This is a genomic window from Citrobacter sp. Ce104 (assembly GCF_030334595.1).
In the GTDB taxonomy this organism is placed as follows: Bacteria; Pseudomonadota; Gammaproteobacteria; order Enterobacterales; family Enterobacteriaceae; genus Citrobacter; species Citrobacter europaeus.
Map to the genome: position 1 here is coordinate 1 of NZ_JAOWDP010000049.1, position 175039 is coordinate 175039.

A 175039-nucleotide genomic window follows, 5' to 3' on the forward strand; every position below is an offset into this window, starting at 1 on the left:
GCGGGAATAGCTCAGTTGGTAGAGCACGACCTTGCCAAGGTCGGGGTCGCGAGTTCGAGTCTCGTTTCCCGCTCCAAATTCTTACCTCAATAAAAAATATCCACAACGAATAATCGCGTTGGGGACGTTTTGTTTCGTCATTGACATACTCTTGTAAACAGACTTATCCACAGGTTAGGGTATTATTCCTGGAATGCAAAAAACTTCGCTGGGTGAATAGTATCATTTTAACTGCTTGAAATTATGGGTTTAATTATCATTTCAAATTGTTAATGCGATCACTTGACGATTTTTTCCCTCTTGAATATCAATGTGTTTTTATTTTTATACACAAGCTGTGGATGACTTAAGCGTCGCGCGGTAGACCCTTTTCAATGACCCTGACCAAACGTTGTTTCTTCGGTAACTGCACCTCAACTACGCAGGCATTTCGCTTCTCGATTTGCTGAGCAACCGCCCAGTCTATGTGTTCGTCGAGAAGTGTGTACTCACCTCTGCGACTTTCCAGCGCGTGAATAACAGCGTCATCCCAGGGGGCATTACCCAACGCAACGGCGATATTTCGCAGCCAACGCAGGTGGCCAATACGACGAATGGCAGACCCCTCTGTGACTTTTAAAAACCACGCTTCGCTCCAGCTAAACAGCTCTATTAACTCTGGAGCATGAAGCTGCTTGCGCGGGCTGAAGTCATCCTCTGCCGTCAACTGCGAATAGCGATTCCACGGGCAAATAAGCTGGCAATCATCGCAGCCGTAAATTCGATTCCCCATCAAGGGACGAAATTCTTCCGGGATCGCGCCTTCCAGTTCGATCGTGAGATAAGAGATACAGCGGCGCGCATCCACCGTGTAGGGTTCAACGATGGCCCCGGTGGGACAGATGGTCATGCAGGCGACGCATTTCCCGCATCCTTCTTCTACTGGTTGGTCGACCGGCAAGGGTAAATCGATCAGTAATTCCCCGAGGAAGAAAAATGATCCGGCTTCACGATTGAGGATAAGTGAGTGCTTACCTGTCCAGCCAAGCCCGGCTTTTTCCGCTAACGGGCGCTCAAGAATGGGCGCAGAATCGACAAAAGGTCTAAAATTCAGCGAAACGCAGTGCTGTTGAATCATCTCCCCCAGCTTTTTTAAGCGGTTACGCAGCAGCTTGTGATAGTCGCGGCCAAGCGCATAACGGCTGACGTAACCCAGCGAAGGGTTTTTCAATGTGCTGGCAAAGGCCGCTTTGGCAGGAAGATAGTTCATACGTACGCTGATAACTCGTAGCGTACCGGGCAATAATTCGTGAGGTCGGGCGCGCATCATGCCGTGACGGGCCATCCAGTCCATCTCGCCGTGATAGTGTTTATCCAGCCAGGCCTGCAGTTTGGGTTCCGCTTCGCTGAGGTCGGTATCGGCAATACCGACCTGCTGAAAGCCAAGCTCCAGCCCCCACTGCTTAATATTTTGCGCTAACTGATTGAGATCGAGGGGCTCTGACATGACGGACCATACAATGAAGAAAAACCCCGCAAGTATACCACACTCCATCTGGCACGCCGATGACATCAGGCGGATGGAGCGAGAGGCGGCAGACAGTTTAGGGCTGACGTTGTACGAACTGATGCAACGGGCGGGAGAGGCGGCGTTTCAGGTCACCCGCGAGGCATATCCGAACGCCCGAAACTGGCTGGTGTTGTGTGGTCATGGCAACAACGGCGGAGATGGATACGTAGTGGCAAGGCTTGCCAAAGCGCAGGGTCTTGATGTTACGTTGCTGGCGCAGGAGAGCGATAAACCGCTCCCCGGGGAGGCGCAGCAGGCCCACGACGCCTGGCTTAACGCCGGTGGCGTCATTCATGCTGTAGATATCAACTGGCCAGATAGCGTGGACGTCATTATTGATGCGCTGTCAGGCACTGGCTTAAAACATGCGCCGCGAGAGTCCCTTTCGGCAGTGATCGAGCGTGCCAACAGCCATCCTGCTCCTGTTGTGGCGATAGACATTCCATCCGGTCTGCTGGCGCAAACAGGGGCGACGCCGGGAGCGGTCATCAACGCTGCGCACACCGTCACCTTTATTGCGCTCAAGCCAGGTCTGCTAACGGGTAAAGCGCGCGATGTCACCGGATGCCTGCATGTTAACGCACTCGGGCTGGATGACTGGCTGGCGGGGCAGAACGCGCCGCTGCAGCGTTTTGATGCTCAACAGCTTGCGCACTGGTTAACGCCGCGTCGACCCACCTCGCATAAAGGCTCCCACGGTCGGCTGGTGATTATCGGCGGTGACCACGGTACGGCAGGCGCAATACGCATGGCCGGTGAAGCGGCGCTGCGTGCAGGAGCCGGGCTGGTCAAAGTGCTGACCCGCAGTGAAAACATTGCGCCTATTCTGACTGCCAGGCCGGAACTGATGGTTGATGCGCTGACGCCGCAGACGCTGGAAGAGAGCCTGGCATGGGCGGATGTTGTGGTGATAGGGCCTGGGCTTGGTCAGCAGGAGTGGGGTAAAAAAGCGCTGCAAAAGGTCGAGAATTTTCGCAAACCGATGCTCTGGGATGCGGATGCGCTGAACCTGCTGGCAATCAATCCCGATAAACGTCACAATCGCGTGATCACGCCGCATCCGGGTGAAGCCGCGCGACTGCTGGGCTGTTCCATTGCAGAAATTGAAGACGATCGCTTACTTTGTGCACAACGTCTGGTAAAACGGTACGGAGGCGTCGTGGTGCTGAAAGGCGCGGGTACGGTTGTTGCCGCTGAACAGGCTGAGTTGGGTATTATTGATACCGGCAATGCAGGAATGGCCAGCGGCGGAATGGGTGATGTGCTTTCCGGTATTATTGGCGCATTGCTCGGACAGAAGCTTACCCCGTATGATGCAGCATGTGCGGGATGTGTTGCGCACGGTGCGGCGGCGGATGTACTGGCGGCGCGTTTTGGTACGCGCGGCATGCTGGCGACAGATCTCTTTACCACGCTACAGCGTATTGTTAACCCTGATGTGATTGACGTTTATCATGATGAATCGAGTAATTCCACTACCTGATGAGCAGGCGACTTTAGACCTGGGACTGCGGGTAGCTAAAGCCTGTGATGGCGCGACGGTAATTTATTTGTACGGCGACCTGGGGGCGGGTAAAACCACTTTCAGCCGGGGATTCCTGCAAGCGTTAGGTCATAAAGGTAATGTAAAAAGCCCCACCTACACGCTGGTTGAACCCTATTCGCTCGATAACTTGATGGTATATCACTTCGATCTGTACCGACTTGCGGACCCGGAGGAGCTGGAGTTTATGGGGATCCGCGATTATTTTGCCAATGATGCCATCTGCCTGGTGGAATGGCCGCAACAAGGTAAAGGTGTACTGCCAGACCCGGACGTCGAAATACACATTGAATACCAGGCGCAAGGTCGAGAGGCGCGCGTAAGCGCAGTCTCCTCATCGGGTGATTTATTGCTGGCGCGTTTAGCCGATTAACCTTAAGGGTGGCGGGATGATTTATCGCATCAGAAACTGGCTGATGGCAACCTTGGTCCTGCTGTGCGCGCAGGCAGGGGCTGCCAGCCTCTCCGATCTTCAGGTATCTAATGGCGATCAACAGGCGCGGATTACGCTGAGCTTTATTGGCGATCCTGAATACGCCGTTTCCCAGGACGGGAAACGAACCGTCGCGCTGGATATTAAACAAACCGGTGTGATTCAGGGATTACCGCTGCTGTTTAGCGGCAATAATCTGGTGAAATCTATCCGTTCCGGCACGCCAAAGGATGCGCAGTCTCTGCGCCTGGTGGTGGATTTAACCGAGAATGGCAAAGCCGATGCCGTAAAACGCCAGAACGGCGGCAATTATACCGTCGTGTTTACCATCAAGGCTGATGCGCCGCCGCCGCCGCCTCCACCGCCAGTGGTTGCGAAGCGTGTTGAGGCGCCCGTTATCGCCACGCGTCCTGCCGAGCCTGCGCGTAACCCGTTTAAAGCGGAAAACGATCGCACTACCGTGGTGACCAACAGTAATACCTCCACACGACCTGCGGCGCGCGCCAGCACAGGTAGCGGCGAAAAAGTGGTTATCGCTATTGATGCCGGTCACGGTGGACAGGATCCTGGCGCTATTGGTCCTGGCGGCACGCGTGAGAAAAACGTCACGATTGCCGTGGCGCGCAAACTGCGCAGTTTGCTCAATGATGATCCGATGTTTAAAGGCGTACTCACCCGTGATGGTGATTACTTTATCTCGGTGATGGGGCGTTCAGACGTCGCGCGTAAACAAAACGCTAATTTCCTGGTCTCTATTCATGCGGATGCCGCGCCAAACCGGGATGCCACAGGCGCTTCCGTTTGGGTATTGTCAAACCGTCGGGCAAACAGTGAGATGGCCGGCTGGCTGGAACAGCACGAGAAGCAATCGGAGCTGTTGGGCGGGGCGGGCGATGTGCTGGCAAACAGCCAGTCCGATCCTTATCTCAGCCAGGCCGTTCTGGATCTGCAGTTCGGTCATTCGCAACGCGTCGGGTATGATGTGGCGACCAGCATGATCGGCCAGTTAGAACGTATTGGCTCGATGCATAAGCGTCGCCCGGAACACGCCAGCCTTGGGGTATTACGTTCGCCTGATATCCCGTCAGTACTGGTCGAAACCGGTTTTATCAGTAACAACAGCGAAGAGCGTCTGTTGGCGAGTGATGACTACCAGCAGCAACTGGCCGAGGCAATTTACAAAGGATTGCGTAACTATTTCCAGGCGCACCCGATGCAAAGCGGGCCGCAGGGCGCACCGGCGCAAACCGCCAGTGCGGTATCACCTGGTAACACGTTAACAAATTAAGGATTAGCCATGCCGATTCAGGTTCTACCGCCACAGTTGGCGAACCAGATTGCCGCAGGCGAGGTGGTAGAACGGCCTGCGTCAGTGGTGAAAGAGCTGGTGGAAAACAGTATCGATGCCGGTGCGACGCGCATTGATATTGATATTGAGCGCGGCGGCGCGAAGCTTATCCGTATTCGTGACAACGGTTGCGGGATTAAAAAAGACGAGCTGGCGCTGGCTCTGGCGCGTCATGCCACCAGTAAAATTTCTTCGCTTGACGATCTTGAGGCTATCGTAAGCCTCGGGTTTCGCGGCGAAGCGCTGGCCAGTATCAGCTCCGTTTCTCGTTTAACCCTGACGTCACGGACGCAAGAACAACCCGAAGCCTGGCAAGCCTATGCCGAAGGGCGCGACATGGATGTGACGGTCAAACCTGCCGCGCATCCGGTGGGAACCACGCTGGAGGTGTTAGATCTGTTCTACAACACCCCGGCACGGCGCAAGTTTATGCGCACCGAGAAAACCGAATTTAATCATATCGATGAGATTATCCGCCGCATCGCGCTGGCGCGTTTTGATGTGACGATTAATTTGTCCCACAACGGCAAAGCGGTGCGCCAGTATCGCGCAGTGGCTGCGGATGGGCAGAAAGAGCGCCGACTGGGCGCGATTTGCGGTACGCCGTTTCTGGAACATGCGCTGGCGATTGAATGGCAGCATGGCGATTTAACGCTGCGCGGCTGGGTGGCCGATCCTAATCATACGACGGCGGCGCTGGCGGAAATCCAGTATTGCTATGTGAATGGTCGAATGATGCGCGACCGCCTGATCAACCATGCTATCCGTCAGGCCTGTGAAGATAAGCTGGGGGCCGATCAGCAGCCCGCTTTTGTGCTGTATCTGGAAATCGACCCACATCAGGTGGATGTTAACGTACATCCCGCCAAACATGAGGTCCGTTTTCATCAATCTCGCCTGGTGCACGATTTTATTTACCAGGGCGTGTTGAGCGTCCTACAGCAGCAGCTTGAAACGCCGCTGTCGTTGGCTGACGACGACGAGCCCGCCCCAAGGCACATCCCGGAAAACCGCGTTGCTGCCGGACGTAACCATTTTGCCGATCCGGCTCCCGCGCGTGAACCTGCGACACCGCGGTACTCAGCATCCGCTGGCGCTGGAAGCGGCAGCAGTGGTGGGCGTCAGGCGGGGGCCGGTTGGCCTCATGCCCAACCTGGATATCAAAAGCAGCAGGGTGAGATTTATCAGCAACTGCTGCAGACGCCGGTTCCGCCGCGTAAAACGCCGGCCACTGAAACGCCATCGGCACCTCTGAGTGGCAACGGCCAGGGCTTTGGGCGAGTGTTAACGATTGTCGGTACGGACTGCGCGTTGCTTGAGTGCGATGGCCAGATTCGGTTGCTGGCATTACCAGTGGCGGAACGTTGGCTACGTCAGGCGCAGTTAACGCCGGGCGAGGGAGGCGTTTGCGCCCAGCCGTTGCTGATCCCTTTACGTCTAAAAGTGACCGCTGATGAAAAAGCGGCCCTGCAAAAAGGGCAGAGCCAACTGGCTGAATTGGGCATTGAATTTCAACTGGATGCGCAGCATGTGACCATCCGGGCGGTGCCTTTACCCTTACGCCAACAAAATTTACAAATCTTGATTCCTGAACTGATAGGCTACCTGGCGCAGCAGTCCGTATTCGAACCGGGCAATATTGCACAGTGGATTGCACGTAACCTGATTAGCGAGCATCCGCAGTGGAGCATGGCTCAGGCGATTACGCTGTTAGCGGATGTTGAGCGGCTCTGCCCACAACTCGTGAAGGCACCGCCGGGTGGTCTGTTACAATCTGTTGATTTACATTCGGTAATGAATGCCCTGAAACATGAGTGATACCCGTAAGGCGAGCCTGCCAAAGGCGATTTTTTTGATGGGGCCAACGGCCTCCGGTAAAACGGCTCTCGCAATTGAATTGCGTAAAGTTTTGCCCATAGAGTTGATAAGCGTTGATTCCGCCCTTATTTACAAGGGGATGGATATCGGTACTGCCAAGCCTGATGCAGATGAATTACAGGCCGCGCCGCACCGATTGCTGGATATCCGCGATCCGTCGCAAGCGTACTCCGCCGCTGATTTTCGCCGCGATGCGTTAGCCGAGATGGCCGATATCACCGCTGCGGGGCGTATCCCGCTGCTGGTGGGCGGCACAATGTTATATTTCAAAGCCTTGCTTGAAGGGCTGTCGCCGTTACCGTCGGCGGACCCGCAAGTCAGGGCCAGAATTGAGCAGCAGGCGGCAGAGCTCGGGTGGGACGCGTTACACCGACAGCTTCAGGAAATCGATCCGGTGGCTGCGGCGCGTATTCATCCAAATGATCCGCAAAGACTTTCCCGGGCACTGGAAGTTTTTTTCATTTCGGGTAAAACTTTAACGGAGCTGACGCAAACGTCAGGAGATGCTTTGCCGTATCAGGTGCATCAGTTTGCAATCGCCCCGGCGAGCCGTGAACTGCTCCATCAGCGAATTGAGCAGCGTTTTCATCAGATGTTGGCTTCAGGTTTTGAAGCAGAAGTCCGGGCGCTTTTTGCCCGTGGAGATTTGCATACGGATTTGCCTTCCATTCGTTGTGTAGGGTATCGCCAGATGTGGTCATACATTGAAGGCGAAATTTCATACGATGAAATGGTTTATAGAGGTGTTTGCGCCACGAGGCAGTTGGCGAAGCGACAGGTAACCTGGTTGCGTGGTTGGGAAGGGGTGCACTGGCTTGACAGTGAAAAGCCTGACCAGGCGCGAAACGAAGTATTACAGGTTGTTGGTGCTATCGCGAACTGAATGTGTACAATTGAAACGTATCGTGCGCAATTTTTCAGAATCGAAAGGTTCAAAGTACAAATAAGCATATAAGGAAAAGAGAGAATGGCTAAGGGGCAATCTTTACAAGATCCGTTCCTGAACGCACTGCGTCGGGAACGTGTTCCAGTTTCTATTTATTTGGTGAATGGTATTAAGCTGCAAGGTCAAATCGAGTCTTTTGATCAGTTCGTGATCCTGTTGAAAAACACGGTCAGCCAGATGGTTTATAAGCACGCGATTTCTACTGTTGTCCCGTCTCGCCCGGTTTCTCATCACAGCAATAATGCCACCGGCGGCACTGGCAGCAACTACCATCACGGTAGCAACGCGCAAGGTTCATCTGCGCAACAGGACAGCGAAGAAACCGAATAAGGTTGTTAGCTGTTTTACCCACGGGGAGCCAGCGATCCTGCGTTCCCCGTTGATATATATATTAAGGGGTTGACGCTTGTTTGACCGTTATGATGCCGGTGAGCAGGCGGTACTGGTACACATCTATTTTTCGCAAGACAAAGATATGGAAGACCTCCAGGAGTTTGAATCTCTGGTTTCTTCCGCCGGTGTCGAAGCAATGCAGGTGATTACCGGGAGCCGTAAAGCACCGCACCCGAAGTATTTTGTTGGTGAAGGTAAGGCAATCGAAATTGCCGAAGCCGTAAAAGCGACTGGCGCTGCGGTGGTGATTTTTGATCATGCTCTAAGCCCCGCCCAGGAACGTAACCTGGAACAATTATGCCAGTGTCTTGTTATCGACAGGACCGGTCTTATTTTAGATATTTTTGCCCAGCGTGCGCGCACCCATGAGGGTAAATTGCAGGTTGAGCTGGCGCAGTTGCGCCATATGGCTACGCGTCTGGTCCGTGGCTGGACCCACCTTGAAAGGCAAAAGGGCGGGATTGGTTTGCGCGGTCCGGGTGAAACCCAGCTCGAAACCGACCGTCGTTTGCTGCGTAATCGCATTTTGCAAATACAGTCGCGCCTGGAAAAAGTTGAAAAGCAACGTGAGCAGGGGCGGCAGTCGCGCAAGAAAGCGGATGTCCCAACCGTATCACTGGTGGGATATACCAACGCCGGAAAATCCACCCTGTTCAACCAGATCACCGAAGCCCGGGTTTACGCAGCGGACCAGCTGTTTGCGACCCTGGATCCAACGCTGCGCCGCATAGACGTAGCGGACGTTGGTGAAACCGTGCTGGCGGATACCGTAGGGTTTATCCGCCATTTGCCGCACGACCTGGTGGCGGCATTTAAAGCCACCCTGCAGGAAACACGTCAGGCGACATTGCTGCTGCACGTTATTGATGCTGCAGATTTTCGTGTGCAGGAAAACATCGAGGCCGTCGACACGGTGCTCGAAGAGATCGATGCACATGAGATCCCGACCCTGCTGGTGATGAATAAAATCGATATGCTGGATGATTTTGAACCGCGTATTGACAGAGATGAAGAGAATAAACCCATTCGCGTTTGGGTTTCAGCGCAAACGGGTATTGGCATACCACAGCTTTTTCAGGCTTTGACAGAGCGTCTTTCCGGTGAGGTTGCGCAGCATACGTTGCGTTTGCCGCCGCAGGAAGGGCGTCTGAGAAGCCGGTTTTACCAACTTCAGGCAATAGAAAAAGAGTGGATGGAGGAAGACGGTAGCGTAGGTCTGCAAGTACGTATGCCGATCGTAGACTGGCGTCGCCTCTGTAAACAAGAACCGGCACTGGAAGACTATGTTGTCTGACCTGACGGATATGGCCTGAAGATTTTTTCGCCTCTATTCCTTGTGGTTTTGTGCGGCAGGAAGGCGGCAAGTTCTGAAATATCCCGAAGCATAATCAACTATGTGACGGGAGTGAGGAACATAGCCAACGCATCTGCAGCGCAAAAGACGCAGGTATAGCATCGCATAACAAATATGGAGCACAAACATGGCGTGGAATCAGCCCGGTAATAACGGACAAGACCGCGACCCGTGGGGAAGCAGCAAACCTGGCGGCAACCCTGAGGGAAATGGAAACAAAGGCGGTCGCGATCAGGGACCTCCCGATCTGGATGATATTTTCCGTAAACTGAGTAAAAAACTCGGTGGTCTGGGTGGCGGTAAAGGTACGGGTTCCGGCGGCGGTAGTTCATCGCAAGGTCCGCGTCCGCAACTGGGTGGTCGAGTCTTTACTATCGCAGCGGCAGCTATTGTCATTATCTGGGCGGCCAGCGGTTTCTACACCATTAAAGAAGCGGAACGCGGCGTGGTGACACGCTTCGGTAAATTCAGCCATTTGGTTGAACCGGGTCTGAACTGGAAACCGACCTTTATCGACGAAGTGACTCCGGTCAACGTGGAAGCCGTGCGTGAACTTGCCGCATCCGGCGTCATGCTGACCTCTGACGAAAACGTCGTGCGCGTAGAAATGAACGTGCAGTACCGCGTGACCGATCCGCAGCGTTACCTGTTTAGCGTAACCAGCGCGGATGACAGTCTGCGTCAGGCTACCGACAGCGCCCTGCGCGGGGTTATCGGTAAATACACCATGGACCGTATCCTGACCGAAGGGCGTACCGTTATTCGTAGCGATACCCAGCGTGAACTGGAAGAAACGATCCGCCCGTACAACATGGGGATCACTCTGCTGGACGTCAACTTCCAGGCAGCACGTCCGCCGGAAGAAGTAAAAGCCGCGTTTGACGATGCCATTGCCGCACGTGAAAACGAGCAGCAGTACATCCGTGAAGCAGAAGCGTACACCAACGAAGTTCAGCCGCGTGCTAACGGTCAGGCGCAGCGTATTCTGGAAGAAGCGCGCGCTTACAAAACGCAAACCATCCTGGAAGCTCAGGGTGAAGTGGCTCGCTTCGCAAAAATTCTGCCGGAATATAAAGCCGCACCGCAAATTACTCGCGAGCGTCTGTATATCGAAACCATGGAAAAAGTGCTGAGCAATACCCGCAAAGTCCTGGTTAACGATAAGGGTAGCAATCTGATGGTTCTGCCGCTGGATCAAATGCTGAAAGGCGGTAGTGCGCCAGCAGCCAAGAGCGACAGCAGTTCAAACCTGCTGCGTTTGCCGCCAGCAACGACTTCCGGCTCTGGAGCAAGCAACACTTCGTCCACCAGTCAGGGCGATATTATGGACCAACGCCGCGCGAACGCGCAGCGTAACGACTACCAGCGTCAGGGGGAATAACGATGCGTAAGTCAGTTATTGCGATTATCATCATCGTTCTGGTAGTTCTGTTCATGTCCGTCTTTGTGGTCAAAGAAGGCGAGCGCGGGATTACTCTGCGCTTTGGTAAAGTTCTGCGTGACGATGAAAACAAGCCGCTGGTCGTTGCACCAGGCCTGCACTTCAAGATTCCGTTTATTGAATCTGTGAAGATGCTGGATGCGCGTATTCAGACCATGGACAATCAGGCCGATCGCTTTGTTACCAAAGAGAAGAAAGATCTGATCGTTGACTCCTACATTAAGTGGCGCATCAGTGACTTTAGCCGTTACTACCTGGCAACGGGCGGTGGCGATGTTTCTCAGGCTGAAGTCCTGCTGAAACGTAAGTTCTCTGACCGTCTGCGTTCTGAAATTGGTCGTCTGGACGTCAAAGACATCGTTACCGACTCCCGCGGTCGTCTGACCCTGGAAGTGCGTGACGCGCTGAACTCCGGTTCTGCGGGCACGGAAGATGAAGTCGCGACGCCGGCGGCAGATAGCGCGATTGCCGAAGCGGCTGAGCGTGTTCAGGCTGAAACGAACGGTAAAGTACCGGTCATCAACCCGAACAGTATGGCGGCATTGGGCATCGAAGTGGTTGACGTGCGTATTAAGCAAATCAACCTGCCTGCTGAAGTATCTGAGGCTATCTACAACCGTATGCGCGCTGAGCGTGAAGCGGTAGCGCGTCGCCATCGTTCACAAGGTCAGGAAGAAGCGGAAAAACTGCGTGCAACGGCGGACTATGAAGTGACTAAAACGCTGGCAGAATCTGAGCGTCAAGGCCGCATCATGCGCGGTGAAGGCGATGCGGAAGCGGCTAAACTGTTTGCCGATGCGTTCAGTCAGGATCCTGACTTCTACGCCTTCATCCGTAGCCTGCGTGCTTACGAGAAGAGCTTCGAAGGCAACCAGGACGTGATGGTCATGAGCCCGGACAGCGATTTCTTCCGCTACATGAAGACACCGAATACCGCAACACGCTAAGAGCAGTCCAGCGGTTTTAAAGCAGCAAAACCACCGGCATCTCCAGGGATGCGGTGGTTTTCTTTTTATTTAAGGGCGATGGATGAATTCAACAATTTTGCTGGCGCTTGCGTTGGTTTTGGTCCTTGAAGGCCTGGGGCCGATGCTTTATCCCAATGCGTGGAAGAAAATGATCTCCGCGATGGCCCAGCTTCCAGAAAATACTTTGCGTCGTTTTGGTGGAGGTCTTGTGGTTGCGGGCGTTGTGGTCTACTACATGTTGAGGAAAACGATTGGCTGATCAATAAGTAGCCTATTTTGCGGATTTTCGCATGCAAAAAGTGCTGTATATCTGAAAAAGCGGTGGTAGAATCCATTTTTAAGCAAACGGTGATTTTGAAAAATGGGTAACAACGTCGTCGTACTGGGCACCCAATGGGGTGACGAAGGTAAAGGGAAGATTGTTGATCTTCTGACTGAACGGGCTAAATATGTTGTGCGCTACCAGGGTGGACACAACGCAGGCCATACTCTCGTAATCAACGGTGAAAAAACCGTCCTCCATCTTATTCCATCAGGTATTCTTCGCGAGAATGTCATCAGCATCATCGGTAACGGTGTTGTACTGTCTCCGTCCGCGCTGATGAAAGAAATGAAAGGACTGGAAGATCGTGGTATCCCGGTTCGCGAGCGCCTGCTGTTGTCTGAAGCTTGTCCGCTGATCCTTGATTATCACGTTGCGTTGGATAACGCTCGTGAGAAAGCGCGTGGCGAGAAAGCGATCGGTACTACCGGTCGTGGTATCGGTCCGGCTTATGAAGACAAAGTAGCTCGTCGCGGTCTGCGCGTTGGCGATCTGTTTGATAAAGCAACCTTCGCTGAAAAACTGAAAGAAGTGATGGAATATCACAACTTCCAGCTGGTGAATTTCTATAAAGTTGAAGCAGTTGACTACCAGAAAGTGCTGGATGATGTAATGGCGATTGCCGACATCCTGACCGCTATGGTTGTTGATGTTTCCGATCTGCTGGACCAGGCGCGTAAGCGTGGCGATTTCGTCATGTTCGAAGGCGCGCAGGGTACCCTGCTGGATATCGACCATGGTACCTATCCGTACGTAACGTCTTCCAACACCACCGCGGGTGGCGTGGCGACCGGCTCCGGCCTGGGCCCGCGTTATGTGGACTACGTTCTGGGTATCATCAAAGCTTACTCTACTCGTGTCGGTGCGGGTCCATTCCCGACTGAGCTGTTTGATGACGTTGGCGAGTTCCTGTGCAAACAAGGTAACGAGTATGGCGCGACCACCGGTCGTCGTCGTCGTACCGGTTGGCTGGACTCCGTGGCCGTACGCCGTGCAGTACAGATTAACTCCCTGTCTGGCTTCTGCCTGACCAAACTGGACGTACTGGACGGTTTGAAAGAGGTGAAAATCTGTGTCGCTTACCGTATGCCGGATGGCCGTGAAGTAACGACTACTCCGCTGGCAGCTGACGACTGGAAAGGTATCGAGCCGATTTACGAAACCATGCCGGGCTGGTCTGAATCTACCTTCGGCGTGAAGGAGCGTAGCGGTCTGCCGCAGGCAGCACTGAACTACATCAAGCGTATTGAAGAACTGACCGGTGTGCCGATTGATATTATCTCAACTGGCCCAGACCGTACTGAAACCATGATCCTGCGCGACCCGTTCGACGCATAATTCTGGTTATAGCGTAGCGTCAAACGGCGCTGCGCTTGCACTAATTTAGGCCGGATGAGGCGTTTTGCATCAGAATCCGGCTTAAAATCACGTAAGTTCCTCGCTTTTTTCCTTCCCGAACTGAAATAAATTAGCGACCTGGCTGGTGGCTGGTTTATCATCAATGTAATTAATACCACCAGGTTTATCCGTTTTATCCCTTTTCCTGAGGTTGATGTGCAGTTAACAAGTTTCACCGATTACGGATTACGTGCGCTAATCTACATGGCGTCACTTCCCGAAGGACGTATGACCAGTATTTCTGAGGTGACAGAAGTCTACGGCGTGTCCCGTAATCATATGGTCAAAATAATCAATCAACTTAGCCGGGCGGGCTTTGTTACTGCTATTCGAGGAAAAAATGGCGGTATCCGCCTGGGTAAACCCGCTAAGGATATTGGTATTGGTGATGTGGTTCGCGAGCTGGAACCCTTATCGTTGGTCAACTGTAGCAGCGAGTTTTGCCACATTACCCCGGCCTGTCGACTCAAACAGGCGCTTTCTAAAGCAGTGCAAAGTTTTCTCACGGAACTGGACAACTACACACTTGCTGATTTGGTTGAAGAGAATCAACCGCTTTATAAATTATTGCTGGTGGAGTAATGAAGTCCAAAGTATTTCGCGTCGCATCGCGGCGGCAACTGAGCGACCCCAGGAGCTTACAAAAGTAAGTGACTGAGGGGAGCAAAGGCAGCCAACAAAGAGGCGTCGTGAAAGACGAAGGAATTCCATCAGAGATGACAATGGAGGAACCTCGATGTCACAAGATCCTTTCCAGGAACGCGAAGCTGAAAAATACGCGAACCCTATCCCGAGCCGGGAATTTATCCTCGAACATTTAACTAAACGTGAAAAACCGGCCAACCGCGATGAGCTGGCCGCTGAACTCAACATTGAAGGTGAAGAACAGCAAGAAGCGCTGCGTCGCCGTCTGCGCGCGATGGAGCGTGACGGACAACTGGTCTTCACCCGTCGTCAGTGCTACGCGCTGCCGGAACGTCTCGACCTGCTGAAAGGTACCGTTATTGGCCACCGTGATGGCTACGGCTTTCTGCGCGTTGAAGGCCGCAAAGATGACCTGTACCTGTCCAGTGAGCAGATGAAAACCTGCATACATGGCGATCAGGTGCTGGCGCAGCCGTTGGGCGCGGACCGTAAAGGTCGTCGCGAAGCGCGTATTGTGCGCGTATTGGTGCCGAAAACCAGCCAGATTGTGGGTCGCTACTTCACCGACGCTGGCGTCGGGTTTGTCGTTCCTGACGACAGCCGCCTGAGTTTCGATATCCTGATCCCACCTGAAGAAGTGATGGGCGCTCGCATGGGCTTTGTGGTCGTGGTTGAGCTGACCCAGCGTCCGACTCGTCGCACCAAAGCGGTGGGTAAAATTGTTGAAGTGCTGGGCGACAACATGGGAACCAGCATGGCCGTGGATATGGCACTGCGTACCCATGAAATCCCGTATATCTGGCCTCAGGCGGTTGAAAAGCAGGTCGCCGGGCTGAAAGAAGAAGTGCCGGAAGAGGCAAAAGTCGGGCGTGTCGATCTGCGCTCCCTGCCGCTGGTTACTATCGATGGCGAAGATGCGCGTGACTTTGACGATGCGGTCTACTGCGAGAAGAAACGCGGCGGCGGCTGGCGTTTATGGGTAGCGATTGCTGACGTAAGCTATTACGTTCGTCCGCCGACTCCGCTGGATCAGGAAGCGCGTAGCCGTGGCACATCTGTTTATTTCCCGTCGCAGGTTGTTCCAATGCTGCCGGAAGTGCTGTCTAACGGATTGTGTTCGCTCAACCCGCAGGTGGACAGGTTGTGTATGGTCTGTGAAATGACCATTTCGTCGAAAGGCCGCTTAACCGGCTTTAAATTCTACGAAGCGGTAATGAGCTCCCATGCGCGTCTGACTTACACCAAAGTCTGGCATATGCTGCAAGGCGATCAGGAGCTGCGTGAACAGTACGCGCCGTTGGTTAAACACATTGAAGAGCTGCATAACCTCTACAAAGTACTGGATAAAGCCCGTGAAGAGCGCGGCGGTATCTCGTTTGAGAGTGAGGAAGCGAAGTTTATCTTCAATGCTGAACGCCGTATTGAGCGTATCGAGCAGACGCAGCGTAACGACGCGCACAAGCTGATTGAAGAGTGCATGATCATGGCGAACATCTCCGCGGCGCGATTCGTTGAGAAAGCCAAGGAGCCGGCGCTGTTCCGTATTCATGATAAGCCGACGACCGAAGCGATTAACTCGTTCCGTTCGGTGCTGGCGGAACTGGGACTGGAGCTGCCTGGCGGCAATAAACCTGAACCGCGTGATTATGCTGAACTGCTTGAGTCGATTGCTGACCGCCCTGACGCTGAAATGCTGCAGACTATGCTGCTACGTTCGATGAAGCAGGCTATTTACGATCCGGAAAACCGCGGGCACTTTGGTCTGGCGCTGCAATCTTATGCGCACTTTACCTCACCAATCCGTCGTTATCCGGACCTCTCCTTGCACCGGGCGATTAAGTATCTGCTGGCGCAGGAGCAGGGCCATAAAGGTAACACCACGGAAACCGGTGGCTACCATTATTCGATGGAAGAGATGCTGCAACTGGGTCAGCACTGTTCGATGGCCGAGCGCCGTGCGGACGAAGCGACGCGCGACGTTTCTGATTGGCTGAAGTGCGACTTCATGCTGGATCAGGTAGGGAATGTCTTCAAAGGCGTGATCGCCAGCGTGACCGGGTTTGGCTTCTTTGTCCGTCTTGATGAGCTGTTTATCGACGGTCTGGTGCATGTCTCCTCGCTGGATAACGACTACTATCGTTTTGACCAGGTTGGGCAGCGACTGACGGGGGAATCCAGCGGTCAAATGTATCGCCTGGGCGATCGCGTGGAAGTTCGCGTGGAAGCGGTTAACATGGACGAGCGTAAAATCGACTTCAGTTTGATCTCCAGCGAACGTGCGCCGCGCAATGAAGGTAAAACCGCGCGTGAAAAAGCGAAAAAAGGCGATGCAGGTAAAAATACTGGTAAACGTCGTCAGATGGGCAAAAAGGTGAATTTCGAGCCGGACAGCGCTTTCCGCGGCGAGAAGAAAGGCAGAGCCAAACCTCAGCCGGATAAGAATGCGGCTGAGAAGAAAGGCGACAAAAAAGCGAAAAAGCCATCGGCTAAAACGCTTAAAATCGCTGCCGCCACCAAAGCTAAACGTGCGGCGAAAAAGAAAATCGCACAGTAACAGCCATAAACAGTAAGCCGGGCAACTTCGCGTTGCCCGCGTTACGCATAAACTATTAACGAGTACATTCATGAGTGAAATGATTTACGGCATCCATGCGGTGCAGGCTCTGCTGGAACGTGCGCCTGAGCGCTTCCAGGACGTCTTTATTCTCAAAGGTCGTGAAGATAAACGCCTGCTGCCGCTGATCCACGCACTGGAAGCACAGGGTGTTGTCATTCAGTTGGCTAATCGCCAGTTCCTGGATGAGAAAAGCGAGGGTGCGGTACATCAGGGAATTATTGCTCGCGTGAAGCCGGGTCGTCAGTATCAGGAAAACGATCTGCCGGATCTGATTGCTACGCTCGATCAACCCTTCTTTTTGATCCTTGATGGCGTCACCGATCCACATAACCTGGGGGCGTGCCTGCGTAGCGCAGATGCTGCCGGCGTACATGCTGTTATCGTACCGAAGGATCGTTCTGCACAGTTGAATGCGACGGCGAAAAAAGTGGCCTGCGGCGCGGCAGAAAGCGTACCGCTGATCCGTGTGACCAACCTGGCGCGAACTATGCGTATGCTGCAGGAAGAGAATATTTGGATCGTCGGAACCGCAGGTGAAGCCGACCATACTCTCTACCAGAGCAAAATGACCGGGCGTCTGGCGCTGGTGATGGGCGCGGAGGGTGAAGGTATGCGCCGTCTGACCCGTGAACACTGTGACGAACTGATCAGCATCCCGATGGCAGGTAGCGTTTCGTCGCTGAACGTTTCGGTTGCAACGGGCATCTGCCTGTTTGAAGCAGTCCGCCAGCGCGGCTAAACTTATTTTTCAGACAAAGCCACTCGGATTCGGGTGGCTTTTTTTTATTTTAAACGAGTATGATAAAGGCTAGAAAATGATATTCATTTTATTTATTACTAATTAAATTATATATGGATAATATATGGCATGGACACCGCAGTTACTTGCTGAAGCACTACAAACTCGCCCTGAATTAAATATAGATATTGAATATGATGAGCAATCATTAATCGTTAAAATGAATGATTATGGCGATTTACCGCTCAATATTGTGTTTACTTCTCGCCAGATTATTATTGAAACAGTTATTTGTCCTGTTAGTAGTATTCATCAGCAGGATGAATTTAATATTTTCTTATTACGTAATCAGAAACTCCTTCCACTCTCTTCCGTAGGGATTTCCCGCGTTCAGCAGGATGAATATTACGTCGCATTTGGGGCTCTTTCGCTTAATTCATCGTTGAATGATGTGCTGCTCGAGATGACGACGCTTGCGGATAACGCGTTGGATCTGGCTGAAATCACAGAAGAATACACTCACGAATAACAAGGAACGCTATTTATGGGAATTTTAAAAAGCCTGTTTACCCTCGGCAAGTCCGTACTTTCTCAGGCGGAAGAGTCAATTGAAGAAGCGCAGGGGGTCCGCATGCTGGAACAGCATATCCGTGATGCGAAAGGTGAGCTGGATAACGCTGGAAAATCACGAGTAGACCTGCTGGCGCGCGTGAAGCTGAGCCATGACAAGTTGAGCGATCTGCGTGAGCGTAAATCCAGTCTGGAAACACGAGTGCTGGAAGCGCTGAGTAAAAACGCTAACCCGTCACTGATCAACGAAGTTGCAGAGGAAATTGCCCGCCTCGAGAATGTCATTGCTGCAGAAGAGCAAGTACTCGCTAACCTTGAAGTGTCGCGGGATGGCGTTGAAAAAGCGGTGAGTGCAACCGCACAACGGATTGCACAGTTTGAACAGCAGCTTGAGGTGGTAAAGGCGACGGAAGCGATGCAGCGCGCCCAGCAGGCAGTGACCACCTCGACCGTCGGCGCGTCTTCCAGCGTGTCTACAGCCGCAGAGTCGCTCAAGCGTTTGCAAACGCGACAGGCAGAGCGTCAGGCCCGTCTGGATGCCGCTGCACAGCTGGAAAAGGTTGCGGATGGGCGTGACCTGGATGAGAAGCTGGCTGAAGCCGGCATTGGGGCGAGCAATAAAAGTTCGGCTCAGGATGTTCTGGCACGACTGCAGCGTCAACAAGGCGAGTAAACGTCGGCGAAATGCGTCAGCCTCGAAAGAAGGTTGGCTGGTCATAAAGGGAAAATGATGATGAGTTTTTTCCAGCGTTTATTTGGTAAAGCCGCTGCTGTTGCGCCGGCTCGCGGGCCGTTGGGGTTACATCTGAATGCCGGATTTACGCTTAACACGCTGGCATTTCGTCTGCTTGAAGAGTCTCTATTAATCGAATTACCCGGTGAGGAGTACACCGTTGCAGCCGCCAGCCACATTGATTTAGGCGGCGGAAGCCAGATTTTTCGCTACTACACGTCCGGAGAAGAGTTTCTGCAAATCAATACCACGGGCGGCTCAGACATTGATGATATCGATGATATCAAATTCTTTGTTTATGCGGAAAGTTACGGGATTTCGCAGAAAAAACACTGGCAGTCTGCCATTAGCCCTTCTGCAATAGGGACCCCGGCGCTGAGCTGGCAGGAAGAGCGTTGGCAGCGCTTTTTTAACGAGGAAGAACCCGGGAACATTGAGCCGGTTTATATGCTGGAAAAAGTAGAAAATCATCAGCATGCCACATGGGATGTACATAATTTTACCATGGGCTTTCAGCGACAGGTTACAGAGGATACATGGGAATACCTGCTGTTGAACGGCGAAGAGTCGTTTAATGAGCAGGGAGAGCCAGAGTGGGTATTCTCACGGGCGCTGGGTGTAGATATTCCATTAACATCACTTAATGTAATTGGTTAATTTCAGGGAAGGTTACACAATGCACATACTGGATTCATTACTGGCTTTTTGCGCCTATTTTTTTATTGGCGCGGCCATGGTGATCGTTTTTCTGTTTATCTACTCAAAAATCACCCCGCACAACGAATGGCAACTGATTAAAAATAATAATACGGCAGCGTCACTGGCCTTTAGCGGCACGTTGCTGGGCTACGTTATTCCATTATCCAGCGCGGCAATTAACGCCGTCAGCATCCCGGATTATTTCGCCTGGGGCGGTATCGCGCTGGTGATACAATTCGTCATTTACGGCGGTGTGCGTTTATACATGCCGGCACTGAGTGAAAAAATTATTAATCATAATACTGCAGCGGGATTATTTATGGGGACTGCTGCCCTGGCGGGGGGCATTTTTAACGCCGCCTGTATGACATGGTAATGGACGATCATGGCAAGAAAACGTAAATCTGGAAACAAAAACAGGGTGCCAGGGCATTCTGCCATCACGCGAATTGGACGCCCGGCGAACCCCTTTGCAAAAAAACGCAGCCGATACAGCGGAAAATACCTGACGCTGGCCATTATGGGCGGAGCGGCATTTTTTGTCCTCAAAGGATGTGCTGATGACGGCAATACCGATAACGATGGTGACGGTACTTTTTACTCGGCGGTGAGTGAATGCATTGACGATGGCAATAGCGCCACCGTTTGTGCCGATGGCTGGAACAATGCGAAAACAGAGTTCTACTCCAGCCTGCCAAAGCAAATGAACAAGCAGAGCTGTCAGACGCAGTTTGGCGACTGCTATCTCGATAGCACCGATCAAAGCTGGGTGCCGGTATTCACCGGTTTTTTACTCAGCCGCGTCATTCGTAAAGATCGCGACGAACAGTATGTTTACAGCAGCGGTGGTTCTTCCTATGTTTCGCGCCCGGTCTGGCGTACGACTTCCGGGGATTACAGCTGGCGTTCCGGTAGTGGAAAAAATGATACCGCAACCAGCCATAGCTATACGACGAAGAAAGTCTCGACGGTTTCACGCGGCGGCTACGGACGTTCGTCCAGCGCGCGTGGGCACTGGGGAGGTTAACGATGCTGCGACATGATGTCCCTGTTCGCCCCGATCTGGACAGGATCGCCTACGATCACGGCTTCGATTTTCATATTATCGATAACGAAATTTACTGGGATGAGAGTCGGGCATACCGCTTCACGCTCCGGCAAGTGGAAGAGCAGATCGAAAAACCTACTGCGGAACTGCACCAGATGTGTCTGGATGTCGTCGAACGGGCAGTTAACGACGAACTGATTATGCAGCAACTGGCGATCCCACCGCTGTACTGGGACGTTATTGCCGAAAGCTGGCGCCATCGCGATCCCTCCCTGTACGGCCGCATGGATTTTGTCTGGTGCGGAAATAACGCCCCGGTCAAGCTGCTGGAGTACAACGCGGATACGCCAACGTCGCTCTATGAGTCAGCCTATTTCCAGTGGTTATGGCTGGAAGATGCGCGTCGCAGTGGGGTGATACCACGCGACGCCGACCAGTACAACGCCATTCAGGAGCGGCTGATCTCCCGTTTTGCTGAGCTTTATAGTCCGGATCCCTTCTATTTCTGCTGCTGCGAAGATACCGATGAAGATCGTACCACGGTGTTGTATTTGCAGGACTGTGCGCAGCAGGCCGGGCAAGAATCACGGTTTATTTACGTGGAGGATCTGGGGCTTGGCATTGGCGGCGTTCTCACTGACCTTGACGATAACGTCATTCGTCGCGCCTTTAAGCTCTATCCTCTGGAGTGGATGATGCGAGATGAGAATGGCCCCTTGCTGCGCCATCGCCGCGAACAGTGGGTTGAGCCGTTGTGGAAGAGCGTACTCAGCAATAAAGGGTTGATGCCTTTACTGTGGCGATTTTTTCCTAACCATCCCAATCTGCTGCCCGCCTGGTTTGACGGTGAAACGCCACAAGTTGCGGCTGGGGAAAGCTATGTACGCAAACCGATATTTTCCCGCGAGGGGGGAAACGTCACCATTTTTGATGGTCAGCAGCAGATTGTGGAGCATGCTGAGGGTGACTACGCCGAAGAACCGATGATCTATCAGGCATTTCAGCCGTTACCGCGCTTTGGCGACAGCTACACGCTGATCGGCAGTTGGATCGTGGATGATGAAGCCTGTGGTATGGGGATCCGCGAGGATAATACCTTGATCACTAAAGATACTTCTCGTTTTATTCCTCACTATATTGCGGGCTAACCGTACTTTTGTGATCTTCCTCCGTCGCGAATAATGTGGTTCTGGCCATACTTAAGGCGACGGCCATTGACGGAGGGAGACACAATGCACTGGCAAACGCATACCGTTTTTAACCAACCTGTACCACTCAATAACAGCAACTTATATCTGTCCGACGGCGCGCTGTGCGAAGCGGTTATCCGTGAAGGCGCTGGATGGGATAGCGATCTTCTCGCCAGTATTGGTCAGCAGCTAGGGACTGCCGAGTCGCTCGAACTGGGCCGTCTGGCCAATGCTTTTCCACCTGAGCTGCTGCGCTACGACCCGCAGGGGCAGCGGCTGGATGATGTGCGTTTTCATCCTGCCTGGCATTTGCTGATGCAGGGATTATGCGCCAACCGCGTACATAATCTGGCCTGGGAAGAAGACGCGAGGCAGGGAACATTTGTTGCACGGGCGGCGCGTTTCATGCTGCATGCGCAGGTAGAAGCGGGTACGTTGTGTCCGGTTACTATGACCTTTGCCGCCACGCCGCTGTTACTTCAGATGTTGCCTGCAACCTTTAACGACTGGCTGACGCCGCTGCTTAGCGACCGCTATGACTCGCATTTACTGCCCGGTGGGCAAAAGCGTGGGCTGCTGATCGGCATGGGAATGACCGAGAAGCAGGGTGGGTCAGATGTGCTGAGCAATACCACCCAGGCAGAACGTCTTGCAGACGGCTCGTATCGGCTGGTGGGGCATAAGTGGTTTTTCTCCGTGCCGCAAAGCGATGCCCATTTGGTGCTGGCTCAGGCAAAGGGGGGATTATCCTGCTTTTTTGTACCGCGATTTTTACCTGATGGGCAACGTAATGCTATTCGTCTTGAGCGACTGAAAGATAAGTTAGGCAACCGCTCCAACGCCAGCTGCGAGGTTGAATTCCACGATGCGATTGGCTGGCTATTGGGTGACGAAGGGGAAGGTATACGCCATATCCTGAAAATGGGTGGGATGACGCGTTTTGACTGTGCGCTCGGCAGTCACGCCATGATGCGACGTGCTTTTTCCGTCGCGATTTATCATGCGCACCAGCGACAAGTTTTTGGCAAACCATTGATTGAACAGCCGATGATGCGTCAGGTATTAGGCCGGATGGCGCTCCAACTAGAAGGTCAGACGGCGCTACTGTTTCGACTGGCGAGGGCCTGGGACCGTCGCGCTGATACCAAAGAAGCGTTGTGGGCCAGATTGCTCACGCCAGCGGCGAAATTCTCCGTGTGCAAAAGCGGGATGCCGTTTGTTGCAGAGGCGATGGAAGTGCTGGGCGGGATTGGCTATTGCGAGGAGAGTGAGCTGCCGCGCCTGTATCGGGAGATGCCGGTAAACAGCATCTGGGAAGGCTCCGGCAACATTATGTGTCTCGATGTATTGCGGGTACTGACAAAACAACCCGGCATATACGATATGCTCAACGAAGCCTTTGCGGAGGTAAAAGGGCAAGACCGACATTACGATCGAATGGTACGTCAGCTACAGCAGCGTTTACGCAAACCCAGCGAGGAGATGGGACGGGAGATTACGCAACAGCTTTTCCTGCTCGGTTGCGGAGCGCAAATGTTGCGCTATGCCTCTCCGCCAGTGGCGCAGGCCTGGTGTCAAATAATGCTTGATACGCGTGGCGGACTACGATTGTCTGAACAGGTGCTAAGCGACTTGCTCCTGCGGGCAACGGGGGGATTACGGTAATAATATGCCTGATGGCGACGCTGGCGCGCCTTATCATGCCTACGTTCAATGTAGGCCGGATAAGTTTACGCCATCCGGCAATCTGTTAAGCATAGAGTATGGCCTGTACGCGCCAGTTGTCGGGCTGCTGGTCTTCGTACATCTGAATGATCCGATACCATGAGGCACCCTGTTCATCCGCTTTTAACGCGACTACTCGTTCTACATCCTGCGGATTTCCTGCAATGTTACTGACAGATATCAGGCCAATTTCGTTCAGGCCCGTAACGCAGTCAGCACTGGCGAACTCGGCAGACTGCGCCGTAGTACCTACCAGTCCGGCAGAAAGCAGCAGTGAGGATAAGGCAAGTGATTGTTTCATCGTCAGCTCCATTATTCGTACCCCTACACACGGCAGGGCATTCCATCGCGATAATAAACCTCAAGCTTCCTGCTGTTGGTTTATTGTGCACAGGTAAACGCATAGGGGCGCAAAGCAATGTAAAACTGACTAAATTTCAACCCAATGTTATTTACGATACAAAATAGCTTGTGAATACCATTGGCCTGTCACGATGGTTTCATCCACTAATAAAACCACGTAGTAATCAGCTTTAGCCGCGACAGCTTTGGCACGGATTTCTGCCAGCGCATCATCCGGAGAGCCTCTTACCAGTGCGCTAACCGTCCCTAATCGCTGTAACCCATTACTCTGGTCACGGCGGATCTCCTGCGGGTGGTCGGCAACGGGCGGTGCAGGTTGCGGCGTTCCCTGTAGCACGCTACAGGCGCTTAAAAACATCACCAGTAATAAAGAGGCAAACCGACGCATAACTCTATCTCGTTTCCTGATAGCCATAGTGTAGTGCCTTATCAATTTCCCTTTAGGGGAATGTTCCCGAATTGTTATCTCTCACGCGATTTTCGAATGAAAATGTTGCGAAAGCGTAACCCAGTTCTCAACATTATGAATCATTGCCGAACACATTCGCTTGCGTTAAGTATTGCTGCATGGCATACCAGAAAGAAAGAGGCGACAAATGATCGAAATTGAAACACGACAGTTGGCGGGTATCCCTGTCCTGCACGCCGTTCCGGCTGGCAAACGCGAATGTTCACTCCCTTGTATTATTTTCTATCACGGGTTTACCTCTTCAAGCCTGGTCTACAGCTATTTTGCCGTTGCTCTGGCTCAGGCTGGATTCCGCGTCGTTATGCCTGATGCGCCCGACCATGGTACGCGCTTCACGAGTGACGCCCAGGGGAGAATGTACCGCTTCTGGCATATTTTGCAGCAAAATATGCAGGAGTTTACGACGTTACGTGCGGCGCTGGTGGCAGAAAATTGGCTATCAGATGAACGACTTGCCGTCGGAGGGGCATCGATGGGAGGAATGACGGCATTGGGCGTTATGGCCCGCCATCCCGAGGTTAAATGTGTAGCTAGCCTGATGGGGTCGGGCTATTTTACCCATCTTGCGCAGACGCTTTTTCCGCCTTTACGGGTTCAGACACCAGAGCAGCAGGCGGAGTTCGATGCCGTCATCGCACCGCTCGCCGAATGGGACGTTACGCATCAACTGCAGCGCCTGGCCGACAGGCCGTTACTACTGTGGCATGGACAGGATGATGATGTGGTGCCGGCCGTTGAAACCTTCCGTTTACAGCAGGCGCTGATTCAGGCAGGGCTGGACAGCAATCTAACCTGCCTGTGGGAAGCGGGCGTGCGCCACCGCATCACGCCAGAAGCGCTGGCTGCGACGGTAACGTTTTTCCGCCAGCACCTTTAAACGCGCATAATGCTTACGCCCTGAGCTTCAAGCTGTTGCAGAATCTCAGGGTTTGCGTTTTTACCGGTAATGAGCATATCGATTTGATCGGCGCGACTGAACAGCATCCCCGCGCGTTCTCCGACTTTGCTGCTATCGACCAGCACCACCAGTTTACCCACCACGTTAAGCATCTTTTGCTCGGCCATCGCGGTCAGCATATCGGTTTTATACAGTCCGTCCGCGGTTAACCCTTTGCCGCTGGTAAACATCCAGTGTCCGGCGTACAGGCTATTTTCACTGCCCTGCGGGCTGAGTGTGATGGACTGACTTTTGTTATATTGCCCTCCCATGATGATCACGCTGTCATGCTCCTGGTCGATCAGATAGTTTGCCAGCGGCAGATAATTGGTGATGATCTGCACCGGCTTGCCGCACATTTCGCGACCCAGCAGAAAGGCGGTCGATCCGCAGTTGATCACCACGCTTTCACCTGCATTCACAAGCTGGGAGGCCGCCTTGGCAATACGAACTTTTTCATCGTGGTTCTGTGCCTGGTGCAGATTCATTGGCGTCCAGCGCGGACGCTGTTGGGTAATGGCTTCTGCGCCGTTGCGGACTTTCTTGAGTTTGCCGCTTTCGTCGAGCTTGTTGATGTCCCGGCGCGCTGTGGCGGGTGAAATCCCCAGGCGCTCAATTACGTTCTCAACGGTAACAAAGCCCAACTGCGCCAGCATATCCAGCAATATTTGATGTCTTTGTGCTTCAGTCATGAGCTATTCCGATACAAATTGATTTGAAAAGATGATATTTGAAATAGCCTGGAAATACTAAAGTAAATGGGAAAAAAATGCCGGGATGGCCCGGCATTTTGTGAGGATCACAAGAAGGATTTAAACGGTAAATCCGGTTCAATCGTGAAGCAGTCATCAAAGCCGCGCGGATAGTGATATTCAAAGTTATCTTTGTCCAGCGGCCAGGTGAACTTGCCGCCTACCTGCCAGATAAACGGCTTAAAGCCATACTTCAGCCGATCTTTTTTCATCTCCCACAGTACACGGATCTCCTGAGGGTCGGCCTGGAAGTTTGACCAGATGTCATGATGGAAAGGGATCACCACTTTTGTATTCAGCGCTTCCGCCATTCGCAGCATGTCGGAGCTGGTCATTTTGTCCGTAATCCCACGCGGGTTCTCACCGTACGAGCCGAGCGCGACGTCGATCTGGTGCTCGTTGCCATGTTTTGCATAGTAGTTGGAATAGTGCGAGTCTCCGCTGTGGTACAGCGTACCGCCCGGCGTTTTGAACAGGTAGTTTACCGCGCGAGCATCCATACCATCCGGCAGCACGCCAGCCGCTTTTTGATCGGCTGGGAGCGTAATCAATGCCGTACGATCAAACGCGTCAAGCGCATGAATTTCAATATCTTTCACTTTCACTACATCGCCTGGTTTTACCACGATACAGCGTTCTTTCGGCACACCCCAACCGATCCATAGATCCACACAGGTTTGCGGCCCGATAAATGGCACGTCATCGGCGCAGTTCTGCATGACGGCGGCTGCGACATTGACGTCGATGTGATCGTTATGATCGTGTGTCGCCAACACCGCATCGATCTGTCGAATTGCAAACGGATCAAGAACAAACGGCGTGGTGCGCAGGTTAGGCTGCAGTTTCTTCACCCCCGCCATACGTTGCATCTGGTGACCGGTTTTCATCAGCGGGTTACCGTGACTTTGTTTACCCGTTCCGCACCAGAAATCGACGCAGACGTTAGTCCCACCTTCCGACTTCAGCCAGATTCCGGTACAGCCAAGCCACCACATAGCGAAAGTGCCAGGTGCGACCTGTTCTTGTTCGATCTCTTCATTCAGCCAGCTTCCCCACTCCGGGAATGTGCTCAGGATCCATGATTCACGCGTGATGCTTTTTACTTTACTCATCGCAATTACCTTCATGTTTGTTCAAGTTGAATCAAATTGTGATTTGTTTTGATTGATACTGACATCATTTTATCAAGAAGGCAATGCGCTGATTTTTGGTGTTGAATAGAAAAGTGTGAACAAATTACAGCGTGGCAAGATGGTTTACATGAAATGTATTTTTGTATTTTATTGTTTTAAAGGGGTTTATTTTGAAGTTGAAGAATTCGAAGGAAATCCACGCTGCAAGTAAGAGAATTATTTGCGTACTGCATCACATTTAATCAAATTCAATCTTGTTGTGATTACTTTTGAAAACTAGAGTGAGAGCACAACATCCTGGGCATCTGTAATGAATGTTCAGCAACTTCGTCTACTGGAGATCGTTATGGAGATCCTCTACAACATCTTTACCGTCTTTTTTAATCAGGTTATGACCAACGCACCGTTGCTGTTGGGTATTGTGACCTGTCTTGGTTATATCCTGCTGCGTAAAAGCGTCAGCGTTATTATTAAAGGCACGATCAAAACGATTATCGGTTTTATGTTGCTGCAGGCGGGATCGGGCATTCTGACCAGCACGTTTAAACCGGTGGTGGCGAAGATGTCTGAGGTTTACGGTATCAATGGTGCGATCTCTGATACCTATGCCTCCATGATGGCAACCATCGAACGCATGGGGGATGCCTACAGTTGGGTAGGGTACGCCGTACTGTTGGCGCTGGCGCTGAACATTTGTTACGTACTGCTACGGCGTATTACCGGCATTCGCACCATCATGCTGACCGGGCACATTATGTTCCAGCAGGCTGGCCTGATTGCCGTCTCTCTCTACATCTTTGGTTATCCAATGTGGACCACGATCATCTGCACTGCGGTGCTGGTGTCGCTCTACTGGGGCATTACGTCCAATATGATGTACAAGCCGACACAGGAAGTGACTGACGGCTGCGGTTTTTCCATCGGTCACCAGCAGCAGTTCGCCTCCTGGATTGCTTACAAAGTCGCGCCGTATCTGGGTAAGAAAGAGGAGAGCGTGGAAGATCTCAAGCTGCCTGGCTGGCTGAATATCTTCCATGACAACATCGTTTCAACCGCAATTGTTATGACTATCTTTTTCGGCGCGATCCTGCTCTCTTTCGGCATTGATGTGGTTCAGGCAATGGCGGGTAAAACCCACTGGACGGTCTATATCCTGCAGACCGGTTTCTCCTTCGCCGTCGCTATCTTCATCATCACCCAGGGCGTACGTATGTTCGTCGCTGAACTTTCAGAAGCGTTCAACGGTATCTCTCAACGTCTGATTCCCGGTGCGGTACTGGCTATCGACTGCGCGGCGATTTATAGCTTTGCTCCCAATGCGGTGGTCTGGGGCTTTATGTGGGGGACCATCGGCCAACTGATTGCGGTGGGCATCCTGGTGGGCTGCGGCTCTTCCATCCTGATTATCCCAGGCTTTATTCCGATGTTCTTCTCGAACGCCACTATCGGCGTGTTTGCTAACCACTTTGGCGGCTGGCGCGCGGCGCTCAAGATTTGTCTGGTGATGGGGATGATTGAAATCTTCGGCTGCGTCTGGGCGGTGAAACTTACCGGTATGAGCGCCTGGATGGGGATGGCGGATTGGTCAATTCTGGCGCCGCCGATGATGCAGGGCTTTGCCTCCATCGGCATCGTGTTTATGGCCGTCATTATTCTGATTGCACTGGCTTATATGTTTTTCGCAGGACGCACGTTGCGCGCTGAGGAAGACGCAGAAAAACAACTGGCAGAACACTCTGCTTAATAAGGAGTTCCGATTATGACCGTACGTATTCTGGCTGTGTGTGGCAATGGGCAGGGCAGTTCCATGATCATGAAGATGAAGGTGGATCAGTTTTTAACCCAGTCAAATATTGACCATACGGTGAACAGCTGCGCAGTAGGTGAATACAAAAGTGAGCTGAGCGGCGCGGATATCATCATCGCTTCTACCCATATCGCCGGTGAGATTACGGTATCTGGCAATAAATATGTTGTTGGCGTACGCAACATGCTGTCCCCTGCCGATTTTGGACCAAAACTGCTGGAAGTGATCAAGGCGCATTTCCCACAGGATGTGAAGTAAGGAGGCGGCATATGAAATTACGTGATTCGCTGGCAGACAATAATTCCATCCTTTTGCAAGCCGAAGCCAGTACCTGGCAGGAAGCTGTAAAGCTGGGCGTGGATCTGCTGGTTAAGGCTGATGTGGTTGAGCCACGCTACTACCAGGCCATCCTCGATGGCGTCGAACAGTTTGGCCCGTACTTTGTCATTGCGCCCGGCCTGGCGATGCCGCACGGCCGTCCGGAGGAAGGGGTCAAGAAAACCGGTTTTGCGCTGGTGACGCTGAAAACACCGCTGGTGTTTAACCACGAAGATAACGACCCGGTCGACATTCTGATAACGATGGCGGCAGTAGATGCTAACACGCACCAGGAAGTGGGCATCATGCAGATCGTGAATCTCTTTGACGACGAAGCCAATTTCGACCGTTTACGCGCCTGCCGCACCGCGCAGGAAGTGCTGGATTTAATTGATAACGCCACTGCGGCGGCTGTTTAAAAGGATACCAAAATGTCATTACCTATGTTGCAGGTTGCGCTGGATAACCAATCAATGTCTTCCGCATATGAAACAACGCGTCTGATTGCCGAAGAGGTCGATATCATTGAGGTGGGCACTATTCTTTGCGTGGCAGAAGGCGTACGCGCCGTACGCGATCTGAAGGCGCTTTACCCGCATAAAATTGTGCTGGCGGATGCGAAAATTGCCGATGCGGGCAAAATCCTCTCCCGCATGTGTTTTGAAGCCAACGCTGACTGGGTCACCGTCATCTGCTGTGCGGATATCAACACTACCAAGGGGGCGCTGGAGGTAGCGAAAGAATTTAACGGCGACGTGCAGATAGAACTGACCGGTTACTGGACCTGGGAGCAGGCGCAGGAGTGGCGTGACGCAGGGATTGGGCAAGTTGTATATCATCGCAGTCGTGATGCGCAGGCGGCGGGCGTGGCGTGGGGAGAAGCGGATATCAGCGCAATCAAACGCCTGTCCGAGATGGGCTTTAAAGTCACCGTCACCGGCGGTCTGGCGCTGGAAGATCTGCCGCTATTCCAGGGAATTCCGATTCACGTCTTTATTGCCGGCCGCAGTATTCGCGATGCCGCCTCTCCGGTGGAAGCGGCCCGTCAGTTCAAACGTTCTATCGCCCAGCTGTGGGGATAAGGAGCGACTATGTTGTCGAAACAGGTCCCGCTCGGTATTTATGAAAAAGCGCTCCCCGGCGGGGAGTGCTGGCTGGAACGCTTGCAACTGGCGAAGGAACTGGGCTTTGACTTTGTCGAAATGTCGGTTGATGAAACCGACGCTCGCCTGGCGCGTCTTGACTGGAACCGCGAGCAGCGTCTGGCGCTGGTGGCCGCTATCGCCGAGACAGGGATACGAGTACCGTCCATGTGCCTGAGCGCTCATCGTCGTTTCCCGCTGGGTAGTGAAGATGATGCGGTGCGCGAACAGGGGCTGGAGATCATGCGTAAAGCCATTCAGTTTGCGCAGGATATCGGTATTCGCGTTATTCAACTGGCGGGTTACGACGTCTATTACCAGCAGGCAAATAACGAAACGCGTCGTCGGTTTCGCGATGGGCTGAAAGAAAGTGTGGAGATGGCGAGTCGTGCGCAGGTGACGCTGGCGATGGAAATCATGGATTATCCACTGATGAACTCGATCAGCAAGGCGTTGGGGTACGCCCACTATCTCAACAATCCGTGGTTCCAATTGTATCCCGATATTGGCAATTTGTCGGCGTGGGATAACGACGTGCAGATGGAGCTGCAGGCGGGGATGGGTCATATCGTTGCCGTACACGTGAAGGATACTAAACCCGGCGTATTCAAAAATGTGCCGTTTGGTGAAGGGGTTGTCGATTTTGAACGTTGTTTCGAAACGCTCAAACAGAGTGGTTATTGCGGACCGTATCTGATTGAGATGTGGAGTGAAACGTCGGACGACCCGGCACGTGAAGTGGCGAAGGCGCGCGACTGGGTGAAAGCGCGGATGGCCAGCGCGGGTCTGGTGGAGGCGGTGTAATGCAAAAACGTAAACAGCAGGTGTTCGAGGCCAACATGGATCTACCGCGCTATGGGCTGGTGACGTTTACCTGGGGTAACGTTAGCGCCATCGACCGCGAACGCGGGTTGGTGGTGATTAAGCCCAGCGGCGTCGACTACCAAACAATGACAGTGGATGACATGGTGGTTGTGGATCTGCACGGCAACGTGGTGGAAGGACGCTATCGTCCTTCTTCCGATACCGCCACCCATCTGGCGCTGTATCGCCGCTATTCATCGCTCGGCGGCGTGGTGCACACCCACTCAACCCACGCGACGGCATGGGCGCAGGCGGGTCTGGCAATACCTGCGCTTGGTACGACGCATGCGGATTACTTCTTTGGCGATATTCCCTGTACCCGGGCTTTAACTGAAGCTGAAGTTCAGGATGAATATGAGCTGAATACCGGCAGGGTGATTGTTGAAACGCTGGGGGAGGTGGAACCTTTACATACGCCTGGCGTAGTCGTGTACCAGCATGGTCCGTTTGCCTGGGGCAAAGATGCTCACGACGCGGTACATAACGCCGTGGTGATGGAGGAGGTGGCAAAAATGGCATGGATCGCGCGTGGCATTAATCCGGCTCTCAGCCCCATTGACGGTTATCTGATGAATAAGCACTTCATGCGTAAGCACGGTCCAAACGCCTATTACGGACAGAAGTAAGGGCTAAGTCCTGGAGCCAAACTATTCAGGGGATGTTATCGATCTGGCTTCGGGACTTTTTTGCAAAAAAAGCCCCCGGTGAAGGGGGCAAATCAAACTGTGGCAATGTTCTCGTTGGTTATTTGCGGGTAGCTAGCGATAAATATCTGCACTGGCGTGCATATTTCCGTTACTACCGGGTTCCCTGGTGAGGATCACATGGTAGTAGGTTGCGCCTTGCGCATCTGTCTCTTCATTCAGGGCCTGAGTGGCTTCACTTTCAGTGGCGAAGTTATGATTTATGTAAATGACGCCTAAGCTCTGCACATCATCCATATTCCTGGCCTGATGATTGTCAATTTTGATGGCTGCCGTTGCATTTGCACTGAGCAAAAGCACAGCCAGAAGGGTCAAAACACGGGCTCGCATATGTACCTCCTCGACTGCGGTCTCTGGTTGCCTCTCTCCTGTGAGTGATTAGCTTCTGATGTAATTTTAACCGCTACTGGCGTAGTCGATAGCGACCATTTCTGATGCAGTTGTTCAAAAAATTACCGCATAGCCATCTTTTCTTTAATTAACAGTCTGCTGGTGTTTACCGCTGCGGTGAAAAATACCTGTCTTTCGCGCATAAGCTCTTACCAAATAGTCAATTTAATCGGCTGAGTACGCCGTTTATAGTGAGCTGGATAATTAATATAACTTTATGATAATAAGGCAAAAAGTTATGGATACTTCATTCATGGATTTCAGCTACTTTGTGATTATGTTCATGGTCGCGCTGGTGGCAGGCTTTATTAACGTGGTGTCAGGCGGCGGCGGTTTTCTCTCTATTGGCGCACTATTAATTTCTGGTTTACCCCCGGCTAATGCGCTGGCAACCAATAAAATTCAGGCGTTGGGCAGCTCGCTGACCTCCGGAATTTACTTTTTACGCCGGGGACATATCAACGTGCAGGAGCACAAGTATGTGTTTTTATCTGCCTTTATCGGTTCGGCGCTGGGAACGACGCTTATCCAGTTTATTGAACCGGAACTGCTGAAGAAACTGCTGCCAATCCTGATTATCGCGGTCGCCATCTACTTTATTTTTGCGCCAAATCTTAGCGAACCGAAAAGAAAGCGGCAGGTATCCCTGTTTCTCTTCTCATTGATCGGCGGGGGATGTATTGGTTTTTATGACGGCTTTCTCGGTGCCGGGGCTGGCTCCTTTTATACGCTCAGCTATATCCTGCTATGGGGATACAGTATCGATAAGGCGCAAATCCACTCGAATTTTATTAACCTGGCGTCGAACATCGCTTCGATTTTGTTTTTCATTTTCGGCGGTAAAATGATCTGGTCACTGGGGCTGGTGATGTTTGCCGGGCAGTCCCTCGGCGCACGTCTTGGCGCGACGGTCGTACTGACGCGCGGCAAGAAAGTTATCCGGCCGATGATTGTCATTGTCTCCATTTGCATCAGCATCAAAATGCTGCTGGATATGTATTAATGGCGGCATGGCAAATAATCGTACAATCACCTTGAGTTTACCTGCTGACCCCAGTATTATGACGCGTCATTTTTCAGCCGACCTTTAACACGTTCCTTGCCTCCATGGGCCTCGGCTGACCCAGACAGGAGGCTGAATAATCCGTAAGGAGCAATTCGATGCGTCATTACGAAATCGTTTTTATGGTCCATCCTGACCAGAGCGAACAGGTTCCGGGTATGATCGAACGCTACACTGCTGCCATCACTGGTGCAGAAGGCACGATCCACCGTCTGGAAGACTGGGGCCGCCGTCAGCTGGCTTACCCGATCAACAAACTGCACAAAGCTCACTACGTTCTGATGAACGTTGAAGCGCCGCAGGAAGTGATCGATGAGCTGGAAACTACCTTCCGCTTCAACGATGCCGTTATCCGCAGCATGGTTATGCGTACTAAACACGCTGTTACCGAAGCATCTCCGATGGTTAAAGCGAAAGACGAACGCCGTGAGCGTCGCGATGATTTCGCAAACGAAACCGCAGATGATGCTGAAGCTGGGGATTCTGAAGAGTAATTTCTGATGACCAACCGTCTGGCGTTGTCCGGCACCGTGTGCAGGGCTCCCCTTCGAAAGGTCAGTCCATCAGGAATTCCTCATTGCCAGTTCGTGCTTGAGCATCGTTCTGTGCAGGAGGAAGCCGGATTTCACCGGCAGGCGTGGTGCCAAATGCCCGTTATTATTAGCGGACACGAAAACCAGGCCATTACTCACAGTATAACGGTCGGTAGCGCAGTGACCGTTCAGGGGTTCATCTCTTGCCACAAGGCAAAGAACGGCCTGAGCAAAATGGTTCTGCATGCCGAGCAGATTGAATTGATAGATTCTGGAGACTAGCCATATGGCACGTTATTTCCGTCGTCGCAAGTTCTGCCGTTTCACCGCGGAAGGCGTTCAAGAGATCGACTATAAAGATATCGCTACGCTGAAAAACTACATCACCGAAAGCGGTAAGATTGTCCCAAGCCGTATCACCGGTACCCGTGCAAAATACCAGCGTCAGCTGGCTCGCGCTATCAAACGCGCTCGCTACCTGTCCCTGCTGCCGTACACTGATCGTCATCAGTAATCGGTCACGGTCCATTAATACGACTTTGAGAGGATAAGGTAATGCAAGTTATTCTGCTTGATAAAGTAGCAAACCTGGGTAGCCTGGGTGATCAGGTTAACGTTAAAGCGGGCTACGCTCGTAACTTCCTGGTACCACAGGGTAAAGCTGTTCCTGCTACCAAGAAAAACGTTGAATTTTTCGAAGCGCGTCGCGCTGAACTGGAAGCTAAACTGGCTGACGTTCTGTCCGCTGCTGAAGCTCGTGCTGAGAAAATCAACGCACTGGAAACCGTAACCATCGCGTCTAAAGCTGGCGACGAAGGTAAACTGTTCGGTTCCATCGGTACTCGCGACATCGCTGACGCTGTAACTGCAGCTGGCGTTGAAGTAGCTAAGAGCGAAGTTCGTCTGCCGAACGGCGTTCTGCGTACCACTGGCGAGCACGAAGTGAGCTTCCAGGTTCACAGCGAAGTGTTTGCTAAGCTGACTGTAAACGTAGTTGCAGAATAAGTTTTTATTCTGATGACCGCGTAAAAGCGCCGGCCCTGTGCCGGCGTTTTGCTTTTCTGTTCCCCCGCTTTTCTCTCTGGCTATTCTTTATCCTTTTCGGGATAATCACAAAAATAAAACATTATTTCAAAGTGGTGATGGAATGGAACCAACGCACCAACCTCTGTTTGCGCGTAAAAATGTTGTCTACCTGAGCGCGGCGTTCTGCTGCCTGCTGTGGGGGAGCGCCTATCCGGCGATCAAAAGCGGATATGAGATCTTCCAGATTGCCACGGATGACATTCCCTCAAAAATTGTCTTTGCCGGCTATCGCTTCCTGTTTTCAGGATTATTGCTGCTACTGCTGGCGGTGGCGCAGCGTAAACCGATTGGCCGGTTAAGCCCGCGTCAATATGGTCAGCTCACGCTGTTGGGGCTGACGCAAACCTCGCTGCAATACATCTTCTTCTATGTTGGCCTGGCGTTCACGACGGGGGTGAAAGGGTCCATCATGAACGCGACAGGGACCTTCTTCAGCGTACTGCTGGCGCATTTCATCTACCATAATGACAAACTGAGCTACAACAAAGCGCTGGGTTGTATCCTCGGCTTTACCGGCGTAATGGTGGTGAACTTTAGCAGCGGAATGGATTTTAGCTTCAGCCTGTTAGGGGATGGCTCAGTGGTGATGGCGGCCTTTATTCTCTCTGCCGCCACGTTATACGGTAAACGTATTTCTCAGACGGTGGACCCGACGGTAATGACAGGGTATCAACTGGGCGGTGGCGGTCTGGCGCTGGTTATCGGTGGTTACGCTTTTGGCGGCACGCTGACCGTTCACGGCGCGTCTTCGGTGGCGATTCTGGGCTACCTGACGTTACTCTCTTCGGTCGCCTTTGCTTTGTGGAGTATTCTGCTCAAGCATAATCGCGTGGGGATGGTAGCGCCGTTTAACTTCCTGATCCCGGTGTCGGGGGCGGTGCTGTCGGCGATTTTCCTCGGCGAGAACATTCTTGAATGGAAATATGCGCTGGCGCTGGTGCTGGTCTGCTCGGGGATCTGGTGGGTGAACAAGGTGAAGCGTTGACGCTTCACCTTGATGCCTTATGGCGCTATCGCTCATCAGGCCTGGAATCGCGGGGCCACGGCGGTTAACGGGCGCGAATAAAACTGCCGTTAGGCTGGCGGGTAAACAGTACCTGCTGGCCATTGCCGGTATCAATGGTTAATCCCGTCACCACGCCGCTGGCATTCTGCCTGATCTGCACCATCTGACCGTCTTTCAGGTTACTCAGCGGTTTTCCGGCGCCTTCAACCTGCGCCATCGCGTATACATCGGTTGGCGGGAGGTTATGGTCACGGAATACCTGCGCCAGCGTTTTGCCTGAATCAACGCGATAGGAACGCCACTGCTGGTCAATTCCGCTATCCTGTTGGAAAGGCTGCGTTTGCGGCTGAGATTGCTGAGCCTGAGGCTGCGCGTCAGGTTCTCCTTCCTGGATTGGTTCCGGGGCAACCGGAGCGACCTGGCCTGGATCGTTTTGCGGCGCGACGAGCTGTGCCTGCAGCTGAGCCTCGGTCGGCGGCTGCGACTGCGACTGTAAATCCAGCTGAGCAGTACGCGTAACCACAGGGGCATCGCTGGTGTCACTGGAAGGGAGCAGGAAACCTATCACCAGCACGATAGCAGCAATAATAATGCCGCGGCGGTGCATAGGCGGTAGCGGATCCATAATGCGAAAATTGTCCGGTGCATGCCAGATTTTCGCCAGGGTTGGTTTTAATTCAAAGCGCCCGGGCATGGCTTTCCTCCTGCTCCGCGTCTCGTTCCTCGATCATAGAGTATAGATGGCTAACGCTATGATGTTCGTCATATTACCCGCTTTCGTGACGTCAACGCGGGATATTCCTATTGTTTATGTTTCCTCGCGATTTGTCATCTGTTCCCGAGACAAAGTTTTACCGGATGCGGCATGGCTGATATGCTGCCCGCTACTTTACATCCGATGAAAGGAAATATGATGGCTAACCCGACTTTTGACACTATCGAAGCGCAAGCAAGCTATGGCATTGGTTTGCAGGTAGGACAACAGCTGAGCGAATCCGGACTGGAAGGACTGTTGCCTGAAGCGCTGGTAGCGGGTATCGCTGACGCGCTGGAAGGTAAACACCCGGCAGTGCCGGTTGATGTTGTGCATCGCGCGCTGCGTGAAATCCACGAACGCGCTGATGCAGTACGTCGCGAACGTTTCCAGGCTATGGCGGCTGATGGCGTCAAATATCTGGAAGAAAACCGTGAGAAAGAGGGTGTGAACAGCACTGAATCCGGTTTGCAGTTCCGTGTTCTGACTCAGGGCGAAGGTGTTATTCCGGCGCGTACTGACCGCGTTCGCGTGCATTACACCGGTAAACTGATCGACGGTACCGTGTTTGACAGCTCTGTCGCACGCGGCGAACCGGCTGAATTCCCGGTTAACGGCGTCATCCCTGGCTGGATTGAAGCGCTGACCCTGATGCCAGTAGGTTCCAAATGGGAACTGACTATTCCTCAGGAACTGGCTTACGGCGAGCGTGGCGCTGGCGCGTCCATTCCTCCGTTCAGCACGCTGGTGTTCGACGTTGAGCTGCTTGAAATCCTGTAAGCAGTGACTTCTGTTCCCCCCGAGGCCGGGGGGAACAAAAAAATAGCGAGAAAAGCTATAGTTACGCCGTTGTCGATATATTATCTTGCAAATGCCGCGCTAGCGTGTATTTTTGTGAGCTAATTCGCGCTATCAGAGTGATATGACACTCACTTTAAACATTAAATTAACATTATATCTAAATCTTAGTATTCATCCCGCCAATTCTTACCTAATATCGATGAGTCCTGATAACAGGATCGTCGTATCATAGACACACTAAAGGCCGTAGAGCCTGAACAACACAGACAGGTACAGGAAGAAAAAAACATGGTAGATCAGGTAAAAGTCGACGCCGCTGAAGAGGCATCGTCTGAACAGTCGCTACGGCGCAATCTCACAAACCGTCATATTCAACTTATTGCCATTGGTGGCGCTATCGGCACCGGCCTGTTTATGGGCTCCGGTAAAACCATCAGTCTCGCCGGACCGTCGATCATCTTTGTTTATATGATCATCGGTTTTATGCTGTTTTTCGTCATGCGAGCAATGGGGGAATTGCTGCTCTCGAATCTGGAGTACAAATCGTTTAGTGATTTCGCCTCCGACCTGCTCGGGCCATGGGCCGGGTATTTTACCGGCTGGACCTACTGGTTCTGCTGGGTCGTTACCGGAATGGCAGACGTTGTCGCGATTACCGCGTATGCGCAATTCTGGTTTCCCGAACTGTCAGACTGGGTCGCCTCGCTGGCGGTGATCGTGCTGCTGCTGAGCCTCAACCTTGCCACTGTAAAAATGTTTGGTGAGATGGAGTTCTGGTTTGCGATGATCAAAATCGTCGCCATCATCGGCCTGATTGTCGTCGGTCTGGTGATGGTGCTGACGCACTTCCAGTCGCCAACCGGCGTTCAGGCATCGTTCACGCATCTATGGAATGACGGTGGCTGGTTCCCGAAAGGTCTGAGCGGCTTCTTTGCCGGCTTCCAGATAGCCGTGTTCGCGTTTGTGGGTATTGAGCTGGTGGGTACGACCGCTGCGGAAACCAAGGACCCGGAGAAATCTCTGCCGCGCGCCATTAACTCGATTCCGATCCGTATCATCATGTTCTACGTTTTTGCGCTGATCGTGATTATGTCCGTAACGCCATGGAGCTCGGTAGTACCAACCAAGAGCCCATTCGTTGAACTGTTTGTGCTGGTTGGTCTGCCTGCTGCGGCGAGCCTGATCAACTTTGTGGTACTGACTTCAGCGGCCTCTTCTGCAAACAGCGGCGTGTTCTCTACCAGCCGTATGCTGTTCGGCCTGGCGCAGGAAGGCGTTGCGCCTAAAGCGTTTGCCAAACTCTCAAAACGCGCAGTTCCGGCGAAGGGTTTAACCTTCTCCTGTATCTGTCTGCTGGGCGGCGTGGTGATGCTGTACGTGAATCCGAGCGTGATTGGCGCGTTCACTATGATCACCACCGTGTCGGCGATTCTGTTCATGTTCGTCTGGACCATCATTCTTTGCTCGTACCTGGTGTACCGCAAGCAACGTCCGCACCTGCATGAAAAATCAATCTACAAGATGCCGTGGGGCAAGCTGATGTGTTGGGTATGTATGGCGTTCTTCGTCTTCGTACTGGTACTGCTGACGCTGGAAGATGATACCCGTCAGGCGTTGATCGTCACGCCGTTGTGGTTCATCGCACTGGGTCTGGGCTGGTTGTTCATCGGTAAGAAACGTATGGCAGGCGTGCGTTAATCGCTAGGACGTGAGATGTAGGCCGGATAAGGCGTTTACGCCGCATCCGGCACTATGCTGGCGGGATTGCCTGATGCGGCTTCGCCTTATCAGGCCTACGTTCGAGGTCGTTGTAGGCCCGGTAAGCGCTAGCGCCACCGGGCTTTTTTATTCACCTGCGAGGGCACGCGGGAACAACACATTATTTTCCAGACTGATGTGTTCCATCAGGTCGTCGATCATCTCGTTGATGCCGTTATACATGGCTTTCCAGGTGGTGCAGGCTTCTGGCGGCGGCGTCACGTTATGGGTGATGTGTTTGATCACTTCGACCAGTTCACCCGCATCGTCATGTTCGCTTTCCATCACGCTGATTGGCCCCATCGCCTGGCTACCCATGCCCTGTTTGATCATCGGGAACAGGATCTGCTCTTCTTTCATCATGTGGCTGGACAGCTCTTCATGCAGCATGGTCAGGTTTTTCGCCAGACCGCGCGGTACGTTCGGTTTGTCTGCATGAACGCGTTCAACTTTAGTGGCCTGCAGGATCAACTCCGGCAACTGTTCGCGGTGTCTGTCGTGATAACGCACGATGATATGGTCGATGATTTCAGCCAGAGCCACGGTACGCCAGTCTTTCTCCAGCGGTTGTTCAGCCAGCTGCGCGAGCTGCGCCTCAATAACGTCTAAATCCAGCTCTTTACGCGCGGCAGCGCGTGCCAGCGTTTGCTTACCGCCGCAGCAGTAATCCATATCGTATTTACGAAACAGGGCCGAAGCGCGAGGAATAGAGAGCGCCAGTTCACCTAAAGGTTGATCGCGATAAGACATTGCCGTTACCTCATTCTCAATAATATAAGATGTATTTTAAATGCAACTTATGGCGAAGGATATAACCCTTTCGGGGTGGGGTGTTTTGTGATGAACATCACGAAAATTTCTTATTTCGTTAAGGTGCTGAATCCTATTGGAAAGGAGGGAGACGGCGAAAAAAGCCGCGTCACAGGATTAAATAAGCGCACGCCGCTGCCGATAGTTAGACCTCAGACAATACCTGCATAATAAAAGGCTACAGATGTTTAAACGAATCAAAGTGATAACCTTACTTATCACCGTGTTACTCGCCCTGGGCGCAATGCAGCTCATCTCCGCGGGCGTCTTTATTGGCGCGCTCAATAACGATAAGCAAAACTTCAACGTTTCTCAGCTTTCCAGCCAGAACGTGGCCGAGTTTACCGATGCGTGGATTAGCCTGAACCAGGCTCGCGTCACGCTCAACCGTGGGATGCTGCGTTTACAGGGAACGATGGCCAGCGATATTAACGGCGGTCAGTTGAAGGAGTTGGTGAACACGGCAAATCGCCTGTTGGCCGAGTCGAAAGCGCATTACGATAAATACTACGCTCTGCCGGAAACGCCGGGGCTGGATGAGCATCTGGCCGATCGACTGGAAGAGCAATATGGCATCTATTCTGCGACGCTGGCAAAAATGAACGCGCTGCTGGCTGAAGGAAAGCTGGAAGAGATGTTCAAGCAGAATGCCGAGCAAAAGCAAACGGCCATGCAGGAAGTTTATCGGCAATGGCGTAGCGCGCAAACGGCGCTGGCCACTGCTGGAGTGCAGGACAATGAGAGTGATTACCAGAAGATAATCTGGCTGCTGTCTGCGGTGATGCTGATTGTCGTCACCGTGATTATCGCCAGTTGGCTGGCAATGCAGCGGGTGCTGCTCAAGCCGCTGCATGAGGTGATGGGACATATTCGCCATATTGCCGCAGGTGATCTGACGCACCGCATCAACGCCGATGGCAGTAATGAAATGGCGCTGCTGGCAGGCAACATCCGCGACATGCAGCGGGCGCTGGCGAACACGGTCAGCGTGGTGCGTGACGGGGCTGACACCATTTATACCGGCGCGGGTGAAATTGCCGCTGGCAGTAACGATCTCTCTTCACGTACCGAACAGCAGGCCGCCTCCCTGGAAGAGACCGCAGCCAGCATGGAACAACTCACCGCGACCGTGAAGCAGAACGCGGATAACGCGCGTCAGGCGACCAGTCTGGCAAAAAACGCTTCACAAACAGCGCAAAAAGGCGGAAACGTGGTCGATGGCGTGGTACGTACGATGGATGAAATCGCCACCAGTTCCAGCAAAATCGCGCAAATAACCAATGTTATTGACGGCATTGCCTTCCAGACCAACATCCTGGCGTTGAACGCTGCGGTGGAAGCGGCGCGGGCGGGCGAGCAGGGGCGCGGGTTTGCCGTGGTCGCCGGTGAGGTTCGTACGCTGGCGCAGCGTAGCGCTCAGGCGGCGAAAGAGATTAAGGCGCTGATTGATGACTCGGGAAATCGGGTCAATGCGGGTACGGCGCTGGTGCATGAAGCGGGCGAAACGATGGCGGAAATTGTTAGCGCCGTGACTCGCGTGACCGATATCATGGGCGAGATTGCCTCGGCCTCTGATGAACAGAGTCGGGGTATCGATCAGGTAGGCCAGGCGGTTGCCGAGATGGATCGTGTCACGCAGCAAAACGCCTCACTGGTGGAGGAGTCCGCTTCCGCCGCCGCCGCGCTCGAAGAGCAGGCTGCACGGCTGAATCAGACCGTGGCGGTGTTTAAAGTGTCGCGCCGGATGGCGGCGTAAACGCCTTATCCGGCCTACATGAGATCGTACAGTCCTTGTAGGCCTGATAAGCGCAGCGCCATCAGGCATCCCCTGAAACCGGCACTACCGCCGGTTTCTGCGGTTTTGACCGCACAGCAATTACCACGCCTATTACCAGCAGCGCAATGCCGCTTACCGTCAGCAACGGCGGAAATTCCTGACGCAGGATAAAGGTATACAGCAGGCCCGCCAGTGTTTCAAAGACAATCAGCGGGCCGAGGATCACCGTCGGCAGCTTCTGGCTGGCGACGTTCCAGCACAGTGCGCCAACCCATGAGCACAATACCGCAATGGCTATCATCAGGCCGATAAACACACCAGGGCGCGGGCCGAAGGGCAGAGCGAAGTCCGGCGTTTGCCCGTTCAGCCAGAGGCAGGCGGCAATATAACCGAGCAGAGAAACAGGCAGCGTCACCAGCGCCTGGGCCGTCGCCCACATCATCGGGTGCTTATCCGGATTCTCGCGCAACCAGCGGGCGTTACGCAGCGCATACCACGCCCAGCACACCACCGAAACAAGCGCCAGCACGATACCTGAGCCATAACGCCAGCCGCTAAAGTTAGGTAACCCCTGATTCAGCTCCGAGATATTCACGCACAGCAGACCTATGCCAATCAACACCAGCGCAGGCGCCAGACGCCACCATGATAATTTGCCGTCACGCTGGCTGTAGAGCAGGTTGGCGAAAACCGGGATCACCACTGGCAATGTACCGATAATCATCGTAGAAACCGGTGCACCGGTGCGTTGAATAGCGCTTGCCAGGCAGACGTAATAAATCAGATTACCCATCATCGTTAGCGCCAGCGCCGTTATCCAGTCTTTACGCGCCAACTGGCGCAGACGCACACGTCCCAGCCAGGCAATCGGCAACGCTATCAGCCCCAGCGCCAGATAGCGCCCCATCGACTGCAATACCGCCGGGTATTCCGGTACGATCAGCGGTCCAACAAAAATTAATCCCCACATCAGCCCGGCCAGCAGGGCATACAACACGCCGCTAATCATTTTTGACATCCACATCGCTTAACAATCAGTCGAGTGTAGGCAGGAAAAATGCCGCCGTATTGTATGAGATTGCTGATCAACGCCGGACGACTTGTTTCTGATAACGCACTGGCGTAATGCCGTAGCGATGGGTAAACGCGCGGGTGAGATGCGACTGGTCGGTGAGGCCGGTTGCGGCGGCGACCTCTGCGGCGGGCATTCCGTGAGTGAGAAAACCTTTGGCTCGCCACAGGCGGATCGCCATCAGCATCTGGTGCGGCGTGACGTGGAAATGAGACTTAAACTGACGCTGAAAATGCCAGGGACTCAGCGATGCAACCCGGGCCAGTTCATCGAGCGTGACAGGATGCATATAATTATCATGCAGATACTCGCGCACCCGTTCAAAGCGATGCGCGCCCTCCGGCAATACCGGCGCATGACGGGCCAGCGGCTGGAAGGTGTCGATCAGATCGAGCAATAACCCTTTTTGCGCCAGCGCATCCTCTGTGTTCCACAGACCGTGGATCAGCGAGCAGAGCTGGCGTGAGCGCAGCGGATCGTGACGCGTTACGTCATGAAACCACCAGTGGCGGATCCCGGTGACCTCTTCCAGAAGAGAGGGGTCGAGATAAATCATCCGATAGCGCCAGCCGTCGGCGGTTTCGGCTTCGCCGGTATGCAGCTCATCGGGATTCATGGTGACGACAGAATGGGCGGGAGCCACGTACTGCGAGCCGCGATAGCGAAAACGTTCGGCGCCGGCTTCTATCGCGCCAATGCCAAACGCTTCATGGGTATGTGGTTCAAAGGCGTAACGTGAGATGTGCGCATGATACAGCTCAACGCCCGGCACCTGCGCCAGATGGCGAAAGCGGGCGCTGTCTTTCTCATCAATAAACTGCTCAGGTACACCTTGCACGTTTTCTCTCCCCACGCATCATCCTGTCATTATCAGAGAGGATGCGCGGGGATGCCACCACAATTAACTAATTTTTAACACTTACACGATGCCTTTGACGCTGTCAGCCAACGAGGTGGTCGGGCGACCAATCAGTTTGCTCAGCGTATGGCTGTCGTCGAACAGGCCGCCTTTGGAGGCGCCAGTGTCTGAGTCAGCCAGCATGTCCGCCAGTCCGGCAGGCAGGCCCACACCTTTTAGCGCGGCGGCAAAATCAGCTTCGCTCAGGTTCTGATACACCACTTTTTTACCGCTCTGTTTTGCCAGTTCGGCAGCCAACTGGCTCAGGGTCCAGCCTGCGTCGCCCGCAAGCTCATAGGTTTTACCGGCATGACCGTCTTCACTGATGACGCGCGCGGCGGCAGCGGCATAGTCGGCGCGGGTCGCTGAGGCGATTTTGCCTTCACCAGCAGCCCCGATAAACACGCCATGTTCCAGTGCAGCCGGTGCGCTGGCGAGATAGTTCTCTGTGTACCAGCCGTTACGCAGCAGCGCGTACGCGATACCGGATTCAGCCAGCATCTTCTCGGTTGCGACATGCTCATCAGCCAGCCCCAGCGGGGAGGTGTCGGCGTGCAGCAGGCTGGTGTAGGCGATAAATTTCACGTGGGCCGCCTGTGCCGCGTTAATCACATTGCGATGCTGCGGGGCGCGTTGTCCCACTTCGCTGGAGGAGATCAGCAGTAGCTTGTCGATACCCTGTAAGGCAGTCGTCAAGGCGGCTTCATCGCTGTAATCCGCCTGACGAACGGTAATGCCCTGCTGGCTAAGTGCCGTCGCTTTAGCAGGATTACGCACAATAGCAACAATCTGGCTGGCAGGAACGGTTTTCAGCAGAGATTCTATAACGTGTTGGCCCAGTTGGCCGGTGGCGCCGGTAATCGCGATCATGGGTGACTCCTTGGTATTGGTCTTGTGTTTAATCACGCTAACACCTAAACTAACTTTTAGTAAGTACGTACAAAAAGGTTAGTATGAAAATGACAGCTACGACGCTTTCCCAGCAATTACGCGATGGCAACCTGTTTGCCGAACAGTGCCCCTCCCGCGAGGTGTTAAAGCACGTCACCAGCCGCTGGGGCGTGTTGATTCTGGTGGCGCTGCGCGACGGTACGCACCGTTTCAGCGATTTGCGCCGTAAGATGGGCGGCGTCAGTGAAAAAATGTTGGCGCAATCCCTGCAGGCGTTAGAGCAGGACGGGTTTATCAATCGGGTGTCGTATCCGGTGGTGCCGCCGCACGTGGAGTATAGCCTGACGCCGTTGGGTGAGCAGGTGAGCGATAAAGTCGCCGCGCTGGCGGACTGGATAGAACTGAATTTGCCGCAGGTTTTGGCGCAGCGGGACGAGCGGGCGGCGTGATGGGTTGGCGACGTATTTTGTAGGCCGGATAAGACGCGAGCGCGTCACATCCGGCACTAAAGTTACTTACTTAAATCCAACTGATAAATGGCAAAACCAATGTCATCGGTCGCGACTTTCTTCAGCGGATACTGGCCTTTCTCTTTGATAAATACAGCGGCTTTTTCAGACGGTGAGGTTTCAAAGCGAATATCCAGAGGTGTCTCGCTGTGAATCGGCGCCAGACGCCAGTTGTTATCTGCCGCCGGGTGAATTTCACCGGCACGCTTCGTCTGTGCACCAATCCAGGCCGCCAGCACCGAGCGGTTTTCATCGGGAGATGCAAACGCGATGTGGCTGTCGCCGGTTCCGGCAAATTTACCGCCGTAGGCGCGGTAGTTGTTGGTCGCGACGAGGAAGGTAGCATTCGGATCGACAGGCTTGCCGTTAAAGGTCAGATTTTTAATACGCTCCGCTTTCGGGTTAATGGTCTGACATTCCCCGTCGTAGCGGGCGGGTTGTGAAACATCAATCTGATAATTCACGCCGTCAATCACGTCGAAGTTATAGGTACGGAAACCATCCCAGTTAATCAACGACTGCGGTTTGCTGCTGTGGATGTCAATCTGATTGAACTGTCCGGCGGAACATTCCAGCCACTCCTTCACCTCTTTACCGCTGGCTTTCACCACCACCAGAGTGTTGGGGTAGAGATACAAATCAGCGGCGTTCCGGAAGGTTAACTGACCTTTTTCGACTTCTACGAAGCTTGCCGGATCGTTTTTGCGTCCACCGACCTTAAACGGCGCGGCGGCGGAAAGTACCGGTAGTTTTGCCAGATCCGGATCGCCCTGAATAAAGTGTTCCACATAGGCTTTCTGCGCGTTGTTCACCACCTGTACGGTCGGATCATCCTGTACCAGCGCCAGATAGCTGTACATGTTGTCGGCGGATTTACCGATTGGTTTGCTGACAAACTCACGCGTGGCGTCGTGATCGGCTTTCAGGATCTCAACGATTTTTTTGTCTTCTGCTGCCAGTGATTTTTTGCCCGCGGCGTCATAAATTGGGCGCGCCTCGGCTTTCGCCTGAGTGACCTGCCATTTACCGCTGTCATTATTCAACACAAGATCCACTACGCCCAGGTGATCGCCCCACATACCCGGCATCACTGCAGGAACCCCGTTCAGCGTACCTTTTGTGATATCTGCGCCTTTAATATTGGCAAAGTCTTTACCCGGGAAGACGGCGTGAGCGTGACCAAACATAATGGCATCCACGCCCGGTATTTCACTGAGGTAATAAACGGAGTTTTCCGCCATCGTCTGATACGGGTCGGCAGAAAGTCCGGAGTGAGCAACCACCACCACGACATCGGCGCCTTTTTCCCGCATTTCCGGGACATACTTACGCGCGGTTTCGGTGATGTCGTTCACCGTTACTTTGCCGCTGAGGTTGGCTTTATCCCAGGTCATAATCTGTGGTGGCACAAAGCCTATATAGCCAATCTTCAGCGTCTGCTTGTTCCCTTGCTGGTCGACCAACTCTGTATCTTTGATCAAATAAGGCGTAAACAGCGGCTTTTTGGTCTTAACGTCGATGATATTGGCGTTAACGTAAGGGAATTTCGCCCCGGCCAGCGCGTTGTGCAGATACTCCAGACCGTAGTTGAATTCATGGTTGCCGAGGTTACCCACCGCGTAATCCAGGGTATTCAGCGCCTTATATACCGGGTGAGTTTCGCCCGCTTTCAGCCCTTTGGCCGCCATGTAATCCCCGAGCGGGCTGCCCTGAATCAGATCGCCATTATCAACCAGCACGCTGTTTTTGACTTCACCTCGCGCAGCGTTGATCAGACTTGCCGTACGTACCAGACCGAATTTTTCTGTTGGTGTATCTTTGTAATAATCGAAATCCATCATATTACTATGTAAATCAGTGGTTTCCATTATACGCAGATCGACGGTCGCGGCATTGACGCTGGCTGCAATCAGCGTTGCCAGAAGCGTTGCACTAAACTTAATCATCAGGGGCATCCTTTTAAGATCTAAGCCACAAAAGAAAATGTATATAAATCTTCTTGCTTACAGAACTGTGAATCATGACATGAATATAGCGTTTAAAACCGCAGACGCTATCACAGTTGGCGGATCCCCTGACGATCGGGTATAAGTAAAACAACGAGTTAACACCACTGATATAAACGAGGTGGAGAATGCTAGAACATGTATGCCAGCTTGCACGGAACGCGGGCGATGCCATTATGCAGGTCTACGATGGAATCAAACCGATGGAGATTACCAGCAAGCAGGACGATTCTCCGGTCACGGCGGCGGATATCGCCGCGCATACGGTGATCCTCGAAGGATTACTGGCGCTGACGCCGGATATTCCAGTCCTGTCTGAAGAAGCGCCTCCTGGCTGGGATGTTCGCCAGCACTGGCAGCGCTACTGGCTGGTAGACCCGCTGGACGGTACCAAAGAGTTCATTAAGCGTAACGGTGAATTCACCGTCAATATTGCGCTGATCGAGAAGGGAAAACCGGTACTGGGCGTGGTTTACGCGCCGGTAATGAAAGTGATGTACAGCGCGGCTGAAGGTAAAGCGTGGAAAGAAGAGTGCGGCGTGCGCAAACAAATCCAGGTTCGTGACGCGCGTCCGCCGCTGGTGGTGATTAGCCGCTCGCATGCCGACAATGAGTTAAAAGAGTATCTGCAACAGTTGGGCGATCACCAGACCACCTCGATTGGCTCATCGCTGAAGTTCTGCCTGGTGGCGGAAGGGCATGCGCAACTGTATCCGCGTTTTGGGCCAACTAACGTCTGGGATACCGCCGCGGGCCACGCCGTTGCCGCCGCAGCCGGAGCGCACGTTCACGACTGGCAGGGGAAAACGCTGGATTACACCCCACGTGAATCGTTCCTCAACCCCGGCTTCCGCGTCTCTATTTATTGAGCAATTTGTGCAGCAGGGCAATCACCTGCTGCACTTCTTCCTGCGTTAACGCCCCATCTTTTGCCCACTGAACGCGTCCGTCCTTGTCGAGTACGGCAATAGCGGAGCTCTCTTCATCCAGTTGCCAGGCCTTACGCGCAACGCCATTGCTGTCGACAATAAATTGTGACCACGGGTAGAGCTTCTTATTGCTCTCCAGACTGCTACGCACAAACATACCGGAACCGGGAATGGCGTCATCCGTGTTGACGATAGTGGTGGTCTGGTATTTGTCATGCGGCAGGTTGGCCGTCTTGATTGCCTCGATCAGCGTTGCATTTTTCTCTTTGGCGGAGGTGCGCCCGGCAATGTGTTGCACAATTCGCACTTTCCCCGGCAACTGCGCGCTATTCCAGCTTTTGTAGCTAAACTTATCGTTATCGAGAATCAGTTCGCCGCGATCGGCGATTCCCACCGGCGGTACGCGCTGGTTAGTCTCAAACTTATGAGCGGAAGCAATCATCGGCAGCAGCAGACACGACAGCGCCAGCAGTTTTTGTAAGGTCATAGGTTTTCCTTCTTTCTTTATTTTGCAGGTGATCCGACCACTTGGGTCTGGAGTTTAATCATATGTGCGATTGCTGCTTTTTCCCGCAAGCGCGATGCCAGTTTGCGGACGGGCGCACAAATCCTGCGAAAATTGAAGGCTTATACTGAAGACAGCGAAGCGTTGAAAAGATAATTCTGAATAATTGTAACCTGAAGGTAAATAAACTTATACACGCTGGAAACATCAACGAGATAGTCTATAGTCATAGGGCATTAAAATTTGCGCCTGAGGATTGTCGGACCGATTGTGGTACCGCAAAGGCGTAATACTCAGCAGGAGACAACAATGAAAATTTTCCAACGATACAACCCGCTGCAGGTGGCGAAGTACGTGAAGATCCTGTTTCGTGGACGGTTATATATCAAGGATGTAGGCGCTTTTGAATTTGATAAGGGTAAGATTCTTATCCCAAAAGTGAAGGACAAGCTGCATTTTTCTGTGATGTCCGAAGTTAACCGTCAGGTCTTGCGTCTGCAAACTGAGATGGCTTGATCAAGTGCTATGCGGTAGTTAAAAAAACGGCTCCTGGACAGGAGCCGTTGATGTTTCTGTAAGGCGTTACGACGCCTTTGCCTCTTCTTTTGCATCTGGCAGCTTTGGTACCAGAACGGTAGGTTTACTGTCCAGACGCGTCACCAGCAGCTGATCGATCTTGTAGTTATCGATATCCACTACTTCAAATTTATAGCCTGAATACTTCACCGAGTCGGTGCGTTTCGGGATTTTACGCAGCATGAACATCATAAAGCCGCCGATGGTTTCATAGTTGCCGGACTGCGGGAACTCGTCGATATCCAGGACGCGCATTACGTCATCAATCGGTGTACCGCCGTCGACCAACCATGAGTTTTCATCGCGCGCCACAATCTGCTCTTCCAGACCCTGGCCTACCAGATCGCCCATCAGCGTCGTCATAACGTCGTTGAGCGTGATAATCCCCACCACCAGCGCGTACTCGTTCATGATGACGGCAAAGTCTTCGCCTGCGGTTTTGAAGCTTTCCAGCGCTTCAGAGAGCGTCAGCGTGTCCGGGACGATCAGCGTATTGCGGATCTGTACGCCGCTGTTCAACGCCATACTTTGGTTTGCCAGTACGCGGTTGAGGAGATCCTTTGAATCGACATAGCCAATGATGTGGTCGATATCTTCGTTACACACCAGGAATTTGGAGTGCGGATGTTCCGCCACCTTATTCTTCAGGCTTTGCTCATCTTCGTGGAGATCGAACCAGATAATATTCTCGCGCGAGGTCATTGAAGACGGTACGGTCCGCGATTCCAGTTCGAACACATTTTCAATCAGCTCATGCTCCTGCTTACGCAGAACCCCCGCCAGCGCACCGGCTTCGACCACGGCGTAAATGTCGTCCGAGGTGATGTCGTCTTTACGTACCATTGGGATCTTAAACAGACGGAAAATGTTGTTTGCCAGACCGTTAAAGAACCACACCAGCGGGCGGAAGACCAGCAGGCAGAAGCGCATCGGGTTGATGATACGCAAAGCGACAGCTTCTGGCGCAATCATACCGATGCGTTTCGGGGTTAAATCCGCGAACAGGATGAACAGGCCAGTAACCAGTGAGAACGACAAAATAAAGCTTAACTGTTCAGAGAGCTCTGGAGCGAAGTACTTCGAGAAAAGGCTGTAAAACGCCGGGGAGAATGCTGCATCACCGACGATACCGCCGAGAATGGCGACCGCGTTAAGGCCGATTTGCACGACGGTAAAAAACATGCCGGGGTTTTCCTGCATCTTCAAAACTCGTTGTGCGTTTACGTTGCCTTCATCGGCAAGCAGTTTAAGTTTTATTTTGCGTGATGCAGCAAGCGAGATCTCGGATATCGAGAAAAACGCACTCACGGCGATCAGGCAGAGAATGACTAAAATACTGTTTAACATATCTTATCCGGCGCTGTGCCAGATCCTCGGAAGGGAGAAATTGATAAATCCATGCGAAAACCGGCTCGTGGAGTTGAGCCGGTAAATTCAGAAGCTAGTATAGCGTAAGGTACTGTAAAGTCGCCAGAGGAGCTTTTTTGGCCTTATTCTGTGGGATTCAGCCTGTGCACCATCTGCATCTCTTTTTCGCTATAGGGCGAACCATCTGGCTTTAGCACATCATGAAACCATAGTTGCGCCGTCGTTTCGTCAAGCGGGATATCCGGCCACGGCAGCCAGGTTTGCGTTTTCCCCTGCACCAATCCCCAGTGAAAGCTGGAAACGCGCTGGGCGCTAAACAGCGGCAGTTGTTCTTCTATTCGGCTATCGACATGGCGTGCCAGCCACTCGGTACAAAAGAGCGGCCTGCCAAATTCAGCCAACTGCGACAGAAGAGACAACTGGCCAGGGGTATCGACATACGCATGGTAGCTAATCACGTCGGAAAGCCGCAGCGCGGCTATATCAACAGGATGCGTAAACGCATTCTCGCATGCCGCGCGATCGTCAATATGCCAGGCCGCTACGGTCAATGGTTGAGATGGTGACTCCTGTCGCGCCCAGCTAAACAGGTGGGTCATCAGGGTTAAGGCGTAAATTTCCAGCCTGTCGTCATAGCGGGCAAATTCGCCGGTATGACAAAAAATCCCGCCGTTGCCTGGCTCATTATATAAATCCCAGACGCTGATACGCGAGTCATGGCGAAAGTAACGGATGATATCTCTGACGTAGGCTTCAATTTGCGGCCAACAGCATCTGTCCAGCACGCAGGCACGGCCTGGGCTACCCGCAGCCTGGCTGTTGTGAACCCCTGGAACCGGGGATTTTTGCTGACCGATAACGGGTTCATCACCGGAAAACGCGCAGTCGTCGAGCAGCGTCAGCATCACTTTTATGCCGTGGCTATGGGCAATGCTCAGGAAGAGGTCGATGCGCTCGAGCAGCCCATCGCGATCATGCTGCCAGACGGTAAACGGTAAATTTGTTCGCAACTGGTTATAGCCATACTGGCTGGCCCAGCCGAGTTCCTGATCGATAGTGCCGCTATCGAAACTCTCTGCTTGCCACATTTCGAGCCAGTTAACCGCGGTGCGCGGCAAGTAGTTAAAACCGCAGCCCCAGGCTTGCTGTTGATACCAGCTTTGCGCCCGTGCTTTGCTCCATGGGTTATACATGATGCGCTCCTTATTCTGTATCTGAGAGACTGACGCGTCCCGTTGCACGCTGCGTGGCGCTGCCACCCCAAACCTCATCGTACTCGTAGCCGGTGAGCTGTTTGATCACCACCCGGGTTTCTTCATCGCAGTCGCGATAGTTGCCACCCAGTTTGCGGCGGGCGATCTCTTTGAGCAGGATTTTGTGGGTTTCGCGAGTCAGTTTGAATTTGTAGGTGGCGTAGAAACTCACCGCCAGCAGCGCCGCGGTAGCAAAGATCATCAATCCGATAATAGCGTGGAGCGCGCTTTCCGGCTGCGCGCCGCTGCCTTTTACAAAGCCTGATTCTTCCAGCACCATGCCGATAAGCAAAATAGCGATTGCCACCGTACTTTTACGCGTGAGTACCATAACGCCGGCAAAAATCCCTTCGCGGCGCTGCTGGGTTACCATTTCATCAATATCAGGAATAAAGCTATAGATATTCCATGGGATATAGTAAAGACCAGAACGCGCCATGCCGAGCAGAATAAAGATCGCAGAGAACAGAATATTGGATACCTGAGTTTCGGTATAATAAATAACAAATAAAAATACCAATACGCTAAATATACAAGTGTAAGAGAGGCGTAGTGCTGCTGATGGGGTTATATTGAGTTTATTCAGTAATAGCATAAATCCATAGGTGCCAAAAACTGAAGCAAAAGCGGCAATGCTTAACCAGCCAGAAACGGAGGCGGCATCCTGGCTCAAACAATAAACCACGTAATAGGTAAATACTGAACCGAATACATCCATAGCGGTAAAAGAGAAAATATAAATAATGATATGCAGGCGAAATGCCCGGATCCTGAAAGACGAGAACAGATCGAGTATCAAATATTTAAGGTGATTCAGTATCCCGCTATTGCGTTGCAGGTCAGCCTGGAATGTCTCTTCCTGAACGTCTTTAGCCTCCCACGTGCAGCGCCAGGTTATGAACACCGCGATGCAAAACACGACGGAAAAGATAAGCCCGGTTAGCGTATAGGTAAACGGATTATCTTTGCCGGTAAACTGCATCAGGATGCCGGGTACCGATACGGCCAGAAATCCGCCCAGCTGCGAGCAGATCATGCGCACGCCGGAGAGGCGGCTGCGCTCTTCGTAGCGGTTGGTCATTTCTGCGGCCAGGGTTTCCCACGGCACCAGCACCATCGCTGAAAGCAGCTCAATCGACAAATAGGTTCCCAGGTAATACCAGTAACCCATGTCGGTCAGCCACAGCAGGGCATAGAGAAACATTAAAGGAGAACTGAGTAATAAAAAGAAGCGGCGACGGCCAAATCTGCGGCCCAGCCACGTGTCGCCAAAGTTATCGGTGATATAACCCATAATTGGGCTAAGTACAGCATCAATCACGCGGGCAATGGCAAATATTGAGCCTGCTTCCAGCACGCTTAAACCGCAGTAGGTGGTGTAAAAAAATAAAAGCCATGTTCCGATAATGGCGAAAGCACCGCCGCCAAATAAATCAGTAATGCCATAGCCGATCGCTACACCATAACTGACTCTGCGTTCAGTTGGTTTGACCATAATATTTTTCCAGTATGTAGGGTATGCGTATTCCGGTATTATCCGGCTGGTGTTATTTAATTCTGCAGCATTAAATTAATTTTAATTATTAATGGTTATCCATTGTCGGGTTTTAGATGAGTGATAAATAGCCTCAACCATCGCCAGTGATTTGCGGGCTTCATTAATGTTGATATATTCTGTCTGACCTCCATGAGTAATTGCATGATAAAACTGACGAATAGCCTGCTGGTGGCCCAGACCCCAGTAACTTTTGGCGTGACCGTCCGGTGAACCATCGCAGTCCAGTTTCAGGCGTCGGTCCGCTGTAACGCGCCACAGGGTATTGTCCGTGAGCTGGAGCATGCCTTGCTCACAATGGATCTCCAGCAGCAGCGGTGAATCGAGGGTGTTGCAGTTGCTGGCGTAAAACAGACCGCGAGCGCCGTTGGCAAAGTGCAGGGTCGCCATCGCGCTGTCTTCGGCTTCGGTGACATCTGCCAGTTCACCGCTGTCCACCACGCCTTTCAAACGCGTCACGCCGCCGGCGAACCACTGCATCAGATCGAGAGTATGAATAGCCTGGTTGATCAGTAAACTGCCGCCTTCGCTGGCAAAACGCCCGCGCCACGGGCTTTCGCTGTAATAAGCCCTGGAGCGTGACCAGGTCAAAACAGCTTTAACGCTTAGCATTTTGCCAAGCGTATTTTTCGCCAGTTCATCGCGGATTCGTAAACTGGTTGGATTAAGCCGGTTTTGATAGCACACGCCCAGAAGGCCCTGGGCGGACGCCGCTGCGTTAGCGATGTCTGCCACCTCTGTACAATTCAAGCCCACCGGTTTTTCGCAAAACACATGTTTCCCTGCGGCAAGCGCGGCGGTAATCATGTTTTTGTGTTCGAAATGAGGCGTGCAGATATGGACGACGTCGATGTCATTATCCAGCAGCATCTCACGGTAATTCTGGTAATAGCGGCAGTTATAAGCCATGGCCTGTTGCAAACCGGTGGCGCTATCAATATCGACCAGCGCACGCAGCGTGACCCCCGGCAAAAGCCGGAGGGCGTTAACGTGACTGCGGTGAATAGCGCCCGCGCCGATGATGGCGGCATTTAGCGTTGTCATGTCACCTCCGATTATGCGCGGGCATTCGCCAGCATTTGCGCCTTCACGCACAGTTCTGCGGCTTTAAAGGCGTGGGCCTGAGTCATGGCGTTTTCCGTGCGATTCAGACAATCGAGAATGAATTCGCCGAAGAAAGGAAAGCCGACTTTGCCCGCAACCGGGTAGCGGAATTCCCCGTCTTTATTCACCAGATACACCACGTCCTGTTCACCCCGGGTGATATCCACATACTTGCGGATCTCAATGTAACCTTCGGTACCCAGCAACGTCAGGCGTCCATCCCCCCAGCTACTGAGCCCCTGCGGCGTGAACCAGTCGCAGCGGAAATAGCCGGTCGCCCCGTTATCGCCCGCCAGCATGGCATCGCCAAAGTCTTCGAACTGCGGGTACTGTGGATGATTGACGTTACGCACCTGGCTGGCGACGATATGCGCCTCGCTGTTGCCGGTATAAAACAGAAATTGTTCGATTTGATGGCTGCCGATGTCGCACAGAATGCCGCCAAAATAGCGTTTGTCATAAAACCAGTCCGGGCGCCCGTGACCTTCGCGGTGCGGACCGGTGCCGAGGGTTTGCATCACGCGCCCAATTGCCCCCTGGTGGACAAGCTGACCGGCAAAAACAGCGCTTTCAACGTGCAGACGCTCGCTGTAATAGACTGCGTATTTGCGCCCGGTTTTCGCCACCATCGCTTCGGCGTCTTCAAGCTGTGCGAGGGTGGTTAACGGAGCCTTGTCGGTGAAGTAGTCTTTTCCGGCCGCCATGACCTTTAGTCCCAGCGGACAGCGCTCGGAAGGAATTGCCGCTCCGGCAACCAGTTGGACCTCGCGATCGTTGAGGATTGTCTCGAGTGAATCGGCCACCTGCGCCTGCGGATACTGCTGCAGAAATTGATCGATTTTGTGCGGGTCGGGATCGTAAACCCATTTCAGCGTGGCGCCTGCTTCAATCAACCCGTTACACATGCCGTAGATATGACCATGATCGAGTGAGGCCGCGGCAATGACAAACTCGCCAGGTTTCACGACCGGCTGAGGCTTCCCGGTAGGGGCGTAGTGCATTCCATCTTGCTTGTTCATTCTTTAACTCCTGAATCTAAGTCTTTACCCAGAGGGATGGCGCCCACTTCCGTGAAATTGCTTACGGAGGCGGATTTCTCATAGAAATGCGGGGCGATGTCAATCAGGCCGCCGGTGCGATAAAACGCATCGGTGTGGTGAATGGGCAGCGTCACCACCGTGCGGGTGATGGCGGATTTATAGATAGCGGTAATCAACTCCAGCGAGCGCTTGCCCTGTTCGCCATCGATCAGGGGACGGAGCTGTTGTTCGATGGCATTAAGCAGGTTATCGATTTGCCCAGTATGTAGCGTCCATTGCAGCGGTGGCGTAGTGCGAAAAAGTGTCTCCAGATGCTGTTCCAGCTCGCCGTTATTGTCAGTTTGCGGGAAGCCGTTATCCGCCGACTGGCTGGCATGAACCTGCCACGGCGCGGAAATACGCGCTTTTTCACCCTGAATGACAATCTTTTGATCTTCACCGTGATGCACCACGGAGGCGGTCAACTGCGTCAGTGCCCCGTTCGGGTATTTGAAGATAGCCGCGCTAAGATCCTCGACTTCGGCGTTGTCATGGGCGACGTTGGTCATCATCGCCACCACTTCAGTTGGGAAACCCAGCATCCATTGAATGGCGTCAATGTGGTGTACCGCGTGATTCAGCGTGCAGCCGCCGCCTTCTTTCTGCCACGTGCCGCGCCACCATAGATCGTAATAGCAGTGTCCGCGCCACCAGAATGAATCCACCTGTGCATGGCAAATCTTGCCCGCCAGCCCGGAATCAACAACGGTTTTCAGCCGCCAGAAGGCATCGGTAAAGCGGTTTTGCGCGATGATCGATAAGGTTTTCCCGCTGGCCTTTTGCGCGGCGATCATCGCATCGCACTCTTCGAGCGAAGAGGCCATTGGTTTTTCGCACAACACATGTTTTCCGGCCTGCAGCGCATCAATGCTGATGGCTGCGTGCACGTACGGCGGGGTGCAGACATCTACCACATCGATCTCAATGTCCGCGTCCAGCATCGCCTGATGATTGCGGTAGACTCGCGCTTCGCTCAGGCCGTAGCGTGATTTCTTTTCTTCCGCTTTCTCCGGGTAGATATCAACCAACGCGACAATCCGGCAACGATCGGCAAACTGTAAATACCCCTGAATGTGGTTGTGGGAGATATTCCCGGTACCGACAATGGCAATGTTGAGCATGATTTTCTCCTGCGCGTTACCAGCTACCGGAAGCGTCCAGCGTGCGGCTGGTCGCGGTTTTTTCAACTGAGGAGGCGATACGTTGCTGGAGCAACTGGAAGTAGCGCTGCTCATCGATTGGTAGCTCAACCCAGTCATCGGTCCAGGTAGAAAGGTGCATCGCATTGGAAAGCGTCAGGCCGCGAATGCCTTCCAGACCGGGGGCGATCAGCGGTTCGCCGTGCAGAATTGCGGCAGTGAAATTGCGGGTAATGACAAAGTGCTCGCTGCATTCTGGTTCGGTAGGGATTATCACCTCCCAGCATTCCGGCTCACCAAAACCGTTTTGCCAGCGCGCATTAAAGTCGGTTTCGGATTCCCGTAGTCTCCAGAAGCGCAATCGGCCTTCTTCCACCACGACTTTTCCCCGACTGCCGACAATTTCCAGGCGGTTTGTGCCGGGCGTTTCGGCGACGGTGGTGATAAACACGCCGGTCGCACCGTTGGCGTATTCCGCGTAGGCCGTGACGTCATCTTCAACTTCAATCTGGCGGTGCTTGCCAAACTGGCAAAAAGCGCGCAAGCGTACCGGCATGCCAACCAGCCATTGCCATAAATCGAGCTGATGCGGATCCTGATTAAGCAGCACGCCGCCGCCTTCACCTTTCCAGGTCGCGCGCCAGCCGCCGGAGTTGTAATAGCTCTGCGAACGATACCAGTTGGTAATGATCCAGTTAGAGCGACGCAGTTCGCCGAGTTCGCCGCTGTCGATTAGATCTTTAACTTTCTGATACAGCGGATTGGGGCGCTGGTTGTACATCATGCTGAACACCACATCGCATTCGCGCGCGCAGGCATTCATCTCTTGTACCTGCGCGGTATAGACCCCGGCAGGCTTCTCGCACAGCGTATGGATGCCAAGGCGCATGGCCATCATCGATAAACCCGGATGGTCATAGTGCGGAGTGGCGACGATAACGGCGTCAATAAGCCCACTTTCCAGCATCTCACGCGCGTCGCTGAATAACGTCACCTCTTCACCGACCAGCCGTTGGATAGCCGCATGTTTATCAGGATTGTTATCACACACTGCGGTGAGCACTGCTTCGTGTACCGTTCCGGCCAGCAGGTAGCGCGCATGGACGGTACCAATGTTGCCAACCCCAATAATGCCAAAGCGTATTTTTTTCATGTCGTGCCTTTTTCATGAGAAATAAGGGATGTGCGGAACATAAGAAACGCCTGGAATATCGACAATGTGATTTTGTGAGAACGGTTGCAGGATGAAAAAGAAGTTCATCCGGTCATTGAAAAAGTGTTTTAGAGTCAATGAACTACGTTTGCAAAAAATTGCAAAGATTGATTGCGAGTGAGGTCACAGAATGTCTGGCAAGCTAAAAATGGATGAAATTGCTGCCCTGACGGGGTACTCGGTGAGTACAGTGTCGAGGGTGCTTAGCGGGAAGTCATATACCAGCGATAAAGCGCGTGAGGCGATCGTCAGCTGCGCGCGCAGGCTGGGTGTTCTGGACTCGCTGTCCAGTGGACGACTGTTGATCAACGGCATTGCCGTTTTCGCTCCGTTGCGCACTTTCACCGCCCGTGGCGATGCGTTTTATCTTGAAGTCACGCGCGGAATTGCGGAGGCGATAGCGCCGCATGATGTCTATCTGAGTTACTGCGGGCTGGATGAGCAACGCGCGGACATCAAGGTCTTTCAGGAAAAGGCCAACAATAAGAATATCAATGCCATTATTCTTATCGGCATTGATGACCCGACCGTGCATAAACTGGCGCAACTGCTGGATAAACCCTGCGTGTTGATTAACTCGCAGGACAAAGAAGGGTTACTGGATGCGGTATCTCCCGATCATCGGGCGATTGGCAACCGTGCTGTGCAATACCTTTTTGATCAGGGGCATCGGCGTATTCTCCATGTCACCAGCCTGCGCCGGGAAACGATGTACTGGCGTCTGGAGGGCATTAAGGAGGTCTACAGACAGTATCAGATACCGTTTGATACCGGGCGCGATCTGCTGGTGACGGAAGGGTTTTCTGAGGATGAATCAGAGCGGGCGATAGGCAACTGGCTACGTGAAACGCCGCGTGAAGCATGGCCAGAGGTGATTTTCTGCGCCGGGGCGTCAATGTCGACGGGTATTCGGCGGATCCTGGAAAACGTTGGCGTGGAGATACCCGGTGAGCTGTCGCTGATGACGACGGATGTTCAGGAACTGGACGCGCATATCGTTGCCGCGGTAACCAGTATCACTATCCCCTGTCGGGCGCTGGGCGTGGAAGCGGTGCATTTGCTGCAGAACCGTCTTAATCGCCCCTCTGCGCCGGTATTTAACCTGTTGCTGAAGGGAAAGGTGACGGATCGGGGAACCGTCACCCACGCAACGCGCCATGCCGCGCGGGTGACGGTCGCTCGTTAATTGCGGATTAACGTTCTGGCGGCAGGCAAACGCCGATGCCACCAATTCCACAGTAGCCATATGGATTTTTGTGCAGGTACTGCTGGTGATCGTCCTCGGCATAGTAGAACGGGGTTGCCGTAGTGATTTCCGTTGTAATGGCGCGCTCGTCGCCTGCGGCGGTCATTGCTGCCTGAAAACGCGCAAGGCTCGCCTGTGCCGCGGCGGTTTGCTCTGGCGTTAACGGGTAAATGGCGGAGCGATACTGCGTACCCTGGTCGTTCCCCTGACGCATGCCCTGCGCCGGGTCGTGATTTTCCCAGAACACCTGCAGCAGTTGTTCGTAGCTGATAACATGCGGGTCATAGACAACGCGTACCGCTTCGGCGTGCCCGGTATCGCCGGAACAGACTTCGCGGTAGGTTGGATTAGGGGTGTAGCCGCCGGTGTATCCGGCTGCCGTGCTGTATACCCCGGGTAATGACCAGAATAAACGTTCAACGCCCCAGAAGCATCCCATGGCGAAATACGCTATTTCCATACCGTCGGGCACGTTGGTCATCGAATGTTGGTTAACCGCATGCAGCGTTGCCACTGGCATCGGGGTGTTGCGTCCAGGTAGGGCATCTGCTTGAGTAACAAGATGCTTTCTATCAAATAAACTCATGGCCGTTCTCCCGAAATCAGTCATTTGGGTTAAGGTTGTAACGAGACGCGTCTTTGCCCACAATAAACGGCGTGAATACGTCTAGAGTTAAACATAAGAAATATTTGGGTTGTCGTCTGTTTTTCAACTCTTATTGTTGATTTTTTGTTAAGCCGAGGAACGGCATAGTATTTTTTTCCAGGGGTGGGAAAAAAGGATATTCAGGAGAAAATGTGCCACATATCCGTCAGTTATGTTGGGTGGGATTACTGTGCTTAAGTGGCTCCGCCGCCGCCGCGAATGTTCGCTTACAGGTCGAAGGATTATCAGGACCGCTGGAGAAAAACGTCCGTGCGCAGCTGTCCACGATTCAAAGTGATGAAGTCACTCCGGACCGACGCTTTCGTGCGCGCGTTGATGATGCCATCCGCGAAGGGCTAAAGGCGCTGGGCTACTTTGAGCCAACCATTGATTTCGAACTGCGTCCGCCGCCGGCGAAAGGACGTCAGGTGCTGATTGCCAAAGTGAATGCTGGCGAGCCGGTGCTGATTGGCGGCACCGAGGTGATTCTGCGCGGTGGCGCGCGTACGGACAAAGATTATCTCGATCTGCTGAAAACGCGGCCGGCAATCGGCACCGTGCTGAATCAGGGGGACTATGACAACTTCAAAAAGTCACTCACCAGCGTGGCGCTGCGCAAAGGCTATTTCGACAGTGAATTTAATAAAAGCCAGCTTGGCATAGCGCTTGAGCGCCGCCAGGCGTTCTGGGATATCGATTACAACAGCGGCGAACGCTATCGCTTTGGACATGTCACCTTTGAAGGTTCGCAAATTCGCGACGAGTACCTGCAAAATCTGGTGCCTTTTAAAGAAGGTGAAGAGTACGAGTCGAAAGATCTGGGCGAACTGAACCGTCGTCTGTCGGCGACCGGCTGGTTTAATTCTGTGGTCGTCGCGCCGGAATTTGATAAAGCCCGCAAAACCAAAGTACTGCCGCTAAAAGGCGTGGTCTCGCCACGAACCGAAAACACCATCGAAACCGGGGTCGGTTATTCAACTGACGTCGGGCCACGGGTAAAAACCTCGTGGAAAAAGCCGTGGATGAACTCCTACGGCCACAGCCTGACCACCAGCGCCAGTATCTCGGCGCCAGAGCAGGTTCTTGATTTCAGCTATAAAATGCCGCTGTTAAAGAACCCGCTGGAGCAGTATTACCTGGTGCAAGGGGGCTTTAAGCGTACCGATTTAAACGATACCGAGCAGGACTCCACGACGCTTGCGGTTTCCCGCTACTGGGATCTCTCCAGCGGCTGGCAGCGAGCGATTAACCTGCGCTGGAGCCTTGACCACTTTACCCAGGGTAACGTCACCAATACCACCATGCTGCTCTATCCAGGCGTGATGATTAGCCGGACGCGCTCGCGCGGTGGCCTGATGCCTGTGTGGGGCGATTCTCAGCGTTATTCTATTGATTACTCCAACACGGCCTGGGGTTCAGACGTTGATTTCTCCGTCTTCCAGGCGCAAAACGTCTGGATCCGCACGCTGTACGACAGGCACCGCTTTGTGATGCGCGGCAACCTCGGCTGGATCGAAACCGGCGACTTCGACAAAGTGCCGCCGGATCTGCGTTTCTTCGCCGGGGGCGATCGCAGCATTCGTGGTTACAAATACAAATCTATTTCGCCTGAAGGCAGCGACGGCAAGCTGAAAGGGGCCTCGAAGCTGGCGACCGGCTCGCTGGAATATCAGTACAACGTGACCGGAAAATGGTGGGGCGCAATGTTTGTCGATAGCGGTGAAGCGGTCAGCGATATCCGCAAAAGCGATTTCAAAACCGGCGCCGGGGTCGGCGTACGCTGGCAATCGCCGGTCGGTCCCATCAAGCTCGACTTTGCCGTTCCTGTCGGCGACAAAGATGAACATGGTTTACAGTTTTACATCGGTCTGGGGCCTGAATTATGAGTTTATGGAAGAAGATAAGCCTCGGCGTGCTGATTTTTATCCTGCTGCTGTTAGGCACGGTGGCGTTCCTCGTTGGCACCACCTCGGGCCTGCATCTGATCTTCAAAGCGGCTAATCGTTGGGTTCCGGGTCTGGAAATTGGTCAGGTCACCGGCGGCTGGCGAGATCTATCGCTTAAAAATATTCGTTACGACCAGCCTGGCGTGGCGGTGAATGCTGGTGAAGTGCATCTGGCCGTGGGGCTTAACTGCCTGTGGAACAGCAGCCTGTGCGTCAACGATCTGGCGCTGAAAAACATCAACGTGGCGATCGACAGCAAAAAGATGCCGCCCTCAGAGCCGGTTGAAGAAGAAGAGAGTGGTCCGCTCAACCTTTCCACGCCTTACCCAATCACGCTTTCGCGCGTGGCGCTTAACAACATCAACATCAAAATCGATGACACCACGGTTTCGGTGCTGGATTTTACCTCCGGCCTGAACTGGCAGGAAAAAACGCTGACGCTGAAGCCAACGTCATTACAGGGGCTGCTGATTGCCCTGCCTAAAGTGGCCGAAGTGGCGCAGGAAGAGGTCGTCGAACCGAAGATTCAAAACCCGCAGCCGGATGAAAAACCGCTCGGCGAAACGCTAAAAGATCTGTTCTCAAAACCGGTGCTGCCGGAAATGACCGATGTCCATCTGCCGCTCAATCTCAACATTGAAGAGTTTCGTGGCGAGCAGTTGCGCGTGACCGGGGATACAGATTTAACGGTACATAACATGCTGCTGAAAGTGAGCAGCATTGACGGCAACATGAAGCTTGATGCGCTGGATATCGACTCGAATCAGGGAACGGTAAAAGCCAGCGGCACGGCGCAACTCACCGACACATGGCCGGTTGATATTACGTTAAACAGCACACTCAACATCGACCCGTTAAAAGGTGAAAAGGTGAAGCTGAAGGTCGGCGGCGCGCTGCGTGAACAGCTGGAAGTCGGCGTCAATTTGTCTGGTCCGGTGGATATGGACCTGCGGGCGCAGACGCGTCTGGCAGAAGCCGGATTGCCGCTCAACATTGAGGTGGTGAGTAAGCAGATTTACTGGCCGTTTACCGGCGACAAACAGTTCCAGGCCGATGACATCAAGCTCAAACTAACCGGCAAGATGACAGACTATACGCTGTCGATGCGTACCGCCGTGAAAGGGCAGGATATTCCTCCGGCTACCATCACGCTGGACGCCAAAGGCAACGAACAGCAGATCAATCTCGACAAACTCAGCATTGCGGCGCTGGAAGGAAAAACCGAGCTGAAAGCGCTGGTGGACTGGCAGCAGGCGATCAGCTGGCGCGGCGAGTTAACGCTGGATGGGATCAATACCGCGAAAGCGATCCCGGACTGGCCGTCAAAACTGAATGGCCTGGTGAAAACGCGCGGCAGTCTGTACGGCGGAAGCTGGCAGATGGAGGTTCCGGAGCTGAAGCTGACCGGCAACGTGAAGCAGAACAAGGTCAATGTGAACGGTTCGCTGAAGGGGAACAGCTACCTGCAGTGGACGATCCCTGGCCTGCATCTGGAACTGGGACGCAACAGTGCGGACGTGAAAGGGGAACTGGGGGTCAAAGACCTCAATCTCGACGCGACGATTGATGCACCGAGCCTGGATAACGCGCTACCGGGATTAGGCGGGACGGCGAAAGGGCTGGTAAAAGTTCGCGGTACGGTTGAAGCGCCACAGCTGCTGGCGGATATCACCGCCCGCGGTCTGCGCTGGCAGGCGCTTTCCGTCGCTCAGGTACGTGTCGAAGGCGACGTGAAATCGGCCGAGCAAATCGCGGGTAATCTCAACGTTCGCGTAGAGCGGATTGTACAACCTGACGTGAATATTGGTCTGGTGACGCTCAACGCCAAAGGCAGTGAAAAGCAGCATGAGCTGCAGTTGCGCATTCAGGGTGAGCCGGTTTCCGGTCAACTGGACCTTGCCGGGAGCTTTGATCGCAAAGAACAGCGCTGGAAAGGGGCGTTAAGCAATACTCGCTTCCAGACGCCGGTCGGTCCGTGGTCGCTCAACCGTTCTGTCGCGTTGGATTATCGCAACCAGGAACAGAAAATCAGCATTGGGCCGCACTGCTGGAACAACCCGAATGCGGAACTGTGCGTACCGCAAACCATTGATGCCGGCGCATCGGGACGCGCGGTGGTGAACCTTAACCGCTTCGACCTGGCGATGTTAAAACCGTTCATGCCGGATACAACCCAGGCCAGCGGCGTGTTCACCGGCAAAGCTGATGTGAGCTGGGACACCACTAAAGAAGGGCTGCCACAGGGGCAGGTCACGCTGAGCGGACGTAACGTGAAGGTCACGCAAAGCGTAAACGATGCGCCGCTCCCTGTGGCGTTTGAAACGCTGAATCTGACCGCCGACCTGCACAATAACCGTGCCGAGCTGGGCTGGCTGATTCGCCTGACCAACAACGGGCAGTTTGACGGTCAGGTGCAGGTAACGGATCCGCAAGGACGTCGTAGCCTGGGCGGTAACGTCAATATCCGCAACTTCAATCTGGCGATGGTGAACCCCATTTTCTCGCGCGGCGAAAAAGCGGCTGGGACGATCAACGCCAACCTGCGTCTGGGCGGCGATGTGCAAAGCCCGCAACTGCTCGGACAGCTGCAACTGAGCGGTCTGGATATCGACGGTAACTTTATGCCGTTTGACATGCAGCCAAGCCAGTTAGCCGTTAACTTCACCGGAACACGCTCCACGCTGGCGGGCGTGGTGCGCACGCAGCAGGGAGAAATCAATCTGAGCGGTGACGCCGACTGGAGTCAAATAGACAACTGGCGGGCGCGCGTCGCGGCTAAAGGCAGCAGGGTACGTATTACCGTACCGCCGATGGTCCGCCTGGACGTATCGCCGGACGTGGTCTTTGAAGCCACGCCAAGCCTGTTTACCCTCGATGGCAACGTGGATGTGCCGTGGGCGCGTATCGTCGTACACGACCTGCCGGAGAGCGCGGTTGGGGTTTCCAGCGATATGGTCATGCTTAACAACAATCTGCAGCCGGAGAAACCGCAGACAGCCGGCATTCCGATCAACAGTAACCTGAACATCCACGTTGGCAACAACGTGCGTATTGACGCCTTTGGTCTGAAAGCGCGTCTGACGGGCGATCTGAAAGTGGTGCAGGATAAGCAAGGGCTGGGGCTGAACGGACAGATAAATATTCCGAGCGGGCGCTTCCATGCCTATGGTCAGGATCTGATTGTGCGTAAGGGCGAGCTGTTGTTCTCCGGTCCGCCGGATCAGCCGTTACTCAATATCGAGGCAATTCGTAACCCGGATGCCACCGAAGACGACGTGATCGCTGGCGTTCGCGTCACCGGTACAGCCGATGAACCGAAGGCGGAGATCTTCTCTGACCCGGCAATGTCGCAGCAAATGGCGCTTTCCTACCTGTTACGCGGACAAGGACTTGATAGCGAACAGAGCGACAGCGCGGCGATGACCTCAATGCTTATTGGTCTGGGGGTTGCACAAAGTGGTCAGGTTGTGGGTAAAATCGGGGAGACATTTGGCGTAAGCAATCTGGCACTGGACACGCAAGGGGTGGGCGACTCATCTCAGGTGGTTGTCAGCGGATACGTACTGCCAGGTCTGCAGGTGAAATATGGTGTGGGTATATTTGACTCCTTAGCGACACTCACGCTACGTTATCGCCTGATGCCTAAGCTATATCTGGAAGCAGTGTCTGGCGTAGATCAGGCACTTGATTTGCTCTATCAGTTCGAGTTTTAGCAATGCGAATATTTGTTTACGGCAGTTTACGAACCAAACAAGGCAACAGCCACTGGATGACCAATGCCCTGTTGCTGGGAAATTTCAGTATCGACAACTACCAGTTGTACAGCCTGGGCCACTATCCAGGCGCCGTTCCGGGAAATGGGACAGTACACGGGGAAGTTTATCGTATTGATAACGCCACGCTGGCAGAGCTTGACGCTCTGCGTACCCGCGGCGGTGAATACGCACGCCAGTTAATTCAAACGCCGTACGGAAGTGCATGGATGTACGTGTACCAACGTCCGGTTGATGGCTTAACGCTGATTGAAAGCGGTAACTGGTTAGACAGAGACCAGTACTGATATATCGCCTACGAGAATAAACAACGCCGCCTTCGGGTGGCGTTGTTTATTAAAGGCTTAAAACTCCACGCGCGCGCCGAGGTTATAGCGGCGTCCTTCTACCTGCGCGGATTCATTCCACGCGGTTGTCAGTTTCGGATCCTCATCCAGCACGTTGTAGACCCCTGCCATCAGTTGCGTGTGCTTATTGAGCTTATAACGTACGCCTACGTCGACCATCGTGTAGTCATCGTACTTATAGTTATTGCCGCTGTTGCGGTTACTGCTGCGATAATTCACCGTACTCCATACGTCCAGGCTCTGCGTTGCCGCCCAGTTCAGCGACAGGTTCGCCATATGGCGCGGATAATCATTGAGCGCGTAGCCTTTGTTCACGCCGCTTTTCTGTTCGCTGTGGTTCCAGGTGTAGTTAGCGTTGGCTTTCACATCGGCGCTAATCTGCCAGTCGGCATTAAGTTCTATGCCGTAAACGTCCGCCTTGCTAACGTTGAAGTATTTACTGACGGAATCGGCTTTGTAGCCATTCACGGAGCACTGATTCGTCGACGTGGTTTCGCAAATAGTTTGTTCGGCAATTTTGTCTTTGAACTGGGTGTAGAAGACGGTGCTATCCAGCGACAGCGCATCCCCCGTCCAGTAGAGGCCCAGCTCAGAGTTAACGCTTTGTTCAGGTTTCAGGTCGTCGTTACCGACTGTCAGGAAGGGATAAGGTACGGTCGAGCCATATGGGGTGACGAAGTTACTGGATGTCGCACGCAGCTCTGGTTTTTTATAGCCTGCGGAAACGCCGCCCTTCAGCGCCCAGTCATTGCTGAAGGCCCAGTTACCGTACATTTTTGGCGTGATATGCGTGCCAAAGTTATCATCCTGATCCATACGGGCTGAAGTGGTCAGGATAAAATCGTCAATGCTCCAGCCGTCTTCAGCAAACAATGCCCAACCGTTACGGCTGATTTTGGTCACGGGCTCAGATCCGGGCAGCGTTTTGTTGGCCACATCAAATCTGTCATTCAGCTCTTCACGGGTAAAATTCGCCCCAACGGTCAGTTTATGGTTGTCGAGTGTGAAGGTGGTTTGCGAATTGGCGACGTAGTTCTCCATCTGCACATACTGCGGCGACTGTCCGTCATAAACGTACTTCGAACGGCCTTTTTCATAATTTATGTAGTTGGTCGTCGCGATGGTATCGTCTGCATACCAGCCGGTATGCGTCAGAGTGGCGGCATTACGATCGAACAGCCATGACCACGGTGCGCCGCGTTTCTGAGTACGGTTTTTCTCCTGCTCACCGGTGACCACGTTGAGATCAAACAGGTTATTTTCGCTGGCGGCCAGGCCCAGCGTCATATCAACGGATTTACGGTTGTGTTTGCCGAAATAGTTATTGCGATCGTCATCGCGACGGTCGAGCCAGTCGGCCGCCACGCTAAGGCCCAGAACATCGGGCACAATCGGCCCCATGGTGAACAGATTCATCTGGCTGGTATTACCCAAATACTGGTGTTCCTGAAGCCAGGTATTGGCGGCGATTGCCGTTGTCCACTCTTTTGCGCCGTACGGTTTTTTGGTAATAACGTTGACCACACCGCCGATGGCATCTGAGCCGTACAGCGAGGACATTGGCCCGCGGATAACTTCGATACGCTCAATGGCCTCCATTGGCGGTAAGAAGTTGGCTTCAGTACCGATATCATGTCCGTAAGGACGAGATTCACCGGTATTTTGTTTGACGCTGTTGACCATAAAAGCGGTATAAGAAGGGTCCATGCCGCGGATCATAATGCTGCCAGCGTTCATGCCGCTGCTGTTGGTAACCGAGACGCCGGGAAGATTTTTAATCGCTTCACCAATGCTACGGTCCGGCTGAATATCCAGCGTTTTACGATCGATAACTGAAATGGTGGCCGGCGCTTCGCGCTTTTGCTGCGAGAACCCGGATGCGGTGATCACCATTTCATCTTCATTATTGCGTGAGGTTTCGGTGAGTTCTTCTGCCTGAGTGGGGAAAATAACACCACCTGAGAATGCAACGATCCCTGTCAGCGTAATAAGTTGACGCGTTTTCATAATATAAGACACCTGAAAAGTAAAAAAAAAGCATCACCTTGCAACCCGGAAAAGCTGCAAGGTGTAAGAAGCGTTTTTAATTATTAATATTTAGAGAGATCGATTTTCAGTACGTAGTCGGGCTTCACACCGGTCATTTTTTCCGGCTGTTTGACGCTGACATACAGGGTGTTGGCATCAGCCGAGAGCGCCAGGCTGTTAGGTAGGGCATTAGTTTCAATGCTTTGTTTTACCTGATAAGTCTTGCTGTCCACAATGCTGATGCGCTTTGCATTACGGTGGGTGATATAAACTTCCTGGCGTTTTTCGTTATATATCACCGCCAGCGAATTGATAACTTTAATGGGTGCAATAACCTTACCGTTATTAATATCAACAACCAGTACATCCGCTAAATCAGGATCGGTCAGGAATGCGCGATTATTTTTTGCATCCAAAGCAATATTCAGGAAAAAATGTTTTTTGCCTGGCTCAATGCTGAAGCGACTAATAATTTGATGGTTGGTGGTATCCAGTGTAATAAGTTCGTTACGGCCATTTACGACATACAGGCGGTTCTTATTTGCATCGACGGCCATGCCTGTCGGGTACTGGCCCATGTTTTCAAGGGTGGCGATTTTCTCACGCTTTTGCGTATCCACTACCCAGACAATCCCCTTTTCAGCCACGCCGGAAACGTAAAGGCGGTGATGCTGTTTATCGAGCACCATTTCACGGGTATGGATAATATCTTTCGGATTTTTGGCTTCGCTCAGTTGCAGTATCGCCAGCTCTTTACCGCTGCGGGTGTCGATTAGCGTGACTGAACCTTCCAGCGTGTTGCCCACGTACAGCACCTGGCTTTCTTCATCCAGGGCAGTGGCAAAGGCACGACGGCTGGTTTCGATGACTTCAGTCGTCGTGAGCTTCTCCAGGTCAAGTTTGTAGATAAGCCCGCGGGTTTTATCTTTATCGAACGACGGCGAGGAGGCGGCAAAAAGCGCATTCTGCTGACTATCAACCGCCAGTTCATACACGCCGTTACCGACGTCGCGGGTCAGAAAATCTTTCTCAGGTAGCGTCTCCGCCACACTGGACAGGCTGGTAAATAACAGTGCTGTGGCGAGCGCCACACAGGAATAGCGTTTCAGGGACTTCACATTGTGGAGGTTCATTGACTTTTATTCACATTTATTTACATGCTGAAGATGATAATGAGATCTAATCTCATTCGCAATTAAGATAAATGAAATGTGACTACCCAATCTGGTAGGTCAAAAAGAAAACAGCGAAGGGGAGGTGAAAAGAAAGTAGGAATTAAAAAACCCTTACTAACCAGAGGCTGGCGTTCAGGGCTATACGCTAACGCGAACTTACTTCTTCGCGCGCTCGAAGGAAGCAACGATTTCAGCTTTAGCAGCTTCAGCGTTGTCCCAACCGTCAACTTTTACCCATTTGCCCGCTTCGAGATCTTTGTAGTGCTCAAAGAAGTGGGTGATCTGCGCTTTCAGCAGGTCCGGCAGGTCGTTCACATCTTTGATGTGATCGTATTCTTTGCTCAGCTTGGTGTGCGGTACCGCAACCAGTTTCGCATCTTCACCGGATTCGTCAGTCATTTTCAGTACGCCAACCGGACGGCAGCGGATCACTGAACCTGGCTCCAGCGGGTACGGAGTCGGGACCAGAACGTCAACCGGGTCACCGTCCAGAGACAGGGTGTGGTTGATGTAACCGTAGTTGCACGGATAGAACATCGCGGTGGACATGAAGCGGTCAACGAACAGGGCGCCGCTCTCTTTGTCAACTTCGTATTTGATCGGATCTGCGTTGGCAGGGATCTCGATAACAACGTAGATATCTTCCGGCAGGTCTTTACCGGCAGGGACGTTGAGTAAGCTCATGTCTGTTTCCTTTAAATAAGCTATGGCAAACAAGTGGCGGGTATTATAGCCAACTCGCGCTGAATGTCTCCGCTTGTTTTCGCTTTCTCTGCGCGCATTTTCTTCTTTTTACTTCTCTGTAGTGACAGAAAAATCCATATCTTCAGCCGCATTTTTCATAGCTAGATGAAAGCGATTACAAAGTTGTGATTAACGTTTTATTTACTTTTTTGAAGTGTGATGTAACGCAATCCGTTACATGCTCAATTGTCTATAGTTTTTTCGCAACGGTTAATTAACCAACAATAATCACCCTACGAGGATGCACTTATGTGGAAGCGCTTACTTTTAGTCACAGCAGTTTCGGCAGCCATGTCGTCTATGGCAATGGCAGCCCCTTTAACCGTAGGATTTTCGCAGGTTGGCTCTGAATCCGGCTGGCGCGCCGCAGAAACCAACGTCGCGAAAAGCGAGGCCGAAAAGCGTGGTATTACGCTGAAAATCGCTGACGGCCAGCAAAAGCAGGAAAACCAGATTAAAGCAGTCCGCTCATTTGTTGCGCAGGGCGTCGACGCCATCTTTATTGCGCCGGTCGTGGCAACGGGTTGGGAGCCGGTTTTAAAAGAAGCTAAAGATGCCGACATTCCGGTCTTTTTGCTCGATCGTTCCATCGATGTAAAAGACAAATCTCTCTATATGACCACCGTCACCGCCGACAACGTGCTGGAAGGTAAATTGATCGGTGACTGGCTGATTAAACAAGTGGACGGCAAGCCGTGTAACGTCGTTGAGCTGCAAGGGACCGTCGGGGCCAGCGTGGCTATCGATCGTAAAAAAGGGTTTGCTGAAGCTATCGCTAATGCGCCAAACATCAAAATTATCCGCTCTCAGTCCGGCGACTTTACCCGCAGTAAAGGGAAAGAAGTGATGGAGAGCTTTATCAAAGCGGAAAACAACGGCAAGAACATCTGCATGGTTTACGCCCACAATGATGACATGGTGATCGGTGCGATTCAGGCGATCAAAGAAGCGGGCCTGAAACCTGGCAAAGATATTCTCACCGGTTCCATCGATGGCGTACCGGATATCTACAAAGCGATGATTGACGGCGAAGCCAACGCCAGCGTCGAGCTGACGCCGAATATGGCTGGTCCGGCATTCGACGCGCTGGAGAAATTCAAAAAAGACGGCACGATGCCTGAGAAGCTGACCATTACCAAGTCGATCCTCTATTTGCCGGATACGGCGAAAGAAGAGTTAGAGAAGAAGAAAAACATGGGCTACTAAGCCTTCATGAAAATGCCGGGTGCGCTGCGCTTGCCCGGCCTACATTACGCTCTTTTGTAGGCCGGATAAGCGTAGCGCCATCCGGCGTGATGCAGGGGGAACCATGACCACCGACCAATATCAGGAAATCCTCCGCACCGAAGGATTAAGCAAATTCTTTCCCGGCGTCAAAGCGTTGGATAACGTGGATTTCAGCTTGCGTCGTGGCGAGATTATGGCGCTGCTGGGAGAAAACGGAGCCGGCAAATCGACGCTCATCAAAGCGCTGACCGGTGTTTACCATGCCGATCGCGGTACTATCTGGCTCGAAGGCCAACCGATCTCCCCCAAAAACACCGCCCATGCCCAGCAACTGGGGATTGGCACCGTGTACCAGGAAGTGAACCTGCTGCCCAATATGTCGGTAGCGGATAACTTATTTATTGGCCGTGAGCCGCGGCGTTTTGGCCTGCTTCAGCGCAAGCAGATGGAAAAACGCGCGACGGAGCTGATGGCGTCATACGGTTTTTCCCTCGACGTACGCGAACCGCTGAACCGTTTTTCCGTGGCGATGCAACAGATCGTCGCCATCTGCCGGGCGATCGATCTCTCCGCGAAAGTGCTGATCCTCGATGAACCTACCGCCAGCCTCGATACCCAGGAAGTTGAAATGCTGTTCGGCCTGATGCGACATCTGCGCGATCGGGGCGTCAGTCTGATCTTCGTCACCCACTTCCTCGATCAGGTTTATCAGGTCAGCGATCGCATTACCGTTCTGCGTAACGGCGGCTTCGTTGGCTGCCGTGAAACCCGGGAATTACCGCAAATCGAACTGGTCAAAATGATGCTGGGCCGCGAACTGGACACCCATGCGCTACAGCGTGCGGGACGCACCTTGCTGAGTGATAAACCGGTGGCGGCATTTAGCGGCTTTGGCAAGAAAGGCACCATCGCGCCGTTTGATTTGCAGGTGCGTCCCGGTGAGATCGTCGGTCTCGCCGGACTACTGGGATCCGGGCGAACGGAAACGGCGGAGGTGATCTTCGGTATTAAACCCGCCGACAGCGGCACTGCGCTGATCAAAGGCAAACCTCAGACCTTACGATCGCCGCATCAGGCTTCGTGTCTGGGGATCGGTTTCTGTCCGGAGGATCGTAAAACGGATGGCATTATCGCCGCCGCTTCGGTGCGGGAAAACATTATTCTGGCGTTGCAGGCGCAGCGCGGCTGGCTGCGGCCTGTTTCACGGAAAGAACAAAACGAGATTGCCGAGCGTTTTATTCGCCAGCTTGGTATTCGCACCCCCAACGCTGAACAGCCGATCGAGTTTCTCTCCGGCGGCAATCAGCAAAAAGTATTGCTCTCGCGCTGGTTATTGACCAAACCGCAGTTCCTGATCCTCGATGAACCCACGCGCGGGATCGACGTTGGCGCTCATGCGGAGATCATCCGCCTGATCGAAACGCTGTGCGCGGATGGTCTGGCGCTGCTGGTGATTTCATCCGAACTGGAAGAGTTAGTGGGCTATGCCGATCGGGTCATTATTATGCGCGACCGCAAACAGGTGGCTGAGATCCCACTGGCTGAACTGTCCGTACCGGCGATCATGAATGCCATTGCGGCCTAAGGAGACTATGGTGATGCCTCAATCTCTCCCTCAATCCAATCCACCTAAACGGCGGTTCCGTTGGCCAAAGGGGATGCCGCAACTGGTGGCGTTGCTGCTGGTGCTGCTGGTGGATAGCCTGGTCGCGCCGCACTTCTACCAGGTGATTTTGCAGGATGGTCGGCTGTTCGGCAGCCCGATTGATATTCTCAACCGCGCCGCGCCCGTGGCGCTGTTGGCGATTGGTATGACGCTGGTGATTGCCACCGGCGGTATCGACCTTTCCGTGGGCGCCGTCATGGCTATTGCCGGCGCGACGACTGCGGCGATGACGGTGGCCGGGCACAGTCTACCTGTGGTGCTGCTTGCCGCCTTAGGCTCTGGCATTCTGGCTGGGCTATGGAATGGGATACTGGTGGCCATCCTCAAGATCCAACCGTTCGTCGCTACGCTTATTCTGATGGTGGCCGGGCGTGGAGTGGCGCAGCTGATCACTTCCGGGCAGATCGTCACCTTCAACTCACCAGAACTTTCATGGTTTGGCAGCGGCTCGCTGTTACTGTTCCCCACGCCGGTAATTATTGCACTGCTCACGCTGGTGGTGTTCTGGCTGCTGACGCGGAAAACGGCGCTGGGTATGTTTATAGAAGCGGTGGGCATCAACATTCGTGCGGCAAAAAATGCGGGGGTGAACACTCGCATTATCGTGATGCTCACCTATGTGCTGAGCGGCCTGTGCGCGGCTATCGCTGGCATTATCGTCACGGCGGATATCCGCGGGGCAGACGCCAATAACGCCGGATTGTGGCTGGAGCTGGATGCCATTCTCGCGGTGGTTATCGGCGGCGGCTCGCTGATGGGCGGGCGCTTTAACCTGCTGCTGTCGGTGATCGGCGCGTTGATTATTCAGGGCATGAACACCGGGATTTTACTGTCGGGCTTCCAGCCGGAACTGAATCAGGTGGTCAAAGCCGTGGTGGTGTTGTGTGTGCTGGTTGTGCAATCACAACGCTTTATCAGCCTGATAAAAGGAGTGCGTGGTCATGATAAAACGTAATTTACCGCTGATGATCACCCTCGGCGTGTTTGTGCTGGGCTACCTTTACTGCCTGACGCAGTTTCCCGCTTTTGCTTCCACCCGGGTAATCTGCAATATTCTGACCGATAACGCTTTTTTAGGCATTATCGCCGTCGGCATGACCTTCGTGATTCTCTCTGGCGGGATCGACCTTTCCGTTGGCTCGGTGATCGCGTTTACCGGCGTATTTCTGGCGAAAGCCATCGGCTACTGGGGCATTTCCCCGCTGCTGGCGTTCCCTTTGGTTTTGCTGATGGGCTGCGCGTTTGGCGCGTTTATGGGGTTACTGATTGATGCGCTGAAGATCCCAGCATTCATCATTACTCTGGCGGGAATGTTCTTCCTGCGCGGCGTCAGTTATCTGGTCTCAGAAGAATCCATCCCGATTAACCATCCGGTTTATGACACGCTCTCAAGCCTGGCATGGAAAATTCCCGGCGGTGGTCGCCTGAGCGCGATGGGATTGCTGATGCTGGCGGTTGTCGTCATTGGCATATTCCTGGCGCACCGTACGCGCTTTGGTAATCAGGTTTACGCGATTGGCGGCAACGCCACCTCTGCCAACCTGATGGGCATCTCAACCCGCAGCACCACCATTCGTATCTATATGCTGTCTACCGGGCTTGCCACACTTGCCGGCATTGTTTTTTCCATTTATACCCAGGCGGGCTATGCGCTGGCGGGCGTTGGCGTCGAGCTGGATGCGATTGCCTCGGTGGTGATTGGCGGAACGCTGCTGAGCGGCGGGGTCGGGACGGTATTAGGCACGTTGTTTGGCGTCGCCATTCAAGGGCTGATTCAGACCTACATTAATTTTGACGGCACATTAAGTTCCTGGTGGACGAAGATCGCGATTGGTATTTTGTTGTTTATTTTTATTGCCTTACAGCGCGGCCTGACGGTGCTTTGGGAAAATCGTCAAAGCTCGCCAGTTACCCGAGTAGGTACGACGGCAACACCAAAGTAACATCCTGATTTTTCACAAAACATTTAAATATCTAAACTTTTTCCGGTTGTAGTCGATAGGTTCTGTACAGGTCTGTTTTAACCCTACAACCGGAAATATAACAATGCCAAAATCCCTTTCAATTCGATCAAGTTTGTTGGTGTTATTGTCTCTGCTGACGTTCCTTCTGTTACTGACCGGCGGAATGGGGCTATATGCCTCTACTCGTATCATTACTTCATTGATTTACCACGGTATTATGAGCACAGCGATGCTGGCGGCTATCGCATTGCTGGCGGTTATTTGGTTTATGCTGCGAAATAAGTTCCTCAAACCGCTGGATAACATAGTTGAGCAACTGGAACGTCTGGCGACGGGAGATTTATCGTCGGTTGCTGCGCTGTCGGCCAGCGCCGAATTCAACCGCCTGAACGCAGCGATGGATGAAATGCGCCATGCGCTGGGCGACTCGGTACAACGCGTACGTGATGCCAGCTCGCAAATTGATATTGGCAGTCGTGAACTGACGGCCGGGAACCAACATCTGGCACAACGCACTGAATCGACAGCCACTTCGCTGGAGCAAACCGCCGCCAGTATGGAAGAACTCACAGCGACCGTGAAACAGAATGCGCAGAACGCGGAACAGGCGCATCAGCTGGCAAAATCGGTGTCGGATACCGCCGATCGCGGTAGCGAAATGGTGTGTTATGTGATCGAGAAAATGCGCGATATTTCCGGTAGTTCCAGCCGAATCGCCGACATCCTCAGCGTAATCGACGGTATTGCTTTCCAGACCAATATCCTGGCGCTCAATGCTTCCGTTGAAGCGGCGCGCGCCGGCGAGCAGGGGCGGGGCTTTGCGGTCGTTGCTGGTGAAGTGCGTAATCTGGCCAGCCGCAGCGCCGAGGCGGCCAAAGAGATCCGCACGTTAATCAGCGATTCGCACACCCACGTGGGGGAAGGCAGCGAGCTGGCGCAGCAGGCGGGGGAAACCATGGATGAGATCGCCAATGAAGTGATGCGCATGACCAAACTGATGCGTGAAATTGCCAGCGCCTCCCAGGAACAGAGTCGCGGTATTGAGCAGGTAAATATTGCGGTAATTCAGATGGATGAAACGGCGCAGCAAAATGCGGCGCTGGTACAGCAGTCTTCTGCGGCTACCCGTTCGCTGGAAGAGCAGTCTTCAGCGCTAATCGAAGCCATGGCCGTATTTAAACTACAAACAGCCTAACCGAACGATGGATTTTGTAGGCCGGATAAAGGCGTTTACGCCGCCATCCGGCAATATCACCGCATCGTGCCGGATGGCGCTTCGCTTATCCGGCCTACAACGTGCAGTAGACCGGGATATGGCGTTTACGCGTCCGGGAACTCGCGGATAAAGCGTTCTACATCTTCAACCATGTGGTCGTTACCCACGAAGAAGGAGCGGCGCTGGTGCAGGCTTTCCGGGGTGATATCCAGAATGCGTTCTTTACCATCGCTGGCTTTGCCGCCCGCCTGCTCGGCCAGGAAGGCCATCGGGTTGCATTCGTACAGCAGACGCAGCTTGCCTTGCGGGTGGCTGGCGGTGCTTGGGTACAGGTAGATCCCACCTTTGAGCAGATTGCGATGGAAATCCGCAACCAGAGAGCCAATGTAGCGCGAGGTGTACGGGCGCTGGGTTGACTTATCTTCTTCCTGACAGAATTTAATGTACTTCTTCACACCGTTCGGGAATTTGATGTAGTTGCCTTCGTTAATGGAGTACGTGCTGCCTTTCGCCGGGAAGCGCATACGTTCCTGGCTGAGGCAGAATACGCCCAGAGAAGGATCGTAGGTGAAGGCGTGTACACCACAGCCGGTGGTATACACCAGCATGGTGGAAGAACCATAAACAACGTAGCCCGCAGCAACCTGCTTGTTGCCCGGCTGCAGGAAATCCTCTTCCGTGACCGGCGTGCCGACTGGGGTTACGCGGCGATAAATAGAGAAAATCGTACCCACAGAGACGTTAACATCGATGTTGGATGAGCCATCCAGCGGATCCATCAGCACAACATATTTTGCGTGTTCACAGCCTTCGAAGACGACGATTTCATCTTCTTCTTCCGAGGCAATGCCCGCCACAATGTCGCGCGCCTTCAGTGCAGCTTTCAGTTTTTCGTTCGCGAACAGATCGAGTTTTTGCTGAACCTCTCCCTGCACGTTCTCAGCACCGCTGGCACCCAGGATATCGACCAGACCGGCCTTGTTGATATCGCGGTGGATGATCTTGGCGCCCAGCTTTATTGCCGACAACAAAGCAGTGAGCTCACCGGTAGCATGAGAAAACTCGTGCTGCTTTTCGACAATAAATTCACCTAACGTTTTCATAACACTTTCCCTGCAATTTATGTGGAGTAAAGCGACCGCAACAATATTAACAAATATTTCCATTGTTGCGCTTAGGTGAATCGCGCCAGCAAACTACGGAATATCCTGAAATGCGTTTCTCACTTGCCGGACATGTGCGTAAAATGGCCCCCAGATTAAAAAAGGATAGTGACGTATGCGCATTCATATTTTGGGAATTTGTGGCACTTTCATGGGCGGTCTGGCGATGCTGGCGCGCTCGCTCGGTCATGAAGTAACCGGTTCGGACGCCAATGTGTATCCGCCGATGAGTACCTTACTTGAGAAGCAAGGCATTGATTTAATTCAGGGTTATGACGCCAGTCAGCTCGACCCGCAGCCGGACCTGGTGATCATCGGTAATGCCATGACCCGTGGTAATCCGTGCGTGGAAGCGGTGCTGGAAAAGAACATTCCGTACATGTCCGGCCCGCAGTGGCTGCATGACTTTGTCTTGCGCGATCGCTGGGTTCTGGCGGTTGCGGGGACGCATGGCAAAACCACCACCGCAGGAATGGCGACCTGGATCCTCGAAGCGTGCGGCTATAAGCCTGGCTTTGTGATCGGCGGCGTTCCGGGCAACTTTGAGGTTTCCGCGCGTCTGGGCGAAAGCGACTTCTTCGTGATTGAAGCGGATGAGTACGACTGCGCGTTCTTCGATAAGCGTTCTAAATTCGTGCATTACTGCCCGCGCACGCTGATCCTCAACAATCTTGAGTTCGATCACGCGGACATCTTTGACGATCTGAAAGCTATTCAGAAACAGTTCCATCACCTGGTGCGCATCGTGCCGGGCCAGGGACGCATCATCTACCCGGAAAACGACATCAATCTGAAACAGACGATGGCGATGGGCTGCTGGAGCGAACAAGAGCTGGTGGGTGAACAAGGCCACTGGCAGGCGAAAAAGCTCACTACCGATGCCTCCGAGTGGGAAGTGTGGCTGGACGGTGAAAAAGTCGGCGAAGTGAAGTGGGGCCTTGTGGGCGAGCACAACATGCACAACGGTTTGATGGCGATTGCAGCCGCGCGTCATGTTGGCGTTGTGCCTGCGGATGCGGCCAATGCGCTGGGCTCGTTCATCAACGCCCGTCGTCGTCTTGAGCTTCGCGGCGAAGCCAATGGCGTGACGGTGTATGACGATTTTGCCCATCACCCGACGGCCATTCTGGCAACGCTTGCGGCGCTGCGCGGTAAAGTGGGTGGCACGGCGCGCATCATCGCGGTGCTGGAACCTCGCTCGAACACCATGAAAATGGGGCTGTGCAAAGATGACCTCGCGCCGTCGTTAGGGCGTGCGGACGAAGTGTTCCTGCTGCAACCGCCGCACATTCCCTGGCAGGTAGCAGAAGTCGCTGAAGCCTGCGTTCAGCCGGCACACTGGAGTGGCGATGTGGATGCACTGGCAGATATGGTGGTGAAAACCGCACAGCCTGGCGACCACATTCTGGTGATGAGCAACGGCGGATTTGGCGGCATCCATCAAAAACTGCTGGATGGTCTGGCGAAGAAAGCTCAGGCAGAAGAAGAGTAAAAAAATGCCCGGTGGCGCTACGCTTACCGGGCCTACAACGGATCGTAGGCCGGATAAGGTATTTGCACCGCCATCCGGCACTTTCGGCAGACGAAGAGGTTAGGCTTCGTTTTCCGCCAGTTCGCGCAGATACTGGAAGATCTGGCGGGAAGATTTTGGCGGCTTGTTGCCCGCTTTTTCTTTCCTGGCGTTACGCACCAGCGAACGCAGTTGCTGACGGTCGGCGTCAGGCCACAGGTTCATCACTTCTTCGATAGCTTCATCGCTACCGTCAACCATACGGTCACGCAGTTGCTCCAGCTTATGGAAGACAACGACCTGTTGGTTGTGGCGGTTTTTCAGCTTATCCAGCGCCTGACGGATAGGATCAACATCGCGCTGGCGCAACATTTTGCCAATCAGCTGCAGCTGACGACGGCGACCTTCCATCTTAATACGCTGGGCCAGCTCAATCGCGGCACGTAAATCCGCATCAAGCGGGATTTTATCCAGCGCGTTTTTCCCCAGTTTTACCAGTTCCACACCCAGGTGTTTTAACTCCTCGGCGTCACGTTTTATTTCACTTTTACTGACCCAGATAATTTCATCGTCTTCGTCTTCGATGTCATCACCGGGAACGTCGTCGAGCCAGTCTTCGGGCTGCTTAGTCATGTCAGGCTCCTTAAAAAAAGAGGCTAATGTTACCAGTTAAGATGCGCACTGAAAAACGGTTCTCTGTTAGACTTCAGAGAAACTCTCTCTACATTATGGCATTTGCGATGAAAGTAATCTCACAAGTTGAAGCGCAGCGTAAGATTCTGGAAGAAGCGGTCTCGACGGCACTGGAATTAGCGTCAGGTAAGTCGGATGGCGCGGAAGTCGCTGTAAGCAAGACCACGGGTATTAGCGTCAGCACCCGTTATGGTGAAGTGGAGAACGTAGAATTCAATAGCGATGGCGCGTTGGGGATTACGGTTTATCACCAGAACCGTAAGGGCAGCGCATCGTCCACCGATTTAAGTCCGCAGGCGATTGCCCGTACCGTGCAGGCCGCGCTGGACATTGCACGTTACACTTCGCCGGACTCGTGCGCGGGCGTGGCAGATAAAGACCTGCTGGCCTTTGATGCGCCTGATCTAGACCTGTTCCACCCGGCGGAAGTGTCCCCTGACGAAGCTATCGAACTGGCTGCCCGCGCTGAACAGGCGGCGCTGCAGGCCGATAAGCGTATCACTAACACCGAAGGCGGCAGCTTTAACAGCCACTATGGCATCAAAGTGTTTGGCAACAGCCACGGCATGTTGCAGGGCTACTGCTCCACGCGCCATTCTCTCTCCAGCTGTGTGATCGCGGAAGAAAATGGCGATATGGAGCGTGATTATGCCTACACCATTGGCCGGGCGATGGGCGATCTGCAAACGCCGGAATGGGTGGGGGCAGATTGTGCTCGCCGTACCTTATCTCGCCTGTCTCCGCGTAAGCTGTCCACCATGAAAGCCCCGGTGATTTTCGCCAATGAAGTGGCGACTGGACTGTTCGGACACCTGGTTGGCGCGATCGCCGGTGGTTCGGTGTACCGTAAATCCACCTTCCTGCTCGACTCGCTGGGTAAACAAATTCTGCCGGAATGGCTGACCATTGAAGAACATCCGCACCTGCGCAAAGGGCTGGCGTCTTCACCATTCGACAGCGAAGGCGTACGGACCGAACGCCGCGACATTATTAAAGACGGCGTGTTGACCCAATGGCTGCTGACCAACTATTCCGCACGTAAGCTGGGGCTGAAGAGCACCGGTCATGCAGGCGGGATCCACAACTGGCGAATTCCGGGGCAGGGTCTAAGCTTCGAGCAGTTGCTCAAAGAGATGGGCACAGGCCTGGTGGTTACCGAGCTGATGGGACAGGGCGTAAGCGGCATTACCGGCGATTACTCGCGCGGCGCGGCGGGCTTCTGGGTTGAAAACGGCGAAATTCAGTACCCGGTGAGTGAAATTACCATCGCCGGTAACTTAAAAGAGATGTGGCGCAATATTGTGACCGTGGGGAACGATATTGAAACGCGCAGTAATATCCAGTGTGGTTCGGTCTTGTTACCGGAGATGAAAATCGCCGGGCAGTGATACTCGTCATACTTCAAGCTGTGTGAGTTATTGAGGGTATCTGGCGTTTGTTTATTTTTTAATAATAAAAAAGGAAGTGAGCAATGCGTAAACACCTGTTAGCGATCGTCGCGGCTTCAACGCTGGTTTTTGGCTCTTCAGCGTTTGCAGCCGATCTCGAAGATGACATGGGGATCCTCAACGATAACCTGAAGATCGTCGAAAAAACGGATAATGCGACTGAACTGAAAGACGCGTTAACCAAAATGCGCGCAGCCGCGCTGGACGCGCAAAAAGGCACGCCGCCGAAGCTGGAAAACAAATCCCCGGACAGCCCGGAGATGAAGGATTTCCGTCACGGTTTTGACACGCTGATCGGCCAGATTGACGGCGCGCTGAAGCTGGCTAACGAAGGTAAAGTCAAAGAGGCGAAAGCCGTTGCGGAAGAGCTGAAAACCACGCGCAACGAAAACCACAAGAAGTTCCGCTAATCTGCGCTTTCCGGCCTGCATAACCGTAGGCCGGACAAGCCATCACGCTACTGCCTCCCATAAGTAAACGCTATCCCCATCACATTTTTTCATTTTTATCGTCCATTCATTGTTCGCATTTCCTTCCATTTTTCTGCTCACTCTTGCGATCTCAATCACATTCTTCCAGTGATAAATCGTGGTCACGGCCCTTTTTGCGGCACGGATCACTATCGCTGCGCGCCTTTCCACTTCGAAGTGGAAAACAACTCGCTACAAACTTTTAACCCCCACCGTTAATTTACCCTCAGAGCCATTAGTGGGGTAAGACGAGTGAATAACGGAGCTGTAATGAATGACATGGGGGAATCGGTGGAACTGGCCGACCGCATGCTGGCGCAGGTGTATGCCTTGCTGCGTGAACGCCACATTATTCCCAACGCCGTACAGGAACAGATGCTGACATCGCATGTTCGCGCCATGGCGCACCGCTCGGTAACGGGTGAACCCTTACCAGAAGTCGATGCCAGCTTGTTTGATGAAATTTCTGCCGAATCAATGGCGCTTGCCCGCGACGTGGTCGCCGAGTTTGGCAATCTTCCCGAGGAAGAGGCCTGGCTGCTGTCGGTGCATTTCGAAGTCGCGAAAGACAACCTTTAAGGAGCAAAAGATGGAACAGATTACCGTAGTGATTGGCGATCGTCTGGGTAAAGGCCAGAAAGTGGCGGCAGGCGTTGAGAAAGCGGGCGGCCGTGCGGTTGTGGTGCCGGGCGTGGCGGCGGATATGAAGCTGGGTGACGTGATGAAAGCGGAAAACGCCACCTTTGGTATCTCGTTTTGTGGCAGCGGCGGCGCGGGTGCGATTACCGCACAGACCAAATATGGCTACAAGGCGAAATACGGCATGCGTTCGGTCGATGAAGGGGTAACCGCCATTAACGAAGGCTGCAATGTGCTGGGGTTTGGCTTTATGGACAAAGAAGAGCTCGGTGAGCGCCTGGTGCAGGCGTGGCAAAAGAAACACGGCGCTTAAGTATGAAAGAACAATTCACCACCACGGTGAGAGTCACTGGCAAGGGCGAGGCCAAAGCGCGCGCCTTTGCCGATGCCCTGAACCACGTTCAGGCGGCGGTGATGAAAGCGTCGCCGCATATCTTACTGCGTATTGAGCCACAGGATGTGCAGGTTGTTCAAGCGCGTGAATCGGTGCGCAAAGAGGCGTTTCTGTTCCTCTTTTTACGCCGGGAAAGACGCACCTTCAGCGTGGAGCTGGACGTGACCGTCAACGTGACTGCCATCAATCTCGACAAGGTGGATTTCGTTACGCAACGCTGATTCTTTATTAAAAGGCATAATTATGTTCCTGATAATATTAATAAAATCGCTCATCATCGGCGGCCTGGTTGGCGTCGGTGTCGGCGCTGGGGCTGCACGCATGTTTCATGCGCCTACCACTCAAGGGATGGGCGCGTTTCGTACTCTGGGAGAACTGAATTCCTGCGAAGGGGATCCGGCTTCTCACTTCTCGTTCGGCCTGGGCTTCTTCTTTAACGCCTGGGCTTCCTCCGTTGCGGCAGGGGCGTTCACGCAGGACGTCGACCATCGCATCATCCCCAACTGGGGCGCCGCCGCGCTGATGATTAAAAATCGCAACGTCGGTGAAACGCTGCACGATCCTAAGCGCATGGCGATTGCCTGTGGCGTTATCGGGATGATTGTCGTGACCTTCCTGAACCTCACGGCGTCATCGGTACCGGAAGCGTTGCAAGTTACCGCCGTCAAGGTGCTGGTGCCTGCGGCTAACCTGCTGGTTAACACCGTGATGCCGGTGATTTTCTGGCTGGCGGCGATTGATGCGGGTAAGAAATCCGGTTTCTGGGCCACCGTCTTTGGCGGTGCGGCGCAGCTGATCATGGGCAACGCCGTCCCGGGGCTGGTCCTCGGTATTCTGATCGGTAAAGGTGTTGAAGAGAGCGGCTGGAACCATGTAACTAAAGTGATGATGGTGGCTATCGTCGCGCTGTTTGTCCTGAGCGGCTTCTTCCGCGGCTTCGACATGAAGATGATCGAATCCTTCCATCTGACCGTGCCTAACTGGCTCGAACTTATCCACAACTCGCTCAGCGGCAAATAACGGAGGTCATCATGGAACAGAATAAAGGTTTTTGGTTCGCTGACTGGTCGTTCCCGATCTTCGTTGGCCTGCTCTCATCCGGCGTGTTTGCCGGCACGCACATGTACTACCTGTACGGTATTGGCGCATTTAACGAAGTGGCTTTTGTGGCGATGCTGAAGGCGGGAATGGACACCGGCTCCTACGGGGCGGTGGCGGCATTTGGCGCAAGTTTCCTGTTTGCCCGCATCATTGAAGGTTCGCTGGTGGGGATTTTGGACATTGGCGGGGCGATTCAGACCGGGGTCGGGTTAGGTGTTCCGGCGCTGTTACTGGGCGCGGGCATTATCTTCCCGGTCGCCAATTTCGCAGCTTCGCTGGTTACCGGTCTGGTGATTGGCCTGGCGATTGGCTACATCATCATTCTGGCGCGTAAGTTCACCATCAACCAGAGCGACTCAACCTACGGTGCGGACGTCATGATGGGGGCTGGTAACGCCTCCGGCCGCTTCCTCGGACCGTTGATTATCCTCAGCGCGATGACGGCTTCTATTCCTATCGGAATCGGTTCTCTGGTGGGCGCGCTGCTGTTTTACCTGTGGCAAAAACCGATTACCGGCGGGGCGATCCTCGGGGCAATGATCCTCGGTTCCCTCTTCCCGATTGCCATAAGCTAACTGTTGATTTGTAGGCCGGATAAGGCGGTTGCGCCGCCATCCGGCAAAGGAGAGAGCGATGTTTGATTTACTCCTGCGCCGTGCGCGCCTCGTTGACGATACGCTGAGCGATATTGCGCTCAAAGACGGCAAAATCGCGGCGTTGGGCGACGTTGATGGCCCGGCGCTGAAAACTATCGAGCTGGGCGGTGAGTGCTACGTCAGCGCAGGCTGGATTGATTCTCACGTTCACTGCTACCCGAAATCCCCGATTTACCACGACCAGCCGGACAGCGTCGGTATTGCTACCGGCGTGACCACGGTGGTGGATGCGGGCAGTACCGGGGCGGATGACATCGACGATTTTTACACCCTGACCCGGGAAGCGGCCACCGAAGTGTATGCGCTGCTGAACATCTCCCGCGTTGGGCTTATCGCCCAGAACGAGCTGGCTAACATGGCCAATATTGACGCCGATGCGGTGCGCCAGGCGGTGAAGCGCTACCCTGATTTTATCGTCGGCCTGAAGGCGCGCATGAGCAGCAGCGTAGTCGGTGAAAACGGCATCACGCCGCTGGAGCGTGCCAAAGCGATGCAAGCGCAGAACGGCAACCTGCCGCTGATGGTGCATATCGGCAACAACCCGCCGAATCTCGATGATATCGCTGAACGCCTGAGCGCGGGTGACATTATTACCCACTGTTACAACGGTAAGCCGAATCGCATTCTGACGCCGCAAGGCGAGCTGCGGGCGTCAGTGACGCGGGCGATTTCACGTGGCGTGCGTCTGGACGTTGGGCATGGCACCGCCAGCCTGAGCTTTGCGGTGGCAAAACGCGCGATCGGCCTGGGCATTTTGCCGCACACCATCAGCTCCGATATTTATTGCCGCAACCGTATCAGCGGCCCGGTACATTCCCTGGCGAATGTGATGTCGAAATTCCTCGCCATTGGGATGTCGCTACCGCAGGTCATTGAATGCGTGACCGCCAATGCCGCCGACGGTCTGCGCCTGAAACAGAAGGGGCGACTGCAGGTCGGTCTGGATGCCGATTTAACCCTCTTTATGCTTAAGCGCCAGCCAACCGTGCTGGTAGATGCAGAAAACGACAGCCTGCAGGCTGAGCAACTGCTGGTGCCGCTTGCCGCAATACGTGCGGGCAAGGGCTATATGACCGAACAAGGGAGCGCGGAACATGCCTTCGATTTTTGAGAAATACAACCTAAAACAGGTGATTAACACATCAGGCCGCATGACGGCGCTCGGCGTTTCCACGCCGCGACCAGAGGTGGTTGAGGCTGCAATGGCCGGGATGAATCAATACTTTGAGATGAAAGACCTGGTGAATAAAACCGGTGACTACATCGCGAAATTGCTGGAAGTGGAAGGGGCAACCGTCGTCTCCTGCGCCTCGGCCGGAATCGCCCTGTCGGTGGCTGGCGTGCTGGTTAAAGACAGCGACTGGCTGCTGGAGAATCTGCACGTTGCGCCCATCGAGAACAACGAAATTGTGTTGCCCAGAGGTCACAACGTCAACTTTGGCGCGCCGGTGGGCACCATGGTGGCGCTTGGCGGCGGCAAGTTAGTGGAGGCAGGTTATGCCAACGAATGTTCCGCGGCGCAGCTGGCAGCAGCTATTACGCCCCGTACGGCGGCCATTCTATATATCAAATCTCATCACTGCGTTCAGAAAAGTATGCTTAGCGTGGAGCAGGCTGCGGTGGTTGCGCGTACGCATAATCTGCCGCTGATCGTGGATGCGGCGGCGGAAGAGGATTTGCAGTGCTACTACCGGGTTGGTGCGGATCTGGTGATTTATAGCGGCGCGAAGGCGATAGAAGGACCCACCAGCGGTCTGGTGATAGGTAAAACCCAGTACGTTGAGTGGGTGAAACGTCAGACGGCGGGAATTGGCCGGGCGATGAAGGTGGGCAAAGAGGGGATTCTTGGCCTGACCTGCGCCATTGAACTGTATCTGAACGCGCAGAAAGAAAGCGGTGCGGAGATGGTCGAGAAAATGACGCCGTTCATTAACGCGTTAAACCAGCTTCACGGCGTGAGCGCCCGCGTGGTGTGGGACAGCGCAGGGCGTGACATAGCGCGCACGGAAATTAAATTTGACGAAGCGGTAACCGGGATCGCCACCGGCGAACTGGTTGATGCGCTGAAGCAGGGGGAGTACGCGATTTACTTCCGTGGTTACAAAGCCAACGAAGGCATTATCGAAGCCGACGTGCGCAGCGTCGATCGCGCGCAGCTGGAGATTGTGGCCCGTCGAATTGGCGAAGTGATTTTGCAGGAGAAAAAAGCATGAAACTGACCCCTAACTTTTATCGCGACCGCGTCTGCCTGAACGTGCTGGCCGGCTCCAAAGAAAATGCCCGGGATATTTACGCGGCGGCGGAAGGACACGTGCTGGTTGGCGTGTTGTCAAAAAATTACCCTGATGTCGTAAGCGCGGTAGCGGATATGCGTGAATACGCGGCCCTTATCGACAATGCGCTCTCCGTGGGGCTGGGGGCGGGCGATCCAAACCAGTCGGCGATGGTCAGTGAAATTTCCCGTCAGGTGCAGCCCCAGCATGTCAATCAGGTCTTTACCGGCGTGGCGACCAGTCGCGCGCTGCTGGGCCAGCAGGAGACAGTGGTCAACGGTCTGGTCTCGCCAACCGGCACCCCGGGCAAGGTGAAAATCTCCACCGGTCCGCTAAGCAGCCAGACGCCAGACGGCATTGTACCGATAGAAACCGCGATTGCGTTGCTCAAAGACATGGGCGGTAGCTCAATTAAATACTTCCCGATGGGCGGCCTGAAATGCCGTGACGAGTACATCGCGGTTGCGCAGGCCTGTGCCCGTCATGACTTCTGGCTGGAGCCAACCGGCGGGATCGATTTGGATAATTTCTCTGAAATCCTGCAGATCGCCCTCGATGCCGGAGTGAGCAAAATCATTCCTCACATCTATAGTTCGATTATTGATAAGGTGAGTGGTAACACCCGCCCGGACGACGTACGCCAACTGATGGCGATGACCCGGGCCTGCGTAGGCTAACTGAAAGATGAGGAAACTGACGTGCGATTCCCCAACCAACGTTTAGCGCAGCTGTTTGGCATGCTGCAAAACGAAGCGCTTCCACAGGACGAGCTGGCGCAGCGGTTGTCGGTTTCCACACGCACCGTACGGGCGGATATCACCGCGCTTAACGCGCTGCTCACCCAGTACGGCGCGCAGTTTGTCCTCAGCCGTGGGAACGGTTATCAACTCAAGATTGACGATCCGGCAAGCTATCACACCCTGCAAACGCAGCGGCCCGACGCGTTGCTGCGCATCCCACGCACCAGCCAGGAACGGGTACACTGGCTGGTGGTTCGTTTTCTGACGTCGGCCTTTTCGCTGAAGCTTGAAGATTTGGCTGATGAATGGTTTATCAGCCGTGCGACGTTGCAAAACGATATGGCTGAGGTGCGCGAGCATCTGCAACGTTATCATCTGACGCTGGAAACGCGTCCCCGTCACGGCATGAAGCTGTTCGGCAGCGAGATGGCGATTCGCGCCTGTTTGACCGATCTGCTATGGACGCTGGCGCAGCAGGATCCGCAGCATCCGTTAGTGACGCAAGAGGCGCTGAATGCCGGGATCCCTGAACAGCTTCAACCCGTTCTGCAGGACATTTTCGCCCGTTTTCATATTCGCCTGACCGATGAGGGCGAGCTGTTTTTACGCTTGTACTGCGCGGTGGCAGTCCGGCGGATTAGCGAAGGTTATCCCCTCCCGGAGTTTGCCGCAGAAGAAGCCGAGCAATCGGTGTGCCTGGCCACGCGAGAAATCACAACGGTACTGCACCGGCTGGCGGACAAACCGCTTTCCGTTTCTGAAGAAAACTGGCTGCAGGTGCATATCGCCGCCCGCCAGGTACAAGAGATCGCCCCCAGCGCCATCAATGCGGATGATGACGAAGCGCTGGTCAATTACATCCTGCGGTTTATCAACAGCCAGTACAACTACAACCTGTTGAATGACAAACAGTTGCATGCTGACCTGCTGACGCATATTAAGACGATGATCACCCGGGTGCGTTACCAGATAATGATCCCCAATCCGCTGCTGGAAAATATTAAACAGCACTACCCCATGGCGTGGGACATGACGCTGGCCGCCGTCTCGGGATGGGGAAAATATACGCCGTACACCATCAGTGAAAATGAGATTGGCTTCCTTGTGCTGCATATTGGCGTTGGGCTGGAGCGTAGTTACAACATCGGTTACCAGAGGCAGCCGAAAGTTCTGCTGGTATGCGATGCCGGAAATGCGATGGCGCGGATGATTGAAGCTGTGCTGGCGCGTAAGTATCCACAGATAGAAATCGTCGATACCGTAACGCTGCGCGACTACGAACAGCGGGAGTGCATCAGCGAAGATTTTGTCATCTCTACCGCGCGGATTGGTGAAAAAGATAAGCCTGTGGTGATGATTGCGCCGTTCCCTACCGATTATCAACTAGAGCAAATTGGCAAACTGGTGCTGGTCGACAGAACCCGTCCATGGATGCTGAACAAATTCTTCGATGCCGCCCATTTTCGTGTGATCGACGAGCCAATGGATCAACAGACGTTGTTCAACGTCTTATGTCGCCAGCTACAGGATGAAGGCTTTGTCGATGCGGAGTTTCTTGATTCGGTGGTTGAACGTGAGGCCATCGTCAGCACCATGCTGGGGGATAGCATTGCCCTGCCGCACGCCCTCGGTTTGCTGGCAAAGAAAACGGTGGTCTACACCATCCTCGCCCCGCAGGGTATCGCCTGGGGCGATGAAACCGCGCACGTGATCTTCTTGCTTGCTATCAGCAAAAGCGAATACGAAGAGGCGATGGCCATCTACGATATTTTCGTCACCTTCCTGCGCGAGCGCGCGATGACCCGACTCTGCGCGTGTCGGAATTTCACTGAGTTCAAAGCGGTTGCGATGGAGTGCGTGAGTCGTTTTTAAAGACGCTGCAATTACCTTGCAGCGTAGTCTCCTGCAGTCGTTACCCTTAATTTCAAGGGCATAACATCACGCCACAACAGTCGTTAGCTGCCCAGGAAAGCTAATCTGGATCACGCCGCCCCACATGCAGATCAACTGCGACTGAGCGGTGAGAGCGGGCATATTTCCCACCAATACTGTGGGTGATCCCGGCATCCAGGGGGCTGGTGTGGCGGGGATGCACGGCATTGGCGTCAGCACGCCGAGCGCTGCGGCGGTTGCGGCTGCAACGGTCGGGTTGGCGAGGCTGTTGCACATGCCGAACGGCATAATGTTCACCAACGGTTTGTTATCCATAATATTCGCCATCGGCATGTTGCCAACGATTGTTCGGCTGGTGGGCAGCACGTTCAACGTACCTGGCGCGATGCCAAAGGAACACTGAAGCAATGCGCCGGTACAAACTCCGGGACAGCTCATGGTAGTACCCCCAATTGCCGCCACAGTCGGCGAGCGGATTCGTCGCTGGTGATCAGTTCATTGAGTAGTTCCGGCAGTGGCGTGTGCCCCCAGGCATAGGCGCGATACAGTAAATAGGGTACCGGGCTATGCGGTTCGGTGCGCGCCAGGTAATCTGCGACCTGTTTAATCATCAGATATGCCTCCTCCCGATGGGCAAATGTGGCGTTATAGCTGAGTGTTGGGGAGCTTTCCTCGCTGACAGATTGCGGCTGCACCGGCAATACGCTGCCTCCTAACGCCTGCAGGCCGGTTTTGATCTTTTGTTCCAGTGCATTAAATGAAGGCGCAGATGCTGCAGGCCAGTTCTGACAGACGGCATTGAGACGTGTGAGCCACGCCATGCTGGATGTCAGGGATTTTATGGTGGACTCGTCTGCGCCTGGCAGCGGAACATCAGAAAATTTTCCCTGCTGCCACTGGGTCAGTGAGACGGTTTCCTCATGAGCGATAAACAGCGGGGCTTCAGCGACCAGAGTGGCGTAGTGTTGCGCCATCCAACTGAGCGGTGCGGCGCGATAGTCATAGTCACCTTCTTTAATTTGGGGATGCAATTCCTCGGGATAATGCTCCAGCGCCAGAGTCACTAATGCCAGCGCATCGGGCAGGGCCGCTAAGCCGCGAGCTCTCATCCATGCTTCGCCCAACCAGCTCATAATGACCAGGTCTTTGCTGAGCGTTTTCGTCAGCACGGTGGCGATTTTGGCGACTTCATCCCAGTCGGCACGGCGCGGCGTACTTTGCCAGACGCCGGTGGGCAGCGTTTCGTCATCCTGCTGGCGGGCGGCGACCAACTGGTCGAATTCTGGTGAATAACGGATAGAGTCCCCGCACGGATTATCCGCCTGAATGGGGGCCAGTAATGCCTGAATATGTTCCATCATTTTCCTCCTGATAATCCCTGCTCGGTGAGCGGTATCCATGGTAGCGGCGCTTTGTTTTGGGCATCTAACAATGTGACCTGCCAAAATACCGTCGACTGCAATGGCTTCTGACCATCGCCTACGGGGAGCGAAAAGCGCAGCGGCAGCGGTTGCGTCAACGCGCCACCGACGCGTTGTTGTTCAATCATCCTGAGCAACGACCACGCTCCCTGCCAGCGCCAACGCCCAGTATCACCGCTTACCGTTACGCCTGTCTGTGACAGGCCTGGCATTGGACGCCAGGCGGAATTGGTTGCCCAGCGCAGACTAAAGCTCAGACTATCGCCGCTGCGCCAGTGCAGGTCAGTTGAGCCGTCGGGGTAGCTGATCGATTGTTGATTGCCGACGAGTCGCCAGTCGGCAATCTGATCCGCGCCAGCCTCATGGTTGCGTGAGGTGCGCCAGATAACCCGTAACGTCACGCCTTCAGGGCTGACCAACGCCGAAAGTAGCGGTTGTGCTGCTGCCAGTTGCTGAATCAGTGGCGGCTGTTCGGATAACGTTTCGGCGGGGAGCTGCGTGAGCAAAACGGTCAGTTCGCGCACCCGATCGACATCAGCATCCGGCGCGTTTGGCTCGGCGGTAAAGGGGAAGCGCCCTGCAAGCCAGGTGTTGTACAGATTGAAGATCTTCTGCACCGCACTGATGCTGGCCTGTTGGCGTAATTGCTGGCATTTTTGCAATGATGCGTTTACCAGCGCGTTGAGCGATTGACCGTAAAAATCGTTACTGCCCGCGCTGCGAAACTGCGCCAATTCACTCTGGCAGTTCTGTGCGGAGAGCGTCGGCAGCGCGGCGGCAAGGGTCGCCATCTGCATTGGCGGACTGCCAGGATCCTGTTGTTGTAGTCGTTGCATGGCCGCCAGTGAGCTGCTCCAGCGAACGATAAGCTGGTTATCCATTGCCGTTAGCCATGGGCGCTGCTTGTCGAGCCAGTCAATATCCTGCTGAAAGCGGACCAGGACGCCAGAGATTTGCTCTGCTTGTGCGCTAGCCCACCCGGCAATTTTCTGCCCGCTAGCCTGAGCCTGTTCTGTGGTAGCGTAATTGACCGCCGGAGGGTTAATCGACGGAAGTAACGCGCCGCCGTCCTGACGTACCCGGCTAATCACCTGGGCTGCGGTTTGTTGGCGCAATGCTATAGCAAGCTGAGGACGATTGAGCTGGTTGAAAGCCTCAATGATCTGATCCGCGCTGGCGGTGCTGACATTGCTGTTGTCTGGGGTTCCGGCTGTCCCTGCGTATAGCGCCTGACGGATGGCGTTTTCCGCCGCCTGTCGCGCCAGCATGGTGATTTTGGGTCGCCAGATGCTGTCTGGAAGCTGCTGTGTAAAGCGCTCAAATCCGCCATACAGCGCCTGCGCCTGCTGGAGTTGCAGATTGCCAGGATAACCGACAGGATCCCCGGTGGGCTGACTTGCTCCCTGCTGCCAGAAGGGTTGGTTAAGTAAATCACGCAAGCTTTTTTGTAATGCCAGAAGATCCGGCGATACGCTGAATTGCCCTTCCGCGGATTGCTCGGTTAGTGAGGAGAAGTGCAGCCTGGAGCCATCAACCTGTGCCAGAAAGCGTTGGCGAAGTAGGGTTTCGTGGCGAAGCAGTTCCTGAACCACGCCGTTGTCGATAAGCCTAAGGGTCCGTGCCTGCGTGAGCAGCTCATCCAGTGGCAGTCTGATTGGCGAATTTGTTGCGTCACGACTCAGGTTATTGATGGTTGTCAGCGTTGCCTGTAAGCGGCTGACCTGGCGGATAAGCGAGCGGACGAACAACGGGGTAACCCCGGAGCCGTTGCCAAATAGCGCCAGCAGTTGTTCTAGTTGCTCTTCGTTGTTATCCAGGCTGGTATTGCCATAGTTTTGCTCCAGCCAGCGCATGGTTTCGTGAGAAAAAAGTACGCTGTTGCGCTGAGTCAACTCGCTGGCGTCGGGTAATTTCAGTCGCGAGAGATTGAGCGTGGCAAACATTTCGTTGAGCTTTTCCTGCGAGGGCAAAGAGTCGGTGTCAACGGTCACGCCCCAAACGCTGGCGCTGACGTTTGCCAACGTCTGCACAGTGGGTTGCTTCATCTGCATCAATTGCAGCAACGGCAAATAGCGCGACTCCATTTGTTTTGCCTGAGTGAGCAAGTGCTGAATTTGCCGGTAACGCTCTTCGGGTAGCAGATCGTCCTGCTCAAAGCCCCTTTCATGTTGATTTTGCAGGCAGATACTGTTGGTGGCGGGCACCAGCAGGCTAACCAGGGTAACGTTGCTAAACGTCTCGCGCAATTTTGTATCGGTACGGCTGAACAGCGAGCCGGGCCAGACGATGGAACGAAACTGCCACTGTGGAATGCCGTTGAGAACCCGCCAGTACAGCGTGGTGGAACGCTCACCCGTGATATCGGCTCGGGCGGCTGTGGCGAGGACCTGCAGACGATCGTGCAATAGTACGGCGTTGGTGTGCTGGTATCGCCAGCTCCAGGTCATGGCGGCAAGCCAGAGAACGCAAAGGCAGCTATAGCAGGCGAGGGTTATGAAATGGCGGCGCAGGTTCAGGCGCAGCAGGCGGCGGACCGGAAGCGCGAGACCGCGCTCGGCGGTAATTTTTCCGCTCAGCAGCGACTGGCAAAACTGCATCTGCGGTTTGCCCTCCGCCATCGTTCGTGCAACAAACCAGATCCCGCGCAGCTGCGGCGGCTCATCGCGGGCATGACTGTTAAACAGGCCGTCAAAAGCGTCATGCAACGGTGCGGCAAGCGGCGGGAAGTTTTCTGGCAGGCGGAATAATTGCTCCGGCGTGTTGCCTCGCAGCGCGCCAAGCTCGGTTATGAACATCCGCAGCGAAGTACGGGTATTGTCCAGGGTATTGTCGATCCACTGCGGTTTCCAGATGGCTTCTCTGGCGACCGGAATCGTGCTGCCAATAGGACTGCGGCGAGCATCCTCTGGCAATAGCTCCAGTAAAGAGGTGGTGCCTTCCAGTGATTCCATGCCGCTGATGATCAGGTAAATTGGCAGACTCAGTCCGCACACCTGCTGCAACTGCTGACAGTTATGCAACAAGCTGGCGCGGACGGTATCATCGTCGTACAGCGTCTCTAATGAAAGGGTGATAATCAGTGCGTCCAGCGGTCGCTGTGGGCGGCTTTTCACCAGTGCAGACAGCGTCTTCTGCCAGTCGTTCTGGCGAATTAGCCGCTTTTTGCCAACGGTTTGTAGCGTTTTCGGCAGGCACAGAAGGCTGCACTGAGGATTAAACCACCATTGCCCGAACCAGTATTCCTGGCCGTCGGTGAGTGACCAACTGCGGCAAAGCAGACGATTATCCTCTTCATCGCCAAGCATCAGGATTCGCATACTGTCGTAAGGATCCTGGCCTGTGCAGGCTCGCTGGATCTCCTTTTGCGCACGGTTGAACGTATCGTTTCGGTATTCCCACTGCCACCAGACGCACCAGAGAGTAATCGCCAATAGCACCAGCATAATAATCAGTAGCGTAAGCCAGGGTTGCGTCACTTATCATCTCCCTGGCAAGACTGGGTTACCGGAAAATCTGGCAGCGTATTTACGCCAATGGCATCTTCAATACTCAGCCACAATCGCTGACTCAGCAGCAATAGCGCCAACAGTATGACGAGGGCGATAAGATGCATGCGCGAATTGTCTGGCAGGCGGCGATGCGCCGGAAGCTGTAAAGGGGTGCCCAGCGCGGTCGATTCCATACGTTCGGCTATATCGCTGAGCTGAGCGTCACGCTGAAAGGCAAAATGCCACAGCAGGCGGCAGGTTTCCTGATGATTCTGCAGATTAAAATCGCTACGTCGGGAACCAAACCCCAGCGTCAGGCAGCGCAAATACAGCGCGGCTAAATCTCGTTTACCTGGGCTACGTTCATTGAGCAGGGCGGTGATCTTGCGGGGGATCTGATCCCCTGCGCTATGGGTTTGCCACAGATGATACTCCAGTGGGCAGGACTGCCACAGGGAGAGCGCGGGCCAGTCGCCGTAGAGTACGGACTCATCAATCAGCGCGACCAGGGCATAAACGGCAGCGTCAATCTGCTGCTGAAAGGGCGAACCCAGTTCGCGGGTCAGACGTCGGTTGTACTCTTCTACCACCTGACTGGCATATACAACGGCCTGATTATGCAGCTCATCTGGCGGTAGCGGAGTGCTTTTCCAGCGTTCGAACTGCGCCAGCCAGCGGGTGTAAATCTCATCAAACAGACGGCTGGCAGGCATATCAGGATGCGCGGGCGTCATGGCTTACCTCCTGACGGTAGAGCATGATCTGCTGCGGCATATCCTCTGTTTCATGCAATGGGGCAATAACCAGCGGCGTCCCTTTTTCGAACCACTGGAGGGTAAGGGTGAGGGTAAACAGGGCCACATTGCCGTCGATTTCCCAGTCACTGCGCTGCTCTGCAGCCAGCGGCGAGAACGTCATTCCGTGCATCCGCTGACGACGCAGGACGGGTACAAAGGGATGGCTGGTGATAAGGCTCATTTGTAACCATTTTTCTGCTTTGGCGGCGTTGCCTCCGGGCATCAGCAGACCTATCACCACCTGCTCTCCGGCGTGGAGATCCGGCGGAAGTTGCAGTGAAAAAGCGTTATCCAGTTTGCTGAAATTTAGCCGCTGATAGCGGCGATGAATATGTGCCAACTGGTTTTTCAGTACGGTGAAAAGAGAAGCAAATGCGGGCAGCATGTTCTGATAATCAAAAGCTGGCAGCAGGGGCAGCGTTTTATCCTGAGTCAGTATTGCCGTTTGCCCGATAAAGAGACTCAGCGCGCGGTAAAGATCCTGTGGGTGCGGCCGCCCGCTGCTAATCAAGCTTTCCACCAGCGGCAATGCGCCCTGGATACTCTGCAGCGACAGCGTAAGCCATAGCCAGTCGTTGGTACGCTGCCCGTGTTGCGCCAACTGCATTTCCCGGCTCAGAAATAGAATTTTTTCTCTTGCCTGCAGGCAGAGTTGTCGGGTGTGGCGCGCCAGGTAACTCTCTTCGTTGACGGTAGGAGAGGGGGGAAACCACTCGCTCTGACGAAATCCGCCTTCGCTATACACAACCTGCAGCAGCGGCAGACAGACGAAATCGGCGCGATCGTGCTGGCAAACCAGACGCGGTTCGGGCTGCCATTGCGAAATGCTCTCGGGAAATTCACCGCTACTCAGGTCAGGCAGCGGGGGGCTGTTGACTGATCGACAGCGGCTATTCATCAACTGCCACTGTCCGGCACGGTTTAGCGGCGGCAGCGCCAGCCAGAGGATATGCTCACTGTCCGGCGCGGCAGGCAGCAAACGGGCGCAGTCAAACTCCAGTGATAAATCGTCGCTAATGTCATAATTGACCGGCGTGCCGTCGGGCATAATTGCTTCCAGGCGCAAAATACGTAGCGTGCCTGCACACAGCGCCGCTTCGTCAATCTGTAGCCGGTTGACGCCCCAAAACCACGGATTAGCGCACCCGGTGAGCGCTGCGCAAAGCGTTTCATTGCGCAATGCCTGCAACTGGAAATGTTGAGGTAGCATTGCCATCCCTTCATACCAGCAAACCATTGCCGGAATTGTGCTCATAGTACTTTCCTTGTTCAGGGGGCCAGGACTGCTTCATCCGTCATTAGCAGCAGATGCAATGAATCTGCTTTATCCAGTCTTAAGCGGTGTTCTCCTGCGCTGCTGTAGCGGGCAAACAGCAGAATTGCTTCTGCCTTAACGCCCTGCAGAGGGGAGCTTTTGGTCACAAAACGCGAATTCGGCACCAGCTCCAGCGACCAAACGTGCAGCCCGTCAGGGCTATCGCGCAGCAGTTGTGATTTGGCGTTAAACCATTGTGTTGCACTAAGCGTTTGTACGGTTGGCAGCAACGCGTTATCGGCAACCGCGACAATATCCACTGCGACTGGCGTGTTATCGTTTGCATCTGCTACGGTTTCAATGACCACATCATTAAATGCCACACGGTTTTGCCACAATGAACAGCCGCTACTCAGTAAAATTAAAATACTGAATAATATTATGCTGGCTGGATGGCGTAGGCCGTTTGTCATATAAAATCCTTTTATATCTTCCTTAAGAAGGTAATTAATAGCAACGGTTCTGTTTTTGACTTAAATCATTATTGGACGAATCTGAAGTAATAAAATTCGTTAACATTTAAATATTCATGTGATTTATATTTCCCGCGCAAAGTATTATTTTTAATTAACTTTTCATGTAACTTGTTGATTTTTATTGGTTGATTTTAAGTTAATTGATTTTTATCAAATGTTTTATTTTTGTGTAAAAAACAAAAAATTAAGTTGATATTTATTTTTTGTTATGTTTTTTATATTGCAGGTAGTTATTCATGAATATCACTTTTCGAATAATGGTGCGGCAAATATCGTACCAGGGATACTATTGCAATAAAAAAGGATTAAATATGGCCGAGAGCATACAGCATAAACTCAACCGTATTAGGCCGCCGCGCGTACAAATAACGTATGATGTGGAAACGGGTGGGGCGATTGAGAAAAAAGAACTTCCCTTAGTTGTTGGTATTCTGGCTGATTTATCCGGGCATCCAGCATCCCCACCCGCTAAATTACGTGAGCGGCGATTCGTCGAAATCGATCGTGATAATTTCGATGATGTGCTTTCCTCCATCTCACCTCGTCTGGCGGTTCAGGTAGAAAATCGTCTGGCTAATGATGGCAGCAAATTGAACGTTGAGCTGCGCTTTAACGAGTTCGACGACTTTTCGCCGCTCAATATTATCAATCAGGTTAAACCCCTCCAGCGTCTTTTCCTCGCCCGCCAACGCTTGCGCGACCTCCTCACCAAACTGGATGGTAACGACGATTTGGATGCGTTGTTACAGCAGGTGGTAAACGATAACGCAGAACTTCAGGCGTTAAGACCTGCTGCTGAAGAAAAACCAGCTGAAAACGCGTGACGGAAAAGGAGAAGAGCAATGGAGAATGTGCAAGAACAAACTGAAACGGGTGGACAGACCGTTACGCTGAGCGTACTGGACCGCATTATTCAGGAAGGACGGATGGCTCGTGATGAGCTGCAACAAACCTATGCGCGGGACATGCTGGAAGAGCTGGCGACGCAAATCCTCGATGAAGGAATGGCGATCGGAAGCGACACTGTGGCGATGATCAACCACCGTATTGCGCAGATCGATGAGCTTATCAGCGCCCAGTTGAATGAGGTGTTGCATCATCCGGATACCCAGAAGCTGGAGTCTTCCTGGCGCGGGTTGCATCAGTTTGTAATGAACACTGAAACCAGTACGCGATTGAAGTTACGACTGCTGAATGTCTCGCGCAAAGAGTTGCAGGACGATCTGGAAAAAGCGGTTGAGTTCGATCAGAGCACGCTGTTCAAAAAGCTGTACGAAGATGAGTACGGCACCTTTGGCGGTAACCCTTACAGCGTGCTGGTGGGGGATTTTGAGTTTGGCCGTCATCCGCAGGACGTGGCGCTACTGGAGAAAATATCTCAGGTTGCGGCGGCCGCTCATGCGCCGTTTATTGCCGCTGCCAGCCCGCGCTTGTTTGATATGGGATCGTTCGCTGAGCTGAGCGTGCCACGCGATCTGGCGAAGATCTTCGAAAGCACCGAGATGATCAAATGGCGAGCATTCCGTGAAAGCGACGACTCGCGCTATGTCTCGCTGGTGCTGCCGCACGTTTTACAGCGTCTGCCCTACGGGCCGGATACGGTGCCGGTAGACGGGGTAAACTTTATCGAGGACGTTAACGGCCTGGATGCCAGCAAATACCTGTGGGGGAATGCCGCCTGGGTACTGGCCAACCGCATTACCGAGGCGTTTGCTTTATATGGCTGGTGCGCGGCGATTCGTGGCGCAGAAGGTGGCGGACTGGTGGAAGGCCTCCCGGCGCATACTTTCTCCACGCCATCCGGTGATATCAGTCTGCGCTGTCCGACGGAGGTAGCCATTACCGATCGCCGTGAAAAAGAGTTGAACGATCTTGGGTTCATCGCGCTGTGTCATAAAAAGAATACGAATACCGCCGCGTTTTTTGGCGGGCAAACCACCAACCAGGCAAAAATCTACAACACGCCTGAAGCCAACGCGAATGCGCGGATCTCGGCGATGCTGCCGTACGTCCTTGCCGCCTCCCGCTTTGCGCACTACCTGAAAGTCATTATGCGCGACAAAGTCGGCAGTTTTTTGAGTCGCGAAGATGTTGAGCGATTCCTCAATAACTGGATTGCCAGTTACGTGCTACTCAGCGACACAGCACCGCAGGAAATCAAGGCGCAATATCCGTTGCGCGAAGCACGGATAGACGTACTGGATGTTCCCGGCAAACCTGGTGTCTATCGCGCGGTGGTATTCCTGCGCCCTCATTTCCAACTGGAAGAATTGACCACATCTATCCGCCTGGTGGCGGAATTGCCACCGCCTGTATCGGCTTAATTACATAAGGGAAGATTCTATGGATGCTATTTTTTTAAAGATTGATCCGATCAAAGGTGACAGCAACGTTGATGGATATGTAGACCAAATTGAAATTATGTCCTTCAGCCATAATGTTGCGATGCAGGTTACTAATGATGTGAGTAACACCAACCGTACGTCTGGTCGGGCGCATGTGGGGGAGATGTCACTGACCAAATTTGTCGATATTTCCACTCCTGAACTTAATCTTTACTGTTGTTCCGGGAAAATGATTACGCAGGCTGTTTTAACGCTATGTCGCAATGATGGCGATTCGGTGCTGCCGTTTATTGTCTATACCCTCGACAACGTATTGATTTCACATATCAGCGTCAGCGGCGGCTCGGGCGGTAAACCTGTTGAAACGCTATCCCTAAACTTCAGCAAAATTAAATGGGAATTGAAGGCCCAAAAATTAGAAGGGGCGGAGAAAGGTGCGGCGGCGTCGACCTGGGATATGGCGATGAATAAAAATGGTGGTTGATGATGAAATCATCCATCCCGGTTGCATTGTTCGACAGACTGATGGATGAAGGTGTTACGCCGCGCGAGTCGGTGTGCCGGGAGCTGAGGCGATTGTTCAACTCCCGCGCTCCTGCGGATGATGACGCGTTGCCGCTGCTGCTTGCCTGGGGCGTCCCGGAATGGCATGGACTGAACGCGGGCGATGAACGAGTGCTTAGCTGGTATTGTCGCCGGCTACGCGCAGCCATTTTACGCAACGAGCCGCGGATCCAGGCGCTAACTATCAGTGTGAAGGATGCGCATCATCAGACGCTGGCGCTACGCATTGAAGCGATGCTGTGGAACGATGACGACCCGTTGACGCTGAGTCTGGCGTATCAAAACGGCAGTTGGCAATAACCCGCGAAAGGGGGAGATCAATGGACGATCGATTGCTGGAAAATTATCTGCAGGAATTACGATGGTTGCGAAAAGCCAGCGGGGAGTTCGCCCATCGGCACCCGCACGTAGCCTCTCGTCTGCGGCTGAGCGAATTTGATTGCCCGGATCCGCATGTTGAACGGCTTTTAGAAGGCTTCGCTCTGCAAAGCGCCAGACTGCATCAGCGCCTTGACGACGGCTTCGGCGAGCTGTGCGAATCGCTACTGGAGCAGCTTTCTCCCCATGCAATACGACCGTTTCCTTCCTCTGCTACCGCCAGTTTTACTGCGGATCCGCTGGCAGGCGATTTGAGTCGGGGTTACGCCCTTCCAGCCGGAACGCCGCTTTACGCGCTAACGGAAAGCGGCGAGACGGTCTGGTGGCGTACCGCGCTGGCGCAAACGCTGTGGCCTATTGAGATTGAAGATGTTAGCTGGTGTGATGCGGCCCAGGCCCGGCAGTTAACCGGGCTGATGCGGGCGCGCGGCGCGTTGCGGATTCAGCTACGTTGCCTGCCGCCACATCAGTTTTCAACGTTGGCGGTAACACAGTTGCGCATTCATCTCAGCGGCTCGCCGCAAATCAACGCCACGCTGTTTGATTTGTTGTACGCCCATGTCATCGGGCCGCTGCGCCCACATCCTATTGGCCTGCTGAATGCCGAAAAGATTTTGCCCTGCGAACCGGGCGTAGAGTCCAGCGTGCTGGCGCTCAGTGCCTGGATGAACTGTCCGCAGGCGCTGATGTATTTTGATTTGCCGCTGCCGCCGACGAAGGATGGCGATGGCATGACCTTGTGCATTCCTTTCGATCGCGCTCCGCCGGGGTCACAGCATATTCACTCGGGTGATATTCGTCTGGGCTGTGTGCCAATCGTTAACCTTTTCACCCGGACCTCTGAGCCACTGAGCGCCGGGCATACCCGCAGCGAGCATCGGCTGGTGGCCGATCATCACGATCACCATGTACAGATCTACCGTGTACAGACGCTGTGGATGAGCCGCCGTGAGGAGGCCTGGTGCGTGCCTGCATATTACTCGGCCCGCGGGCATAGCGAGTCCCGCTGGTTCTGGCATGCGCGGCGCAACCCCCAGCAGGGCAATGCGCTGTGGTTAACCCTGGTGGACAGCCGCTTCGACCCGTTTGCTCCGGACGAAGAGACAAGCCTGACGGCGACGCTCTGGTGCAGTAACGGTGAGAAGGCTGCACAGCTTTGTGCGGGAACGCCTCTGACCTTTGAAGTCCCTGGTCCGGTCGCGCAGGTGCATTTATTGGGAACGCCGACCACGCCTTCTGCGTCCGCCTTGCAGCGAGATGCGCGTTGGAAACTGCTTTCTTCGCTGGCGCTCAATCACCTTTCATTGACCGAGGGAGAGAGGGCTCTGGACTCGCTCAAAGAGCTGCTGGCGCTGTATGCCCCTTCCTCTGCGTCACCCGCCGTCTGGCAACAGATAAATGGCATCCGCGAGATGTGTTGCCAGCGGGTTAGCGAGCACCGCGGAGGCGATGCCTGGCGCGGCTGGCATAACGGTATTCGGCTGACGCTGACCCTCGACCCACAGGCATTTACGGGCAACAGTCGGCTGTTGTTTGCGGGGATTGTCGCCCGTTTTCTGGCGCGTAACGCGACCGCTAACTGCTTTGTACGTACGGTATTGCTGGATGAAGGGGAGGAGCTGTCGCTATGGACAGACGTCGAACAGACCGCGCTGATAGCGTAATGGCGCAACTTAAGGGCGAGCCGTGGCGCTTTTCGCTGGAGCAGTGCCTCAGGATTTTACAGGCGAGCGGTGACACGCCCGAGCTGTGGGGTGAGCTGGGGCTGGCGTTTGCGCCTGCGGAACTTGGCGCGCTGAACAACGACGTTCTCCAGGTGCGTAGCCTCGGGCCGGGAGGTGCGGATGGCGTACTGCCCTACGGCTGGCTGGAATGGCTGCAGCAGGCGACGCAGGATAAAAACAGCGCACCGCAGGATTTTATCTTTATGTTTCAACAGCGTTTTATTCAGCATCACTCCCGAAGCCTGAGCCTGTATCGGCTGGCTACGCCCTACGCGCGCCAGGATAACGCGCCGGGGCAGTCGGTGATGCGGGCACTGTGTGGTTTCAGGCTTGATGCCATGGAAAAGCATGAGTCTGCACAGGTGCAGAGCCTGCTGATGCAATGCGGCAGCCTGACGAATCGCAGGCGTTCTGTGGCTGGATTTGTGGCGCTGGTCGAGGCCGTACTGAACGTCACCGTGCATGTCGAAGAGTTTGTCGGCCGCTGGCAGCCTTTGCCGCAGGCATCCATAAGCCGGACGGGATGTCGGCTGGGGCGCAACAGCGTCGCCGGGCGACGGATCTGGAATCAGCATGCGGCGCTGCGGGTGCACCTGCATGCTGAAAGCCCCACCCGGTGGCGGGCGTTTTTATCCGATGGGCAAGCCTTTCTTCAGCTCAGCAAACTGGGGCAAATCTGGTTTGGCCCAGGGATAACGCTGCAACTGATGATGCGCGGGACGCTAAATCTTGACCACTGCCTGAGCCGCGATACGCCGCCGCGTTTGGGCTATACCGCTCAACTGGCAGGGCGTAAACCCGCCGTGTTTCACTGCCAACAGCAACTTGAGGAGAACAACGCATGGACTTAAAAGCGCTGGTACAACGACTGAATCCGGTTTGCTTTCGTGCGCTGGAGCAGGCCGCCGAACGCAGCCGGGCGCAGGGACACTGGTTTGTTGAGCCGGAGCATCTGCTGCTGGCATTACTCGATGATGAACACTGTGATCTCGCGTATTGCCTGAGCGGCGCGGCGATTTCCGTCGACACGCTGCGCGAAGAGATCCATAGCGCCCAGGCGCAGTTTAAATCGGGCTGCACGCGGATGCCGGTATTTTCCGTGCAACTGGTGGAATTGCTGGAAGGTGCGGTTTTGTTGGCGGCTTTCCAGCGTTTGTTGAAGGTCCGTTCAGCGTTGTTGCTGCAAGCCTTACTCACCCGAGAACGTCTGCGCGCCCAGCTAGCGCAGGGAATGCCGCTGCTGTTGCAGCTTCCGGCGGGGGTGATGGAAAGCCAGTGGCAGAGCTGGTGTCGTGGCTCCGTTGAAGAATTAAGCGATACGCATACGGGAGAAAACCCGGAGCGTGAAAGCGGCGTGCTGGATCAATACACCCACGATCTGACCCGTGATGCGCGGGAAGGGCTGATCGATCCGATCATCGGGCGCGACGCGGAGATCCGCCAGTGTATCGACATCCTGCTGCGGCGCAGGCAAAACAACCCGATTCTGGTTGGCGCGCCGGGGGTGGGCAAAACCGCCGTCGCTGAAGGGTTGGCGCGACGCATTGCCGAAGGCAGCGTGCCGCCGCCGCTGCGCGATGTCGCTCTGCTGTCGCTGGATCTCGGCCTGTTGCAGGCGGGCGCGGGCGTGAAAGGTGAATTTGAACAGCGGCTGAAAGGGGTGATCGACGCGGTAAAAAAATCCCCGCAACCGATCATTTTATTTATCGACGAAGCCCACACGCTGATTGGCGCGGGCGGAGCCGAGGGCGGCAGCGACGCCGCCAACCTGCTGAAACCGGCGCTGGCGCGTGGGGAACTGCGCACCATCGCCGCGACCACCTGGCAGGAGTACAAAAAATATTTCGAAAAGGATCCGGCGCTGGACCGGCGTTTTCAGCGTATCCAGATCGAGGAACCGGACGAGAACAGCGCGGTGGTGATGCTGCGGGCGGTGGCCGACAAGCTCGAGGCACACCACGGCGTGCAGATCCTCGATACCGCCATCCGCGAGGCGGTGCGTCTGTCGCAGCGCTACATCTCCGGGCGCCAACTGCCGGACAAAGCCATCAGCGTGCTCGACACCGCCTGCGCAAGAGTGGCGCTGGCGCAGCATGATGTGCCGCCCCAGCTTGAGGAGATCCGTCAGCAGCAGGCGGCCATCGAAGAAGAGAGTGAACGCCTCAACCGCGAGTTGCTGGTGGGCGTCGATCATCACGACCGACTGTGTGAACTGGAGGCGCTGGCGGAGAAGTTACGCTTGCAGGCGAGAGAAGTGGAAGGGCGCTGGCAGGATGAGCGTCAGCGGGTCGGCGAACTACTGGCGACGCGCCAGCGGATGCTGGATCTCAGTGCGCGGCTGGACGATGACGAGGAACTGGAGCAAGAGCTGGTGGAGTGTGCGGCGCTGATTGGAAAACTGGAAACCGCCGCTACCCAACTGCGCGACGAGGTGCCGCTAGTGCCGGATTGTGTCGATCCCGCCACGGTGGCGGCGGTGATCGGCGGCTGGACGGGCATTCCACTTGGGCAGATGCTCACCGACGAAGCCCACGCTCTGCGTACGCTGGTTGAACGGATGAGTGCTCGGGTAATGGGTCAACAGGCAGCGCTGGAGACCATCGCCCAACGTCTGCGCGCCTATCGCAGCGGCCTGACCGATCCGCAAAAGCCGGTCGGCGTGTTCCTGCTGGTAGGGCCAACCGGCGTCGGCAAAACCGAAACCGCCTATGCGCTGGCCGACGCCCTGTACGGCGGTGAACGCAATCTGATAACCATCAACCTGTCTGAATACCAGGAAGCGCACACCGTCAGCCAGTTGAAAGGCGCGCCGCCGGGCTACGTGGGCTACGGCAGCGGTGGGGCGTTAACCGAAGCGGTGCGCCGTCGCCCCTATTCGGTGGTGCTGCTCGACGAAATCGAAAAGGCGCACCCGGACGTGCTGGAGGCGTTCTATAACGTCTTCGACAAAGGCGTAATGGAAGACGGCACCGGACTAATCGTCGATTTCAAAAATACGGTAATGCTGGCGACCAGCAACGTCGGCGCGGAATTAATTCTCGACACGTCTGCGGCTGAATTAAACAGCGAGCGGTTTAACGAGGCGCTGCGCGAGGAACTATTAACCCATTTCCGCCCGGCGTTTTTGGCAAGGATGACCACGGTGGCCTATCGCGCACTGGATGAGGAGATATTGAAGGGGATTGTGCTGGCGAAACTGGAGAAATTAGCGCAGCGATATTTCGTGGCGACGGGAGAGAAATTAAATATGGAGTATGGATTGGTAGAAAGGGTAATGGAGAAATGTAAAGGAGTGGGGGCCAGGGATGTTGAGAATCTGGTGGTTGGGGAAGTGATGGGATAATTATTGAGGAATTAATATGCCACATAATGGAAGATGCATAGAAATATCTTGTAGCTTTGTTCACCCTTCAAGACAAGTAACAAGAACATATAATACATCTCGATACATATATTCGTATGAACAAGATGATCAGTTTACATTCATAAGAATTTTACGGCATGCAAAAAGAAAATATGCATCTGAAAATATGATTAGGCATATGTGGATTGGCGCAATTAATACAAATCAGAGAATGCGATTCCATATTCATGCAGATACAGAACTATCAGAACAACATGAAATTGTTCCCTAATCAATTGATGTGTTGTTATTTTCAAATTGAATGCAGAACTGCCGGATGGCGGCTTTGCCTTATCCGGCCTACAAAGGCTGCATATTCAGTAGGCCCGCGTAAGCGTAGCGCCACCGGGCATTACGTACTCTACAAATATAAAAGGAATTTCCCATGCCCGATATCACCATCATCAAACTCACCGCCCCAGCCCTGACCGGTCTTACCGCCGCCACCGCGCACACTGATTCCCAACTTAACGCCCTGACCACCGCGACCATCGCCGCAACCACCTCTGCGCCGTTAACGCTCGATGCCGCGCTGGCGACCCATCTGACCGCCACCATCAACAACGCCGACTACGACGGGCTGATTGCCGAAGCGCACCAGCTTCCGGCGACCAGCAACGCCGATCGCTACCAGTTTGTGCTGCGTCCGTGGCTGTGGTGGCTGACGCTCGCCAGCAATAACCGCGTGTTTCAGAACCTCAGTGTGCAGGAGATCGTCGAAAAGGTGTTTAAAGACGCCGGGTTTACCGACTACAAATTTCAACTGAAAAGCAAACCGGCGAAGCGTGAATACTGCCTGCAATACAATGAAAGCGATTTTAATTTTGTCTCGCGGCTGCTGGAGCAGGAGGGGATTTTCTGGTTCTTCACCCACGCAGCAGGCAAGCACACGCTGGTGCTGGCGGATGATAACAGCGCCTTCCCGCCGATTACTGGTGATAAAAAGGTCAAGTATCAGGCGGCACAGAGCGGCGCGCGGGAAACCGGAATGATTCGTTCGGCGCAGCTAAGTTTGCAGGCCACAGCGCAGGGCTTCCAGAGCAGCGACTATAACTACGAGCAGCCAAAAGCCGCGCTGTTTGCGCAGGCCGGGGAGAAGAAGGGCGAGATGCAGTATCAGCATCCGGGGCGTTTTAGCGTTAAAGCCGAAGGCGACGCGCTGGCGGCGTGGAAGGTTAATGCCCTGAAGGCGCAGGCGAAACAGCTGGTCGGCGAAAGCGACTGCGCGGCGCTGATGGCCGGGCACTGGTTCACCTTAACCGAGCACGACGACAAGGCGCTAAACATCGACTGGCTAATCACCGCCGTCAGCCACGAGTACGACGGTGAACATTATCGCAACCGCTTTACCGCCATTCCAAAAGCCACGCTATACCGCCCGCAGAGCAGCACGCCAGTACCGTTTATGCATACCCAGACGGCGACGGTGGTTGGCAAGTCGGGAGAAGAGATCTGGACCGATAAGCTTGGTCGGGTGAAGGTGCAGTTCCCGTGGGACAGAGAGGGTAAAAACGACGAAACCAGCTCCTGCTGGCTGCGGGTCGCCACCGCCTGGAGCGGCAACGGTTTTGGCGCGCAGTTTATCCCGCGCATCGGTCAGGAAGTGGTGGTGAGCTTTATCGACGGCGACCCGGATAAACCGCTCATTACCGGCTGTGTGTATAACGGCGCGAATGCGTTGCCGTACGCGCTTCCGGCGAATCAAACCCAGTCCGGGATAAAAACCCACAGCGAAAAAGGTTTTAACGAACTGCGCTTCGACGACAAAAAAGACGCCGAACTCCTGGCGATGCAGGCGCAGAAAGACTTCCAGCTCACCGTGCTCAACGACAGCAAAACGACTATCAGCCATGACGACATTCAGAGCGTCAAAAACGATCGCACGCGCACCGTTGAAGAGGGCAACGAAGCGGTCACCCTGAAAAAAGGCAATCGCACGGTGAAAATCGAAAAAGGCAGCGACACACTGGAGGTAAAAGAGAAGCGCAGCGTCACGGTGAAGGGCGATCAGGAACACGCCATCGACGGCAACCAGACGCATAAGGTAAAGGGCAACTACACGCTGAACGTCGACGGCAACCTGACGATTAAGGTCAGCGGTACGCTAACCCTGGAGAGCGGCAAAACGTTGGACATCAAGAGCGGGGCGGGTCTTAACGCCAGCGCATCGGGCAGTATGAAGCTGGATGCCACCAACATCGCCAGTGAAGCGAAAGCCTCGCTGACGCAAAAAGCCGCAACCATCAGCCACGAAGCGAAAGCCACGCTCACCAGCAAAGCTAGCGCCACTCAGACCGTGGATGGCGGCGGGATGCTGATGATTAAGGGCGGGATGGTGAAGATTAACTGATGAGCGATACGCTGGAGTATCGGCAGGATAGCACCCTGCTGCGGGCAAATTTCGCAAACGACCAGCTTAACGGTGAAACGCGAATTGAAGAAAACGGACGCCTGCTGGCGGTTCTGCGTTACCAGCAGGGGATGCTGAACGGGATGATGGAGCGCTGGCATCCTAACGGCCAGCTTGCCATGCAGCAGGCGTATCGTGAGGGCAAGCCGGACGGTATTGCCCGCTACTTCACTGAAGACGGAGGATTGCTGCGAGAAGAGCAGTGGCTTAACGGTCAACTGCACGGCGAATGCCACAGCTTTTATCCTTCCGGGCAGGTACAGCTACGTGAACAGTGGCAGCAAGGGCTGCGCCACTCTCTCAGCGAACAGTTTTACCCGGACGGGACGCTTGCCCAGCGTTTATCTTATGAAAAGGGGATAATGAAAGGTGAGGCGCAACGCTGGTTGCCGGATGGGCGCGCCATTGATGCCACAGGTAAAGCGCAGTCGCGAATGAGCAAATGGACGGAGAGGCTGTGAAAAAGCCTCTCCAGATCGCGTGTTAACGCAAATGATGTACCACCTGGTTGCTGCTGCCGCGCCAGATCAGCGCCGGGTCTTTCAGATCCTGCACAAATTTGCCGTCGACCAGCACGTTGATGAGATCCACCACCTGCATTTGCGCAGCGTTGAGTTCCTCAAGCTTGTAGCCGGTCCACACCCAGATATCTTTTCCCGGACACTCAGCGCGAATACGCTGTACCAGTTGCAGAATATCCGGCACGTTTTGCGGATGTAGCGGATCGCCGCCGGACAGCGAAATCCCCTGACGGTGAATGCGCGTGTCGTTCAGATCGGCAATGATCTTATCTTCCATCTCTTTGGTAAACGGTTCGCCGGAATTGAGCCGCCAGGTGCTTTTGTTATAGCAACCGGGGCATTCGTGCACGCACCCGGAGACAAACAGGGTGCAGCGGGTTCCGGGGCCATTGACGATATCGACGGGGTAATATTGGTGGTATTGCATAGAGGATGTCCAGAAAGCATGTAGGCCGGATAAGGTGCTTGCACCGCATCCGGCAACATTGTGATGCCTGATGGCGACGCTATTGCGTCTTATCAGGCCTACGGCCTTTGCAAACGGAAATTAACCTATCTGCCCATTGCCTAAATGCTTAACGCGGCGCTTCACTTCTTCCTGCTTACCAGCGTTAAACGGACGCGCGTCCGGGCTGCCTAAATAACCGCATACGCGGCGGGTGACCGACACGCGGGCCGCGTCGTGGTTACCACATTTCGGGCAGGTGAAGCCTTTGCTGGTGCATTCGAACTCGCCGGTAAAGCCGCACTCGTAGCATTCATCGATTGGCGTGTTGGTCCCGTAATACGGCACGTGCTGATAGCTGTAATCCCAGACGTCTTCCAGCGCTTTCAGGTTGTGCTGAATATTTGGGTATTCGCCGTAGCAAATGAAGCCTCCGCTTGCCAGCGGCGGGTACGGCGCTTCGAAATCGATCTTGTCGTACGGGTTTACCTTCTTCTCCACGTCGAGGTGGAAGCTGTTGGTGTAGTAACCTTTGTCGGTGACACCCGGCACTACGCCAAACTCGGCGGTATCCAGACGGCAGAAACGATCGCACAGGTTTTCACTTGGCGTGCTGTACAGGCTAAAGCCGTAACCGGTCTCGTCTTTCCACTGATCGACCGCCTGACGCAGGCGTTCCACAATGGCGATACCTTTGGCGCGAAGCTGCTCACTGTCGTACAGGTGCTTGTCGCCAAACAGCGCGTTGATGGTCTCGTGAATGCCGATGTAGCCCAGAGAGATGGACGCGCGACCGTTTTTAAAGATTTCTGACACGTCATCGTCCGCTTTCAGACGCACGCCGCAGGCACCTTCCATATACAGAATCGGCGCAACGCGAGCTTTCACGCCTTCCAGACGCGCAATACGGGTCATCAGCGCTTTACGCGCCAGCACCAGACGATCGTCGAGCAGTTTCCAGAAGGTGGCTTCATCGCCATGGGCTTCCAGCGCGATACGCGGCAGGTTGAGGCTGATAACGCCGAGGTTGTTACGGCCATCGTGAACCTGTTCGCCGTTCTCGTTTTCCCACACGCCGAGGAAGCTGCGACAGCCCATTGGCGTTTTGAACGAACCGGTGACTTTGACTACCTGATCGTAGTTCAGGATGTCTGGATACATACGCTTGCTCGCGCACTCCAGCGCCAGCTGTTTGATGTCGTAGTTCGGATCGCCAAACTTGTGGTTCAGGCCGTCACGAATCGCGAACACCAGTTTCGGGAAGACCGCAGTTTTACGGTTTTTACCCAGGCCAGCAATGCGGTTACGCAGAATGGACTGCTGGATCAAACGCGATTCCCAACTGGTTCCCAGACCAAAACCGAAGGTAACAAACGGCGTCTGACCGTTGGCGGTATGCAGGGTATTCACTTCATACTCGAGCGACTGGAAGGCGTCGTAGCACTCTTTCTCGGTACGGGAATGCGCATAGCCGTCGGCGTCCGGGATCTGCCACTCTTCAGCGGTTTTGCGATGCTTGTTAAAGCTCTCGGTCACGAACGGTGCGAGAACTTCGTCAATACGGTTAATGGTGGTGCCGCCATAAATATGGCTGGCAACCTGCGCGATGATTTGCGCGGTGACGGCGGTCGCGGTAGAGATGGATTTTGGCGGTTCAATCTCCGCGTTACCCATCTTAAAGCCCTGCGTCAGCATGCCTTTCAGGTCGATCAGCATGCAGTTAAACATTGGGAAGAACGGAGAGTAGTCGAGGTCGTGATAGTGAATATCACCACGTTCGTGCGCCTGGACGACATCACGCGGCAGCAGGTGCTGACGTGCGTAGTGTTTGGCAACGATACCGGCCAGCAGGTCGCGCTGGGTCGGGATCACTTTGCTGTCTTTGTTGGCGTTTTCATTCAGCAGAGCAGAGTTGGTTTGCTCAACCAGACCACGAATTTCCTGGTTCAGACGGCCACGTTTTTCACGCTGTATATCACGGTCGTGGCGATATTCGATGTACGCACGGGCGAGTTGTTTATACGGGCCAGACATCAGCTGGTTTTCTACCGCTGTCTGGATCTCGTTGATATCGACCTTGCTGCGCTCATTCATCTGGCTACTAACGACTTCTGCGACGGTGGCACAGTAATCTGCGTCATCGACTCCCGCTGCTTTAGCTGCACGCAGAATGGCTTCTTTGATGCGCTCTGATTTAAACGGCACTTTACAGCCATCTCGTTTCATCACATGCGGTGTCATGATCACTCCATATTTATAAGAACAGGTTATCCACAGCGGTTGGGGAAGCGGCCATGGCTTTATTCATCTCTATTGCCAATGACTTCCCGCAATCCTGACCCACTTTATCCACAATTCCACCGTCAAGCGGTGCACTGTAGTTGTAGCAATTGTAGTCGATTAATACAACATATTGGGTCGGCGTGCATTTTAAGTTCTATATGTAGTGATTTGCATCAAGGATGTTTACGATTTTTTTGATGTAGCGCAAAGTAAAAATCGGAGCGTACAGATGACGGGCAGTACAGCCGATTGTAAATTGTAGGTAGAAAATTCTGATTATTTATTCAGCAAAAACAGAAGGGTAAGCTAAGCGTATGTAACAAAGCCCGGCAGCGCTATGCGTACCGGGCCAGAACATAATTGCAAGCTATTTTTGCACCCACCAGACGGCTTCAAAAGGACGTAGCGTCATGTCTGCAGGTTGGCTGGCGACTTCGGCATAGTTGTGCATTAGCACCTGCCAGTTTCCGTCGGTTTGGGTCGGCTGCCAGTTCTGGACGGTATCGCTCAAATTAGCAATCACCAGCAGCCGTTGCCCTTGCCACTCTCGTTGATAGCACCACAGATGCGGGCTGTCCGGCAGCAGATCCTGGTAGTCGCCCCAGGTGATAACCGGCTCCGCTTTGCGTAAGGCGATCAGCTTCTGATAGGTATAGAACACCGAGTCGGTATCACTCAGCGCTGCCGCTACGTTGATATCCGCCGCGTTGTCACACAGATCGATCCACGGCTGACCCGCGGTGAAGCCCGCGTGTTTGCTGGCATCCCATTGCATCGGCGTGCGGCTGTTATCGCGGGATTTGCTGGCGAGGATCGCCAGCAGCTCTTGCGCATCGCGTCCCTGGCCGTTCAGGGCGGCAAACATGTTATGGCTTTCCACATCGCGATAATCGGTAATCTGGCGGAAATGCGGGTTGGTCATGCCAATCTCTTCCCCCTGGTAGATGTAGGGGGTGCCCTGCATGCCATGCAGCACCATCGCCAGCATTTTGGCGGCCGGAACGCGGTATTTCCCTTCATCGCCAAAACGCGACACGATGCGCGGCTGATCGTGGTTACACCAGAACAGCGCATTCCAGGCCTGATTGTGCATGCCCTGCTGCCAGTGGCGGAACAGGGTTTTGAGCGCCACATAGTCGGGTTTTGCTAACGACCACTTTTCGCCGTTAGGGTAATCCACTTTCAGGTGGTGGAAGTTAAAGGTCATCGACAGTTCGCTGCCATCGAGTGCGGCATACTGCTGGCAGTTTTCCAGCGTGGTGGACGACATTTCCCCGACCGTCATCAGGTTGCGGGGTGTGAAGACGTCGCGGTTCATCTCGCGTAAAAACGCATGCGCGCGCGGTCCATCGGTATAAAAACGCCGTCCATCGCCGTCAGGATCATTCGGGAAGTCCTGATCTTTAGAGATAAGATTGACCACGTCGAGACGCAGCCCGTCCACGCCGCGATCGGCCCAGAACTCGCACACTTTCTTAAGCTCGGCACGGACCGCCGGGTTTTCCCAATTCAGGTCGGCCTGCTCCGGAGCAAAGAGGTGCAGATAGTACTGCTCGCTTTCGGCGTGCCAACCCCAGGCGTTGCCGCCAAATTTGGAACGCCAGTTATTCGGCGGGCTGTCTGGCGTGCCGTCGCGCCAGAGATAAAACTGACGATACGGGCTGTCTTTATCCAGCGCTTCACGAAACCAGGCGTGCTGAGTTGAGGTGTGGTTAAACACCATATCGAGAATAATACGGATACCGCGCGCTTTTGCCTGCGCTACCAGTTCGTCAAAGTCTGCAAGCGTACCGTAGGCCGGATCGACAGACATGTAATCCGCGACGTCGTAGCCGTTATCAACCTGCGGTGAAATATAGAACGGCGTCAGCCAGATGGCATCGACCCCCAGCTTTTGCAGATAGTCGAGACGCTGCGTTACGCCGCGTAAATCGCCGGTGCCGCTGCCGGTGGTGTCCTGAAAACTCTTGGGGTAAACCTGATAGATAACGCCGTTTTGCCACCAGTGGGGAATATTCATGGTTGTTTCCTGGAAATACGTTGGGGCGCAATTGCGCCCCGAAGAAAAGTTAGACAATTTGTAATGTGCCCAGACGGTATTTACGCTGGTAAACGAATGAGGTCAGTACCATTGGGATAACAATCGCAATGACCATCGCCATACCAAAGACCTGCCAGTAGGTCGGCTGAATGGAGAGGATGCCCGGCAAGCCGCCGACGCCAATTCCGTTCGCCAACACGCCGTTCAGGCCGCAAAGCAGTCCGGCGAGACCGGAGCCGATCATCGCGCATAGCATCGGGAAGCGGTATTTCAGGTTGATCCCGTACATTGCCGGTTCAGTTACCCCGAGATAAGCGGAGATTGCGGCAGGAACGGAGATTTCACGTTCGTTGTGTTTACGACTGGAGATAATGATCCCGACCACCGCAGAGGCCTGGGCGATATTCGACAGTGCGATCAGCGGCCATACCGGCGTACCGCCCATGCTCTGAATCATCTGCATGTCGATAGCCAGCGTGGTCTGATGCACGCCGGTGATCACCAGCGGTGCGTACAGGAAGCCGAACAGCGCCGCGCCGATCGGGGCAAAGCTGCCGGTCAACAGATGCCGGACCGCAAACGCGACACCGTCGCCGATCATGCGGCCAAACGGACCGATAAAGGCGTGCGCAAGGAATACCGCAAGGATCAGCGAGCACACCGGGACGATCACCAGATACAGATAATCCGGCACGATGCGTTTCATGCGCGTTTCAATAAATCCGAGCGCCAGTCCGGCCAGCAGTGCCGGAATAACCTGCGCCTGATAGCCGACTTTCTCAATGCTGAACAGGCCGAAGTTCCACACTTCAGGCACCTGCTGGCCGAGCAGATAGGCGTTCATTAACTGCGGAGAAACCAGGGTCACGCCCAGTACAATTCCGAGGATCGGCGTACCGCCCATTTTTTTCACCGCCGACCAGCAGATCCCGACCGGCAGATAGAAGAAGATCGCTTCGCCAATCAGCCACAGGAAGTCATAAAGGGTTTTCAGCGAAGGATGCATCTGCGCCAGCGTCTGCCCGTTGCTCATGGGCAGATCGCCGATCACGTTACGGAAACCTAAGATCAGGCCGCCGCTAATCAGCGCAGGCAGCAGCGGGAAGAAGATCTCCGCAAAATGAGAAATGAGCTGTTCGTGCCATTTCATATTCTGTCTCGCGGCCTTTTTCGCCTGCTCTTTGTCGGCGCTGGCCTGCCCGGTTGTCGCCAGCAGCGCCTGGTAGTAATCGCCCACCTCGGTGCCAATCACCACCTGAAACTGTCCGGCGTTGGTGAAGCAGCCTTTGACCATCGGCAATTGTTCGATCTCTTTCGGCCTGGCATTCGCAGGCTGATTCAGCACAAAACGCAGGCGAGTAATGCAGTGACTCACCGTGGCGATATTGTCGCGCCCGCCTACCAGCTCAATTAGCCGGTCGATGTCTGCTTGTTTTATTTTGCTCATGATGATGTGTGTTCCCCGTAGACCGGAAAAGACGCTGTAGCGTCGTCATTCGGCAACTCTCTCGTTGTTGGCGCCAGAGTATATCGTCGATGAAATTTTAAAAATGGGAACGTTCCCGAAACGCAGCGAAGATCACAAATTAACGCTCAGAAAGCGATCAGGAGAGGGCGGAAGGTATAACGATTTGTCGTGGTTCGCTACGGCCGTTGATCTGCTCGATCAGCTGTGAGGCAGCTTGCCGTCCGGCTTCAGCGTATCCTGGATCGACGGTGATAATTTCCGGATGGAGGAATTTCATCAGCGGCGTGCTGCCCACGCTCGCCAGCTGCAGGTTCTCTATTCGCTGCTCCTGCAAATATTTACTGACCCCAAGGGCGAGGGTATCCGTCGCGCAGACTAAAGCGGTGGTTTCTGGGGTGATGACGTTGGCGGCCTGCTCATAGCCCTGCTTCATGGCCAGACCCGGCAGCGCGGCGACGGGATGCAGTTTGTGTTTCTTACAGAACGCCAGGTAGGCTTCATGGCGGCGCTTACCGGTGGTTACGTCGCTATGAGGAACGCCAAGAAAGCTGATCTGGCGATGCTCGCGATCGTATAAACGCTGCATCAGGGTGCGAATGGCGCCCTCATCGTCATAGCAGACCGAAGCAAAGCCTTTCGCATCTCTTGCCAGCAGCACCAGCGAATCCTGCCAGGAGGCGAGCATGGATTCCGTAATGCCGGTAAAACCAAACAGCACCACGCCGTCAATATTGCGGCGTCTGAGCATGCCGAGGTGCTCCTCAACCAGCTCGGGCGAGAACTGGCTTTCCATCATGATCGGGTCGTAGCCCTGCTCATAAAAGACGGGTAGCATGGTTTGCACCGCGAGATTTTCTGAAAGCGAGTCCAGACGCGTGACGATAATCGCCACCACCTTATCACTTTGACCGCGCATGGCGCGTGCGGAGCGGGAAGGGGAAAAACCGTGCTGGTTCATCACCGCTTCAACGCGTTCGCGCGTGCGTTCGCTCACGCCGCTTTCATTGTTAAGCACACGGGAAACGGTCGATTTTCCCACGCCGCTTAAGCGGGCGATGTCTTTAATTGTCAGCCGGTTTTGCATCCTGTTTTCCCGTGTTGCGTGTGAAGTTATGCCAAATAGAGAATAACTTTACTCAAGCGCGGTGCAATGGGCAAAGTCTGGTATACGTTTGGTTTAGTTTCCATGGTTTATCATATCGCCATAATTGCCACAAACCTTATGGTTTTCTGCGTATAATCCGCAGCGCAAATCATTCACTTACCGGAGGCTATATGGATCCCGATCCCACCCCTCTCCCGAGACGGAGAAACAACCCTTTCCGGTAAGCCTGTCTTTCACTGTCTTACCGGAACAGTAAGACAGTGACGTTCTGACGTCCCTGTTGTGATTTAATAATTGCCATCAGGCAAGGCCTTGCCACGCCTGAAGGATTTACTGCGCCTGTTTATACTGGTGCAGAGGGACTGCCTATGTTCAAAAATATGACTCGCCAGTTGTTTGCCCGACTAAACCGCCATTTACCGCATCGTCTGGTGCATCGCGATCCGTTGCCTAATGCCCAGACCGTTGCCAGCACGCCGATCCCGCCATCGCTGAGCGAACATTGCCTGAAAATGGCCCTGATGGACGAAGAAGCGCTGTGGAAAACGTTCGGCACGCACCCGGAAGGGTTGAACGCCGCGGAAGTGGAAAACGCTCGCGAATTACATGGCGAGAACCAGTTGCCGGCGCAGAAGCCGTCGCCATGGTGGGTGCATCTGTGGGTCTGCTACCGTAACCCGTTTAACATTCTGCTGACCATCCTCGGTGCGATTTCCTATGCCACCGAAGATCTGTTTGCCGCTGGCGTCATCGCGCTGATGGTCGTCATCTCTACGCTGCTGAATTTTGTGCAGGAGGCGCGTTCCACCAAAGCGGCAGATGCGCTGAAAGCGATGGTCAGCAACACCGCCACGGTACTGCGCGTTATTAACGAGAAAGGGGAGAATGGCTGGGTTGAACTGCCGATCGACCAGTTGGTTCCCGGCGATATTATCAAGCTGGCGGCAGGAGATATGATCCCGGCCGATCTGCGCGTGGTGCAGGCGCGTGACCTGTTCGTGGCCCAGGCTTCGCTGACCGGTGAATCGCTGCCGGTGGAGAAAGTTGCAACCAGCCGCGACCCGCAGCAAAGCAACCCGCTGGAATGCGATACCCTGTGCTTTATGGGCACCAACGTGGTGAGCGGCACGGCACAGGCCATCGTGATTTCAACCGGAGCTAATACCTGGTTTGGGCAACTGGCGGGCCGCGTCAGCGAGCAGGAAAGCGAGCAAAATGCATTCCAGAAAGGGATCAGCCGCGTCAGCATGCTGCTGATCCGCTTTATGCTGGTGATGGCGCCCATTGTGCTCATCATCAACGGCTATACCAAAGGCGACTGGTGGGAAGCGGCGCTGTTTGCCCTGTCTGTGGCAGTGGGACTGACCCCGGAAATGCTGCCAATGATCGTCACCTCGACGCTGGCGCGCGGGGCGGTGAAGCTGTCAAAACAAAAGGTCATCGTCAAACACCTCGACGCCATCCAAAACTTTGGCGCAATGGATATCCTGTGCACTGATAAAACCGGTACCCTGACTCAGGATAAAATTGTGCTGGAGAATCATACGGATATCTCAGGAAAGCCCAGCGAACACGTCCTGCATTCTGCGTGGCTGAACAGCCATTATCAGACCGGGCTGAAGAATCTGCTGGATACGGCGGTGCTGGAGGGGGTGGACGAAGAATCAGCCCGCCAGCTCTCAACCCGCTGGCAGAAAATCGATGAGATCCCGTTTGATTTCGAACGCCGCCGCATGTCGGTGGTGGTCGCAGAAGAAACCGATGTGCATCAACTGGTATGTAAAGGCGCGTTGCAGGAGATCCTCAGCGTCTGCACCCAGGTGCGCCACAACGGCGAGATTGTCCCCCTGGATGAGGGCATGCTGCGTCGGGTGAAACGCGTCACCGATACGCTGAATCGTCAGGGGCTGCGCGTAGTGGCGGTGGCCACCAAGTACCTGCCCGCGCGTGAAGGTGATTACCAGCGTATTGATGAGTCGGATCTGATCCTCGAAGGCTATATCGCGTTCCTCGATCCGCCGAAAGAGACCACTGCGCCGGCGCTGAAAGCGCTGAAAGCCAGCGGTATTACGGTGAAAATCCTCACTGGCGATAGCGAGCTGGTGGCGGCGAAAGTGTGTCATGAAGTGGGGCTGGATGCGGGCGATGTGGTTATCGGCAGCAGCATTGAGGGGTTAAGTGACGATGAGCTGGCCCGACTTGCCCAGCGTACCACGCTGTTTGCTCGTCTGACGCCGATGCATAAAGAGCGCATTGTCACGCTGCTCAAGCGCGAAGGTCATGTGGTCGGCTTTATGGGCGATGGCATTAACGACGCCCCGGCGCTGCGCGCTGCGGACATCGGTATCTCCGTTGACGGCGCGGTTGATATTGCGCGTGAAGCTGCTGATATCATCCTGCTGGAAAAGAGTCTGATGGTGCTGGAAGAAGGGGTGATCGAAGGACGCCGTACTTTTTCTAACATGCTGAAGTACATTAAAATGACGGCCAGTTCTAACTTCGGTAACGTGTTTAGCGTGCTGGTGGCGAGCGCCTTCTTACCGTTCCTGCCGATGTTGCCGCTGCACTTACTGATCCAGAACCTGCTGTACGATGTATCCCAGGTGGCGATTCCGTTTGATAATGTCGACGAAGAGCAGATCAAAAAGCCGCAGCGCTGGAATCCCGCTGAATTAGGCCGCTTTATGATCTTCTTTGGACCGATCAGCTCGATCTTCGACATTCTGACATTTTGCCTGATGTGGTTCGTGTTCCATGCTAATACGCCAGAGCATCAGACATTGTTCCAGTCTGGCTGGTTCGTGGTGGGCTTGCTGTCACAAACGCTGATTGTGCATATGATCCGTACCCGTCGCGTGCCGTTCATCCAAAGCCGCGCCGCATGGCCGTTGATGCTAATGACGCTGGTGGTAATGGTGGTGGGCATTGCATTACCGTTCTCGCCGCTGGCCAGCTATCTGCAGTTGCAGGCGCTGCCGCTGAGCTACTTCCCGTGGCTGGTTGCGATTCTGGCGGGTTACATGACATTAACCCAGCTTGTGAAAGGTTTTTATAGCCGCCGCTACGGCTGGCAGTAATCCTCAACTTCTCTTCTGCAGGATGGTGTTAATACCATCCTGCATTTCTCTTTTTCATTCGAAAGATATTCTCCGGAAATATTGGTGTTTTATTTTTATTGAAATACCAACGCGGGCAATTAGTATCAAATCCCCTTCTTTGCGTTGCTTTTTTATCAATAAAACGATCTGCGTTGCAAAAATGAAACAGCGTGCTAAAAATTATAAGCATCTGCGATTTTTTGTGAACACAGTCATCGAAATAAATTGTTACACCAGTTAGTCTGCGCAGGTAACGTCGTTAAGAAAGTTTCTCGCTGCCCGTTTTTAATTCCGGCAGTCATTTGCTCTGCAAGCTATTCCTGTTAATGGATATTATGAACTTCTGGAGAAGGACAAATGAAACTGACAAAAAACCTGTTAAGTCTGTGTATTGGCGCGTCTGTATTACTGGCGAGTCATGCCACGCTGGCACAAACCTTTCGCGCCGCAGATGTGCATCCGGCTGATTACCCGAACGTAGTTGCCGTCAAACATATGGGGGAGAAACTTAGCGCCGCGACCGACGGTCGTCTGGAGATTAAAACATTTCCCGGTGGCGTGTTAGGTGATGAAAAACAGATGATTGAACAGGCGCAATTGGGCGCTATCGATATTATTCGCGTTTCAATGACGCCGGTTGCCGCCATTCTCCCTGAAATTAACGTCTTTACCCTGCCGTATATTTTTCGCGATGAAGACCACCTGCATAAGGTTCTCGACGGCATGATCGGTCAGGAGATTGGCGACCGTCTGACGGCCAACACCAAATCGCGGCTGGTGTTCCTCGGCTGGATGGATGCCGGAACGCGCAATCTAATCACCAAAAATCCGGTGGTGAAACCGGAAGATTTACACGGTATGAAAATCCGCGTTCAAGGAAGTCCGATAGCGCTGGATACCCTGAAAGCGATGGGCGCTAACGCCGTTGTGATGGGCGTCAGTGAAGTATTTAGCGGCATGCAGACCGGCGTTATTGATGGCACGGAAAATAATCCGCCAACGTTTGTTGCGCATAACTATTTGCCGGTCGTGAAAAACTATACCTGGAGCAAACACTTTATTATTCCTGAGCTTTTTCTGTTCTCGAAAGCTAAATGGGATAAGTTGAAAAAAGAAGACCAGGATCTCATTATTAAACTCGCTAAAGAAGCCCAGGTAGAGCAACGCAAACTTTGGCAGGATTATAATGCGAAATCGCTGGAGACCATGAAAGCCAATGGCGTTCAGTTCCACGATATTGATACGGACTATTTCTATAAAGCCACGCAGTCAGTGCGGGATAATTACGGTAAAGACCACCAGGATTTGATCAAACGTATTCAGGATGTGAAGTAATTCATCAGGTGGAGGATATCAACCCTCCGCCTGAATCTTTTGATTAATTCGAGGTGATGATTATGGGTGAATGCTATTCATCGGTAATGGATTTTCTTTATCGAGTGTCAATGTGGATTGCCGGTATCGCATTATTGGTCATGGTCGCCATTATCCCTATTGGCATATTCGCGCGTTATGTTCTGAATAACGCCCTGTCATGGCCAGAACCCGTCGCCATTCTTTGTATGGTGACATTCACCTTTATTGGCGCTGCGGTAAGCTATCGCGCAGGCTCGCATATTGCGGTGAGCATGGTGACTGACCGTTTGGGTGATGCTTCCCGCCGTTATTGTTCGGTAATCGCAGACGTTATGCTGGCGGCGATAAGCCTGTTTATCCTCTGGTACGGAACCAATCTCTGTCTTGAACTGTGGGACCAGCCCGTGGCGGAATTCCCGCTTTTAAGCGCCGGGCAAAACTATCTTCCGTTGCCGATTGGCTCTGCCATAACGCTGCTGTTTATCGCAGAAAAGATTTTCCGTGGTCCGCAGTACCAACGTCCCGTTGTCATGCTGGGATCGACCAGCTAGTTACCGCCCCCATTTCAGAAAGGAAAGCAGATGGATGCATTTATTCTCGTCTTTACGCTCGGCATTATGCTGGCGATTGGGGTACCGGTAGCGTACGCGGTTGGCATTAGCGCCATCATTGGGGCCTGGTATATAGATATTCCGCTGGAAGCGGTAATGATCCAACTGACCAGCGGGGTGAATAAGTTTTCGCTGCTGGCGATCCCATTCTTTATTCTGGCCGGGGCTATTATGGCCGAAGGAGGAATTGCGCGGCGACTGGTGAACTTTGCCTATATTTTCGTTGGCTTTATTCGCGGTGGGCTGTCGCTAGTAAACATTGTGGCATCGACCTTTTTTGGCGCCATTTCCGGATCGTCCGTGGCCGATACCGCGTCCATCGGTTCGGTAATGATCCCGGAGATGGATAAAAAAGGCTATCCGCGCGACTTTGCCGCGGCGGTCACTGCCAGCGGCTCGGTACAGGCGATCCTCACACCGCCCAGTCATAACTCAGTTATCTACTCGCTGGCAACGGGGGGGACGGTGTCGATTGCCGCGCTGTTCATCGCCGGGATCCTGCCGGGCCTGCTGTTAAGCTTCAGCCTGATGGTCATGTGCGTGGCTTTCGCGCACAAACGCGGTTATCCAAAAGGGGAACGCGTACCGTTTCGCCAGGCGCTGAAGATTTTCGTCGATACGCTGTGGGGATTGATGACGGTTGTGATCATCATGGGCGGCATCCTGTCAGGTATCTTTACCGCGACGGAGTCTGCGGCGATTGCCTGCCTGTGGGCCTTCTTTGTCACCATGTTTATCTATCGTGACTATAAATGGTCTGAGCTGCCGAAGCTGATGTTCCGCACGGTGAAAACGGTCACGATCGTCATGATCCTGATAGGCTTTGCCGCTGCGTTCGGTGCCGTCATGACCTATATGCAGTTGCCGATGCGTATCACTGAAGCCTTCACCAGCATCTCGGACAACAAATACGTCATTCTGATGTGCATTAACATCATGCTGCTGCTGATCGGTACGCTGATGGATATGGCGCCGCTGATTCTGATTTTGACGCCGGTTCTGCTGCCGGTGACCAACGCGCTCGGTATTGATCCGGTCCATTTTGGCATGATCATGCTGGTGAACTTAGGGATCGGCCTGATTACGCCGCCGGTAGGGTCGGTGCTGTTTGTGGCCAGTGCGGTGAGTAAGCAGAAAATAGAGCAGGTGGTAAAGGCGATGTTGCCATTCTACCTTGTGCTATTCCTGGTGCTGATGCTCGTGACGTACATTCCGGCGATTTCGCTGTTTCTGCCGAAACTGTTTGGTGTGATGTGATAAATGCCCGGTGGCGCTCGCGCTTACCGGGCCTGTAAACTACCCGTGCGTTGGCCGGACGAGGCGAAGCCGCCATCCGGCGCAAGGAGGCTTAGCGACGAACGGCGATCGCTTCAATCTCGATTTTCACGTCTTTCGGCAGACGGGCAACTTCTACGCAAGAACGCGCAGGGAAAGTCGCGTTGTGCTCGGTGAAGAATGCTTCGTAGGTCGCGTTTACGGTTGCGAAATCGTTCAGGTCTTTAACGAAAACGGTCGTTTTTACGATGTCGCCCACTTTCAGGCCTGCTGCTTCAACGATAGCTTTTACGTTTTCCAGCGACTGACGTGCCTGAGCGGACACGTCTTCCGCTACGGCACCGGTTTTCGGATCGACCGGGATCTGACCGGAAGTGATTACCATGCTACCCAGGTCAACGCCCTGAACGTATGGGCCGATTGCTGCTGGTGCATTTTCCGTCGCGATAGTCTTGCTCATGATTTCTCCTGAATTACAGCGGTAGTAGAATGTTCCCGGCCATTATAGAGAGGCCACATTTCATAACCAACCCCAATTAGTTGGCCAGTACCACATAATGCGAAAACTCTTTTTCACAGTATTTGCATTTGAGTGCGATGTCATCAGCGCGCTTTTTCACTGCAAAACTGGAAGATACTGGTTCAGCATGGCTGATGCAGTTGCTGTTCGGGCAAACCAGCACGTTGTCGATACGATCAGGCAGGCTCGGGCGTGATTTACCCACGACATCATAATCGTCAATGCGGTTTACCGTTGCCTGCGGGGCATACAGGGAGAGCTGGTTTACCTGCTCGTCGGTCAGGAACGTATTTTCAATCTTTATCAGATCTTTACGGCCCATCTCGCCAGACGGCAGGTTCAGGCCGATGGTGATGCGTTGGTCGGTTTCCGTCAGTTTGAACAGCGTCAGCAGCTTAAAACCAACCTGCGCGGGAATATGGTCAATCACGGTGCCACGTTTGATGGCTTCAACCTGCAGTTTGTTATCGTGTGTCATCTCTTTTTCTCCCTTACAGTGCCAGTTCGCTATTCAGTACCAGTGCCAGTAACGCCTGGCGGGCGAAGATGCCGTTGCCAGCCTGCTGGAAATACCAGGCGTGCGGCGTCTTATCGACGTCGGTGGTGATTTCATCGATGCGCGGCAGTGGATGCAGCACCTTCATGTTCGCTCTGGCGCCGTTCAAATCGCTGGCGCGCAGGACAAACTGTGCTTTCACGTTGGCGTATTCGGACGGGTCCAGACGCTCTTTCTGTACGCGGGTCATGTAGAGGATATCGACCTCCGCCATCACCTCTTCGATAGTGCCGTGCAGGCTCCAGGCGATACCTTTTTCGTTCAGCATATCCAGAATGTATTGCGGCATGGCCAGCGCGTCCGGGGCGATGAAGTAGAAGCGGTTACCTTCGAACTTCGCCAGCGCCTGGGTCAGGGAGTGGACGGTACGGCCATATTTCAGGTCACCCACCATGGCGATTTGCAGATTGTCCAGGCGACCCTGAGTTTCCTGAATGGTAAACAGGTCCAGCAGCGTTTGGGTGGGATGCTGGTTGGAGCCGTCGCCAGCGTTCAGTACCGGAACGTTGCCGGAGAACTCCGTTGCCAGACGCGCGGCGCCTTCCTGCGGATGACGCATGACGATGGCGTCGACATAGGTGCTGATGACGGAAATGGTATCGGCCAGGGTTTCGCCTTTTTTGCCCAGCGACGTGTTGCTGCTGTCAGAAAAACCCACCACGCTGGCGCCCAGGCGGTGCATGGAGGTTTCAAAGGATAAACGGGTACGGGTTGACGCCTCAAAGAAGCAGCTGGCGATCACCTTATGCTTTAACAGCTCCGGCTGCGGGTTAGCTTTTAATTTCGCCGCCGTCGCGAGGACCAGACTGAGGTCGTCGCGGCTGAGGTCGTTTATGGAAATGATGTGTTTTTGATAGAGCGGGTTAGCCATGTTTATCTCCTGACGCCTGGGCAAAAAAAAAGCCCCTCAATTGAGGGGCTCGGAATGGGTGATCAACGGAAAGAAAAACGGCAGGCCAGCGTCCTTTTTCAGACGCGGTAAGACAAAATGTCGTACACACTGAACCATACATCCTCCCGGCAAATTGTCCGCGATTATACTCAGCTCCGTTATGGGATCAAGCGGAAAATGCACAATTTATTCACCGCAAACGGTTCTTATGAATTTTAATTCATTTTAAATAGATAGTTAATCTGTTTGTGCACCAGCCCCGTTCGCTGCACTACTCGCGGCGCAACCCAGACAATACTGCTGCCAGCGATGACCCCCAGAATCTCTGGTAACGCGTGGTAATCGAGGATTCTGGCAACGGCACGGCCATAACCTGCTGCCGTGTGAATGAGGATAAACTCGCTATTATGTTCCACGCTGACCACCATTTCAGCAATCGATCGGGCAGCATCGGGAGCGGGTCGTGATTGCGGATTTACAGAATAAATTTTTTGCCCTTTTGTATTTCTTATTTTTATAGCCCCGAGCAGTTTCAGCAGACGGGATACCGTTGACTGGCTAATTCCGGTAAAACCATGCTGTTGGAGATCGCGGCGAAGCGCTTCCTGGGACAGGTAGCTTTTTTCAGTAATCAGGCGCTGACAAATCGCCAGTTGTTTCTGCTCTTTGGTCGAGTAATCATCGAATTCCTTCATAAATACACCCTAAATTTATCATTTGTATCAATGTGATGGCGAAATTCACCACATTTGCAGTATCAATAACGGCTCAAACGGGCGGTTGTGCAGAAAAACGAGAGTGCGCTCAAAAAAGCCGTCGGGATCCGACGGCTAAAAGGGCTACAACATCGCGCCGATACTCAGAACGGCCATGTTCAGTAACGTCAAAATGAGCAGGAGCGGGGCGACCCATTTCAGGTATCGCACGTAAGGAACGCGGGCGATGGCCAGCCCGCCCATCACAACTGCTGAGGTGGGCGTAATCAGATTCACAATGCCGGAAGCGGATTGATACGCGGTGACGACCAGATCCCTGGGGACATGCGCGAAGTCGGCCAGCGGGGCCATAATGGGCATGGTGAGGACAGCCAAACCCGAAGAGGAAGGGACCAGGAAGGAGAGCAAAACTTCCAGCCAGTAGGTCACATTGATGAAAATGGTGGTGGAAAGTCCGGAGACGACATTTTCCGCACTGTGCAGGATAGTATGGGTGATCATGCCGTTATCCATCACCACTACGATGCCGCGTGCAATACCGATAATTAGCGCGACGCCAAGCAGGTCACGTGCCCCGTCAATGAATGTGCCAGTAAATTCCTCCTCACTCATGCGGGCGATGACGCCGACGATAATCGCAGATGCCAGAAAAACCCCGGAAATTTCTGCCATCCACCAACCGAGCACCGCCACCCCATAGATCATAACCGCAAAGGCAGCGGCGAAAATCAGCAGGATCCATTTACGCGTTGTTGTGAATTCAAGATTGGTATTGGCGCGACTACCGAGAAAATGGACGCGGTTTTCCTCCATTTTATCTGCCACGATGGAGAGTTCAGGATGGCTGCGAACTTTCCGTGCATAGCGCATGACCCACACCACGCAGATAACATACCCGACGACCAGCAGCAGAATGCGCATCAGCATTCCCTGGGTGAAGGGGATCCCGGCGGCGTTAGCCGCGATAACCGTTGCGAAAGGGTTGATTGTCGAGCCGAGTGTGCCAATGCCTGCGCCGAGCAGAACGGTGGCGGCGGCAACCAACGGATCAAAGCGTGCGGCCATCATTACCGGAACCAGCAATGTGTAGAATGGGAGTGATTCCTCCGCCATCCCGTAAATCGTACCTCCGGCGGCGAAAAGTCCCATCAGAATGGGGATCATCCACTCCTCTTTACCGTTCAACCTGACCGTCACGCGCTCGATACCTGCGTCGATGGCACCTGTTTTATTTACTACGCCGAGAAACCCACCAATAATCAGGACAAACAACGCCACATCAATTGCGCCTGCGGTATAGGTTTCGTGGTTGTAAAGACCGTCAATCGGGGCCAGCAGTACAGCGGTAAAACCTTGCGGGTGCGCTTCTGTGGGGGCATAAGTCCCGGCAACCGGCACTTCTTTACCCAGGGTCGCATTCATCGCCATCTGGTATTTCCCTGCCGGGACTATCCAGGTCATAACCGCGACGAGCGCAATGAGAATAAACAGGATGGTATATGCACTGGGAAATTTGAATTTGCCCATGATGTTCTCCGGATAGCTTGGGCATATGCCGTCAGGCGACATATGCCCGCTGGGGTTAGTCGCCGAGGGTCGCTACCATTACCGCTTTAATGGTATGCATCCGGTTCTCTGCTTCGTCGAAGACGATTGAATGCGCTGATTCAAAAACCTCTTCCGTGACTTCAAGCCCTTTCAGGCCGTAGGCCATTTCAATTTCACGTCCAACTTTTGTGTGCTCGTTATGGAAGGCGGGCAGACAGTGCATAAATTTCACATTGGGGTTACCGGTTGCGTTGATGACCCGTTGGTTAATCTGATAGGGCGTCATCAGACTTACGCGTTCTGCCCAGGCTTCTTTGGGTTCGCCCATAGAGACCCAGACATCGGTGTAGAGGAAATCGACGTCGTATACGCCTTCCTCGACATCCTCTGTGAGCGTAATGCGCGCGCCCGTCACGCCGGCGATTTCACGGCATTCGGCAACCAGTTTTTCATCCGGCCAGAAGGATTTAGGGGCGACGAGGCGGATGTCCATCCCCATTTTCGCCGCGCCTACCATCAGCGAATTACCCATGTTATTGCGGGCGTCACCGAGGTAGGCGAAGCTCAGTTCAGGTAAGGTTTTGCCCGGCGCGTGTTCCAGCATGGTCATCAGATCCGCGAGGATCTGCGTAGGGTGAAATTCATTGGTCAGTCCATTCCATACCGGAACCCCGGCAAATTGCCCCAGTTCCTCGACAATGTCCTGACCGTATCCGCGGTACTCAATGCCGTCGTACATGCGGCCTAGCACGCGGGCGGTATCTTTCATCGATTCTTTGTGACCGATCTGCGATCCGCTTGGGCCGAGATAGGTCACCTGTGCGCCCTGATCGAAAGCGCCGACTTCAAAGGCGCAGCGGGTGCGGGTTGAGGTTTTTTCGAAGATCAGCGCGATATTTTTACCCACCAGCGTCTGTCTTTCGCGCCCGGCCTTTTTTGCCGTTTTTAACTCGATAGCCAGATCGATCAGGTACTGGATTTCCGTCGGAGTGTAATCCAGCAGTTTGAGAAAATTGCGATTCTTCAGGTTAACAGTCATGAAAATGTCCTTATGTAGGCCGGATATGGCGCAGGCGCCGTCCGGCAAAAAAGCCCTAAGCGTTAGCGTCGGTGGTTTCGAGCCGAATGAGCGTGCCTTTGTCTCCGGCGAGGATGGCCGAACCGTCGGCCAATGAGCCGATGCCTGCTATTCCGTGACAGCGAGAGACAAATTCCGCGCAGGCGGTAACTTTGGGGCCCATTGAACCGGCGTCGAATTGCATTTCACCGAGCAGTTCCGGAGTAACCTGGGTCAGCGGGCGCTGAGTAGGTTTGCCCCAGTCGAGGTACACGGCATCAGCGTCAGTCAAGATCAGCAGCGCATCGGCGTTGATTTGGCTGGCGAGCAGGGCAGCGGAGAGATCTTTGTCGATCACCGCTTCAATACCGTGGTAGCCATCGGCTTTTTCCACCACCGGTACACCGCCGCCGCCGTTGCAGATAACCAAATGATCGCGGGCGATCAATGTGCGAATAGCGTCACTTTCAACGATACGTTTGGGTTGTGGAGAGGGCACAACGCGGCGGAACGCTTGACCATCAGCTTTGAAAACCCAGCCTTTTTCCGCCTGCAATGCGTTGGCCTGGGGGGCATCGTAAATCGGCCCGATATATTTAGTGGGATTGCTGAAAGCCGGATCGTGAGCATCGACTTCAACCTGAGTCAGCAGCACACTAATTTCACGCTGTGGAAGCTGGTTTTTCAGCGCCTGTTGCAGCATATAGCCAATCATTCCCTGACTTTCCGCGCCGAGAATGTCGAGCGGATAGGGGGTGACGCTGGCATACGCGCTGTTTTGCAACGCCAAAAGTCCAACCTGGGGGCCATTGCCGTGTACCAGGATCACGCGCCATTGCTGCGTGAGTTGAGCGATAGTTTTTGCTGCCAGCTCAATATTCTTGCGTTGGATGTCAGCTTCCAGCGGCTCGCCGCGTTTAAGTAATGCATTGCCGCCCAGAGCCACAACCAGGGTAGGTTTGTTTTCCATGACTTTTCCTTAAATACCGTCGCGCCCCAGTGGGCAGCTCATGCAGCGTGCGCCGCCGCGTCCGCGTCCAAGTTCGTCGCCAGGAATGGGTAAAACGGTGATGCCGGCTTTGTCGTATTTCTCGTTGGTCCAGATGTTGCGCTCGTAGCCCACGACCACACCGGGGCGAAGCGTCAGGACGTTGTTGGCGTCATTCCACTGTTCACGTTCGGCTTCGAAGGCGTCACCTCCGGTGGTGATCAGCCGAATTTGGTCGAGGCCCAGCGCTTTCTCGAGAGCATGGAGCAGCGTATTTTCCGGCGTCCTTTTCAGGCCGCCGCGCCCGTCTGGTGTCAGGGTCCAGCACTGCACATCAGGACGCACGACTTCCGGGTAGACGGAGAAGGTATCGATATCGATGTGGGTCATTACGGTATCGAGATGCATGCAGGAGCGATGTTTAGGCAGTTCGACCGCAATGACGCGTTCTGCCTGGCGATGGCTGAATAGCGACTGGGCAAGGAACTCGATTCCTTGCGGCGTTGTGCGTTCCGACATACCGATGAGAACCGCGCCGCGACCAATGACCAGCACATCTCCACCTTCTAATGTGGCGTGGTCGTAATTAATATTTTCATCGCCGAAATATTTAATAAATTCACCATCGGCAAATTGGGGGTGCCAACGGTAGATCGCCCTTAGGTTATTGGTTTCTCTTTGTCGCGCGGTTTTAGCCATTGGGTTAATGGACACACCGTTATATATCCAGCATGAGGTGTCGCGGGTAAATAAGTGGTTTGGTAATGGCTTCATAATGAAATCATTAATATCGTGAGTATCGACCACCATATTTTTGATTGAGGCAGGAATTTCTCCGTAGGTTAGCCCACCGCTTAAATGCCGGGCGAGTTCCCGATGCTGCATATCTGCAAGCCAGGCGCGAATATCCGTGGCGAAAGCGGGGCCAAGGCGATAATCAGAAATTTGTGTATCCAACAGCCAGTTTTTGGCATCAGGGATATCCAGGGTTTGTGTCAATAAATCAGTCAGTAACAGAACCTCAATTCCCTGTTCACGCAACGTGTTGGCGAATATGTCATGCTCTTCTCCTGCACGTTCTACCGAAAGAACATCATCAAAAAGCAGTTCCTGACAATTTGACGGCGTCAGCCTTTTTAGGCTGAGGTTAGGGCGGTGTAGCATCACGCTACGTAATTGACCGATTTCCGACCCGACATAATGCTTTTCCATCATTATTCCTTTAATACTATTTTAAAAAATAAAGAGGAGATGCCTGCAAATAATATTTATCGCAGTCATGATTTTTCAGCTGATTTCAGAATCTATATTTAGATCTTATTTGATGAGGAAACGTGATTTATTTCACAGTCAGGTCGATATTTGACTTTTGATGTTTAATTTATGATATAGCTCGGAGAATTAATAAAATAAAAATGCGAATAATTGAATTACTACGCGGGAATATGTCTTGTTATTTATTGGTGTTAATTTTATGTACATTTTTAGAGTGTTGCAATATAAGTAATATATTGATTTATTTGTACTTTTTTATGCGTGGTGAATTATTATGCGAATATATGATTTTATTATTTTCGCGGTAAAGTTTATTTCAAAATAAATATGACGATGAAGAAGGATAACGAAGGAGAGATGAACTGTGACCGGTAGCTGGTTTTTCTAATAAAACTTTCAATAACAGTAGGTTACTGATGGGGTTGAAAAAGGGTAGCCGAAAGTTATGCAAAGTTTATGCATAACCTGTTGCTGAGAGTTAGCAATTATTTAACATCATCAGCGATAAACATGCGTTGACGCAAAATATCGGTAAATAGCAGTGGTATGGCAGAGCGTTTTTTCGTATAACAACTAAAATGAAACGATGTTTTAATTAAGGGGTTTGAGATGATTGTCGGCAATATTCACAACCTGGATGCCTGGCTGCCGGAAGAGCTGCGTCAGGCGATTGAACACATTAAAGCGCATGTGACGGATGCGACGGAAAAAGGTAAGCACGACATCGACGGCGATCGTCTGTTTTATCTGATTGCTGAAGATATGACGGAGCCGTTTGCGCAGCGCCGCGCCGAATATCACGCCCGCTATCTGGATATTCAGATCCTGCTCAAAGGCCAGGAAGGAATGACTTTCAGCACCCAGCCTGCAGGCGCGCCGGAAACTGACTGGCTGGCTGACAAAGATATCGCCTTCGTGGCGGAAGGGGTACAGGAGAAAACGGTCGTGCTGAATGAAGGTGATTTCGTGGTGTTCTATCCGGGCGAAGTGCATAAACCGCTGTGCGCGGTCGGTGCCCCAGCGATGGTACGCAAAGCCGTAGTGAAAATGCGGGTGGAATAAGCGTATTTGCCGGGGGCGGCTTCGCCTTGCCCGGCCTACGGGAGCGCGGTTGTAGGCCGGATAAGATGCTTAGCATCGCCATCCGGCATTCTTTTCATCCATGCTCTCACTTCACTAATGTCGCCACCATCACCGCTTTGATGGTGTGCATCCGGTTTTCCGCCTGATCAAATACGATGCTGGCGGGTGATTCAAAGACCTCATCGGTCACTTCCATACCGCCGTGCAGACCATATTCCTGCGCCATTTGTTTGCCAAGCGTGGTTTGATCGTCATGAAACGCGGGCAGGCAGTGCAGGAACTTCACCTGCGGATTGCCGCTCAACGCCATCATCGCGCTATTAACCTGATACTTACGCAGTAGCGCAATACGTTCGGCCCACTTCTCTTTCGCTTCACCCATTGATACCCAGACGTCGGTATAGATAAAGTCCGCGTCTTTCACGCCCGTGGCGACATCTTCGGTCAGCGTAATATTGCCGCCGTTTTTCAGCGCTTGCGCTTTGCACTCCGCGACCAGGCTTTCTTGCGGCCAGCAGGCCTGCGGCGCGACCAGACGCAGATCCAGCCCGGTTAACGCGGCGGCTTCCAGCATGGAATTGCCCATGTTGTTGCGGGCATCGCCGGTGTAGACCAGCGTCATCTCATTAAACGCTTTCCCCGGCAGGTGTTCCTGCATTGTGAGCAAGTCGGCCAGCAGCTGGGTAGGGTGAAACTCGTTGGTTAATCCGTTCCATACCGGAACGCCGGCATATTCCGCCAGCGTCTCGACAATCTCCTGACCGTGTCCCCGATACTGAATACCGTCGTACATACGACCGAGCACGCGGGCGGTGTCTTTGATCGACTCTTTATGACCAATCTGACTGCCGCTCGATCCGAGATACGTTACGCGCGCGCCCTGATCGTATGCGGCAACTTCGAAAGAGCAACGGGTACGGGTTGAGTCTTTTTCGAAGATGAGCGCGATGTTCTTACCGGTGAGTTTAGCGACCTCAGTACCGTTTTTCTTCTCCGCCTTCAGCTGTGCGGCGAGCTTGAGCAGTGACGTGAGTTCAGAAGACGTGAAATCAAGCAGTTTCAAAAAATGTTTCTGATAAAACGTAGACATGGTTCCCTCACATGGCTTAGGCCATTTATTGAATTAAAATTCAATTTATATGGATGTTTATTCATTTGCAACCTTGTTTAACAAATCTTTCCTGGAAAGGTGGAGGCAATGTCAGCGGTATGTGACAATAAGAGTATCGGCAGGACATTATGAGGAACGAGCCATGGCAAACCCGGAACTACTGGAAGAACAGCGTGAAGAAACGCGCTTGATTATTGAAGAGCTACTCGAAGATGGCAGCGATCCAGACGCGCTGTACACCATTGAGCATCACCTTTCCGCAGATGACTTTGAAACCCTGGAAAAAGCGGCTGTAGAAGCCTTCAAGCTGGGTTATGAAGTGACCGAGCCGGAAGAGCTGGAAGTGGAAGAAGGCGACACGGTTATTTGCTGTGACATCCTGAGCGAATGTGCTCTGAATGCCGAGTTGATTGACGCTCAGGTTGAGCAACTGATGAACCTGGCTGAAAAATATGATGTGGAATACGACGGTTGGGGCACCTATTTTGAAGACCCGAACGGCGAAGAAGGTGAAGACGGCGACGATGAAGATCTCGTCGACGAAGATGATGACGGCGTGCGTCACTAAGTCATCTGCTGACCTACGGTGGCATTTGCTGCCGTAGGCCAAGGACTACGTATGGATTACCTGCAAATACTCTCCCCCATCCACAACTTCCTGCACTGTAAAACGCCTCAGGCCTGGCTTGATAAAGCGCGAGATCCGGCGAATCTTCCACTGTTACTGACCGATCATCTCGTCTGTGAGCTGAAAGCGGCGCAAACGGCCATGCTGCTGGTGCGTAAGTATGTCGCAGATAAACAGGGATCGCAGGCGCTGCTGGACTGGCTGAAACCCTATGAGGCGTATGTTTTCAGAGAAGGGGATGAACCGGATTTTATTGCGCTGAATAAACAGATAAGCAAAAGCGTGATGCCACAAACCGACGACCCGTGGGGACGCAAGCTTATCGACAGTATGGTTTTGCTGATCAAAGAAGAGCTGCACCACTTCTGGCAGGTGCGTGAGGCGATGATGAGCCGCAACATTCCCTACGTCAAAATTACCGCCAGCCGTTATGCCAAAGGGATGCTCAAAGAGGTGCGCACCCACGAGCCACTAACGCTAATCGATAAACTGATTTGTGGGGCTTACATTGAGGCGCGTTCCTGTGAACGGTTCGCCGCGCTGGCGCCGTACCTGGATGAGGATTTACAGGCGTTTTACCTGTCGCTACTGCGATCCGAGGCGCGGCACTATCAGGACTATCTGGTGCTGGCGCAGCAGGTTTCGGCTGATGATATCAGTAGCCGGGTGCGGTTCTTTGGCGAAGTCGAAGCCGCGCTGATTACCTCTCCCGACGATGAATTCCGTTTTCACAGCGGCGTTCCGGCTTAGCACCCTTCTGAGACGCGCGGTGCCTATCGCCGCGCGGTTTAATCCTTCCTGTTTCTGTTAGCAAAATCTGGTGGCTGGAAATCACTCGCTGCTGCCATGATAATCAAAAGACGCGAAGGGGAAATATATCCCCATAACCGAGACGATTTGGCAAAAGGATGGTTAATGAACTGGGCACACGTATTGTTGGCAGGTTATATCGGGGCGGTGATTGCTATCGTCGTCGGCATGTTTCGCAAAAAAGGCTGGCTGGGCAAGATTTCCGGCGCGGTAATTTTTGTGGTGGCGATTATCGCGTGGAATCTGTTTGATGTGCACTACCTGATCCCCCGTGAAAGCCCGGATTATGGTCTGACTGAAGAGCAGCAGTTTGAAAAGGCGATGCTCTCTAATCCGGCGTTTCAGGTCATTAAGGAGCAGGAACCTGCGCTGACACAAAAAATTATCAGCCAGGCAGCGCAGATGAAGAAAGCAGGGAGCAGTGAACAGCAGGTCATCGACGCGATACAGCCGCAAATTCTTCAGCTACAAATGGCAAGATTGCAGCAGGCGCCAGATGCCAACGTCATTGAATATATGAAAATTAACCTTGAGCAGATCGCTGCTGTGGCCAAAATAGGTGATGACGAATGCTTCCGCTTTCTGTTTCCGGCGGTAAAAGGTGGGATTAACCCGGCGCGTCTTGTTCCGCGTGAGATCATGGATCGTCGTATGGCGAGTGATATGAGCATGATGTATGCCTCACACGGCCCAAAAAAACATACGGTCACGGCAGAAGAGAAGCAGCTGGCGTTGCAGGATCTGCAAGCAATAAGCCCTGGGCTGGTACAGCGCTACGGGGATGATATTCAGATCATGGCCGATCCGACGAAAGCGATCGGCAAAGAGAAGATTGCTTGTGAGATAGTACAGGATCTCTGGTCACAGGTGCTGAAGCTGCCAACCGCTCGCGCGGCTGGCGTAATTCGCCTGATGCTTTCAGCTGAGATGCAGTAAGGCCGACATGGCCCCTCGGCGTGAAGTCAGAGGGGCTTTAACATCCGCACTTCGCAATCCACGTGCCCGGTACAGCCAAGCGCTTCGCTGATATGCTCAAAGCCTAAATGTTCATACAGGCGGATAGCCTCGGTCAGAAACGCCGTGGTCTCCAGATAGCACTGCTTAAACCCCTGCTCGCGGGCGTGATCCAGCGCCATTAGCGCCAGCTTTTTCGCCAGCCCCTGACCGCGTGCGCTCGACAGAAAGTACATCTTTTGCAGCTCGCAGATATCCGGTTCGCTACAGCCTAACGGCGCAACGCCGCCGCCGCCCACAACTTCGCCGTTTTGCTCAACCACCCAGTAGGCCGCGCCCGGCTGGCTGTACACCTGGAACAGCTCATCCAGATTCGGATCGGCCACCGTGTAACCTTTATCGGCGGTCAGGCCGTGTTCGGCAGAGACCTCGCGGATGACGTGGGCGATAGCGGCGTTATCGTCGGCGGTAATGCGGCGTAGCGTCGCAGAAACAGGGGTAATGACACTCATAGCGAACTCATGACATAAACGTGGGACATATGCAGTTAATACCACTGCGGTGAGGGGAAGCGCAAGCGAGGATAATTCAATAAAAAGCCTCTGAGCGAGGACGCCAGAGGCTTTTTAATCGTCAGTAGTGTCGGATGCGCTACGCTTATCCGACCTACGTTGACGGTGCTGTAGGCCGGATAAGCGCAGCGCCATCCGGCAAACGTACAGGCACGATGATTACAGCGCGGCGATGACCGCCTGCTGCTCAATCAGCTTCGCTTTTGCTTCTGCGTAACCGTCCAGCTTCTCACGCTCTTTGGCGATGACCGCTTCCGGTGCGCGAGCGACAAACCCTTCGTTGGAAAGCTTGCCTTCGATACGGGCAATCTCACCTTCGATTTTCGTCACTTCTTTCGCCAGACGCGCCAGTTCATCTTCTTTGTTGATGAGGCCCGCCATCGGGATCAGCAGCTCGGCGCCGTCGATGATTTTGGTCACCGAAACCGGACCTTTGTCATCGGCTGGCAGCACGGTGATGCTTTCCAGACGTGCCAGGTTCAGCAGGAAGCTGCGGTTGTCGTTCACACGACGCTCCGCATCTTTGCTGCAACCGCGCAGCAACAGCTCCAGCGGTTTGCCCGGTGCGATGTTCATTTCCGCACGGATGTTACGTACGGCAACGATCGCCTGTTTCAGCCATTCGGTATCGGCCAGCGCGGCTTCATCAACCTGTGCAGCGTTATATTCCGGGAACGGCTGCAGCATGATGGTATCTGCGGTGTTGCCGCAAATCACTTTCACGCGCTGCCAGATGGTCTCGGTGATGAACGGAATAATCGGGTGCGCCAGGCGCAGCAGACCTTCCAGCACGGTAACCAGCGTATTGCGGGTGCCGCGCAGTTCAGACTCAGAACCACCAGTCATTACCGGCTTGGTCAGTTCCAGATACCAGTCGCAGAACTGGTTCCAGGTGAACTCGTACAGGATGCCCGCGGCGATGTCGAAGCGGAAGTTATCCAGCGCTTCGCGGTACGCTTTAACGGTCTGGTTGAATTCAGCGAGGATCCAGCGGTCCGCCAGCGACAGGGTCATTTCGCCGCCGTTGAAGCCGCAATCATTTCCTTCGGTGTTCATCAGCACGAAGCGGCTGGCGTTCCACAGCTTGTTACAGAAGTTACGGTAACCTTCCAGACGCTTCATATCCCAGTTGATGTCGCGACCGGTAGAGGCCAGCGCCGCCAGGGTGAAACGCAGGGCGTCGGTACCGTGTGGCTCAATGCCGTCCGGGAACTGCTTCTCGGTACGTTTGGCAATCTTCTCTGCCAGCTGCGGCTGCATCATGTTGCCGGTACGCTTCTCCAGCAGGTCCGCCAGCGAGATACCGTCGACCATATCCAGCGGGTCAATCACGTTACCCTTGGATTTGGACATCTTCTGGCCTTCGTCGTCGCGGATAAGACCGGTCATGTAGACGGTCTTAAACGGCACCTGCGGCTTGCCGTTTGCATCTTTGATGAAGTGCATGGTCATCATGATCATGCGGGCAATCCAGAAGAAGATGATGTCGAAGCCGGAAACCATCACGCTGGTTGGGTGGAACTGACGCAGCGCGTCGGTGTTTTCCGGCCAGCCGAGGGTAGAGAAGGTCCACAGCGCGGAGGAGAACCAGGTATCGAGAACGTCTTCGTCCTGACGAAGCTGAACGTCGGCGCCGAGGTTGTTTTCCTGACGCACTTCGTCTTCGGTACGGCCAACGTAGACGTTGCCGTCGTTGTCATACCATGCCGGGATACGGTGACCCCACCACAGCTGACGAGAGATGCACCAGTCCTGAATGTCGCGCATCCAGGAGAAGTACATGTTTTCGTACTGCTTCGGTACGAACTGGATGTCGCCGTTCTCAACCGCTTCTACCGCCGGTTTCGCCAGCACGTCGGCACGGACGTACCACTGGTCGGTCAGCATCGGTTCGATAACTACGCCGCCACGGTCACCGTAAGGTACGGTCAGATCGTGTGGTTTAATTTCTTCCAGCAGGCCCAGCGCGTCAACGGCTGCGACGATCGCTTTACGCGCGGCAAAGCGTTCCAGCTTCTGGAATTCAGCCGGGATAGCGTTGGAGTAAACGTCAGACTCTTCGCCTTTGGTGTCGTACACTTCTGCGGTTTCGCGGATGTCGCCATCAAAGGTTAGAATGTTGATCATCGGCAGGCCGTGACGTTTCCCGACTTCGTAGTCGTTAAAGTCGTGCGCAGGCGTGATCTTCACGCAGCCGGTGCCTTTTTCCATATCGGCATGTTCATCGCCCACGATCGGAATACGGCGGTCAACCAGCGGCAGAATAACGAACTTGCCGATCAGATCTTTATAACGCGGATCTTCCGGGTTCACGGCCACGCCGGTATCGCCCAGAATAGTTTCCGGACGGGTGGTGGCGACGACCAGGTAATCTTTACCGTCTGCGGTTTTCGCGCCGTCGGCCAGCGGATAGCGGATGTGCCACATGGAGCCTTTAGACTCGCGGTTTTCCACTTCCAGGTCAGAGATGGCGGTGCGCAGTTTCGGGTCCCAGTTCACCAGGCGCTTGCCACGGTAAATCAGGTCTTCTTTGTACAGGCGAACGAAAACTTCTTTCACGGCATTGGAAAGGCCTTCGTCCATGGTGAAGCGCTCGCGCTCCCAGTCAACGGAGTTGCCGAGACGGCGCATCTGACGGGTAATGGTGCCGCCGGATTCCGCTTTCCACTGCCAGATTTTGTCGATAAACGCTTCGCGACCGTAGTCGTGACGGGTTTTACCTTCTTCAGCGGCAATCTTACGCTCAACCACCATCTGGGTGGCGATACCCGCGTGATCGGTACCGGCCTGCCACAGAGTGTTTTTACCCTGCATGCGCTGGTAGCGGATCATGGTATCCATGATGGTTTGCTGGAAAGCATGACCCATATGCAAACTGCCGGTGACGTTCGGCGGCGGGATCATGATGCAGAAGGACTCTTTGCTTTCATCGCCGTTAGGTTTGAAATAGCCCTGCTTTTCCCAGTGCTCGTAAAGCGGCTGTTCGATATCTTGTGGGTTGTATGTCTTTTCCATTATTTCCAGGTTGCCGTATTCAGGTTAAAACCAGCCACGCGGTAAGCTTTGTAGCGATCGCGTGCCGATTGTTTCAAAGAATCTTCGTAAGGAACGAAGTCTATCACTTCTGTGAAAGCGGTGGCAAAATCTGCAAAGCCAACGCGCAAACTGATCAGCAGGTCGCGCGGGCTGCTGTTGCGTTTCTCCGGCCAGGCTATTTCTACCGGCGCGCCGCCTCTGGGGCCTTCACCCGCCAGATTATGTGGAACAAAGCTTTCTGCCGGTCTTGCCCACAGGGCTTCATCCAGTCGAAGAGCCTGCTTTTCGTTTTCACAGGCGATCAGCACGCGCTTGCCAGCCCGCCAACGTTCTGCGGCAATTTCACACACCAGTTGCTCAACGGCGCTTAAGCCATCTTGTTGTGTGTCGTTGTCCAGAAGATAGAACGTCGCATTCTTCATATATGGGGCTTCTTGTGGTGGATTTAAATGCGTTGCCATGATGCACACCGTAGGCCGGATGGCGCTGCGCTTATCCGGCCTACGGGGCAATCTCAAACTTACTCTTCGCCGTTAAAACCGGCGCGATTGAGCAGGAACTGCGACAACAGCGCCACCGGACGACCGGTTGCGCCTTTGGCTTTCCCTGAACGCCATGCGGTACCGGCGATGTCCAGGTGCGCCCAGTTGTACTTACGGGTAAAGCGTGACAGGAAGCAGCCTGCGGTAATGGCTCCGCCAGGACGTCCGCCGATGTTCGCCATATCCGCAAAGTTGGACTCTAACTGCTCCTGGTATTCATCACCCAGCGGCAAACGCCACGCGCGGTCGCCAGCCTGCTCGGACGCGCCGATCAGCTCATGTGCCAGCGGATTGTGGTTCGACATCAGGCCGGTGATGTGATGGCCCAGCGCAATTACGCACGCGCCGGTCAGGGTTGCAACGTCAATCACCGCCTCTGGCTCAAAGCGCTCGACGTAAGTTAACACGTCGCACAGCACCAGACGGCCTTCGGCGTCGGTGTTGAGCACTTCAACGGTCTGCCCGGACATGGTGGTCAGCACATCGCCTGGGCGATACGCGCGACCACCCGGCATGTTTTCGCAACCCGCCAGCACGCCGACGACGTTGATTGGCAACTGAAGCTCAGCCACCATGCGCATCACGCCGTATACCGCTGCCGCACCGCACATGTCGTACTTCATCTCATCCATGCCTTCGGCAGGTTTGATGGAGATACCACCGGAGTCGAAGGTTAACCCTTTACCGACCAGCACAATCGGACGCGCGTCTTCGGACGGATTACCTTTGTACTCGATGACCGACATCAGCGACTCGTTCTGCGAGCCGTGACCGACGGCCAGATAAGAGTGCATGCCCAGCTCTTTCATCTGCTGTTCGCCGATCACGCGGGTCACAACATTTTTGCTGTAGCTGTCTGCCAGCTGGCGCGCCTGAGAGGCCAGGTAGGCGGCGTTACAGATGTTCGGCGGCATGTTGCCGAGATCTTTTGCCGCTTTAATACCGGCGGCGATCGCCAGACCGTGCTGGATAGCACGCTCACCGCTGGTCAATTCGCGGCGGGTCGGTACGTTGAAGACCATTTTACGCAGCGGGCGACGCGGCTCGCTTTTGTTGGTCTTCAGTTGATCAAAGCTGTATAGCGTTTCCTGTGCCGTCTCAACGGCCTGGCGCACTTTCCAGTAGTTGTTGCGCCCTTTGACGTGCAGCTCAGTCAGGAAGCAGACGGCTTCCATTGAGCCAGTATCATTCAGCGTATTGATGGTTTTCTGAATGACCTGTTTGTACTGGCGCTCATCAAGTTCGCGCTCTTTGCCACACCCAATGAGGAGAATTCGCTCAGACAGAACGTTAGGAACATGGTGCAGCAACAGGGTTTGACCCGGTTTGCCTTCCAGTTCACCACGACGCAGCAGTGCGCTGATGTACCCGTCGCTGATCTTGTCGAGCTGCTCTGCAATCGGAGAGAGGCGGCGTGGTTCAAAGACACCCACGACGATGCACGCACTCCGCTGTTTCTCCGGGCTACCGCTTTTTACACTGAACTCCATGCACTACGCTCCTGAATCTTAAAGACAACGGCGGTGGCTACGGATAGAATTGCAAGCTTTCGTAACTCATACCCGCTGTTGCGGTGACTTCGTGTTAATCTTAACGTTATTACGGCATTGGCACGTCAGAACAATTTCTGAGAGGTGGATCCGTTGAGTATAATGATCTTAGCGACGATTTCGACGACTCAAGAGAATAAATGACGTTTAAGCCATGAAACAAGCTAAATTCCGGCAAAAGACGGGTTTTTACGGGCGTATTTAAAGTGATAATCATAAGATATCTGGTTCGGGAAACGCTCAAAAGCCAACTTGCGATCCTATTCATCCTGCTTTTGATCTTCTTTTGTCAAAAGCTGGTCAGGATCCTTGGTGCGGCGGTTGACGGTGATATCCCGGCGAATCTGGTGCTCTCGCTGCTGGGGCTGGGCGTGCCAGAAATGGCGCAACTTATCTTGCCCTTAAGCCTGTTCCTCGGGCTGCTGATGACGCTGGGCAAACTGTATACCGAAAGTGAAATTACGGTCATGCACGCCTGCGGGCTGAGCAAGGCTGTATTAGTGAAAGCGGCGATGGTGCTGGCGCTGTTTACCAGTATTATTGCGGCGGTCAACGTGATGTGGGCTGGACCGTGGTCCTCCAGACATCAGGACGAAGTGCTGGCGGAGGCGAAAGCGAACCCCGGTATGGCGGCGCTCGCTCAGGGCCAGTTCCAACAGGCGACTAACGGCGGTTCGGTGCTGTTTATCGAAAGCGTTGACGGCAGCAACTTCAACGATGTGTTCCTCGCGCAAATCCGCCCGAAAGGTAACGCCCGTCCTTCGGTGGTGGTAGCGGATTCCGGACACCTTACCCAGACGCGCGATGGTTCTCAGGTCGTGACGCTTAACCAGGGTACGCGCTTTGAAGGGACCGCGCTGCTGCGCGATTTCCGCATTACTGACTTCCAGGATTATCAGGCGATTATCGGTCATCAGGCCGTGGCGCTGGATCCAAACGATACCGACCAGATGAACATGCGTACCCTGTGGACGACCGATACCGATCGCGCCCGCGCGGAGCTGACCTGGCGTATCACGTTAGTATTCACTGTATTTATGATGGCGCTGATGGTCGTACCGCTGAGCGTGGTGAACCCGCGTCAGGGTCGCGTACTGTCGATGCTGCCAGCCATGCTGCTCTATTTGCTGTTCTTCCTGGTGCAGACATCGCTGAAGTCGAATGGCGGTAAAGGTAAGCTGGATCCGGTATTCTGGATGTGGACGGTTAACCTGGCGTATCTGGCGCTGGCGATTGTGCTTAACCTCTGGGATACGGTGCCGATGCGCCGCTTGCGTGCCCGTTTTATGCGTAAAGGAGCGGTATAATGCAGCCTTTTGGTGTACTTGACCGCTATATCGGTAAAACCATTTTCACCACCATCATGATGACGTTGTTCATGCTGGTGTCGCTCTCCGGGATCATCAAGTTTGTCGACCAGCTGAAAAAAGCCGGGCAGGGGAGTTACGATGCGATGGGCGCCGGGCTGTATACCCTGCTCAGCGCGCCGAAAGATATCCAGATCTTCTTCCCGATGGCGGCGCTGCTGGGTGCTTTGTTGGGTCTGGGCATGCTGGCCCAGCGCAGCGAACTGGTGGTGATGCAGGCTTCCGGTTTTACCCGTATGCAGGTGGCGTTGTCGGTGATGAAAACCGCGATTCCGCTGGTGCTGCTGACGATGGCCATCGGTGAATGGGTGGCGCCGCAGGGTGAACAGATGGCGCGTAACTACCGTGCGCAGCAGATGTACGGCGGCTCGTTGCTCTCCACCCAGCAGGGATTGTGGGCGAAAGATGGCGACAGCTTTGTCTACATCGAGCGGGTGAAAGGCGACGCCGAGTTAGGCGGGATTAGCATCTACTCCTTTAACGACAAACGCCGTCTGCAGTCCGTTCGCTATGCCGCAAGCGCGACGTTTGACCCGGAACAAAAGGTCTGGCGTCTGGCGCAGGTGGATGAATCCAACCTGACCGATCCGAAGCAAATCACCGGATCGCAAACGGTGAGCGGTACCTGGAAAACCAACCTTACGCCCGACAAGCTCGGCGTCGTGGCGTTGGATCCTGATGCGCTGTCGATTAGCGGTCTGCATAACTACGTGAAGTACCTGAAGTCGAGCGGCCAGGACGCCGGACGCTATCAGCTCAATATGTGGAGCAAAGTCTTCCAGCCGCTGTCTGTGGCGGTCATGATGCTGATGGCGCTGTCGTTTATCTTTGGTCCGCTGCGTAGCGTGCCGATGGGCGTGCGCGTGGTGACAGGGATTAGCTTTGGCTTTGTGTTCTATGTGCTGGACCAAATCTTTGGCCCGCTGACGCTGGTGTACGGCATTCCGCCGATTATCGGTGCGCTGTTGCCAAGCGCCAGCTTCTTCCTGATTAGCCTGTGGCTGATGCTGCGTAAGTCGTAATATCTACCCCTCCCGCTGTGCGGGAGGGGGCTTCCTGTTAACGTTTTCTCCCGCCCATCAAACTTCCCAACATACCGCGGATTATCTGATTGGTGACCTGGCGCGCCGCGCTTTTCGCCACGCTCTGTACTACGCCATCGCGCTTGCCGCCACGTGGTCCGGTGCTGCCAAACAGAATATCCTTCAACCCGCCGAGAATACCGCTGTCCACCTCAACCGCTTTACCGTTGGCGGGAGGCGTATTTTGCTGCTCGGTGCTGGCCTGCACGCCTTGCTGCAAACGTTCATAGGCGGATTCACGGTCGACCTCTTCCTCATATTTGCCGTACAGCGAAGAGTGATTAATCAGCCCGTTGCGCTCGTCATCCGTCACCGGTCCCATCCGTGAACACGGTGCAATGACCATCGCTCGCTCAACCACTGACGGGCTGCCTTTGGCGTCCAGAAACGACACCAGCGCCTCGCCGGTTCCCAGTTCCTGAATGGCTTTTTCGGTATCAAATGCCGGGTTGGCGCGCATGGTTTGCGCCGCGGTTTTCACCGCTTTCTGGTCTTTCGGCGTGAACGCGCGCAGGGCGTGCTGCACACGGTTGCCCAACTGGCCGAGCACGTTGTCCGGAATATCCGACGGGTTTTGCGAGACGAACCACACGCCGACCCCTTTCGAGCGAATCAGACGGATCACCTGCTCGATTTTATCCAGCAGCACCTGCGGGGCATCGTTGAACAGCAGGTGCGCTTCATCGAAGAAGAACACCAGTTTTGGCTTCTCCAGATCGCCCGCTTCCGGCAATTGTTCGTACAGTTCGGAGAGCATCCACAGCAGGCTGGCAGCGTACAGTTTGGGCATCTGGTAGAGCTTCTCGGCGCTGAGGATGTTGATCATCCCTTTGCCGCTGGCGTCGGTACGCATCCAGTCTTTGATGTCCAGCATCGGTTCGCCAAAAAAGTGCGCCGCACCCTGTTGCTCCAGCGACAGCAGTCCGCGCTGGATAGCCCCGACCGAGGCGCTACTGATATTGCCGTACTGATTCTGGAAGGATTTGGCGTTATCGCCAATATACTGAGTGATGGCCCGCAGGTCTTTGAAATCGAGCAGCAGCAGACCCTGGTCATCGGCAATGCGGAAGATAATATCCAGTACGCCGGACTGCACATCGTTAAGGTTCAGCAAACGGGCCAGCAGCAGCGGACCGAGGTCAGATACCGTGGCCCGCACGGGGTGACCTTTTTCGCCGAAGATATCCCACACCGTGACCGGATTAGCATGCGGTTGCCAGTCGGTAATGCCGATGTTTTTCAGGCGGGCGAGCAGCTTTTCAGAGGCTTGTCCTTCCTCGGCTACGCCGGTTAAGTCACCTTTCACATCGGCCATAAATACCGGCACGCCAATCTCGGACAACGATTCGGCCAGCTTCTGTAGCGTGACGGTTTTACCGGTCCCGGTCGCGCCGGTAATCAGCCCGTGACGGTTGGCCATGCCTGGCAGTAAAAACAGTTCGGTGTCCGGCGTGCGGGCAATTAGCAGGGGTGCGCTCATTGAGATTTCCTCCATTTATCCTGCCTGGAGTATAGGCAATGTCCATCAAAGAGAATATGCGATGGCGAGAGAAAATGAGTTAAAGCGTATTGCCGTGGTAAATCTGATACCCCAAATCCACGGTGTTGTGATTATGGTCGTTGTTCTTGATTTTGCTCAGCAGCATCTGTGCCGCCATACGGCCAATGTCGAAACGCGGAGTGATCACGCTGGCGAGGCTGGGGATCATCTGCCGGCCCATTTCCAGCCCGTGAAAACCAGCAATTGAGATCTGCTCCGGAACGGCCAGCTCGCGTTCGCGGCACAGCAGCAGCGCGCCCATCGCGATGTCGTCGTTGGTACAAAACACGCCGTCTAAATCCGGATGCGCGGTGAGCGCGTCCCGCATCATCTGGGTGCCAAGATGAATGGAGGAAATAGATCGCGGATTGACGCGCAGCGGCGTCAGACCCCGACGCGTCATGGCATCGCAATAGCCGCGATAGCGCTGTTCATCGCGGACATCATCTTTCGAACCAAGGTAGAGGATTTTGCGGCGCTGGCGTTTGTCCAGCATGGTGCTGACCATATCAAACGCCGCCTGACGGTTATCGAACCCAACTTCCATGTCCAGACGATCGCCCTGAATATCCATCAGTTCTACCACCGGTATGTTGGCTGAACGCAGAAATTTAACCGTGCGCAGAGTGTGATATTTCTCGGACAGGATAATGCCGTCGATATTATACGACAGCAGATTGATCACCGACTCTTCCTCGGATTCCCGGTCATAATTGTAGTTGGCGATCAGCGTCTGATAATTATGGTCGGAGGTGACCGATTCAATACCGGCCAGAATGTCGGCGAACAGTTGGTTTTGAAACGAGGGGATCAGCACGCCGAGCGTATAGCTTTGCGCGTTCAGTAGCATCGCGGGCGCGCGGTTAGGGATGTAATTAATCTCCTCCATAATCTGCGCAATGCGTTCACCGGTTTCCTTTGCGACCTTTTTCGGCGAGCGAATGTAGCGGCTCACCGTCATTTTGGTCACGCCCGCCAGCGTGGCGATGTCTTGCAAAGAAATTCTGTGGTTCCTCATCTTCTCTCCAGTACCGGGGAGCGCTGACCTGTGCTCCCCGGTGATGACCGTTTTAATGCAGGATGGCGTTCAGCGCCAGAACGCCCAGCAGACCCATAATGGAAATCAGCGTTTCCATCACCGTCCAGGTGCGCAACGTTTCCCCCACGCTGAGATTAAAATAGCCTTTAAACAGCCAGAATCCCGGATCGTTAACGTGGGAGGCAATTACGCTGCCCGCGCCGGTAGCCAGCACCATCAGCGCCGGGTCGGCGTGGGTGACGTTAATAATCGGCAGCACCACGCCTGCGGTAGTGATCGCCGCCACGGTGGCTGAACCGAGCGCGATGCGCAGCAACGCGGCTACCGTCCAGCACATCAGCAGCGGAGAAAGCGACGTGCCGGTCATCAGGTGCGAGATGTATTGCCCCACGCCGCTGTCGACCAGAACCTGCTTAAACGCGCCGCCCCCGGCGATGATGAACACAATCATCGCGATCGCGCCGATAGAGTCGCCAATGATATCCATAATTTGCTCGATCGTCCGTCCGTTACGTCGACCAAGGGTAAAAATGGCGAGCACGATAGCGATAAACAACGCGACCGCAGGGTTGCCGATAAACTCAAAGAACACCCGCACGCTGTTGGTTTTCGGCAGCGTAATTTCGCACACTGCGGCGACCGCCATCAGTATGACCGGGATTACCGCCGCAAAGATACTATTCCAGAACGACGGCATCTCTTCTTCAGTGAACAGATGCGGGTTGAATAACCCTTCCGGCGGCGCTTTCTCAAAGCGGGTCAGCAGCTTAGAAAACAGCGGCCCGGCGACAATCACCGTCGGGATAGTAATAATAAATCCGTACAGCAGGGTGGTGCCGAGATTGGCCTCGAAAATGGTGGCAATCGCGGTAGGCCCCGGATGCGGCGGCAGAAAACAGTGGGTCACGGACAATGCTGCCACCATTGGCACGCCAACATACAGCAGCGGCAGACCGGAAGAGGCCACCACCGTAAATACCAGCGGCAGCAGCAGAACAAAGCCGACTTCGAAGAACATCGCCAGACCGACCACCAGACCGGTGATCACCAGCGCCCACTGCACACGTTTTTTACCGAACGTGCCAATCAGCGTGGTGGCGATGCGCTGAGCCGCGCCGGTATCGGAAATCAGCTTACCGAGCATCGCGCCGAACCCGAGGATCATCGCCAGCCCGCCGAGCGTCCCGCCGATCCCATTTTGTATTGAGTGCAGAACGGCATGGGCATCCATCCCTTCGGCAAAACCAACGACCGCCGCCACCAGGACCAGAGCAATAAAGCCGTTAACTTTAAAGCCAATCATCAGGACCAGGAGCAGCGCGACGCCTGCCGCAATTATTATTAATGGCATAATCGTTTCTCTTATATCCCCGTCATACTTCAAGTTGCAGGTGTGTTGGCTACAGCTCGAATTATTTAGGGGGGAGCCAAAAATGCAGCGCCTGGGCGCTGCGTGATGTTGCGTTGTGTGGTATCAGACGGCGACCAGCATGCCGCCATCGACAAACAACAGGTGACCGTTTACAAAATCGGATGCTTTAGAAGAGAGAAATACCGCCGCGCCGATCAGCTCCTGCGGATCGCCCCAGCGCGCGGCTGGCGTACGTTTGCACAGCCAGGAGGTGAAAGCTTCATCCTCGACCAGCGCTTTGGTCATTTCGGTTTTGAAGTAGCCCGGCGCGATACCGTTGACCTGGATATTATGGCGTGCCAGCTCAACGCACATCCCGCGGGTGAGCATTTTTACCGCGCCTTTGGAGGCGGCGTACGGCGTAATGGTGTCGCGGCCCAGTTCACTCTGCATGGAACAGATGTTGATGACCTTCCCGGCCTGGCGTTCCACCATGCGACGCGTTACCGCCTGCGAGACCAGGAATACCGCCGTCTGGTTAACGGCAATCACATCGTTCCAGTCCTGTTCCGGGAACTCGGTAAACGGATGGCGACGCTGGATACCGGCGTTATTCACCAGCACATCAATTTGGCCAATGTCTTTTTCGATATGCTCGATGGCGGCATCAATGTCCTGTTTATGCGTAACATTGAACGGCGCGGCAACGGCGCGGATCCCTTCCTGCTGCAGTTTGGCGACGGCGGCCTCCGCGCGCTCTGGCGTAATATCATTGACGATAATCTGCGCGCCATATTTACCCAGCCCGGTCGCCAGTAAATAACCAATACCCTGAGCCGAACCGGTGATCAGAATGTTTTTGCCGTCCAGTGAAAAAAGATCGTTCATCATGTTATTCCTTATTTTGTTTCTGCAAAAACGAGCTGGACTTTCGCCGCCTGGGTTTTATCCCCGGCGAAGATCAGCGCCTGTTCAAGCTCGGTAAACGGATATTCGGCGCTGAGTAACGGCAGCGGATCGATAACGTTATTCGCCAGCCACGACACCGCGGTGTTGAACTCGGTGGTAAAGCGGAACGAGCCTTTGAGCGCGATCTCTTTGCCGATCAGCATCATCATCGGGAAGTCCGGCACCGCGCCGCCCATGCCGACCTGCACCATCACGCCTTTTGCGCGGGTGACTTCCAGACAGGTGGTGATTGAGGATGGATGGCCGGAGACTTCGAAGCTGACGTCGAAGTAGCCTTTCTCTTTTTTCCACTCGTCGAGCGAGTCCTGTTGCGGGTTAATCAGCGTGTCAGCCCCCATCTGCTGGGCAAGCGACAGCGAGCGCGGGCTGATATCAGCACAGACAATCTCTGCTGCGCCGAGCGTTTTCACCGCGCTGACGATCAGACAGCCGATAGGACCGACGCCGGAGATAAACACGCGCTTGCCCTGCAGGTCGCCCGCTTCATGCGCGGCGTGGATCGCTACCGCCAGCGGTTCGGCAAAGGCCATGACTTTTTCATCAGCCTCTTGCGGGTAAGGGATGCACTGCGCAGTATCGACGGTTTTAAACCGGGTAAAACCGCCGTCGACGTGGGGAAAATACATGGCGCTGCCAAAAAAGCGCATTTCCGTGCACTGGTTTTCTTCGTGCTGCAAACAGTATTTACAGTGGCCACACGGTTTCGACGGATTAATAGCCACCGACTGACCTTCATGTAATTCTTTTGAATCGCTGTGCACCACTTTACCAATAACTTCATGGCCTAAAATCATCGGCGCTTTAACGGTAAAATTACCGACTTTCCCTTCCTGATAATAATGTAAATCGGAACCACAAATACCGCCGCGGGTAATTTGTACTAATGTTCCTTTATTATCCCATTCAATATTTTGCTCGGTTATGGCAACAGTTTTCTTACCCGCAACAACGCAGGATTGGGTTTTGACTTGCATAAATGCCTCACTGGTCAGGTAGTAACCTCGGCAGCATTTAAACGGTTTTGATTGTTATTATTTGTGACGCAGGTCACGCTGGAAAATTGTTACACTACAATGTTACGCATAACGTGATGCGCCTTGTAAATCTACGCAGCCGCGGCGAAAAAAGGTGAATTCTGCAATGTGGAAGGCGTAGTATCGCACCATGGAATATGAATCTGGAGTTTTTCGATGGCCGGGGAAAGTTATATTTTGATGGGCGTTTCGGGTAGCGGTAAATCTTTAATTGGCAGTAAAGTTGCCGCAGTGTTATCGGCTAAATTTATTGATGGCGACGATCTCCATCCGGCCAAAAATATTGATAAAATGTCTGAAGGTATTCCATTAACCGATGAAGACCGACTGCCGTGGTTAGCACGATTAAATGACGCCTCATACAGTTTATATAAAAAGAATGAGACCGGGTTTATTGTTTGCTCGTCATTAAAAAAACAGTATCGCGATATATTGCGTCAGGGCAGCCCGAATGTGCATTTCCTGTGGCTGGACGGCGACTACGAGACCATTCTGGCGCGCATGCAGCGTCGGGCAGGGCATTTTATGCCGGTGGGATTACTCAAAAGCCAGTTCGATGCGCTGGAGTGCCCGCAGGAGGATGAACGCGATATTGCCCGCATCGACGTTAACCATGACATCGAGCATGTGACGGAACAGTGCCGCCAGGCGGTGCTCGCGTTTCGTAACGGGCAATAGGCCCAGCCCCTTGCGGGACTGAGCCCGGCATCAGAAGTCGGCTTTCAGCACCACGCGGTAGCGGGCCTTGCCGTCACGCACGTGCTGGATAGCGTCGTTAATTTGCGACATCGGGTACAGCTCGGTGGTAGGCGACACCTTGCTGCGACCGGCAAACTTCATCAGCTTGCGCAGTTCGAACGGCGTACCGGTCGCCGAACCGGAGATGCTGCGATCGCCAGCTATCAAAGTGAACGCCGGCACCGGCAGCGGCTTCAGCACCGCGCCGACGGTGTGGAAGTTACCGCCGTAGGCCAGTGCTTCAAAATAGGGCTGCCAGTCGAGATCGACGTTAACCGTGTTAATAATGAGATCGAACTGGCCCGCCAGCGCGTTTAGCGCATCCGGATCGCGGCTGTTGACCACCTTATCCGCTCCCATCGCCAGCACTTCCTGCTCTTTCGCTGGATTGGAGCTGAACGCGGTGACTTCGCAACCCATCGCGTGTAACAACTTAATGGCGATATGCCCCAGGCCGCCGATGCCGATCACCCCAACGCGGCTGGTGGCGGTGATATGGTGCATCAGCAGCGGTTTGAACACCGTGATGCCGCCGCACAGCAAGGGACCGGCCGCCGCCAGGTCGATGCTCTCCGGCAAGGGGATCACCCACTGCCAGTCGGCCCGCAGCTTCTCGGCAAAGCCGCCGCGATTAAGAATGGTGGGCACGGAGCCTTCCAGACAGTTGATCTGATTGCCGCTGATACAGGCGTCGCAATGCCCGCAGCTGCGCGCCGTCCAGCCAATCCCAACGCGCTGACCAACCTTCAGACCCTTATCTTGCGCCGCGCTGCCGAGCGCCGCCACGCGACCAATCACCTCATGCCCGGCAACCAGCGGATACTGAGAGAATCCCCATTCGTTGTCGATCATCGACAAATCGGAATGGCAGATACCGCAGTAATCGACCTGCACTTCGACATCTTCCGGCTTAAGCTCGCCCGCATCATATTCATAGAGTTCGAGTTCGCTGCCCGCCGCTTTTGCAGCGTAGCTTTTTATCATCGACATCGTGTTCCCCTCAGTGTGGTGTTGAACTGGAAGTGTAGAGCATGAGGAAATGGGACGCTTCGCAGAAGGGGGGATTAAGGGGGTTCTTGCGTGGGCGAAACCGTGATGTTGATTGCAGCTAAGAAAGGTAATGCTGAAATTTTCAACACTTAGCGAGCCGGACACACGCTGGCACTTGCATGGTGGCGCACGACAGGTATAATCCACAACGTTTTCCGCATCCCTTCCGTGCCGGAGTGGCGAAATCGGTAGACGCAGTTGATTCAAAATCAACCGTAGAAATACGTGCCGGTTCGAGTCCGGCCTTCGGCACCATCGGAACATCAATAGACGTCAACGGACGTCTTTTTTTGTGCCTGAAATCCAGTATCCGCAAGGCTTTCCTCGCTTTTTCACTCAACCTAAGTCAACCTGATTCAATCTACATCAACTTACTGATGCGGGTACAACTGCGGGTATATCCCGGTTCGATAATGTTTGTACCCACACAGAACCCTTGAAAGGATACTCATCATGGCTCTGAGTGATGTGAAGGTTCGTTCGGCAAAGCCTGAAGAAAAAGCCTATAAGCTGACTGATGGCGACGGCATGGTATTGCTGGTTCACCCCAACGGTTCCAAATATTGGCGACTGCGTTATCGCTTCGGTGGTAAAGAGAAGATGCTGGCGCTAGGGAAGTATCCTGAAGTTTCGTTAGCTGATGCTCGATCGCGGCGAGACGAAGCGCGTAAGCTTTTAGCTAACGACGTCGATCCCAGTGAAAACAAGAAAGCGGTTAAGGTAGAACAGGAGCAAGAGGCGATAACGTTTGAAGTGGTCGCCAGAGACTGGCATGCCAGTAATCAGAAGTGGTCGGCATCGCATAGTGCTCGTGTATTGAAAAGCCTCGAAGATAATCTCTTTGCTGCCATTGGGAAGCGGAACATTACGGAGCTTAAAACTCGGGATCTTCTTGTACCCATCAAAGCGGTGGAGTCATCCGGGCGTCTCGAAGTCGCTGCTCGTTTGCAGCAGCGTACTACCGCGATTATGCGCTTTGCTGTGCAGAGCGGATTAATCGACTACAACCCCGCTCAAGAGATTGCCGGTGCGGTCGCTACGGCGAAAAGAAAGCACCGTGCGGCTCTGGATCTTGAACGTATTCCCGAATTACTTCACCGCATTGATCACTACTCTGGCAGACCGTTAACCCGACTGGCTGTCGAACTTACCTTGTTAGTCTTTATCCGCTCGAGCGAGCTGCGATTTGCCCGTTGGTCAGAAGTAGATTTTGAAACGGCCATGTGGACAATCCCCGGTGAGCGTGAACCGTTGGACGGTGTTAAGCATTCTCAGCGTGGTTCAAAGATGCGGACACCTCATCTTGTTCCCTTATCGCGTCAGGCCTTAGCTATCCTGGAAAAGATCAAATGCATGAACGGGAACCGAGAGCTGATTTTCGTGGGCGATCACGATCCGCGTAAGCCGATGAGTGAGAATACGGTTAACAAGGCTCTGCGAGTGATGGGCTATGACACGAAAACGGAAGTGTGTGGGCACGGGTTCAGGACGATGGCTTGCAGCTCGCTGATTGAGTCAGGATTGTGGTCGAGGGATGCAGTGGAGCGGCAAATGAGCCACCAGGAACGTAACTCTGTGCGGGCGGCTTATATCCATAAGGCTGAACATCTGGGAGAGAGAAGGTTGATGTTGCAGTGGTGGGCTGATTTTTTGGATGCCAATCGAGAAAGCAGAGAAGAACCGTTTAATTTTCGAAAAAAGTAAAAAAAAATTGTTCAATTAAAACAGTGACTTTACTCGTGTTTCGGTATGTAACTGGAACAATTACTCCCGTAGTAGGCTATGTACTTCTTGCAAAATTGAGTGCACATACGTATATTTACCCTATCGCTAGGTAGTACGCTACCTACGACGATAGGGGAGTGTCCATGTAGTGGGGCTACAGTTCACTCTCATTACTCTGATAGAAATCGCTAATCGAAGAGGAATGAAAAATATGAATACTAAAAAATACCAGCCTACTCTGTTAAATGCAACTGCAAAAAGACTCCGTATGGCACCTTTAGCAATACTTTTATACGTTGTGCCTGCCTTATCATTTCAAATGGACTTGGAAGTTCACTCGGGTGATACGAACATCAAGCAATCAATCACTTTAAAAACTAACTAATGGAGAGGGGAGAGGCTTCTCCCCTAAAAGCCTATGAGCGTTATCGTTAGATTGGAAGAAATTGCAGACATCCGTTTAGGGATGCCGTTTAAAACGGCTATAAAAGACCTTGGCGATGATGGTAAGTGTTATTTAATACAGACGAAAGATATTGATACAGAAGGGCTTTTGCGTATGGATGAACTTGCCAGAGTATCTCCTCCGGTTGACCCTAAAAAACACTATCTCCAGGCCGGGGACATTCTTCTACGCTTGAGGGGGCCAGTTTTTGCAGCTGGAATGTTTACGGGTTCAAAAATATTACCTAGTATTACAAGTAATCAAAACGCAATAATTAAATGCAAAGAGAATGATGTTTTACCTGATTATATACAATGGTACATTAATTCACCTTTAGGCCAAGATTATTTTAACAGTATGAGTGAGGGGACTAACATCACTAAAGTTAGCTTGAAAACTCTTTCTGATATGGAGATTAAATTGCCTCCTCTAGAGATTCAAAATAATGTCGTTAGAATAAAAAATAACTGGGAGAAGCAAAGGGATATTCATAGGAAGATTATCAATAATGGTAACTTACTCTACCTCAATATTTGCTTCAAACTGCTTAAAGAAGGTAATTAAATATGTCAATAGTTGATGGTAAAGAAATTAAAAATGTTATCTGGGACATATTCAGTGTTCACAGAGGGAGTTTGGATTCTATACAGTTTTTTGATTACATGCTTTCTCTGTTATTTCTAAAGTATGTATCTGATTTCATATGTGATATCCATGAAGATAGAGTGGTTGATGATGACTTGAAATTAAAAGTGCTGTTGTCCAATACTCCTGAAGATATGAATTTCAATTATATATATTCAGGGATTAATGATAGAGGGATAGGTGAAAGGATTAATGCAGCACTCTGCTATTATGATGAAGCTATTTTTCAGAAATTATACAAATGTGATAGAGAAATCTTTAGAGATATAGACTTTACATCTGATAAGCTTGGTCCTCGCAGAGAGAGAGAGGCTTTTTTAAGTGAGTTAATGCATGCCCTCAATTCTAGAATCTTTCAATTTAATAGTTACAATAATGGCCATGATAGAATAAAGTTAATATGTGGTTTTTTATTTGAGAAAGTAGCATCTGATGCAGGTCTAAGAGGTGGTGGTATTTATACGCCATATGGTGTCTCTGTGTTGTTATCTAAGTTGGTTACACCCGTCCCAGGTGATTCGATTTATGATCCAGCATGCGGTACTGGCTCACTTTTATTGAGAGCTATGCAAGAAATAGCATATGGTAATCAGTTTCAGGATTGTAAATTATATGGCCAAGAGATATTGAAGTCATCATGGAATGTTGCTTATATTAATATGTTTTTACATGGTGTTTACTCCTGTAGTATAAAATGGGGCGACGTCCTGCTGGATCCTAAATTTTATGACTCTAAAGGCGAACTAGAAAAGTTTGATGTTGTACTTTCAAACCCACCATTTTCCGTATCCAATTGGGGATATGAAGAGGCATTAAGAGATAGATTTGGTCGGTTTGCTCTAGGAATTCCTCCACAATCCAAAGCGGATTATGCATTTATTTTGCATATGATTGCATCTATGAAAGATAAGACAGGGCGGATGGCATTAGTTGCCCCGCATGGTGTTTTATTTCGAGGTGCAAGTGAAGCTTTGATTAGAGAGAATTTAATTAAAGAGAATCTGTTGGATGCTGTTATTGGCCTTCCTGAACGTTTATTCTTATCAACTAATATACCAACGGTGATTTTGATTTTCAAAAAAAACAGAAATGATTCAAATGTATTGTTTATTGACTCAACTATGTTTTTCTTAAAATCAAAGGGGCGGAATTATTTAACGGGCGAAAATATTGAACAAATATCTGATATTTATCATAAAAGACATTATGTGGAAAATATTTCACGCGTTGTCAGTTTTAGTGAAATCAAGGATAATAACTATAACCTCAATATTACCAGGTATGTAAAACGTAAACAGGAAACTCAAGATATTGATCTATACTCTTTAATCGATGAACAAGAAAAATTACAAGAAGACCTTCGCTCTTTAGAAAAAGAAATGAAATTGTATATCCATTTTTAAGTGTTCGGCTAGTACCTATCGGTACTAGCTTTTTTTAATATTATTAATTGAATATATTGGCTTTAATATGACCAGTGATTATAAGCCAAGGGCATTTTATTCAACTTAGCTCTGTATTCACGCCAGTTTGGCAAGTGAATACTCATCAGGTCGATAAAACGCTCATTGTGCTTGCGTTCGTGTAGATGAACTAGCTCGTGAACCACAATGAATTCAAGGCATTCAGGAGGTTTTTTCACCAATTCGAGATTGATCCAGATACGTGCGGTTTGGGGGTTACAGCTACCCCATTTAGTCTTCATTCGCTTGATGCCAACATAACTGGCTTCAACTTTAATTTCCTGCTGCCATTTTGCCATTAACTTAGGCAGTCTTTGTTTTAAAATACCGCGATACCACTGGTTGAGAACAGCTTCCCGCTGGGCCGTATCATAATGTGGAGGTACTTTCATGCGTATCCAGCCACCCTGAAGTTTCACTTCAGCGGGCTTATCTACTAAAACTACATCCAGCCGATATCCTCTTCCCCAAAGGTAGTGTGTTTCGCCACTACACATTTCTCGTTCACTCTGGCGCGGCTGAGCCTGAAATTGTGCTTGCTGCTGTCGGATCCATACTAGCCTTCTGACAACAGCCATCCTGATAGCTGTGTCTGACAGAGAGACGGGAGCTGATACTCTTACTCGGCCATCCGGAGGCAGTACACTGATGTGCAAGTTTTTGATCGGCTTACGCTGCAAATCGAGAGTGAGCTCACCAAAGGTAACCAATGGCATCAGCGATACTCCTTCTGTGCCTTCACTAGGGCCATTACATCTGCGACCGTCACTGAATAACCTTTGATCTCTTCCGCGATAGCGAAACTAATCTCGCGTTCTTTAAAACGATCCCCATACCAGTCGGCCTTTTTGGTATGGCGGACTGCAGCATCTATCTTTGTCACCAAGACTTCATCCTGCCCGAGGTTGTCAAACAACGCTTTCTTGGCGAGGGTATCAATACTTGCTGGATAAGTACTTTTACTACCTGACTGCGGATGTTTAACCTGCTTCGCCAGTTCACGTACGTGCTCCAGATACTCCTGATAAGAGATCGCTTGTTGACGACGAAGTGCGATCAGTTCATCAAGCAACACCGACATTTTTTCGTAGTATTTCGGGTTGACTGGGTTTTCATCAACAATGGTTCTGCGAACGTTATTTTCAATCGCTTCAGCCATCGCCTCCTGGTTGCCACGCATGTCGGCTGGAAGTCCATCCAGTGCTTCTTCTCCGCGTTCAATAATCAACTCAAGCAGTCCTAGTTCTTCAAAATCCATAAGGGTTTCACTAGGATCGGCATCCACCCAAAGATCCAGCATCTGCCGCATCCCTGGCTCGAATTGCTTCATGTCCACGAAATCGCCACTGGCTATTTTGATTTCATCGCGGACTTTTGTATAAAACTCAACATCAATGCGGATTTGATTTGCCTGCTGCTCGCTATAACCAGCATCTGTTAGCTCACCTGCCAGATTGGTAAAAGCACGGATAAGCTTCGCCACGGATTGATACAATGTTAGACGTAAAGCTTCTTTCTCAGATAACTGCTCTATCGACGCCCCTGATTCCCCACAAAAATAATGCTGATAATCAAGTTGATTGCGTGGCATTTTTACTGGTTCGCAAAGGGTGCGAACGGCATCCAGAGCACCATCAAGATCGATTTTGGCTTGTTGCAAACGATCTTTCAGTAACCCGGCTACATCTTCTTTGTCGTAGCCGTCAAAGGCTTCTGCGGTGTAGTCCTGAACGGTTTTTTCCAATGAGCGGAAAAGGTCTTTATAGTCGACAATATAGCCGTATTCTTTATCTTCACCATCCAACCGGTTAACGCGACATATCGCTTGGAAAAGGTTGTGATCGGCCATTTTCTTGTCGATATAGAGGTAAGTGGCTGACGGGGCATCAAAGCCAGTCAATAACTTATCAACGACTATTAGAAGGCGCATCTGGCCCGGTTCTTTGATGAAGCGTTGTTTGACCTCTTTTTCGAAATCACTCACACGTTTGGCTGCTTCAGCCTCAGGTTGTTCAAAATATTCCGCAAGCATTTTGCGGTAGATGTTGTACTTGGCTAGTTTCTCAGTCAGTCCTTCACCGCTCTCTTCGCCTTTAATCTCACTGGCATTTGGCTGGTAGCTCGTCACAATCGCACATTTACCGGCAAAACCTGCGTCACTAAACATCTCATAGCATTTGCAGGCCTGATAGACGCTGGAACAAACCAGCATGGCGTTTCCACGGCCGTCGGCGAGTCGTGGTTTTTGTTCGAAATCGAGAAGGATGTCCGCGACAATCTGTTCTAGTCGCGAGCGGCTCGACAACAGCTTCTGCATTGATGCCCATTTCTGCTTGAGTTGCTGCTGGCCAAGACGAGAAAGTTTAGATGTCTTAGCATCAAACCACTGGTCGACTTTTTTCTGAGATTTGACCCGCTGATCGATGTCACGAGCTTCGTAGCGCAAGTCCAGAACAACCCCATCATTGACTGCTTCATCGAATTTATAAGTGTGGATATAAGGCCCGAAGACCTCCACTGACTTCTTCTTATCTTTCTTCATCAGTGGGGTACCGGTGAAACCAATGAATTGTGCATCTGGCAAAATGCTCGTCATTGCCGAATGCAATTTGCCGGATTGGGTTCGGTGGCACTCATCCACAAACACGAATAATTTTCCCTTCGGACTAAAATCGGCAGGGATATTTCGTTTCATTTGTTCGATAAAATCGTCAGTGTCAGCGTCTTTGTCATCCTCCTCCTGACGACCAAATTTATGTACGAGTGAGCATATAAGCCAGGGCTTGGTTTGATTCAGGCGAGTCACCAGATCCGCGCCACTTCTGGTGCGAAGGATCTGTTCTTCCACTCCGTTAAACACTTTCTCGATCTGTTCATCAAGTTCTGTACGGTCGGTAATGATCAAAACTCGGCTATCGGTAATATTTTCTCTGATCCACTTTGCAAGCCAAACCATTGTCAGGCTTTTACCGCTGCCCTGGGTATGCCAGATAATCCCGCCTTCATTGCGTTGAATAAACGGTTTCGTTGCAGTGACGCCAAAATATTGGTTATGACGGCAGGTTTTCTTCACTCCAGCATCGAAAACGATAAAGTCGTGGATTAATTCCAGCAGGCGCTGTTTATTGCATATCTGAGCCAAGTGACGATCAAGCATGTTGGCGTGAGGTGATTCAGCGGCTTCTTTCCATTGAAGGTAATATTTCTCCGGCGTTTCGATTACGCCATAGCGAAGCCCTTCTAAATCATTACCGGCCATCACCAATTGGATGGTAGTGAAGAAGTTGCGGATAAAGGCTTTTTGCTGATTATCGAGGTTTTGGCGGATGCCTTCTGAGACTGACACTGTAGAACGTTTAAGCTCAATGACACCAAGCGCAATGCCGTTAACATACAGCACCAAATCCGGGCGCTTTTTATTTTCGCCGTTGTAGGTTACTTCTTCAGCTATAGCAAAATCATTGGCTTCTGGATTTTTCCAGTCGACCAACCAGACAGTCTGATTTTGCTCACCGGCACCTTCTTTATCCTTCACCCCGTAACGTAGCAGGCGATACACCTCTTTGTTTGCATCATAGAGGATACGACCTTCGCCGAGGCTTGCGGCTCGATCCAGCTGCCGTAATGCTCGGGCGATTAGGACTTCTGAAACGCCGCGTTTTGTTAACCAGGCAGAAACTAAGCCGGACTCGATGTTCCGGTTGCCTTCTCTTTTGTGCCAGTTACCAAGATAGTGATAACCGAGATGATCGGTGAATAACTGGATAACACGTTTTTGCGTCATGCGTTCACGTTGACCAACATTGTTCATAACACCTCCCTTAATACGCTATCACTACCACCAGCACTGGTTAACACTGCCAGCATTTCCGCTTCGTGAGTGGCGATTTCTTCTTCCCCCCACTGATTGTTCTTCTTCATCAGCTCGATCATGGCGAGCAGTTTCAGACTATCAATTTCATTCCGTTCCAGACTCGCTTCGAAGTGCTCTTGCTTTTGTTTTGGCTGGAAATTACTCAATCGCGAATTCTTGCTGTGGCTAATCAGACTGAGGTTGCCGAAGGTATGCAACGATGTATCTGGTAATGTCCTATAGCCATCCATGGGGTGCTGGGGATAGAAATGCTCTACTGAACTCCGGAAGGTAAATTCGAAACGTTTGACTACTTCAGCTTTATGTCTGTCACGGCACCAGAGTAAGTAGTCCAGGTAATTGAATACCAGGTTGTTTGCTATCATCCCAAAGCGCATCTTCTTCTTAATCTTGTCCGACAGTACCACAGGTTGGAGATGTAGCTCTTTACCGTAGATAATCTCAAAATATGATTTTGGTTCTTGTTCTGCCAGGAAGTTTTGAAAGACAAACGAGGAGGCGAGATGCTCCAGATACCCGAGGTACTTCCTTGCATCTATCTGGTTTTCAGCGGAATGGGCATTAAACAGATAGTATAAAGCTCCATTCAACCAGTGTTTATAAACCAGAGTAGGGGTTGAAACGTGGAATGCGGAAAGCAGCATCAAAATCTGTCGGTTGATGCTGGTACTGTTACCCTCATCTTCATTAAACGTATTGGTATAACTGGTACTCTTCTCCGAATACCAACGCAGGCCCTTCAAACTCCAGCCATCGCCACCTTTGGCGAACTCTCGTTTTATCACGAACTGATCAAAAAGATATTTGCATTTGAGAAGTGCAAAGACAAAATCCTGTACTGCTTTAACCGGGTCATTCTGCTTTAACAGCCGAAGTTCGAACTGTTCGATTAATTGTTTGTCGTCAAGCGGAACATCTACTCTGTTCTTGCCTATGTTGCTGCAGACACGCAAAACATGGAGCAGGAAGTTGGAGAAGTTGATAACACTATTAAAACGCTCTGAGCTACCTTCATCTTCGTCACCTCGATCACCACTTATGGTTGAAGATGACTTGATAATGTCAGCTAGTGTGCGGTTTGTTTGGTTCTCTCTTGTACCAAGCGCCGAAGCCGATGGGATAAGCATGCCAGCTAGAGAATTAAAATCAGCAGGCACAAATCGCCCCCAATTTTCCAGCCCAAATAATTGATGACGTTCGGCTGGTGTAAAACCGTACTGGACATAACGTTCCATGTTGGAGCAAGCATCCCAAACTCGTGAGAGGGTGTTCAGGCTGCTCTGCCGAGCTTGCTGGTCCGTTATCTCGTTGAGCACCGCCATTAGTCGTGCTTTCACAACCTCATGCTTTTCGAGTTGCTCACCTCGGTTGTTCATCACCTCAAAAAAATGATTGAGGTCGGTATCGGCAGGCACTTCTATTCGGGCAATTTGTACATGGTCGAACAGATAGGTACAAAAATGAGTTAATGACTCACCAACTAATTTCAAGTCGCGTAGAACCTTGCCAATAAGTTCGTAGCCTTTGATCAGCCCTTCATTGAACTCCTTGCTACGCAGTTTATGTGGTTCGACGCCTTGCCAGAGCCGAGCAAAGGTTTCGCCAGACTTAGGTCTGCTCTCAAACCCTAAGTTAATCCCTTGGTACCAGCTCATATCCAGCGTGGATGCCGCATGTTTTTTTAACCAGTTAGCAAGAAGGGATAGGGTAGTGAAACGTTGCTGCCCGTCGATTATCTCTGCGTCCCCATCAGGACGAGTGAACACGACTAACGTACCGATGTAGTAAGTTTGAGGGTATAGGTTATGCAGACTTTTTTGTTGGTAGTCGAGTATGTCCTGCACAAGTTGAGTGATCTCCCCCTCTCCCCAGGCATAATTACGCTGGTACATGGGGATAAGGTAACGAGATGCATCGCCCAGTAATGATCTGACCGTAAAGGATGTTACCTTTGCATCACTCATAGTAGTTCATCTCCTTGAACAGCCTCACCAGCTCATCTTGCTCATAGTTACCGGTACGGTGGTTATTATTATTTTCTGAAGCCCGAATTGTGAGTAATGGTATAGATAGCACATCACCAGGTACTCTGGCTTCTTTGATTACCCGGAACAGATTATTTTCCAGCACGTACTTATCCATAGTCGCTAGCTGTACCACCTGCTGTCGGATTCGGCATCTATAGGCCCAGATAAAGCTTTTTTCAATCGCTGCAGATAAGGACTGCCCGCCAAATTTGTCGATATAAAAGATCAGAGCACAATCAAACATAGTGCGTATATATTGATCCCCTGCTCGATAGCGATTTCTATAGCTATTTAACGTTCTTAGTATTTGAGTTGCCATTTCACCAAGGACTACGCCCTGAATCATTAACGGCTTTTGAGTATGAGTGCTGGCATGTTCACTGGCGATAATTGCCGATACCTGTTGCTGGTAGTGTTCTGCCATTTCGAAAAAGCGTCTTCCATTGATAATCATCTGATCGAGATGGAAAGGAAAACGCATTTTCTGGCCATCAATCTTGCGCTGGTACTGATTGTTATAGTCATCTACAAAATGGTGAGCTATGCGCAAAGATTCCACATAAGGGAACTGACCAATCTGATCAAGGTTGATCCCTTTGAATAGGCCGACTTCATCCTTACCAAAGAAACGAGCTGAATTTCCCTGCGACCACTGACGTACCCTGTAGAGATAGGATGCGAAAAGATTAGCCAGGTCATCGCTGGGTAATCCTTCCCAATGGGCAACGGAAGCAGCTTTCAGTTCTACCTCATGGCTGGCGAATTCACGTAGATGGAAGGCCTTAAGCAGATCGTGTGGATCCAGATCCCGCCCTCGGGCATTTTGTGAGTCGAAGAACTGAAAGGCTTCAGACAGGTCAGTCAGCACAAAGACCACCAACTGGCAGCGGTTGAGGAGAAAATCAATATGTTGCTCGTTGAATTCTCGATGGCTAACCCTACGTTTTAGCTCCTGATAATTCTGGTACAGATTGTATTCCGATACCTGACTGGCAAAGCGTTGCCGTCCCATAAAACCTTCAATGGAGGGCTTTAGCTGGGTTAGGGCTTCCTGCAAATCCTGACGTTCCAATTCAGCAAGTCGGGTTTCGATAATGGCCCATACTGCCAGCATTAATGTTAAAGTTCGTTGCTGACCATCGACGATATCCAGTCTATGTTCTTCATTGCTCTCAGGCTGATGAAACACTACTGAGCCCAAGCGGTAGGCCGATTTATCGAGATGACTGTTTATGTCCGCAAACAGTTCGCTGATATTTTTTACCGTCCATTTATAAGGGCGCTGATAGGTTGGAATTGCTATTTCGATCAGGTTAAGCAGACCCTTGACCGACAGAACTGTCTTATCAAGGGGATGTTTCATGGCTGGTGATCCAATGGTAAACGGATACGACCGGTCAGGAGTTGTTGCATCATCCCTTGTTTTATATCGCGGACCTTGGAGAGTTTCCGCTCTAACGCTGTGAGTTCAGCATCCATATCTGAAAGAATGGTGGCGATTGCGGTTTGTTCTTTCACTGTTGGATATGGAACAATTATTTTTCCTAAAGCTCCTCTGGAAATCCGCTTATGAGTGGTACCACCTACTTGTTCATGAACATTTTTAAACCATTCTGAAGATGAAAAGTATTGGGAAAGGAACTGTCTGTTTGCTCTATTGTTATCGGGTCTAAATATTGTTACATCAACTGATGTAATCACTTTTGATTCACTTATATCTGGAAATATGCAGGCACGACCGGCTGGTTCAGCTAGACGGCAGATTAATAAATCTCCAATTTGGAGTTCCTTACATCTCAATTGCTCAAAAGATTTTTCGGAAATATATTTTTTTGATTCTTTATCAAGAAATTGGCCTACTCCAATATTGCCAGTCTGAATTAATCTGATACCTTTATCGGTAATATGCTCAGATTCTATCCAATCACCGTCATCAAATTTAGCTTTTTGTTTATCAGCTAATTCGTATATAGACTCGGTATTCCAATCCTCAGGGATCTGACCAACTTCGCTGGTCTTATAGCCTTTCTTTGTCCCATCGGGGTGTTTGGCAAATTGTGGTAGCCGCATGCGGCCAGTCAGCAGTTGCTGCATGGCGGCGGTTTTGATGGCCTGCTTTTTGGCGATTAACTTTTCAAGCTCGCTAATAAGCACATCGGTATCGTTGAGTATATTAACGATAGCAGTTTGTTCAATTTGGTTAATTGGAAAATAAACAATTTCTTTATGAACATCATTTCTATTGATCCCTGGGACGCCACTTTTACCACTATGTGATTCAAAATTTATAGTTTTTAAAAAGTGATATGCATATTCCGCTGTCATTCCTCGGAAATCACGAACGTACAGTGTTGTATTTAATGGCCAAAAAGGCTCATTAACATAAAAAATTTCACCGATTGTTCCATATCGTCCAGTAACAACACCTGGAGGAGATACCATTGCTTTATCATGCCGTCCACTTACTCCCGAAGATGATATGATAGGTACTTTACCATCCTTTCTTAAGCGATGTGGTAGGTCATACCCACGTTGCAAGGTAAGCACTTCACCGAGCTCGCAGTTGATCCAATCATCTGGGATATTTTTTCTTTGTTCTAAAAGACTCATTCTATTTACTCCAAGCCTATAGCCTTGAGATGAGCTGCAACTCTTGCCTCTAGTTCAGTAACATTTTGAGTAAGGGCGGGCAAAGCTACGCTATAGCGCTCCTCCAATTCTTTGACGCGTTTGGCTAGCCGCTGTGTGACACGCTCTATTCCTGCTTCCAGAGCACTAACCAGGCTTGCTTTCCATTTATCCTGTACTACCAGAATTTTTATCTCGTTATCAGTAAGCTTTGGATAATGAGAAAACACTGCGATGTCCAGCTTTTCTTGTGCCTCTTTACACGCTTTTTTAGCTTTAGTTTCAGCATCGAATAATGCTTGAGCGGTTTTTAGTACGGCCTTTTCTTCTTTATCCATAGTAATTTTAAGCCGCGTCTTAACGCTGGCAGCAGTCACTTTATCTTTATCATTCATCGCATCGGCTAGTAGTCCATCTTCACCGCTGTTTTCTTCAAGGAAGCTTCCCAGCGCTTGAACTGCTTCATCATAAGCGATTTGTAGTTGATCGAGCTCCTGCTGCTCGGGAGTGAAATAGCGAGCTACTATAAGGATTGGCGGCAATAGTTCAGCCTTATACTTCTTCTTACCAATGACTAGATCGGGCGTTTCTTTGAGTTTTTCGCCTTTTTCCACAACCAGCTCACGTAGCACTTTACCTGCTTGCCAACCATCCTGGCTCAAGACATAAACGTCGTCCTGCATCACTTCCATCCAGTAATCCATTAGCAACTGATAGATAGCGTAGTTCTCTAGCAGCGGTACATCAGAGGTGGTTTCAGAAGCATAGGCAGCGAGAAGTCGCTCGCCAATTTCTTCAATTAGCTGTTTCGGTGAATCACCGCGAGCAATTTCTTCAAGCTGACAACCTGCAAACCACTTTTCAAAGGGTATCAGTGCTCCCGCTTTGAATGCGGTAAATTCTGGGTGTGCTAGGATAGTGGCCTTCACTTCACTTGCTTCGACTCGTGCATTGCTGTAACCAGGCCGGGCAGGTTCGAACAATTCCTGACGTAGAGTCGGGAAAATTTTCCAATAAGCACTGAGAGCATCAATATCGCGATCGGGAATGCCACCAGCCAAATGGCCAGAAAGATCGTGCAGATCTTCCGGATCGCTGCTGTCGATATAGCGAGGGATATTGAGGTTGAAGTCGTTAGCCGCAATTTCTGACAGCGGTACCAGACGGCTGAAGCGAGGGATTTCCTGCTCGCGATTAAACGCATCGACAATTTTATGGATGTCCTGGGCACGTAGGCGGTTTTTATTGCCGTCTTTAATAAAGCCCTTACTGGCATCGATCATAAAGATGCCTTGCTGGCTCTCGCCATTAGCATTGAACGCTCTGAGTCGAGCATCTTCTTTATCGATGACAATAATGCATGCCGGGATACCCGTGCCGTAGAACAAGTTAGCAGGCAGGCCAATAATGCCTTTGATATAGCCCTGCTTGAGTAGGTTTTCACGAATACGTGCTTCAGCATTGCCACGGAACAGAACGCCGTGAGGCAGGATCACTGCGCCTTTACCTGTGCTTTTGAGGCTTTTGATAATGTGCAGCAAGAAAGCATAGTCGCCGTTCTTCTCTGGCGGTGTCCCCCAGACAAAGCGGTCAAATTGATCGTTCGAAGCATCCAGCCCGCTGGTCCAGTTTTTGTTGGAGAAAGGGGGGTTGGCTACCGCGAAGTCGAAGGTTTTCAGATTATCGTTGCCATCCTTCCAGTGTGGATCGGCCAGAGTGTTACCTTTCCAGATTTTAGCGGTGGCGTTGTCATGTAGGATCATGTTCATGCGGGCCAGTGCGCTGGTTGCATAATCCATCTCTTGGCCATAAATGGTCAGTCCTTTCGGACCGGCTTCGTCACTGGCTTTCAACAACAGTGAGCCTGAACCACAGGTAGGGTCATAAACGGTAGCATACTGTGGTGTCTGTTTGCTGATACCAATCACTTTCGCCAAAATGCGTGATACCTCTGCCGGGGTGTAAAACTGCCCCTTTGATTTACCTGACTCTGTAGCAAAGTGACGCATTAAATATTCGTAGGCATCACCCAGCAGATCGTCTCCATCAACGCGGTTGGCTGAGAGGTCCAACCCCTCGAATATTGCCACCAGCTTGGAAAGGCGGTCGATCATCTCCTTGCCTTTACCCAGCTTGTCCTCATCATTGAAGTCGGCGATGTCAATAACACCTTTCAGGTCATTAGCTTCAGCCAGTAATCTGATGGTTTTGTTAATTTTTTCGCCAATTTCTTTGTTGCCTTTGAGAGCAACCATATCGTCGAAACTTGCACCTTCCGGCACTTCAATCATCGCGTAAGGGTTGCCCTTAGCTTTGTCAGAGACGTACTTCATAAACAGTAGGGTCAACACATAGTCTTTGTACTGTGAAGCATCCATTCCGCCACGCAACTCGTCGCAGCTCGCCCAAAGGGAGGTGTAAAGTTCGTTCTTCTTGATAGCCATATGGTGTCCGGTGAAAACAATGCATGTAACGCGGCAAAGAGGTGACGACACAATCGTCCAAATAGTTTCTGCCCCGTAAGAATTTACGAGAGAGTTTATCAAGTTGGTGGGGCTTCGACCATGGACGTCTGTACATCAAATTCAGATATTGCTGTAGATAAAAAGGTAAGTTTCACTTAGGCGTGAAGTAGGGAAATTATGGTAAAGGGCTATTCGGAAAGGGCTGTACTACATGTGGTGGCGTCCAATTAGCCGAAAATTACTTTCACCAAAACAGCCCGCATTGCGGGCTTTATGATGTAAAGCACACTTCATAGTGAGGGGAGCTATTCTGCATTAATATTCGAACCGTTCACTATCCCTTCTGTTTAGTCTCGCGCTCCTCTGTTGGTCGCTGTCGAACCGTTCTTGCACTTCGCCCATTATCCGCGAGGCTGCAAGCGCAAGCTCCGGATTTCCGCTGTTGCGAAGCTCAGCGAGTAATGCCAATTTATCCTCTGCACAGACTGCTCTGGAGCCTAAGTCGTCATCTGCAGAGACATTATGCACCAAGCCCGATAGCACCGGTTCGGGTGAAGGAGCTCCTGCAATCAGGGCGTTGGCCAGGGCGGTCCACACGAGATGCTCCCCGGATTTTTCATACGGAGAAATCAGTGTTGCCAGGCATGGATAGCGGGTCCGAGGATCCTGCTGACACCAGGCCATTGTGACTGCCAGTGGCAGTACCGTCAGAGGCTGGGCTTTGCTGTAAGACCGCTGTGAAACAACGTCATGGAAGGCTTCATCAATGACGCCGGGTGCAGGACATAAGCGGTCAAGAATAACTTGCGGTTGGTAGTGACAGATGAGGCCGAGCACCTCGGTAAAGTCATAATCATGCAGAGTATAGCGTTCTGATGACCGGACAATGGCTGCCAGCAGGTCGCGAGCCTGCTCAGCAGAACACGCCTGAAATGCACGTTTCGCGATCGCAGAGATGTTATCTGTGGGAATATCGCTGGTCGGTACCGGATGCCCATAGATGATGGCGCAGATCCACCCACGCGCGAGCTCAAGCAGAGGCTCACTGCAGACATAGCCGTCGCGACCGTCATCATGAACTCGCATCGAAAGGATATCGAACGCAGTGGAAGGGCCATTGTGATGGCGCCACATCAGTTGTAGGAGTTCGATGAGTGAACTGTCGGGGATCATGGCATGCCGCATGCCACTGGTTAATATTCGGTAGCCACTCACATCTTTTCCCGGGTCCTCAAGATGGCGCATAACTCGCTCAATGTTGTTTGCATCCATCGGTATGTGCGCCTGTATTACTGCAAAGTGCTTCTCCATCTCAGGCATGTGCATCCAAGCATCCAGAACGGCATGACAGAGTGCGGGAGCCTGGCGATAAACTCCCCTTAACGCACCACAGAGAAACACATTTTTAATATTATCTGCGCCTAGCCGGGCTACCAGGGGGTTAAGTTTCTTGCAGAAATCATGAGGGTCTGAAATCTCTTCGCCCAGCGCAGTCGAAAATTCCATCATTTGTCTATACTCGCTGTCCTCAAGCAAGGCACGGCAGATAATGCTGTCCCTAAGGTCTGGCGAGCAGGATGCAACGTTCCTGCCGAGGGTGGCTGCCTCTCTTTGAGCAACGTCATATCCGGAAGTGTGATTTTCCCCGTCCACATCCTTTTCCCCGAGGCCATAAAAACTCTGTTGTTGTGAAAAAATAAAGATGTTGAGTTTCTGTGCTAGGGTGTCCGGCCGGGTCAGTTGTTCGAGCTGCTGCAGAGTCTCCCGTTCTGCTTCGGTCTGTTTCTCGGCGTCGAAATGAATGGCCTGTTTGACGGTCGTCCACAATGCCTCATCACCCGGCGTGCCGACGAGCATTTTAATCAACGTGACAAGTAGGGGCTGTGCGGGTTTGATTTTCCATAACGATCTGAACCAGCTATGCACTATCCCGCACGTATCGCGGGATAGCTCCGGATGCCTGGTATAGGTAGCGATGAGAAAGTCCAGTACCCTGCAGAACCAGCCCTCGTAGTCGTTCCTCGTCTGAGGAAGATATCCAAAGTCACGAACCTGAGCCCCAAAGTCGAAGCCCTGAAATGAGGTAAAATGCGATGTTTTCAGCAGACTATTTAACAGACGCAATGCCAGACCCGTGCGTTGCTCGAGAAGCAGTGTTTTGATGATGTTAAGACGCATTGCTAACGGTGCATGGGTGCCGGACAGATGGATATGAAACAGGGTGCACAGAAGGTCGGTACTGGAGGCATTGTTTTCGTTTGTCTTCTCATTTTCGGCAAAGCGGCACAGCAGCCAGACACACTGCTCAAAATAGCGAGTCTCATAAGCCAGGGAGCGTAACAGACGAGTAATCACGGTAAATGCCAGGTTGTCACGCGTAAAGAACCAGCCGTCTGGCTCCAGGTCACCTGTTCGTTTAATAAACCCCAGTGTTTGCTCTTGGGCTACCGGGGCGACATTGGCAATCAGGGAAAAGATTTCAGTGTAGTGGTCCTTTCCTTGGGCGAGCATCCTGTCAAATATGCCGTCAGAAGCCAGCATTTTACCAGCCATGGCTGCCGCTTCCTGGGAATCCGAAAGATAACCCAGCCGACGTGTAAACGATCTGAACAGACGTTCATTTTTATCTGGGGCCAGAACCGATAGGATCTGTGTGGCTGGAATGTCTTCCAGTGCTCGCTGTGCGAGTCCGTTTGCAATGGGGTGCGGAAGAATGGCCATCCAGTCTCCCCTAACTTGAGCCAGTCCCCGCCGTTGAATTTCACGCGCGCAGGCATAAAGTCTGTCATGATGAAGGTGGGCAATGCAGGCCAGATCGGTCAGTTCTTCACTGTATCCGTCCCCGTTAGCAAAGCGGAATGAATACACTATCGAGAGAAGTGAACCAGCTTGCATCAACTCCGGGCTAGTATCGTGCCGCTGATTAAAGAGCCTGCTGAACAGCTCGCTGCTCCTCAGTCTGGAAATATTCTCTCCCCGGCCGATGGTGGCAGCTAGCGCCAGTGCAACACGGGCATTCCCTCCCGAGAATTCTGCAATGGTACTTCGACTAGCCTGGCTGATGTCAGGGAAATAGCCAGATATTAAGGCCTCAATCAGTTCTCCGGAGCCGGCCTCCATCGAGATAACATCGGTGTTATCAGGAATATCATCCCGAACATCATACTCCACGGTCAGAAGACGGGAACGCGCAGGCCCAGGATCGGCGTTTAACACACTGTTCAGTGAGTTATGCAAGGCCGGGGCACAGTTGTCGACGACAACCACCGCCTCCTGGGCCGTGGATTTGAGTTTTTCCAGTAGAACATCTGGAGCTGGAAACGCTTGGCCTCCGGCATCAGTATAAAAAACAGTGTCGGGGGAGAGAGCTGCCCGACCGATGTTTGTTTCAAAGAGGGCCTGTACAAAGCGGGTCTTCCCGACCCCAGACAGTCCGACCAAGCGGAGTACCGCACCGGGCACAGCGAGCTTTTGTCTGATCGAGTCCAGCATCTCTTCAGCCGTGATTTTCCTGCCAGCATCGATACTCGCATCGCTGAACTTGACCTTATCATCAATAATATAACGTCCGTCAACGTCTTGCGTAGCGCCTGACCAGTTCTGGTATCCGCGCCAGCCACTGACCTGACTGCCAAAATGCTTCATTAGCCAGAAGTGCTGTGGGGTGATTTTCGCCGACTTAACAAAGTTCAGCACATGCTGATACACCTCATTCTGCCTCGAATCAGGTTTGCAGATCCCGTTATGATCAGCATCGACCATAACCATCTCTGCTTGGATTCCCGGGTCGGCACTGTCTGGTTTGACAATCTTAGCAAGCCCGTATAATTTTCGGCTTTCGCCGAGGACCAGACGCTTACCGGTAAAGGTGCGGTCCCAGTTGCGATACCAGACGTTGAGTTCGCGCAAATCGGGGTTGTTACGGTAAAGATAGGCCGTCATGGCTGACGGTCGTCCTCCGAGGCAGGCAAATGCCAGCAATCTTGCGGGTAAGGAATTACCTAAACTCGAGACATCAGAACCCTGATGGGGGGTACCAAGAAAGGCAACGGCGGTGATACTATTCAGCAGTACGCTGACCTCAGGCTCATCCTTTCGGTCACAGGCAAGCCGGATTATTTGTTTAATCAGCAATCCGCCCTGACTGTGACCGATGAAAATAACTTCTCCGCGAGTGATGTCATTCTGCAGAAGTAGCAATTTAAATATGTTCTGAGCCCGATCCTTCAAGCCCATGTCGGGTTGCAACCAGGTCAGGAGACTGGTTTCATATTCGACAGCCCAGATTCGCAGATCCGGATCATCCTGCTGTAACCATTCAGGCCAGAACTGACGTTTATCCATTCCGGCAGTCCAGGTTTTACGGTAATGGCCACCCAGACCGTGTATCAGAACAACATTGCGTTTTGCCCCTTCAGTACCTGCTATTAAATGAATAGTAGCCATCTTCCCAGTGTTCCTTGCATATGTTTAATCTAAATTCACGCTAGATATGATCATTCTTTAGATATTTGCTTAACACTCTTTATATCAGTAATCAGACTTCTTGACCCGCTCTCAAGATTACATATAGCTGTTAGCACGACGAATTAATCAATGGGACAGGTCATGGTCTAAATTCGTTGCCAGTAAGTCATAACAGAAATAAAAAGTAAGGGGAAAGGGCCCACACACAGGATTGCTTATGTAAAAAGAATCCTACTTTCAAGAGACTACGAACTTTGTACAAAATTGATAAGACCTGATTCCAGCTGGCGTCTTGTTGCGCCATAAATTTCAAATTAGCGGCTGCGAGGCCCGGCGATAAGTTCTGGCAGTGGCATGTTGACGACGGTATTCTGCTGAATAACCCCGTCGTAAAAGTTTGCCCAGACTGCAGGGTTGGCGGCAAATTTCCCAGAAAAAAGAGTCTTTTGGTAAAGAAAATACGACAGATATTGGATAGCGGCTGCTGCATTAACGCGTTTGTCATTGTTGATGACCGATTTGTTAAGCATAGTCTGTGTTTTAAAGGGGCTGGCGACCTGCAACTCGTCGCTATTAGCGCTGAGGTGTTCACTTCAGTGCGTTTCTCCCAGTGCTCACAGCACCGTTTCGGTTTGGGGGCATCTGGGATTTTCACATCGGCAAAGTTCTTTTTCCTTGTGATGCGCCAGTGGCCGATTTCACCAAATCCACTACCGCTGGTGACAACAACATGGTCTTCAGTTTCTTGTCCTTCAAATTTACTTTTACCTCTGGTTCCCGGTATGCGTAGTTCAAAGCTGCTTGCTTGTCGTGCTCAAACAACGGCACTTCATGCTGTGAGCCCACCTAAAGGATGAGTCCAGAGCCGCATGATATGCAGCTCCAGATTCTGGCTCCTTTACTGAGGGCCTATCAGTGGTGATATAAATACCCAGTGCGTTGGTGGGGAGAAACACTTAAACATTCTCATGATGTCACCCATTTTGACTGGCTGAAGTCTCCGGTATCACAGGGTAGGCAGTAACACTCACCATAGTAATTGGTCTTGCATTGTATGCATTGCCAGTCGGCTTTACTCACCTTGGGAGTGGCATCGGACAGGAGGCGCTGCAACCGTCTGACCAGTTGCTGTTCACTGGTATCCGGATTGGCATGGGAACAATGCTGTCGACTATTGCTGGTGAGACCCGTTTCGGTGTGTTCGAACCACGGGCATTCGCTGTTGTACTCAGGATAGCATTGCAGCGCACTACCGCAGAGGTGGCAGGTATCGCGATCATAAGGGGCTGTCTGCTCGGTACGTGCATCGTTCAGACCACCGTTACCGTCGAGAGCGAGAAAGGATTTGGTGTACATAGTATTGTTCCTTACCGCCAGACGACACGCAGGGGTCAGCCGTCCCGGTACGAGCAGTGTGGTTGGATGTGAATGGCAGGTCAGTTAAGAAATATCAGAAGAGGGCTAAGTCTGTGCTGGATGTCATTACTGTCTGTTAGTTTTCACACTATGAGGTACTGACGTAAAAAAGTCAGAGTGACTGGCTGCTACGGGGTCTCCCGGTTAATGGGCGTGCAGGGACCTCGTTGCAGCCGTAGAGTAGCAGGCCATGCTTTTGCTGAATTTTGGTCATATACGCCAGTACCTGTCGGATGTTGGTGATACTGTCCGGATCGCTGTAACGTACCGGAATGTTGATATTGGCCTCGTAATGCTCTTTAAACTCACATCGGTGATACCAGCCTTCCCTGTTAGTGATATCACTCCAGTACAAACCGGCTTGCTGTGCCCAGGAATAGGTATTCTGAGTTTTACTACCATCCAGCCAGAACACGACATGGGCATGGTAGTGATGGTCTTCTGTCCATTCGATAACCCAGAAGAAACCGACTACTACTTCGAGTTGCACCATACGGTTCATCAGCTTTCTGACATCCCTTTCGAGCTGCCGGTGATCCCGCAGGAAAAACTTAGCGGTATGATCCTGGTAAAACAGATCTGTTCGGAGTGCCCGCAGGCAGGAATAGCGCTCTACCAGTTTGTCGATATGGTTGTTCAGGAGTGACTGTAGAAACCAGTCTGGCTCCCATCGTTGTTTGTTTTGCATAGGATGAATTTCTTTAGTGCTGGCGAGGACCAGTTGGTGGAAAGCATCAGGCCTTCAGGAAGGACCATGGCTGGGGGAACTGCATGGATTGAGGAATGGTTGTAAAAAGGGAGTGCCTATTAATTATATTAATTAACCTAAATTAATTTTCACTCCCCAATAACCCTCAAATTCCTTGCATGACTATGGATGAAGCCTAATTCAGTGGTTCCGCTGTCGTCCGCCATGCAAAGCAGACATACTCGTCCATCAGACTGGTCAGCGCAGGGTTTTCAGCCTGCCGGTCATTGATCCAGATATCCATCTCCTTGTCTTTTTTGAACCTAAGGTTGTCGGTCCAGTCATCAAGGCAATTACCCAGCATCAAATCGTACCAGCATAGCCAGACCAGCTTCAGACGCAGCTCGCTACCGCTGAACTGCCGAAACAAACTGATGAGTTTATTTGCCAGAGGATGCTGTTTTAACCGCACGCACTCAGACAGCAAAATCCCCTCCAGCATGGGATGGTGAGCCAGCAAGTGTTCCTGGGTAAATAAACTGACGCTCAGGTCATCATTTACAGTCAGTGGGGTTGCTGCTCTGCCATAAATAATCCGGTGCAGGCACTGGGGAACAATAGCAATAACCTCTTCCTCTCCCGGAAACTTAAGGCTGCCAACCGTCAGGGTATGATGGTGGTAGATATTCTGGTGACACATACCCGATCTGACCGTCAGCTTCGTAAAATCGGTCAACCAGACCTGATAATATTTATAAAGCTCTTCGTAACGAGGCTTGTAATCTTTCATAGTTCATATTCCTTCTGGCTTAAATGACAGACAGCAGAAAACCTCCGGAGCAACCGGATAGTTATTATTCTGCTGAGGGGTTAGTCTGGCGGGAGGTTATTTACGGGACTGGTCGATTCGCTCCTGTAGCCAGTTTTCGACTTCGCTTTTTAACCATCGGGAGCTTCGCCCCAGCTTGATTGGTTTGGGAAAGATTCCGTCCTTAATGAGCTTATAAATCCACTTATCTGTCATTTGCAGCAGACTAGTGATAAATGCCATGTCAACGAACTGGTCTTCGGTCAGTGAAGGGCGGGTAGTCATGATTTGTATCTCCGGTTAAGAAAGGTCAGCCGGATTAGTGATGTTTGATAACGACCACTGCTCCGACATATCTACCGGGCTGATACGTAAAAAAAGCGAGGTACATTGACCTTTGATCTGCTCCCCGTATTCACATAGGTATTTATTTACCGGGAAGTCGACGCATTATTAATGCTTTTATCGCCTGGAAATGAATCATTGCCGGGGATCAAGGGCTGTTGTAAATTAATCATAAAGAAGGGGGGAGCCCAGCCAGATGCGCAAAGCGTCAGGAGTAGTCTCTGGTGAACACGATTCTCAGCATTGACAGTGAACGCAGTGACATAAAAAAGTGACCACCACCCTGTTAACAGAGACAAAAAGACAATGTAATTCACATCACAAAAATCCTATTTCCCCCGAGTTCATGTACGTGAAATGGATTGAAATTCGTACTGAAACCATGCTAAAACTTCTTTAATTTACGTGAAATCACGTAGTGATTTATGGATGGGGGTAGTATGGTTAAGTTAACGGGCAATGACCGGAGTAGGATACAGCATCTGGAGAAACGACTACGGGAGGCATTAGATAAGAATTTTTATCATCCTCCTGCCGGGGCAAGTGAAAACGACTATCGTTCATATCAGCAAAAAGTCACTATTTATCTTCGGAGTATTAACACACCCGAAAATAATATTAACGCCTTTCTTTCTGAAACAGATCGCCTTTATTCAGGGATGTTTCCATCTGAAAGTGATACAGAGTGGTATCGAAATGATCCACGGGCGAGCTTATGGCTGGTTTGTGAACTCTATGAGGAGCTGAAGAAAAATAAAGTTGAGCATAATGCCGATTTTTTATCACCGGAATTATTACAGCCAAGCCATAATGTAAGAGTTGATGCCATGCGTAGATGTATTAATGACTGGCCTTTATTTTTCACCACACAAAATGATTTCATCAAAGACAGAGGCATTGAATGGGCTAACCTTCTGGATGGTCATGATTTATTCAGAGATGTAAGATCAAGTAAAGTAGATGTTGGTTCATGGCTGAAAGATTATCTTAAAAATAATACATCAATAGGTTTAAATCGAATTTGCGGTGAGTCTCCAGAAGAAGTCATGGCCTGGTGTTATACCAGTTATTTCATTTGGAGAAAAAACAACCTGCACTTACCTGATTCAGTTGAGTTGTTTGACAGGAAATTTAAGGGCGCGTGGGCAACCCAGAAAAACAGAAACAAGAAGAAAGTTGAGCTAAACCTGATAGCTCTGAATGTAAATATAACTCAAAAATCACGCGATATTTTAGCTGATTATGTAAGTATCCCGCATAATCGTGCCATTCACATTTAGAGCTCATCCGGCATAATCAATCTGCCAACGAAGGAGAGCGCTATGCGTAAAGCCCGTTTTACTGAGCATCAGATCATCGCTGTGATTAAGTCGGTTGAAGCCGGACGAACCGTTAAAGATGTCTGCCGGGAGGCCGGTATCTCTGAAGCCACCTACTACAACTGGAAATCCAGATACGGCGGCATGGAGGCTTCTGATATTAAAAAGATCAAGGATCTTGAGGACGAGAATCGGCGTCTCAAACAGATGTTTGCCGACCTGAGCCTTGAGAACCGGGCGCTGAAAGACGTTATCGAAAAAAAGCTTTAAAACCAGCCTTTAAGCGTGAGCTGGTCACTCATCTGATAACGACATTTGGACTCAGTATCCGTCAGGCCTGCCGGAGTCTGAACCTGAGCAGAACGGTTTACCATTACCGTCCGGATACCACGCGTGACGAACCTGTTATTGTCGCGTTGCAGGCAGTGGCAGAGCGATACCCACGATACGGTTTTCCAAAACTTTTCCAGGTTCTGCGGCGGCAGGGATACCCGTGGAATCACAAAAGGATCCATCGTATTTATTGTCTGCTGAAGCTGAATTTTCGCCGTAAAGGCAAACAACGGTTGCCGGTGCGTAATCCCTCGCCACTGGCCACACCGGAAGCGCTGAACCAGAGCTGGTCTGTCGATTTTATGCATGATGCTCTGGTCTGTGGCCGTCGTTTTCGCACGTTCAATGTCGTTGATGACTTTAACCGTGAGGCATTGTCGATTGAAATCGATCTGAATCTGCCAGCTTTGCGCGTGGTCCGTGTACTCGACAGGATTGCGGCAAATCGCGGCTATCCGGTCATGCTACGCATGGATAATGGTCCGGAATTTATCTCTCTGGCACTGGCTGAATGGGCAGAGCAACATGCAGTAAAACTGGAATTTATTCAGCCGGGTAAGCCGACGCAGAACGCTTTTATTGAGCGCTTTAACCGGACATACCGTACAGAAATACTCGATTTTTATCTGTTCAGAACGCTGAGTGAAGTGCGGGAAATTACGGAGAAATGGTTGTCAGAATATAACTGTGAACGCCCGCATGAATCACTGAACAATATGACACCGGAGGAATACCGACAGCACCATTATTTGGCCGGGATCTCAAAAAATGCATGGAACTAAAACGGGTCTATTTACA

At 52.8% G+C, this 175039-nt stretch carries 161 protein-coding genes and 2 tRNA genes; 92 read left to right on the forward strand and 71 right to left on the reverse strand.

What is annotated here, in order from left to right; all coding sequences use genetic code 11:
- A tRNA-Gly gene (locus OGW16_RS03905) sits at positions 1 to 76 on the forward strand.
- Positions 77 to 346: 270 nt separating this feature from the next.
- Here the strand turns inward: OGW16_RS03905 and queG are convergent.
- Entirely contained in the window at positions 347 to 1486 is a 1140-nt protein-coding gene (gene queG, locus OGW16_RS03910) for a tRNA epoxyqueuosine(34) reductase QueG (RefSeq protein WP_087052279.1), read from the reverse strand.
- On the opposite strand from queG, the gene nnr reads away from it, so the two are divergent.
- The 21 genes from nnr to OGW16_RS04015 all read left to right on the forward strand — a co-directional run bounded on the left by nnr (position 1485) and on the right by OGW16_RS04015 (position 23479).
- Complete coding sequence (nnr, locus tag OGW16_RS03915) at positions 1485 to 3032, forward strand: bifunctional ADP-dependent NAD(P)H-hydrate dehydratase/NAD(P)H-hydrate epimerase (RefSeq protein WP_286517931.1); 1548 nt, start codon at positions 1485 to 1487, stop codon at positions 3030 to 3032. The genes queG and nnr overlap by 2 nt on opposite strands.
- The gene (gene tsaE, locus OGW16_RS03920; protein WP_008786002.1) at positions 3004 to 3465 is read left to right on the forward strand and encodes a tRNA (adenosine(37)-N6)-threonylcarbamoyltransferase complex ATPase subunit type 1 TsaE; all 462 of its coding nucleotides are present in this window, start codon (positions 3004 to 3006) and stop codon (positions 3463 to 3465) included. The genes nnr and tsaE overlap by 29 nt, the downstream gene beginning before the upstream one ends.
- A 16-nt stretch (positions 3466 to 3481) precedes the next feature.
- A complete protein-coding gene (gene amiB, locus OGW16_RS03925; RefSeq protein WP_047406733.1) occupies positions 3482 to 4813 on the forward strand; it encodes an N-acetylmuramoyl-L-alanine amidase AmiB in 1332 nt (443 codons plus the stop codon).
- A 9-nt stretch (positions 4814 to 4822) separates the two neighbouring features.
- On the forward strand, positions 4823 to 6691 hold the full coding sequence (gene mutL, locus OGW16_RS03930) for a DNA mismatch repair endonuclease MutL (RefSeq protein ID WP_043018170.1): 1869 nt from the start codon (positions 4823 to 4825) through the stop codon (positions 6689 to 6691).
- Positions 6684 to 7634, forward strand: a complete 951-nt coding sequence (gene miaA, locus OGW16_RS03935) for a tRNA (adenosine(37)-N6)-dimethylallyltransferase MiaA (protein ID WP_043018171.1) — start codon at positions 6684 to 6686, stop codon at positions 7632 to 7634. Before mutL ends, miaA begins: the two co-directional genes overlap by 8 nt.
- 84 nt (positions 7635 to 7718) lie before the next feature.
- The gene (gene hfq / locus OGW16_RS03940; RefSeq protein ID WP_003025584.1) at positions 7719 to 8027 is read left to right on the forward strand and encodes an RNA chaperone Hfq; all 309 of its coding nucleotides are present in this window, start codon (positions 7719 to 7721) and stop codon (positions 8025 to 8027) included.
- A 76-nt stretch (positions 8028 to 8103) separates the two neighbouring features.
- Positions 8104 to 9384 carry a ribosome rescue GTPase HflX gene (gene hflX / locus OGW16_RS03945; RefSeq protein ID WP_003025589.1) on the forward strand — a complete coding sequence of 427 codons (1281 nt, stop codon included), beginning with the start codon at positions 8104 to 8106 and terminating at the stop codon, positions 9382 to 9384.
- Between the two features lie 187 nt (positions 9385 to 9571).
- On the forward strand, positions 9572 to 10825 hold the full coding sequence (hflK, locus tag OGW16_RS03950; protein ID WP_043018172.1) for an FtsH protease activity modulator HflK: 1254 nt from the start codon (positions 9572 to 9574) through the stop codon (positions 10823 to 10825).
- Positions 10826 to 10827: 2 nt separating this feature from the next.
- Positions 10828 to 11832: a protease modulator HflC gene (gene hflC, locus OGW16_RS03955; protein ID WP_003830491.1), complete on the forward strand. Its 1005-nt coding sequence runs from the start codon at positions 10828 to 10830 to the stop codon at positions 11830 to 11832.
- Between the two features lie 82 nt (positions 11833 to 11914).
- Positions 11915 to 12112, forward strand: coding sequence for a DUF2065 domain-containing protein (locus tag OGW16_RS03960; protein ID WP_043018173.1), 198 nt, complete (start codon positions 11915 to 11917; stop codon positions 12110 to 12112).
- Positions 12113 to 12214: 102 nt separating this feature from the next.
- On the forward strand, positions 12215 to 13513 hold the full coding sequence (purA, locus tag OGW16_RS03965) for an adenylosuccinate synthase (protein ID WP_043018174.1): 1299 nt from the start codon (positions 12215 to 12217) through the stop codon (positions 13511 to 13513).
- A gap of 216 nt (positions 13514 to 13729) precedes the next feature.
- The gene (nsrR, locus tag OGW16_RS03970) at positions 13730 to 14155 is read left to right on the forward strand and encodes a nitric oxide-sensing transcriptional repressor NsrR (RefSeq protein WP_003025609.1); all 426 of its coding nucleotides are present in this window, start codon (positions 13730 to 13732) and stop codon (positions 14153 to 14155) included.
- A 154-nt stretch (positions 14156 to 14309) separates the two neighbouring features.
- Positions 14310 to 16772 carry a ribonuclease R gene (gene rnr / locus OGW16_RS03975; protein ID WP_200007935.1) on the forward strand — a complete coding sequence of 821 codons (2463 nt, stop codon included), beginning with the start codon at positions 14310 to 14312 and terminating at the stop codon, positions 16770 to 16772.
- 70 nt (positions 16773 to 16842) lie between these two features.
- Entirely contained in the window at positions 16843 to 17574 is a 732-nt protein-coding gene (gene rlmB, locus OGW16_RS03980; RefSeq protein WP_003830482.1) for a 23S rRNA (guanosine(2251)-2'-O)-methyltransferase RlmB, read from the forward strand.
- Between the two features lie 124 nt (positions 17575 to 17698).
- On the forward strand, positions 17699 to 18103 hold the full coding sequence (locus tag OGW16_RS03985) for a YjfI family protein (protein ID WP_043018176.1): 405 nt from the start codon (positions 17699 to 17701) through the stop codon (positions 18101 to 18103).
- A gap of 15 nt (positions 18104 to 18118) precedes the next feature.
- Entirely contained in the window at positions 18119 to 18817 is a 699-nt protein-coding gene (locus tag OGW16_RS03990) for a PspA/IM30 family protein (RefSeq protein WP_087052275.1), read from the forward strand.
- 57 nt (positions 18818 to 18874) lie between these two features.
- Positions 18875 to 19534 carry a YjfK family protein gene (locus OGW16_RS03995; RefSeq protein WP_043018178.1) on the forward strand — a complete coding sequence of 220 codons (660 nt, stop codon included), beginning with the start codon at positions 18875 to 18877 and terminating at the stop codon, positions 19532 to 19534.
- Positions 19535 to 19553: 19 nt separating this feature from the next.
- Positions 19554 to 19952: a DUF350 domain-containing protein gene (locus tag OGW16_RS04000; protein ID WP_200001413.1), complete on the forward strand. Its 399-nt coding sequence runs from the start codon at positions 19554 to 19556 to the stop codon at positions 19950 to 19952.
- Between the two features lie 9 nt (positions 19953 to 19961).
- A complete protein-coding gene (locus OGW16_RS04005; RefSeq protein WP_043018179.1) occupies positions 19962 to 20603 on the forward strand; it encodes a DUF1190 domain-containing protein in 642 nt (213 codons plus the stop codon).
- A gap of 2 nt (positions 20604 to 20605) precedes the next feature.
- The gene (locus OGW16_RS04010) at positions 20606 to 21772 is read left to right on the forward strand and encodes a glutathionylspermidine synthase family protein (RefSeq protein WP_043018180.1); all 1167 of its coding nucleotides are present in this window, start codon (positions 20606 to 20608) and stop codon (positions 21770 to 21772) included.
- Between the two features lie 84 nt (positions 21773 to 21856).
- On the forward strand, positions 21857 to 23479 hold the full coding sequence (locus tag OGW16_RS04015) for an isovaleryl-CoA dehydrogenase (RefSeq protein WP_047406714.1): 1623 nt from the start codon (positions 21857 to 21859) through the stop codon (positions 23477 to 23479).
- A gap of 85 nt (positions 23480 to 23564) precedes the next feature.
- On the opposite strand, the gene yjfN is transcribed toward OGW16_RS04015, so the two are convergent.
- Both yjfN and bsmA read right to left on the reverse strand, forming a co-directional pair.
- Positions 23565 to 23840, reverse strand: a complete 276-nt coding sequence (yjfN, locus tag OGW16_RS04020) for a DUF1471 family protease activator YjfN (RefSeq protein ID WP_016151420.1) — start codon at positions 23838 to 23840, stop codon at positions 23565 to 23567.
- Between the two features lie 147 nt (positions 23841 to 23987).
- Entirely contained in the window at positions 23988 to 24317 is a 330-nt protein-coding gene (gene bsmA, locus OGW16_RS04025; protein WP_003025640.1) for a biofilm peroxide resistance protein BsmA, read from the reverse strand.
- A 181-nt stretch (positions 24318 to 24498) separates the two neighbouring features.
- Between bsmA and yjfP the strand changes: the two genes are divergently transcribed.
- Complete coding sequence (gene yjfP / locus OGW16_RS04030) at positions 24499 to 25248, forward strand: esterase (protein WP_080625821.1); 750 nt, start codon at positions 24499 to 24501, stop codon at positions 25246 to 25248.
- Here the strand turns inward: yjfP and ulaR are convergent.
- Both ulaR and ulaG read right to left on the reverse strand, forming a co-directional pair.
- The gene (gene ulaR / locus OGW16_RS04035; RefSeq protein WP_003025646.1) at positions 25245 to 26000 is read right to left on the reverse strand and encodes an HTH-type transcriptional regulator UlaR; all 756 of its coding nucleotides are present in this window, start codon (positions 25998 to 26000) and stop codon (positions 25245 to 25247) included. The two genes, yjfP and ulaR, sit on opposite strands and share 4 nt — an antisense overlap.
- A gap of 107 nt (positions 26001 to 26107) precedes the next feature.
- On the reverse strand, positions 26108 to 27172 hold the full coding sequence (gene ulaG, locus OGW16_RS04040; protein WP_003025649.1) for an L-ascorbate 6-phosphate lactonase: 1065 nt from the start codon (positions 27170 to 27172) through the stop codon (positions 26108 to 26110).
- A 367-nt stretch (positions 27173 to 27539) separates the two neighbouring features.
- Here ulaG and ulaA point away from each other — a divergent pair, with 367 nt between their 5' ends.
- From ulaA to OGW16_RS04070, 6 genes are read left to right on the forward strand one after another with little or no spacing between them, the layout of a single operon-like run.
- On the forward strand, positions 27540 to 28937 hold the full coding sequence (gene ulaA / locus OGW16_RS04045; RefSeq protein ID WP_043018184.1) for a PTS ascorbate transporter subunit IIC: 1398 nt from the start codon (positions 27540 to 27542) through the stop codon (positions 28935 to 28937).
- A 15-nt stretch (positions 28938 to 28952) separates the two neighbouring features.
- Positions 28953 to 29258 carry a PTS ascorbate transporter subunit IIB gene (gene ulaB, locus OGW16_RS04050; RefSeq protein ID WP_003025655.1) on the forward strand — a complete coding sequence of 102 codons (306 nt, stop codon included), beginning with the start codon at positions 28953 to 28955 and terminating at the stop codon, positions 29256 to 29258.
- Between the two features lie 11 nt (positions 29259 to 29269).
- Entirely contained in the window at positions 29270 to 29737 is a 468-nt protein-coding gene (gene ulaC / locus OGW16_RS04055; protein ID WP_006686330.1) for a PTS ascorbate transporter subunit IIA, read from the forward strand.
- Positions 29738 to 29749: 12 nt separating this feature from the next.
- Complete coding sequence (gene ulaD / locus OGW16_RS04060) at positions 29750 to 30400, forward strand: 3-keto-L-gulonate-6-phosphate decarboxylase UlaD (RefSeq protein ID WP_003025660.1); 651 nt, start codon at positions 29750 to 29752, stop codon at positions 30398 to 30400.
- A 9-nt stretch (positions 30401 to 30409) separates the two neighbouring features.
- The gene (locus OGW16_RS04065) at positions 30410 to 31264 is read left to right on the forward strand and encodes an L-ribulose-5-phosphate 3-epimerase (protein WP_043018185.1); all 855 of its coding nucleotides are present in this window, start codon (positions 30410 to 30412) and stop codon (positions 31262 to 31264) included.
- Positions 31264 to 31950, forward strand: coding sequence for an L-ribulose-5-phosphate 4-epimerase (locus OGW16_RS04070; RefSeq protein ID WP_043018186.1), 687 nt, complete (start codon positions 31264 to 31266; stop codon positions 31948 to 31950). The genes OGW16_RS04065 and OGW16_RS04070 overlap by 1 nt, the downstream gene beginning before the upstream one ends.
- Positions 31951 to 32082: 132 nt before the next feature.
- Here the strand turns inward: OGW16_RS04070 and yjfY are convergent, their stop codons facing one another.
- Positions 32083 to 32358, reverse strand: a complete 276-nt coding sequence (gene yjfY, locus OGW16_RS04075) for a DUF1471 family protein YjfY (protein WP_003025668.1) — start codon at positions 32356 to 32358, stop codon at positions 32083 to 32085.
- Between the two features lie 298 nt (positions 32359 to 32656).
- Here yjfY and OGW16_RS04080 point away from each other — a divergent pair, with 298 nt between their 5' ends.
- The 6 genes from OGW16_RS04080 (at position 32657) to OGW16_RS04110 (ending at position 36085) form a co-directional block, all read left to right on the forward strand.
- On the forward strand, positions 32657 to 33421 hold the full coding sequence (locus tag OGW16_RS04080) for a TSUP family transporter (RefSeq protein ID WP_043018187.1): 765 nt from the start codon (positions 32657 to 32659) through the stop codon (positions 33419 to 33421).
- A gap of 158 nt (positions 33422 to 33579) precedes the next feature.
- Positions 33580 to 33975 (forward strand): 30S ribosomal protein S6, encoded by a 396-nt coding sequence (rpsF, locus tag OGW16_RS04090; RefSeq protein ID WP_003025672.1) that lies wholly within the window; start codon positions 33580 to 33582, stop codon positions 33973 to 33975.
- A gap of 6 nt (positions 33976 to 33981) precedes the next feature.
- Positions 33982 to 34296, forward strand: a complete 315-nt coding sequence (gene priB, locus OGW16_RS04095) for a primosomal replication protein N (protein WP_003025674.1) — start codon at positions 33982 to 33984, stop codon at positions 34294 to 34296.
- Positions 34297 to 34300: 4 nt separating this feature from the next.
- Positions 34301 to 34528: a 30S ribosomal protein S18 gene (gene rpsR / locus OGW16_RS04100; RefSeq protein ID WP_000135199.1), complete on the forward strand. Its 228-nt coding sequence runs from the start codon at positions 34301 to 34303 to the stop codon at positions 34526 to 34528.
- A 41-nt stretch (positions 34529 to 34569) separates the two neighbouring features.
- A complete protein-coding gene (gene rplI, locus OGW16_RS04105; RefSeq protein WP_003025676.1) occupies positions 34570 to 35019 on the forward strand; it encodes a 50S ribosomal protein L9 in 450 nt (149 codons plus the stop codon).
- A gap of 142 nt (positions 35020 to 35161) precedes the next feature.
- Positions 35162 to 36085 (forward strand): DMT family transporter, encoded by a 924-nt coding sequence (locus OGW16_RS04110; protein ID WP_286517937.1) that lies wholly within the window; start codon positions 35162 to 35164, stop codon positions 36083 to 36085.
- 64 nt (positions 36086 to 36149) lie between these two features.
- Here OGW16_RS04110 and OGW16_RS04115 read toward each other — a convergent pair whose 3' ends face one another.
- Positions 36150 to 36800: a LysM-like peptidoglycan-binding domain-containing protein gene (locus tag OGW16_RS04115; RefSeq protein WP_047406699.1), complete on the reverse strand. Its 651-nt coding sequence runs from the start codon at positions 36798 to 36800 to the stop codon at positions 36150 to 36152.
- A gap of 219 nt (positions 36801 to 37019) precedes the next feature.
- Here OGW16_RS04115 and bamJ point away from each other — a divergent pair, with 219 nt between their 5' ends.
- The gene (gene bamJ, locus OGW16_RS04120; protein WP_043018514.1) at positions 37020 to 37640 is read left to right on the forward strand and encodes a BamJ family beta-barrel-assembly machinery protein; all 621 of its coding nucleotides are present in this window, start codon (positions 37020 to 37022) and stop codon (positions 37638 to 37640) included.
- A gap of 309 nt (positions 37641 to 37949) precedes the next feature.
- Positions 37950 to 39359: a D-serine/D-alanine/glycine transporter gene (gene cycA / locus OGW16_RS04125; RefSeq protein WP_043018191.1), complete on the forward strand. Its 1410-nt coding sequence runs from the start codon at positions 37950 to 37952 to the stop codon at positions 39357 to 39359.
- A gap of 147 nt (positions 39360 to 39506) precedes the next feature.
- Here cycA and ytfE read toward each other — a convergent pair whose 3' ends face one another.
- Positions 39507 to 40169, reverse strand: coding sequence for an iron-sulfur cluster repair protein YtfE (ytfE, locus tag OGW16_RS04130; protein WP_003025690.1), 663 nt, complete (start codon positions 40167 to 40169; stop codon positions 39507 to 39509).
- A gap of 244 nt (positions 40170 to 40413) precedes the next feature.
- On the opposite strand from ytfE, the gene OGW16_RS04135 reads away from it, so the two are divergent.
- Positions 40414 to 41985 (forward strand): methyl-accepting chemotaxis protein, encoded by a 1572-nt coding sequence (locus OGW16_RS04135; RefSeq protein ID WP_100193868.1) that lies wholly within the window; start codon positions 40414 to 40416, stop codon positions 41983 to 41985.
- A gap of 61 nt (positions 41986 to 42046) precedes the next feature.
- On the opposite strand, the gene OGW16_RS04140 is transcribed toward OGW16_RS04135, so the two are convergent.
- From OGW16_RS04140 to OGW16_RS04150, 3 genes are all read right to left on the reverse strand, one after another.
- Positions 42047 to 43015: a DMT family transporter gene (locus tag OGW16_RS04140; protein WP_087051751.1), complete on the reverse strand. Its 969-nt coding sequence runs from the start codon at positions 43013 to 43015 to the stop codon at positions 42047 to 42049.
- Between the two features lie 76 nt (positions 43016 to 43091).
- A complete protein-coding gene (locus tag OGW16_RS04145) occupies positions 43092 to 43916 on the reverse strand; it encodes an AraC family transcriptional regulator (protein WP_047413297.1) in 825 nt (274 codons plus the stop codon).
- A gap of 81 nt (positions 43917 to 43997) precedes the next feature.
- Entirely contained in the window at positions 43998 to 44846 is an 849-nt protein-coding gene (locus OGW16_RS04150) for an SDR family oxidoreductase (protein WP_193145887.1), read from the reverse strand.
- 89 nt (positions 44847 to 44935) lie between these two features.
- On the opposite strand from OGW16_RS04150, the gene OGW16_RS04155 reads away from it, so the two are divergent.
- Positions 44936 to 45316 (forward strand): winged helix-turn-helix transcriptional regulator, encoded by a 381-nt coding sequence (locus OGW16_RS04155; RefSeq protein WP_043018516.1) that lies wholly within the window; start codon positions 44936 to 44938, stop codon positions 45314 to 45316.
- 62 nt (positions 45317 to 45378) lie between these two features.
- Here the strand turns inward: OGW16_RS04155 and cpdB are convergent, their stop codons facing one another.
- Positions 45379 to 47322, reverse strand: coding sequence for a 2',3'-cyclic-nucleotide 2'-phosphodiesterase (cpdB, locus tag OGW16_RS04160; protein WP_286517941.1), 1944 nt, complete (start codon positions 47320 to 47322; stop codon positions 45379 to 45381).
- A gap of 188 nt (positions 47323 to 47510) precedes the next feature.
- On the opposite strand from cpdB, the gene cysQ reads away from it, so the two are divergent.
- Positions 47511 to 48251 (forward strand): 3'(2'),5'-bisphosphate nucleotidase CysQ, encoded by a 741-nt coding sequence (cysQ, locus tag OGW16_RS04165; protein ID WP_043018196.1) that lies wholly within the window; start codon positions 47511 to 47513, stop codon positions 48249 to 48251.
- Here cysQ and OGW16_RS04170 read toward each other — a convergent pair.
- Positions 48241 to 48798 carry a YtfJ family protein gene (locus OGW16_RS04170; protein WP_043018197.1) on the reverse strand — a complete coding sequence of 186 codons (558 nt, stop codon included), beginning with the start codon at positions 48796 to 48798 and terminating at the stop codon, positions 48241 to 48243. The two genes, cysQ and OGW16_RS04170, sit on opposite strands and share 11 nt — an antisense overlap.
- 327 nt (positions 48799 to 49125) lie before the next feature.
- On the opposite strand from OGW16_RS04170, the gene OGW16_RS04175 reads away from it, so the two are divergent.
- Complete coding sequence (locus OGW16_RS04175; protein WP_003025710.1) at positions 49126 to 49332, forward strand: DUF1107 domain-containing protein; 207 nt, start codon at positions 49126 to 49128, stop codon at positions 49330 to 49332.
- A 66-nt stretch (positions 49333 to 49398) separates the two neighbouring features.
- Here OGW16_RS04175 and paeA read toward each other — a convergent pair whose 3' ends face one another.
- The 7 genes from paeA to OGW16_RS04210 form a co-directional block, all read right to left on the reverse strand.
- Positions 49399 to 50739, reverse strand: a complete 1341-nt coding sequence (gene paeA, locus OGW16_RS04180; protein WP_003025713.1) for a polyamine export protein PaeA — start codon at positions 50737 to 50739, stop codon at positions 49399 to 49401.
- A 143-nt stretch (positions 50740 to 50882) separates the two neighbouring features.
- Positions 50883 to 51953: a glycoside hydrolase 5 family protein gene (locus tag OGW16_RS04185; protein ID WP_286517943.1), complete on the reverse strand. Its 1071-nt coding sequence runs from the start codon at positions 51951 to 51953 to the stop codon at positions 50883 to 50885.
- A 10-nt stretch (positions 51954 to 51963) separates the two neighbouring features.
- Positions 51964 to 53508: an MFS transporter gene (locus OGW16_RS04190; RefSeq protein ID WP_075145308.1), complete on the reverse strand. Its 1545-nt coding sequence runs from the start codon at positions 53506 to 53508 to the stop codon at positions 51964 to 51966.
- Positions 53509 to 53589: 81 nt separating this feature from the next.
- Complete coding sequence (locus tag OGW16_RS04195; protein ID WP_043018200.1) at positions 53590 to 54612, reverse strand: Gfo/Idh/MocA family protein; 1023 nt, start codon at positions 54610 to 54612, stop codon at positions 53590 to 53592.
- Between the two features lie 11 nt (positions 54613 to 54623).
- Positions 54624 to 55691 carry a Gfo/Idh/MocA family protein gene (locus OGW16_RS04200; protein WP_286517947.1) on the reverse strand — a complete coding sequence of 356 codons (1068 nt, stop codon included), beginning with the start codon at positions 55689 to 55691 and terminating at the stop codon, positions 54624 to 54626.
- A complete protein-coding gene (locus OGW16_RS04205; protein ID WP_075145306.1) occupies positions 55688 to 56872 on the reverse strand; it encodes a Gfo/Idh/MocA family protein in 1185 nt (394 codons plus the stop codon). The genes OGW16_RS04200 and OGW16_RS04205 overlap by 4 nt, the downstream gene beginning before the upstream one ends.
- Positions 56873 to 56888: 16 nt before the next feature.
- Positions 56889 to 58043: a Gfo/Idh/MocA family protein gene (locus OGW16_RS04210; RefSeq protein WP_087052265.1), complete on the reverse strand. Its 1155-nt coding sequence runs from the start codon at positions 58041 to 58043 to the stop codon at positions 56889 to 56891.
- A 190-nt stretch (positions 58044 to 58233) separates the two neighbouring features.
- Between OGW16_RS04210 and OGW16_RS04215 the strand changes: the two genes are divergently transcribed.
- On the forward strand, positions 58234 to 59289 hold the full coding sequence (locus OGW16_RS04215; RefSeq protein ID WP_043018204.1) for a LacI family DNA-binding transcriptional regulator: 1056 nt from the start codon (positions 58234 to 58236) through the stop codon (positions 59287 to 59289).
- Between the two features lie 7 nt (positions 59290 to 59296).
- On the opposite strand, the gene msrA is transcribed toward OGW16_RS04215, so the two are convergent.
- Complete coding sequence (gene msrA, locus OGW16_RS04220) at positions 59297 to 59935, reverse strand: peptide-methionine (S)-S-oxide reductase MsrA (RefSeq protein ID WP_043018205.1); 639 nt, start codon at positions 59933 to 59935, stop codon at positions 59297 to 59299.
- A 212-nt stretch (positions 59936 to 60147) separates the two neighbouring features.
- Here msrA and tamA point away from each other — a divergent pair, with 212 nt between their 5' ends.
- Genes tamA through OGW16_RS04235 form a run of 3 tightly spaced genes read left to right on the forward strand, consistent with a single transcriptional unit; the run spans position 60148 to position 66001 of the window.
- The gene (gene tamA, locus OGW16_RS04225; protein WP_043018206.1) at positions 60148 to 61881 is read left to right on the forward strand and encodes an autotransporter assembly complex protein TamA; all 1734 of its coding nucleotides are present in this window, start codon (positions 60148 to 60150) and stop codon (positions 61879 to 61881) included.
- Positions 61878 to 65654 carry an autotransporter assembly complex protein TamB gene (tamB, locus tag OGW16_RS04230; protein WP_043018207.1) on the forward strand — a complete coding sequence of 1259 codons (3777 nt, stop codon included), beginning with the start codon at positions 61878 to 61880 and terminating at the stop codon, positions 65652 to 65654. The genes tamA and tamB overlap by 4 nt, the downstream gene beginning before the upstream one ends.
- A 2-nt stretch (positions 65655 to 65656) precedes the next feature.
- Positions 65657 to 66001, forward strand: a complete 345-nt coding sequence (locus OGW16_RS04235) for a gamma-glutamylcyclotransferase family protein (RefSeq protein WP_003025723.1) — start codon at positions 65657 to 65659, stop codon at positions 65999 to 66001.
- Between the two features lie 57 nt (positions 66002 to 66058).
- Here the strand turns inward: OGW16_RS04235 and OGW16_RS04240 are convergent, their stop codons facing one another.
- From OGW16_RS04240 to ppa, 3 genes are all read right to left on the reverse strand, one after another.
- Positions 66059 to 68068, reverse strand: a complete 2010-nt coding sequence (locus OGW16_RS04240; RefSeq protein ID WP_043018208.1) for a TonB-dependent receptor domain-containing protein — start codon at positions 68066 to 68068, stop codon at positions 66059 to 66061.
- An 83-nt stretch (positions 68069 to 68151) separates the two neighbouring features.
- Positions 68152 to 69222 carry a 7-bladed beta-propeller protein YncE gene (gene yncE / locus OGW16_RS04245; RefSeq protein WP_172862606.1) on the reverse strand — a complete coding sequence of 357 codons (1071 nt, stop codon included), beginning with the start codon at positions 69220 to 69222 and terminating at the stop codon, positions 68152 to 68154.
- A 198-nt stretch (positions 69223 to 69420) separates the two neighbouring features.
- The gene (gene ppa / locus OGW16_RS04250) at positions 69421 to 69948 is read right to left on the reverse strand and encodes an inorganic diphosphatase (RefSeq protein WP_005134479.1); all 528 of its coding nucleotides are present in this window, start codon (positions 69946 to 69948) and stop codon (positions 69421 to 69423) included.
- A 309-nt stretch (positions 69949 to 70257) separates the two neighbouring features.
- Between ppa and ytfQ the strand changes: the two genes are divergently transcribed.
- The 5 genes from ytfQ to OGW16_RS04275 all read left to right on the forward strand — a co-directional run bounded on the left by ytfQ (position 70258) and on the right by OGW16_RS04275 (position 76060).
- A complete protein-coding gene (gene ytfQ, locus OGW16_RS04255; RefSeq protein WP_008786033.1) occupies positions 70258 to 71214 on the forward strand; it encodes a galactofuranose ABC transporter substrate-binding protein YtfQ in 957 nt (318 codons plus the stop codon).
- Between the two features lie 103 nt (positions 71215 to 71317).
- Positions 71318 to 72820 (forward strand): galactofuranose ABC transporter, ATP-binding protein YtfR, encoded by a 1503-nt coding sequence (gene ytfR, locus OGW16_RS04260; RefSeq protein WP_043018210.1) that lies wholly within the window; start codon positions 71318 to 71320, stop codon positions 72818 to 72820.
- A gap of 13 nt (positions 72821 to 72833) precedes the next feature.
- Positions 72834 to 73856 (forward strand): galactofuranose ABC transporter, ATP-binding protein YtfT, encoded by a 1023-nt coding sequence (gene ytfT, locus OGW16_RS04265; protein ID WP_043018517.1) that lies wholly within the window; start codon positions 72834 to 72836, stop codon positions 73854 to 73856.
- Positions 73843 to 74844 (forward strand): galactofuranose ABC transporter, permease protein YjfF, encoded by a 1002-nt coding sequence (gene yjfF / locus OGW16_RS04270; RefSeq protein ID WP_043018211.1) that lies wholly within the window; start codon positions 73843 to 73845, stop codon positions 74842 to 74844. Before ytfT ends, yjfF begins: the two co-directional genes overlap by 14 nt.
- Positions 74845 to 74947: 103 nt before the next feature.
- Positions 74948 to 76060, forward strand: coding sequence for a methyl-accepting chemotaxis protein (locus OGW16_RS04275; RefSeq protein ID WP_075145302.1), 1113 nt, complete (start codon positions 74948 to 74950; stop codon positions 76058 to 76060).
- Between the two features lie 125 nt (positions 76061 to 76185).
- Here OGW16_RS04275 and fbp read toward each other — a convergent pair whose 3' ends face one another.
- On the reverse strand, positions 76186 to 77184 hold the full coding sequence (gene fbp / locus OGW16_RS04280; protein WP_016155536.1) for a class 1 fructose-bisphosphatase: 999 nt from the start codon (positions 77182 to 77184) through the stop codon (positions 76186 to 76188).
- 175 nt (positions 77185 to 77359) lie between these two features.
- On the opposite strand from fbp, the gene mpl reads away from it, so the two are divergent.
- Complete coding sequence (mpl, locus tag OGW16_RS04285; RefSeq protein ID WP_003830388.1) at positions 77360 to 78736, forward strand: UDP-N-acetylmuramate:L-alanyl-gamma-D-glutamyl-meso-diaminopimelate ligase; 1377 nt, start codon at positions 77360 to 77362, stop codon at positions 78734 to 78736.
- 99 nt (positions 78737 to 78835) lie between these two features.
- Here mpl and yjgA read toward each other — a convergent pair whose 3' ends face one another.
- Positions 78836 to 79387, reverse strand: a complete 552-nt coding sequence (yjgA, locus tag OGW16_RS04290) for a ribosome biogenesis factor YjgA (protein ID WP_008786039.1) — start codon at positions 79385 to 79387, stop codon at positions 78836 to 78838.
- A 95-nt stretch (positions 79388 to 79482) separates the two neighbouring features.
- Between yjgA and pmbA the strand changes: the two genes are divergently transcribed.
- The 11 genes from pmbA to OGW16_RS04345 all read left to right on the forward strand — a co-directional run bounded on the left by pmbA (position 79483) and on the right by OGW16_RS04345 (position 89040).
- Positions 79483 to 80835, forward strand: coding sequence for a metalloprotease PmbA (gene pmbA, locus OGW16_RS04295; protein WP_286517954.1), 1353 nt, complete (start codon positions 79483 to 79485; stop codon positions 80833 to 80835).
- Between the two features lie 83 nt (positions 80836 to 80918).
- Complete coding sequence (gene cybC / locus OGW16_RS04300) at positions 80919 to 81305, forward strand: cytochrome b562 (RefSeq protein ID WP_043018214.1); 387 nt, start codon at positions 80919 to 80921, stop codon at positions 81303 to 81305.
- Between the two features lie 330 nt (positions 81306 to 81635).
- A complete protein-coding gene (locus tag OGW16_RS04305) occupies positions 81636 to 81944 on the forward strand; it encodes a PRD domain-containing protein (protein ID WP_016151467.1) in 309 nt (102 codons plus the stop codon).
- Between the two features lie 10 nt (positions 81945 to 81954).
- Positions 81955 to 82317: an SFCGS family glycine-rich protein gene (locus OGW16_RS04310; RefSeq protein ID WP_003830384.1), complete on the forward strand. Its 363-nt coding sequence runs from the start codon at positions 81955 to 81957 to the stop codon at positions 82315 to 82317.
- Positions 82318 to 82319: 2 nt separating this feature from the next.
- On the forward strand, positions 82320 to 82619 hold the full coding sequence (locus OGW16_RS04315; protein WP_016151468.1) for a DUF4312 family protein: 300 nt from the start codon (positions 82320 to 82322) through the stop codon (positions 82617 to 82619).
- A 22-nt stretch (positions 82620 to 82641) separates the two neighbouring features.
- A complete protein-coding gene (locus OGW16_RS04320) occupies positions 82642 to 83418 on the forward strand; it encodes a DUF4311 domain-containing protein (RefSeq protein WP_043018215.1) in 777 nt (258 codons plus the stop codon).
- 11 nt (positions 83419 to 83429) lie between these two features.
- Positions 83430 to 84074: a DUF4310 family protein gene (locus tag OGW16_RS04325; RefSeq protein WP_043018216.1), complete on the forward strand. Its 645-nt coding sequence runs from the start codon at positions 83430 to 83432 to the stop codon at positions 84072 to 84074.
- A gap of 58 nt (positions 84075 to 84132) precedes the next feature.
- The gene (locus OGW16_RS04330; RefSeq protein WP_075145300.1) at positions 84133 to 85266 is read left to right on the forward strand and encodes an amidohydrolase/deacetylase family metallohydrolase; all 1134 of its coding nucleotides are present in this window, start codon (positions 84133 to 84135) and stop codon (positions 85264 to 85266) included.
- Positions 85250 to 86368, forward strand: a complete 1119-nt coding sequence (locus OGW16_RS04335; protein ID WP_047406650.1) for a DgaE family pyridoxal phosphate-dependent ammonia lyase — start codon at positions 85250 to 85252, stop codon at positions 86366 to 86368. Before OGW16_RS04330 ends, OGW16_RS04335 begins: the two co-directional genes overlap by 17 nt.
- The gene (gene dagF / locus OGW16_RS04340; protein WP_075145299.1) at positions 86365 to 87105 is read left to right on the forward strand and encodes a 2-dehydro-3-deoxy-phosphogluconate aldolase; all 741 of its coding nucleotides are present in this window, start codon (positions 86365 to 86367) and stop codon (positions 87103 to 87105) included. Before OGW16_RS04335 ends, dagF begins: the two co-directional genes overlap by 4 nt.
- A gap of 21 nt (positions 87106 to 87126) precedes the next feature.
- The gene (locus OGW16_RS04345; protein ID WP_075145298.1) at positions 87127 to 89040 is read left to right on the forward strand and encodes a BglG family transcription antiterminator; all 1914 of its coding nucleotides are present in this window, start codon (positions 87127 to 87129) and stop codon (positions 89038 to 89040) included.
- Positions 89041 to 89106: 66 nt separating this feature from the next.
- Here the strand turns inward: OGW16_RS04345 and OGW16_RS04350 are convergent, their stop codons facing one another.
- From OGW16_RS04350 to OGW16_RS04375, 6 genes are read right to left on the reverse strand one after another with little or no spacing between them, the layout of a single operon-like run.
- Complete coding sequence (locus OGW16_RS04350; protein ID WP_047406640.1) at positions 89107 to 89499, reverse strand: DUF4280 domain-containing protein; 393 nt, start codon at positions 89497 to 89499, stop codon at positions 89107 to 89109.
- The gene (locus tag OGW16_RS04355) at positions 89496 to 90422 is read right to left on the reverse strand and encodes a type VI secretion system protein TssA (protein ID WP_231125751.1); all 927 of its coding nucleotides are present in this window, start codon (positions 90420 to 90422) and stop codon (positions 89496 to 89498) included. Before OGW16_RS04355 ends, OGW16_RS04350 begins: the two co-directional genes overlap by 4 nt.
- Positions 90419 to 93958, reverse strand: a complete 3540-nt coding sequence (locus OGW16_RS04360; protein ID WP_286517959.1) for a type VI secretion system protein — start codon at positions 93956 to 93958, stop codon at positions 90419 to 90421. Before OGW16_RS04360 ends, OGW16_RS04355 begins: the two co-directional genes overlap by 4 nt.
- Complete coding sequence (locus OGW16_RS04365; RefSeq protein WP_080625802.1) at positions 93955 to 94704, reverse strand: DotU family type IV/VI secretion system protein; 750 nt, start codon at positions 94702 to 94704, stop codon at positions 93955 to 93957. The genes OGW16_RS04360 and OGW16_RS04365 overlap by 4 nt, the downstream gene beginning before the upstream one ends.
- Positions 94685 to 96022: a type VI secretion system baseplate subunit TssK gene (gene tssK / locus OGW16_RS04370; RefSeq protein ID WP_181230852.1), complete on the reverse strand. Its 1338-nt coding sequence runs from the start codon at positions 96020 to 96022 to the stop codon at positions 94685 to 94687. The genes OGW16_RS04365 and tssK overlap by 20 nt, the downstream gene beginning before the upstream one ends.
- A gap of 14 nt (positions 96023 to 96036) precedes the next feature.
- Positions 96037 to 96495, reverse strand: coding sequence for a hypothetical protein (locus OGW16_RS04375; RefSeq protein WP_043018226.1), 459 nt, complete (start codon positions 96493 to 96495; stop codon positions 96037 to 96039).
- 374 nt (positions 96496 to 96869) lie between these two features.
- On the opposite strand from OGW16_RS04375, the gene tssB reads away from it, so the two are divergent.
- From tssB to OGW16_RS04420, 9 genes are all read left to right on the forward strand, one after another.
- Positions 96870 to 97382 (forward strand): type VI secretion system contractile sheath small subunit, encoded by a 513-nt coding sequence (tssB, locus tag OGW16_RS04380; protein WP_043018227.1) that lies wholly within the window; start codon positions 96870 to 96872, stop codon positions 97380 to 97382.
- Between the two features lie 18 nt (positions 97383 to 97400).
- Positions 97401 to 98882 (forward strand): type VI secretion system contractile sheath large subunit, encoded by a 1482-nt coding sequence (gene tssC / locus OGW16_RS04385; RefSeq protein WP_051642785.1) that lies wholly within the window; start codon positions 97401 to 97403, stop codon positions 98880 to 98882.
- A 19-nt stretch (positions 98883 to 98901) separates the two neighbouring features.
- The gene (locus tag OGW16_RS04390; protein WP_043018228.1) at positions 98902 to 99387 is read left to right on the forward strand and encodes an Hcp family type VI secretion system effector; all 486 of its coding nucleotides are present in this window, start codon (positions 98902 to 98904) and stop codon (positions 99385 to 99387) included.
- Positions 99387 to 99767 carry a type VI secretion system baseplate subunit TssE gene (tssE, locus tag OGW16_RS04395; protein WP_045447450.1) on the forward strand — a complete coding sequence of 127 codons (381 nt, stop codon included), beginning with the start codon at positions 99387 to 99389 and terminating at the stop codon, positions 99765 to 99767. The genes OGW16_RS04390 and tssE overlap by 1 nt, the downstream gene beginning before the upstream one ends.
- Before the next feature lie 20 nt (positions 99768 to 99787).
- Complete coding sequence (tssF, locus tag OGW16_RS04400) at positions 99788 to 101509, forward strand: type VI secretion system baseplate subunit TssF (protein ID WP_080625798.1); 1722 nt, start codon at positions 99788 to 99790, stop codon at positions 101507 to 101509.
- Positions 101473 to 102420, forward strand: a complete 948-nt coding sequence (locus OGW16_RS04405; RefSeq protein ID WP_172862617.1) for a type VI secretion system baseplate subunit TssG — start codon at positions 101473 to 101475, stop codon at positions 102418 to 102420. The genes tssF and OGW16_RS04405 overlap by 37 nt, the downstream gene beginning before the upstream one ends.
- Positions 102411 to 104912 (forward strand): type VI secretion system ATPase TssH, encoded by a 2502-nt coding sequence (tssH, locus tag OGW16_RS04410; protein ID WP_286517962.1) that lies wholly within the window; start codon positions 102411 to 102413, stop codon positions 104910 to 104912. Before OGW16_RS04405 ends, tssH begins: the two co-directional genes overlap by 10 nt.
- A gap of 445 nt (positions 104913 to 105357) precedes the next feature.
- Complete coding sequence (locus OGW16_RS04415) at positions 105358 to 107322, forward strand: type VI secretion system Vgr family protein (protein WP_286517963.1); 1965 nt, start codon at positions 105358 to 105360, stop codon at positions 107320 to 107322.
- On the forward strand, positions 107322 to 107843 hold the full coding sequence (locus OGW16_RS04420) for a toxin-antitoxin system YwqK family antitoxin (protein ID WP_286517964.1): 522 nt from the start codon (positions 107322 to 107324) through the stop codon (positions 107841 to 107843). Before OGW16_RS04415 ends, OGW16_RS04420 begins: the two co-directional genes overlap by 1 nt.
- A 22-nt stretch (positions 107844 to 107865) precedes the next feature.
- On the opposite strand, the gene nrdG is transcribed toward OGW16_RS04420, so the two are convergent.
- The 5 genes from nrdG to treR all read right to left on the reverse strand — a co-directional run bounded on the left by nrdG (position 107866) and on the right by treR (position 115224).
- Positions 107866 to 108330, reverse strand: coding sequence for an anaerobic ribonucleoside-triphosphate reductase-activating protein (gene nrdG / locus OGW16_RS04425; RefSeq protein ID WP_047406606.1), 465 nt, complete (start codon positions 108328 to 108330; stop codon positions 107866 to 107868).
- A 120-nt stretch (positions 108331 to 108450) separates the two neighbouring features.
- The gene (gene nrdD / locus OGW16_RS04430) at positions 108451 to 110589 is read right to left on the reverse strand and encodes an anaerobic ribonucleoside-triphosphate reductase (protein WP_043018234.1); all 2139 of its coding nucleotides are present in this window, start codon (positions 110587 to 110589) and stop codon (positions 108451 to 108453) included.
- A 409-nt stretch (positions 110590 to 110998) separates the two neighbouring features.
- Positions 110999 to 112651: an alpha,alpha-phosphotrehalase gene (gene treC, locus OGW16_RS04435; RefSeq protein WP_172862622.1), complete on the reverse strand. Its 1653-nt coding sequence runs from the start codon at positions 112649 to 112651 to the stop codon at positions 110999 to 111001.
- Positions 112652 to 112700: 49 nt separating this feature from the next.
- Positions 112701 to 114119, reverse strand: coding sequence for a PTS trehalose transporter subunit IIBC (gene treB / locus OGW16_RS04440; protein ID WP_043018236.1), 1419 nt, complete (start codon positions 114117 to 114119; stop codon positions 112701 to 112703).
- Positions 114120 to 114276: 157 nt separating this feature from the next.
- On the reverse strand, positions 114277 to 115224 hold the full coding sequence (gene treR, locus OGW16_RS04445) for a trehalose operon repressor TreR (RefSeq protein WP_043018237.1): 948 nt from the start codon (positions 115222 to 115224) through the stop codon (positions 114277 to 114279).
- Between the two features lie 191 nt (positions 115225 to 115415).
- Between treR and mgtL the strand changes: the two genes are divergently transcribed.
- The 5 genes from mgtL to OGW16_RS04465 all read left to right on the forward strand — a co-directional run bounded on the left by mgtL (position 115416) and on the right by OGW16_RS04465 (position 121567).
- The gene (gene mgtL / locus OGW16_RS26335) at positions 115416 to 115469 is read left to right on the forward strand and encodes a mgtA regulatory leader peptide MgtL (protein ID WP_191229402.1); all 54 of its coding nucleotides are present in this window, start codon (positions 115416 to 115418) and stop codon (positions 115467 to 115469) included.
- Between the two features lie 144 nt (positions 115470 to 115613).
- Positions 115614 to 118322, forward strand: coding sequence for a magnesium-translocating P-type ATPase (gene mgtA, locus OGW16_RS04450; protein WP_075145280.1), 2709 nt, complete (start codon positions 115614 to 115616; stop codon positions 118320 to 118322).
- A 378-nt stretch (positions 118323 to 118700) separates the two neighbouring features.
- Entirely contained in the window at positions 118701 to 119678 is a 978-nt protein-coding gene (locus tag OGW16_RS04455) for a TRAP transporter substrate-binding protein (RefSeq protein ID WP_043018239.1), read from the forward strand.
- Positions 119679 to 119740: 62 nt separating this feature from the next.
- Complete coding sequence (locus OGW16_RS04460) at positions 119741 to 120250, forward strand: TRAP transporter small permease (RefSeq protein WP_172862623.1); 510 nt, start codon at positions 119741 to 119743, stop codon at positions 120248 to 120250.
- A 30-nt stretch (positions 120251 to 120280) separates the two neighbouring features.
- The gene (locus OGW16_RS04465; RefSeq protein ID WP_003839607.1) at positions 120281 to 121567 is read left to right on the forward strand and encodes a TRAP transporter large permease; all 1287 of its coding nucleotides are present in this window, start codon (positions 120281 to 120283) and stop codon (positions 121565 to 121567) included.
- 91 nt (positions 121568 to 121658) lie between these two features.
- On the opposite strand, the gene ridA is transcribed toward OGW16_RS04465, so the two are convergent.
- The 5 genes from ridA to pyrL form a co-directional block, all read right to left on the reverse strand.
- On the reverse strand, positions 121659 to 122045 hold the full coding sequence (gene ridA, locus OGW16_RS04470; protein WP_000047544.1) for a 2-iminobutanoate/2-iminopropanoate deaminase: 387 nt from the start codon (positions 122043 to 122045) through the stop codon (positions 121659 to 121661).
- A gap of 76 nt (positions 122046 to 122121) precedes the next feature.
- Positions 122122 to 122583 carry an aspartate carbamoyltransferase regulatory subunit gene (gene pyrI, locus OGW16_RS04475; protein WP_043018241.1) on the reverse strand — a complete coding sequence of 154 codons (462 nt, stop codon included), beginning with the start codon at positions 122581 to 122583 and terminating at the stop codon, positions 122122 to 122124.
- Between the two features lie 13 nt (positions 122584 to 122596).
- On the reverse strand, positions 122597 to 123532 hold the full coding sequence (gene pyrB, locus OGW16_RS04480) for an aspartate carbamoyltransferase (protein WP_172862624.1): 936 nt from the start codon (positions 123530 to 123532) through the stop codon (positions 122597 to 122599).
- 2 nt (positions 123533 to 123534) lie between these two features.
- The gene (locus OGW16_RS26340; RefSeq protein ID WP_106875647.1) at positions 123535 to 123588 is read right to left on the reverse strand and encodes a pyrBI operon leader peptide; all 54 of its coding nucleotides are present in this window, start codon (positions 123586 to 123588) and stop codon (positions 123535 to 123537) included.
- Positions 123569 to 123670 carry a pyr operon leader peptide gene (gene pyrL / locus OGW16_RS04485; RefSeq protein ID WP_003025819.1) on the reverse strand — a complete coding sequence of 34 codons (102 nt, stop codon included), beginning with the start codon at positions 123668 to 123670 and terminating at the stop codon, positions 123569 to 123571. Before pyrL ends, OGW16_RS26340 begins: the two co-directional genes overlap by 20 nt.
- Here pyrL and OGW16_RS04490 point away from each other — a divergent pair.
- A complete protein-coding gene (locus OGW16_RS04490) occupies positions 123650 to 123772 on the forward strand; it encodes a hypothetical protein (RefSeq protein WP_085951582.1) in 123 nt (40 codons plus the stop codon). The genes pyrL and OGW16_RS04490 overlap by 21 nt on opposite strands.
- On the opposite strand, the gene OGW16_RS04495 is transcribed toward OGW16_RS04490, so the two are convergent.
- The 5 genes from OGW16_RS04495 to arcA all read right to left on the reverse strand — a co-directional run bounded on the left by OGW16_RS04495 (position 123769) and on the right by arcA (position 129074).
- Positions 123769 to 124248: an arginine repressor gene (locus tag OGW16_RS04495; protein ID WP_043018242.1), complete on the reverse strand. Its 480-nt coding sequence runs from the start codon at positions 124246 to 124248 to the stop codon at positions 123769 to 123771. The two genes, OGW16_RS04490 and OGW16_RS04495, sit on opposite strands and share 4 nt — an antisense overlap.
- 144 nt (positions 124249 to 124392) lie before the next feature.
- Positions 124393 to 125796: a YfcC family protein gene (locus tag OGW16_RS04500; RefSeq protein WP_043018243.1), complete on the reverse strand. Its 1404-nt coding sequence runs from the start codon at positions 125794 to 125796 to the stop codon at positions 124393 to 124395.
- A gap of 55 nt (positions 125797 to 125851) precedes the next feature.
- Positions 125852 to 126856, reverse strand: a complete 1005-nt coding sequence (gene argF / locus OGW16_RS04505) for an ornithine carbamoyltransferase (protein ID WP_047406573.1) — start codon at positions 126854 to 126856, stop codon at positions 125852 to 125854.
- Positions 126857 to 126911: 55 nt separating this feature from the next.
- Positions 126912 to 127844: a carbamate kinase gene (gene arcC / locus OGW16_RS04510; RefSeq protein ID WP_172862625.1), complete on the reverse strand. Its 933-nt coding sequence runs from the start codon at positions 127842 to 127844 to the stop codon at positions 126912 to 126914.
- A 9-nt stretch (positions 127845 to 127853) separates the two neighbouring features.
- Entirely contained in the window at positions 127854 to 129074 is a 1221-nt protein-coding gene (arcA, locus tag OGW16_RS04515; protein WP_286518016.1) for an arginine deiminase, read from the reverse strand.
- Positions 129075 to 129746: 672 nt separating this feature from the next.
- On the opposite strand from arcA, the gene OGW16_RS04520 reads away from it, so the two are divergent.
- Positions 129747 to 130199, forward strand: a complete 453-nt coding sequence (locus tag OGW16_RS04520; protein ID WP_043018247.1) for a YhcH/YjgK/YiaL family protein — start codon at positions 129747 to 129749, stop codon at positions 130197 to 130199.
- 106 nt (positions 130200 to 130305) lie between these two features.
- Here OGW16_RS04520 and argF (OGW16_RS04525) read toward each other — a convergent pair whose 3' ends face one another.
- Together argF (OGW16_RS04525) and argL are read right to left on the reverse strand one after the other, a co-directional pair.
- The gene (gene argF, locus OGW16_RS04525) at positions 130306 to 131310 is read right to left on the reverse strand and encodes an ornithine carbamoyltransferase (protein WP_043018248.1); all 1005 of its coding nucleotides are present in this window, start codon (positions 131308 to 131310) and stop codon (positions 130306 to 130308) included.
- A complete protein-coding gene (gene argL / locus OGW16_RS26445) occupies positions 131280 to 131375 on the reverse strand; it encodes a putative translational regulatory protein ArgL (protein WP_370867251.1) in 96 nt (31 codons plus the stop codon). The genes argF (OGW16_RS04525) and argL overlap by 31 nt, the downstream gene beginning before the upstream one ends.
- Positions 131376 to 131473: 98 nt before the next feature.
- Here argL and rraB point away from each other — a divergent pair, with 98 nt between their 5' ends.
- The 3 genes from rraB (at position 131474) to OGW16_RS04540 (ending at position 133705) form a co-directional block, all read left to right on the forward strand.
- Positions 131474 to 131899 (forward strand): ribonuclease E inhibitor RraB, encoded by a 426-nt coding sequence (rraB, locus tag OGW16_RS04530; RefSeq protein ID WP_003025845.1) that lies wholly within the window; start codon positions 131474 to 131476, stop codon positions 131897 to 131899.
- A gap of 51 nt (positions 131900 to 131950) precedes the next feature.
- Positions 131951 to 132709 carry a tRNA isopentenyl-2-thiomethyl-A-37 hydroxylase MiaE gene (miaE, locus tag OGW16_RS04535; protein ID WP_172862626.1) on the forward strand — a complete coding sequence of 253 codons (759 nt, stop codon included), beginning with the start codon at positions 131951 to 131953 and terminating at the stop codon, positions 132707 to 132709.
- A gap of 165 nt (positions 132710 to 132874) precedes the next feature.
- Complete coding sequence (locus OGW16_RS04540) at positions 132875 to 133705, forward strand: hypothetical protein (protein WP_043018250.1); 831 nt, start codon at positions 132875 to 132877, stop codon at positions 133703 to 133705.
- A gap of 26 nt (positions 133706 to 133731) precedes the next feature.
- On the opposite strand, the gene OGW16_RS04545 is transcribed toward OGW16_RS04540, so the two are convergent.
- The 4 genes from OGW16_RS04545 to pepA form a co-directional block, all read right to left on the reverse strand.
- Positions 133732 to 134235 (reverse strand): GNAT family N-acetyltransferase, encoded by a 504-nt coding sequence (locus OGW16_RS04545; RefSeq protein WP_043018251.1) that lies wholly within the window; start codon positions 134233 to 134235, stop codon positions 133732 to 133734.
- Between the two features lie 219 nt (positions 134236 to 134454).
- Complete coding sequence (locus OGW16_RS04550; RefSeq protein ID WP_172862627.1) at positions 134455 to 137310, reverse strand: valine--tRNA ligase; 2856 nt, start codon at positions 137308 to 137310, stop codon at positions 134455 to 134457.
- Positions 137310 to 137753, reverse strand: a complete 444-nt coding sequence (gene holC / locus OGW16_RS04555) for a DNA polymerase III subunit chi (RefSeq protein WP_003025862.1) — start codon at positions 137751 to 137753, stop codon at positions 137310 to 137312. The genes OGW16_RS04550 and holC overlap by 1 nt, the downstream gene beginning before the upstream one ends.
- 98 nt (positions 137754 to 137851) lie before the next feature.
- A complete protein-coding gene (pepA, locus tag OGW16_RS04560; RefSeq protein WP_003025870.1) occupies positions 137852 to 139363 on the reverse strand; it encodes a leucyl aminopeptidase in 1512 nt (503 codons plus the stop codon).
- 153 nt (positions 139364 to 139516) lie between these two features.
- Here pepA and OGW16_RS04565 point away from each other — a divergent pair, with 153 nt between their 5' ends.
- The 3 genes from OGW16_RS04565 (at position 139517) to lptG (ending at position 141812) form a co-directional block, all read left to right on the forward strand.
- Entirely contained in the window at positions 139517 to 139567 is a 51-nt protein-coding gene (locus OGW16_RS04565) for a hypothetical protein (RefSeq protein WP_212723231.1), read from the forward strand.
- A gap of 62 nt (positions 139568 to 139629) precedes the next feature.
- Positions 139630 to 140730: an LPS export ABC transporter permease LptF gene (gene lptF, locus OGW16_RS04570; RefSeq protein ID WP_286517972.1), complete on the forward strand. Its 1101-nt coding sequence runs from the start codon at positions 139630 to 139632 to the stop codon at positions 140728 to 140730.
- A complete protein-coding gene (gene lptG, locus OGW16_RS04575; RefSeq protein WP_043018254.1) occupies positions 140730 to 141812 on the forward strand; it encodes an LPS export ABC transporter permease LptG in 1083 nt (360 codons plus the stop codon). The genes lptF and lptG overlap by 1 nt, the downstream gene beginning before the upstream one ends.
- Before the next feature lie 37 nt (positions 141813 to 141849).
- Here lptG and OGW16_RS04580 read toward each other — a convergent pair whose 3' ends face one another.
- From OGW16_RS04580 to idnD, 5 genes are all read right to left on the reverse strand, one after another.
- Positions 141850 to 143352, reverse strand: a complete 1503-nt coding sequence (locus tag OGW16_RS04580; protein WP_075146345.1) for a helicase HerA-like C-terminal domain-containing protein — start codon at positions 143350 to 143352, stop codon at positions 141850 to 141852.
- A gap of 79 nt (positions 143353 to 143431) precedes the next feature.
- Entirely contained in the window at positions 143432 to 144430 is a 999-nt protein-coding gene (idnR, locus tag OGW16_RS04585) for a DNA-binding transcriptional regulator IdnR (RefSeq protein WP_043018255.1), read from the reverse strand.
- 52 nt (positions 144431 to 144482) lie between these two features.
- Complete coding sequence (idnT, locus tag OGW16_RS04590) at positions 144483 to 145802, reverse strand: gnt-II system L-idonate transporter (RefSeq protein WP_286517974.1); 1320 nt, start codon at positions 145800 to 145802, stop codon at positions 144483 to 144485.
- Positions 145803 to 145925: 123 nt separating this feature from the next.
- Positions 145926 to 146690 (reverse strand): gluconate 5-dehydrogenase, encoded by a 765-nt coding sequence (gene idnO / locus OGW16_RS04595; RefSeq protein ID WP_047406550.1) that lies wholly within the window; start codon positions 146688 to 146690, stop codon positions 145926 to 145928.
- Between the two features lie 11 nt (positions 146691 to 146701).
- Positions 146702 to 147745: an L-idonate 5-dehydrogenase gene (gene idnD / locus OGW16_RS04600; RefSeq protein ID WP_286517975.1), complete on the reverse strand. Its 1044-nt coding sequence runs from the start codon at positions 147743 to 147745 to the stop codon at positions 146702 to 146704.
- A gap of 216 nt (positions 147746 to 147961) precedes the next feature.
- On the opposite strand from idnD, the gene idnK reads away from it, so the two are divergent.
- The gene (gene idnK, locus OGW16_RS04605; protein WP_043018258.1) at positions 147962 to 148483 is read left to right on the forward strand and encodes a gluconokinase; all 522 of its coding nucleotides are present in this window, start codon (positions 147962 to 147964) and stop codon (positions 148481 to 148483) included.
- Between the two features lie 30 nt (positions 148484 to 148513).
- Here idnK and ahr read toward each other — a convergent pair whose 3' ends face one another.
- Positions 148514 to 149533 carry an NADPH-dependent aldehyde reductase Ahr gene (ahr, locus tag OGW16_RS04610; protein ID WP_286517977.1) on the reverse strand — a complete coding sequence of 340 codons (1020 nt, stop codon included), beginning with the start codon at positions 149531 to 149533 and terminating at the stop codon, positions 148514 to 148516.
- 230 nt (positions 149534 to 149763) lie between these two features.
- Here ahr and OGW16_RS04615 point away from each other — a divergent pair.
- The 5 genes from OGW16_RS04615 (at position 149764) to OGW16_RS04635 (ending at position 153811) form a co-directional block, all read left to right on the forward strand.
- Positions 149764 to 149848 (forward strand) — tRNA-Leu (locus tag OGW16_RS04615).
- A 198-nt stretch (positions 149849 to 150046) separates the two neighbouring features.
- On the forward strand, positions 150047 to 151297 hold the full coding sequence (locus OGW16_RS04620) for a tyrosine-type recombinase/integrase (RefSeq protein WP_286517978.1): 1251 nt from the start codon (positions 150047 to 150049) through the stop codon (positions 151295 to 151297).
- A gap of 232 nt (positions 151298 to 151529) precedes the next feature.
- On the forward strand, positions 151530 to 151703 hold the full coding sequence (locus tag OGW16_RS04625; protein ID WP_158698693.1) for a hypothetical protein: 174 nt from the start codon (positions 151530 to 151532) through the stop codon (positions 151701 to 151703).
- Between the two features lie 33 nt (positions 151704 to 151736).
- On the forward strand, positions 151737 to 152327 hold the full coding sequence (locus OGW16_RS04630) for a restriction endonuclease subunit S (RefSeq protein WP_105663647.1): 591 nt from the start codon (positions 151737 to 151739) through the stop codon (positions 152325 to 152327).
- A 2-nt stretch (positions 152328 to 152329) separates the two neighbouring features.
- Positions 152330 to 153811 (forward strand): N-6 DNA methylase, encoded by a 1482-nt coding sequence (locus OGW16_RS04635; protein WP_286517982.1) that lies wholly within the window; start codon positions 152330 to 152332, stop codon positions 153809 to 153811.
- 62 nt (positions 153812 to 153873) lie between these two features.
- Here OGW16_RS04635 and OGW16_RS04640 read toward each other — a convergent pair whose 3' ends face one another.
- The 12 genes from OGW16_RS04640 to OGW16_RS04695 all read right to left on the reverse strand — a co-directional run bounded on the left by OGW16_RS04640 (position 153874) and on the right by OGW16_RS04695 (position 172529).
- A complete protein-coding gene (locus tag OGW16_RS04640; protein ID WP_286517984.1) occupies positions 153874 to 154587 on the reverse strand; it encodes a M48 family metallopeptidase in 714 nt (237 codons plus the stop codon).
- The gene (locus tag OGW16_RS04645) at positions 154587 to 157682 is read right to left on the reverse strand and encodes a type I restriction endonuclease subunit R (RefSeq protein WP_265192703.1); all 3096 of its coding nucleotides are present in this window, start codon (positions 157680 to 157682) and stop codon (positions 154587 to 154589) included. Before OGW16_RS04645 ends, OGW16_RS04640 begins: the two co-directional genes overlap by 1 nt.
- Positions 157679 to 159709: a DUF262 domain-containing protein gene (locus OGW16_RS04650; RefSeq protein WP_265192702.1), complete on the reverse strand. Its 2031-nt coding sequence runs from the start codon at positions 159707 to 159709 to the stop codon at positions 157679 to 157681. Before OGW16_RS04650 ends, OGW16_RS04645 begins: the two co-directional genes overlap by 4 nt.
- Positions 159702 to 161135, reverse strand: a complete 1434-nt coding sequence (locus OGW16_RS04655) for a DUF262 domain-containing protein (protein ID WP_286517986.1) — start codon at positions 161133 to 161135, stop codon at positions 159702 to 159704. Before OGW16_RS04655 ends, OGW16_RS04650 begins: the two co-directional genes overlap by 8 nt.
- A complete protein-coding gene (locus tag OGW16_RS04660; protein WP_265192698.1) occupies positions 161132 to 162382 on the reverse strand; it encodes a restriction endonuclease subunit S in 1251 nt (416 codons plus the stop codon). The genes OGW16_RS04655 and OGW16_RS04660 overlap by 4 nt, the downstream gene beginning before the upstream one ends.
- A gap of 5 nt (positions 162383 to 162387) precedes the next feature.
- Entirely contained in the window at positions 162388 to 164844 is a 2457-nt protein-coding gene (locus OGW16_RS04665) for a type I restriction-modification system subunit M (RefSeq protein WP_265192697.1), read from the reverse strand.
- A 336-nt stretch (positions 164845 to 165180) separates the two neighbouring features.
- The gene (locus OGW16_RS04670) at positions 165181 to 169311 is read right to left on the reverse strand and encodes an esterase/lipase family protein (protein WP_286517989.1); all 4131 of its coding nucleotides are present in this window, start codon (positions 169309 to 169311) and stop codon (positions 165181 to 165183) included.
- A 335-nt stretch (positions 169312 to 169646) separates the two neighbouring features.
- Positions 169647 to 169862: a hypothetical protein gene (locus OGW16_RS04675; RefSeq protein ID WP_064157025.1), complete on the reverse strand. Its 216-nt coding sequence runs from the start codon at positions 169860 to 169862 to the stop codon at positions 169647 to 169649.
- Between the two features lie 436 nt (positions 169863 to 170298).
- Positions 170299 to 170688, reverse strand: coding sequence for a putative zinc ribbon protein (locus OGW16_RS04680; protein ID WP_265192693.1), 390 nt, complete (start codon positions 170686 to 170688; stop codon positions 170299 to 170301).
- 172 nt (positions 170689 to 170860) lie between these two features.
- Complete coding sequence (locus OGW16_RS04685; RefSeq protein WP_038981694.1) at positions 170861 to 171436, reverse strand: YagK/YfjJ domain-containing protein; 576 nt, start codon at positions 171434 to 171436, stop codon at positions 170861 to 170863.
- A 196-nt stretch (positions 171437 to 171632) separates the two neighbouring features.
- Positions 171633 to 172226 (reverse strand): hypothetical protein, encoded by a 594-nt coding sequence (locus OGW16_RS04690; RefSeq protein ID WP_286517991.1) that lies wholly within the window; start codon positions 172224 to 172226, stop codon positions 171633 to 171635.
- A 96-nt stretch (positions 172227 to 172322) separates the two neighbouring features.
- Positions 172323 to 172529: a helix-turn-helix transcriptional regulator gene (locus OGW16_RS04695; protein ID WP_004108780.1), complete on the reverse strand. Its 207-nt coding sequence runs from the start codon at positions 172527 to 172529 to the stop codon at positions 172323 to 172325.
- A gap of 500 nt (positions 172530 to 173029) precedes the next feature.
- Here OGW16_RS04695 and OGW16_RS04700 point away from each other — a divergent pair, with 500 nt between their 5' ends.
- Positions 173030 to 173869: a hypothetical protein gene (locus OGW16_RS04700; RefSeq protein WP_286517995.1), complete on the forward strand. Its 840-nt coding sequence runs from the start codon at positions 173030 to 173032 to the stop codon at positions 173867 to 173869.
- 42 nt (positions 173870 to 173911) lie between these two features.
- Positions 173912 to 175023, forward strand: a protein-coding gene (locus OGW16_RS04705) for an IS3 family transposase (protein ID WP_218710987.1) whose coding sequence is annotated in 2 segments (ribosomal slippage) — positions 173912 to 174173 and positions 174173 to 175023 — 1113 coding nt in all. Because the reading frame shifts where the segments join, the coding sequence is not laid out codon by codon here.
- The last annotated feature ends 16 nt before the right edge of the window (positions 175024 to 175039 follow it).

Bases quoted from the DNA above. Each gene is read 5' to 3' on its own strand.
- nnr (WP_286517931.1), top strand. From the start codon at position 1,485: ATGACGGACCATACAATGAAGAAAAACCCCGCAAGTATACCACACTCC.
- queG (WP_087052279.1), bottom strand. From the start codon at position 1,486: ATGTCAGAGCCCCTCGATCTCAATCAGTTAGCGCAAAATATTAAGCAG.
- tsaE (WP_008786002.1), top strand. From the start codon at position 3,004: ATGATGAATCGAGTAATTCCACTACCTGATGAGCAGGCGACTTTAGAC.
- amiB (WP_047406733.1), top strand. From the start codon at position 3,482: ATGATTTATCGCATCAGAAACTGGCTGATGGCAACCTTGGTCCTGCTG.
- mutL (WP_043018170.1), top strand. From the start codon at position 4,823: ATGCCGATTCAGGTTCTACCGCCACAGTTGGCGAACCAGATTGCCGCA.
- miaA (WP_043018171.1), top strand. From the start codon at position 6,684: ATGAGTGATACCCGTAAGGCGAGCCTGCCAAAGGCGATTTTTTTGATG.
- hfq (WP_003025584.1), top strand. From the start codon at position 7,719: ATGGCTAAGGGGCAATCTTTACAAGATCCGTTCCTGAACGCACTGCGT.
- hflK (WP_043018172.1), top strand. From the start codon at position 9,572: ATGGCGTGGAATCAGCCCGGTAATAACGGACAAGACCGCGACCCGTGG.
- hflC (WP_003830491.1), top strand. From the start codon at position 10,828: ATGCGTAAGTCAGTTATTGCGATTATCATCATCGTTCTGGTAGTTCTG.
- OGW16_RS03960 (WP_043018173.1), top strand. From the start codon at position 11,915: ATGAATTCAACAATTTTGCTGGCGCTTGCGTTGGTTTTGGTCCTTGAA.
- purA (WP_043018174.1), top strand. From the start codon at position 12,215: ATGGGTAACAACGTCGTCGTACTGGGCACCCAATGGGGTGACGAAGGT.
- rnr (WP_200007935.1), top strand. From the start codon at position 14,310: ATGTCACAAGATCCTTTCCAGGAACGCGAAGCTGAAAAATACGCGAAC.
- rlmB (WP_003830482.1), top strand. From the start codon at position 16,843: ATGAGTGAAATGATTTACGGCATCCATGCGGTGCAGGCTCTGCTGGAA.
- OGW16_RS03985 (WP_043018176.1), top strand. From the start codon at position 17,699: ATGGCATGGACACCGCAGTTACTTGCTGAAGCACTACAAACTCGCCCT.
- OGW16_RS03990 (WP_087052275.1), top strand. From the start codon at position 18,119: ATGGGAATTTTAAAAAGCCTGTTTACCCTCGGCAAGTCCGTACTTTCT.
- OGW16_RS03995 (WP_043018178.1), top strand. From the start codon at position 18,875: ATGATGAGTTTTTTCCAGCGTTTATTTGGTAAAGCCGCTGCTGTTGCG.
- OGW16_RS04000 (WP_200001413.1), top strand. From the start codon at position 19,554: ATGCACATACTGGATTCATTACTGGCTTTTTGCGCCTATTTTTTTATT.
- OGW16_RS04005 (WP_043018179.1), top strand. From the start codon at position 19,962: ATGGCAAGAAAACGTAAATCTGGAAACAAAAACAGGGTGCCAGGGCAT.
- OGW16_RS04010 (WP_043018180.1), top strand. From the start codon at position 20,606: ATGCTGCGACATGATGTCCCTGTTCGCCCCGATCTGGACAGGATCGCC.
- OGW16_RS04015 (WP_047406714.1), top strand. From the start codon at position 21,857: ATGCACTGGCAAACGCATACCGTTTTTAACCAACCTGTACCACTCAAT.
- yjfN (WP_016151420.1), bottom strand. From the start codon at position 23,840: ATGAAACAATCACTTGCCTTATCCTCACTGCTGCTTTCTGCCGGACTG.
- bsmA (WP_003025640.1), bottom strand. From the start codon at position 24,317: ATGGCTATCAGGAAACGAGATAGAGTTATGCGTCGGTTTGCCTCTTTA.
- yjfP (WP_080625821.1), top strand. From the start codon at position 24,499: ATGATCGAAATTGAAACACGACAGTTGGCGGGTATCCCTGTCCTGCAC.
- ulaR (WP_003025646.1), bottom strand. From the start codon at position 26,000: ATGACTGAAGCACAAAGACATCAAATATTGCTGGATATGCTGGCGCAG.
- ulaG (WP_003025649.1), bottom strand. From the start codon at position 27,172: ATGAGTAAAGTAAAAAGCATCACGCGTGAATCATGGATCCTGAGCACA.
- ulaA (WP_043018184.1), top strand. From the start codon at position 27,540: ATGGAGATCCTCTACAACATCTTTACCGTCTTTTTTAATCAGGTTATG.
- ulaB (WP_003025655.1), top strand. From the start codon at position 28,953: ATGACCGTACGTATTCTGGCTGTGTGTGGCAATGGGCAGGGCAGTTCC.
- ulaC (WP_006686330.1), top strand. From the start codon at position 29,270: ATGAAATTACGTGATTCGCTGGCAGACAATAATTCCATCCTTTTGCAA.
- ulaD (WP_003025660.1), top strand. From the start codon at position 29,750: ATGTCATTACCTATGTTGCAGGTTGCGCTGGATAACCAATCAATGTCT.
- OGW16_RS04065 (WP_043018185.1), top strand. From the start codon at position 30,410: ATGTTGTCGAAACAGGTCCCGCTCGGTATTTATGAAAAAGCGCTCCCC.
- OGW16_RS04070 (WP_043018186.1), top strand. From the start codon at position 31,264: ATGCAAAAACGTAAACAGCAGGTGTTCGAGGCCAACATGGATCTACCG.
- yjfY (WP_003025668.1), bottom strand. From the start codon at position 32,358: ATGCGAGCCCGTGTTTTGACCCTTCTGGCTGTGCTTTTGCTCAGTGCA.
- OGW16_RS04080 (WP_043018187.1), top strand. From the start codon at position 32,657: ATGGATACTTCATTCATGGATTTCAGCTACTTTGTGATTATGTTCATG.
- rpsF (WP_003025672.1), top strand. From the start codon at position 33,580: ATGCGTCATTACGAAATCGTTTTTATGGTCCATCCTGACCAGAGCGAA.
- priB (WP_003025674.1), top strand. From the start codon at position 33,982: ATGACCAACCGTCTGGCGTTGTCCGGCACCGTGTGCAGGGCTCCCCTT.
- rpsR (WP_000135199.1), top strand. From the start codon at position 34,301: ATGGCACGTTATTTCCGTCGTCGCAAGTTCTGCCGTTTCACCGCGGAA.
- rplI (WP_003025676.1), top strand. From the start codon at position 34,570: ATGCAAGTTATTCTGCTTGATAAAGTAGCAAACCTGGGTAGCCTGGGT.
- OGW16_RS04110 (WP_286517937.1), top strand. From the start codon at position 35,162: ATGGAACCAACGCACCAACCTCTGTTTGCGCGTAAAAATGTTGTCTAC.
- OGW16_RS04115 (WP_047406699.1), bottom strand. From the start codon at position 36,800: ATGCCCGGGCGCTTTGAATTAAAACCAACCCTGGCGAAAATCTGGCAT.
- bamJ (WP_043018514.1), top strand. From the start codon at position 37,020: ATGGCTAACCCGACTTTTGACACTATCGAAGCGCAAGCAAGCTATGGC.
- cycA (WP_043018191.1), top strand. From the start codon at position 37,950: ATGGTAGATCAGGTAAAAGTCGACGCCGCTGAAGAGGCATCGTCTGAA.
- ytfE (WP_003025690.1), bottom strand. From the start codon at position 40,169: ATGTCTTATCGCGATCAACCTTTAGGTGAACTGGCGCTCTCTATTCCT.
- OGW16_RS04135 (WP_100193868.1), top strand. From the start codon at position 40,414: ATGTTTAAACGAATCAAAGTGATAACCTTACTTATCACCGTGTTACTC.
- OGW16_RS04140 (WP_087051751.1), bottom strand. From the start codon at position 43,015: ATGATTAGCGGCGTGTTGTATGCCCTGCTGGCCGGGCTGATGTGGGGA.
- OGW16_RS04150 (WP_193145887.1), bottom strand. From the start codon at position 44,846: ATGATCGCGATTACCGGCGCCACCGGCCAACTGGGCCAACACGTTATA.
- OGW16_RS04155 (WP_043018516.1), top strand. From the start codon at position 44,936: ATGACAGCTACGACGCTTTCCCAGCAATTACGCGATGGCAACCTGTTT.
- cpdB (WP_286517941.1), bottom strand. From the start codon at position 47,322: ATGATTAAGTTTAGTGCAACGCTTCTGGCAACGCTGATTGCAGCCAGC.
- cysQ (WP_043018196.1), top strand. From the start codon at position 47,511: ATGCTAGAACATGTATGCCAGCTTGCACGGAACGCGGGCGATGCCATT.
- OGW16_RS04170 (WP_043018197.1), bottom strand. From the start codon at position 48,798: ATGACCTTACAAAAACTGCTGGCGCTGTCGTGTCTGCTGCTGCCGATG.
- OGW16_RS04175 (WP_003025710.1), top strand. From the start codon at position 49,126: ATGAAAATTTTCCAACGATACAACCCGCTGCAGGTGGCGAAGTACGTG.
- paeA (WP_003025713.1), bottom strand. From the start codon at position 50,739: ATGTTAAACAGTATTTTAGTCATTCTCTGCCTGATCGCCGTGAGTGCG.
- OGW16_RS04185 (WP_286517943.1), bottom strand. From the start codon at position 51,953: ATGTATAACCCATGGAGCAAAGCACGGGCGCAAAGCTGGTATCAACAG.
- OGW16_RS04190 (WP_075145308.1), bottom strand. From the start codon at position 53,508: ATGGTCAAACCAACTGAACGCAGAGTCAGTTATGGTGTAGCGATCGGC.
- OGW16_RS04195 (WP_043018200.1), bottom strand. From the start codon at position 54,612: ATGACAACGCTAAATGCCGCCATCATCGGCGCGGGCGCTATTCACCGC.
- OGW16_RS04200 (WP_286517947.1), bottom strand. From the start codon at position 55,691: ATGAACAAGCAAGATGGAATGCACTACGCCCCTACCGGGAAGCCTCAG.
- OGW16_RS04205 (WP_075145306.1), bottom strand. From the start codon at position 56,872: ATGCTCAACATTGCCATTGTCGGTACCGGGAATATCTCCCACAACCAC.
- OGW16_RS04210 (WP_087052265.1), bottom strand. From the start codon at position 58,043: ATGAAAAAAATACGCTTTGGCATTATTGGGGTTGGCAACATTGGTACC.
- OGW16_RS04215 (WP_043018204.1), top strand. From the start codon at position 58,234: ATGTCTGGCAAGCTAAAAATGGATGAAATTGCTGCCCTGACGGGGTAC.
- msrA (WP_043018205.1), bottom strand. From the start codon at position 59,935: ATGAGTTTATTTGATAGAAAGCATCTTGTTACTCAAGCAGATGCCCTA.
- tamB (WP_043018207.1), top strand. From the start codon at position 61,878: ATGAGTTTATGGAAGAAGATAAGCCTCGGCGTGCTGATTTTTATCCTG.
- OGW16_RS04235 (WP_003025723.1), top strand. From the start codon at position 65,657: ATGCGAATATTTGTTTACGGCAGTTTACGAACCAAACAAGGCAACAGC.
- OGW16_RS04240 (WP_043018208.1), bottom strand. From the start codon at position 68,068: ATGAAAACGCGTCAACTTATTACGCTGACAGGGATCGTTGCATTCTCA.
- yncE (WP_172862606.1), bottom strand. From the start codon at position 69,222: ATGAACCTCCACAATGTGAAGTCCCTGAAACGCTATTCCTGTGTGGCG.
- ppa (WP_005134479.1), bottom strand. From the start codon at position 69,948: ATGAGCTTACTCAACGTCCCTGCCGGTAAAGACCTGCCGGAAGATATC.
- ytfQ (WP_008786033.1), top strand. From the start codon at position 70,258: ATGTGGAAGCGCTTACTTTTAGTCACAGCAGTTTCGGCAGCCATGTCG.
- ytfR (WP_043018210.1), top strand. From the start codon at position 71,318: ATGACCACCGACCAATATCAGGAAATCCTCCGCACCGAAGGATTAAGC.
- ytfT (WP_043018517.1), top strand. From the start codon at position 72,834: ATGCCTCAATCTCTCCCTCAATCCAATCCACCTAAACGGCGGTTCCGT.
- yjfF (WP_043018211.1), top strand. From the start codon at position 73,843: ATGATAAAACGTAATTTACCGCTGATGATCACCCTCGGCGTGTTTGTG.
- OGW16_RS04275 (WP_075145302.1), top strand. From the start codon at position 74,948: ATGCCAAAATCCCTTTCAATTCGATCAAGTTTGTTGGTGTTATTGTCT.
- fbp (WP_016155536.1), bottom strand. From the start codon at position 77,184: ATGAAAACGTTAGGTGAATTTATTGTCGAAAAGCAGCACGAGTTTTCT.
- mpl (WP_003830388.1), top strand. From the start codon at position 77,360: ATGCGCATTCATATTTTGGGAATTTGTGGCACTTTCATGGGCGGTCTG.
- yjgA (WP_008786039.1), bottom strand. From the start codon at position 79,387: ATGACTAAGCAGCCCGAAGACTGGCTCGACGACGTTCCCGGTGATGAC.
- pmbA (WP_286517954.1), top strand. From the start codon at position 79,483: ATGGCATTTGCGATGAAAGTAATCTCACAAGTTGAAGCGCAGCGTAAG.
- cybC (WP_043018214.1), top strand. From the start codon at position 80,919: ATGCGTAAACACCTGTTAGCGATCGTCGCGGCTTCAACGCTGGTTTTT.
- OGW16_RS04305 (WP_016151467.1), top strand. From the start codon at position 81,636: ATGAATGACATGGGGGAATCGGTGGAACTGGCCGACCGCATGCTGGCG.
- OGW16_RS04310 (WP_003830384.1), top strand. From the start codon at position 81,955: ATGGAACAGATTACCGTAGTGATTGGCGATCGTCTGGGTAAAGGCCAG.
- OGW16_RS04315 (WP_016151468.1), top strand. From the start codon at position 82,320: ATGAAAGAACAATTCACCACCACGGTGAGAGTCACTGGCAAGGGCGAG.
- OGW16_RS04320 (WP_043018215.1), top strand. From the start codon at position 82,642: ATGTTCCTGATAATATTAATAAAATCGCTCATCATCGGCGGCCTGGTT.
- OGW16_RS04325 (WP_043018216.1), top strand. From the start codon at position 83,430: ATGGAACAGAATAAAGGTTTTTGGTTCGCTGACTGGTCGTTCCCGATC.
- OGW16_RS04330 (WP_075145300.1), top strand. From the start codon at position 84,133: ATGTTTGATTTACTCCTGCGCCGTGCGCGCCTCGTTGACGATACGCTG.
- OGW16_RS04335 (WP_047406650.1), top strand. From the start codon at position 85,250: ATGCCTTCGATTTTTGAGAAATACAACCTAAAACAGGTGATTAACACA.
- dagF (WP_075145299.1), top strand. From the start codon at position 86,365: ATGAAACTGACCCCTAACTTTTATCGCGACCGCGTCTGCCTGAACGTG.
- OGW16_RS04350 (WP_047406640.1), bottom strand. From the start codon at position 89,499: ATGAGCTGTCCCGGAGTTTGTACCGGCGCATTGCTTCAGTGTTCCTTT.
- OGW16_RS04355 (WP_231125751.1), bottom strand. From the start codon at position 90,422: ATGATGGAACATATTCAGGCATTACTGGCCCCCATTCAGGCGGATAAT.
- OGW16_RS04365 (WP_080625802.1), bottom strand. From the start codon at position 94,704: ATGACGCCCGCGCATCCTGATATGCCTGCCAGCCGTCTGTTTGATGAG.
- tssK (WP_181230852.1), bottom strand. From the start codon at position 96,022: ATGAGCACAATTCCGGCAATGGTTTGCTGGTATGAAGGGATGGCAATG.
- OGW16_RS04375 (WP_043018226.1), bottom strand. From the start codon at position 96,495: ATGACAAACGGCCTACGCCATCCAGCCAGCATAATATTATTCAGTATT.
- tssB (WP_043018227.1), top strand. From the start codon at position 96,870: ATGGCCGAGAGCATACAGCATAAACTCAACCGTATTAGGCCGCCGCGC.
- tssC (WP_051642785.1), top strand. From the start codon at position 97,401: ATGGAGAATGTGCAAGAACAAACTGAAACGGGTGGACAGACCGTTACG.
- OGW16_RS04390 (WP_043018228.1), top strand. From the start codon at position 98,902: ATGGATGCTATTTTTTTAAAGATTGATCCGATCAAAGGTGACAGCAAC.
- tssE (WP_045447450.1), top strand. From the start codon at position 99,387: ATGATGAAATCATCCATCCCGGTTGCATTGTTCGACAGACTGATGGAT.
- tssF (WP_080625798.1), top strand. From the start codon at position 99,788: ATGGACGATCGATTGCTGGAAAATTATCTGCAGGAATTACGATGGTTG.
- OGW16_RS04405 (WP_172862617.1), top strand. From the start codon at position 101,473: ATGGACAGACGTCGAACAGACCGCGCTGATAGCGTAATGGCGCAACTT.
- tssH (WP_286517962.1), top strand. From the start codon at position 102,411: ATGGACTTAAAAGCGCTGGTACAACGACTGAATCCGGTTTGCTTTCGT.
- OGW16_RS04415 (WP_286517963.1), top strand. From the start codon at position 105,358: ATGCCCGATATCACCATCATCAAACTCACCGCCCCAGCCCTGACCGGT.
- OGW16_RS04420 (WP_286517964.1), top strand. From the start codon at position 107,322: ATGAGCGATACGCTGGAGTATCGGCAGGATAGCACCCTGCTGCGGGCA.
- nrdG (WP_047406606.1), bottom strand. From the start codon at position 108,330: ATGCAATACCACCAATATTACCCCGTCGATATCGTCAATGGCCCCGGA.
- nrdD (WP_043018234.1), bottom strand. From the start codon at position 110,589: ATGACACCGCATGTGATGAAACGAGATGGCTGTAAAGTGCCGTTTAAA.
- treC (WP_172862622.1), bottom strand. From the start codon at position 112,651: ATGAATATTCCCCACTGGTGGCAAAACGGCGTTATCTATCAGGTTTAC.
- treB (WP_043018236.1), bottom strand. From the start codon at position 114,119: ATGAGCAAAATAAAACAAGCAGACATCGACCGGCTAATTGAGCTGGTA.
- treR (WP_043018237.1), bottom strand. From the start codon at position 115,224: ATGCAAAACCGGCTGACAATTAAAGACATCGCCCGCTTAAGCGGCGTG.
- mgtA (WP_075145280.1), top strand. From the start codon at position 115,614: ATGTTCAAAAATATGACTCGCCAGTTGTTTGCCCGACTAAACCGCCAT.
- OGW16_RS04455 (WP_043018239.1), top strand. From the start codon at position 118,701: ATGAAACTGACAAAAAACCTGTTAAGTCTGTGTATTGGCGCGTCTGTA.
- OGW16_RS04460 (WP_172862623.1), top strand. From the start codon at position 119,741: ATGGGTGAATGCTATTCATCGGTAATGGATTTTCTTTATCGAGTGTCA.
- OGW16_RS04465 (WP_003839607.1), top strand. From the start codon at position 120,281: ATGGATGCATTTATTCTCGTCTTTACGCTCGGCATTATGCTGGCGATT.
- ridA (WP_000047544.1), bottom strand. From the start codon at position 122,045: ATGAGCAAGACTATCGCGACGGAAAATGCACCAGCAGCAATCGGCCCA.
- pyrI (WP_043018241.1), bottom strand. From the start codon at position 122,583: ATGACACACGATAACAAACTGCAGGTTGAAGCCATCAAACGTGGCACC.
- pyrB (WP_172862624.1), bottom strand. From the start codon at position 123,532: ATGGCTAACCCGCTCTATCAAAAACACATCATTTCCATAAACGACCTC.
- OGW16_RS04490 (WP_085951582.1), top strand. From the start codon at position 123,650: ATGTCGTACACACTGAACCATACATCCTCCCGGCAAATTGTCCGCGAT.
- pyrL (WP_003025819.1), bottom strand. From the start codon at position 123,670: ATGGTTCAGTGTGTACGACATTTTGTCTTACCGCGTCTGAAAAAGGAC.
- OGW16_RS04495 (WP_043018242.1), bottom strand. From the start codon at position 124,248: ATGAAGGAATTCGATGATTACTCGACCAAAGAGCAGAAACAACTGGCG.
- OGW16_RS04500 (WP_043018243.1), bottom strand. From the start codon at position 125,796: ATGGGCAAATTCAAATTTCCCAGTGCATATACCATCCTGTTTATTCTC.
- argF (WP_047406573.1), bottom strand. From the start codon at position 126,856: ATGACTGTTAACCTGAAGAATCGCAATTTTCTCAAACTGCTGGATTAC.
- arcC (WP_172862625.1), bottom strand. From the start codon at position 127,844: ATGGAAAACAAACCTACCCTGGTTGTGGCTCTGGGCGGCAATGCATTA.
- arcA (WP_286518016.1), bottom strand. From the start codon at position 129,074: ATGGAAAAGCATTATGTCGGGTCGGAAATCGGTCAATTACGTAGCGTG.
- OGW16_RS04520 (WP_043018247.1), top strand. From the start codon at position 129,747: ATGATTGTCGGCAATATTCACAACCTGGATGCCTGGCTGCCGGAAGAG.
- argF (WP_043018248.1), bottom strand. From the start codon at position 131,310: ATGTCTACGTTTTATCAGAAACATTTTTTGAAACTGCTTGATTTCACG.
- argL (WP_370867251.1), bottom strand. From the start codon at position 131,375: ATGAATAAACATCCATATAAATTGAATTTTAATTCAATAAATGGCCTA.
- rraB (WP_003025845.1), top strand. From the start codon at position 131,474: ATGGCAAACCCGGAACTACTGGAAGAACAGCGTGAAGAAACGCGCTTG.
- miaE (WP_172862626.1), top strand. From the start codon at position 131,951: ATGGATTACCTGCAAATACTCTCCCCCATCCACAACTTCCTGCACTGT.
- OGW16_RS04540 (WP_043018250.1), top strand. From the start codon at position 132,875: ATGAACTGGGCACACGTATTGTTGGCAGGTTATATCGGGGCGGTGATT.
- OGW16_RS04545 (WP_043018251.1), bottom strand. From the start codon at position 134,235: ATGAGTGTCATTACCCCTGTTTCTGCGACGCTACGCCGCATTACCGCC.
- OGW16_RS04550 (WP_172862627.1), bottom strand. From the start codon at position 137,310: ATGGAAAAGACATACAACCCACAAGATATCGAACAGCCGCTTTACGAG.
- holC (WP_003025862.1), bottom strand. From the start codon at position 137,753: ATGAAGAATGCGACGTTCTATCTTCTGGACAACGACACACAACAAGAT.
- pepA (WP_003025870.1), bottom strand. From the start codon at position 139,363: ATGGAGTTCAGTGTAAAAAGCGGTAGCCCGGAGAAACAGCGGAGTGCG.
- lptG (WP_043018254.1), top strand. From the start codon at position 140,730: ATGCAGCCTTTTGGTGTACTTGACCGCTATATCGGTAAAACCATTTTC.
- OGW16_RS04580 (WP_075146345.1), bottom strand. From the start codon at position 143,352: ATGAGCGCACCCCTGCTAATTGCCCGCACGCCGGACACCGAACTGTTT.
- idnR (WP_043018255.1), bottom strand. From the start codon at position 144,430: ATGAGGAACCACAGAATTTCTTTGCAAGACATCGCCACGCTGGCGGGC.
- idnT (WP_286517974.1), bottom strand. From the start codon at position 145,802: ATGCCATTAATAATAATTGCGGCAGGCGTCGCGCTGCTCCTGGTCCTG.
- idnO (WP_047406550.1), bottom strand. From the start codon at position 146,690: ATGAACGATCTTTTTTCACTGGACGGCAAAAACATTCTGATCACCGGT.
- idnD (WP_286517975.1), bottom strand. From the start codon at position 147,745: ATGCAAGTCAAAACCCAATCCTGCGTTGTTGCGGGTAAGAAAACTGTT.
- idnK (WP_043018258.1), top strand. From the start codon at position 147,962: ATGGCCGGGGAAAGTTATATTTTGATGGGCGTTTCGGGTAGCGGTAAA.
- ahr (WP_286517977.1), bottom strand. From the start codon at position 149,533: ATGTCGATGATAAAAAGCTACGCTGCAAAAGCGGCGGGCAGCGAACTC.
- OGW16_RS04620 (WP_286517978.1), top strand. From the start codon at position 150,047: ATGGCTCTGAGTGATGTGAAGGTTCGTTCGGCAAAGCCTGAAGAAAAA.
- OGW16_RS04625 (WP_158698693.1), top strand. From the start codon at position 151,530: ATGAATACTAAAAAATACCAGCCTACTCTGTTAAATGCAACTGCAAAA.
- OGW16_RS04630 (WP_105663647.1), top strand. From the start codon at position 151,737: ATGAGCGTTATCGTTAGATTGGAAGAAATTGCAGACATCCGTTTAGGG.
- OGW16_RS04635 (WP_286517982.1), top strand. From the start codon at position 152,330: ATGTCAATAGTTGATGGTAAAGAAATTAAAAATGTTATCTGGGACATA.
- OGW16_RS04640 (WP_286517984.1), bottom strand. From the start codon at position 154,587: ATGCCATTGGTTACCTTTGGTGAGCTCACTCTCGATTTGCAGCGTAAG.
- OGW16_RS04645 (WP_265192703.1), bottom strand. From the start codon at position 157,682: ATGAACAATGTTGGTCAACGTGAACGCATGACGCAAAAACGTGTTATC.
- OGW16_RS04650 (WP_265192702.1), bottom strand. From the start codon at position 159,709: ATGAGTGATGCAAAGGTAACATCCTTTACGGTCAGATCATTACTGGGC.
- OGW16_RS04655 (WP_286517986.1), bottom strand. From the start codon at position 161,135: ATGAAACATCCCCTTGATAAGACAGTTCTGTCGGTCAAGGGTCTGCTT.
- OGW16_RS04660 (WP_265192698.1), bottom strand. From the start codon at position 162,382: ATGAGTCTTTTAGAACAAAGAAAAAATATCCCAGATGATTGGATCAAC.
- OGW16_RS04665 (WP_265192697.1), bottom strand. From the start codon at position 164,844: ATGGCTATCAAGAAGAACGAACTTTACACCTCCCTTTGGGCGAGCTGC.
- OGW16_RS04670 (WP_286517989.1), bottom strand. From the start codon at position 169,311: ATGGCTACTATTCATTTAATAGCAGGTACTGAAGGGGCAAAACGCAAT.
- OGW16_RS04675 (WP_064157025.1), bottom strand. From the start codon at position 169,862: ATGCTTAACAAATCGGTCATCAACAATGACAAACGCGTTAATGCAGCA.
- OGW16_RS04680 (WP_265192693.1), bottom strand. From the start codon at position 170,688: ATGTACACCAAATCCTTTCTCGCTCTCGACGGTAACGGTGGTCTGAAC.
- OGW16_RS04685 (WP_038981694.1), bottom strand. From the start codon at position 171,436: ATGCAAAACAAACAACGATGGGAGCCAGACTGGTTTCTACAGTCACTC.
- OGW16_RS04690 (WP_286517991.1), bottom strand. From the start codon at position 172,226: ATGAAAGATTACAAGCCTCGTTACGAAGAGCTTTATAAATATTATCAG.
- OGW16_RS04695 (WP_004108780.1), bottom strand. From the start codon at position 172,529: ATGACTACCCGCCCTTCACTGACCGAAGACCAGTTCGTTGACATGGCA.
- OGW16_RS04700 (WP_286517995.1), top strand. From the start codon at position 173,030: ATGGTTAAGTTAACGGGCAATGACCGGAGTAGGATACAGCATCTGGAG.